Here is a 212,575-nt window from a genome sequence, read left to right on the forward strand (position 1 = left end):
TCGGCTGTTAGTTGTTGCCGAAGAGGTTGTGGTCGGCGCCGAAGACAGGCTTCTGGTCAGCCGGTTCCGACTTCTTGGTCGAAGCCGTGTACGAGTTGTCGGTCGAAGTCACGGCAGGCTGGTTGGCGCCATTGGAGCCATAGTTGTCGCTGCCGGCGAAAGCGCCGCCGGAAACGGCCAGGACGGCGGCGGCAGCAAGGATGATCTTCTTCATTTCAAGTCTCCTGAATTTTGATGAATTTTTGAGTTCGCCAGGACGGCGGGCAAGCCGCCGTCAACTGGCGATCAGCCGTTAGTGGTTACCGAAGAGGTTGTGGTCGGCACCCTGGACAGGCGTCTGAGCAGCCGGTTCCGACTTCTTGACCGAAGCGGTGTACGAGCTGTCGACGGCAGTGGCTGCAGGGGTCGCATTCGAACCGTAATGGTCCGAACTATAATGGTCGCTACCAGCGAAGGCGCTGCCGGAAATGGCCAGAAGGGCGGCGGCAGTGAGAATGATCTTTTTCATTTTGGGTACTCCAGTATTTTTCCGTCCGTCTAGCGGCGTGTCTTGGGATGAAATCGCGTCGTTCGGACAGCCCCGATGTGGGAAAGCCAGATGGTCGTTTCCAATCACGAAGTTGTTCCGCGTGGACCATGAATCCACCACTTGAAATTGTACCACCGGCTTCCACATCAATTTTTTTCTTTTTGATATCAATCGATTAGATAAGACCAAGGGAGCCATCACCAACTGTGTCGGAGGCCCAGCGTTCACAACGTCCTGCACGCACCGTCAACAGAAACGAACCGTTCGGTTCGATTTTAGACTCCGCTAATAGTCACTTTTCGAAACTGTTAACCTTTTTTGGCTCCGGCCAAGGATCAAAAAACAACGTTTGGCGTGCTGGCGACGAGCCGGTTTCAAAGGTCGCGATCCTTGTCCAGACGACTTGCATGCGTGTCGCGCCGCATGGATGCGATGTCGTTTTCATGCCGACGCCGCGATGCGTGCCGTGATTAGATCACGCCATCTCAGGTGCCGCTTCGTGACGACGGAGTGGAGAATTGGGAAGCCGGTCAGAATCCGGCGCTGCCCCCGCAACGGTGGTGGAGTTCAAGTCGCAACGGGAGACCACTGGGCGAAAGCCTGGGAAGGTGTCGCGATGGTCCGCAAGGACGACTCCAGAGCCCGGAAACCAGCCCGAGATTGCTAGAACTCGACTGATCGCGGTGGGCGGTCAAGGGGCGGATGATGCATGCCCGGCTGGCGCCGGCCTGCGTCCGATCCTTCCTCCATCACCACCAGTTCAGTCCTTGGATATGAGGACAGGACATGGATGCTCGCAACGACATGCTGAGGCTCTTGAACAGCCGCAGACAGGGCTTTTCGCTGGAACAGCCCTTTTACACCGATCCGGACTACTTCAAGCTCGACATGGAGCTGATCTGGTATCGCGACTGGCTGTTCATCGGCCATGATTGCGAGTTGCCCAGGCCAGGCAGCTTCATCACCGTGCAGATCGGCGACTATCCGGTCGTGCTGGTGCGCGATCAGCAGGGCAAGATCAACGCCTTCCACAATTCCTGCCGCCATCGCGGCAGCCGCGTCTGCAATACCGACAAGGGCATGGCCGCCAAACTAGTCTGCCCCTACCACCAGTGGACCTATGAGCTGGATGGCCGCCTGCTGTTCGCCCGCCAGATGGCCGAGGGTTTCGACAAGAGCCAGTTCGGGCTGAAGCCGGTCGCCTGCGAAAGCGTCGCCGGCTATATCTTCATCTGCCTGGCGAAGGAGCCGGCCGACTTCGCGCCGATGCGGGCGATGATCGAACCCTACCTCAAGCCGCACCGGCTCGGCGAGGCGAAGATCGCCTTCGAGAGCACGATCATCGAGAAGGGCAACTGGAAGCTCGTCTGGGAAAACAACCGCGAGTGCTATCATTGCGCGGGCAATCACCCGGAATTGTGCAAGACATTCCCGGAAGCACCGACCGTGACCGGCGTGCAGGGCGCCGACAGCGATCCGGAGATGCTGGCGCACTGGGCGAAATGCGAGGCGGCCGGCCTGCCGAGCAAGTTCCGCATCGATCCGGCCGGACAGTATCGCGCCACCCGTGCGCCGCTGCTGCGCGATGCCGTCAGCTACACGATGAACGGCAAGCGGGCGGTGAGGAAGAACCTCTCCGACAGCGTCTCGGCCGACCGCATCGGCACCTTGATGCACTATCACTACCCGACGACATGGAACCATATCCTCATCGACCATGCCGTGACCTTCCGCGTGCTGCCGATCAGCGCCACGGAAACCGCCGTGACGACCAAATGGCTGGTCCACAAGGATGCGGTCGAGGGCGTCGACTACGATCTCGCCGAACTCACCCATGTGTGGACCGAGACCAACGACCAGGACCGCCGCATCGTCGAGGAGAACGCCTTCGGCATCCTGTCGCCGGCCTATGAGCCCGGCCCCTATTCGGAGTTGCACGAGGGAGGCGTCATCCAGTTCGTCGACTGGTACGCCCGCTTCATCGGTCCGCGCCTTGCCGAAGACGAAAAGCCGGCGCTGCGCAGCGTCGCGTGAGCTCATGTTGCCCAAACACGACATGAGCAGGGCAAGAAGGACCAGAGGATGAATGCGATGACGGATCTTGGCCTCTATCGCCATCTCGACCAGATGGCGCCGTGGAACGACCGGCTCCAGGTGCTGGAAGTGATCGGCGTCAGCGATGAGGCGCCCGACGTGAAGACCTTCACCTTCCGGTCCGACAACCAGACCTGGTTCCGCTACAAGCCGGGCCAGTTCGTGACGCTGGAGCTGCCGACATCGGATGGGCCGCTGATGCGCACCTACACGCTGTCATCGTCACCGTCGCGGCCATTCTCGATCGCGGTGACGGTAAAGGCGCAGGCCGGCAGCATCGGGACGCGCTGGATGTTCGACCATCTGGTGCCCGGCTCGCACGTCAAGGCCTATGGGCCGGCAGGCGACTTCTCGCTGCACAGCCATCCGGCGGCCAAATATCTGTTCATCTCGGCCGGTTCGGGCGTGACACCGATGATGTCGATGCTGCGCTGGCTGAACGATTGCGCGCCCTGGACCGATGTCGGCTTCGTCAACTGCGCGCGGCGCCCGGAAGAGATCATCTTCCGAAAGGAGCTCGAACTGCTCGGCGGCCATATGCCCGGCCTGTCGCTCGGCTTCATGATCGAGGAGCGGTCGAGCCGCGAGGGCTGGTACGGCCATATGGGCCGCATCGACGCGATCCGGCTGCCATTGCTGGCGCCGGATTTCCGCGAGCGCGAAATCTTCTGCTGCGGCCCCGATCCCTTCATGCGCGCCGTGCGCGGCATGCTTGAAGCCGCCGGCTTCGACATGACGCAATACCATCAGGAGAGCTTTGCGGTCCCTGCCGTGGAGGAGGTCCCGGCGCCGTTCGCGGCGCCCGCGGAAGGCGGCACGGTTGTTCCGTTCGAAGCGGCAACGCCAATCCGCTTCTCGCTTTCGGAGGTCGACGCCGAATGCGTCGCCGGCCAGACGGTGCTGCAGACGGCGCGCGCTTCGGGCGTGCGGATTCCCGCCGCCTGCGAATTCGGCCTGTGCGGAACCTGCAAGGTGAAGAAGGTCTCCGGCCATGTCGAGATGAGCCACAATGGCGGCATCCTCGATCATGAGATCGACGACGGCTTCATCCTGGCCTGTTGCTCCAAGCCGCTGTCGGCACTGGAAATCGAGGCGTAGTCGGCAGGCAGGGCCTGCGGTCGCGCTCGCCGGGCCTGCGGGCATCTTGCCAAAAACCCTGCAAATGGTTAGACGCCTCTACAACGGTAGGGTTGACCGTGAGGGCCGACGATCATCTGCGCGGCCTGCTTCGGCGGGGAGCAAACATGAGACAATCCGGCATCTATGCCATAGCGAGCAAGGACATCGTCTTTGAATCCTTCGACGGCGAAGCCGTCGTTCTCGACCTGACGACGGGCAAATATTTCGGCTTCTCGGATTCAGGCAGCAGGCTTTGGGATGCGCTGTCGTCCGGCGTGCCTGCCTCCGAACTGGTCGGCGCCGCAACGGCAGCCGGTGCGCTGGGTGCCGCCGAGATTGACGGCTTTGTTTCACAATTGCTCGAATTCGGCTTGCTGGCGGCCGTGACCGATGCCGCGGCAAGACCGGTTCCCAGCGAATTGCTGGCTCAGCTTGCGGGTGCCAGCGAGCCCCTCAAGGTCGATATCCATGACGACCTCGCCGATCTCATCGTCGTTGACCCCATCCACGAGGTCGAGGAACCCCTCGGTTGGCCCGCGGTGAAGCAGGCCCCCTGAGCACGCGCATCAGGCAGTCTCGTCGCTGGACGGCGTCGGAACAGGCAAACCATGCCGAAAGTCACTCTCGAGAACCTGGCGGACTACGCACGTCATGTACTGGTGCAGGCCGAAAGCAGCGCCACGCATTATCCGCTGACGCGCAAGGTGGGCCTGCCGCATCTCGAGCTGACCGCGCATCTGAGTGCCGGCGCGTTGGCGGATGCCGTCGTTCATGGCTTTGTCGCAGCCCCGGGCAACCGAGCAGCTGCCGATACCTGCCGCATCTTCGTCGCGCATCCCGGCGTGGATGGCATCGCGGCGCCGGCCAGTTGGGGCCAAGGACCCTTCACGCAGCATGCCTTCGCCAGCCGGCTGGCGGAAGCCGGACTGCGCGGCAACCATTTCCACGACCTGGATTTCTGGCAGTTCTACGACCCCGATCGCCGTCTGGGCGTGCAACTGATGACGGCCGATGACAGGTTCCCGCCTTGGGAGCCGGGGGCGCCGCTCCGCCCCTTCCTGCATTGGGAATATGCGGCGCGCGGCATGCGGCTGGCCCATGCGGGCACGCTGGGTGTCGGCGGCAAGGGAATTCTGCTCGCCGGATCGGGCGGCGCCGGCAAATCGGGAACGGTTGTCGCCGGCCTGCTCAACGGGCTCGACAGTGTCGGCGACGACTATGTGCTGATCGACCTTGCCAACGGGCCGACCGCGCATCCGTTGTTTGCCACGCTCAAACAGGATCCCGAAGGTTTCGGGCGGCTGGGCTTGAAACACCGGCTGAAGTCCTACGGTCTGCTCAACTGGCAAGGCAAGCACCAGTTCCGCATCGATGATATCGCGGCACGGCCAATACCCGCGCGGCTGGACATCGTCGCGTTGATGGTGCCTCATATCAGCGGGGGCGAGGCAAGTTCGATCATGCCCGTGTCGCGCAAGGCGGCAATGATTGCACTGGCGCCGTCCGGCATCTCGCAAATGCCTGGCGAGCGCGAGAGCGGCTTTCGCTTTTTCAGCGACCTCACCCGGCAGCTGCCATGCTACCAGCTCTCGCTGGGGACGCGCCCACAGGAGATCGCCGGCACGATTTCGGATTTCATCATGCGGAGCAACGCGTGAGATTGAGCGTCATCATGCCCGTCTACAACCGCGAGCACTATGTTGTTGCGGCCTTGCGATCGCTGCTCAGGCAGCGGGACGATGCCGAGCTCGATGTCATCGTCGTCGATGACGGGTCGACGGATGGCACCGCGGACACCGTCCGCGCCGTCATGCGGGAAGCATCGTGCATCCGGCTTTTCCACCAGGCCCACCAGGGTGTGGCAAGTGCGCGCAACACCGGCCTTGGCCAATTGCAGCCGCAGACGCAATTCGTATCGTTCCTGGACTCCGATGACATCTCGCCAGCCGGACGCTTCAAGGCCGACCTCGTCCATTTCAAAGCCGATCCGAGCCTGGACCTGACCTATTCCCTGATGATGATGGTCGAAGATCTCGACGACGAGATGCTGGAGCCGACCCCTGGCAGCCGCCGCAAGATCGCCCGAGGGCTTTCCTTGGCGGCAGGAACATTCAGCAGGAGGCTTATCGACCGGATCGGCAGCTTTGACGAGGCATTCCGTCAGGCCGAAGATACAGATTACCTGCTGCGCGTCTTTGAGAGCGGCCCCAGATTCGTGATGCCAGACACCATTGCGCTCTACTACAGACGCCACCCCGGCAACATGACCAGGGAGCCCGGCGTACCGCTTCGCGAGTACATGCGTGCGATCCACAAGTCGATGAAGCGGCGCAAGGCGGATCCCTCGCTGCATACGGTCGACGGCATTTTCGACCTGAAAGACTCCGCCGACTGGCGGTTCATGTGATATGTCGGGCGGCGAATTCATGATCCGGGGCGACACATGAAGCTGAGCGTGATCATGCCGGTCCACAATCGCGAACAGTTCGTTGGCCTCGCGCTGCGCTCGCTGCTCAGGCAACGCGAAAACGTCGATCTCGACATTATCGTCATCGACGATGGGTCGACCGACGGCACGGCGGCCGTCGTGCGGTCATTGGTGGACCAGGCGCCGTGCATACGTCTTTTCCAGCAGGCCAATGGCGGGGTCACCAGGGCGCGCAATGCCGGGCTGAAACAATTGCTGGCGCAGACGCGGCTGGTATCGTTTCTCGATTCCGACGACATCTCGCCGATAGGGCGCTTCGCGGCGGATATCGCCTGCTTCGAAGAGGATCCTGGCCTCGACCTGACCTATTCGCGCATGACGCTGGTCGACAAGATCGATGGCGAGACGCTGGAGCCGGCCGCCGACAGCCACGCCATCACTGTGCGGGGAATCCACCTGTCAGCCGGGATTTTTGCACGGGACCTCATCGAGCGCACCGGCGGCTTCGACGAGGACTTCAGGCAGGCGGAGGACACCGACTATCTGTTGCGCATCTTCGAGAGCCAGGCAAAATACATTATGCCCGATACGGTGGCTCTCTATTACAGGCGTCATCCCGGCAACATGACCAAGGAAGCCGATGTGCCCTTTCGCGAGTTCATGCGCGCCATCCACAAGTCGATGAAGCGCCGCAAGGCAGACCCCGGCTTGCGTCGGGTCGAGGGGATATTCGACTTCAAGGATCTCGCGCAGTGGCGGTTCCTGTAATGGCGGGCTACGGCGTCGTCATTCCGGCATTCAACGCGGCCGCAACCATCGGCGCGGCGCTGGACTCCGTTCTGGCCCAGACGATCAAGGCGGAAGCCATCGTCGTGGTCGATGACGGTTCGACCGACGATACGGTTGCCGTGATCGAGGCGATGAACCTGCCGGTGACGGTGCTGCGGCAAGAGAATGCAGGCCCCGGAAGCGCCACCACCAGGGGTTTTGACGCGCTCTCGACCCCGTTCGTCGCGACGCTCGACGCCGACGATCTGTGGCTGCCGGACAAGATCGAAAAACAGCTGGCCTGCCTCGACCGTGATCCCGGAACAGCGGGCGTCTTTGCGCACTGGCGGACATTTCGCGGCGACAGGCCCGATTTGCCCGAGACGACCAGCGTGGCAGGCTGGTCGCGCACGACGATGATGATCCGTCAGGAGGTGGTGACGGCCGTCGGCCCCATTGTCGACCCACAAGGCGGCCGCGGCGAGATGATCGACTGGATCGCCCGGGTTCGCGAGGCAGGCTTTGTCCTTGCCATGCTCGACGACGTGCTGGCCTTGCGCCGCATCAGGCCCGGCAGCCTCTCCCATGGACGCGATCCAGCGCGCGATCGCGGCTATCTCGAAGTCGCAAGGCTGGCCATGAAAAGGCGCGCGCAAGGCAGAGCGGGTGGCGGCTGATGGCCAAGGCTGTCCGCCGCATCACCCGCCGGTTTCCCGACTATGGTTGGTCCTGGCCGACCGGGGGTCTCGACCAGTTGCTCAAGGCGGCACTGCTCGATGACGAGGAAGCGGCAAGCCAATGCGCGATGCACTGGTTGGCCGCGAACGACATCGATCTCGTCTCCTTCCGCGAACACCGGCTGCTGGCCGCCATTTCGGACCGATTCGGCAGGAAATTGGCTGGCCATGCCGCCTTCCCACGGCTCGTGGGCCTGCAGAAGATGCTGTGGACCAAGTCGCGGATGGCGATGCGCGAAGCCGAACCGGCACTGAAGGCGATGGCGGATGCCGGATGCATGGTGATGCTCATCAAGGGCGCCAGCCGAATTGCCCTCGACGCGGCGGCGCAGCGCGGCCGGGTGGCGCACGACATCGACATACTGGTGCGGCCGCAGGACATGCAAACGGCCTTCGATGTGCTGCGCGACCGCGAGTGGCAGATCGCCACCGGCGTCAGCCCGCAATATCTGAGGACAAGACTGGCCTCGCTGCGCTCGATGAACTTTTTCAAGGGCAATTTTGGCGACATCGACCTGCACCAGCTTGCCTATGACGGTTCGCAGCAGAGCGATGAAGACGACCTCGCCATCTGGCGGCGGGCGGATACCGCCATTTTCAGCGGAGTCGGCGTGCTGGTGCCGTCGCCCGCCGACCGGATCGCGCTTGCCATCGCGCATGGCGGGCTCGACGCCCACACGCACAGCGACTGGCTGGTCGATTGCACCGTGGCCATTCGCGGCGGCGATGTCGACTGGGACGTGTTCCTCGATGTCGTGGCCAGGCGCGGCCTTGCCGTTGCCGCGGCGGTGGCGCTCTCCTACCTCGCGCTTGAAATTGGCGTGGCGGCGCCGGACAGGGTGCTGGCCCATGTGCTGGAGATGGCCGACAGCGCCGGCCCCTCGCGCTGGTCCGGCGTGCTGCAGGCCAAGCCACGAACCGATTTCGGCAGGCTGGTCTGGCTGTCACGCGGCCTTGCCAAGCAATTGCGGCTGCGCCGCAAGAGCGGCCGCCTGCGGCAGGAACCGCCCGCCAAGGCCTGGCGGAGCAAGCCGGGCCGCCCCGAACCGCTGAATGCATCGTCGCCACCGGCGTTCTCCCAGGCCATACCCTGTCCGCGAACGGCGGGGGACATGATGCTGGACATCACCGTCAGGATCAGTGTGCCACCGGTCCGGCGCCGCATCGAGATGGAGATCAATGCCGATGACGACCATGTCGCGCGCCTGCGCGCCATGGCCATCAGCCGATCCGGTGGAGAAAGGGTTCTGCGTTTTCGCGGCAAGGTGACGCTTGACGGCGAACGGCAGGCCATGACGCTGGAGGCGCGACCCTCCCGGCAATTCCGCCGGTGGGACGATGCGGAGACCGTCGCCACCTATGGCGCGCTGCCGTTCCAACTGATCTCGGCGACATTTTCGCCGCTGCGCTGACAGAAACGCTGCGCCGTCACCTGGCTCCATGGTAACGAGGATGTCCCGCGGCAGAAGCCCCTCCAGTATGGCTCATGCGGCACCCTCGTCCGGCTTGGTCACCCGCCGCAATGTCAAATTGATCCGCCCACCGTTTTTCAGCAGTGCCGAGGTCGACGGGTAGATGCGGTCGACGCCGTGGAAGGCGAGACGGCCCTCGCCGCCGAGCACGACAACGTCGCCGCTCTTCAACCTGAAGGATTTGGTGCCGCCGTCACGCGTCGTCTGGCCGACCCTGAACAGGCAATCGTCGCCCAGCGAAACGGAGACGACCGGCGCCGAGAAATCCACCTCGTCGCGGTCCTGGTGCAGGCCCATCTTCGCTTCGGCCGTGTAGAAATTGACCAGGCAGGCTTCCGGCGGATGCCGATAACCGGAGACCTGTCGCCACAGGTCGAGCAGACGGTCCGGAATAGGTGGCCACGGCATCCCGGTCACCGGATGCGTCGGCTGGTAGCGATAGCCTCGTTCCTTGTCGGTGACCCAGCCAAGCGGGCCGCAATTGGTCATCCGCACGCTCATCTCCTTGCCGGTGCGCGGCATCGCCGGCACGAACAGCGGAGCCTGCTGGACGATGCTTCTCACATCCTCGACCAGCGCCTCCTGGGCGGCGCGCGGCAGATAGGCCGGCATATGGCGGACGCCCTTGGGTAGGACGAGCATTGGATTGCCTCGCATGGCGATGGTTCGTCGCCCCAACATGCCACTATCGAACACAAACGGCGACCCGAAAGCCGTCGATCGCCGGCAGGCCCCACGCCTGGGAAACTGGCGACGAATTCGTCTGTCGAATTTGTGGCGACGGCGGTTGACTAGGAAACATGACTCCCATAGTCAACATTTGAACTTGAGTATTTCAGACAACAATTCGAATGCGGGCGGCGGAAGTGACCGCCTGCTGCGAACAGTGGAATGAGGCATATCAAGTGGCGTTTCATCAGGGATTTAAGGGGGGTTCTCGCGACCGGGCCTGGTATCACGGCGGGCTTGTCGCCACGACGTGCCTGTCGGCGCTGCTTGCCGCCGGTCATGCAGCCGCCCAGCAAGCAGGCGCCGAGGCAGGCGACGGCACGGCAGTGCTCGAGCCGATCACGGTCAGCGGCAAGGGCGGCCGGGTCGCTTCCCGGGATGACGACAAGACGGTGGCCGCCAAGCGCAGCTCCGGTGCGACCAAGACGGATATGCCGCTCATCGAAACGCCGCGCTCCGTCTCGGTGGTGACGCGCAAGGAGATCGAGGAGCGCGGCGCGCAGGACATCATCGAAGCGGTGCGCTATTCGGCGGGCGTCAGCACCGGCGCCTATGGCTTCGATCCGCGCTTCGACCAGATCTATATCCGCGGCTACGACGCCACGACGCTCGGCGATTACAAGGACGGCCTGCGCCAGCCCTACATCAATTACGGCACGTTTCGCACCGACCCCTATTCGCTGGAACGCGTCGAGGTCATCAAGGGACCGGTGTCGGTGCTTTACGGGGCGGGGACGCCGGCCGGCATCGTCAACAAGGTGCCCAAGCTGCCCACCGAGGACAGGATCCGGGAAGTCGAACTGCTTTATGGCACGAAGGACAGGGCGCAGGCCGCCTTCGATTTCGGCGGCCCCGTCACGGAAGGCAGCGACGATTTCCTCTACCGGATCGTCGGCCTGGCGCGAAACGGCGACACCAATTTCGACATCGCCGACGACCGCTATTTGCTGCAGCCGTCGCTGACCTGGAACCCCGATGCGGCGACATCCTTCACCATCTACGGGCTGGTGCAGGCCGACGAGACCGATTCCAATGTCGGCGCGATCACCGACCCGTCTGGAAAGGTCCATGCCTTGCGCGAGAGCGATCCGGACTATGACTATCAGAAGATCCGGCAGCAGCAGGTCGGCTACAAGTTCGAGCACGATTTCGGCGGCGGCATCACGTTCCGCCAGAACCTCCGCTACTCCCACCTCGACCTGAGGTCGCGCTATCTCGCGATCTCCAGTTGGACAGGCACGGTCGCGCATCGTTATGCGACTTCGATCCGTGACGAAATGAACGTGTTCCAGGCCGACAACCAGGTCGAAGCCAAGTTCGACACAGGAGCACTCGCCCATACGGTGCTACTCGGCCTCGACTATACGAACCTGACCTCGTCCTTCGGTTACGGGTTCGATGCGGCCGATCCCGCCTACGATTTCGATATCGCCAATCCAACCTACGGTGTGTCCGGGCCGACGCCGGGCACCGCGTTCTCGGCTTCCGATGCGGATCTGCGCCAGACCGGCGTCTATGCGCTGGATCAGGTCGAGCTGGACAGATGGCGCTTCACGCTTGGCGGGCGCCAGACATGGGTCGAGCAGACACGCGACTACGCAACCGGCGATTCCGAAGTGGTCGACAAGAACGCCTTCAGCATGCAGGCCGGCGCGCTCTATCTGTTCGACAATGGCGTCGCACCCTTCGCGAGTTATGCGACCTCGTTCGAGCCGGTCACGAATCGTTCAGCGGACGGCCCCGGCATTCTCCAGCCGACGAAGGGCGAGCAATTCGAACTGGGGATCAAATACCAGCCGCCGGGAACCGACATCCTGCTGTCGGCAGTCGCCTATCATCTCGTCGAGAAGAACAAGCCGGTCGTCGTCGACGCCAACCTGGGCACCTACCGGGCGCTGGGCGAAGTCACCAGCAATGGTTTTGAGCTGGAGGCGCGCGCGGCCATCATGGACGGCCTGGATGTCATCGCGGCCTATAACTACAACCATGCCGAGATCACGGGCGGTGATCCCGACTCGACGGAGATCGGCAAGGTTCCGGCCGTCACACCCGAGCATGTCGCGAGCCTCTGGGCCAACTACAAGTTCGACGAGGGCAGTGCGGTTCCGGGGCTTTCGGTCGGAGCCGGCGTGCGGTTGCTCAGCGCCACCTATACCGACACCACCAACACCACCAAGAATGATGCCGCGGTCTATCTCGATGCCTCGGCGTCCTATGATTTCGGCGCCATCGACAAGAAGTATGAAGGTGTCAGCGCCGCCTTCGCCGTCCGCAACATCGCCGATGACCGCGCGACGGTGTGCAACAGCGGCTATTGCTACATGGGCCAGGGCCGCAACATCACGGCTTCGCTGAAGCGCCGCTGGTAGAATCGAAAACGCCGCGCATCCTTTGAGGTACGCGGCGCTTGATTTCGCCGTCTCGAAACTGCGCGACCTGGTGGTCGCGTCAGGGGATGCGCAGGACCTGGCCCGGGTAGATCTTGTCGGGATGGGTCAGCATCGGCTTGTTGGCCTCGAAGATGACGGTGTTCTTGGCGCCCTGGCCCTTGCCGTAGCTTTTCTCGGCGATCTTCCAGAGGTTGTCGCCCTTCTGCACGGTGTAGAAGGTCGGCTCCTTGGCGGGGGCGGCCGACTTGCCGGCGTCCGGTGCGACCTGCAGCTCGTCGGCCTGCACCTTGGAGACGCCCAGCGTGTTGCCGACGGCGATGACCGCCTTTTCGAAGATCGACTGGTCCTTGACGACGCCCTTCAGCACCGCCGTATCGCCTTGAACGACGACTTGCACGCCATCGGTGCCGAGCTTGTGCGAATCGAGTTCCTTTTTGAGGGTGTCGGCCGTGGGTGCGGTTTCGTCGTCGCCGCCGATGCCCAGTTTCTTGCCGACGCTCTTGACGAAATCGAACATGCCCATCGTTGGTCTCCGTTGCTGTGGTGGGTGACCGCAGCTTGCCACCTGCAACCCAGAATTGGAAGCCGCCCGCGCCCTGCAGCTTTCGCGGTGCTTAATCGTTCTCTACCCGGCCGCGCAGCTTCTTGATCGTGCCGCGACCGGCCTTGCTCTTCAGCCGCCGTTCCACCGCGCCTTTCGAGGGCCGCGTCTTCTTGCGTGGCGGCGGTGGCGGCTCGGCGGCCTTGGCGACCAGTGCGGTCAGCCTTGCGCGCGCATCGGCGCGGTTCTGTTCCTGGGTGCGGAAGCGTCCGGCCTCGATGACGATGACGCCGTCCTTGGTGGCGCGCTGGCCGGCAAGCTTGATGGTGCGGGCCCGCACGCGTTCCGACAGGCCCGCGGCGTTTTGCGCATCGAAGCGCAGCTGCACCGCCGTGGCCACCTTGTTGACGTTCTGGCCGCCGGGACCCGACGAGCGGATGAAATCCTCGTGCAGGTCGCCCGGATGGATCACGGCTTCGCCGGATATGATGATGTCGTCGTCGATCGGCATGCCGCAGTCATGGCGCGGCGGGCCGAAAAAGAAAAGGCCCGATCGAAACCCAGCCCCCTAACCAAAATGTGGTCGCAAAGCTGGGACATGCGTCCACTTTGCGACGATTGCTTGAGATGTTGGGAAGCGTCGTGGAGCAGGCAAGCCGGGCCTGATCAGTTTGATCTGTCGAGACTATCCAACAGTTCAGCCAAGGCGCTCGCATATTCCTTGTCCCCGATACTCGTTTTTTGGCCGTCCTCATTTTCGGATCGCCGACTCATAGCGGTGGCGAGCGCTGCGCCATGCGTGAAGTCGACGAGAATGCTCACCCATAGCTGTGATCGCGACGGCGGTAGGCCAAGTTCGCGTAGCAGTGTCCTCAGGTCGTCGGTGATGCGCTTCGCTTGATCGGGAAAGACGGATGGTCTGCTGAAAATAGTGAGCGTCAGGCCGGGGTGTTGCACCACCTGCGATTGATAGGACTGCAAGAGCTCCTCCAGCCGCGTTCGAGCACTTCCTTTCTGTGGAGCGGCGACACCCGCATAGACCCTTTCCGACAGCGCCCTGATCAGCCCGTCTCGATCGCCAAAGTGGTGGTAGATGGTCATCGGATTGATCCCCGACCTCTTGGCCAGGGCACGCATGGTCAGCGCTTCGGCACCTTCACCGTCCAGAATCTCAAGTGCCGTGGAAAGCATCGCCCCGGGGGTGACGCCTACCTGATCACGGGGTGGTCGTCCGCGCTGCCGTGCGGTCACGCTGCCAACCGATAACGCGATTGAACGAGCCCAGAAGGAAACGATCGGGTCTCTTCGTGGATCAGGCAAATGTCCGATGCTGTCGGACCGAACAAGGAGCGGCCGCTACCGAGCAGGATCGGCACCCGCGTGATTGTCATGTCGTCGATCAAACCTAGTTGCAGGAAGGACTGGATAACCAGCCCACCGTCTACATAGACGTGGCGGCATCCCTCGGCCTCCAGCATCGTCATTGCCTGCTCAGGGGACTTTCCAGAAAAACGGACTCTGCCTTCAAGCTCGTCAGGAACCGGCTGATCCGCGAGCGTGGCTGAGAGAACAAGAACCGGACGCCTATAAAACCAGGGCCTCACGTCTCGGACGGCTTCGAAAGTGCCGCGCCCCATGACGACTGCGTCGACCTTTTCAATGAAATCGTCCATGCCGTGGTTTTCAGACGGATCGTCGCGTTCGAGCAGCCATTCGATTTCGCCGTCGTCCCTGGCGATGAATCCGTCAAGGCTGGTTGCAATGAATACATGACCTTTGATCATCCCACACCTCGATAATTATACGCCGTATAATTATCGAGGAAGCCGCGGACGTCAATCCGCAGCGACTGGATAGAGTTGGATTTTCGCCTGTTTCAGATTTTTCCAGTAAGAGAAAACCCCATAAAGCCTTGCGACTTATGGGGTTCCGCGAAAGCCTCAAAATGACGTCCACATTTCAGTTAAGGGCTGGCGATCGAAACCGGACCTTCAATGGTGCTGGCAATGTGCCAACCGCTTGGGATGCCAAGCGATTGGACGATTATTCCGCCGCTTCCTGCATACGGGGTGCCGCACCCAGTACGACGGCATCGACATGGCTTTCGAATTTCTCGAAGTTGACGGCGAACATGCCGACCAGCCTTGCTGCCTGCCGGTCATAGCCAGCCTTGTCGGCCCACGTCGAGCGCGGATCGAGAATGGCGCTGTCGACGCCAGGCACGGTCACCGGCACCTCGAAGCCGAAATTGGCGTCGGTGCGGAATTCGGTTGCCTTCAACGAGCCATCGAGAGCGGCGGCAAGCAGCGCGCGCGTCGCCTTGATCGGCATGCGCTTGCCGGTGCCGTAGGCGCCGCCGGTCCAGCCGGTGTTGACCAGCCAGCAATCGGCGCCGTGAAGGGCGATGAGCTCGCGCAGCAGATTGCCGTATTCCGACGGATGGCGCGGCATGAACGGCGCACCGAAGCAGGTCGAGAACGTCGCCTCGGGCTCGGTGACGCCCTTTTCGGTTCCGGCCACCTTGGCGGTGTAGCCGGACAGGAAGTGATACATCGCCTGCGCCGGCGTCAGCCGCGCGATCGGCGGCATCACGCCGAAAGCGTCGGCGGTCAGCATGATGATGTTCTTGGGATGGCTGGCGCGCCCGGTCTTCGAGGCGTTGGGGATGAAGTCGAGCGGGTAGGCGCAGCGCGTGTTCTCGGTGAGCCGGCCGTCGTTGAAATCCGGCGCGCCATCGGCGTCGAGGATGACATTTTCCAGCACGGTGCCGAAGCGCTGCGTGGTGGCGAAGATCTCCGGCTCGGCTTCGGCCGACAGCTTGATCGTCTTGGCGTAGCAGCCGCCTTCGAAATTGAAGATGCCGTGCGGCCCCCAGCCATGCTCGTCGTCGCCGATCAGCGTGCGCGACGGATCGGCCGACAACGTGGTCTTGCCGGTGCCCGACAGGCCGAAGAAGATGGCGGCGTCGCCGCCGGCACCTTCATTGGCCGAGCAGTGCATCGGCATCACGCCTTTTTCCGGCAACAGATAGTTGAGCATGGTGAACACCGACTTCTTCATCTCGCCGGCATAGGAGGTGCCGCCGATCAGCACGATCTTGCGGGTCAGATCGACGGCGATCACCGTTTCGGTGCGGCTGCCGTGGCGGGCGGGATCGGCGCGGAAGGACGGCAGGTCGATAATCGTCATCTCGGGCAGGAACTGCTCGAGTTCCGTCTTGCCCGGACGGATCAGAAGATTGCGGATGAACAGCGAGTGCCAGGCGAATTCGGTGATCACCCTGGTGGGCAGCTTCAGCTCGGCATCGGCGCCGCCGACCAGGTCCTGTACATAAAGATCCTTGTCCTCGGCGTGGGCGCGGAAATCGGCAAGCAGCGTTTCAAACTGGGCCGGCGAGATCGCCCTGTTGTTGTCCCACCAGACATGCGGCTCGGTGGCAGCGTCGCGGACCACGAACTTGTCCTTGGGAGAACGGCCTGTGTGCTGGCCGGTCTCGGCGACCAGCGCGCCATGCGCGGTCAGCCGGGCCTCATTGCGCCGGATCGATTCCTCGTAAAGGGCAGCCGCACCGAAATTGTAGCGCACCACGCCAGAGGTTTTCAGGCCGATACGATCGATCGCGCAAGCAGGATTGCGTGTGCCGACTTCCGACATGGGTGTCCCTTCTTAGATTTTCCGCATCTTTGCCGGCGCATTTCCGGCATGCCCACTACGCAGGCTAAGATGGTCAGAACCAGAAAAGCCAAATGATATCAAATCATTAATCGATTTAAATATTTTGAAAGTTGTTTAAATCGTTTATATATGCGAAAAGTTTCACGGTTGCCCAAAGGATTGGCGATGTTCGTTCGTCCAATCCATGTCGAGGTTGGATTGTGGCCGGCGGCACCCCGCGCGTGACAGCGGACAAGGCCTATGCCACATTTTGTACCTAATTTGTCCTGCAAAAGCCCCTTCTCTACTAAAGAAGGGACAGCTCATGAGGGAGCCGCTTGAAATGGCAACAATCGCGCTTGTCGATGACGACCGCAACATTCTGACGTCGGTGTCGATCGCCCTCGAATCCGAGGGATATCGCGTCGAGACCTACACGGATGGTGCGTCCGCGCTGGAAGGCCTGGCGGCGCGCCCGCCGAATCTTGCCATCCTCGACATCAAGATGCCGCGCATGGACGGCATGGAGCTTCTGCGCCGGATGCGCCAGAAGTCCGACCTGCCGGTGATCTTCCTGACCTCCAAGGACGACGAGATCGATGAATTGTTCGGCCTCAAGATGGGCGCCGACGACTTCATCCGCAAACCGTTCTCGCAGCGCCTGCTGGTCGAGCGGGTACGGGCCGTCCTGCGCCGAGCCAGCGCCCGCGAGGCCGCGGCAAAAGCGCCCAGCCAGCAGGCCCGTTCGCTCGAGCGCGGCCAACTCGTCATGGACCAGGAACGCCACACCTGCACCTGGAAGGGCGAGCCGGTGACGCTCACCGTCACCGAATTCCTGATCCTGCATTCGCTGGCGCAGCGCCCTGGTGTGGTAAAAAGCCGTGATGCGTTGATGGATTCGGCCTATGATGAACAGGTCTATGTCGATGACCGTACGATCGACAGCCACATCAAGCGGCTGCGAAAGAAGTTCAAGGCTGTCGACGACGACTTCGAGATGATCGAAACCCTTTACGGAGTCGGATACCGGTTCCGCGAGGCGTGAATAGGCAGTAGGCAGTAGGGAATAGTCAGTAGTCCGTTTTTGAATGGTGCGAGCGGCCCACTCACACATGGCCACGATCTCAGCCACTTCTCTATTCCCTACTGCCTACTCACTACTCACTAACTAGGCGGGAGCTGCTATTCGATGGCAGTGGAAGCACAGCGAAGCAGGCCGACGGGCGCCGCCAGGCGGCCGTCGCGCATCATGCCGTCCTTCGTTTCGAAGATCACGGTGCCGATGCGCCGCTTCCTCGGCCACCACATCTTTTCCAGCCTGACGCGGCGCATCCTGTTCCTCAACCTTGCCGGACTGGCTGTCCTGGTCACCGGCATCCTCTACCTCAACACATTTCGCGACGGGTTGATCGACGCCCGCGTCGAAAGCCTGATGACGCAGGGCGAGATCATCGCCGGTGCGATCGCGGCGTCAGCGACGGTCGAGACCGATTCGATCAGCATCGACCCGGAAAAGCTGCTTGAGCTGCAGGCCGGCGAAAGCCTCGGGCCCGGTTCGGACCAGCTCGACAATCTCGACTTCCCGATCAATCCGGAGCGCGTCGCGCCGGTGCTGCGGCGGCTGATCTCGCCGACGCGGACACGGGCCCGCATCTATGACCGCGACGCCAATTTGCTGCTCGATTCGCGCCATCTCTATTCGCGCGGCCAGATCCTGCGCTACGACCTGCCGCCGGTCGAGGAGGAGGAGCCCGACCTCGTCGAGCGCATCCAGAAGTTCATCTTCGACTTCTTCCGCAACACCGACCTGCCGGTCTATCGCGAGCAGCCGGGCGGCAATGGCGCTGCCTTCCCGGAAGTGGTCAAGGCGCTGACCGGCAGCCCGTCGACCATCGTCCGCGTCTCCGAACAGGGCGAGCAGATCGTTTCGGTGGCGGTGCCGATCCAGCGCTTCCGCGCCGTCCTCGGCGTGCTGATGCTGTCGACCGAAGGCGGCGACATCGACAAGATCGTCGCCGCTGAACGCAAGGCGATCCTGCGCGTGTTCGGCATCGCGGCTCTGGTCACCGCCATCCTGTCGATGCTTTTGGCTTCGACCATCGCCAACCCGCTGCGCCGGCTGTCTGCCGCGGCGGTGCGGGTCCGGCGCGGCGTCAAGAGCCGCGAGGAAATCCCGGATTTTTCCGACCGCCAGGACGAGATCGGCAATCTGTCGATCGCCGTGCGCGACATGACCAACGCGCTCTATGCGCGCATCGAGGCGATCGAGAGCTTCGCCGCCGATGTTTCACATGAATTGAAGAACCCGCTGACCTCGCTGCGCAGCGCGGTCGAAACCTTGCCGCTGGCCAAGAACGACAATTCGCGCAGCCGGCTGATGGAGATCATCCAGCACGACGTCAGGCGGCTGGACCGGCTCATCACTGACATTTCCGACGCCTCGCGTCTCGACGCCGAGCTCGCGCGCGAAGACGCCGGGACGGTGGACCTGAAGAAATTCATCACCGACCTCGTCGCCGTGTCGCGCGAGACCACCCGCAACAAGAAGGCTGTCGAGATCGAGCTCAAGGTCGCCAAGCTGCCGCAGGGCGTCAAAGGCTATTTCGTCGTCGGGCACGATCTGCGCATCGGCCAGGTCATCACCAATCTGATCGAAAACGCCCGCTCCTTCGTTCCCGAGGACCATGGCCACATCAGCCTGTCGCTGGCGCGTGCCGGCAAGTTCAACATCCTCACCATAGACGACAACGGTCCCGGCATCCGCGCCGACAACATCGACCGCATCTTCGAACGCTTCTACACCGACCGGCCGGCCGGCGAGGCCTTCGGCCAGAATTCGGGCCTTGGCCTGTCGATCTCCAGGCAGATCGTCGAGGCCCATGGCGGCACGCTGACCGCCGAAAACATCCCCGGCACCAAGCCCGGCGAGATCAAGGGGGCGCGCTTCGTCGTGACGCTGCCGGCCGATGCGTGATTGCTGGTCCAGTCGTGCGGCCTGAAAACATTCACGCTACGGGCTTGCTGATCGGCGAGCGCGGCATTCTCGTCAGCGGGGCTTCGGGTTCGGGCAAGACGACGCTGGCGCTGGCGCTGATCGACCATTGCCGCCAGCGCGGCCTGTTCTCACGGCTCATCGGCGACGATCAGCTTTTCGCCGAGGCGCATGCGGGGCGGCTGGTGTGCCGCGCGCCCGCCACCATAGAAGGTCTCGCCGAGGTGCCGGGACTTGGGCCGCGGCCGCTGGCGTTCGAACCTGCCTGCGTCGTCGACCTGCATGTGCGCCTGCTGCCGGCTGGTGAAATCGCCCGCTTCCAGGAGGACGCCAGCGACGACATCGCCGGCTGCGCGGTACCGCGGATCGATCTTGCCGAGCGCAATGTCCAGGCTGCCTTGCCGGCCGTGATGGCGCGGCTGTCGATCATGCCTTTTCTATGATCCACCCCCGGTTTTTTGCTGCAATGCGTCAAAATGGCATGGGCCGGCGCAATTTTGGGCTTGTCAACGGGCCTCGCGTCGACAAGATAGCGCTCCCGCCGCCTGGAATGGCTGGCGAGCATAAAATGCGCCTGTGAAGCGGCGATGACGGGAGCCACCAAAGAATGATCGGACTCGTGCTTGTAACGCACGGTCAACTGGCCACCGAGTTCAGACATGCCGTCGAACATGTCGTCGGGCCACAAGACAATTTCGAAACCGTGGCGATCGGTGCCGACGACGATATGGAGCAGCGTCGCCGCGACATCATCGACGCCGTGGCCCGCGTCGATACCGGGGCGGGCGTGATCGTGCTGACCGACATGTTCGGCGGCACGCCGTCGAACCTTGCCATCTCGGTGATGGAGTCAGGCCGCACCGAAGTGATCGCCGGCATGAACCTGCCGATGCTGATCAAGCTGTCATCGATCCGCAAGGGCGACAACATGGCCGCAGCGCTCGACGAGGCGCAGGCCGCCGGCCGCAAATACATCAACGTCGCCAGCCAGCTTCTGAGCAGCAAATGAACGCACTATCCCCGGAAAAAGACCAGATCGTCCGGGAGTTTCCTATCGTCAACCAGCGCGGCCTGCATGCGCGCGCCTCGGCGAAGTTCGTCCAGCTCGCCAGCGGTTTCGACGCCTCCGTCCATGTCGAGAAGGACGGCGTCAAGGTCGGCGGCACGTCGATCATGGGCCTGATGATGCTTGCGGCCAGTCCTGGATACTCGATCCGCGTCACCGCCAGCGGCCCGGAAGCGCTTGAGGTCATGGACGCGCTGGAGCAGCTCGTCGCCTCCCGCTTCGGCGAGGAAAGCTGACCCGAAGGCCCAGCCTAAGCAGCCTCTAGGGACATGCAGGGATAAAGATTTCTTTATATCCCATTGTCGTCTCGGCGCCGATCTGCTAGTCAGGCCGGCAATTCGCGCCCTTCCACGCGCCAACCGGCGCGGGCGCATCCGCAACCAATTCGCACGCACAACACTTCGCACGGAGCACTGCCATGACGGGTAGCAAGGACTATGTGGTCGCCGACATCTCGCTTGCCGGCTGGGGCCGCAAGGAACTGGATATCGCCGAAACCGAAATGCCGGGCCTGATGGCCTGCCGCGAGGAATTCGGCGCCAAGAAACCGCTCAAGGGCGCGCGCATCACCGGCTCGCTGCACATGACCATCCAGACCGCAGTGCTGATCGAGACGCTGAAGGCGCTCGGCGCCGATATCCGCTGGGCGTCCTGCAACATCTTCTCGACCCAGGACCACGCGGCCGCGGCCATCGCCGAAGCCGGCATTCCGGTGTTCGCCGTCAAGGGCGAGAGCCTGGAGCAGTACTGGGACTACACCGACCGGGTCTTCCAGTGGGCTGATGGCGGCCTCTCCAACATGATCCTCGATGATGGCGGCGACGCCACCATGTACATCCTGATCGGCGCCCGCGCCGAAGCCGGCGAGGACGTGCTGTCCAATCCGCAGAGCGAGGAAGAGGAATATTTCTACGCGCAGATCAAGAGACGCCTGAAGGCCTCGCCCGGCTTCTTCACCAAGCAGAAGGCGGCGATCCGCGGCGTCACCGAAGAGACGACCACCGGCGTCAACAGGCTCTACCAGTTGCAGAAGAAGGGCCTGCTGCCCTTCCCGGCCATCAACGTCAACGACTCGGTCACCAAGTCGAAGTTCGACAACAAGTATGGCTGCAAGGAATCGCTGGTCGACGGTATCCGCCGCGGCACCGACACGATGATGGCCGGCAAGGTGGCGGTCGTCTGCGGCTATGGCGACGTCGGGAAGGGCTCGTCGGCCTCGCTCAAGGGCGCCGGCGCCCGCGTCAAGGTCACCGAGGTCGATCCGATCTGCGCCCTGCAGGCGGCGATGGACGGCTTTGAAGTCGTCACGCTCGAAGACGCGGCTCCAACCGCCGACATCGTCATCACCACCACCGGCAACAAGGATGTCGTCACCCTCGACCACATGCGCTCGATGAAGGACATGGTGATCGTTGGCAACATCGGCCATTTCGACAACGAGATCCAGGTGGCGTCGCTGCGCAACCTGAAGTGGACCAACGTCAAGCCGCAGGTCGACATGATCACCTTCCCGGACGGCAAGCGGATGATCCTTCTGTCGGAAGGCCGCCTGCTCAATCTCGGCAATGCGACCGGCCATCCGAGCTTCGTCATGTCGGCGTCCTTCACCAACCAGGTGCTGGCGCAGATCGAGCTGTTCACCAAGGGCGAGCAGTACCAGAACCAGGTCTATGTCCTGCCCAAGCACCTCGACGAGAAGGTCGCGCGCCTGCATCTCGACAAGCTCGGCGCCCGCCTGACCGAACTGTCGGGCGAACAGGCCGCCTATATCGGCGTCACGCCGCAGGGTCCTTTCAAGCCGGAACACTACCGCTATTAACCAAAGCTAAATTTACTACCAGATATTGACGCCGGGCGATTGACTTTCGCCCGGCTTTATTTTTGCGCGCGATCAGCCTTCACGGCGATTCGGCGAGGGTTTATTGTCAGGTGATTCGCGACGCTTCCGGCCCGAGAGGGGATCAAGAGAGGCGCGTATCAGGGCGGTCTTGCATTCAGTCGGCGGAGAGGACCAAGACATGCCGGGGCAATACCCGCACGGAGCGGGACAGGCCGTTTCCGGCGGCCATGACGATTCGGGGACCACTGGCTCCGCAACCCGGCGCGAGCGTCTTTCATGGCGTGGCCGCGCGGGGCTGCTGCTTGCCGGCTCCATGCTTGCCGGCCCGCTGTTTGGCGCGGCGGCGCGTGCCCAGGCTGCCGGTGTATCGACGGCCGGTCTTTCGATCAGCACGATCGAGGTCATGCAGCTTGCCGTGTTCGTCGGCGTGACAGGCACGGCATTTCTGTCGGCCATTGTCCTGATCCGCGAACGCGCCCGCACCTCGGCGGAGAATGTCGAACTGAGAAGCCGCGTCGCCGACGTCAACGCGGCGCTGCGCCGTTCGGAGGCGCTGCTCAATCTGCGCGACCAGCGCGTGATCGTCTGGGCCTCGGAAAACAAGAAACCCGAGCTCGTCGGCATATTGCCGGTCGAAAGCGGCGCACCGGAGGAACGGGCGGCGTTCCTCGCATTCGGCCGCTGGCTGATGCCGCGCTCGGCGGCGGCGCTCGAACATGCCATTGCGGCATTGCGCGAAAAGGCCAGGCCCTTCGACCTCGTCATCGAATCGCAGGCGGGCGCCCCGCTCGAAGTGCATGGCCGCAAGAGCGCGGCGCATGTGCTGGTGCGGTTTGTGTCGCTTTCCGAAACACAGCGCAGCCAGGCGCGGCTGAAGATCGAGAACCACCGGCTGGCCGCCGACCACGACACGGTGATCGGCCTGCTCGAAGCGTTGAAAATGCCGGCGTGGCTGCGCGACGAGCATGGGCGCCTGAAATGGGTCAACCGCGCCTATGCCGACGCGGTCGAGGCCGAGAGTGCGGAAGCCGCCGTGCGCGACGCCAAGGAATTCCTCGGCGGCCAGGCGCGGGAGGCGATCGACGCCCAGCACAAACTGCATCCGGTTTTCGAGCAGTCGCTCTCCACGGTGATCGAAGGCGACCGCCGGGTGTTCGCGGTGACCGATTTCGCCAGCGCCGACGGCTCGGCCGGCCTTGCCTGCGACACCAGCGCCATCGAGTCCATTCGCGGCGAGTATGAACGCACCGTGCGAAGCCACGCCGACACGCTCGACCAGCTCAACACCGCGGTCGCCATCTTCGACACCGACGAGAAACTGCGCTTCTTCAACCAGGCCTTCCAGAAACTGTGGGGGCTGGACAGTGGCTTCCTGCACAGCGCGCCCGACAACGCTCTTTTGCTCGACCGGCTGCGCAGCGAAGGCAAGATCGCCGAGCAGCCCGAATGGCGCCGCTGGAAGGAAGGCCTGCTGGGCGCCTACCGCGCGGTCGAATCGCAGGAGCACTGGTGGCACCTGCCGGATGGAAAGACCATCCGCGTCGTCGCCAACCCGCAGCCCAAGGGCGGCGTCACCTGGGTGTTCGAGAACCTGACCGAGAAAATGGATCTCGAAAGCCGCTACCGGACAGCCGTGCGTGTCCAGGGCGAAACGCTCGACAACCTCGCCGAGGGCGTGGCCGTGTTCGGCCCCGATGGCAAGCTTCGGCTGTCGAACCCCGCCTTCGCCACGCTGTGGGGGCTGGATGCCGAAGCGACCAAGCCGAATGTGCACGTCTCCACCATACGTGACCTTTGCGACCGGCAAGCGGTGGACAGCCCCTGGCCCGGCTTCGTCGCCGCCATCACCGGCTTCGACGACGAACGCCGCGACCGCCACGGCCAGACCGAACTCAACAGCGGTACCGTGCTGCGGTACGCCATGATCCCGTTGCCCAACGGGCAGGTGATGATGACCTTCGTCGACGTCACCGACGGCGTCCGTGTCGAACGCGCGCTGAAGGACAAGAACGAGGCGCTGGAAAAGTCCGACCAGCTCAAGAACGACTTCGTCCAGCACGTATCCTACGAGCTGCGTTCGCCGCTGACCAATATCATCGGCTTCACCGAATTGCTCTCGCTACCGACGACCGGGCCCTTGACGCAGAAGCAGCGCGAATATGTCGAGCATGTCGGTTCTTCATCCTCGGTGCTGCTGACCATCGTCAACGACATACTGGACCTCGCGACGGTGGATGCCGGCATCATGCAGCTCGACATTTCCGAGGTGCATGTCGACCGCACCATCGCGGCGGCCGCCGAACTGGTTGCCGACCGGTTGCAGGAACATTCGATCCGGCTCGAGGTCAACGCCAAGGCTGCGCCCAAGACGTTCCACGGCGACGAGACCCGCATCCGCCAGATCCTCTACAATCTGCTCAGCAACGCCGCCAACTATGCGCCGGAGGCCAGCACTATCCGGCTCGCCTGCCGCCATCTGGCGGACGGCGTGGAATTCTCGGTTCACGACGATGGGCCCGGCATGCCGCCCGATGTGCTCGATTCGGTGTTCCGCCGCTTCGAGCCGCGCGCCAATGGCGGCCGCCGGCGCGGCGCCGGCCTCGGCCTGTCGATCGTGAAGAGCTTCGTCGAACTGCATGGCGGCGGCGTCCGCATCGAAACCGGCAAGGACAAGGGCACGACCGTCATCTGCACCTTCCCCGACACGCCCGGCATCCGCGCCGCGGCCGAGTAACGCGCTCGATGACGGCCCTGATGCTGGAGCGTTTGCTCGCTGACGAGACACAGACGGCGCGGCTGGGCGAGGATCTGGCGCTGGCGCTGCGCGCGGGCGACGTGCTGGCGCTCAAGGGCGACCTCGGCGCCGGCAAGTCGACGCTGGCGCGGGCATTGATCCGGACGCTCGCGGACGATGCCGGTCTCGATGTGCCGAGCCCGACCTTCACCCTGGTGCAAAGCTACGACACCCGTATTCCCGTCCATCATTTTGATCTCTACCGCCTGTCCTCGGCGGCTGAACTCGACGAACTCGGTTTCGACGAAGCGCTGACGCAAGGGGCAGCCCTGGTCGAATGGCCTGAACGGGCAGAAGGCTATCTGCCGAAGGCATCGCTGTTGATCGAGCTTGTCCAGCATGGCGAAGGCCGGCTGGCACGATTGTCGGGGCAAGGGGCAACCTTCGACCGCGCCGCACGGTCGCTGGCCATGCGCGGCTTTCTGGAAAGCGCCGGCTGGGGCGAGGCACAACGTCGCCATTTCATCGGCGATGCCTCTGCCCGCTCCTATGAGATCGTGTCGCTTGCAGGCCAGGAGCCGCGGGTGCTGATGAACTCGCCACGATTGGTGCTCGGCCCGTCGGTGCGCGACGGCAAGCCCTATGCGGTGATTGCCCACACCGCCCAGTCGGTGTCGGCCTTCGTCGCCATCGACCATGCCTTGAAGGCCGGCGACGTCAGCGTTCCCGATATCCATGCCGAGGACCAGGAGCAGGGATTCCTGCTCATCGAACATCTCGGCTCGGAAGGGTTTCTCGGCGGGGATGGCGAGCCGCTGGCGGAGCGCTACGCGGCGGCCGCCGAACTGCTGGCCATGATGCATGGCAAGACCTGGCCGCGTCGCCTCGAAGCCGGGCCGGGCAGGTTCCATACCGTACCGCCATTCGACCGCGCCGCGATGATGATCGAGGCCGACCTGCTGGTCGACTGGTACGTGCCGGCGATATCGGGCGGTCCGCCAAGCGACGATTTGCGCGCCGGCTATACCAGGGAGTGGAACGCGCTTTTCGACCGGCTGCGGGCCAGTGAATACACGCTGATGCTGCGCGACTTCCATTCGCCCAACATCATCTGGCGCGGCGACCGCTCCGGCCATGACCGGCTGGGCATCGTCGATTTCCAGGATGCGCTGATCGGGCCTTCAGCCTATGATCTGGCGTCGCTTGCCATGGATGCCCGCGTCACCATATCGCCCGGGATCGAGAGAAGGACGCTCGATGCCTATATCGCGGCGCGCCATGCGGCGGGCGCCTTCGACGAGGCGAGCTTCCTGGAATCCTATGCAATCATGGCCGCGCAGCGCAATTCCAAGATCCTCGGCATTTTCGTGCGGCTCGAAAAGCGCGACGGCAAACCCTATTATCTGAAGCACCTGCCGCGCATCCGCGACTATCTGCGCCGGGCACTGTCCCACCCCGCGCTCGGCAGCCTGCGGGAGTTCTACGATGCGCACGGGCTGCTGGAGGAACGGGCGCTGTGACAGCGAGACCAGACACTGCCATCGCACCCCAAACCGCAATCGTACTCGCCGCCGGGCTCGGCAAGCGCATGCGGCCGATCACCGACACCATCCCCAAGCCGCTGGTCCGGGTCGCCGGCAAGACCTTGCTGGACTGGGGCCTCGACAGCCTGGCCGCCGCCGGTGTCGGCAAGGCCGTGGTCAACGTCCACTATCTCCCCGAACAGATCGTCGCCCATGTCGCCCAGCGCCATGTGCCGCGCATCATCATCTCCGATGAAAGCGAGCGGCTGCTCGATTCCGCCGGCGGCATCGTCAAGGCGCTGCCGCAACTGGGCGCGCAACCCTTCTACATCCTCAACGCCGACACGTTCTGGATCGATCATGGTCCGCTCAATCTCGGCCGCCTCGCCCTTGCATGGGACGCGGCGAAAATGGATATTCTGCTGATGCTGGCGGATCTCCATCAGGCGACCGGACATTGCGGCTCCACCGATTTCCTGGTGGCGCCGGACGGCGCCTTGCGGCGTTCGAAAGGAGACCCGGCGGGCCTGATCTATGCCGGCGCGGCGATCATCCATCCGCGCCTGTTCGCGGACGCATCCGCCGAACCGCATTCGCTCAACGCCTATTTCGACAAAGCCATTGCAGCCGGCCGCCTGTACGGCATGCCGATGCACGGCCACTGGATCACCGTCGGCACGCCCGATGCCATCCCGCTCGCCGAAGCGGCAGTCGCCGGCGCGCTATACGAGTCGCAATGAGCGGCCCAAGCCGCGTTTTCTCCATTCCCTCCGGGGCGCCGTTTCTGCCGACGCTGGCCGAGGCGCTGCTTGCCGGCCGACTGGTTCCAGGCTTTCGCTTCGACGGCGATCCGCTCGCTTTGGCCGACGTCACCATCTATGTGCCGACGCGCCGCGCGGCGCGGGCCTTGCGCGGCGTCTTCGTCGACAGCCTGAAGGCGCGCGGCGGCGGCGGTTCGGCGATCCTGCCCGTCATCCGGCCGCTCGGGGAATTCGACGAGGACGAAGCCGCTTTCGAGGCAGAGCCGTCGGCGGCAATCGATCTTGCGCCACCGATCGGGGCGACCGAACGGCTGTTGCTGCTGACGCCGCTGGTGCGCGCCTGGAAACGCCGGCTGCCGGCCCATGTGGCCAAACTCTTCGCCGAGGAGATCGTCATCCCGGCCTCGACCGCCGACGCGATCTGGCTGGCGCGCGATCTCGCGGGGCTGATGGACGAGATCGAGACGGAAGGCACGGACTGGGCGAAGCTTGAAGGCCTGGTGACCGGCAATCTTGCCGGATGGTGGCAGGTGACGCTTGAGTTCCTCGGCATCGTCACCGATGCCTGGCCGAAATTCCTCGAAGAGCAAGACCGGTCCAATCCGGCCGCGCATCGCAGCGCGCTGATTAGGGCTGAAGCCGCGCGGCTGCGGCGCAATCCGCCCGCCGGGCCGGTGATCGCCGCCGGCTCGACCGGTTCGATCCCCGCGACGGCTGAACTGCTTGCCGCGATTGCCCGCTTGCCCGGCGGCGCCATCGTGCTGCCCGGGCTCGACCGGACGCTGGACGAAGCGTCCTTCCAGGCGCTTGTCGCACCCGGCGCGCGGCCGGCCGTGCTCGGCCATCCGCAATACGGCCTGGCCAGGCTGATCGGCAAGATCGGCGTGCTGCGCGGCGATGTCGACGAGATCGGCGTGGCCGAACCCCGGCTGGCGCTCCGCGCGGCCCTTGTCGGCGAGGCGCTGCGGCCGGCCGAAACCACCGAATTGTGGGCCGAGACGCGTAACGCATTTTCCGCGCCAGACATTGCCGCTGCCTTCGCCGACGTGACGCTGCTCGAAGCCGCCAGCGAGCGCGACGAGGCCGTCGCCATCGCCGTCGCGCTCAAGCGAGCGGTCGAAGAACCGGGCCAAAGGGCTGCTCTCGTCACCGGCGACCGTGCGCTGGCGCGACGCGTCTCGGTCGAACTCAAGCGCTTCGGCGTCGTCGCCGATGATTCCGGCGGTACGCCGCTCGCCAACAGCCCGGCGGCAGGCCTGCTCAGGCTGGCGCTCGAAGCGGTGTTCCGCCCAGGCGATCCGGTCGGTCTCTTGTCCCTGCTCAAGCATCCCCTGCTCTGTCTGGGTCTGGGGAGAGCCGACGTGCGCCATGCGGCGGAACTGGTCGAACTGGTGGCGCTGCGCGGCGGCACCGGCCGCCCCGACATCGCTTCGCTGCCGGACTTGTTCGAAACCCGCCTCACTGGCTTCGACGAAGGCAGCCGGCCGCCCTTCTGGGTTGCGCGGCTGACCGTGCGCGCCATTGAAAGCGCGCGGGATTTGCTCGAACGTGTCAACCGAGCGCTGGCGCCGCTTGCAGCGTTTCGCGGCCAGGCGACCGCCGACCTTGCCGCGCTGGTCGAAGCCAGCGTGGTGGCGCTGGAGGATCTCGGCCGTACCGCCGATGGCGGGCTTGGCGAACTCTACGCCGGCGATGCCGGCGAAAAACTCGCCGAATTGCTGCGCGGGCTGGTCGCGGCTCCAGCGTCGCTGTCGTTCGCGGCGAACGAGTGGCCCGACGTGATGGGCGCGCTGATCGCACCCGAAACGGTCAAGCCGGCACAGGGCACCGACCGGAACATCGCCATCTGGGGTGCGCTGGAAGCGCGGCTGCAGGATGTCGACACGCTGGTCATCGGCGGGCTCAACGAAGGCGTGTGGCCGCGCAAACCCGAGAGCGACCGTTTCATGTCGCGGCTGATGAAGACCGGCATCGACCTCGAGCCGCCCGAACGGCGCATCGGCCTTGCCGCGCACGATTTCCAGATGGCGATGGGTGCGAGGAAGGTGCTGTTGGCGCGCTCGGCGCGTTCCGGCGATGCACCGGCGGTCCCGTCACGCTGGCTGCAGCGGCTGCTGACCTTCATCGGCAACGACCAGGCGGCAACTCTTCGCCGGCGAGGCGACGAGCTGCTCGCCTGGGCGCGCGCGCTGGATACCGGCCCGAAGCAGGATTTCGCACCACGGCCGCAGCCCAAGCCACCATTGTCTGTGCGCCCAACACATTTCTCGGTCACCGAGATCGAGACCCTGCGCCGCGACCCCTACGCCGTCTATGCCAGGCGGATCCTCGGCCTGATGCCGCTCGAGCCGCTCATCCGCGATCCCGGTGCGGCCGAGCGCGGCACGCTGTTCCATGCCATTCTCCACCTGTTCTCCTCCAGCGTGGCCGACCCGCGTGCGCCGGACGCGCTTGCCGGCCTTATCGCTGCCGGGCGCGCCTGTTTTGCCGAGGCCGCCCTGCCGCCCGATGTCGAGGCGGTGTGGTGGCCGCGCTTCGAAAAACTCGCCGCCAACATCGTCGAATGGGAGCGCACCCGCGCCGACGCGGTGATACGGCGGCATGCCGAGGAGCGCGCCGGAAAAACCGTCGTCGGCCAGTCCGGCGTGACGCTGTCCGGCTATGCCGACCGCGTCGACCTGCTGGCCGGCGGCATGGCCGACATACTGGACTACAAGACCGGCTCCTCGCCCTCCAAGGCACAGGCACACACGCTGCTGGCGCCGCAGCTGGCGCTCGAAGGCGCACTGCTCAGGCGCGAGGCCTTCAAGGATCTGGGCGCATGCGAGCCCTCGCAACTGGCCTTCATCAGGCTGAAGCCGAACGGCGAGGTGTTCGAAGAGTCCATTCTCGAGCACAATCGCCAGCCGCGAACCGCTTCCGATCTGGCCGAAGAAGCCTGGGCACGGCTGGAAAAGCTGCTGATCCATTATGCCGACCCGAAGACCGGCTATCTGTCGCGGGCGCTGCCGTTTCGCGAAGGCGAGACCGATGGCGACTACGACCACCTCGCCCGCGTGCTCGAATGGTCGGCCGGCGGCGATGCCGGTGACGATGGAGGGGAGGCATGAAGAAGGCCTATCCCATCCCGAGCGACACCGCGACCAGCCAGGCCCGTGCAGCCGATCCCCAGAACTCCGCCTGGGTGTCGGCCAATGCCGGCTCCGGCAAGACCCATGTGCTTGCCCAGCGCGTCATCCGGCTGCTGCTCAACGGCACCGATCCGTCGAAGATCCTGTGCCTGACCTATACGCGCGCCGCGGCCGCCAACATGTCGAACCGGGTGTTCTCGACGCTGTCGGAATGGACATCCCTTGGCGACGCGGATCTCGCCGCCAGGATCGAGGCGCTGGAAGGCCGCCGGCCCGACCGCGACACCATGCGCCGCGCGCGGCGCCTGTTCGCCGAGGCGCTGGAGACGCCGGGCGGGCTGAAGATCCAGACCATCCACGCCTTCTGCGAATCCGTGCTCCACCAGTTCCCGCTGGAAGCCAACATCCCCGCCCATTTCGAGATGCTGGACAGCCAGATGGAAGCGTCGCTCTTTGCCGCCGCGCGCCGGGAGATGATTTCGGCCGCCGGTGACGCGGATTTGACCGAGGCCTTCGCAACCGTGCTGGAGCGTGGCGGCGAAGCCGGGCTCGATGCCTTGCTGGGCGAGATCGTGCGCAAGCGCGACGGTTTGCGTCATTTCCTCGAAGCGGTCGGGCGTGACGGCTTCCAGCCCTTGTTCGATGAATTCCATTTCCGCGCTGGCCAGACGGCCGAGGGCATAGCGGCCTCTGCCTGGCCGCTGCCTGGCTTCCTGCCGGACTATTTCGCCGGTTTTGCCCAGGCAGCCGAATCGACCGACGCCAGGTCGGTGCTCAACAACATCCTGCCCTATGCGCGCCGGGCCTTCGCCGAGAGCGATCCCGTTCGCCGCCTGCAACAACTTGCAAGGGCCTTCCTCAAGACCGATGGCGATCCCTACGATCCGGCAAAGGCTTTCAAGAAAGCGCTGACCGACCGGCTGCCGGATCTGGCCGACCGCTACCTGTCGGCATCCAGCGCCATCATCGAGACCGTCGACCGGCTGGCGCTGTTCCGGATGCTGGAAGGCACGGCTGCCGCGCTGACCATCGCCGACTGGCTGATCGCCCGCTACGAGGTGCTGAAGCGCGGCCGCGGCTTTCTCGACTTCAACGATTTGATCACCCGCACAGTCAACCTCCTGGCGCGGCCAGATGCCGGCCCCTGGGTGCAGTACAAGCTCGACCAGGGCATCGATCACATCCTGCTCGACGAGGCGCAGGACACCAGCCCGGATCAATGGGAAGTGGTGAAGCGGCTGGCGGAAGAATTTTTCGCCGGCTTCGGTGCCCGCGACCGTGTCCACCGCACGGTCTTCGCCGTCGGCGACGAGAAGCAGTCGATCTATTCCTTCCAAGGCGCGGCCCCGGATTCCTTCGCCGACAGCCGGCTGCTGTTTTCAAGCAGGGTGCGCGACGCCGAGGCGTCTTTCGCCGACCTCAAGCTGACCTGGTCGTTCCGCTCGACCGACGATGTGCTTTCCGCCGTCGACCGCGTCTTTGCCGATCCTGTCGTGCGGCGCGGCATCAGCCACGATCCCGACCCGCTGAGCCACAAGGCGATCCGCACCGACGCGCCGGGCTATGTCGAGGTGTGGCCGTCGATCGGTGCCGATATCGTCGACGAGCCCGACGACTGGACGCAGGCGATCGACCACGCCCACGCGCCGGCGGTGCGGGTTGCCGAGAATGTCGCGGCCACGATTGCCGGCTGGATCGGCAACGGCGAGATCATCGAGGGCCGTGGCAAGCGGTTGCGGCCCGGTGATGTGCTGGTGCTGGTGCGCAAGCGCGACAGCTTCGTCCACGCGCTGACGCGGGCGCTCAAGCGCCGTGATATTCCGGTCGCCGGCGCCGACCGGCTGAGCCTGCCCGGCCACATCGCGGTCAAGGACCTGATCGCGCTTGGCCGCCTCCTCATCCAGCCGCAGGACGATCTGTCGCTTGCAGCCGTGCTGCGCAGCCCGATCTTCGACCTGCCGGAGGAGACGCTTTTTGCGCTGGCAGTGCAACGAGCGCCCGGCCTGTCGCTGGCCGCGTCGCTGCGCCAGCATGCCGGCGAAAGCGAAGCGCTGGCGCTAGTCGTCGCCCAACTCGACATCTGGACCGATGAGGCCGCCTTCAAGCCGGTGTTCGAATTTTATGCCGGCCTCCTGGCACGTGATGGCGTGCGCCGCAAGATGATCGCGCGGCTCGGCCCGGAAGCCGGCGACATTCTCGATGAGTTCCTGAGTTTCTGCCTTGCCGAGGAACGAACCGGCCTGCCCGGGCTGGAAGCCTTCCTGTCGACGCTGGAAAACGCCGGGCCCGAGATCAAGCGCGAGATGGACCAGACCCGCGACGAGGTCCGCGTCATGACCGTGCATGCCGCCAAGGGCCTGGAAGCGCCTGTCGTGTTCCTGGTCGATGGCGGCTCCGCCCCGTTCAGCGACCAGCATCTGCCGCGCCTGATGCCATTCGACGGCTCGGGCTGGGTCGGCAAAGGTTATCTCTGGCGTTCGGCCAGCGATGTCGCGAACGGCTTCTCCAAGGCGGCGGCGGCGCGGGCACGCGAACTCGCCGACGACGAATACCGCCGGCTGCTCTATGTCGGCATGACTCGCGCCGAGGACCGGCTGATCGTCTGCGGCTATCACGGCAAGCGGGCGCCGAACACCGGCACCTGGCATTCGATCGTCAGCCGTGCGCTGATCGGGGCGCCGGAGAGCGAACAGCGTGCGCATCCTGCCGGCGGCGAGCCGGTATACCGTTTCCATGTCACCGAGCTGCCGCCAGTGGCGCTCGCCACGGCAGAGCAAGCGAGGCAAACGGACGCTTTCGGCCCGTTGCCGACGAACCTGTTTCGACCCTTGCCGCCCTTCGAGGATCTGCCGCGGCCGCTCTCGCCATCCGGCGCCTCGGCGCTGATCGAAGAAGGCAAGGAAACGGTGGTCGACAAAGCTTCGCCGGTGCTCGATGCCGATGGCGAGCCAGGCTTTGCCGTGCTGCGCGGGCTCGCGCTGCATAAATTGCTGCAAATGCTGCCCGGCATTGCCGAGGACCAACGGGAGGGCGCGGCGGCACGCTACCTCGCGCGAACGGGTGCGGAATGGCCGCCGGCAGAGCGCGAAAAAGCCCTGGCCTCGGTCACCGCCATCCTTTCCGACCCCCATCTCGGCCAGCTGTTTGCGCCATCCTCGCGCGCCGAGGTCGCGATCATGGGCAGCCTGGAGGTAAGGGGTAAAAACCGCTCGATTTCCGGCAAGATCGACCGGCTGGCGGTGACAGCGGACGCGGTCTCGATCGTCGACTACAAGACCAACCGGCCTGCGCCTGCCTCCCTGGCGGAGGTCCCGCCGGCCTATCTGCTGCAGTTGGCGCTCTATCGCGCCCTCTTGCAGCCGCTTTATCCAGGGCGCGAGGTCAAGGCGACCTTGCTGTTCACCGAAGCGCCACGGCTGATCGAACTGCCGGCCAGGGCCATGGATGATGCCCTTGCCCGACTCACGGGAGCGTGACACAAGACCTGCTTGAAGAAGGGCGCGAGAGCCACCACATTTGGTGGGACGAAAACTTTCGAAAGGATTTTCCGCATGACTACGGTCAAGGTCGACAAGAGCAATTTCCAGGCCGATGTGCTTAACGCCAACGTACCGGTCGTCGTCGATTTCTGGGCGGAATGGTGCGGTCCCTGCAAGATGATCGCCCCGGCGCTCGAAGACATCGCCACCGAACTTGGCGCGAAGGTGAAGATCGCCAAGCTGAATATCGACGAGAATCCCGAACTCGCCGCACAGTTCGGCGTGCGCTCGATCCCGACGCTGATGATCTTCAAGGGCGGCGAAGTGGCCGACATGAAGGTCGGTGCCGCGCCCAAGACCGCGCTCTCGCACTGGATCAATGGCAGCCTCGCCTGACCCCCGGAAAAATTCGGATTGAAAAGCCCGGCCTCGTGTCGGGCTTTTTGTTGGCGTCATCGCTGGGCTTCTCTGGCCCTCACGTCCGGGCACTCCATGTCTTCTGGTGGCAGCAGATAGAGGGAGAACGTCATGACCGGATCCGCCAAGGCCACCGTCTTCATCGATAATGAGCGCGTCATCGTCACCGAATACCGCTTCCAGCCGGGCGACAACACCGGCTGGCACCGCCATGGCCACGACTATGTCGTGGTGCCGCTGATGGACGGCAAGGTGAAACTGGTGACCAAGGATGGCGAGACCTTCGCCGAAATGAAGAAGGGCTCACCCTATTTCCGCAAGGAGGGTGTCGAACACGACGTCATCAACGCCAATGAAGGCGAGTACGCGTTTATCGAGGTCGAGCTGAAATAAGCCGGTCGCACCGCTGAGCGATCACCAGTCGGCGATGCGGTCGCCACCGACGAATTGCGCGCTTTCGTCGGTGTATTCGAACAGCTCGATCTTCACCCCGTTGGGATCGCGGATCCAGGCTTGGAAAGTGTCGTCGCATGCGTGTTTCTTGGCCGTGACGTCGATGCCCTTCGATTTGATATGGGCGATCGCCGCGTCGATATTTTCCACCTCCAGGCAGAAATGGTTGATCTGGTTCTGCTCGCTATATGCAGTGCCATCCTTCTGGAAGACCTCGACATGGCTGCGGCCGCCGCAATTGAGATAGAAGCCGAACACCTTGCCGTCGCGCAGGAAATTGAACTGCGTGTCGAGGCCGAGCACGTCGCGGTAGAAGCTCCGCGTCGCTTCCAGGTCATGCGCGAAGATGCAGACATGGGCGAGCTGCTTGACCTTGATCATGACTGGCTCCTTGCAGTGAATGGCCTCAGGTCGGTGGCGTGCCGTTCTCGTCCAACACCGCGCCGGCCAGGTAGAGCGAGCCGCCGATCAGGATACGCGGCGGCGGACCGTCCCAGGTGTCTCGAAGCAGCATCAGGGCGTTGGCGACGGAACTCATCGGCTCGGCTGTCAACCCGGCCTCCGTGGCGCGGATCGCCAGTTCGTCATTCGGCACGCCGGCATCGCTCGTATTCACCGGCACGGTGTAGACATGCCGGACGAGGCCCTTGAAGGCACGGAAATAGCCGCTCTGGTCCTTGGTGTTGATCATGCCCGAGATGAGAAACAGCGGACGCGGGTTCTTTTCTTCCTGTTCGGCCAGTGCCTCGGCAACGACCACGCCGGCGCCCGGATTGTGACCGCCGTCGAGCCAGACATCGGCGCCCCTTGGCGCCAGGTCCGCCAGCCGGCCCTGCGCCAGTTTCTGCATGCGGCCGGGCCAGGCGACATTGGTCATCGCCTTTTCGGCGGCGCGGTGGCTGATCTCGAAGCCGGCTGCCTTGACCGCGGCGATCGCCGCCGCCGCGTTGGCGACCTGGTGGCGCCCGGGCAGGCGCGGCAGCGGCAGATCCATCAGCCCGTCCTCGTCCTGGTAGACCATGCGGCCGTTTTCCTCGAAGGCGAGGAAATCCTGGCCGTAGACGAAGGTCGGGCATTCCAGCCGCTCGGCGGTTTCGATCAGCACCTGCAGCGCCGTCTCGCTTTCCTGCGCGCCGATCACCACCGGGCAACCGCGCTTCATGATGCCGGCCTTTTCGGCGGCGATCAGCTCGACCCGGTCACCGAGATAGGCCTCATGGTCCATCGACACCGGCATGATCACCGACACGGCGGGCCTTTCCACGACATTGGTGGCGTCGAAGCGGCCGCCGAGGCCGACCTCGATGATGGCGGCTTCCGCCGGGTGTTCGGAAAACAGGATGAAGGTGACGGCGGTGAGGATCTCGAAGACGGTGATCTTCTGGCCGTCATTGGCCTTGGCGACACGGGCGATGGCCTCGGCGAAGACATCGTCGTCGACCAGCCTGCCGCCACCCTCGGCGGCAAGCCGGTAGCGCTCGTGCCAGCTGACCAGATGCGGCGAGGTGTGGACATGCACGAGGCGGCCGGAAGCCTCAAGCAACGCCCGCGAGAAGGCGGCGCAGGAGCCCTTGCCGTTGGTACCGGCGATATGGATGACCGGCGGTAGCAGATCCTGCGGGTTGCCAAGCCGCTCCAAGAGCCGCGTGATGCGGTCGAGCGAAAGGTCGAAGCCTTTCGGGTGAAGCGCCATCAGGGCTTCGATTTCGCGGTCGGCGGCGAGCGTCGTCATGACAGATTCCCTGAGCATGGCCCGAGAACCAGAATCGATTCCGGAATGGCCATGGCAATCAAAAGGCTACAGCGCGCGACTGCCCTCGTGCAATCACGGTCGCGGCGTGTCGTGTCGCGTCAGGCCTGCGGCCGTGCCTCGGCGGAGACCACCGCCGGCGGCAAGATTTCCGGCTGTAGCGGCTTTTGCTCTTCCGGCATCTTGAGCAGCATCTTCAACAGCCGTGAGATGGTCTGGCGCAGTTCCAGCCGCGACACCACCATATCGACCATGCCATGCTCCATCAGATATTCGGAGCGCTGGAAGCCGTCCGGCAGTTTCTCGCGGATGGTCTGTTCGATGACGCGCGGCCCGGCAAAGCCGATCAGCGCGCCGGGTTCGGCGATGTGGACGTCGCCCAGCATGGCGTAGGAAGCGGTGACGCCACCGGTGGTCGGATTGGTCAGCACGACGATGTAGGGAAGGCCGGCTTCCTTCAGCCGGTCGACACCGACCGTGGTGCGCGGCAATTGCATGAGGGACAAAATACCTTCCTGCATGCGGGCGCCGCCGGAGGCGGCAAACAGGATCAGCGGCCGCTTGCGCTGCAAGGCGACCTCGAAAGCGTGCACGATGGCGTCGCCCGCAGCCATGCCGAGCGAGCCGCCCATGAAGGCGAAGTCCTGCACCGTCACCACCACCGGCAGGCCCTCGACGGTGCCCAGCGCGTTGACGATCGCATCTTCCAGGCCGGTCTTGGCCTTGGCGTCCTTCAGCCGGTCGGTGTAGCGCTTCTCGTCGCGGAATTTCAGTGGGTCCTGCACCACCTTGGGGTTTTCGAGCTGCTCGTACTTGCCGGCGTCGAGGAAGTATTTCAGCCGCTCCTTGGCCGAGATCTTCATGTGGTGTCCGGAGGACGGGATGACGAACTGATTGGATTCCAGGTCCTTGTGGAACACCATCTCGCCGGTCTCGGGATCCTTGATCCAGAGATTCTCGGGCATGTCGGTGCGCCGGCCGAGCATCGAATTGATCTTCGGGCGAACGTAATTGGTGATCCAGTTCATCGCTTCGGCTCCTGTCCTGACGAAGAGTTAGTGCAGGCCACGCGGGAGAACGACATGCACAAGACCAGATAGGGAAACTATTCGGCAGCAGCAAGGCGGGCCGAGCGCACGCCTTGCGCCAGCCCGCTGACCAGCGTGGCGACGGCCTCCGCCGGGTCGGCGGTCTTCTCGCCCTTCGGCCCCAGCACATTGGCGACCGCGTTGACGATCGCGGTGCCGACGACGACGCCATCGGCGTTGGCGCCGATCACGCGCGCCTGCTCGGCGGTCTTGACGCCGAAGCCGACACAGACCGGCAGGTCGGTATGGCCCTTGATGCGCTGGACCGCCGCCGCGACCTTGCCGGTGTCGGCGAGCGCCGAGCCGGTGATGCCGGTCATCGACACGTAGTAGACGAAACCCGACGTGTTCTGCAGCACCTTGGGCAGGCGCTTGTCGTCGGTGGTCGGCGTCGCCAGACGGATGAAGTTGATGCCGGCTTTCAGCGCCGGAATGCAGAGTTCCTCATCCATTTCCGGCGGCAGGTCGACGACGATCAGCCCATCGATACCGCTGGCGATGGCGTCCTTGAGGAAGCGGTCGACGCCGTAGATGTAGATCGGGTTGTAATAGCCCATCAGCACGATCGGCGTTTCATTGTCCCCGGCGCGGAAGTCCGACGCCATCTTCAGCGTCTTGACCAGTGTCTGGCCGCCTTTCAGCGCGCGCAGGCCTGCCGCCTGGATCGCCGGGCCGTCGGCCATCGGATCGGAAAACGGCATGCCGAGCTCGATGACGTCGGCGCCGGCCTTGGGCAGCGCCTTCATGATCGACAAGGAGGTGTCGTAGTCGGGGTCGCCGCCCATGAAATAGGTGACAAGCGCCGGGCGCCCTTCGGCTTTCAGTTTTGCCATGCAGCGGTCGATGCGGGTCACCATGATCAGATCTCCATGCCCAGCATCGAGGCAACCGTATGTACGTCCTTGTCGCCACGGCCGGACAGGTTGACGATGACGATCTGGTCCTTGTCCATGGCGGGCACGATCTTCACCGCGTGGGCAATGGCGTGGGCGGATTCCAGCGCCGGGATAATGCCTTCGACGCGGGTCGTCAGCTTGAAGGCCTCCAGCGCCTCGTCGTCGAGGATCGGCACATAGTCGACGCGGCCGGAGTCGCGCAGCCAGGAATGTTCGGGGCCGACGCCGGGATAATCGAGGCCGGCCGAGATCGAATGGCCGTCCATGATCTGGCCGTCGGCATTCTGCAGGAGGTAGGTGCGGTTGCCGTGCAGCACGCCCGGCGCGCCTGCGTTCATCGAGGCGCAATGCTCGATGCCGTCGAGGCCGCGCCCGCCGGCTTCGATGCCGATGATGCGGACCTCCTTGTCGTCAAGGAAGGGATGGAACAGGCCGATGGCATTGGAGCCGCCGCCGACAGCCGCGATGATGGTATCCGGCAACCGGCCTTCCTGCTCGAGGATCTGCGCGCGCGCCTCCGTGCCGATGACCGACTGGAAGTCGCGCACCAGTTCCGGATAGGGATGCGGGCCGGCGGCGGTACCGATCAGGTAGTAGGTATCCTCGACATTGGTCACCCAATCGCGAAGGGCCTCGTTCATGGCGTCCTTCAAGGTGCCGTGGCCGGCTGTCACCGGCCGCACTTCGGCCCCGAGCAGCTTCATGCGGAAGACGTTGGGGCTTTGGCGGGCGACGTCGGTGGCGCCCATATAGACGACGCAGGGAAAGCCGAAGCGGGCGGCGACGGTGGCGGACGCCACGCCGTGCTGGCCGGCGCCGGTCTCGGCGATGATGCGCTTCTTGCCCATGCGCTTGGCGAGCAGGATCTGGCCGAGGCAGTTGTTGATCTTGTGCGAACCGGTGTGGTTCAGGTCCTCGCGCTTGAAATAGACCTTTGCGCCGCCCCCCAGGCCCTTCGCCGCGGAAACCTCGCGAAGATGCCTGGTCAGGCCTTCGGCGAAATAGAGTTTCGAGGGCCGGCCGGCATAGTGGGTCGAAAGATCCGTCAGTTCAGCCCTGAACTCCGGATCGTTCTTGACCTCGTTCCAGTGCCGTTCGAGGTCGAGGATCAGCGGCATCAACGTTTCGGCGACGAAACGACCGCCGAAAATGCCGAACATGCCCTGCTCGTCGGGTCCGGTGCGGAAGGAATTGGGTGTCGCCGGCTTGTTCATCGCCGATCTCCTGGTTTGAAAGAGTTATTCAGGCGGCGCGATCGTCGCGTGCTGCCCTGACGGCCCGGAAAAACTGTTCGATCAGCGCCGGATCCTTGACGCCCGGCGCGCTTTCCACGCCCGAGGAAATGTCTATTGCGGGCGGATTGGCAAGGCGAAGGGCATCACCGATATTGGCGGCGTTGAGCCCACCGGAAAGCATGTAATCGACGCCGGCGTCAAGGCCGGCGAGAATGCGCCAGTCGAAGGTGACGCCGTTGCCGCCCGGCAGCTCGGAACCCTTTGGCGGCTTGGCGTCGAACAGGAACCGGTCGGCGACGCCGATGAACGACCTTATCCGGTCGAGATCGGCAGCCTCGCTGAGCGGCAGCGCCTTCATCACCGGCAGGCCATGGCGGGCCTTGACCTCGGCTATCCTCTCGGGCGTTTCCGAACCGTGCAGCTGCAGCATGTCGGGCTGCATTTTTTCGACGATCTCGTCCAGGACGGCATCGCCGGCGTCAACCGTGACTGCAACCGCCAAGGCCTTGCCGCGCGCAGCTTCGCGCAGACGACCGGCCTCGGCCGGTTCGAGATAGCGCGGGCTCTTGGCAAAGAAAATGAAGCCGACATGGCTGGCGCCGCCGGCAAGGGCCGCGGCCATTGCCTGGTCGGTCTTCAAGCCGCAGATCTTGATGTCGAGCGCCATGACGCGGGAATTGGCATGAAACGCGCCAAGAGTCGAGAAAAAGCATGCTGTTTGCCGGCAACGCCAAAGGCGCTACCTATGGATGGAGTGAATGCCAGGCGGGAGCACAATCATGGCCGACAGAACCGTTGCCGAATTGAGGCAGAAGATCGTGCAGGCGCGCGAGGTCATCGCCCACCTGATGGACAAGGCCGCCTTCAACGGCGCCGAGGCGCACCGGGTGCTGGATTATTTCGGCAGCGACGCCTTCGACCGCAATTTCCTGCCCTGGCCGCATCATGCCGACGAGGGGCTGCGGCCGGATGAGCTCAATGCGGCGAACGACGATTGAATGGCAGGCGAATGCCGTGACATCCGACAGTGCAGGACCTTGACGCCGGATAGCTCCGATCGTTGCGAAAGGTAGTCCGATCCTGCTCGGAACCGTTCTCGCCGGAACAGAAATCTCACTTTCGCCGAATACACAAAATCTGATTCCTTATTAAATCTATATTTTTTATGCACTTTAACCCGGCGGGCGTTCAAGCGCCGCATGACGCAAGCCGGGATCGCATCATCATGGACAGACGCAGGTTTCTCTCCTTTGCCTCCACATTCTCGCTCGGGCTCGCCTTTGGGCCCCCGGCAAGGGCCGCGTTGACAGTCGATCCGGACACAACGCTTGCCGTCGCTGACCAGAGCGAATTCGTGCGGAACCTCCTCGAGGCCAGCGGCGAGGCGCCGAAGCTCGGCTTCAAGGGAAGTTTTCCAAACTTTGCAGGCGGGCCGGCCATTCTCGAAGCGATCCGCGCCGGCGCTCTGGATATCGCCTATGTCGGCGATACGCCGCCGATCCAGGCGCGAGCGGCCGGTACGCTGCTGCCCATCGTCGGCACGTTTACGCGTCAGGTCGCGCAATACCACCTCATCAGCCGTCCGGGACTGGTCATCCACAAGTTGGCGGAGCTGAAGGGCAAGAAGCTGAGCTATGTCGAAGGCTCCGGACGCCAGGTCTTCCTGATCGAGGCGCTGAACCGCGCGGGCGTCTCGCTGAAGGATGTCGAGCTCGTAAACCTTCGCGTTGCGGATCTGCCGGATGCTGTTCGATCCGGGGCAGTTGATGTCGCCGTGCTTACGGAGCCCCATGTGACGCGTCTTGTCAAACAGGTCGGGGCTTCCCCAGTCCTCGACCCTCTGGAACGTCAGGTCCTGCCCAGCACCAGCTATTTCTATGCCCGGCCCGAAGTTCTGACCGATCCCCAGAAAGCGGCGGCCATCGGGAGCTTCCTTGGCGCCTTCGCACGCGCGGCCAAATGGGCCAATGCGAACAAGCAAGCTTGGGCGAAACATTATTATACCGACTTCCAGCGGCTCACCCCGGACGACACCGCCGCTGTCGTTGCGGGCGAATCTCCGCTCGTGCTGCAGACCGCGGCAGAGGCAATTCCCCATCATCAGAAGCTGATCGACATCCTCTACCAGGCCGGACTGCTCAAGGAGCGCTTCGACGCGAAGAGCTTTTTCGTCGACACCTACGATTCGATCGTATCGGCCGAACGCTGAGACGCATCGGAAGATAGACAGGAGGAACCGTGACAGAGTTCATTTCGGACCGTCCCTTTCCAACACATGTTCGCAAGGCGTCGGCAGGCGCCGGCCGCGAAGCCAGAACCTCGGGAAGCGTACGCCTCGCGCCGTCTCGGCTTCCCCCGGGTGCGAGATTGCTCGGTCCCGCTCTCGTGGTCCTGGTTTGGGAGGCCGCGTCCCGCATGGGCATCCTTTCCCCCTATACGCTGACAGCACCGTCCACGGCCGTCGTGACGGGTTACGAACTGTTGGCGGATGGCAGCTTGCTGCCGCATCTGCTGGCTTCGGCCGGACGTGCCTATGCAGGGCTTTTCCTCGGCGTCACGGTCGGCGTCATCCTGGCGCTTCTTTCCGGCCTGACCCGGAGCGGCGAGGCGCTTATCGACGGAGTTGTGCAGATAAAACGCGCCGTCCCGACACTGGCACTGATCCCTCTCGTCATCATCTGGCTGGGGATCGGCGAGGCCATGAAGATATTCCTGATCTTCACGGCCGTTCTCGTGCCTGTCTACATCAACACCCATGCGGCCATCAGAGGCATCGACATCGGCCATGTCGAACTGGCGCGAACCCTTGGCCTGACGCGCTCCGAATTCATTCGCAGGGTCGCACTTCCCGGCGCTCTGCCCGGCCTGTTCGTGTCGTTGCGTCTTGCCGTCACGATCTGCTGGACGACGCTGGTCGTTCTTGAGCTGATCAACACCCAGACCGGCATCGGTTACCTGATGAACCGCGCCCGCGACTGGGGCCAGACCGACGTGATCGTGGTCGGGATATTCATCTACGCAATTCTTGGCCTCGTCTCCGACGCCCTGGTTCGGCTGATCGAAGCGCGGACGCTCGCCTACCGGAGGGCTCTGGGAACATGAACGTTCACACTGCCTCGTTCGGGCCGGTGTTGTTGCGCAACTTGTCCAGAGGTTTCGGACAAAAGACGATCCTGAACGACATAACGCTCGAAATACCAAGGGGCCAGTTCGTTGCGCTACTCGGCGAATCCGGCTCCGGAAAAACGACCCTTTTGCGTGCGCTTGCCGGTCTCGACGACGATGCCGTGACGCAAGGCGACTTCCGCACGCCCCGAAACACTTCCGTTCTGTTTCAGGATGCAAGGCTTCTGCCCTGGATGAGCGTCATCGACAACCTGACGCTCGGCCTGAGAAGATCCGATGCAAGGGCCGCGGCATCCGCCATGCTGGATTCCGTGGGGCTCGCCGACAAGGCGGATGTCTGGCCGGCCACGCTGTCCGGCGGCCAGAAGCAGCGGGCGGCGCTGGCCCGTTCCCTGCTTCGCCAGCCGGAACTGCTGCTCGCCGACGAGCCGTTCGGCGCGCTCGATGCCCTGACCCGCATGCGTATGCATGGCCTGTTGTTCCGTCTGGTCGAACAACACAAGCCGACGGTCGTCCTCGTCACCCATGACGTCGACGAAGCCCTGCTCCTGTCCGATCGGATCCTTGTTCTGAAAGACGGCCGGATCGCCGAAGACCATCAAGTCGCCCTGCCGCACCCGCGAAGCCCAGGCGACCAGACGTTTGTCGAACTTCGGCAGACCCTGCTGCGCAGTCTCGGCGTTGAAACCAATCTAATGTGAGGGAAAGCTCCATGGCGCGTAAAATGCATTTCAACCTCTTCCTCATGCCGCGCGGACACCATGAGGGCGCCTGGCGTCATCCGGATTCAACGCGACGCGCCCTTACCGACCTGGAGCTCTATGTCGAGGCCACCCGGATCGCCGAAGCGGCGAAATTCGACGCCGTATTCCTCGCGGACGTTCTGGTCGCGCCCAGCAATGGTGGCCTGGTGGCGACGGGCGCTCTCGAGCCGATCACGCTGCTTTCAGCCCTCGCGGCCCGCACCAGCCAGATCGGCCTCATCGGCACGGCATCCACCACCTACAGCCTGCCTTTCACGCATGCGCGCCAGTTCGCTTCCCTCGACCATCTGTCCGGGGGACGCGCAGGCTGGAACATCGTCACCTCCTGGGCGCCCCAGGCGGGCGCCAACTACGGCCTGGAGCAGGATGTCGCCCATGGCGACCGCTACGCGCTTGCAGACGAATTCGTGGAGGCGGTCGATGCCCTGTGGCGTAGCTTTCCCGCAGAGGCCATCGTGGATGACCGGGACGCCGGGCAGTATCTCGATCCCAGGCTGATACAGCCGGCAAACTATCGGGGCAGCCATTTCCGCACGCACGGACCGCTCAACGTGCCAAGCAGCCCGCAAGGGCGACCGGTATATGTGCAGGCGGGACAATCGGAAACCGGGCGCGCCTTTGCGGCGCGATGGGCGGAGGCCATTTTCACGGCTCACCTTGCCAAGGAAACCGCGCAATCGTTCTACGCGGACGTGAAGGGTCGAGCGGCCGCTTTCGGCCGTCGCCCGCAGGACATCGTGGTTCTGCCCGGCATCAGCGCTGCAATCGGATCGACGACCCACGAGGCGAAGCAGGTCTGGGAAGAACTCGACGCGCTGACAAGCCCGCAAATCGGGCTGGTCCGCCTTTCGGCGCGATTCGGCGGCCATGATTTCTCCGGTATTCCGCTTGACCGGCCGCTCACCCGCGGGGATTTTCCCGACCCTTCCCAGGTGGAGGCGTCCAGAAGCCGGGCGACCGGGTACATCGACGTCGCGCTCAAGGAGGGGCTGACCCTCCGCCAATTGCTGCAGAAGCTGGCTGGGGCGCGTGGACATTTCACGGCGACGGGAACGCCCGAGCAAGTCGCCGACATCGTCGAGGACTGGTTTCACTCCGGCGCGGCCGACGGCTTCAACGTCATGCCGCCGATCATGCATAAGCAATTCGAGCTGTTCGCGACGGAGGTGGTGCCGATCCTGCGCAAACGTGGACTGTTCCGCGAGGATTACGAAGGAACGACCCTTCGCTCACATTTCGGCCTGGACCCTGTCCGGCAGGACACACCGCTCGCGCATTCGGCGTGATTGGCGAGGTCCGCGTAGCCGAGCAGACTACTCGAACATGATCGCCTGCAGCGCCCCGCCATTGCGCTTCAGCCAATCCTTGCAGCGGTCGGTGTCGGGGCAGAGTTTCTCGCACAATTTCCAGAATTTCGGACCGTGGTTCATCTCCTTGAGATGCGCCACCTCATGGGCCACGAGATAGTTTATCACAGGCTGCGGTGCCATCATGATGCGCCACGAGAAGGACAGGTTGCCCTCCGAGGTGCATGATCCCCAGCGGCTGGAGGTGTCCTTGTAGCGGATCGCCTTGGCGCGCTTGCCGAGCGCCCCGGTGTGCTTGACCACCAGCTTCTCGATCTCCTTCTTGGCCTCGCGCTTCAAGAAATCGGCGATGCGGCGCGGCAGGTGGATCCGGTCGCCATGCACGATCAGCAGCGGGCCACGCTCGTCGCGCGACACCGTGACGGTGCCGCGCTTCGACGGCTCATGGACGATGCGGTGCGGCACGCCGCGTATCGGGATCCTGATGCCGGGCCGCACCTGGGGCCGGGTCGGCACCTTGGCCAGCCGCTGCTCCAGCCAGTCCTGGTGGCGCTCGAGGAACCGGTCCACCTCGCCGCGGCGCAGGCCCGGCGGAACGGTGATGCGCAGGCCCTGGCCGCCGGAATCGATGCGCAGCGTCAGGCGCCGCGCCCTGGCGCTCTCGACGATCTTGAGCGGCAGCGTGCGGCCGGCGACACAATATTCCCGCTCCACGGCGGGCGTGGGCTTGGGCTTCGTCAGATTGCGAAAGAATCCGATGGTCATGGCGGGACGATACGCGATTCGAGAAAAACGAATAGAACAAAAAAGAAACGGCGCCGCTTACGCGACGCCGTCATCATACCTTGGCCCTGTCGCTAGGCTTCAGTCGTCGAGCAGGTTAGAACCTTTGCCACGCTTGGTGGGGGTCGTTCCGGTGCTCGGATCGGTCTTCGTCGGGGCAGTCGACTTGTTGCGGTTCGCCATGAAGCGATCGAACTCGTCCTGGTCCTTGGCGCGGCGCAATTCGCGGGCATACTCGTCGAACTGCGTCAGCATCTCGTCGAGCTTGCGGCGCTCTTCGTTCAAGCGCTCAAGTTCCTTTTCGCGCCAGTCGTCGAAAGCGACGTTGCCGGTGCGGGCGGAGCCGTGACCCCAGCGCGCGGCCTTGTCGGAACCACGGCGGCAGCCAGCGAAGATGCCGTCGGTCGCGCGGTTAACGTCACGCTTGAAGCCGTCGAGCCGGTCGCCCCAGATGATGTAGGCGAGCATGGCGAAGCCGAGCGGCCAGAACACCATGAAGCCGATCACCATCAACGCGATGGTTGCCGGCGTCCAGGCCGGGCGGATCAATGCAGATGTGTTCATTTTCTCCCATTCCTTCGGTTGGAGACAGCCAGGACCGGCTGCGTGGAATCGAAATGGGAAGGCAAAAACGGCGATTCAAGACAATGTCCGCCAAAACCGGACAAAGGTCTGAAATGATTATCGCTTTTTGAGCGTATCGAGGAAAAGCACGACCAGACCGGCGATCAGCCCCCAGAACGCGGCCCCAACGCCGAACAGCGTCAGCCCCGAGGCGGTGACGACAAAAGTGACCGTGGCGGCCATGCGCTGTCCCTCGTCCTTCAGCGCGATGGCCAGCGCGTTGGCGAGCGATGCCATCAGCGCGAGCCCCGCCACCAGCACGATCAGGCTCTGCGGCAGGACGGCGAAGATCGCCACCAGCGAGGCGCCGAAAATCGCGAAGATGAGATAGGCGAGCGCATAGAACGGCCCGGTCTTCCAGCGCTCGGCCGGATCAGGATGGACGTCCGGCCCGGTGCAGATCGCCGCCGAGATCGCCGCCAGGTTGGTGGTCGAGCCGCCAAACGGCGCCGACAGCAACGACAAGAGACCGGTGACGCCGATCAGCGGGCCGGGCTCCGGGTGGTAGCCGGCGGCGCGCAGCACGGCGAGGCCCGACAGGTTCTGCGAGGCCATGGTGACGAGATAGAGCGGCAGCGCCAGGCCGATCATCGCCTTGGCGGTGAAATCGGGCGCGATCAGCGTCAGCGTCGACAGTTCCGGTGTCGGCAGGCCGCCGACACGGCCGGTCAAGAAGGCGGCGAGACCGCCCCCGATCAGCACCGCCAGCACCGACAGCGCCGGGTTGAACAGGCGGATGATGAAGAAGGCCGCGATCAGCGGCAGGATCAGCCAGGGGTCGACGGGAACGGTCTTGACCGCGTTGAGCGCGAAGGTGACGACGATGCCGGCCAGCATGCCGGAGGCGACAGAGGGCGGTATCCTGGAGATCAGCTGCGTCAACGGCTTGAACAGGCCGGTGGCGATCAACAGGATGGCGGTGACGATGAAGGCGGCGACGGCCTCGCCGATCGAAAAACCGCTCGACGCCGCCATCAGCGCCAGGCCCGGCGTCGACCATGCGGTGATGACGGGCATTTTCGTGCGCCAGGACAGCCACAGGCTCTCGATGGCCATGGCAAGGCAAATGGTCGTCACCCAGCTCGCCGTCTGGATTTGCGTCGCGCCGACCGCATGGGCGGCGGCAATGACGATGGCCAGTGTGCCGCCAAAGCCGACAATGGCCGCGACAAAGGCTGAGATCGGGATGGAAAGGCGCATGCTCATCAGCCCCGCTTGGCCATGTCACCGACCGACCGCACCAGCATGTCGAGATCCTGCGGCCGCGACAGGCGGTGGTCGCCGTCAGGAATGAGCGACAATGTGACATCGTCGGCCGGCAGCAGGCTGACCAGCTTCAACGCGTGGCTCGACGGCACGTCCGCATCGGCCAGGCCCTGCAGGATGTGAACCGGGCAATGGGTGTCGATCGGGCCCGTCATCACCCGGTTGTCGCGCCCGTCCTCGATCAAGGCGCGCGTGTAGATGTAGGGTTCCTGGGAATAATCCGACGGCTCGGCGAAGAACCCCTTTTTTGCGAGGTCGCGTTTCTGCGCCTTGGTCAGCACCGGTTCGACCAGTTCGGCGGTAAAATCCGGCGCTGGCGCCAGCAGCACCAGGCCGACGACGCTTGCGTCGCCCGCCTTGCGCAATTCCTGCACCATGCGCAGCGCGATCCAGGCGCCCATCGAGGAGCCGACCAGGATCTGATTGCCCCTTGTGAAATGGCGGAACACGGCAAGGCTCTGCGACAGCCATGTCGAAATCGTGCCGTCGGCAAAGGCGCCGCCGGATTCGCCATGGCCCGAATAGTCATGGCGCAGGAAAGCCCGGCCTTCGCTCGCGGCCCAGTCCGACAGCGTCTCAGCCTTCGTGCCCAGCATGTCCGACTTGTAGCCGCCGAGCCAGACAATACCCGGCGTGGAACCCGTCAAATGGCGCACCGCGATGCGCGATCCATCAACATCCAGGAAGATTGGCGGCGTGGCGGTCATGGCTTTTCCTCGGGCCCTTTTTCGGCGCGGGGTTCTTGTGACACAGCCACAGGCGTGGCGAAAAGTGCTCACGATGCTCTTTGTTTGGTGCAGGCCCGCGATCAGGGTGATTTTCTGTCAATGCTGTGCTATTGACTCCGCCCGCGCGCTCACCACATTGACGCGTCCACACATCAGACCGACAAAACCCGGAACGAAACGGCCAAGGAGACCACGACCATTCGCAGACCTTTCAAAGCAGCGGCGCCGACCAAGGATGGGCCGCGCTCCAACCGTGATATCCGGGTTCCCCGGGTCCAGCTTATCGACGCAGAAGGCCAGAACCGCGGTGATGTTTCCATCAACGACGCATTGCTGCTCGCCGAAGAGGCTGGGCTCGATCTCGTCGAAATATCGCCCAACGCGGTTCCTCCCGTCGTAAAAATCCTCGATCTCGGCAAGTTGAAATACGCCAACCAGAAGAAGGCGGCCGAGGCGCGCAAGAATCAGAAGGTCATCGAGATCAAGGAGATCAAGATGCGCCCGAACATCGACAGCCACGACTACGAGACCAAGATGAAGGCGGTTCGCCGCTTTTTCGAGGAAGGCGACAAGGTCAAGCTGACGCTGCGCTTCCGTGGCCGCGAGATGGCGCATATGGAGCTCGGCATGCAGCTTCTGAACAAGGTGCGCGAAGAAGTGGCGACTATCGCCAAGGTCGAGGCCGAGCCGAAGCTCGAAGGCCGCCAGATGATGATGGTGCTGGCGCCGCGCTAAGGTGTGCTGAACATCTGAGATCACGATAAAGTCAGGCGTGGCTAGCGCTTCAAAACCGCCTGAATTGTCTTGCAGAGCGTCCCGGCGATCGGCGGGACGCCTGTTTCTCGGCTAAAGCCGCGATCGCCGGCTAAGCTCCTCGACGATCGGACATCCCTTGGACAACGAACTCAAATACGGGCTGGGCAATTACCAGCAGATGCGCCGGCTCGTGCTTGCCGTGCTCGTGGTGGTGCTGTTTTTGGCACTGCTGTTTGGTCAGTCGACCTTCCCACCCGACACGCCGGTGCATGAGACGATCGAGATGTTCGGCGTGCTGCTGATCTTCCTCGGCATCGTCGGCCGCCTCTGGGCGACGCTCTATATAGGCGGGCGCAAATCGTCCGAAGTAGTGACGGGCGGACCCTATTCGATCACCCGCAACCCGCTCTATGTGTTCTCGACACTGGCCGCGGCCGGCGTCGGCGCGCAGATCGGCTCGTTCTCCGGCATCATCCTGTTCGCGCTGCTGTGCGCGGGTGCCTTCCATATCGTTATCTTGCGCGAGGAGAAATTCCTCAAGGAAGCGCTCGGCGCACCCTATGCCGCCTATCTGGCGCGGGTGCCGCGCTTCTTCCCGAACCTTTCCCTCTACCAGGAAGGCGATACCGGAAGCTTCAAGCCGCGTCTGCTGTTGACCACGCTGCTCGACGGCCTGGTGTTCCTCGTTGCACTGCCGGCCTTCGAACTGATCGACGGTGCCCAGCAGTCGGGGATGCTGCCCGTTTGGTTCACGCTGCCCTGACCGAGGCCGAAAGGGCGCGGCGCGGTGGGTGTTGCACACGGGCCCGCTTTGACGTATAGCACCGCCGTTCAAGAAAACCGCCCGGCAGGGCATGCCGTGGCGGTTTCATTTGCTTTTCGGGCTTTGGTCGGCCCGAAGCGAACAAGAAGCGCGATAGTGCGCCAACGAGACGGAGTAGCAAAATGCCCAAGATGAAGACCAAGTCGGCCGCCAAGAAGCGGTTCAAGATCACAGGTACGGGTAAAGTCCTGTCGGCTGCGGCCGGCAAGCGTCACGGCATGATCAAGCGTTCCAACAAGTTCATTCGAAATGCCCGCGGCACGATGGTTCTGGCTGAACCGGATGGCAAGAAGGTCATCAAGAATTTTCTGCCGAACGGCCTCTAAGGCATTCGGTCTGGACAGCGTTTGTTTTACGCAATTCCGAACGGAAAACCGCAACACACTTCCTGGAATTGCTTTTAAGGAGATCATGACATGGCACGCGTAAAGAGAGGCGTCACCTCGCACGCCAAGCACAAGAAGGTCCTGAAAGCCGCCAAAGGCTTCTACGGCCGCCGCAAGAACACCATCCGCATCGCCAAGCAGGCGGTGGAAAAGTCGCTGCAGTACGCTTACCGCGACCGCAAGAACCGCAAGCGCTCGTTCCGCGCGCTGTGGATCCAGCGCATCAACGCCGCGACCCACGAGCATGGCCTGACCTATGGCCGCTTCATCGACGGCCTCAACAAGGCCGGCATCGAGATCGATCGCAAGATCCTGTCCGACATGGCCATCCACGAGCCGCAGGCTTTCGCCGCGCTGGTCGCCAAGGCCAAGGTCGCGCTCGAATATCTGAAGAACACCACGCCGAACGCTTTTGAAAGCGCTGTCGCCTAAGACCAGCGCTTCCCAAGCATTCGCGATTCTGATTTGGGGAACCCGCGCTGGCTCGGCTGGCGCGGGTTCTTTTTTGACCCTGATGTAACCAAAATGGTGACAACGAAACCAAAATGGTGTCGGTCGCCCGATCAAGAGAGTTTCGCCGTGAACGCCACCGCAGGAAATCTTGAAGCCCTGGAAGATTCGCTTCTGTCCGACATCGCATCGGCCGCCGATGAGCCGGCGATCGAAGCCGTGCGCATCGCGGCCTTCGGTAAGAAGGGCACCGTGTCCGAAATGCTGAAAACGCTGGGCGCCATGACCCCCGAGGAGCGCCAGGTCAAAGGCCCTGCCATCAATGGCCTCAAGAACCGTGTCACCGAGGCGCTGACCGCCCGCAAGGCCGAGTTGAAGGACGTGGCGATCGCCGCGCGGCTGGCCGCCGAGAAGGTCGACGTGACGCTGCCGGTGCGGCAATCGCCGGCCGAGCGCGGCCGCATCCATCCGATCAGCCAGGTCATCGACGAGATCGCGGCGATCTTCGGTGACCTCGGCTTCGCGATCGCCGAAGGTCCCGATATCGAGACCGACTATTACAATTTCACCGCGCTGAATTTCCCGGAAGGCCATCCGGCGCGCGAGATGCACGACACTTTCTTCTTCCAGCCGGACGAGAAGGGCGAGCGCAAGCTTTTGCGCACCCACACCTCCCCGGTGCAGATCCGCACCATGGAGAAGCAGAAGCCGCCGATCCGCATCGTCATTCCGGGCAAGACCTATCGGCAGGATTCCGACGCCACCCACTCGCCGATGTTCCATCAGGTCGAGGGTCTGGTGATCGACAAGTCGGCCAACGTCGCCAACATGAAGTGGGTGCTGGAGGAGTTCTGCAAGGCCTTCTTCGAGGTGCCCTCGGTCAAGATGCGCTTCCGGCCGTCCTTCTTCCCTTTCACCGAGCCAAGCCTCGAGGTCGACATCCAGTGCGACCGCTCGCGGCCAGGCGAAGTGCGCTTCGGCGAAGGCTCCGACTGGATGGAGATCCTCGGCTGCGGCATGGTGCACCCCAACGTGCTGCGTGCCGGCGGGCTTGATCCCGACGAATACCAGGGCTTTGCCTGGGGCATGGGCATCGACCGCATCGCCATGCTGAAATACGGCATGCCGGACCTGCGCGCCTTCTTCGATGCCGATGTCCGCTGGCTGTCGCATTACGGCTTTAGACCGCTCGACATGCCGACCCTGTTCGGGGGCTTGAGCGCGTGACAGAAGCCCACATCGGCGGCTGCCGCTGCGGTGCCGTGCGGTTCGAGGTCTCTGTCGAACCGCACCACGTCAGCTATTGCCATTGCGGCGATTGCCGGCGGGCCAGCGGCGCGCCCGTATCGGCTTTTGTCGGCTTCCCGGTCGACAAGGTGGCGTTTACGGGCAAGGCGTTGAAGATGTACGAGAACGGCCCGGTAACGCGTTCGTTCTGCGGCATCTGCGGCTCGCCGATCGCCTATGTCGATGACCGGCTCGAGGACGATATCTACTTCGTGCTCGGCGCCATGGACAGGCCGGCCGATTTCAAGCCGACGCAGCATGCCTATGTGAGCGAGCAGCTTCCTTTCCTGCATATGTCCGACGACTTGCCGAGACATTTGAAAACAAGCGTCAAAAGACCAGACGGAACAATCCCATGAAATTCACCCTCTCCTGGCTCAAGGATCATCTCGAGACTGACGCCACGCTCGCCGAGATCGTCGAGCGGCTGACCTCGATCGGCCTCGAAGTCGAGCATGTCGACGACAAATCGAGCCTGAAACCCTTCGTTATCGCCAAGGTACTGACGGCGGTGCAGCACCCGGATGCCGACCGGCTGCGGGTGCTGACCGTCGACACCGGCGACGGCAAGCCGCCGGTGCAAGTGGTGTGTGGAGCGCCGAACGCCCGCGCGGGCCTGATCGGCGCCTTTGCCGCGCCCGGCACCTATGTGCCCGGCATCGACGTGACGCTGACGGTCGGCAAGATCCGGGGCGTCGAAAGCCATGGCATGATGTGCTCCGAGCGCGAACTGGAGCTTTCCGACGAGCATAACGGCATCATCGACCTGCCCGCCGATGCGCCGGTCGGCACCAGCTTCGCGACCTATGCGCATCTCGACGATCCGGTGATCGAGATCAATCTGACGCCGAACCGGCCTGACGCGACCAGCGTCTATGGCATCGCCAGGGATCTGGCTGCGAGCGGGCTCGGTCGTCTCGTTGGCGGCGCCATCATGCCCCATGCCGGCAGCGGCATGTGCCCGGTTAAGGTGGCGATCGAAGCCCCGGAACTCTGTCCTGGCTTCGCCCTCAGGCTGGTCAAAGGCGTGAAGAACGGCCCGTCGCCGAAATGGCTGCAGCAGCGGCTGATCGCTATTGGCCTTCGGCCGATCAGCGCGCTGGTGGACATCACCAATTACGTCACCTTCGATCGTGGCCGGCCGCTGCATGTGTTCGATGCCAAGAAGGTCGCCGGCAACCTCGCCGTGCGCCGCGCGCGCGATGGCGAGAAGGTGCTGGCGCTCGACGGCCGCGAATACACGCTGACGCCGGAGATGTGCGTGATCGCGGATGACGATGGCGTCGAATCGATCGCCGGCATCATGGGCGGCGAGCATTCCGGCTGCGACGAAAACACCACCGACGTGCTGGTCGAGTCCGCACTTTGGGATCCGATCACCACCGCCCGCACCGGCCGCACACTCGGCATCATCACCGATGCGCGCTATCGCTTCGAACGCGGTGTCGATCCCGAATTCATGGTGCCAGGCGTGGAACTGGCGACGAAACTGGTGCTCGATTTCTGCGGCGGCACGCCGACGGAGATCGAAGTGGCAGGCTATGCAAGCCACCAGCCCAAGATGGTCTCCTTCCCGCTGTCGGACATCAAGCGCCTGACCGGGATCGAGGTCCCCAGGGCGGAAAGCCTGGACATTCTCTCGCGCCTCGGTTTCACGGCGGACGGATCGGGCGATGTCGTCAACGTCACCGTGCCCTCCTGGCGTCCCGATGTCGACGGCAAGGCCGACCTGGTCGAGGAGGTGATGCGCATCCACGGCGTCGACAACATCGCGCCGCAGCCGCTCGGCGCGCATGACACGGTCAATGCAAAAATCCTCACCACGCTGCAGGTGCGCACCCGCACGGCCAAGCGCGCATTGGCAGTGCGCGGCATGATGGAGGCCGTCACATGGTCGTTCATCCCGGCCAGGCACGCCGAATTGTTCGGCGGCGGCCAGACGGCGCTCAAGCTCGCCAACCCGATCGCCGCCGACATGTCCGACATGCGGCCCTCGCTGCTTCCGGGGCTGATCGCCGCTGCCCAGCGCAATGCCGACAAGGGCATCGGCGACGTGGCACTGTTCGAAGTCTCGGGCACCTATGAGGGCGACGGCGCCGACCAGCAGCGCCGCGTCGCCGCCGGCGTGCGCCGCGGCACCGCCAAGCTCGACGGCTCAGGCCGCAACTGGGCCGGCAATCCCGGCGCGGTTGGCGTGTTCGACGCCAAGGCCGATGCGATCGCCGCACTCGAAGCCTGCGGCGCGCCGGTCGACCGGCTGCAGATCGAGCCCGGCGGTCCGGCCTGGTACCATCCCGGCCGCTCCGGCACGATCAAGCTCGGGCCGAAAACGGTGCTGGGCACCTTCGGCGAGTTCCACCCGAAGACGCTGGAAGGGCTCGACGTCTCCGGACCGCTGTGCGGCTTCGAAGTGTTCGTCGACGCCGTGCCCGAGCCGAAGGCCAAGCCGACGAAGACCAAGCCGAAGCTGGAGCTTTCCGCCTTCCAGGCGGTGAAGCGCGACTTCGCCTTCGTCGTCGATAGATCCGTCGAGGCCGGCACGCTGGTGCGCGCCGCCCTTGCCGCCGACAAGAAGCTGATCACTGGTGTCTCGGTCTTCGACATCTTCGAGGGTGCATCGCTCGGCGCCGACAAAAAATCGATCGCCATCGAAGTGTCGATCCAGCCGGTCGAAAAGACGCTGACCGACGAGGATTTCGAGGCACTCGCCAAGCGCATCGTCGAGAATGTCGGCAAGCAGACCGGTGGTGTTCTGCGCGGCTAGAACTTGCGGAGCGATGGCGAATCGCCCTCAAAAAGGGCGATGGACCATCTGCGCTATTCCGGGCTGCCGTTCGAAGCACAACGAGCGGTGTTTCTCGATATCGTCTCGGCGGACCCGCTGGTCCAGGACGCGCTGGTGCGGGCGCACTCGCTCGACCTGCCGGACTGGCTGGTGGTTTCCGGTGCGCTCTACAACAGCGTCTGGAACCATCTGACCGGCAAGCCTTCGGGCTACGGCATCAAAGATGTCGACTTGTTCTATTTCGATGACGCGGATTTATCCTACGAAGCCGAGGACGCCATCATTCACCGGGCGGCACGGCATTTCGAAGGACTGGCATTGCCGGTCGAGGTGCGCAACCAGGCGCGGGTGCATCTGTGGTACCCGCAGAAGTTCGGACAGCCCTGCCCGCGTTATTCCAGTTCCAGCGACTCGGTTGGGCATTTTGCCTCGAAGACCCATGCGGTCGGGGTGCGATACGGGGGTGACGGGCAATTGGAGCTGGTGGCGCCGTTTGGGCTCGACGATATTTTTTCGTTTCGCATCACACCGAACCGGGTGATGGACAACCAGCGCACGCATGATGCGAAGGGCAGGCGCGCGAGGGAATATTGGCCGGAGATTGCGGTGGTGCCTTGGTGACAGGCAGGGGTAAGAGATGCCGGTGCGAGGCACCCCCCTCTGCCCTGCCGGGCATCTCCCCGCAAGGGGGAGATCGGCCCTGATCCAGGCTTTCGCCAATCTTCGGCGCAGAATGCGAGGCGGGACCGGGAAGTTGCCGATCTCCCCCCTTGCGGGGGAGATGCCCGGCAGGGCAGAGGGGGGTGCCTCGCGCCAATTTTTCCCAGTCATTTGTATCGCGCGGCATTGAAGAAGGAGCGCCGAAGCGCTCCTCACCCATTCACCAGCGCCAGCAACTCCTCCGTGTAACGCTTGCCGACCACCTTATCGGGCGACAGCGCGTCACCGATCGCCGCCACCTCGGCCGCGCTCAGCTCGATCCCGGCCGCCGCCGTGTTCTGCTCCAGATGACGTATCTTTCTTGCGCCGGGGATCGGCACGATGAAATCGCCCTGGTGCAGCACCCACGCGAGCGCCAGCTGCGCCGAGGTGACGCCTTTTTCCGCCGCCAGCTTTTCCAGCGTGGCGACAATTTTGGCATTGGCTTCCATGGCGTTGGTCTGGAAACGCGGCAAGGTGCGGCGCCAGTCATCGTCGCTCAAGGCCTCGGGCTTGGCGATCGTACCGGTCAGCAGGCCACGACCCAGCGGGCTGTAGGGAACGAAGCCGATGCCGAGTTCGCGGCAGACAGCGAACACCTCGTCTTCCGGATCGCGGCTCCACAGCGAATATTCGCTCTGGACGGCCGCGATCGGATGCACGGCGTGCGCCCGGCGGATGGTCGCGGCACTCGCTTCCGACAGACCGAGCGCCCGTACCTTGCCCTCGCGCACCAGTTCGGCCATGGCGCCGACCGTGTCCTCGATCGGCACGTTGGGGTCGACGCGATGCTGGTAGTAGAGGTCGATCACATCAGTGCCCAGTCGCTTCAGCGACGCCTCGGCGACAGCCTTGACGTGCTCGGGGCGGCTGTCGACGCCGGCCATGCGGTCCATACCGGCACCTTCCTCCAGGATCTTGAAGCCGAATTTGGTGGCGATGGTCACCTTGTCGCGCACCGGCTTCAGCGCCTTGCCGACCAGAACCTCGTTCTCATAGGGGCCGTAGACCTCCGCCGTGTCGAAGAAATTGACGCCGATGTCGACGGCGCGGCGCAATGTGGCGATCGCTTCAGCCTCCGGCTGGCCGCCATAGGCGAAGCTCATGCCCATGCAGCCGAGGCCGACGGGGTAGACGTTCAATTCAGTTCCTAGCTTGCGGGTTTGCATAACGCGTCTCCTTATTGCAATGCGGGATAAATAGCGCCTTGCCTTGTGTTCGATAATCGGCTCTCATTCGCACGGGCTGTTCTAGAATATAGATCAATGAACCGAGCGAACCTTTCCCAACTGGCCGTGCTGGCAACCGTCGCCCAATGCGGCAGCTTCCGCGGCGCCGCCAAGGAGTTGGCGATCGCGCCGTCGGCGGTCAGCCACGCGGTGTCCAGCCTGGAAGCCCGGCTTGGTGTTCGCCTCCTGTCGCGCAGCACACGCAGTGTCGCGCCCACCGAAGAAGGTGCGCAATTGCTGGAACGGCTGCGACCGGCGCTGTCCGAGATCGACCTGGCGCTGGAGACGGCGGTCGAGGCGCGCGACCGGCCCGCCGGGAATCTGCGGCTCAGCGTGCCGCGCACGGCAGCGCATCTGGTGCTGACGCCAAGGCTGGGCGCTTTTGCGGCAGCCTACCCCGACATCGTGCTTGAGATCGTCGTCGAGGATCGCTTCACCGACGTGGTGGAAGGTGGCTTCGATGCCGGCGTGCGACTCGGCGAGAGCCTGCAGCGCGACATGATCGCGGTGCGCATCGGGCCGGATATTCGCGGCGCTGTGGTCGGCGCGCCGGCCTATTTCAAAGCGATGCCCAGACCGCACCACCCGCGCGACCTTGCCGGCCATCGCTGCATCCGCTTCCGCTTCTCCAGCGGCATCCTCTACCGCTGGGAATTCGAGAAGGGGCGCGAGGCGATCGAGATGGCGGTGGAAGGGCCGCTTATCCTCGACGAGGACCATCTGATCGCGCAGGCCGCGGTCGACGGCGCCGGGCTCGCCTTCGTCTTCGAGGACTATGTCCGCGCGCCGCTCGCCGACGGCAGGCTGATCCGCGTGCTGGAGGACTGGTGCCCGTTTTTCGACGGGTTCTTCGTCTACTATCCGAGCCGCCGCCAGATGCGTCCGGCACTCAGGGCTTTCGTCGATTTCTTCAAGGTGGGCGCATGAGGCGCGCTTTACCTTCCCTCTTGTGGGGATGGTCGGCTCGCAGTCGGAGCGAAGCGGAGATTGCGAGCCGGGGTGGGCAGCACCCTATGAAGCCCCCCCGATCCGCTGCGCGGATCGACCCTCCCCACAAGGGGGAGGGTGAAGAGCGCCCGGACGAAACCTGTCCTGCCGTTCGTTCGCCTCCCATGCAGGCGTCAATCACCAACAGTCGAACCCGCTACGGCTGGGCAACCATTCTTATTCACTGGCTGATCGGGATCATCTTCATCAGCCAGTTCGCCCTCGGCTTCGTCATGGTGCGGCTCAGCAGCCAGCGCACCGCCTTCGAGCTGATCCAACTGCACAAATCGCTGGGCTTCCTGCTGCTTGGCCTCATCATCCTGCGCATCGCATGGCGGCTCGGCAATGCGGCGCCGCCCCTGCCGGCCTCGGTTGGCGCCCTGGAGCGGCGCGCCGGGCCACTAGCGCATCTGGCGCTCTATGCGTTCCAGATCGCCCTGCCCTTGTCAGGCTGGGCATTGGTGTCGGTGTCGACGCTGGAAATCCCGACCATGCCGTTCAACCTGTTCGTGATGCCCAACCTGCCGCTCGCCGAGTCCGACCTTGCCGAAAGCTTCTGGGCATCGGTGCACTGGTACCTAGCCTATGCCGGCATCGCGCTCGTCGCGCTGCATGTCGCCGCCGCGTTGCGCCATCACTTCCTGCTGCGCGACAGCGTGCTCACGCGCATGATCACCCCTTCGTCAGGCCGGGAATAGACCTGGCCGGGAATAGATCTGGCCGGGAATAGAACCGGCAGTTGGTTCGTTGATGGGGCGAGGACGCGACCAGCGTTGCCTCCAAAAAGGATTACTCCCCATGTATGCACGCATCTTCGGATTTGCGGCGGTTGCCGCTTGCCTTGCCATGCCTGTTTCAGCGGCCATTTCGCTTAGCGAGGCCGCCGGCAGCTATACGATCAATCCGGCAGCCTCCAGCATCCGTTTCACCATCGGCAAGGCCGGTGGCGGGGGCTTCGATGGCGCCTTCGGCCGCTTCAAGGGCACGATCCGCATCGACAATTCCGATGTCGGGCGCTCCAAGGTCGACTTTACCATCTATCCGGAAAGCGTCGGCACCGGCCAGGGCCGCATCGATGCCTTCCTGCGCTCCGACGCGGTGTTCGATGCTGCCAACAGCCCGGAGATCCAGTTCCGCTCGACCAGCGTGACCCGCACCGGCGACACGTCAGCCCTTGTCACCGGCCGGCTGACAGCACGCGGCAAGACGTTTGCGGAAAAGTTCACCGCCGAGTTCGACGGGTCGAAGGGCGGCACGATCAAATTCCATGTCACCGGCAAGGTGTTGAGGTCGCGTTACGGCATGGATGTCGGCACGCCGCTCTATTCCAATATCGTCGACTTCGACATGGCACTGACGGGTAAGCGGAGCTGACCCGGGGATAAGCGGGGCTGACCCGGGGAAAACGGGTTAGTTGCCACGGCACATCGCATTGGCTTTTCCGGCGATTTCAGGCAAACCTCGTCGCCTGTAAAAATCGACATGGAGAAGCGTGATGTTCCGATGGGGTGTGTTGTCGACGGCCAAGATCGGCCGCGAGCAGTTGTTGCCGGCAATTGTCGAGGCGGAGAACGGCGTGCTGTCGGCGATCGCCAGCCGCGACCTGTCGAAGGCCAAGGCATTGGCCGAGCGCTTCGGCGCACGCCATGCCTTCGGCTCCTATGAGGAACTGCTTGCCTCCAAGGACATTGACGGCGTCTACATCCCGCTGCCGACCTCGCAGCATGTCGAATGGACGGCGAAGGCCATCGAAGCCGGCAAGCATGTGCTAGTGGAAAAGCCGCTGGCGCTCGACGCCAAGGACATCCCGCCGCTGATCCAGCTGCGCGACCAGAAGAAGGTGCTGGTCTGCGAGGCGTTCATGGTCATCTATCATCCGCAGTGGATCAAGGTGCGCGATCTCATCGCCAGCGGCGCCATCGGCCGGCTGCGCCACGTGCAGGGCGCGTTTTCCTATTACAATGTCGACCCCAACAACATGCGCAACCAGCTCGATCTCGGCGGTGGCGCGCTGCCCGACATCGGCGTCTACCCGACCGTGTCGACGCGCTTTTCGACCGGCAAGGAGCCGCTGCGCGTGCAGGCGACGATCGAGCGCGACAAGAAATTCGGCACCGATATCTACTCCTCGATCCGCGCCGATTTCGGCGACTTCGAACTGTCCTTCTATTTGTCGACGCAGATGGCGGCGCGGCAGGTGATGGTGTTCCACGGCGAGAAGGGTTTCATCGAGGTTTTTTCTCCGTTCAATGCCGGCCTCTACGATCATCACCGCGTCGAACTGCACAACCAGAACCACACCGAGGCGCAGGTGTTCCGCTTTCCGGGCACGCAGCAATACCGGCTGGAGGTCGAGACCTTCGCGCGGGCGGCTCAGGGCAGCAAGGAGCGCGTCTTCACACTGGAGGAGTCCGTGCTCAACCAGAAGGTCATCGACGCCATCTTCCGCGCCGGCGGCAAGGACGGCTGGGAGGCTGTCTAACTGCTTGCTTTAAAATAGCCGGCTAATTCTGGGAGGGGCAATGGCTGACGATGCGGACGTGATCATTGTGGGCGCCGGCCTTGCCGGGCTGGTTGCCGCCGCCGAACTTGCCGAGGCCGGCAAGAAGATCATCATCGTCGACCAGGAGCCGGAGCAGTCGCTGGGCGGTCAGGCGTTCTGGTCGTTCGGCGGGCTTTTCCTCGTCGATTCGCCCGAGCAGCGGCGCATGCGCATCCGCGATTCACATGATCTGGCGCTCGAGGACTGGCTGGGCACCGCCGCTTTCGACCGGCCGGAAGATCACTGGCCACGCAAATGGGCGGAAGCCTATGTCGGCTTCGCCGCCGGCGAGAAGCGCTCCTGGCTGATGGAGCGCGGCCTGAAGTTCTTCCCTGTGGTCGGCTGGGCCGAGCGCGGCGGCGGCAATGCCATCGGCCACGGCAATTCGGTGCCGCGCTTCCATATCACCTGGGGTACCGGCCCGGGTGTGCTCGAACCCTTCGTCCTGCGCGTACGCGAGGCGCAAAAGCGCGGCTTGATCAGCTTCAGATTCCGCCACCGCGTCAACGAACTGACGCGGACGGGCGCTGCCGTCACCGGTGTGCGCGGCGATATCCTTGAGCCGAGCACGGTCGAGCGCGGCCACAAGAGTTCGCGCGAAATATCAGGCGATTTCGAACTTCATGCACAAGCGGTAATCGTCGCTTCCGGCGGCATCGGCGCCAACCATCAGCTTGTGCGGGAAAATTGGCCCAAGCGGCTTGGCGCGGCGCCGAAGCGCATGATCACTGGCGTGCCCGACCATGTCGACGGCCGCATGCTGGCGATCACGGAGCAGGCCGGCGGTTCGATCATCAACCGAGACCGCATGTGGCACTATGTCGAGGGCATCAAGAACTGGGCGCCGATCTGGACCGACCACGCGATCCGTATCCTGCCTGGCCCGTCGTCGCTGTGGCTCGATGCGCGGGGCAAACGCCTGCCGGTACCGCTCTATCCCGGCTTCGACACGCTGGGCACGCTCAGCCATATCATGGGCACCGGCTTCGACTATTCCTGGTTCATCCTGACCAAGAAAATCATCCAGAAGGAGTTCGCCCTGTCGGGCTCCGAACAGAACCCGGACCTGACCGGCAAGAGCTGGCGTCAGGTGCTGGGGCGTGCCACCTCAGGCATACCGGGACCGGTGAAAGCCTTCATGGAGAAGGGCGAGGATTTCATCGTCGAGGCCGATCTTTCGAAGCTGGTCACCCGCATGAACGCGCTGGCCGGCGGCGAGCCGCTGCTCGAGCTTGCCCAGGTCGAGCGCGAAATCCGCGCCCGCGACCGGCAGCTCGACAACCCGTTCTCCAAGGACATGCAGATCACCGCGCTGCGTGGCGCGCGGGCCTATCTCGGCGACCGGCTGATCCGCACGGCCAAGCCGCACAAGATGCTCGACCCGGCGAATGGCCCGCTGATCGCGGTGCGTCTCAACATCCTGACCCGCAAGACGCTGGGTGGCCTGCAGACCGATCTCGACAGCCGCGTGCTGGGTGAGGATGGTCAGCCGGTGCCGGGGCTCTATGCCGTTGGCGAGGCCGCCGGTTTCGGCGGCGGCGGCGTGCATGGCTATGCCGCGCTGGAAGGCACCTTCCTCGGCGGCTGCATCTTCTCCGGCCGCGGCGCAGGCCGGGCAGCGGCACGTTCGGTGGCGTGAGAGGTCCAAAGCCTACCGAGCTCACTATACCGGAACAGCGCTGTTCATTTCTTCGCTTGGCAATCTCATAGAGATGTACAGTCAAGTCGAGTATGTTGACAGCGCCGACTAGGTGCTTATTTCCAGGAAATGCTAGTGAGCAATTACTTAATAGCGCGCTGATGACAGCGCGGCGCCCGTAGGCTAATCTGTTGTGTTTTCCGGGGATGGCAATGGGCAAAAAACACATAGTCATTGCGGTACATGGGATTCGAGATTTTGGTCAATGGCAGGACCGTCTCGGCGATATTTTAGCTGTTAATCCTTCAATTGTTACCGAACGATATCGTTTTGGATATTTCAGCGTCCTTGCGTTCCTTATACCGTTTGCGCGCTGGCTGGCCGTTAGAGCATTTCGCCGACATTTTGAGCAACTGGTGAAAGATAATCCCGAGGCTCATTTCTCCCTAGTGGCGCATTCTTTCGGTACACATATCGTTGCTCACGCCATTCGCGGCATGAAGCCGCCGGATATTCCGCGAATAAAAACGATCATCCTGGCCGCCAGCGTCCTGCGGTCTTCTTTCGACTGGTCTGCGGTGATCGCCAGAAGTCGGATGAATGGAAAAGGCATCCAACGGGTCCTCAATGACTGTGGCTGGGATGACAAGGTCCTGATTCTGAGCCAGCTTTTCGTACTCTTCACGGGCATGGCTGGAAGAGTGGGATTCTACGGTTTTATAGGCGTTGACGTGAAAAACCGGTTTTTCCCTGGCGGGCATGGGCATTATTTTAAGCCAGCAGGCGTCGATGCCGACGCCTTTATGCGCGAATGGTGGCTACCGGTTTTGGCCGCGACAGCCAAACCGCGTGACGGGTTGCCGTTTCCCCCAAACACGATACCCAAAGGCATTTTCTACGCTCTTTTGCGCCTAGCCGATCCCGTCAAGATCTGTGTCTATCTGATGACCTTTCTCCTGGTTTGGAACATTGCCTATCTGGAACCGCGCCGAGCGGCTGCCGAGGAAAGTTACCGGCGGCAATACCAAACAGCCGCAACCCAGATGCAATCTGACCGGTCGGTTCCCACAGCGTTCTTGGCCCTGCTGAGGCTTGCCCATTCGCAGAGCGAAAGCGACCCAGCGCACATTCTCGCGCGGTTCGCAGGACAGCGGCTCAACTCGTTTGATAAAGCCAGCCGCAGCTTAAGAACGGATACTGTCTATGAGTGGGGCGACGGCTCTTATCTGATCCGGGATCAGCCCATCAGACTTTCGGTGCGCCGACCTATCGTCGAGTACCACTCGACCGACTTTCATTTGTTCATTCTGGTCGGAGAAGGACGGTCCGTGTGGGTGATCGACGATCGGACGGGGAAGGTCAAGTGGAAGACGTCGATTGACGAAGAAGGATACGACGCATCGAATGTGCACATGTGGCGATTGAAGGGCAGCAGCCATGTTGCCGTCGATTTTGACGTCGCGCAGCCAGAAGAGGATAACACTCCTCACTATGTGATTGATGTAAATTTGGATGGGGGCGATGGGACCTATTTTGGTGGCCACCCGGCGGCGGGTTTAGACTGTGCCACGATCGAGCCTGCACTTGAGTTGCCGGACAATGATGATGATGACCCGACACCGGAGCAATACAAGACAGCTCAAGCGAAGTTGGATGAGCAAACCGCACGCACGAAAACCTGTCTTCTACCGCTGTCGATAGAAGTTCCCCCGTCATTTCGTTTTCCAGCAGTTTCGTCGGAGTCAAACGTATGGTCATCCGTCGCCAGCACCCCGGTTCCCAAGGATGATACGTCGACCTCCGGATGCGCCTATGGCGAGATGCTTTTTACTCACGATCGCCGGGAAAATGGTAAGCTGCGGTTCGACGACAGCACGACGGATGACCCTTCGGTCAACGACCTCTCGTTCAATAACGGGGACTGCTTCTACACCTTTCAAGGGCCCGGTGCTAAGCACTACATCGCACTTAGCAAGGTCATGGGCAAAGCGTGGGTCGAATGGCTCATTTGTGAACTTCGAACGGAAGTCGACGTTGGCCGGTGTGTGGAGGACGGGTTCTACTATCTGGCCAAAGGGGATCTCTCTATGTCTCCTAACCGTCGCTATCTGGCTCTCGCAGACGATGCTAGCGAGGGTATAGGGAATTCGTGGTCTTTGATCGACCTGCAGAACATGGTTGTGCTCGCGCCGACAGTCTTCCCTCTTACTCGCGTTAGCGCGGTTGCAATGACCGATGAGGCCGTCTTAGTCGCGGCTCCGGCTGCAGCTCCCCGCGGCGCCTTGGAGCTCTGGGCTTACAAATTTACCGACGGTATCCCAGAACTCCTTACGCGCCAGCTCATTCAGCCACCTGAAAGTTTCGAGTTCACCGGAGATAGCGATACAAATATCCACGATGCGACACGATTGATCGTAAGCTCTGGGTCGTTCGTTCTGGCTTCCATCTTCCAGGAAATTGCCGATCTAAAGATATCCTCAGACACAAGCATGCTGGCATGGGCCGGGTCAGTGTTGCCATGGTTAGTTCCTCCAGCACAGCCGCCGTTGGCAACCTTGTGGACCACGCCCGAAGTCGGATTGCCGGTCAACGTGCAGATCGCGATCACTTACTCACCGGATAGGGAAATACTCGCCGTCAGTGCAGCTAGCCAGATCCGAATCGTGAATACGTCGGATGGCACTTTTCTCACGCCCGTAATTGACATTTCTACATTTCCTGCCTGCAGGGGCCCCATCGTCGCCGTCACAGCCCATGCTGACCTGACCCTCACTGTGACAACGGATAACTGCGTCGCAACCCGACAGTCGCCACTATCTGCAACCGAGTTGGCCAAAATAGAGGCCAATCCCTCACTTTATTTCGGGATGGGAGGAGCTCTTGCGCCGATGCTGCCCAATGAGACGCGTGCACCCTGAAATCCATTCTCAGAGTCCACCAGTCCGATTCATATGATTTCATGTTCGCCTGAAGCCGGTCTGTCAGCCCGGCCGTCGGACCTACATAGTCGCTGGCCGCATAGGAATTCGAGAGGAGGTTCTGGCCTGAAATATATACGTCGCGTTTATGGCATTGCCGGCAGCGATGCGTGACGGAAGCTTCTCACCAGAGCCAGGCGCCCTGGCCGAGGGCGGCCACGGCGTCGACGATCCGGGTGAAGCTGGCGCGGGCGCGGCCAACCGTGTGCCTGGCCCGGAGATAGCCGTGCACCAGCCCTGGTTCCTCTAACCAATACGCTCGTCCGCCGGCGGCGACGATGCGGTCGCGGTAGGCCTCGCCGTCCGATGACAGCGGATCGCACTGCGCGGTGATCAGAACTGTCGGCGGCAGGTTGGCGAAATCGGCGTCGGCGAGCGGCGATAGCGTTATGTCGCCGGTCTGGTCCAACCCGCCGGTACGGACATGCTTGTAGAATTCTATATCGCGCGCCGTCAGCATCGGCGCCTCGGCATGCGTCACATAAGAGCCGCGCGAGCGGTCGCCACCGAGGCCGGGATAGATCAGCACCTGGCCAAACGGCTTTTTCGCGTGACCCCGCGTGGCATGGCTGACGGCGGCGCAGAGATTGCCGCCGGCGCTGTCGCCGCAAAGCACGATGGGATGGTCGCGATTTGCGGCAGTCCATTCGAAGGCGCTCATCGCATCGTCGAAGGCGGCCGGATGCAGGTGCTCCGGCGCCAGCCGGTAGTCGACCGAGACCACCTCATAGCCGGGGCGGGCGCAGAGTTCGGCGCAGACATCGTCATGGCTGTCCAGCCCGCCAAGGATGAAGCCGCCGCCATGGATATAGAGCACCGTCGCCGCTGCCTGGTGCGCGCTTCGGTAAAGGCGGATCGGGATGTCGTGCGTCGATGTCGCTATCGCCGAGGTTTCGACCGCAACGCCCTCGGGATAGCCGGCAAAGAATTCCCGGCACATGCGGTCGTAGATCGCGCGCTGTTCGGCGATCGTGTAGTCGATCGTATCGGGCGGATAATAGGAATTGGTGCGCTCGATGAAGGCCCAGGTCTCGGCGTCGATGAGGGTGCTGTAGTCGGTCATGCTGGCCGCGCCGACTGCAAAGGCTGAGCCCGGGCACCCCCCTCTGGCCTGCCGGCCATCTCCCCCGCAAGGGGGGAGATTGGCAGCTTCGGTTGCAACGCTTTTCTAGCAGCGCTCGTGATTGGCGAAAGCGAAAGTAACATCCGATCTCCCCCCTTGCGGGGGAGATGTCCGGCAGGACAGAGGGGGGTGTGACGGAACGCCATCATTTCCAAACTACCGTCACTTCCCCTTCCACACCGGCTCGCGCTTCTCGGCGAAGGCGCGAAAGCCTTCCATATTGTCCTCGGAGCCGTAGAGCGCATCGACCGTCGCCAACTGGCGGCGCGTGACCTTGTTCATGGCGTCCTGGAAGGTCAGCGCCTCGGCCACGCGCGCTGTCTCCTTGATCGCGGCGAAGACCAGCGGCGGGCCGCCGGCAAGCAGCCTTGCGATCTCCCAGACGCGGTCCTCGAGCTTGTCCTTGGGCAGCACTTCGTTGACCAGCCCCCAGCGATGCGCCTCGGCGACGTCCATCCAGCGGCCGGTGAGCAGAAGGTCCATGGCGACATGGTAGGGAATACGCTTCGGCAGCTTGATCGTCGCGGCGTCGGCAAGCGTACCTGCGCGGATTTCGGGCAGCGCGAAGGAGGAATGCTCGGAGGCGTAAATGAGGTCGCAGGACAGCGCCAGCTCGAAACCGCCGCCGACCGCCATGCCGTTGACGCAAGCAATGACCGGCTTGTTGAGGTCACGCAGCTCCTGCAGGCCGGCAAAGCCGCCGACGCCATAATCTCCGTCGACCGCGTCGCCGCCGGCAGCCGCCTTCAGGTCCCAGCCGGCGCAGAAGAACTTGTCGCCGGCGGTCTTGACGATGGCGACGCGAAGCTCCGGATCGTCGCGGAACGCCTTGAACGTCTCGCCCATCAGCCGTGAGGTCTTCAGGTCGATGGCGTTGGCCTTGGGCCGGTCGAGCTTGACCTCGAGGATAGTGCCCTCACGGCGGGTCGAAATGACGTCAGACATTCTTGTTCTCTCCCAGCACCAGCAGCGCGTCGGCGATCCAGGCACCCTTGCCTTCGGCGCAGACGATCAGCGGGTTGATGTCCAGTTCCTCGATCTCGCCGGCATTCATCTGCACGAAGGCGGCGATGCCCGCGATGGCATCGATGGCGGCCTGGACATCGGCCTTCGGCCGGCCGCGATAGCCTTCGAGCAGCGGGAACAGCTTAAGGCCGCGCAGTGCGGCCTCGATGTCGTCGCGCGTTGCCGGCAGCATCAGCGTGACGCTGTCGCGCAGCAATTCGACCAGCACGCCGCCGGTGCCCAACGTCATCACCGCACCGAACATCGGATCGCGGGTGAAGCCGACGATCAGTTCGGCGACGCCGTCGCGCACCATGCGCTCGACATAGAGTCCGGTGCCGAGCGGCAGCAGGTCATGCGCCGCCGTGCTGACCGATTCCGCGTCCTTGAGGTTCAGCCTGACAGCGCCGACCTCGGACTTATGGGTGACGCCCAGCGCCTTCAGGGCGACGGGAAAGCCGAGTGCCATCGACGAGATCACCGCCTCGACGGCATTGCCGGCACGCTCGCCCTTCGGGACCGGCAAGCCGGCCATGATCAGCCGCGCCTTGGCTTGCGCCTCGTCAGGCGTGACATGCTCGCCACCAGCGGCACCCGAGGCGGAGGTGTCGACCGGCTGCGCCTGCGGCTCGCGCCAGGCCCAGCCGATGAAGGCCGCGGCCTGGGCGGCGTCCATCGCCTCGGAAATGCCGAACAGTGGAACCATGCCCCGCGCCATCAGCTCGGCGGTGTATTCCTCGGGCAGGTTCTCCGGCAGCGAGGAGACGATCGCGCCGTGCGCCTTGTTGGTCTTCAGCGCCGATTCGAAGGCGCGCAGTGTCGCCCACCAGTCGGTCACCGAGCAGCGGTCCGGGCGCGGAAAGTCGAGCACCAGCATGTTGAGGTCGAAGCCGCCCGACACCATGGCGGTGAAGGTGGCCGTCATTGCCGGCTCGTTGTTCCAGATGAAGGTGTGGTAGTCGAGCGGGTTGGCGACCGCGACCAGCGGCCCGAGCGTCGATTTGACATGAGCGCGATGGCTGTCGGTGAGAACCGGGAAATTGACCCAGCGGCCTTCGGCGCTGTCGGCCATGACCGACGCCTCGCCGCCCGAACAGCTCATCGACGACAGCCGATAGCCGGGCAGCGGGCCGGTGATGTGCAACAGCTTCAGCGCTTCGATGAAGGCTGGAATGGAATCCACGCGAGCGATGCCGAGCCGCCTGAGGAAGGCGCCCGAGGCCGCGTCCGAGCCGGCGAGCGAAGCGGTGTGCGAGACCGTCGCTTGCCGCGCCTGTTCGGAGCGGCCGACCTTCATGGCGATGATCGGCTTTTTCAACTCGCGGGCACGCGCGGCCAGTCTTTCAAAGCCGGCTACCGAATCGAAGGCCTCGATGTGCAGGCCGAGCGATGTGACCCGCTCGTCCTCGATCAGGCCCAACGCCATTTCGGACAGGCCGGTCTGCGCCTGGTTACCGGCGGTCATCAGGAAGGCGATCGGCAGGCCACGCTTCTGCATCGTCATGTTGATGGCGATGTTGGACGACTGGGTGATGATGGCGACGCCTTTGCCGCCTTGTTCCAGCCGGATGCCGCCATGCTGGTCGGGCCACAACAGCGCGCCATCGGCATAGTTGATCAGGCCATAGCAGTTCGGGCCGATGATCGGCATCTCGCCCGCCGCTGCCACCAGCTCGGCCTGCAGCCGCTCGCCATCATCATCATAGGCCTCGGTCTCGAGGAAGCCGGCGGCAAAGCAGACGGCGCCGCCGGCACCCCGCTCGGCCAGCGCTTTGACGACCTCGATGGTCAAATGCCGGTTGACGCCGACAAAGGCGGCATCCGGCGCGCCGGGCAGATCCGCCACGGACCGATAGGCCTTGCGTCCGGCAACCTCGTCCTTGGTGGGATGCACCGGCCAGATTTCGCCGGCAAAGCCCATCTTGATCGATTGCGCAACGACGGCGGCGGCCTGCACGCCACCGAACACGGCGATCGATTTCGGGCGTAAAAGGCGCTCAAGCTTATGCATATGTCATGCCCCGAACGGGCGCAGCAGCGCCCGCGAAATGATGTGACGCTGGATTTCCGACGTGCCTTCCCAGATGCGCTCGACGCGGGCGTCACGCCAGATGCGTTCCAGCGGCAGGTCGTCCATCAGGCCCATGCCGCCATGGATCTGGATGGCCTCGTCAGCGACGAAAGCGAGCATTTCGGTGGCCTTCAGCTTGGCCATGGCCATGTCCTGGTCGGTGACTGTGCCTTGATCGTACTTCCAGCCGGCTTCGAACACCATCAGGTCGGCAGCCTTGAGTTCGGTCGCCATGTCGGCGAGCTTGAACGACACGCCCTGGAACTTGCCGATCTGCTGGCCGAACTGCTGGCGCTGCGCGGAATACTCGATGGCGTGGCCGAGCGCCCGCTCGGCGCGGCCGAGACAGGTAGCGCCGACCTGCAGGCGGGTGGCGCCGAGCCAGGAATTGGCGACGTCAAAGCCCTTGTGCACTTCGCCGAGGACCTGGCTTGCGGGCAGACGGCAATCGTCGAATTCAAGGATGGCGTTGGTGTAGCCGCGATGCGAGACGTTGCGGTAGCCGTCGCGCACCGTGAAACCCTTGGTGCCCTTGTCGACGACGAAGGCGGTGATCTTCTTGCGTTTGCCGCGCGCCGTTTCTTCCTCTCCCGAGGCCATGAAACAAATCGCGAAATCGGCAAGGTCGGCGTGGGAGATGAAATGCTTGGTGCCGTTCAGCACCCAGTCGTCGCCGTCCTGCACGGCGGTCGCCTTCATGCCGCGCAGGTCCGAGCCGGCGCCGGGCTCGGTCATGGCCAGGCAGTCCCATTTCTCGCCACGGATGCAAGGGAACAGGTATTTTTCGCGTTGTTCGGGCGTGCCGGCGAGCAGGATGTTGGAGGGGCGCGCCACGCAGGTCCAGTGCAGCGCGTAATTGGCGCGGCCGAGTTCCTTTTCGTAGAGCAGCCAGGTCACCGTATCGAGGCCCGCGCCACCGACATCGGCGGGCATGTTGGCGGCATAAAGGCCGGCCTCGATCGCCTTGGCCTTGATCTCTTCGATCAGCTCGCGGCGCAGCACGCCGGTGCGTTCGACCTCGCGCTCATGCGGGTAAAGCTCATTCTCGACGAAGGCGCGCGTCGTCTCGACAATGAGCTTCTGTTCCTCCGACAGACCAAAATCCATGGTCTTCAGCCCTTCTTCTTTTTCTTCGGCTTTTCGGCTTTCTTCACCGGCTTGCCGGCCTTGGCCTTCTCGGCCGCCTTGGAGGCCGCCGGCTTCTTGGCCGCCAGCTTGGCGAGCTGCCTGGTATAGTCCTTGTGCAGCGCGCCTGCGCCCCAGCCCTTGCCCTTGTTCTGCTTCGACAGCGCATCCATGATCGCGACCAGATTGTCGTCGCGGATCTTTTCCAGCTCGCGGATCGACAGGCCGTGGGCCTGGTCGTCCGATTGCGTGGCGATCAGGTCGACCAGTTCGTCGTTGAACTCCGGCACGTCCATCAGCTTGGTCCACGGCCATTTCAGGCAAGGCCCGAACTGCGCCATGAAGTGGCGCATGCCGGCCTCGCCGCCGGCAACGCGATAGACCTGGAACATGCCCATCTGCGCCCAGCGCAGGCCGAAGCCATAGCGCATGATGTCGTCGAGTTCCTCGACGGTGCAGATACCGTCCTTGATCAGCCACAGCGCCTCGCGCCATGCTGCTTCGAGCAGGCGGTCGCCGACGAAAGCTTCGATCTCCTTGCGGATGACGACAGGCTTCATGCCGATCGAGGCATAGATCTCCCTGGCGACCTCGATCGCCTCGGGAAAGGTCTGCTCGCCGCCGACGATCTCGACCAGCGGCAGGAGGTAGACCGGGTTGAACGGGTGGCCGACGACCAACCGCTCCGGATGCTTCTTCATCGCCACCTGCATGTCGGTCGGCTTGATGCCGGAGGTGGACGAACCGACGATGGCGTTGGCCGGCGCGTGGGTGTCGATCTCGGCCAGCACGCGGTGCTTGAGGTCGAGCCGTTCCGGCACGCTCTCCTGGATGAAATCGGCATCGGCGACGGCTTCGGCGATGGTCTTGGCGAAAGTCAGCTTGCCCTCTTTCGGCAGGCCGCCGGGAACCATCTGCTTGTAGGCGCGGCGCGCGCCCTTCATCACTTCGGAGACCTTGCGCGAGGCCTCGGGATCCGGATCGAAGATCGATACGTCGATGCCGTTCAAGAGCAGGCGCGCCACCCAGCCGGCGCCGATGACACCGCCGCCGATGGCGGCTGCCTTGTTGACGATGCTCATGCGGATGCTCCGGTTCTTGTCTTGGCTGTTGTGGGATCGACGAGGGGCACGCGCTCGCCGGCGCGAATGACCGAGGGGTCGTAGGCCTTGCGGGCAAAGACCTCGAGCACGAAGGGCCGGAAGAACTCGATCGGCAGCGTCTCGTAGTCGGGGTCGAAGCTCGACTGGTCCCAGCGTTCGCAAAACTGGTCGCAATCGTCGAAATAGGCGTGGCCGGCGAAGCGGTCGCGGGCATGGCGATTGCCGCCCAGATGATGGGCGTAGTAGAGGCGCTGGAAATCGCCGTGCTTTTCCACCACCCAGGTGCATTGCTCACGCACGAAGGGCTTCAGGATCGAAGCGGCGTATTCATCGTGATTATAGGGCGCGTAGATGTCGCCGATGTCGTGCAGCAGCGCGCAAGCGATCCAGTCGGTGTCGGCGCCGTCGCGCCAGGCGCGCGTCGCCGCCTGCAGCGAATGGCCGAGCCGGGTGATCTTGTAGCCGGACAGGCCCTCGTCGAGCTGAACCAGCGCGTCGAGCAGCCGCTCGCCGGTTTTGGCGGCGTAGTCGATCTCATGGGCGGTCAGGAACTCGTAATCGTCCCTGTCGCCATCCTTCATCGCGGTGAATTTGACGGTTGTCATGTTCGACGCCCTCCAAACTATGCCGCGATCGGTGCCCGCTTGGTCAGGTTCAGCTTCTTGCGCACTTCTTCCGGGCCAAGGATCCTGGCGCCGAGATTGGTGACGATGCTGGCGGCGCGCTCGACCAGTTGCGCGTTGGTGGCCAGCACGCCCTTGTCGAGCCAGAGATTGTCTTCCAGCCCGACGCGGACATTGCCGCCGGCCAGCACTGCCGCGGCGGCATAGGCCATCTGGTTGCGGCCGATGGCGAAGGCCGACCAGTTCCAGGTCGACGGCACGTTGTTGACCATGGCCATGAAGGTGTTGAGGTCGTCAGGCGCGCCCCACGGCACGCCCATGCAGAGCTGCACCAGCGCATCGGGATTGAGCACCTTCTCCTCGACCAGTTGCTTGGCGAACCAGAGATGGCCGGTGTCGAAGGCCTCGATCTCCGGCTTGACGCCGAGCGCCGTCATCATGCCGCCCATGGCGCGCAGCATGCCGGGCGTGTTGGTCATGACGTAGTCTGCCTCGGCGAAGTTCATGGTGCCGCAATCCAGCGTGCAGATCTCCGGCAGGCACTGGCGCACATGCTCCATGCGGTTGGTGGCGCCGCCCATGTCGGTGCCTTTTTCGTTGAGCGGCAATGGTGCCTCCGGCGAGCCGAACACCATGTCGCCGCCCATGCCGGCGGTCAGGTTGAGCACGACATCGACATTGGCTTCGCGGATGCGCTCGGTGACTTCGCGGTAGAGATGTACGTCGCGCCTGGGCTTGCCGGTCTCGGGATCGCGCACATGGCAGTGGACGATCGCCGCACCCGCCTTGGCCGCATCGATGGCCGAATCGGCGATCTGCTTGGGCGAGCGCGGCACATGCGGGCTGCGATCCTGCGAGCCGCCGGATCCGGTCACGGCACAGGTAATGAAGACCTCACGGTTCATCGCGAGCGGCATGGAACTCTCCTCCCATAGATACAGACCCCAACAATGCCCGACTTGCCGGAAACTGTTTTGCGTTTTACGAAGCTTCCATGACCAAAAGCGAAAAACCGACGATCTTTCGCGCCGAGCGCTCGCCGCTCAAGGTGACGCTGCTGGTGTTTTCCGGCTCGTCGATCATGTGCGTGGCCTCGGCCGTCGATCCGCTGCGCGCCGCCAATCGCATCTCCGGCGAGACCCTGTTCGATTTCAAGCTGGTCTCGGTGACCGGCGAGGCTCCGGTCACCACATGCGGGCTGCCGGTGGCGGTCAGCGGGCGCTTCGACGCGGCCGAGCCAACCGACGTTCTCGTCGTCGTCGCCGGTTTCGGCACCCAGAATTATGCCACGACAGCGCTGCTGTCAGGGCTGCGGCGAGCGGCCCGCGCGACCCGCGCATGCGGCGGCGTCGAGGCCGGCACCTGGCTGGTGGCCCGCGCCGGCCTTTTGGAGGGGCGCAGCGCCACCACCCACTGGGAAGACATGGAGGATTTCTCGTCGGCCTTTCCCGGCGTCGATGTCCGCCCGGACCGCTATGTCATCGACGGGCCGGTGTTCACCTCGGGCGGCGCCTCGCCGACCTTCGACCTGATGCTGCATTTGATTCGCACGCGGCTCGGCATGGCGGTGGCGCTCGATGTCGCCAGCGTCTTCATCTACGACCAGGCCCGTGCCGCGACCGATGCCCAGCCATTGGTCTCGCTCGGCCGGCTCGACGGCTACGATCCGCGCCTGGCGCAGGCCATCCGGCTGATGGAATCACATGTCGACCAGCCGCTGACCATCGAAGCAGTGGCCAAGCGCGCCGGGGTGACGGCACGAACGCTGGAAAGCATTTTTCGCAGATCGATCGGAGAGACGCCGGGCGCCTATTATCTCAGGCTGCGGCTGGCTGCGGCACGCCGGCTGGTTGTCGACACGCGCGTGGCCATGGCGGATATTGCCGGGCGAACAGGGTTCTCGTCCGCCGCGGCATTTTCCAGAGCGTTTTCAAGAGCTTTCGGCGAAGCACCGGTCAGGCTGCGCCGAGGATAGTTTTAGTTCGGGGAGATTATGCGGCGTTCTGACGATCGCCGCCAGCGTCGATCTGCGAGCGCATCTGTCTCGCCAGCCGGACTTCAAAACGGTTGCTGACGGCGCGATCCCATTGGTTTTTCACGTCGTCGGTCGGCCTCGGCAGCGCCATCAGCCGGTCGATGATCGATCCGGTCTCGCCGGATGCCAGTAGGGCGTCGATTTCGCGTTCGTGCTGCATATCGGTTCGCCTCCTTCCTTTTCACCCGCCACAGGTCATTGTTATACGAGATACGTGACGGCTGTTTGAAGGCAAGAGCGAGGCCATTGAGGGGCGTCTGGGGGCAAAAGCTTGTCGCCGGACGGGCGCTTTGGCGCAGGCTGTTCCAGGGCGGCGGGAGTGTTATCCAGCCGCCCTCGAGCAATACGAATCGGCCTTCCGACCTCAGACGTAGCGGTTGACGATGTTCTCCAGCAGTTCCTGGCGGCCGGAGCGCGGCTGCGGCTCGATCTTCTTCTTCACCACGCGCTCTGCGATATCCTCCAGCGTGCGCTTGCCCGACAGCATCGCCTTGGCCTCGGCACTGTTCCAGCCGGCATAGCGCTCGGCGAGCGGCGCGGACAGTGCCTTGTCCTCGACCATGCGGGCCGCGGCCTTCAGGCCGCGCGCGCAGGCGTCCATGCCGCCGATATGGCCGATCAGCAGATCCTGCGGGTCGAGCGACTGGCGGCGCAGCTTGGCGTCGAAGTTGGTGCCGCCGGTCTTGAAACCGCCGGCCTGCAGGACCTGATAATAGGCCAGCGCCATTTCCGGCACATTGTTGGGGAACTGGTCGGTGTCCCAGCCCGACTGGTAGTCGTTGCGGTTCATGTCGATCGAGCCGAACACGCCGAGCGCATTGGCCAGCGCCAGTTCGTGCTCGAAGGAATGGCCGGCCAGGATGGCGTGGCCCTGCTCGATGTTGAGCTTTACTTCCTTCTCCAGGCCGAAGCGCTTGAGGAAGCCGTAAACGGTGGCGACGTCGTAATCGTACTGATGCTTGGTCGGCTCCTGCGGCTTCGGCTCGATCAGGATGGTGCCCTTGAAGCCGATCTTGTGCTTATAATCAACGACGAGGCTGAGGAAACGGCCGGCCTGTTCCTGCTCGCGGCCAAGATCGGTGTTGAGCAGCGTCTCATAGCCTTCGCGGCCGCCCCACAGCACGTAGTTCTCGCCCTTCAGCCGCTTGGTGACGTCGATGCAGCTTTTCACCGTCGCCGCCGCATAGGCAAAGACATCCGGATCGGGATTGGTGGCGGCGCCCGACATGAAGCGGCGGTTGGAAAACAGGTTCGCCGTGCCCCACAAAAGCTTGACGCCGGTCTGCTTCATCTTGCCCGCGAAATAATCGGCGATTTCGTCCAGGCGGGCGGCGCTCTCGGAGAAATCCTTGCCCTCGGGCCGCACATCGGCGTCGTGGAAGCAGAAATAGGGCGCACCGAGCAGCGAGAACATCTCGAAGGCGACGTCCGCCTTCAGCTTGGCCAGTTCCATCGTGTCGACGCCACCGGCCTTGGGGAACCACGGGCGGTCGAAAGTCTGGCCGCCGAACGGATCGCCGCCCGGCCAGGCGAAGGAATGCCAGTAGGCGACGGCGAAGCGCAAATGGTCTTCCAGCCGCTTGCCCGCCACCACCTCATCGGGGTTGTAGAACCGGTAGGCCAGCGGATTGGTCGAATCCGGTCCCTCGTATTTGATCTTCTGGATGTCGCCGAAAAATCCGCTGCTCATGATTTCTGTCCTCTCTCGAATAGGTCTCGGGTAATTCGCCTTGATTACCTCAGGCGTAATTGGTTTCGGGTCCGCGGTGGTCGAAAAGGCTCATGTCAAAGCCGTCAAGCAAAGGAGACAGACCATGACCGACCTCAACACAATCGCCGAGGGCTACATCACCGCCTGGAACGAAAGCGATGCCAGCCGCCGCGCCGAATTGCTGAAGGCCACCTTCACCGAAGACGTCAGCTATCGCGATCCGATCATGCAGGGCGACGGACACGAAGGCGTCGCAGCCCTGATCGACGGCGTGCAGCAGCGCTTTGCCGGCTTCCGGTTCTCGTTGAAGGGCACGCCGGACGGGTTTGCCGACAAGATCCGCTTCTCCTGGAATCTTGGCCCGGAGGGTGTCCCTTCGGTCATCGAAGGCACGGATATCGGCATCATCGAGAACGGACGCCTGAAGAGCGTCACCGGTTTTCTCGACAAGGTGCCGGCGCAGTGAGGGTTTCCGGGTAAGGCAGGTGCGAGGCGCCCCCCTCTGGCCTGCCGGCCATCTCCCCCTCAGGGGGGGAGATTGGCTGTCTTTCCCGTCTTCGCTAATTATTAACCTTGCAAAACGAGCAAAGCCGCCAACGCTGCCGATCTCCCCCCTTGAGGGGGAGATGCCCGGCAGGGCAGAGGAGGGCGCCTCGCACTGACTCACGCGGTTACGGCCCTGATCGCCGGATACAGCGCCCGGTAGCGCTGATAGGCGTCAGCATATGCTCCGCCAAGTGCTGCATCCGGTTCGATCGTGGCGTCCGTCTTCGGCGCCGTGCACACCGCCAGCGGATCCGCGCCGGTCGCCGCGATCAGGCCGAGCCTGGCGGCGCCAAAGGCGGCGCCGAAATCGCCGTCGGCGGGAATATCCACCGGCAGCTGCAGCGCGGTGGCGATCGCCTTCAGCCAGTAGCGCGAGCGCGAACCGCCGCCGATCGCCGTCGCGCGCGTCAGCACGGTACCGGCTGTCTTCAGGGCTTCGAGACTGTCGCGGAAGGCAAAGGCGACGCCTTCGAGCACCGCCTGGGTCAGCACCGCACGGCTCGATTCATGCGCCAGCCCGGTGAAGGAGCCGCGAATGGCGGAATCATTGTGCGGTGTGCGCTCGCCCGAAAGGTAGGGCAGGAACGACACGCCGCTCGGCGCTTTCAACGCATCGCCGAGTTCCGTTGTCAGCTCGCCCGCGCCCTTGCCCGTGATCTCCGATAGCCAGTTGAGCGAATCGGTCGCCGACAGGATCACGCCCATCTGATGCCAGGTGTTGGGCAGCGCGTGGCAGAAAGTATGGACCGCGCTTGCCGGGTTGGGCAGATAGGATGCGTTGGCGGCAAACAGCACGCCCGACGTGCCCAGTGAAACAAAGGCATGGCCGGCACCGACCGTGCCCATGCCGCAGGCCGAAGCCGCATTGTCGCCGGCGCCGCCGGCAACCGGGATGCCCGCCTCGACGCCCCATTTCGACGCCAATTCGGCGCGCAATCCGCCGGCCTTCCCGGTGCCCTCGACAAGGGACGGCATCTGCGTCTCGTCGAGCGACGTGGCGGCGAGCAGATCCCCGGACCAGCGGCGCTTGCCGACATCGAGCCAGGCCGTGCCGGCCGCATCAGACATTTCCGAAATGTGTTCGCCGGTCAGCCAAAGCCGCAGGAAATCCTTCGGCAGCAGCACCTTGGCCACTTTGGCGAAGACCGCGGGCTCGTTGTTCTTCACCCAGGCGAGCTTCGGCGCGGTGAAGCCAGGAAAGACGATGTTGCCGGTGAGTGCGCGGAAACGCGGATCGGCGTCCAGCGCTGCCGCCTCGACATGACTGCGCGTGTCGTTCCACAGGATGCAGGGGCGTAGCACCCCGTCAGCCGCATCGAGCAAGGTCGCGCCATGCATCTGGCCCGACAGGCCGATGCCTTTCACCGCCGCGAACTGGCGGGGATGGGAAGCTTTCAGTTCGGCGATCGCCTCTTCGCAGGCGCGTATCCAGTGCGACGGATCCTGTTCGGACCAGCCGGGATGCGGCCGCGAGACGTCAAGCGAACCATGGCCGGAGCCGATGACGGATTGTCCGGCATCGATCAGCAGCGCCTTGACGCCCGACGTGCCCAGGTCGAGGCCGAGATACATGTTATCCTCCCATGCCATTATTTTTTTCGGATCTCGAAAAAATCTGGCCGAGCCAGTTTTTAAGGCAAGATCCGCTTCGGGTCAATTCTCCGACAAATCGGCGGCGCGTCGCGAAAACAGCACCGACAGCGGACTGTCCGGGCGTGCCGCCGAACGCTCGGCCGTGAGCGCCCTGGCAAGCGCGGCGTCACCAGCTCGCAAGGCGGCTTCGATCAGCGTCAGGTCGATGACGTCGCGCTGTGCGTGGCTGCCGCCGAAACGATGCGCGATCGCCCGGATCGGCCTGATCAAACGTATAGCCTCGGTATAGTTGCCCTCGCCGAATGCCTTGATCGCCCGCGTCAGCGGATGGCCGACATCGCGGGTGAAAGCCGCATTGTCGTCGCTGCCATGCATGGCCTCGCGCTGCGCATCGAGCAAGCCAAGGGCTGCCGCGTCGAGACCGGCTCCGACAAAAGCCATCATCGCGTGTGCGTCGTTGAAGGCATAGTTGCCGGCGCCGACCTTGGGCCAGTTGGCGGCGAGCGCGGCCCAGCGATCGCCGACATCGACGCCGCCGAGATAAAGCCGCCACAGGATCGCCGACGCATCGACCATGTTCAGCGCCATTGCCGACGGCGTGCCGTAGATCGGCCCGTCATAGAGCGCCAGCACCTCGTCGGTCTCGCCGAGATCGTAGTGAAACAGCGCCAGGTGCCACCAATTGTGCACCTGCAGGAAGCTTTCCCGCGTCCACGCCTCGGGATCGGCGCGCATCCAGGCAATGCCGTCCCTTTGCCGGCTTTGCATTTCCATGACATGGGCAACCGCGTGCTGCGCCCAGCCGTCGCGCGGCTCGATCTCGACCGCCGCGCGGCCGAGCCTTTCGGCCCTGCCATAGTCGCCCATCTCCTCCAGCCCGAACGCCTGCATGCCGAGGACGGCATGGTAGCCGGGCATGCCGCTTTGCCACGATGGCAGGGCGCGGGCGATGCGGTCGCGCAGCATGCGGGCATTGCCGGTGAAGAAGTCGACCTGGTGACCGACCTGCAATGCCACGGCGTCGAGCGGGAAGTCGATGGCGATGTCCTCGAGAATGCCGGCGGCATCATGCCAGCGCCCGTTGGCGAGGTGGCCGAGGGCCAGGACATGCGCCTGCTCGCGTGTTGTCGCGGCAAGCGGCAGTGCCGCCTCGTGGCAGGCCCTGGCCACCGCCGTCGCCTCCTGCTCGGTGGCAAGGCCAAACAGATAGCCCTTGAAGACATGGGCCATGACGAAACCGGGATTTTCCGCGATAGCGCGGTCGACCGAGGCTACGGGGTCGCCGATGAAGCACTGCAATTCGCGCACCGCCTGGCTGTAGGGCGCGAGCCCGGCTTCCGTAGCGCCCGAAAATGCCAGGCCAAATCCATCCCTGATCGCCATGCGAAATCCCTCGATCGGACCGTCATGGGCACGCTGCCCCTCGGTCCAAAGCGATCTTAACGCATGGGCCACGGGCGCGCCAACCGCATGTCGCGCAGGTCCGTTCCAGTAGTTTTTGCAGTTCATCAACCATGCGGTGCAGATTAGGCTTTGTAAAATCGAACGAATTGTGTCTTCATTGCGGCGCGGCGGCGGGCTTGAAATCGCGATCTGAGAGGGGACGCGATGCGGCATAGTGAAATACAGCTTCCGAACTGTCGTTCGGAGTGCCCCAGCGAATCGGTTGCTTTGTTGCAGCAAGGGCCGAAACGAACCAACCCACGGCTTATTAGCTTTCTTGCAACTACAGCACTGACGTTGCTGCCCAATTCCGCGGCCTTCGCGGCATGCATGCTGGGCCTAACCGCGGGGAATACCGTCTACACCTGCGATAGCGGCGATTCGGGCGGAAGCCTCACCGATACCGATGGCAACAACACGCTGAACTTTCCCGCCGGTGGAACCGGGCAGATATCGGGCAATGTCACCTTCGGCATCGGTACGGACCGCATCAACATGCAGTCCGGCACCATCACCGGCACGGTCGACCAGGGCGATGGCACGGATTTCTTCACCATTGGCGCCGGCACTGTCGCCGGCAATGTGCAGCAGGGCGCCGGCATTGACGACTTCAACATGAGCGACGGCCTGATCGGCTCACTCAACCAGGGCGACGGGCTGGACACGTTCACCATGACCGGTGGGCGCATCGTCGATTTCTTCGACGACGGCGATCGTGCCGTGATGACCGGCGGGCGCATCGGCCGTGTCAACATGAAGCTCGACCAGAACTATTTCAACATGTCCGGCGGCACCATCGACCGCAACCTCGTCACCGGTTTCGACAAGGACACCATCATCCTGTCGGGCGGCATAATCGGCGGCAACATCAGTGTCAGCGGCGGCGCCGACAGCGTGACGGTTACCGGCGGCACGGTCGGCGGCGATGTGCTGATGAGTGTTGGTTCCGACAATTTCGTCTGGAACGGCGGCGGCATCATCTATGGTTCCGTCGATCTGGGCGGCGACAACGACACCGCCAAGCTCAGCAACCTCACCAATGGCAATCTCGGCGACACCAAGGCGATCACGGGCGGTGCAGGCACCGACACGCTCACCTTCGACAACGTCAAGCTGGAGGGGATCGCCAGGGTCCAGAACTGGGAGACGATCAACGCCACCAACGACACCCAATTGATGTTGGACGGCAATCTCGTGCTCGGCGACAGCGGCACGGGCACCGGATCGCTCAATGTCGATCAGGCAAGCACGCTCTATGGCGGCGGCTTCAACTCGGCGATCCAGGCCTTCACGTCCGGCCAGTTGGCCAATGTGGTCAATGCCGGCCGTATCGACCTGACCAACGGCACAACCGGCGCCACCGACCGGCTGACGATATCAGGCAACTATACAGGACTCGGCGGGCTGCTGCTCATCCAGACCGAACTTGGCGATGACACGTCCGCTTCCGACAAGCTGATCCTGTCGGGAGGAACGGCGTCCGGCTCGACCGGCATCGGGGTGATCAATGTCGGCGGCGCAGGCGCCGAGACCACCGCGGACGGCATCATGGTCGTCCAGGCGATCAACGGTGCCACATCCAGCGCCAGTGCCTTTGCCCTCGACGCGCCGGTCGCGGCAGGCGCTTTCGAATATTACCTGTTCAAGGGTGGCGTCAGCGCCGGCAGCGGGGAGAACTGGTATCTGCGCTCGACGCTGATAACGCCGACGTCGCCTGCGGCGGCGCCGTCTGCGCTGGAACCCGCGCCAAATCTCCAACCCGAACCGCCCGCGGCCGAGCCTCCACCGCCACCGCCGTCGAATCTGCCACCGGTGCCTGTGCCGACCGAGGGCGACATCAACAACCCGCCGGTCGACCCGACGCCGCCGGTGCAGGCCGCTGACCCGGAACCCGCGCCGCCTCCGCCACCACCACCGGCACCGCCTGCGGATCCACCGCCGCCCCCACCTGTTGTGCCTACCGTCGTGCCTGACCTGCCAACCCCGGCACCGGGTGAGCAGATCCTGCTCTATCGCATCGAGGTGCCGGTCTATTCGGCCTTGCCGCCGGTGGCAGAGCATCTGGCGATGACGACACTCGGCACCTTCCACGAGCGGCGCGGCGAACAGAGTCTGCTGTCGGATACGGAGATGTCGCCCGCCTGGGGCCGCATTTTCGGCCAGGACGCCAAGATGGGCTGGTCGGGAACGGTGTCGCCCTCCTTCGACGGCACGCTGTTCGGGCTTCAGGCAGGCTTCGACGTGTTCGGACGCGAGACCGCTTCAGGTGGAATCGATCGCGCCGGCCTGTTCGTCGCCTATGGCAGCATGAAGGGCGACGTGAGCGGCCAGGCGCTGGGACAAAACGATCTGTCGGTCGGCAAGCTCGACGTCAACGGCACCAGTGTCGGTGGTTACTGGACCCGCATCGGCCAGGGCGGCTGGTACCTCGACGGCGTCCTGATGGCCACGTTCTTCGGTGGCGACGCGACGTCGTCGCGCGGCGTCGGCATCGATGTCGATGGCACCGGTGTCACGGCCTCGCTGGAAGGCGGCTATCCCATAGCGCTGGGACAGGGCTGGACGCTTGAGCCGCAGGCGCAACTGGTCTGGCAGCATTTGTCGCTGGACGATACCGAGGACCGCTTCTCGTCGGTTTCGTTCGGCACCGACAGCAGCGTCACCGGCCGGCTGGGCGCGAGGCTGCAAGGCGAGACAACGATCAACGGCTTGGCCGTGCAGCCTTATCTCAAAGCCAATTTCTGGCACGATTTCGGCGGCACCGACACCGTCAGCTTCGACACCACCGATATCGCGACCGAGGGCCGATCGACCTCGTTCGAATTCGGCGGCGGCGTTGTGGCTAAGGTGAACGACAAGGTCAGCATCTTCGCCACCGGCGACTACACCACCAATCTCGGCGGCGACAAGCGCCGCATCCTCGAGGGCAATCTGGGCTTCAGCGTCAAATGGTGACAAAGGTGTGGTGATATTCAGGTGATGCCGGCCTGCAAATGGCGGCTCTCTGCGCTTCCGGTGCTCGCGGACCACATGTCCGCTCCGCTCCGGTTCTCGAAAGCCACCATTTTCGGCTCGGCCTGACCTGAATCTCACCACACTTTGGACTTTGAACCGAGCCGAAAGATCGCGCCGCTTCAATTACCCGAGCGCATCGCCATGGTGGCGATGCCGGCGCCGACCAGCAGCGTGCCGCCGGTGCGGTTGAAGATCCGGATCGCCTTGGGATTGCGCACGACATTGCGGGCGCGCGCCGCGACCAGCGCATAACCGAAGGCATTGGCGAAGGCGAGCGCCAGGAAGGTCGTCTCGAAGACCAGCATCTGCGTCCAGAAATTGGCATGCCGGTCGAGGAACTGGGGCAGGAAGGCGACGAAGAAGGTGATGCTTTTCGGGTTGAGAGCGGTGACCAGCCAGGCATGCGCCATCATCTTGGCCGCCGACACTGCATCGGTGCGCGGCTCGGCCTTCAGCGTGCCGCCGGCGCGAAACAGCTTTACGCCGAGATAGATCAGATAGCCGGCGCCGATCAGCTTCAGGACGGTGAAGATGGTCGCCGAGGCCGCAAGCAGGGCGCCGATGCCCAGCATCGACAGTGTCATGGCGGTGAAATCGCCGAGCGCCACGCCGACCGCCATCGGCAAGGCGGTGCGCCAGCCCTGGCCCAGCGCATAGGACACGACCAGCAGGATCGTCGGACCCGGAATGATGAGGAGGATGCTCGACGCGGCGGCGAAAGCGGCCCAGTTTTCGAACGACATGCTTGTCTCCCTAGGGTTAAAGAGAAGGATAAATCCTGAGCCCTGGGAGAATGTAAAGGGGGCCTGTTTTTTGTTTTTGCGCCATTCCCGACTGAAGGCCGCCGCTCGGCTGACGTCGTCGGAAGCGGACGAACACCGCCAAGCCATGCTCGAACGCAGGCGACACGGATATTCACGCTTTATCAACCATGAATGACGAAAATGCCCGCTATCCGGCCGGACCGTGCTTCCCGCCGACAGCGTAGGGTTTGGGTACATGCGTGAGTTGCCGCGAGGTCCGACGCCGCCACGAAACGGCGGCGCAATCGATACCGATCTTCATCTTTCCCGCCGCGCCGTCCTGTACGGCGCAGGCGCGCTGGCGCTGCTCAGCGCCGCAGGCTGCTCGACCTCCGGGGACGGCGGTATGCCGGTGCTGGATCTCGACAATACGGTAACCGGTTCGGTGCCGCAGATGCGGCCCGCGATCAGCGTCGACAAGAACATCACCGGCGCCGATGTCATGTACGCCGCCTTGACCGACAACGGCTTCAACGTGCCTGAAGTGCCGTACCTGAAGGTCAAGCCGGAATTCCGCCGCCAGATCGTCGTCGACACCACAGGCGAGGCGCCCGGCACCATCGTCGTACATCTCAAGGAGCGCATGCTCTACCTCGTCCAGCCGGGAGGCGATGCCATCCGCTACGGCGTCGGCATCGGCAAGGACGGCTTTCGCTGGTCCGGCCGCGCCAACATCCAGTATGGCAGGGAATGGCCGACCTGGACGCCGCCGCCCGAGATGATCCAGCGCAAGCCGGAACTGGTGAAATGGCAGGGCGGCCAGCCCGGCGGCCTGACCAATCCGCTCGGGGCGCGTGCGCTCTACATCTACCAGGACGGCAAGGACACCGGCTATCGCATCCACGGCTCGCCCGAATGGTGGAGCATCGGCCAGGCGATGTCGTCGGGCTGCGTGCGTCTGATCAACCAGGACATCATCGACCTCTACAGCCGCGTTTCGAAGAAAAACCCGGTGGTCGTCATGTGATCGTGGCCGCCGCTTGCGGCCGTCCTATTTTTGAGCGGGACCTTCTCCGAAACCGGTCCGCTTTCCGCTTACGCGGTCCTTCGGTTCGGGGCCCTGCCCCGGACTCTCCCGTTGCGCGATGCGGAAAGACAGGCCAAGGTGCCTTGAAAATCATCGCTTCGGGAGACGCCAGGAATGACCGGAACTTTTGTCATCGCGCAGGGCGGCGGCCCGACCGCCGTCATCAACCAGACGGTGGTCGGTGCGACACTGGAGATCCGCAAGCGGCATCCGGGCGCCAAGGTGCTGGGCTCCATCCACGGCGTGCGCGGCATTCGTGATGGCAATTATGTCGACCTCTCGGCCATTCCCGAAGACCGCCTGCGGCTGATCGCCGGAACGCCAAGCGCTGCACTGGGCTCGACGCGCGACAAGCCGGATGCCGCCTATTGCGACGTCATCCTCAACGGCCTCAAAAAGGCCGGCGCTGACGCCTTCATCTATATTGGCGGCAACGACACGTCGGGTACGCAGCAGATCCTGACCGATGCGGCCGGTGGCAGCATCGCTTTCGTCCATGCGCCGAAAACCATCGACAATGACCTCGAGGAAAACGACCACACGCCGGGATTCATCTCGGCCGCCGAGTTCGTCGCCGGCGCCTTCCTGTCCGTCGATCTCGATTTCCGCGCCCTGCCCGGCATCTATGTCGGCATCGTCATGGGCCGGCATGCAGGCTTCCTGACCGCGGCCGCCGCCGCCTGGCAGCTCGATCCCGATAGCGGCCCGCATCTGGTCTACGTGCCGGAACGGCCGTTCTCGGCCGCCGGCTTCATCGACGACGTGCGCGCCACGCTCGACCGCCACAAACGCTGCATCGTCGCCGTGTCGGAAGGTGTCAGCACCGCCGACGGCAAGGCGCTGGTCGAAAGCCTGGTGCCGCCGGACAAGCTTGAGCGTGATGCGCATGGCAACGTCAAGCTGTCGGGCAGCGACCTGCCGGCGGCGCTCGAGCGTGCGCTGGCCGAGGGCCTGCCGGGCAAGCGCGCCCGGGTCGATGCACTCGGCTACATGCCGCGCGGCTATGTCGGCGCCATCAGCGCCGTCGACGCGCAAGAGGCCTTCGATGCCGGCGCCTTCGCCGTCTCCGTCGCCGAACAAGGCGGCGGCTCGGTGGCGCTGCAGTATGACGGCGCTAAAACGGTGCTGAAGAAGGTGCCGCTGAAGAACGTAGCCGGCAAGACCCGTCACATGCCCGACGATTTCATGCAGCCCGAGGTCAACCAGCTGTCCGAGGCCGGCATGGCCTATCTCAAGCGGCTGGTGCCGGAAAAGTACAAGGTCGGGAAGCCATTCGTCTGATGGAATGGTTCAGCAAGAGCATCGTCGACGACGAGACGACGATGCTGACCGAGCCGTTCGTGCATGACTATGTGCGCGCCAATATCTGGCATCTTCGCGGCCGCGACGCCGATCTTTTGGTCGACACCGGCATGGGCATCCGTCCGCTGGCGCCGGAGATCGAAACGCCCGATGGAAAGCCGCTGCTGGTCGTCGCCACCCATATCCATCTCGACCATGTCGGCTCGCTGCACGAATTTCCATGGCGGGCGGGACCCAGGATGAGTGCGGCGCAATTCGAAAGCATGGATGAGGCGGCGACCTACGCCTACATGTTCCATGATCTTGAAGGCGCCGTTTCGAAACTGCCCGAGCCGGGCTGGAAAGCCGCCGACTACAAGATCCCGTCGGCGCCGCTGACGCGGACCCTCGACGAAGGCGACGTGATCGATCTCGGCGACCGGCAATTCCGCGTGTTGTACCTGCCCGGGCATTCGCCGGATTCGATCGCGCTGTTCGACGAGGCCGACGGCCTGTTCTTCAGCGGCGACGCCATCTACGACGACACGCTGATCGACAGCCTGCCGGATTCCGACCGCGCCGCCTATATCGGCACCATGCGGCGCCTGCTCGACCTGCCGATCCGCATCGGCCATGGCGGCCACGGCCCAAGCTTCGACGGCGAGCGCATGCGTGCGATTGCAACGGCCTATCTGCGCTCGCATCCCGGTCTGTGAGCGCTCGCTGAATTAAATCTTCGTAAGGTCGGTCAAAAACCCTAAATCGGGCCGATCCGCGCCCTAGATAGTTGGTTGTCGATCCGGCCGGCCGCCATGTACGGCGAGACAGGCACTCCCGGTCCTCGACGCGCCGAGGGGCGCTGCCCAGGCACGCTCGCGGCGCCGGATCAACTCTCGCCCGGACAGAACGACCATGTCACCTCTAGGCATCCTTCGCAGACATCGCGTCGCCGCCCTGCTGGGCGCCGCGCTGATTATCTCCCCTGTTGTCGTTTCATTCGCCCAGAACACGAACGGCATCGCCAAGATCGTCGCGACCACCCAGACCCCGGTACCCGGAATATCGGCGCCGAACGGTTCGTTCGCGCCGGTCGTGGCCGCGACCAAACCAGCCGTCGTGACGGTAACGACCGTCATGAAGGCACAACCGGAAGCCATGAACGAAGCGTCGCCCTTCCAGGACAATTCCCCGTTCGACGACTATTTCCGGCAGTTCTTCGGCGACCAGGGCATGCCCATGCCCAGGACCCCGCCACAACAGCAGGCGCCGCGAACCGAGGCCCTGGGCTCCGGCTTCATCGTCGGTGCCGACGGCACCATCGTCACCAACAACCACGTCGTCGACGGCGCCTCCTCGATCAAGGTGACGCTCGACGACGGCACGGAGCTGCCGGCCAAGGTCGTCGGCAGCGACGCCAAGAACGATCTCGCCGTGCTCAAGATCAAGGCCAGCAAGCCCTTGCCGACGGTCAAATGGGGTGACTCGGACAAATTGATGACCGGCGACCAGGTGCTGGCGATCGGCAATCCGTTCGGCATCGGCACCACGGTTAGCGCGGGCATCGTCTCGGCGCGCGGCCGCGACCTGCACAGCGGGCCGTTCGACGACTTCATCCAGATCGACGCGCCGATCAACCATGGCAATTCCGGCGGTCCGCTGGTGGATGTGAACGGCAATGTCATCGGCATCAACACGGCGATCTATTCGCCCAATGGCGGCAGCGTCGGCGTAGGCTTCGCCATTCCCTCCGACCAGGCCCAGAAGGTGGTCGCCAAGCTGGAGAAGGGCGGCTCCATCCAGTACGGCTATCTCGGCGTCGATATCCAGCCGGTGACGCCGGACGTTGCCAGCGCCATGGGGCTCGATCATCCCGGCGGCGCGCTGGTTTCCCAGGTCAATGACGGCTCCCCGGCAGCCCTTGCCGGCGTCGAAACCGGCGACGTCATCACCGGCTTCGCCGGACAGGACGTGAAGGATCCCAAGGATCTGTCGCGGGCCGTCGCCGACGTCGCCCCTGGCACCAGGGAAACGCTCGACGTCTGGCGCAAGGGCAAAGCCATGAAGATTTCCGTCGATGTCGGACGCAACAGCGACGATGCGAAGACGGCATCGACCGGCGGCTCCGGCGCGCCGGGCGCCGAGCAGGGTTCCGGTGCGCCAGCGCTCGGCCTCGGCCTGATGGACATCACGCCCGACATTCGCCAGCAGATGAACCTCGCTGACAACGAGCGCGGCGCGGTGGTTGCGCGCGTCAATCCCGACAAGGCAGCGGCCGCTGCCGGCATCCAGCCGGGCGACATCATCGTCGCCGTCAACCAGGTTCCGGTGAAGAGCGCCAAACAGGTGACTCAGGCGGTTGCCCAGGCAGGCAAATCAGGGCGCAAGTCGGTGCTGTTGCTGGTCGAACGCGGCGGCAGCCAGATCTATGTCGCCGTGCCGTTCGCCAATGGCTGAGACGTGATGCTGGCCTGAATAACGGCGTGGCGGCTTGTCGACGACGAGCCGCCATGCGTTCCAGCCTTGCGGCCACCGCCAGCTACAGTTTGCGCAACGCCACTTCCTCGACCAGGTGGTCGGCGCCCTTGCGCAGGATGAGGTCGGCGCGGGCACGCGTCGGCAGGATGTTCTCGCGCAAATTCTTCAGGTTGATGTTGGTCCACAGGCCTTCGGCGATGGCCCGCGCCGAATCCTCCGAGAGCTGGGAATAGCGGTGGAAGAAGGAGTCCGGATTGCGGAAAGCGGTCTCGCGCAGCCGCATGAAGCGGGAAATATACCACTCGTGGATCAGCTTCTCGTCGGCGTCGATGTAGATGGCGAAGTCGAAGAAGTCCGACAGGAAGGGCACGATCTTGCCGTCCTGCGGCAGCTTGCCCGGCTGCAGCACGTTGATGCCTTCGAAGATCAGGATATCCGGCCGGTCGATGGTGACGAACTCGCCGGGAATGACGTCATAAGTGAGGTGCGAATAAACAGGCGCGCGGACATCGGGCAGCGCGGACTTGATGCCGGAGAGGAAGCGCAGCAGCGCGCCGACATCGTAGCTGTCGGGGAAGCCCTTGCGTTCCATCAGGTTTTCGCGGCGCAGCACCTCGTTGGGCAGCAGGAAACCGTCGGTGGTGATGAGGTCGACCTTGGGGCTCGACGGCCAGCGGGCCAGAAGCTCCTTCAGCACGCGCGCCGTGGTCGATTTGCCGACCGCGACGGAGCCGGCAATGCCGATGATGAACGGCGTCTTGACGATATCGACGGCGTTGAAAAAGGCCTGACGCTGTCGGAACAAGAGCTGGCTCGCCTCGACATGGGCGGACAGCAGCCGCGACAGCGACAGATAGATGCGCGAGACCTCCGCGAGGTCGACCGGGTCGTTCAGCGAACGCAGGCGGCGGAACTCGTCCTCGCTCAGCGTCAGCGGCGTGTCGGCGCGGAATTGCGACCATTGCTCGGCGGAGAAGAAACGAAACGGGGAATATTTCTCGGTCGGCGCGAGCTGATCCATCGAGATACCTGCCCTTCCTCGCGGTCAGCCCTTGGGCCGTGACGCCTTCTCGGCGATGCCCGAACGCCCGGTGCGGCTTTCGAGCTCCTTGAGCACGTCGCTCAACGGAACACCCGAGAGGCCGAGAACGACGAGCCAATGATATATAAGATCGGCACTTTCGGAAACGAGGCCTTGCTTGTCGTCCTTGACGGCGGCAATCACCGTCTCGACCGCCTCTTCGCCGAGCTTCTGCGCCGCCTTGTCGATGCCGCGGGCGAACAGTTTCGCCGTCCACGAGTCGGGGTCACCGGAATGGGCGCGCTCGTGGACGATTTTTTCCAGATCGGACAGCGAAAATTCAGCCATGGCGCCTGAGGGCCCCTTTTCTTAGCCGGAAAGCCTCTAGAGCATTTCACCGTTTCACGGAAACGGCGAACCGCTCTATCTCTTTGTTTTTACGCAATTCCGAATTGCTCTAGGACCGATCGCCCGAGGAGTCCAGCCGCATCGGCAGGCCGGCCGCGGCCATATGTGCCTTGGCCTGGGCTATGGTGTAGGTGCCGAAATGGAAGATCGAGGCCGCCAGCACCGCGCCGGCATGGCCGTCGCGGATGCCTTCGACCATGTGATCGAGCGTGCCGACGCCGCCCGAAGCGACAACCGGGGCGCGCACCGCGTCGGCGACCGCGCGGGTGAGCGCGATGTCGTAGCCGGCCTTGGTGCCGTCGCGGTCCATCGAGGTCAAAAGGATCTCGCCGGCGCCGCGATTGACCATTTTTCGGGCGAATTCGACCGCGTCGATGCCGGTCTGCTCGCGTCCGCCATGGGTGAAGATCTCCCAGCGGTCGGCTTCGCCGTCGCCGGACACTTTCTTGGCGTCGATGGCGACGACGATGCATTGATTGCCGAACTTGTCGGCTGCTTCCGCGACGAAATCCGGGTTCGTCACCGCTGCCGTGTTGATCGACACCTTGTCGGCACCGGCCAGCAGCAATTTCCGGATGTCGGCGACCTGGCGCACGCCGCCGCCGACGGTCAACGGCATGAAGCATTGCTCGGCGGTGCGGGCGACGACGTCGAAAATGGTCTCGCGATTGTCCGACGAAGCGGTGATGTCGAGAAAACAAAGCTCGTCGGCGCCGGCCGCGTCATAGGCCTTGGCCGCCTCGACCGGATCGCCGGCATCGATGAGATCGACGAAGTTGACGCCCTTGACGACACGGCCGTTCTTGACGTCGAGGCAAGGGATGACGCGGGCTTTCAGCATCAGCGGCCCTCTATCGTGGCGATAAGATCGTTGAGCAGCTGGCCGACCAGCGGCGGCACGTCGGCCTGGGCGTCGAAGGCCGGATCGTAAGCGGAAACGGTGATGCCGACGATCGGCACGGCAAGCGCGATGGCGCAAGCCGCGTCGCGCAATTGTTCCGGGTCCGGCCCGCCGGGGGTAACGTAGCGGTTGGCCTGCAGCTCCTCGGGATCGTGCACGTCGAGATCGAGATGCATGTGCACGCGTTCGGCGCCGGCAGCCTTCAGCTTTGCCGTCGCTTGTGCCACCCCGGGGCATTCCGTGCGGATGATCGGCAGCGTCTCGACAAGTTTTTCTTCGTCCGGATCGAGATCGCGCGCGTTGACGAGCACGCAGCGTGAGGGATCGATCGGCTTGAAGCCCGGAATGGCGCCCGCCATCGGACGCCAGCACAGGCCGAGCACCGTCGCCAGCGCCATGCCGTCGAGAAAGCCGTATGTGGATGTCTCGGGCGTGTTGAGATCGCCATGCTGGTCTGCCCAGATGATCGCATCGGCACCCTCGCCTGCGACCGCACCGGCTGATGTCAGGCAATTTCCGGCCAGCACAATGGGGAACCGGCCCCTGTCGATGGCAATGCGAACCTCGCCTGAGACGGCATTGCAGACGGCAAAGCCGGTGGCGATCTCGCGTTCCTGGGCATCGCCGACCCTGCCGATATCCTCCACGGTCACGTCGTGGCCGGCCATGGTCAGGGCGTCGACGAGGCCGCCTGCGATCAGCGCATCGGGGCCCTGGCCCATGCCGCCATGATAATGGCCGCTGTCATAGGAGGCCAGGATGATGGTGAGCTTCACGACCGCGCCTCCATTGCCGGCTTGCCCCGCAGGATCGCCAGCGCCTCGGTCGGATCGATGCGGCCGTCATAGAGCGCGCGGCCCGAAATGGCGCCTTCCAGTTTTTGCGCGTCCGGCATGGTCATGCGTACGATGTCGGCGATCGAGGCGAGGCCACCCGAAGCGATGACCGGGATCGAAACCGCCTCGGCGAGGTCGATGGTGGCGTCCCAGTTGATGCCGGTCAGCACGCCGTCGCGGTCGATGTCGGTGTAGATGATGGCGGCGACGCCGGCGCCTTCGAATTTCCTGGCCAGCTCGATGACGCCGAGGCTCGACGCCTCGGCCCAGCCTTCGACGGCGACCTTGCCGCCCTTGGCGTCGATGCCGACGGCGACCTTGCCCGGGAAAGCCTTGCAGGCCTGCCTGACCAGATCGGGATCGCGCACGGCCACCGTGCCAAGGATGACGCGGGCGAGGCCGCGGGCGAGCCAATCCTCGATCTGCTCCAGTGTGCGGATGCCGCCGCCAAGCTGTACCGGGTTCTTCGTCGCCTTGAGAATGGCGCCGACGGCGGCACTATTGACGCTCTGGCCCTTGAAGGCGCCGTTGAGGTCGACGACGTGCAGCCACTCGAAGCCTTGTTCCTCGAAGGCTCGCGCCTGTGCGGCCGGATCATCGTTGTAGATGGTCGCGGTGGCCATATCGCCGTGCTTCAGGCGCACGCATTTGCCGTCCTTGAGGTCGATGGCAGGAAAAAGGATCATCTAGGCGCCTCGACGATGACGAAATGACCTGATGAGGCGGCAAGTTTGCTCATGCTCGTCAGGGCCTCCAACGCAGGAAGTTGGTGATCAGCGCCAGGCCGAGCGCCTGGCTCTTCTCGGGATGGAACTGCGTGCCGGCGAGATTGTCGCGGGCAACAGCGGCCGTCACCGGGCCGCCATAGTCGGCGACCGCAAGGACCTCGTCCGCCTGGCGCGCATCGAGATGGTAGGAATGGACGAAATAGGCGTGCAACCCTTCTGGTCCAATGGGAATGCCTGAAAACAGCGGATGCTGGCGTCTCAGTTCGATCGTGTTCCAGCCGATCTGCGGGATCTTCAGCGCCGGATCGGCCGGCGCGATCTCCTTGACGTCGCCCGCAATCCAGCCAAAGCCGTTGGTGACGGTCTTTTCGAGACCGCGCTCGGACATCAGCTGCATGCCGACGCAGATGCCGAGGAAAGGCCGGCCCTTGGCAATGGCGACGTCCTCGACCGCTTCCCACATGCCCTCGACGGCGCGCAAGCCGGCCGCGCAGTCGGCATAGGCGCCGACGCCCGGCAGGACGATGCGGTCGGCGGTGCGCACCCGCTCGGCATCGGCCGTCAGATCGATTTCCGCGGATATGCCGGCTTCGCGCGCGGCGCGCTCGAATGCCTTGGTGGCCGAGCGCAGATTGCCCGAACCATAATCGATAATTGCTACCCGCATGTCAGCGCCGTCCCGGAATGTGGGTCAGTCCCAGCGCCATGCCCGGCTGCGCCGGGCGCGCCAAGGCGGCATCCGGAACCATGCGCGGCGCAGGTGCGGCTTCTTCCGCATGCGCCTCGGCCTCCAGCGCATAGCGGACGTCGGCATCATCCAGCCAGCCGGCCTGGACCACGCCCCATTCATGCCAGCCGCGGCGGCGGAGCGCAGCGATGCGCAGCCCCTGCCCTTCCAGGCCGACATAGAGCGAGACCAGCAGCGACAGCAGCGAGCCGGCAAGGCCAAGGCCGAGCTTCTCACCAAGCATCGAAAGCAGGCCCATGACGACGAAGGTCAGCGCCGCCTCGATCCACAGCCGATGCCAGGCGAACCATAGTGGCGGCACCAGCAGGCCAAGCCAGGTGAAGCCGTCACGGACAAAGACCGTTGCGCCGGCTCTCTCGCTGCGGCCGGGTGGTTCCATCACGACATAGCTGGCCATGACGCTATCCCTTCAAAGATCCCTTGGTGGAGGGAACCGCGTCCGGCTGGCGCGGATCGCGTTCCAGTGCGGCGCGCAGCGCGCGCGCCACCGCCTTGAAGCAGGTCTCGGCGATATGATGGTTGTTGGCGCCATAGTGGTTGGTGACATGCAGCGTGATGCCGGCGTTCTGCGCCAGCGCCTGGAAGAATTCACGCACCAGTTCGGTATCGAAGGTGCCGATCTTCGGCGACGAGAACGAAACGTTCCAGACCAGGAAGGGGCGGCCGGAGACGTCGATCGCCGCGCGCGTCAGCGTCTCGTCCATGGCGAGGTCGATCGAGGCATAGCGCATGATGCCGCGCCGTTCGCCCAGCGCCTTGGTCAAGGCTTGGCCAAGCGCGATGCCGGTATCCTCGACCGTGTGGTGATCGTCGATGTGCAGGTCGCCCTTGGCCTTGACCGTCATGTCAATCAGGGAATGGCGGGCAAGCTGGTCGAGCATATGGTCGAAGAAGCCGACGCCGGTAGCGATATCAGATTTTCCCGAACCGTCGACTTGGACCGACACCGAGATGTCGGTTTCCCTGGTCTTGCGGTTGGCTTCGGCGGAACGGGGCGCCATTGCTGTATCCTTGTCCCATTGGTTCACATGGTGACCGGTTCACGGGCCTCAAGCGCTCGCGGGCTTGAAAACGAGAGCCTTCTATCAGCATGATCCGGCGATTGCCAGTTGCGATCCCCGCCGCTATCCAGCCGTTTGCAATCATTGGTCCCATGCATACATATGGCCGATAAAATCACTCGTACCGTGCCAATCGCCTTTTGGGATCGCGCGAATCGGAGCTAAAAATGTCTGACAATCTGACCATGCACGCCACGACCATCGTGACGGTGCGCAAGGGCAACAAGGTGGTGATCGCCGGCGACGGCCAGGTCAGCCTTGGCCAGACCATCATGAAGGGCAATGCCCGCAAAGTCCGCCGTATCGGCAAGGGCGGCAATGTGATTGCCGGTTTCGCCGGCGCCACCGCCGACGCCTTCACCCTGTTGGAGCGGCTTGAAGCCAAGCTCGAACAATATCCCGACCAGCTGACGCGCGCCTGCGTCGAGCTTGCCAAGGACTGGCGCACCGACCGCTATCTGCGCCGGCTGGAGGCCATGATGCTGGTTGCCGACAAGTCGGTCTCGCTGGCACTGACCGGCACCGGCGACGTGCTCGAACCCGAACATGGCGTCATGGCCATCGGTTCCGGCGGCAATTATGCACTGGCCGCCGCACGCGCGCTGATGGACACCGACAAGGATGCCGAGGAGATCGCCCGCAAGGCGATGCAGATCGCATCCGATATCTGCGTCTACACCAACAACAATTTCGTCGTCGAAACGCTCGATGCCGGCTGAATCAGGCGTGCTCTATGATTTTCGGCCGGTGACGGAGAAAGATCTGCCGATGATCGCCGGCTGGCTCGCCGAGCCGCATGTCGCGCAATGGTGGGACGATCCGGAGACCGAAATCGCCGAGATCCGCGAGCACATCGACAGTATTTCCGTCGAGCCGCTGATCGTCGAACTCGACGGCATTCCGATCGCCTATCTGCAGAGCTACGACCCGCATCTGGAAGACGATCATCCCTATGCCGACCAGCCGTTCGGCACGCTCGGCATCGACGTGTCGATCGGCCGGCCGGAGCTGGTAGGCATCGGCCATGGCTCGGCGATCGTGCGCCAGTTCGTCGAGCAATTGTTCGAGGAAGGCGTGCCGCGCGTCATCATCGACCCCGACCCGGCCAATCTCAGGGCCATCCGGGCCTATGAAAGAGCCGGATTCCGGGCCATTGATCGCAGGCAATCGGTCTATGGCGACGCCGTGCTGATGGCGATCGATGCCGACGATGAACAAGAGGGGGAATAATCAAATGAGCACACCCGGCGTTGACGAGGGCTATTCGGCCTATGAAGACAGCTGGCGCATGGGACTTCTGCTCGTCCTTGGGCTGCTCATCTTCCAGGCCGGAGCCCTCTACGGAATGGGCCATCCGCCGATATGCACCTGTGGCTACGTCAAGCTTTGGCACGGCGTGGTGAACAGTTCCGAGAACTCCCAGCATATTTCGGACTGGTACACCTTCTCGCACATCATCCACGGCTTCCTGTTCTATGCGCTGGCCCAGTTCCTGTTCCCGCGTTCGCCGATCGGCCTTAGGCTGGCCTTTGCCGTCTTCGTCGAGGGCGGCTGGGAGCTGCTCGAGAACAGCCCGTTCATCATCGAGCGGTACCGCGCGGGCACCATCTCGCTCGACTATTATGGCGACAGCATCATGAATTCGGTGTCCGACACACTGGCCATGGTGCTGGGATTTGTGATGGCGCGAAAGCTACCTATATGGGTGATCGTCAGCCTCGCCGTCCTCTTCGAACTGGGCACCGGCTATCTCATCCGGGACAATCTGACACTCAACGTGATCATGCTGCTGCATCCGTTCGAGGCCATCAAGCAGTGGCAAAGTGGAATTTAGTGATATGAGCACCTTCTCACCCCGCGAAATCGTTTCGGAACTCGACCGCTTCATCATCGGCCAGAAGGACGCCAAGCGCGCCGTGGCCATCGCCCTGCGCAACCGCTGGCGCCGCCAGCAGCTTGAAGGCCAGATGCGCGAAGAGGTGATGCCGAAGAACATCCTGATGATCGGGCCGACCGGCGTCGGCAAGACCGAGATCTCGCGTCGCCTGGCGCGGCTGGCCGGTGCGCCTTTCGTCAAGGTCGAAGCCACCAAGTTCACCGAAGTCGGCTATGTCGGCCGCGATGTCGAGCAGATCATCCGCGACCTGGTCGAGATCGCCATCGGCCTGGTGCGCGAGAAGATGCGTGAGGACGTCAAGGCGCGCGCCCACGTCAACGCCGAGGAACGCGTGCTGGAAGCGCTGGTCGGCAAGACGGCCAGCCCGGCCACGCGCGACAGTTTCCGCAAGAAGCTGCGCGACGGCGAACTCGACGACAAGGAGATCGAGATCGAGGTGGCCGACACCGGCACTGGCGGCATGCCCGGCTTCGAGATCCCCGGCATGCCGGGCGCCAATATCGGCGTGCTCAACATCAACGACATGCTGTCGAAGGCGATGGGCGGCAAGAAGACCAAATTGCGCAAGACGACGGTGAAGGAATCCTACGACCTCCTGGTCAACGACGAGTCCGACAAGCTGCTCGACCAGGACGAGGTGGTGCGCCGGGCGCTCGATGCCGCGGAAAATGACGGCATCGTCTTTCTCGACGAGATCGACAAGATCGCGGCGAGATCCGACATTTCCGGCGGGCCTTCGCGCGAAGGCGTGCAGCGGGACCTGCTGCCGCTGGTCGAAGGCACCACGGTGGCGACCAAATACGGGCCGTTGAAGACGGATCACATCCTGTTCATCGCTTCCGGCGCGTTCCACGTCTCGAAGCCGTCCGACCTTTTGCCGGAGCTGCAGGGCCGCCTGCCGATCCGCGTCGAACTGCGCGCGCTGGAAAAGGAGGATTTCGTCCGCATCCTGACCGAGACGGAAGCGAGCCTGATCAAGCAATATATCGCGCTGATGAAGACCGAGGGCGTCGAGCTGACCTTCACCGACGATGCCATCGATTCGCTCGCCGGCATTGCCGTCGACCTCAATGCCAGCGTCGAGAATATCGGCGCCCGGCGGTTGCAGACGGTGATGGAGCGGGTGCTGGACGAGATTTCCTACGACGCGCCGGACCGCAATGGCACATCGGTGACCATCGACGCAGCCTATGTCGAAAAGCATGTCGGCGATCTCTCGCGAAACACGGATTTGTCGCGATTCATCCTTTAAAAGGCGGCGTCGGTTCATCCGGCGCCGGTTCAGGCAACACGTCCCGGCAAAAGCATCATGTGTGGCCAGATGGTACCATCTGGCCACCTTTCGTCTTGCCTTGTGCGGGGGCGCTCTCGACTCGACCAAGAGCTTTACCTAGTTTGCGCGGCAATTCTCGATCTCTTGGTTTGACGCAATTCCGGACGAAAAACCGTTTCACACTTTCCTGGAATTGCCTGGGCAGCGGCGGCGCATGAAAAAACTCATCCTGGTCCTTCTCGGCCTGACGCTGGCGGCGACGCTGTTCGCCGCCGATGCGGCAACATTGGTGCCGCCGGGAAACCGCAATGCCGAGCAGCCCGACATTCCGGGCGCCTCGAGCCGGCGCACGCAGGCGACCAACACCACCTTCCAGGCGAAATACCGCAAGGTCTACGCTTTGCTGCAGAATGACGCCGACCTGCGCGCCAAGATCAAGAAGGCAGCTTCCGCCTACGGCATCGATCCGATGCACATCGTCGGCGCCATCGTCGGCGAGCACACCTACAATGTCGACGCTTATGACCGGCTGCAGACCTACTATGTCAAGGCGATCTCCTACCTCTCCAGCAAGCTGTCCTTCGCCTATGACGGCGAGGACATCACCGATTTCGTGCAGCGGCCGGAATTCAGGAAATGCGCCGGAATGTCGGACAGCTACGATTTGTGGGAATGCCGCGAGCAGGTGTGGAACCGCTCGTTTCGCGGCAAGACCGTTGGCGGGACCAGCTTTCCCAACGATCGTTTCGGCGCCACCTTCTTCCAGCCCTACTATGCCGGCCAGACTTTCGGGCTCGGCCAGCTGAACCCGCTGACCGCCCTGCAGATGAGCGATCTCGTGCACAAGGTGTCCGGACTGCCGGAGCTCGACGTCGCCGACCCCAATGCGGTCTACAAGACCATCATGGATCCGGACCTGACACTGCCTTACGTGGCAGCGACGATCCGGAAATCGATCGACGCCTACAAGAGCATTGCCGGCTTCGACATTTCGGGCAATCCGGGACTGACCGCCACGCTCTACAATGTCGGCAATCCGGAGCAGCGTGCCTATGCGCTGAAGGCCGAAAACGACAAGCGCCGCGCCGCCGGCGAACCGGCGAAACTGCCGGAAGAGAATTATTACGGCTGGCTGGTCAACGACAAATTGTCGGAGCTGAAGGCGCTGTTTTAGGTGAGAAGCTCAAGGTCCCTACCTCCCGCTTGTGGGAGGTCGGACCGAAGGTCCGGGCGGGGGTCGGTGCCGCACCCCCACCCCGCTGCTTCGCAGCGACCCTCCCCACAATGGGGAGGGTAAATCTTAAGCCGCCAGCAACGACTTCAGCTTCACATCCTGCGATCCCAGCGCTTCCGGCGTGGGCTTTGCCCGCTTGCCGATCAGCATTTCGGCCAGCCTGATGTCGCGGGCGACCGCATTGCCGGGGCCGATGCCGCTCGCCGCCACCAGCCTGCCGTCCTCAGCCAGATGGAACAGGATAAAGGCGCCGTCGCCGAGATCGCGGCGCACCGTGCTCCGGCCTTCGTCCGAGAGCCCGGCGATCTGCAGCGACAGGCCATACTGATCCGACCAGAACCATGGCACCGCCGCATGCGCCTCACCGGCGCCCAGCATGTTTCTGGCAGCCAGCGCGCCCTGCTCCTGGGCGTTGCGCCAGGCTTCCAGCCGCACGCGACGGCCGCCATAGACGGCGAGCGGGAACGAACAGCAGTCGCCGGCGGCAAAGATGTCGGCATCGCTGCTGCGCAGTTGCCCGTCCACGGCAATGCCGTTTTCGATCGCCAGGCCAGCTTCGGCGGCCAGCGCGGTCACCGGCACGGCGCCGATGCCGATGATGGCGAGATCGGCCGATACCTGACGTCCGCCGGCAAGGGCGATGCGAACTTGCCTGCCGTCGTCGGCGATCGACGCAATGCCGTCGCCGCACAGTATGTCGACGCCTTCGGCATTGTGCGCCTGATGGATGATTTCGGCGATCTCGGCCGGTACGCCGCGCATCAGGATGCGCGGTTGCGCCTCGATGACGGTGACCGAGGCGCCGAGCTTGCGAGCCGCGGCGGCAAGTTCCAGGCCGATGAAGCCGCCGCCGATGATGGCAATGCGGTTGCCGGCGCTGAGATGGGCGCGGATGGCCAGCGCATCGGCGAAGGTGCGGAGATAGACGCAGCGCGCGCCAAGGCCGGGCATCGGCAGCTTGCGCGGGGTCGAGCCGGTGGCCAGCAGGAGTTTGTCGTAGGGCAGCACCGAGCCATCCGACAGGCGCACCGCATGCGCCGCGCGATCGATCGCCACGGCCTGGACGGAATGGATATGGCGGATCGACTTTTCAGCTAGCATCTCGTCGCTGGCGATCGCCTTGATTTCCGGCGCGTCGCTGGCCATCGCGTCCTTAGACAAAGGCGGCCTTTCATAGGGCAGATGCGGTTCGTCGCCGACCAGCGTCACGGGCCCATCATAGCCGAGATCGCGCAGCGCGAGCGCTGCCCGCCCGCCGCATTCGCCGGCGCCGATGATGACCATGCCGCGCGCCATATCCATCACCCGATCTGAACCAGGACTTTGCCGGCGTCGACCTTGACCGGATAGGTTTTCAAGTTGACACAGACCGGCGCGCCCCTGGCCGCACCCGTCTTGTAGTTGAAGCGGCCATTGTGCTTGGGGCATTCGATGATGTCGTCCATCACCAGCCCGTCAGCGAGATGCACCTTCTCATGCGAGCAGAGCCCGTCGGTGGCGAAGTAGTCGTCATCGGGCGAGCGGTAGATGGCGAAGGTGCGGCCGCCATGGTCGAAGCGCATCACGTCCTCTTCGTCGATATCGCCGGCGGCGCAGGCCTCGACCCAGTCGCTCATTTGTTCCTCCGCAAAAATCGCATTGTTATTCCGCCGCAGCGGCGACGGCATCCCTGTGGAATTCCTCGCGATAGGGCCTGGCGGTCGGCGGCAGTTCGCGCTTGAGGAAATAATCCTCGTTGCGCAGCTGGCGCAGGAAGACCGGTATCATCTCGCGGTAGCCGGCCAGGATCGACGGGGTCGGCGCCGGCAAATCGTGCTTGATCAGCGCATGCAGCTTCGGCAGTGCATGGTAGGGCACCATCGGGAACATGTGATGCTCCACGTGATAGTTCATGTTCCAGTAGATGAAGCGGCTGATCGGGTTCATGTAGACGGTGCGGCTGTTCAGCCTATGGTCGGTGACATTGTCGGCCAGGCCGCCATGCTGCAGCAGGCCGACCATGACATGGTGCCAGGCGCCATAGAGCCTGGGCAGGCCGACCAGCATCAAGGGCAGGAACGAGCCGGAATAGAGCGCCAGCGCGATGGTCGCGGCATAAATGGCGGTCCAGATGCGGGCAATGCGGATCGCCTTGCCCTGTTCCTGCTCCGGAATGAAGGTCTTTTCGGCGGCGCTGATGTTGCCGGCGGCGTTGCGCAGCATGTCTGACATCGCATGCCAGGCATCGAGCACGCCGACAAAGCCGAGGATGGCGCGCACCAGGTCCGGCGGCCGCATGACCGAGATTTCCGGGTCGCGGCCGACGATGATGGTGTCGGTGTGGTGGCGCGTGTGGCTCCAGCGCCAGGTCACCGGATTGCGCATGATCATGAAGCAGGCGATCTGGTAGACGACGTCGTTCATCCACTGCGTGCGGAAGGCCGTGCCGTGGCCGCATTCGTGCCAGCGTGAATCGGTCGAGGAGCCGTAGAGCAAGCCATAGACGAAGAAGAACGGCACGCACCACCAGCTGCCCCAGAACCAGGCGCCGCCGGCGCCGCTGACGACGAGCGCTGCAATCCAGATCGCGGTATCGCGGATCGCCGGACCGTCGGAGCGCTGCATCAGCTCCTTCATCTGCTTGCGCGGAATGTCGGTGTGATACCACTCGGCCGCCGACAGGCCGTTCTCCACGGCGAGCTTGGCGTCGCGGCCGATCAGGCTGTAGTCACGCCGGGACGGCGCTATGGTCATGGTTGCCTCCCTCGGCAGGGCATTGGCCAGGCGAATGCCGAACATTCCAATCTTCGAGCCTGAAAATACCGCCGAGTCATGATAGACTCAATGTCACAAAGATAGTTTCTATCATTTCCTATCAGAGTGATGTATCATTATTCGGCAATCGAACGAGGGCGATCATGGCGAAACGGCCGACCATCACCGATCTGGCGCGCATCTCCGGCGTCAGCGTGGCCACGGTGGACCGCGTGCTCAACAACCGCCTGCCGGTGCGCGAGGAAACCGCGCGCCGCGTCTATGAGACCGCGACCGAGATCGGCTATCACGCGGCCGGCCTGATCAAGCAGCGCATGCGCCATGAACTGCCGGAGTACCGGCTCGGCTTCCTGCTTTTGAGAGGCAATGACGTCTTCTACTCGGAGTTCGCGCGGCAGCTCGAACTCGCCGTATCGCAATCGCAGCGCTTCCGCGGTGTCGCGGTCATCGACTTCACCAGTTCACTGACGCCGGACGAGATCGTCGAGCGCACGCACAGGCTGGCGGCCAGATGCAGGGCCATCGCCCTGGTCGGGCCGGACCACCCGACGCTGACAGTCGCGGTCGAGGAGATGAAGGCCAGGGGATTGCCGGTCTTCTCGCTGCTATCCGACTTCGCGGCCGGCATTCGCGAGGGCTATGTCGGCCTCGACAACCGCAAGGTCGGCCGCACCGCGGCCTGGATGATCTCGAAGGCGGCGAAACGGCCGGGCAAGGTCGCGCTGTTCGTCGGCAGCCATCGCTTCCACGGGCACGAGCTGCGCGAGATCGGCTTTCGCTCCTTCTTCCGCGAACAGGCGCAGGAATTCACGCTGCTTGAAACGCTGGTCAATCTCGAAGCCAACCAGATCACGCAGGACACGCTGCTCGAGCTTCTCCACCGCCACCCCGATCTCGTCGGCTGCTACGTCGCCGGCGGCGGCATGGAAGGCGCGGTCGCGGCGCTGCGGCAAGCCAGGCCGGCCGAGATGCCGGCTGTCGTCTGCAACGAGATCACGGCGGTCTCGCGCTCGGCCCTGGCCGACGGTGTGCTGACGATGGTGATCTCGACGCCGCTGGCCGCCCTTTGCCGCGAACTGGTCGATCTCATGGCGCATGCCATCGAGGCCGGCGCGGCGAACGCGCCGGGCCAGACCTTCCTGCCGTTCGAGATCTACCTGCCCGAAAATATCTAGCGCTGCCTTTACAGGCATCGCCGGTTGAGTTGACGCCGAATCCGGCCGTCAATATAGACCGCTGATGGGCGAGGACAGGTTTGGGTACATCGCGTTCGGTAAGGATGAGCTTTATGCTCGGGGCGCGCTCTTCAGCGCTCTTCGACTGCAGCACTATTGCCCGGGCGCCAAGATTACCGTCCTGACCGACAGGCCGTCCGTTTTCGACGGCTACTCCATCGAAACCATCGAACTCACCCCCGACACAAAAGCCGAGATGTCTTTTGGCAACCGGTATCTATTTGGCATCAAGGCAGCCGGCATTATCGAGATGTTGAGGCGATGCGAACGCCTGTTCTTCATGGATACGGACATGTATCCGACCGGCGATATCTCGCATTGCTTCGATGGCATTTCCTCATCGCTTTCAACCATGAGAAAATGCGAAGGAACGCCCAAGCCTGCCTACCGCGAAATCGAAGACAAGGGATTTCTGCTCGGAAACCACAGGCTGACCGGGCGCGAGCCTATGTGGAACAGCGGCGTTCTGGGCGTTCACAACGCCAACATACCGGCGCTGATCGAGGCCTACCATGCCATGGAACAAATGATCGGCGTCGTGAGAGCCCATACCACGGAACAATTCTGTATCGGCGTGGCGCTGTCAAACGACGGGCGGAAAATCCGCCGACACCGGCTGCCTATCCGCAATTACAACACCCGGGGAAGAAAGCTATTCGCCCGAAGGCGGATCGACGCTTTCTTCGAGGCCAATGGCAATCTCGACGCCGCACAACTGCGCAAGCAGGCGGCCGCATACAGAGTCTGGCGGGGGCCGCTGGACCTCTTGCTGCAAAGAGGCATCTGGCATTTCTGAACGCTGGCCCAACGGCAAGCTTCCCTCAAAACGCTCATGCCTACTCGCTGGCCTACTCACTGGCCTACTCACTGGCCGCAGCCGAGCGTCCGGCAAATCCGCATCGCCGACGTAGTCAGCGTTCGCTCTCCGCCGGCTCATCACAGCCTGTGCGCCTCGACCTCAAAATCGCGCATCCGGTTTTGGAATGGCTCTTGACGCCCTGATGTGAAATGGAATAAATATTTCACTAGCTGTGTATTTTGGTTCTTTCGTTCCGGTCTGACTATATGTTTCAAACAGGCGGTTTGGCGTTCCAGCCGATGCAGGAAACGTCGCGCGGATCGAGACGACATCAGGGAGAGATTCCCCGGGGAGATCGGGGATTCCGGAGAGATCGGTGCAACCGGACACCAAAAGTGGAGGAGAGATTACAATGAAGAAACTGCTTTTGGGCGTCGCCTTCGCGGCGCTGATGAGTTCATCGGCTTTTGCCGCCAAGATCGGCGTGTCGATGGCCAAGTTCGACGACAACTTCCTGACCGTGTTGCGCAACGGCATGATCGAGCAGGCCAAGGGCATGAGCGGCGTCGAACTGCAGGTCGAAGACGCGCAGAACGACGTTGCCAAGCAGCTCGACCAGATCAAGAACTTCGCGGCTTCGGGCGTCGACGCCATCATCGTCAATCCGGTCGACACCTCGGCCACGCAGGCCATGTCGGACGCCGCAGCGGCCGCCAAGATTCCGCTGGTCTACGTCAACCGCGAGCCGGTCAATGTCAACACGCTGCCGGACAACCAGGCCTTCGTCGCCTCGAACGAGGCCGATTCCGGCACGCTCGAAACCAAGGAAGTCTGCCGCCTGTTCAAGGAAGCCGGCAAGAAGGAAGCCAATGTCTATGTCATCATGGGCGAGCTTTCCAACCAGGCCGCCGTGCAGCGCACCAAGGACATCGAAGAGGTCATCGCCACGCCGGACTGCAGCTTCATCAAGATCATCGACAAGCAGACGTCGAACTGGAACCGCGACGAAGCGCAGAACCTGATGACCAACTGGCTGTCGACCGGCAAGCCGTTCGACGGCGTCATCGCCAACAATGACGAAAGCGCCATCGGCGCCATCCAGGCGATGAAGGCCGCCAACATCGACATGAAGTCGGTCGTTGTCGGCGGCGTCGACGCCACCCAGGACGCGCTGGCGGCCATGCAGGCCGGCGACCTTGACGCAACCGTGTTCCAGGATGCTGCCGGCCAGGGCGCCGGTGCGCTGGATGCGGCACTGAAGCTCGCCAAGGGCGAGAAGGTCGAGCACAAGGTCTACGTGCCCTTCCAGCTGGTGACGCCGGCCAACATCGACAAGTTCCTGAAGAAGAACTGAGCAACGGATCCACGGAGCGGCGCTCTCGCGCAAAGACAGCGCCGCTCCTCTTCCCCCGGGGCGCCTTCGGGTGCCGAGGACGACCGTGGCTGATGGAGGATAGAAGATTGGCACAGACATCTCACGGCGTCGGCGGGGTCAGCTATGACGCGAAGAAGCGCAACTGGCCGGCCGAATTCAACGTCTTCCTGGCGCTCGTCATCCTGGTCGTCATCTTCGAACTGATCGGCCGTATCTTTCTCGGCGACAGTTTCCTGTTCAACACCCGCAGCGACGTCGGCGGTCTGTTCAACGAGGCACGCCTGCAGATCATCATCCTGCAGGTGTCGATCGTCGGCATCATCGCCATCGGCGTGACGCAAGTGATCATCACCGGCGGCATCGACCTGTCCTCGGGCTCGATCGTCGGCGCGACCGCCATGATCGCCATGAGCTTCGCCCAGGTGGCGACCGTCAACGGCAACCCCAACCCCAAGGCGATGTTCCTGGCGCAAGGCTGGACCGACCTGCCGGTCATCGTGCCGGTGCTGGTGGCGATCGGCTGCGGCCTGTTCGCCGGCCTGGTCAACGGCGCGCTGATCGCCTACACGCGCATTCCGCCGTTCATCGCCACGCTCGGCATGATGGTCACCGCGCGCGGCATCGCCAAATGGTGGTCCAAGGGCCAGCCGATCTCGTTTCCCACCGACAGTTTCGCGGCGATCGGCAAAGGCTTGATGCCGGTCATCATCTTCCTGTCGCTGGCCATCCTGTTCCAGCTGATCATGACCTACACCAGGTATGGCAAGCATTGTTACGCGATCGGTTCCAACGAGGACGCCGCGCGCATGTCCGGCATCAAGATCGCCAACCACAAGATCCTGGTCTACGTCATCGCCGGCATTCTCGCCGCGCTCGCCGCCGTGGTGCTCTCTTCCAAGAACCTCACCGCGCAGTCCGGCATGGGCGTGATGTACGAACTCGACGCCATCGCCATGGCGGTCATCGGCGGCGTCTCGCTGTCGGGCGGCCGCGGCTCGATCATCGGCACGGTGATCGGCTCGCTGATCTTCGGCGTCATCATCTCCGGCTTCACCTTCCTGCGCCTCGACGCCTATTACCAGGAGATGGTCAAGGGCGTGATCATCGTCGGCGCCGTCGTTCTCGACCAATGGCGCCAGCGTATGCGGGCATTGAGGGCTTGACCATGCCAGATATCTCCACGACAGACATCGTCCTGAAGACCGAAAACCTGACCAAGCGCTATGGCGGCGTGCATGCGCTGGAAGGCGCCAATTTCGAGCTGCGCAAAGGCGAGCATGTCGCCATCATGGGCGACAACGGCGCCGGCAAATCGACCTTCGTGCGCCAGATCACCGCCGTCGAACAGCGCACCAGCGGCCAGGTCTGGTTCGATGGCAAGGAAGTGAATTTTGCCGGGCCGATCGAGGCTCGCACGGCGGGCATCGAGACCGTGTTCCAGAACCTGGCGCTGGCCGACGACCTCGACGTGCCGTCGAACTTGTTCCTCGGCCGCGAAAAAGTGCTGTTCAACCTCGGCCCGTTCTCGATCCTAGACCGCAAATACATGCGCAAGGCGACCGAAGCTGCGCTGATCCGCACTGCGGTGAAGATCCCCAATCTGTCCAACACCATCCGCCATATGTCGGGCGGCCAGCGGCAATGCGTGGCGATCGCCCGGACCGCGACCTTCGCCTCCAAGCTGATCATCATGGACGAGCCGACGGCGGCTCTCGGCGTGCAGGAGACCGCACAGGTCGAAAACATCATCCGCACATTGAAGGACAATGGCGAGCCGCTGATCCTGATCAGCCACAACATGCGCCAGGTGTTCGACCTCTGCGACCGCATCGTCGTCTTCCGGCGCGGCCGCATCGTCGCCAATCTGCGCAAGGAGAACACGGACGGCCAGGACATCGTCTCCTACATCACCGGCGCCAAGACCGGAGAGGCGGAACTCGCGGCCTAAAACAGGGCGGTCACCCGGTTCCGGGACGATCCGCCGCGCTCGGAAATAACCTTGCCACCTTTTCCCGACGGAAAGGTGGAGACACAACGCTCTCGAACCCATCCCCCTAGAGGAAATATCCATGACTGTTCGTTTCGCCCTCCTCGGTGCCGGCCGCATCGGCAAGGTCCACGCCCGCGCCGTCGGCTCCAACCCGCAGGCCAAACTGGTGGCCGTCGCCGATGCCTTCGAGAAGGCGGCGACCGAACTGGCGAGCGCCTATGGCGCCGAGGTGCGCAGCATCGATGCCATCGAGAAAGCCGGTGATATCGACGCCGTTGTCATCTGCACGCCGACCGACACCCATGCCGATCTGATCGAGCGCTTCGCCAAGGCCGGCAAGGCGATCTTCTGCGAAAAGCCGATCGACCTCGACGTCAAGCGCGTCGAGAAATGCCTGGCGGTGGTCGACAAGGCCAAGGCGACGCTGATGGTCGGTTTCAACCGGCGCTTCGACCCGCATTTCGCCGCCGTGCGCAAGGCGATCGACGATGGCGCCATCGGCACCGTCGAGATGGTCACCATCACCTCGCGCGATCCGGGCGCGCCGCCGATCGATTACATCAAGCGCTCGGGCGGCATTTTTCGCGACATGACCATCCATGATTTTGACATGGCGCGCTTCCTGCTCGGCGAGGAACCGGTGGCGGTCAGCGCGCATGCCTCGGTGCTTGTGGACAAGAAGATCGGCGAGGCCGGCGATTTCGACTCGGTCAGCGTCATCCTCGAGACCGCGTCCGGCAAGCAGGCCGTCATCTCCAACTCGCGCCGCGCCACCTATGGCTACGACCAGCGCATCGAGGTGCATGGCTCGAAAGGCATGGTGGCCGCCGAGAACCAGCGGCCGGTGTCGATCGAACTGGCCAACGAGAAGGGCTATACCCGCCCGCCGCTGCACGACTTCTTCATGACCCGCTATCTCGACGCCTATGCCATCGAGATTGCCGCGTTCATTGCCGCCGCGACCTCGGGCAAGAAGGCGTCGCCGAGCGGTGCGGACGGGCTGGTGGCGCTGAAGCTCGCCGATGCGGCGCTGAAGTCGGCGACATCAGGCAAGACCGTTCGCCTCGACAAGTAAGAACCCGGACCCAAGCCACAGGAGCAAAGCGATGAGCGCATCAGCCGATCGCAATTCACAGACACGCGCTATCGTCACCGGCGGGGCGCAAGGCATCGGCTTTGCCGTCGCCGAAGCACTGGCCGACGAAGGCTGCCGGGCGCTGGCGCTTATCGGCCGCTCGCAGGAGAAGGGCGACAAGGCGGTCGCCGCGCTCAAGAAGTCCGGCGTCGACGCGATCTTCATCAGTGCCGACGTTTCGAAAGTGGCCGACTGCAAGCGCGCGGTCGCCGCCGCGCTCTCGCATTTCGGCACCATCAACGCGCTGGTCAACGCCGCCGCCACGTCCGCACGGGGCTCGCTGGTCGAAACCTCGGAAGAGCTGTTCGACACGATCTTCGACACCAATGTGCGCGGCCCGTTTTTCCTGATGCAGGGCGTGGTGGCGCATCTCCTGGAGAAGAAGGCGCCTGGCTCGATCGTCAACGTGCTGTCGATGTCGGCGCATACCGGCCAATCGTTCCTGACGCCCTATTCGACCAGCAAGGGCGCGCTGATGACGCTGACCAAGAACGTCGCCAACGCCTACCGCTTCAACCGTATCCGCTGCAACGCCGTGCTGCCCGGCTGGATGGACACCGAGGGCGAGGACATCGTGCAGAAGAAATGGCACGACGCGCCGGATGATTGGCTGGCGAAGGCCGAAGCTACGCAGCCGATGGGCCAGCTGGTGAAGCCCGACCAGCTTGCCCGTCTGGTCAGCTACATGGTCAGCCCGCAATCCGGTGTCATGACCGGATCGCTGGTCGACTACGACCAGAGCGTTGCGGGGGCGTCACCGGAGTAGGGCCAGCTGAGTGGCCGTGCGTCTGTTGCGTCGGCATCGCAATTCCCACATAGTCAACGCAGTCAGCCTAGTCACGGGATTAAGATGCTGCCTGCACCTAAGAACACCCATTGGACGGTCGCCGGGGCAAAAGCCTGGCTCGCAGAGGTCATCGAGCGCGCGCATTCGGCGCCGCAGACGATCACCAGAAACGGCAAACCAATCGTGGTTGTCGTCTCGTCCGAGGAATGGCAGCGCAAGACCGCACGCAAGGGTAGGCTTGCGGAGTTCCTGCTGGACTCCCCGCTTCGCGGCGCCGATCTCGACCTTGGGCGTCAGCGTGACGAACCGCTAGCGCGGCAAAAGCACGTCTGATGTATCCCTATTGGATCAAGGTACGCGGCCACCTCGGGGTTGGCGTCACCGCGCAATCGGAAGCCGACGCGCTACAACTTTTTTCGCTTGCCTTTGGGTCTGCAGAGAATGTTGTCGGCATCGAGATCATCAAAGACATGAATGACCTCGACCAGAATCACGTCGTGCCCAATCTGGGCGTGGCCAACTGGTTTCGGCGTGGCATCTGGTTTCCCCAAGGCCAGGAGCACATTTCAAACTGAGACACTGCATCGCCACATCACCCCACGTGACAAACGTCCCGGCTTCGACTATATGAGCCCGCATGATCCACCTGACCGCCACCTATTGGTACTTTAGCAGCTCGCTGGCGGCGGGAGGATTGCGCTCGATCTGAAGATTGCAGCAACAACATCCGAACAGCCGCCAGACCTGGCGGCTTTTTTGTATCAGCCGGCAGGTTCCCAAAAAGGAGCAGAAAGCCGTGTTGACCACCACAGACGACCTTCGGGTCAAGGAAATACGAGAACTGAGCACACCCGACCAGGTGATGCGGGAGATCCCGCGCACGCTGACGGCGACGCGCACCGTCAGCGCCTCACGCAACGCCATCCACGCCATCCTGAACGGGACCGACGACCGGCTGCTCGTCGTCGTCGGCCCCTGTTCGATCCACGATCCGGTCGCTGCGGTCGACTATGCCAGCCGTCTGGCGGCGCTGCGCGAGGCCCTGTCCGACCGGTTGGAGATCGTCATGCGGGTCTATTTCGAAAAGCCACGCACGACGGTCGGCTGGAAGGGCCTGATCAACGATCCGGACCTCGACGGCAGCTTCAACATCGACAAGGGTTTGCGGATGGCGCGCAACGTCCTTTCCGCCGTCAACAATCTCGGCCTGCCGGCGGCGACCGAATTCCTCGACATGACCACCCCGCAATACATCGCCGACCTCGTTGCCTGGGGCGCGATCGGCGCGCGCACGACCGAGAGCCAGATTCACCGCGAACTGGCATCGGGGCTCTCCTGCCCGGTCGGCTTCAAGAACGGCACCGACGGCAATCTCAGGATCGCCGCCGAGGCGGTGAAATCCGCCGCGCAGCCGCATCATTTCATGGCGGTGACCAAGGGGGGCCGCAGCGGCATCGCGACCACCACCGGCAATGAGGACTGCCATGTCATCCTGCGTGGCGGTGTTCAGCCCAACTATGACGCGGCGAGCGTCGAGGCGGCTAGCTTGGAACTCGCCCGCATCGGCGTCGCACCCAGGCTGATGATCGATGTCAGCCACGCCAACAGCTCGAAGAAGCCGGAGAACCAGCCCAAGGTGGCAGCGGATGTCGCGGGGCAGGTGGCGGCGGGCGACGAGCGCATCGTCGGCGTCATGATCGAGAGCAATCTCGTTGCCGGCCGACAGGACGTGGTGGCAGGCAAGCCGCTCGCCTACGGCCAGAGCATCACCGATGGCTGCATCGACTGGGCAACCACCGAGACCGTGCTGCACGGCCTTGCCGGCGCCGCCGAATGGCGCCGGTCGGCACGCCGCGCCATGATCGAGAGCCGACCGGGCGCTGCTTGATCTGGCCGGGCACAAGGCAGGGCGGCGGTTCCCGATTTAGCTGGGGATCACGCCGTCCTCAGCCCTTCCCACGCGGTGAACACCGAGACCGCAAACAACAGCAAGCCGGCCGCCCGGCCGGCGAGAACGGTCGCCCGCGGATTGGCGATCAGAAGCTTGCGGCTGCGGCCGGCTGATATTGCGAGCCCGCCATAGATCGCGGCCTGGGTCAGGACCGTCATCAGGCCCATGATGGTCGCCTGCATCCAGATCGGACCGTAGTCCGGCTTCAGGAATTGCGGGTAGACGGCCAGCACGAAGAGGTAGGCCTTCGGATTGATCAGGCAGGTGACGAAACCCTGGCGAAACGCCTTCCATGCGGAACGGCTGCCGGCAGGCCCGTCATGGCCGACGGTGATCGAGCTGCGCATCAGCGTTATGCCGATGAAGGCCATGTAGGCGGCGCCGGCAATCAGCAGCGGCGTGAACAGGATCGGCACGAAATGCATGAGAAGGCCGACGCCGATGGCGCCGTTCAGCGTGTGCACCATGCCGCCGACCATAATGCCGCCGGTGGCGGCAAGCCCCCTGTCGCGTCCGCCGGTCAGCGCATTGGCCAGCACGAACAGCATGTCCATGCCTGGAACGGCGATGATGCCGAACAGGAGGATAAAGAAGAGCCAAAGATTTTCCGCATAATTCATGTCAGTTGCTCGTCGCCTCCTGACGGCGCACCGCAGAGGAATTGTTGATTTTCAACCCGATAGGCAGTCCTATAGGTCAACCCAACTGACGATGGTGTGTCAGTTGCGATCGGAGCCGGGTGAGAAAATGCGCAAGGCGTCGCGGCTGTTCGAGATCATCCAGATCCTGCGGCTGGCGCGGCAGCCGGTGACGGCGGCGATGATCGCCGCGCAGTTGGAAGTGACCGTACGTTCGATCTACCGCGACATTGCAGCGCTTCAGGCGATGCGCGTGCCGATCGAGGGCGGGCGCGGCATCGGCTACATATTGCGTCCCGGCTTCGACCTGCCGCCGCTGATGTTTTCGATCGAGGAGATGGAGGCGATCGTCCTGTCGCTGGCGCTGCTGGAGCGCACGGGAGACGACGAGCTCAAGCAGGCGGCCAAGCGTGTCGGCGCCAAGATCGCCGGTGCCGTGCCGCCGCCGTTGCGGCAGACGCTCGACGCCAATGCGCTGCATGCGTGGGGTTTCGCCGCGCCCTCGGCCGGCACCATCGACCTGGCGCTGGTGCGCCGCGCCATCCGCGATGAGGAAAAGCTCGACCTCTCCTATCGCGACGAAATGGGCCGCGCCTCCGAGCGCCTCGTCCGGCCGATCGCGCTCATCTACTACGCCGAAACCGCCAACATCGTCGCCTGGTGCGAGCTGCGCCAGGCGATCCGCAATTTCCGCAGCGACCGCATCGCGGATTGCCAGCCGACCGGGCTGCGCTTCAAGGGCGAAGGCGACCGCTTGCGGCAGGTCTGGGTCAACGGCTGGGAGGCGAATGCTCCGGCCGCCGGCTCGTAAAGAGACGGTAGGCACGATCTGATATTAAGACCGGGAGTACCTCCTCACTTTCTCGAAGCGCTAGACCCCTCCCCTAGTAATTCGACCAGCGTTCCTGATTAGCCCCTGAAGTTCCGCCTGCACGCTCGCTGGAGCCGACCCGCCGGCCTCGCGACGCCTGTGGCACTCCTCTGCAAAAACTGACTCCACGTAGGACTCTGCGGCAGATCGAGGCGAATCCATCAGCGCTGTCCGAATATTTTGTGCCCGGCTCATAACATTAAGAGCTATCTGTGTGACGTTCATTGACTCCCTGACTTGGGCCCATACCGCATCGGCATTCCACGATGACATTGTTGTTACGAAGGCAGTGTAGTCGAAATTCTGTCTTCGATGGTAGCACGACGCCAGGATCAGCAGGGATGGAAGGTCTATTTTTTCTGGATATCGCCATGCGGCCGTCGTGGACCCCATTATATCCATTATCTGTTCAATTGCCCTAAGGGGGATTGGCGTTTGGGCAGCAAAGCCAGTCGTGATGACGTTTTTTAATACATCACTTGGCTCAAGAAGATCGCTTTGCGCTGGACTGGAAAGCTTCGTAAGGTCGATTAAATCTAGTTTGCTTGTGACAAACTCTCCCAGTCGCGGTTCAGCAAAGCTATAGCGGCGATCGAAGAACCGGCTTAGGTAGCCGCGCCCGTCAAAATCACCTCCGTAGGCGCCCCGAATTGTGTGCTGGAGCTGGCTCGTGTCAGTCGAGAAAACGAAGACGACGCCATTTGCTTCAAACAGATGCTTCACACGCTCAAGCACAGCCACGGCGTAAGAAGGTCGACACCTATCCAGCTCATCAATCACGACGAAAAGTGGATATTTTATCCCGGCCTCGGGAAGCTTTGAGGTTAACTGCCCCATATTCGAGCGGAATGACTGAATCGACTGGCTAGCTTTTACGAATTCGGCGATCAATGTGTCAGCAGTTTTGTCAGTAAGCGTTTCAATCTCTTTGCCGGCGGCAGCTATTGCGTCATCAATAACTCCAGCGCCCGGCTCTGATCTTTCGGCGGGTGTCGCGTTGCCTGCATCCTCCCCACGCAAGAGGTCATCAATCGTCGAATTTGTGTAGCGGCGGATTGCTGATTTACCCATCGCGACCAACGTGCGACCAGCTATCTGTGCTCCATCTGATTTTACAGCGTCCCAGACCTTCTTAACGATGGCTTTCTTCCCTGTATGCGGCTTCAAGACCTTGTCGATCTCGGCCATGATCGCAACCAAGGGATCATCTGAGTGATCGTCTCCCCAAGCGTTCACTTCGGCAACCAGATAGCCCTCTACTCGCAACTGACGAGCAAATCTTGAGACAAAGAAACTCTTTCCGCTCCCCCACTCGCTATCAATGTTCAAAACATAAGAGGCGGTTTTGCCAAGCCTCTTACGCAGATCAACACTCTGGATCAAAAAATCGATGATGAAGCGCGCGTCATTTTTTCTACCGATCTTGTCGTCTTTCCAGACCTCATCAATTTCTTTCTTTACTGCGGTCATAAACTAGCCCCCATGTCGATTCGGGAGCATAGGCAGAGTCAACAGCCCCGTCAGCCCTCCTATTCGTGGAGATTTGCATGACTGAAGGCGTTCGCCACTGCCCACGCGAAGGCTCGGAGTTGGCTTGGACAGGGAACGGATAGCTCACCCGTGGTGGAGGAGAGGCGAAGGAATGCGTTTTCCGCTCGGCAAGTCCGGGCCGCCAACTCGAGGACTTGAGAGGCAGATCTACCTCACGTCGACCCAGCGCTTTTCCTCGAAGGAGCGCGCCATTGCATGCACGGTGCGTTCGATCTCCAGCCCTTCACCGAACTCGATGAGCCGCGCCGGCTTGCCGGCAAGCCGCGTCAACAGTTCGTGGCACTCGATGATCTTGAGATCGTTGAAGCCCAGGCTGTGGCCGGGCGCCGGCACGAAAAGATCGTAGGGCTTGTGCTGCGGCGCCACCAGGATGGTCCGATAGCCCTGTTCGGTCGGGCGATCGGACGTGAGATAGAGCTGGAACTCGTTCATCCGCTCCTGGTCGAACAGGATCGACCCTTTCGAGCCGAATATCTGGATGGCGATGCGGCCCTTGCGGCCCCAGGCCGAGCGGTTGACCAGCAGCGTGCCGGCAATGCCGTTTTCCAGATGCATCAAGACGCTGGCGATATCATAGGTCTCGACCGCGCGGCGTCCGCCCGCCGCCAGCTTGCGGTCGGCATAGGGTTTGGCCATGTCGCAGATGACACTGGCGACGCGGCCGAACAGCGCGGTGACCAGCGACAGCGGATGCACGGCGAAATCGTCGAGCGCGCCATAGCCGGAAGCGGCCTCGTGCTTCCAGAAGAACAGCGCTTCCGGGTCGGCCATGAAATCCTCGTCCATCTCGATGCGCAGATGGTTGACCTCGCCGATGATCTTCTCGTCGAGCAGCGCGCCGATGTGACGGATGGCCGGGCTCTGGATGTAGTTGTAGCCAAGCGCGGCGACCTTGCCTGACTTGCTGGCCGCTGCCGCCATCGCCTCGGCCTCGGCGAAGCTCGGCGCCATCGGCTTTTCGCACCACAGATGCTTGCCGGCCTGAAGAACCGCGATGGCCATTTCCGGATGGAACTGGTTGGGCGTGGTCAGCGAGACGACATCGACCTCCGGATCGTTGACGACCGCGCGCCAGTCGCCGGACGCTTTCTCGAAGCCGAACTCGCCGGCCTTGCGCCGGGCCAAGTCCTCATTGACCTCGCCGAGATGGACGAGCCGTGGCTTGGCCACGTCCGGAAAGACGGCACCGACGGCGCTCCACGCGATGGCGTGGCATTTGCCCATGAACCCGGTGCCGATAAGACCTACGCCGACCATCTTCCCTCGTTCCTCCACTGACAGAAAGGTTGCGTGGATGAATTAGTCCATTTTTATCGGGAATGGAATGTCTGCCTCATTTTTTATGGTGTTCTTGCGCAGGCTCGCTATGATGGGGCACAGAGGACGCTTCCAGTGCATGTCGCCCAAAGTGCGCAGTGGTTTTGGGGCAACGACATGCATGGGATCAAACGGCCTAAAGCGCGCCGACTGAAACCGCTTCGACGTGACGCGCTTTGGACAAGCTTGGACGGGCCGACGATGGACGAACGGGTACCTCGCGACTTCGAGACGCTGCGCGCCACGATCCTCGATCGGCGCGAAAGCCTGCCCAAGCGTATCGCCCAGATCGCCGCCTATGCGCTCGACAATCCCGACGACATCGCCTTCGGCACTGCGGCCAGCATCGCCGCTTCGGCCGGCGTGCAGCCCTCCACCCTCATCCGCTTTGCCCAGCAGCTTGGCTTCGACGGCTTCACCAGCCTGCAGCAGGTGTTTCGCGAGCGGCTGCGCGAGCGCAACTCGTCCTATGACGAACGGCTGCAGGCGCTGCGCGCCAAGGCCGATGCCGGCGCCGGCCACCGGGCAATCTTCGACGGTTTCGTCGCCGCCGCCAGCACCTCGCTCAACGACATTTCGCGCACGCTTGACGACGCGCACCTTGAAGATGCGATTTCACTGCTGGCGAAGGCTCAGACCATCTATGTGCTGGCCAAGCGGCGCTCCTACCCGGTGGCGAGCTACATCGCCTATGCGCTGGGCAAGTTGAAGATCCGCAACCAGCTGATCGAATCGGCGGCCGGCCTGAACGCCGAGATGGTCTCCTTCGCCACGCCGGCGGACGCCGTCATCGCCATCAGCTTCTCGCCCTATGCGCCGGCCACCATCGAGGAAGCCCGCGCCATTTCCGAGCAGGGCGTGCCGATCGTGGCCATCACCGACAGCTCGTTTTCGCCGCTTGCCCAGTTCGCCAGCGTGTGGTTCGAGGTTGCCGAGGCGGATTTCGCCGGCTTCCGTTCGCTGTCGGCAACGATGGCGCTGGCCATGGCGCTGACCGTCGGGGTCGGCGAGAAACGGCGCGACGTCAGCCGCAAGCGCAAGGCCTGAGCCTGTCCTGACGCGACGCGGCCGGGCCAGAAACCGGACCCAGCCGATCGCTTGCCGCGGCTTCGGTCGGGGATCATGCTTCCGTACTTTTCAGCCTGGGAATGCTCATTCCATATTGACTATGGATTGGAATTATTATTTCATATTGCCGGCGCCACGCTGCCGCTCGCGCGTGTTACCCAAACAATGTTGTTCATGACAACAAGACCGACGGGAGGTTCCAATGAGCGAAGCCGTGGACGCAAGACAGGCGCCGCTCGACGTCATCACCATCGGTCGTGCCTCGGTCGACCTCTATGGCCAGCAGATCGGCTCGCGGCTGGAGGACATCACCTCCTTCGCCAAGTCGGTCGGCGGCTGCCCGGCCAACATCTCGGTCGGCACGGCCAGGCTCGGCCTGCGCTCGGCACTGCTGACGCGCGTCGGCGACGAGCAGATGGGCCGCTTCATCCGCGAGCAGCTGAAGCGCGAAGGCGTCAACACCGACGGCCTGAAGACCGACAAGGAGCGCCTGACCGCGCTGGTGCTGCTCTCGGTCGAGGATGAGGGCGTTTCGCCGATGATCTTCTACCGCTCGGACTGCGCCGACATGGCGCTGGCCGAAGAGGATATCGACGAAGCGTTCATCTCCTCGGCGCGCGCGATCGTCGTCACCGGCACGCATTTTTCGCGCCCCAACAGCGACGCCGCCCAGCGCAAGGCGATCCGCATCATGAAAGCCAAGGGCGGCAAGGTGGTCTTCGACATCGACTACCGGCCGAACCTGTGGGGCCTCGCCGGCCATGCCGAGGGCTTCGAGCGCTATGTGAAGTCCGACCGCGTCTCGGCCCGGCTGAAGACGGTGCTGCCCGATTGCGATCTCATCGTCGGCACCGAGGAAGAGATCATGATCGCGTCCGGCGCCGACGACTGCCTGAGCGCGCTGAAGACGATCCGCGCGCTGTCTTCGGCGACCATCGTGCTCAAGCGCGGCGCCATGGGCTGCATCGTCTATGACGGGCCGATCAGCGACGATCTGGAAGACGGCATCGTCGGCAAGGGTTTTCCGATCGAGATCTACAATGTGCTCGGCGCCGGCGACGCCTTCATGTCCGGCCTGCTGCGCGGCTGGCTCGGCGGCGAGAACTTCGAAACGGCGGCGACCTGGGCCAATGCCTGCGGCGCCTTCGCCGTCTCGCGGCTGCTGTGCGCGCCGGAATATCCGACCTTCGAGGAGCTGCAGTTCTTCCTCAAGAACGGCAGCAAGCATCGGGCGCTGCGCAAGGACGAGGCGATCAACCACATTCATTGGGCGACAACCCGCCGGCGCGACGTTCCCTCGCTGATGGCGCTCGCCTGCGACCATCGCATCCAGCTCGAGGATGTCGCCGCGAAGGCCGGCGCCGATCCGGCGCGCATCCGCGATTTCAAGGTGCTGGCGGTCAAGGCTGCGGCCAAGGTCGCCGCCGGGCGCGACGGCTACGGCATGCTGATCGATGAGAAACATGGCCGCGAGGCGATGTTCGAATTCGCCCGCCATCCCTTCGCCTGGCTCGGCCGGCCGGTCGAATTGCCCGGTTCGCGGCCGCTGCGCTTCGAATTCTCGCAGGACATCGGCTCGCAGCTCACCGAATGGCCTGTCGATCACTGCATCAAGTGCCTGTGCTTCTACCACCCGGACGACCCGGCGGCGCTCAAGGAAGAACAGCAGCAGAAGCTGCGCGCGCTGTTCGAAGCCGCACGGAAAGTCGGCCGGGAGCTTCTCATCGAGATCATCGCCGGCAAGCACGGCAAGCTCGACGACACAACGATCCCGCGCGCGCTGGAGGAACTCTATGCGCTCGGCATCAAACCGGACTGGTGGAAGCTCGAGCCGCAGGCATCGAGCGGCGCCTGGGCCAGGATCGAAGCCGTCATCCTGAAACACGATCCCTGGTGCCGCGGCATCGTGCTGCTTGGGCTGGAAGCACCGCAGGACGAGCTGGAAGCAGCCTTCGCCGCCACCGCCAAGGCACCGATCGTGAAGGGCTTTGCCGTCGGCCGGACCATCTTCGTCCACGCGGCCGAACAATGGCTGGCCGGCAAGATGTCGGATGACGAGGCCATCGCCGACATGGCATCGCGCTTCGAACAGCTGACCGAAGCGTGGCTTGCCGCGCGCGGCCGCAAAGCAGCATAAGAAGAGCGCAGCTTAACAAGACGCGACGCAGGACCGCGGAGGAAAACACCATGAGCAAGACAATCCGCCTGACGATGGCGCAGGCGCTGACCCGCTTCCTCAGCCGCCAGTTGACCGAGATCGACGGCAAGACGGTTCCGATCTTTGGTGGCGTCTGGGCGATCTTCGGCCATGGTAATGTCGCCGGCATCGGCGAGGCGCTCTACCAGGTGCGGCAGGAATTGCCGACCTTCCGCGCCCATAACGAACAGGCGATGGCGCATGCGGCGATCGCCTATGGCAAGGCCAATTTCCGCCGCCGCTTCATGGCCGCGACCTCTTCGATCGGCCCGGGCGCGCTCAACATGGTGACGGCGGCGGCACTGGCGCACGTAAACAGGTTGCCCGTCCTGTTTTTGCCGGGCGACGTCTTCGCCAACCGCATTCCCGATCCGGTGCTGCAGCAGGCCGAGGACTTTTCCGACGGCACGGCGACGGTCAATGACTGTTTCCGCCCGGTGTCACGCTATTTCGACCGCATCACCCGGCCCGAACAGATCATCCCGGCGCTGAGCCGCGCGATGCAGGTGTTGACCGATCCGGCCGAGTGCGGCCCGGTGACGCTGTCGCTCTGCCAGGACGTGCAGGCCGAGGCCTATGACTATCCCGAGAGCTTCTTCGCCGAGCGGGTCTGGCACCAGCGCCGGCCACGCCCGGATCGCGGCGAACTGGCAGCGGCGGTGGCGGCGCTCAAGGGCGCGAAGAAGCCGCTGATCATCGCCGGCGGTGGCGTGCTCTATTCGCAGGCCTCCGATGAACTGGCGAAATTCGTCGAAGGTGCCGGCATCCCGGTCTGCGAGACGCAAGGAGGCAAATCCTCGCTGCCGGACAATCATCCGCTCAACATGGCGGCGGTCGGCGTCACCGGCACGTCTGCCGCCAACCGGCTGGCCGAAGAGGCCGATGTGGTGCTGGCCATCGGCACGCGCCTGCAGGATTTCACCACCGGTTCGTGGGCGCTGTTCAAGAACTCCGGCAAGACCATCATCGGGCTCAACGTGCAGCCTTTCGATGCCGGCAAGCACCGCGCGCTGCCGCTGGTGGCCGACGCGGCCGAAGGACTGGCCGAACTGGGTGCGGCGCTGGGCGGCTGGAAAGCGCCTTCCTCCTGGACCGACAATTCCGCTGCCGGGAAGAAGGCCTGGCAGGTTGACGCCTCGAAGGTGACGGCCTCGACCAACGCTGCCTTCCCCTCGGATGCGCAGGTGATTGGCGCCGTGCAGCGTGCAATGGGGTCAGGCGTGATTTTGCTGAACGCGTCGGGCGGCCTGCCGGGTGAACTGCATAAACTCTGGCAGGCGGGAGCGCCCGGCTCGTACCATGGCGAATATGGCTTCTCGACCATGGGCTACGAGATTGCCGGCGGGCTCGGCGCCAAGATGGCCAAGCCCGACCGGGAGATCGTCGTCATGGTCGGCGACGGCTCCTACCTCATGATGAATTCCGAAATCGCCACATCGGTGATGCTCGGCCTGAAGCTCACCATCCTGGTGCTCGACAACAGGGGTTATGGCTGCATCAACCGGCTGCAGATGGCCACCGGCGGCGCCAACTTCAACAACCTCCTGAAGGACTCGCGCCACGAGATCCTGCCCGACATCGACTTCGCCGCGCACGCGGCGAGCCTGGGCGCGATCGCCGAAAAAGTGCCGTCGATCGCCGGGCTGGAAAATGCGCTGCAAAAGGCCAAGGCAAACGACCGCACCACGGTGCTGGTCATCGACACTGACCCGCTGGCCTCCACCGATGCCGGCGGCCATTGGTGGGATGTGGCGGTGCCGGAAGTGTCGGCGCGGCCCCAGGTCAACGCGGCGCGCAAGGCCTATGACGAGAAGCGGCAGATGCAGAGCGTTGGCGATTGATATCGGCGCTGACCCCCACCCCGCTGCTGCGCAGCGACCCTCCCCACAAGGGGGAGGGTGAACAAGAAACCGGAGCTAAAACTTGAAAGCCAAACTGGGCATGTCCCCCATTGCATGGTGGAACGACGATCTTGCCGAACTCAGCGATGACGTGTCGCTGGAAGAATGCCTGCGCCAGTCGCGTTCGGCCGGCTTCACCGGCATGGAGATGGGCCGGCGTTTTCCCAACGACCCCGCTGTCATGCTGCCGATCCTGAAGAAGGCTGACGTGACGCTGTGCGGCGGCTGGTTTTCCGGCACGCTGGTCGACGAGGAGATGGCAAAGAACCAGGATCGCATCCAGCCGATGATCGACCTGTTCAAGGCGGTCAACGCGCCTTGCATCGTCTATGGCGAGGTCGGCCGCTCGATTCAGGGCGACCGCTCCAAGCCGCTGGCCACCAAGCCGAAACTCTCGGACGACGAGATGAAGGCCTATGCCAAGCGCCTGACCGCGTTCGGCGAATGGTGCGCCGGGCAAGGCATGCCGCTCTCCTATCACCACCATATGGCGGCGGTGGTCGAGACCGAGCCGGAACTCGACGCCTTCATGCGCCATTCCGGCGAAGGCATTCCGCTGCTGCTCGACGCCGGACATCTGGCCTTCGCCGGCGGCGACGTGCTGCGCGCCATCGACAACCACCACAAGCGGATCAGCCATGTGCATGTGAAGGATGTGCGCATGGGGGTGATCGACAAGCTCGATCGCACCAAGCAATCGTTCCTCGACGCGGTGGCGCTCGGCGCCTTCACGGTGCCGGGCGACGGCTCGCTGGATTTCGGCGCCATCGTGCAGCGCTTCGCCGACCATGGCTATGAGGGCTGGTTCGTGGTCGAGGCCGAGCAGGACCCGAAGAAGAACCCGCCGCTGAAGATGGCGCAGCTTGGCCACAAGGAGCTGATGCGAGTGATGACCGCCGCCGGCTATACGGTCGAAACCCAGGGTTTTCCGAATGCCTGACGCGATGGGTTCACGGCGAAGCAGGTTGCTGTAGGTTGGCCCGATGAAAGATTCCGAGCACCCCTTCTTCCGCCCGCTTTGGCGGCGTGTCGCCGTCGTCGCGGTCTGCGTCATCTGGTCGATCATCGAGTTCGCCACCGGCACCCCGTTCTGGGGCGTCATCGCGCTCGGTTTCGCCGGCTACGGCGTCTGGCAGTTTTTCTACCTCTACAAGCCGGCGGACGAGAGCAAGGCGCCGGCCGAGGCCGAACCGAAGGAATAGAGGGCCCGTTGGGCGCGGAACGGGTCGCGTGCGTTGGAGATTGGCTGAAACGCCCCCCGCCTTCGTCATCCTGGGGCGGAGCAAGGAGCGAAGCGACGCGGCGCAGACCCCAGGATGACGAAGGCGGGGGCCTCGGCGCACCTCGAATATCTGCGATAGGAGAGACAAAAAATGTCGAAGCTGCTCGTCAAAGCCGACAAGGGCCATGGCCGCGTCGCTCATGTGACGCCGGAAAGCGCCGGCTGGACCTATGTCGGTTTCGACCTGCATCGGCTGAAGCCGGGCGAAACGGCTTCCGGAAACACGGACGACCGCGAAATCTGCCTGGTGTTCGTGACCGGCAAGGGCAAGGTGAAAGCCGGCGGCAAGGACCTCGGCCTGCTCGGCGAACGTATGTCGCCCTTCGAGGGCAAGCCATGGTCGGTCTATGTGCCGCAGGGATCGGACTGGTTGGTGACGGCGGACACCGAACTGGAACTCGCCGTCTGTTCGGCACCGGGCCTCGGCGGCGGCCTGCCGGTCCGGGTGATCGGACCCGACGATCTCGGTCAGGAGGTGCGCGGCAAGGGCACCAACACGCGCTACGTCACCAACATCCTGCCGGAAGGCCAGCCGGCGGACTCGCTGCTGGTGGTCGAGGTGATCACGCCGGGCGGCCACACGTCGAGCTATCCGCCGCACAAGCATGACCAGGACAATCTGCCTGCCGAATCCTACCTCGAGGAAACCTATTATCATCGCCTCAACCCGCCGCAGGGCTTTGCCTTCCAGCGCGTCTACACCGACGCCGACAAGAGCGGCCATCGCGCGCTCGACGAGGCGATGGCGATCGAGGACGGCGATGTCGTGCTGGTGCCCGAGGGCTACCATCCCTGCGCTGCCTGCCATGGCTATGACCTCTATTATCTCAACGTCATGGCCGGACCGAAGCGGACGTGGAAATTCCACAATGCGCCCGAGCACGAATGGTTGATGAAGGCCTGACCGTTCCGGGTTTTCGGCCGAAGCCACTGGTCCAGCTCGGAAAAATCGTCGGCTAAGGACCGACAGGGGTCGATTTGCCATCGAAAACCCTTCAAAGCTTCGTCAATCCGTCATGGAAATCGCCTATGGCAGCGAGACTGACGAGGATTTTTCATGCGTTATGCCATTTATTTCACCCCCCGGCAGGACGAACCGCTGGCGCGGATCGCCGCCAACTGGCTAGGCCGCGACCCGTTCGGCGCCGCGACGAAGCCGGTCGAGGCGGTGGCCGATTTGTCGGCGGCGGAAGTTGCCTTCCACACCGCTTCGGCGCGCCGCTACGGCTTCCACGCGACGCTGAAGGCGCCCTTCCGCCTGGCGGCCAACGAGACCGAGGCCTCGCTGCGCGCGGCACTCGACCATTTTGCCGAAGCAACGCCGGTGGTGACGATCCCGCGTCTCGTCGTCAGCCAGATCGACAGTTTTTTCGCGCTCGTGCCGGAAGGGCCGCTGCCGCCGCTCAACCGTTTCGCCGATGACGTCGTGCGCGATTTCGACCGGTTCCGCGCGCCGCTGACCGAGGCCGAGATCGAGCGGCGCAGCCCGGATTCGCTGAAGCCGGCCGAGTTTCGCAACCTGTGCCAGTGGGGTTACCCTTATGTCTTCGAGACCTTCCGCTTCCACATGACGCTGTCCGGCCGGGCCGGGCCACAGGAAAGCCCACGTCTGCGTGCAGCAATCGACAGCCTGTTCGCGGAGGTGCTTTCGCAGCCGGTGCTGGTGGATGCGCTGACGCTGTTCGTCGAACTCGAACCGGGGGCACCGTTCATGGTGCTTTCCCATCACGCGCTTGGGCGCGGCCCGGCCAGAAAGACCGCCTGAGCCGGAACAGTTCCGACCGGAAGAACCAAGGATTGCCTGAAATGACCGCCGAGACCGTTCTTTCCAATGCCCGCATCGTGCTTGCCGACGAGATCGTCGAGGGTTCGCTGGTGCTGCGCGACGGGCTTATCGCCGGCATCGATGCGGGCACTGGCCAAACCGGCGGGAATATGGCCGGCGAGGACATGGGCGGCGATTACATCATTCCCGGGCTGGTCGAACTCCACACCGACCATCTCGAGGGCCATTACGCGCCACGGCCGAAGGTGCGCTGGAACCCGATCGCCGCCGTTCTTGCCCATGACGCGCAGGTGGCGACCGCCGGCATCACCACCGTGCTCGACGCCCTGCGCGTCGGCATGGACGAGGATGCCGATCTCACCTCCGCCGACATCCGCAAGCTGGCCGATGCCATCGAGGACAGTGTCCAGCAGGATCGGTTGCGGGCCGACCACTTCATCCACCTGCGCTGCGAGGTTTCGGCGCCGGACTGCCTCAAGGCTTTCGCCAATTTCGACGGCGACGAGCGGGTCAAGCTGGCATCGCTGATGGACCATGCCCCAGGACAGCGCCAGTTCGTCAATCTGGAAACCTATGCCTATTATTACCAGCGCAAGCTGAAGCTGACGGATCGCGACTTCCAGAAATTCTGCGAGAAGCGGATGAGCGAGTCGGCGCTCAATTCGAGGCCGAACCGGGTGCATATCGCCGCCGCCTGCCAGGAGCGCGGGATCGTGCTGGCCAGCCATGACGATGCAACCATCGGCCATGTCGGCGAGGCGATCGAACAGGGCGTGCGCGTCGCCGAGTTCCCGACCACGCAAGAAGCCGCGCGCGCTTCGAAAGAGGCCGGGCTCGGCGTGCTGATGGGCGCACCCAACGTCATGCGCGGCGCCTCGCATTCGGGCAATGTCTCGGCCCGCACGCTGGCGAGCGACGGCCTGCTCGACATCTTGTCGTCAGACTATATTCCCTTCAGCCTGATCCAGTCCGCCTTCTTCCTCGGCGACGTGGTCGAAGGCATCTCGCTGCCGCAGGCGGTCGCCATGGTTTCGAAGAACCCGGCCGAAGCGGTTGGCCTCAATGACCGCGGCATCATCGAGCAGGGCCGGCGCGCCGACCTGGTGCGCGTGCGCGTCGACGACCATGTTCCGGTGGTGCGCACCGTCTGGCGGCAGGGACTGCGGGTTGCATGATGGTGTCGGCCTTGATCGAGCGTGAACTGTTCGCCGAAACGTTTCCGATCCGCCATGGCGTTTTCGTCGCTATCGTCGGCCCAAGCGGCGCCGGCAAGGACACGGTGATCGGCTACGCCCGCGCGCTGTTCACCGATGAGACCCGGCTGGAGTTCGTCCGCCGCGTCATCACCAGGCCGTGCGATGCGGCGAGCGAGGATCACGACACGCTGGCCGACGCCGCCTTCGTCGAGGCCGAGGGCGACGGCGCCTTCGCCATCTCCTGGGAGGCGCATGGCCTGCGCTATGGCCTGCCCGCCGATGTGGACTGGTCGGTGGCCAACGGCCGTGTCGCGGTGGCCAACGTGTCGCGCGCGGTCATTCCGGTGTTGCGCGAACGCTACGCCAACCTGGCCATAGTCGAGATCACCGCCTCGCCGGATGTGCTGGCCGAGCGGCTGGCGATGCGCGGCCGCGAGTCGCGCGGCGAAGTGCTGGCGCGGCTGGCACGCAGCGCCAATGTCACACTGTCCGGTCCTGGCGTCACCTCGATCGACAACAGCGGCCCGCGCGAAGTGGCCGGCGAACGCTTCGCCGAGCTGTTGCGCAAGGCCATGGCCTTTTCCGACATGTCGGGCCTGATCTAGTTTTCATCGCTTCCAACATTGCTGACGGCCGTGCAGACCTTCCTATAGGCTCATGAGCGGTTGACTGGACGTATCAGTACGATGCAGTATGGTACCGTTACCATGTATCGGGCTGAAGCGCTCATGGACAGGTCTTAAATATTATAATAGCATACCATTATATTTGCGGAGGAGTGCTGCGCCCCGATTTTGCAAGGGGATGTCAGCGAGCAAAAATTTACGTCGTCGCGCGGCCTGCGCCCCGCGCGAGCGATGCCGACACGAGGCGCTCAAAAAATGCATGGGAGGAAAACATGCGGACTTTCCTGGGAGGGGCCGGCGCCTTGCTGGCCGGCTTTGTGCTGGCGCTTTTGGCGCTGCCGTCGATCGCTTCGGCGCAGTCGGTCGAGGATATCATCTCGCGCGGCAAGCTGGTCGTCGCCATCGACACCACGACGCCGCCCTACGGCTTTCTCGACGCCAATCTGAAGCCGACCGGCTTCGACATCGAGGTCGCCAACAAGATGGGCGAAGCGCTCGGCGTGCCCGTCGAATTCGTCACCGTCACCTCGCCCGGCCGCATCCCGGCGCTGCTGACCAAGCAGGTCGACGCGGTGATATCGATCTTCTCGATCACCCCGGCACGGGCCATCCAGATCGACTATTCGATCCCCTATGCCGGACAGTCGGCGGTGGTGATCGCGCCGAAGAGCACCAGCATCCAGGGCGTCGCCGACCTGGTCGGCAAGAAGGTCGGCCTGACGCGCGGCACCGGCGAGGACGGGCTGCTGACCAAGGCCGCCGAGACCAATCCGGGCATCGAGATCCTGCGCTTCGACGACTATTCCTCGCTGCTGCAGGCGATGGTATCGGGCCAGATCGACGCCATGGGCGGCGGCGACTATGGCGAGATCTATCTGAAGAAGGCGCAGAACGGCGACGCGTTCGAACAGAAATACGTGCTGAAGACCTTCTACTTCGGCATCGGCGTCGCCAAGGGCAACGACAATCTGCGGCAGTGGATCAACACCTGGCTGTTCGCCATGAAGACCGACGGCACGCTGGATGCGCTGTCGATGAAGTACCGCAACCAGCCGCTGCCGGTGCTGCCGGTTTTCTGATCGCACTTCCATGAAGCCGCGGGGCCTTTCTGGGCCCCGCTTTTCGTGACGGGATGCCCATGCAAACCGCCCTGCAATTCGGCCCGATCCTTGTCCATCTCGACCTCTTGCTGCGCGGCCTGGAGAAGACCATCCAGCTGGCGGCGCTGTCGATCCTGTTCGGCACCGCCATCGGTATCCTCGGCGCCGTCGGCCGCAGCTTCGGGCCGCGCTTTCTGTCTTGGACGATCGCCGCCTATCTCGAACTGATCCGCAACACGCCGCTCCTGATCCAGCTCTATTTCGTGTTCTTCTCGCTGCCGCTGTTCGGCTTCAAGCTGTCGAGCAACATGGCGGCCGTCGTCGCGCTGTCGATCCACCTCGGCGCCTATGCGACCGAGATCCTGCGCGCCGGCATCGAAGCCATCCCGGAGGGACAGATCGAGGCGGCAAAATCGCTTGGCCTCGGCCGCTACCGCATCATCCGCCATGTCGTGCTGGTGCCTGCGGCGCGCGCGGTCTACCCGTCGCTGTCGGCGCAGTTCATCCTGCAGATCATGGGCACCTCGATCGTCGGCGCGATCGCGGCGGAAGAGCTGACGGCGGTCGCCAACAATCTGGTCATGCAGACCTTCAGGAGCTTCGAGGTCTACATCGTCATCGCCATCATCTATTTCGTGCTGGTGCAGGCCGCCAGCCTGCTCTTCGCCGGCATCGGCAAACTCATGTTCCGCTGGAAGGCCTGAGCGATGAGCCTGCGCGACTTCGGCCCCAACGAACTGATGTTCCTGCTGCTCGCGACACGCTGGACGATCCTGCTGGCGCTGATTGCCTTTGCCGGCGGCGGCATGATCGGCCTCATCGTGGCCGCGATCCGGGTGGCGCCGGCCCGGCAATTGCGTTGGCTGGCCACCGGCTACATCCAGTTCTTCATGGGCACGCCGATCCTGATCCAGCTGTTCATGGCCTATTACGGGTCTTCGTTCCTCGGCTATCGACCGGACCCGTGGGTGGCGGCCGCCGTGACGTTCTCGCTCAATGGCGGCGCCTTCTTCGGCGAGATCTTCCGCGGCGCCATCGAGGCGATCCCCAAGGGGCAATGGGAAGCGGCCACCGCGCTCGGCTTCCGTTTCGTCAGGACGCTGCGGCTGGTGATCATTCCGCAAGCGGTGCGGCTGATGCTGCCGCCGACCGTCGGCTTCATGGTGCAGATCGTCAAGACGACATCGATCGCGTCGCTGATCGGGCTGACCGAGCTTGCCCGCGCCGCCACGCAGGTCAACACCGTGACTTTCCAGCCGGTGATGGTGTTCGGCACGGTGTCGATCATCTACTTCGCGCTGTGCTGGCCGCTGTCGCTCTATGCCGGCTATCTCGAGCGTCGTTTCGCTACCGGAATGGTCCGGAAGGTAGAGACGCCGCTGGTCATGTCGGCCGTTTAACCGGTCAGCCCTTGAACGCCGGCAAGGCCAGGCCCTTGACGCCGACATCGAGCGCGAACAGTCCGCCCGGATTCTTCTGGCCGACGAAATGACCGGCCGGGCGCCTGAGCACCGCCGAAGTGACATAGAGGATGTCGAGATCCTTGCCGCCGAATTCGCAGCAGGTCGGCAGGTCGGTCGGCAGCAGCACGGTCTGCATCAGGCGGCCGTCCGGGTCGTAGCGGCAGACCTTGCCGGTAACCGGGATGGTGACCCAGTAGCAGCCCTCGGCGTCGACCGTCGCGCCATCGGCGACGCCGCCGGTCACCGTCATGTCAATGAAGGTGCGGCGGTTTTCGATGTCGCCGGTGGCCGGGTCGAAATCATAGGCCCAGACCGCGCCGGCGTGGCTGTCGGAGAAATACATGGTTTTCGAATCCGGGCTCCAGGCCAGCCCGTTGGAGCAACCGATGCCGTCGATCATCTTGTGGACGGAAAGGTTGGGATCGAGCCTATAGAGCGCGCCGATGAATTCGATCGGCTTGCCCGGCACCTCGAACATGGTGCCCGACCAGAAGCGGCCCTGGCGGTCCGGCTTGCCGTCGTTGAAGCGGGTCTTCGGCATATGCGCTTCCGGATCGACGATCGCCTCGAATTTGCCGGTGACGGGATCGAAGAAATGGAAGCCGTCGGTCATGGTCAGCACCAGGCCGCCCTTCTCGCGCAGGCCGAGGCAACCGAGATATTCCGGTGTCTCGAAGACCTCGTCCTTGCCGGTCGCCGGATCGTAGCGATGGATCAGCTTCTTCCAGATGTCGATCCACCAGAGAACACCGGCCTTGGGATCCCAGAGCGTGCCTTCGCCCAGTTCGGCGCCGGCATCGACGACACAGATGATTTCGACCATGGTCAGCCCTCTTTTCCGCGCAGCTTGTCGCCGAGGCCGGCGAAGGTTTCGCTGCCGATCGACACGGTGAGCAGGATCACCGCGCCATAGACGATGAGCAGCGCGCCACTCGACAGGTTCAGCGCCGGCAAAAGACCGGTGAGGATGGTCAGCACCATGGCGCCGGCGACGGTGCCGAGATAATGGCCGCTGCCGCCGAGGATCGAGGCGCCGCCGATGGCGACCGCGGCGATCGAGGTGAACAGATAGGCGTCGCCCATGCCGAGATAGGCCTGGCCGGAATAGCCGGTCAAAAGCATGCCGGCGAAGGCTGCCGTGAGGCCGGAGATGACATAGGTCAGGATGGTGGTGCGCGCCGTCGGCACGCCGGAGAATTCGGCCACCGTGGCGCTGGTGCCGAGCGCATAGAGATGGCGGCCAAAGGCGGCCTTGGAGAGCAGCAGCGTCGCCACCAGCGTCAGCCCGAGCCAGATCAGCGCGATGACCGGGAAGCCGCCGAGGCGGCCGACCGACAGGAACTGGATCAAGGCCGGCGCCGAAGGGGTGGGCGAGCCGCCGGTCAGCACAAGGATCAGGCCTTGCAGGATGACGTTGGTGGCCAAGGTCATGATGATCGGCGGCACGCCGAACTGAGCGACGCCGACGCCGTTGATCAGCCCGATGAAGGCGCCGCCGGCGAGCAGCAGCGGCATCACCCAGACCAGCGGCAGGTCCTGGCCGCCGCACAACAGCGCCATGACGATGGCGGCCGAATTCAGCACCCACGGCACCGACAGGTCAATGCCGCCGCCGATGATGACGAAGGTCTGGCCGAACGCGACGATGCCGACGAAGGCCGCCAGCACCACGGTCGAGCGCATATTGGAAACCGACAGGAATCCCGGCGAAAACAGCGCCGTGACCAGGAGCAGCACGACCATGCCGGCATAGGCAAGCACGATGAGGCGGTTGCGGGCGAGGAAGGCGCTCATTGGACACGGTTCCTTGCGGCCTTCTCGGCGACGGAACTGGCCAGCACCGAGAGCAGCAGGATGACGCCGGAAACGACCGGCTGCCAGTAGCTCGACACATGCAGGACGAAGACGAGATTGCCGATCAGCGTCAGCACGAAGGCGCCGATCAGCGTGCCGGCGAGATGGCCACGGCCGCCGAACAGGCTGACGCCGCCGATGACCGCCGCCGCCACCGAAGGCAGGATATAGTCCTTGCCGATGGTCGGCGAACCGGCACCGGTCTGCGTCACCAGAAACAGCGCCGCGCCGGCCGCGAACAGGCCTGAGAGACCATAGGTGACGAGGTTGACGCGGGTGATCGAAACACCCGACAGGAAGGCCGATTTTTCGTTGGAGCCGGTCGCCTGGATGGCTATGCCGACACGCGTCGCGCGGAACCACCACCAGAACACGAGCAACGCCAGCAGCATCCAGACCGGACTGTTCAGGCTGAACATCTGTGCCGAGGCGAAGCCGACCCACCAGGAAGGAACGCTGCCGCCATCGGTCGGCAGGATGATCATGGCGACGCCGTTGAGGATCGACCAGGTGGCGAGGGTGACGAGGAAGGGCTGCAGTTTGAGCACCGAGATCAGCAGACCGTTGAGCGCGCCGACCGCGAAGCCGAGCGCCAGGATGATCAACGCCCAAAGTGCGGTGGTCGACGGATCGTCGGTGAAGCGCGTTGCGGCGATCACCGTGCCGAGGCTGATCATGCCGCCGATCGACAGGTCGATGCCGCCACGTACCAGCACGATGGTCTGGCCGGTCGCCGCCAGCACCAGCGTCATCGCCGCCGCCGTGTCGAGGTTGATCTCATCCAGCGTGAAGACACCGGACTGCAGGCTGCCATAGACCGCAACGATCAACGCCAGCATCAGGCAGGCGACCAGGAACGGCGCGCGGTCGAGTGCGCGGCCGCGCCAGTCGATGGCTGGTGTGCCTGATTTCATCTTGGCCGGCATCTGCGCCATTTCAACAGCTTGCTCCACGGACATGCCTCAAGCCGCCTCGCTTTCAAGCATGGCGGCGCGCAAGATGCCCGCCTCCGAGATACGGTCGCCTTCGAGCGTCGCGGCGATGCGGCCATTGCGCATGACCAGCACGCGGTCGGCGACATGGACGAGTTCCGGCATATCGCTGGAATGGAACAGGATCGCGTAGCCTTTGGCGGCGAGGTCGCGCATCAGCTGAAAAATCTCGCCCTTGGTGCCGACATCGACACCGCGCGTCGGATCGTAGAGCAACAGCACGCGCGCCTCGGTCAACAGCATCTTGCCGAAGATCACCTTCTGCTGGTTGCCGCCCGACAGCGTGCCGGCGAGCTGTTCCGGCGTCCCGGCCTTGATGCGCAGGAAATCGACCATCTCCTTGACCAGCGCCGCCTCCTTTTGCCGGCTCAGCAAGCCGTGTTCGGTGAAGCGCTTGATGACCGACAAAGTCAGGTTCTCGCGAACGCTTTTGGTCAGGAGCAGGCCCTGCCCGCGCCGGTCTTCCGGCACCAGGGCTATGCCATCCTTGCCGATCAGCGCCTGGCGCGGATTGCCGATCGAAACCGGCTTGCCCCAAAGTTCGATCGCGCCGCTGGCCCTGGTGGCGCCGAACAGCGCCTGGAACAGTTCGCGCTGGCCGTGGCCCTGCAGGCCGCCTACGCCGAGCACCTCGCCTTCGCGCAGCGCGAAGTCGACGCCGGAGAGCCGGCTGCCGCTGGAAAACCCATTGACCCTGAGTGCGACGCGATCGGTCGCCGTGGCTACTCGCTCGGGATAGAGCCGGTCGAGGTGCCGGCCGATCATCTGGGTGACGATCTCGTTGTCGGAGACGGCATTGGCCTCATGCGCGGCGACCGTACTGCCATTGCGGAAGATGGTCAGCCGGTCGGCGATGGCACGCACTTCCGCCATGCGGTGCGAGATGAAGATGACCAGCCGCCCTTCAGCCGCCAATTGCCGGGTAAGCTTGAGCAGCCATTCGGCTTCGCGCGCGGGCAGTGCCGAGGTCGCTTCGTCGAGGATCAGGATGCGCGGATCCTTGGCCAGGCCCTTGGCGATCTCGACGACCTGCCGTTCGGCCAATGTCAGCCGCCGCAATTCCCGATCGGGGCGCAGTGGCGGGAAATTGTACTTTTCGAGCAGCGCCAGCGTCTTGCGGCGCATCTCCGCGCGGTTGACGGTGCGCAGCAACGTTCGCGGTTCGTGGCGGAACCAGATGTTCTGCTCGACGCTGAGATCGGGGATCAGCGACAGTTCCTGGAAGACGGCGGCGATGCCGCGCGCCTGGGCCGCATCCGGATTGGCCGGGCGATAATCCTGCCCGTCGACCAGGATCGAGCCGCCATCGTGACGCACGGCCCCCGACAGGATCTGGATGAAGGTGCTCTTGCCGGCGCCATTCTCGCCGAGCAGCGCATGCACCTCGCCGGCGCGGGCACTGAATGTCGCCTCGCTCAGTGCGACGATGCCGCCATAGCGTTTGGACAGGCCTTTGACGGTGACAAGGTCCATGAATGCGCTTTCGAAAAGCTCTCCCGACATCTTGCGATGCCGGGAGACAGGGTCGTGGTTCCCGATGTTACTTGCTGCCGGCGGCTTCCGCTGCCGTGATCTCGACCCAGTCGGGCGTGATCGGCAGCGTCAGGCCGGGCGCCTGGTCGGGGAAGGCATTTTCGCCGACCGCGATCTTGATCATCTTGGTGCCCGGATAGAGCTTGGACTCGAAGGGATCGGTGGTGACGAAGTCACCCTTGACCGAAACGGAACGCTCGGCGGGCTTCTTGCCGGTGTCGAGGATGTCGACCGCCAGCTTGATCGCTTCGGAAGAGAGATAAGCGGGGTTGGAGCCGAGGATGCACTTGGCGCCTTGCGTCTGCGCGCAGGTGACGGCCGCGACATTGTAGGAGAAGCCGACGACCGGCACGATCGGCCGCCCGGCGTCCTTGAGCGCCTGGATGGCGCCCGAGCCATAGCCTTGCGTCATGATGCCGTCGATCTGCGGATTGGCGGCAAGCAGAGCCGCGACACCGGATTGTTCCGGACCGAGCGCGTAGTTGCCATTGTAGTAGCCGACGACCTTGATGTCGGGATATTTGGCCAGCACCTTCTCATAGCCTTGCTGAAGCTGCGCCGAGATCGGCGCGCCGGCAAGGCCACGGTCGAGGATGATGTTGCCCTTGCCGCCAAGCTGCGTGGCCATCCACTCGGCCATCACCGAAGGGATGCGGTCCCAGTCGGAGGCGACGGCGAACGCACAGGGCTCGGTCACCACCTGGTCGAAAGAGATGACGACGATGCCGGCATCACAGGCCTTCTTGATGGTCGGGTTGAGCGCCGAATCCGAACCGGCATCGACGAGGATGGCGTCCGGCTTCTGGCGGATGATGTTGTTCAGCGAGTTGATCTGCGCCTGGACGGTGTTCTCGACATTCTCGATCTTGAGGTCGACGCGGCCTTTCAGCGGCCCCTTGTTCACCGACACCGTGGCGACACGCTCCATCTGCTGGCGCCAGTCATTGCCGACGAAATTGTTCGAGAGATAGATGGTGTAGGGCTTCTTGTCCTCGGCATGGCTCGGCGCTGTGCCCACCGCGATTGCGGACATGGCAAGAGCTGCCAATCCACCGCAAACTGTCTTCAGTTTCATGGTCTCTCCTCCTTGGTGTTTCCTGCATCAGCCGGTGACGGACTTCGCCATCTTTGTGGGTGCTGCACGCAAATTGATACCGGTACCAATGCGCCTTGTCAATTTAAGCCAAGGCGCATCGGGGCGGCCCTCGCCGCGATTTGCGGACGTCGCTCATTTCGAGCCGGCGGCCTCGGCAGGGGTAATCTCAACCCAGTCCGGGCTGGCCGGAAGAAACAGACCGGGAGCCATGTCCGGAAAGGCATTCGTGCCGACCTCTATCTTCTGCATGGCCGCATCGGGATAAAGTTCCGACGGAACCGGATCGGTGGTGAGGAAGGCATTGCGCAGCAGGATCTTCTTCTGCGCCGGCTTCTTGCCGTCGAGTATCTCGACTGCAAGCTTCAAGGCCTCGGCCGACAGATAGGCGGGGTTGGGTGCAAGGATGCACTGGGCGCCTTTCGTCTGGGCACAGGTCGTCGTCGTCAGGTTGAAGGGGCTGCCGGTGATGGGGACGATCGGACGACCGGCATCCTGCAGCGCCTTGATTGCTCCGGCGCCGTAACCCTGAACGAAGATCGCGTCGACTTGCGGGTGGGCCGCCAGCAGGCTGGCGACGCCGGCTTGTTCCGGCCCGAGCGCATAGTCGCCATTGAAATAGCCGACCACCTCGATGCCGGGAGATTTCTTGATGACTTCCTCGAACCCACCCTGCAGCTGGGCGGAGATCGGAGCGCCGGCAAGTCCGCGGTCGACCAGGATCTTGCCCTTGCCGCCGAGCTTCTTGACCAGCCACTCGGCCTCCACGCGCGGCGCCCGGCCCCAGTCGGACTCCATCGTATAAGCGCATGGCGCGCTGACGATCTGATCGAAGGCGATGACCACGATGCCTGCCTTGCAGGCCTTCTCGATCGTTGGGTTAAGCGCCTCACCGGAGCCCGCATCGATCACGATGGCGTCGGGCTTGTTGCGGATGATGTTGTTGAGGGAATTGATCTGTGCCTGGACCGTGGTCTCGACCACCTCGACCTTGAGGTCGACCCGGCCGGCAAGCGGCGGTTTCTTCACCGCGACGTCGGCGCTGCGCAGCATCTGCTGGCGCCAATCATTGCCGACGAAATTGTTCGAGAGATAAATGGTGTATGGCTTCTTGTCCTGTGCATTGGCCGGCACGGTGTCGACCGACAGCAACGTCGCGATCACCGCAAGGCCGGCGAAAAATACGCCCGCTTTCATGACTTTCTCCTCCCGTGTTTGTTGTCAGCCGCGCGAACGCCGCCGCCGCATCTAGCGGCTTCGAGGCACAGCCCCCTTATGGACAGACTTTGTTGTTGTGCATGCCGTTACCCCAGAACCGCCGCGCATCTTGGGTGACATGCACCAGTCGAGTGACATGTACCGGGCAAATGCTCAGCGTCGGAACTGGCTTTGCGCCCACGTGCGAGCGTGGTCCTCCGCGCAGCCTTCATCCTAGCTATGATGCTATTATAATTTTATAAGGCTGTCCATGACCGAGGCCAGGAAATATCGGCGCGCCAATGCCGCCGATCTGGTTCAAGACAGATCGTTGGGCGCGTCGTAGGTGATGCTGAAAATATCGGCTGGATGGCGGGCGACGGAGAATTCGATGCTGCGCTGGTCCGCCGACTGATAGAGCATCTCCACCGTCAGCACCGGGCTGCCGAGAGCAATGCCGAGGTCGCCGGCAACCGTCTCGTCGGCGATTTCGGCGCGCACCGTGACATGCGCCACGTCGAGCCGCAGACCGAGATGCTTCTGCACCGAACGGAAGATCAGCACGTCGGAAAAATCCTCGCGCTTCATGCGCGCGCCGATGTCGGGCGGGAAATAGGTGGTGATCTGCGCCTTCCTCTGTTCGCCGATCGACAGCACGCTGCGCAGGCAATAGCCGGCCTCGTCCTTGGCCATGCCGAAATGGCGCTGGAGCACGGGGGAGACTTCCTTGCGGTAGGACTTCACCGTCAGCTCGGCGTCCTTGGTGAAGGCCGCCATGTCGGCGAAATTCTTGAACTTCCAGCTCAGATTGACCGAGGGGCTGCGCGCCGCGACCACGGCGGGCTTGGCCGAGCGCTTCCTGATCAGGCCGTCGGCCTCTAGATCGCGCAAGGCCTGGCGAACGGTGATCAGGCTGACGCCGAAATGCTCGGCGATGGTTGCTTCCTTCGGCAATTCGCCGCCGACGGGAAAGGTGCCGTTGCCGATCGGCTCGCGCAATATGTCGGCGAGCTGGCGGTAAAGCGGGCCGTTGGCGCGGCCGAGCGTGCGCCTGGGAAGACTGTCGATGGTGGGATGATCCATGTGCCTCGTCGCGCCTGTGTCGAAGCTTTTATAATAGCTTCCTTCGCAAGAGGCTATCGCATGTCGCCCAAAAGTGGATCCGGTCTTGGGATAACGACATGCCTAAACCAAAAATCAAGGCCGGCGATCACCAACCGCTCAGACGAAGAGCCGAAGTGGGTTTTCGATCGCCGATTTCAGGGCCGAAAGCCATGCGGACGCGATCACCTCATCGACGTTGTTCGCATCGGCCGTCAGCAGGCATTCGGCCTGGCCGCCTGCGCTGTTGAGCGAGACCGTCAGGCGCATGGCGCGGCCGGGCAGGAGCGGCATCATCACCGGCCTGATGTCGCTGGCCGGCAGCAGCCGCAGCGACAGCATCGCCGGTTTGTCAGCGTCGTCATGATTGTCGGCCAACGCCGCCAGCCGCAAGGCGCGAAGCGATGTCAGTGACATTTCCGGGCTTGCCGCGAACACGGCTTGTCGGCTCGTCAGTTCCAACGCCACGGCCACGTCGGCGCCTTTGACGATTTCAGGAGCCTCCGCGAATGCACGACCGGCAGCGCGCAGCAGCAGGTCGTCGATATCGAATACAGTTCCTGAATTCGCCAGCGCGGCTAGCAGGTCTCTCAAGCCCTCCAGTGCGATCGAGGTAGCAAAGGCGGCGATGCGGGACGCGCCAATGGAGGGCGCTGCCGCCGGGGCCACGACATCGGGGAAATTGACGGGCACGGCAAGCGGGACGAAACCGATGACATCGGCGGCCAGGATGCGGCCGCCCGGGCCGCTGCCGCGAAGCGTTTCGAGCGGCAGCGCGCGCTCGCGCGCCAGGCGGCGGGCGTAGGGGGAGACAGCCAGCCGCGGGGCCTGCGCCGCCGCCATGTTCATTTCAGATACTCGGCATTGACGCAGTTGGTCAGCCTGCCCTCGGCGAGATAGGCGTGCACGACCTCGATCGATTTCAGCCTGAGGTCGCGCATCGATGCCGGGCTGTAGAAGGCGGCGTGCGGAGTGACGATCAGCCGATTGGCGATCCACGGCTCGCGTCGCCGCCATGCCGCCAGCAGCGGATGGTCGAGGTCTCCAGGCTCGTTCGGCAACACGTCGAGCCCGGCGCCGGCAATGGTGCCCTTGCGCATCGCGGCTTCGAGCGCGTCGAGGTCGACGATCGGGCCGCGCGCGGTGTTGACCAGCACAAGGCCGGGCCTGGCGGCGGCGAAAGCGGCCGCGCCGAGCAGCTTGCGGGTTTCCTCGCTCAGCGGCGCGTGGACGCTGACGACATCCGACCGTCCCAACAATTCACCAAGCGAATGAACGCGTTCATAGCCGGTCGACAGGTCGACGCCGGAGAGCAGATGCGGATCGTAAAACACCACCTTCATGTCGAAGGCGGCGGCGCGGCGTGCGGTCGCCAATCCGATGCGGCCGAGCCCGACAATGCCGAAAGTGGCGTCCTTGTGCCGGCGCACCAGCGGCGCCCTAGAGAAATGCCAGCCTATGGCGCCATGGCCGGAAAGCTCCGCGCCATAGGCGGAGGTGCCACGCGTCAGCGCCAGCATCAGGCCGATGGCATGGTCGGCGACTTCCGTGGTGCCATAGTCCGGAACATTACAGGCCGGGATCTTGCGCGCGCCCCAGCCCGCCGTGTCGATATTGTCGAAGCCGACACCGGAGCGCACCGCTATTCTCGCCTTGGGAAAGGACGTCGGTGCGGCGGCGACATTGTGGGTGGGCGAATAGTTGATGACGGCGTCGACCGCCTCACAGACGGCCGGATCGAGCTCGGCGGCCTTGTCGTTGGTCGAGCGGGCGAGGATGAACTCGATGTCGGGATAGTGCTCGCGCTCGAGTTCGGCCTCGTCGGCGGCTTGCCAGTTGGCGCACAGGATCTTCATGCCAGTCTCTCTCAGATATTATTTCTTGATGCCGCCGATGCGGCCGCCCATCGGCACGACGGCGCCGACCGGCTGATCGATTGCGCTCAGCGTGCCGCTGACCGGCGCCTCGATCTCGACCACCGCCTTGTCGGTTTCGATCTCGGCGATCAGTTCGCCCTCGTTCACCGCGTCACCGACCGCCTTCAGCCATTTTATGACCGTGCCTTCGCTAACGGTGAGATCGCCGAACGGCATCGTGATCGGCTCGTCGTCGCCCGCGGCTGGAGCGGCAACCGCTGGTGCGGCGGGTTGCAGCTTGACCGCGGCAGGAACCGGATTGGCCGGCGCAGCACTTTTCAGGCCGACCGTGTACCAATGGTCCGGCACCGGCGGCTTGCCAGCGATGACGTCGCGCACGCCCTGGACGATGCGTGCGGCGTCGACCAGCATGGCGCGCTCCAGCACAGGCGCGAAAGGGTGCGAGGTCGGCGCGGTGTGCAGCCTGCCGGGCGGGGCGTCGAGTTCATCGAAGGCGAGCTCATTGATGGCCTGGGCGATCTCTCCGCCCAGGCCGCACATCGCCCAGGCTTCGTCGACGATGAGCAGGCGGTGGGTTTTCCTCACGCTGGCAACGATCGTGTCGATGTCGAGCGGCATGATGGTGCGCGGGTCGATCACCTCGGCCTCGATGCCTTCGGCTGCCAGCGCTTCCGCAGCCTCCAGCGCGCGCTGCACCATCTGGCCAGCGGCAACGATGGTGATGTCGGTTCCCGCCCTTGCGATCCGCGCGACGCCGAACGGCACATAATGTTCGCCCGTGGGCACCTCGCCCTTGGAGGCGAACAGCGCCTTGGGCTCGAGCATGATGACCGGATCGCCGGCCCGCAGCGCCGTCTTCATCAGCCCCTTGGCATCGGCCGGGGTCGAGGGCACGCAGACGATGAGCCCCGGCATATGGGCGAAGACCGGATGGTAGATGCCGCTGTGGTGCGGGCCGGAACTGCGCAGCGCGCCGGCGCCGACGCGCACCACCATCGGCGCGCTCATCCGGCCGCTGGTCATGTAGCGCAGCTTTGCCGCCTGCAGGAAAATCTGCCCGGCGGTCTCGAACGCGAAGTCGGCGAACATCAGGTCCGAGACGGTGCGCGCGCCGGTGGCAGAGGCGCCGACGGCGGCAGCGGTGAAGCCCTGTTCGGAGATCGGCGTGTCGACCATGCGCTCGGCGCCGAACTCCTGCCAGAGATTCTTGGTGTGGGCGAAGCTGCCGCCGCGCTCGCCGGTGCCCTCGCCGAAATAGAGGATCGCCGGGTTGGCCCGCATCTCCTCGGCAATGCCGTCGCGCACCGCTTCCAACCAGCCTTGCGTGCGCGTCTCACCGAGGGTGCGTAGCTGCAGCGCGGCTGGCGGATTGATCGGATCGGCGAAGACGTGCAGGCGCACCGATGCCGGATCGGGCTCGGGTGAATTGCGGGCGAAAGCCAGCGCCTCATCGACCACCTTCTCGATCCGCGACTCTATCGCCGCGAGCGCTTCGGCATCGGCGATACCGTAATCCTCGACCAGCTTCTTTCGGAACATGTCGATCGGATCGCGCTTGATCCAGGCATCGAGTTCCTCCTGCGTGCGGTAGGTGCCGATGACCGGATCGCCCTCGTGGTGACCGACGGTGCGGTAGGTCTTGGCCTCGATCAGCGTCGGCCCCTTGCCGGAACGGGCGCGCTCGGTGGCTTCCTTCATCGCCAGCCAGACGGCGAAGACGTCGTTGCCGTCCACCGCCACGCCGGGCATGCCATAGGACGCCGCTTTGGTGGCAATCTCGGGATTGAGTGTGATCGATTTCAGCGGCGTCGCGGTGGCGTAGAGGTTGTTCTCGCAGATGAAGACGGCCGGCGCGCGCTGCACGGCGGCGAAATTGAGCGCCTCGTGGAACCCGCCATGGTTGGCGGCGCCGTCGCCGAAGAAGGCGACGCCGATGTCGTCGCGGCCCTGCTGGCGCGCGCTCATGCCGATGCCGACGGCATGGCCGATGCCGGCGGCGACGATGCCGTTGGTGCCGAACAGGCCGACCGAGCGGTCGTAGAGATGCATGGTGCCGCCACGGCCGCCGCAGATGCCGTCGGCCTTGCCGAACAGCTCGGCCATCACCCGGCCCGGATTGGCGCCCTTGGCCAGAGCGTGGCCATGGCCGCGATGGGTCGATGTCACCCAGTCGGTCGGCCGCAGATGGGCGCAGACGCCGACGCCCGTTGCCTCCTCGCCGATATAGAGATGCAGGAAGCCAGGTGTTTCGCCCTTGCGGCAAGCGATCTGGGCGATGCTTTCGAAGCGGCGCAGCAGCACCATGCGCTCGAACAGGTCGAGCAGGACCTGCCTGTCGGGCAGGTTTGGAGCGCTCTTGAAATCGTCGCGCGCCCGCGCCGCGGAAATTGCCACCGAAGCCTCCCTGAATCCGTCTGGCGCCAAGCGGCAGAGCGCCGGCGGCGAGCTTGTTGGCCGCTCGCTTCGGCGCATCATAGATTATAATAGCATAATGTCTACTGGCTCTGAGAAGAGCAATGCGACGGCTAAATTTTGGTGATGCGCACCGTGGCGTCGGGCCGCTGGAACAGCTCCGGCCGCAGGCTGAGGCCCAGCCCAGGACCTTCGAGCGGCGCGACATGGCCATCCTTGACCTGCGGAATGTCGGCGACGATTTCGGTGTACCAGCCGGTGAAATAGGCGCGCACCGCTTCCTGGTAGTTGACGTTCGGCAAGGTCGCCGACAGCGCGCAGCTGGCGGCATAGACGATCGGCCCGGTGCAGTCGTGCAAGGTGACGGGCAATTCGCTGGCCTCCGCCATGTTGGCGATCTTGCGCGCTTCCGAAAGCCCGCCGCACCAGGCGAGGTCGATCATGATCACCGAAGCGGCGCGCTTGGCGATCAACTGCTTGAACATCTGCCGCGAGGCCAGCCGCTCGCTGGCGGCGATCGGTATCGACGTATGGCGGGCAAGCTCGGCCATGGCGTCGAGCTCGTTGTAGCGGACCGGCTCCTCCAGCCAGGCGACGTCATAAGATTTCAGCGCCTCGGCAATGCGCAGCACCGGCGGCAAGGTCCACAGGCCATGCAGCTCGACCATGATCTCCATGTCGCGACCGACGGCGTCGCGGATCTTGCCGAACGGCTCCAGCGCCTTGTCGAGGTCGGCAAGCGAGATGCGGGTGCCGTTCGATGCCTCGGCGGCGATGTCGAACGGCCAGATCTTCATGGCGCCGATGCCTTCCGACTTCAGGCTTTTGGCGAGGTCGCCGGCATTGTAGCGCCAGGCAAGCAGATCCTCATACGGGCCTTCGTTCGAATCGCCTGCCTTGAGCGACCAGTCCTCGCCGCGCTCGAACAGCGCGTTCTTCTTGGTGGCGCGGACATGCTTGTAGCCGGCGCAAGTGTTGTAGATCGGCACGCTTTGCTGGGTGCGCCCGCCGAGCAGGCGCCAGACCGGCTCGCCGAGCGCCTGGCCGTAGATGTCCCACAGTGCGATGTTGACGGCGGAATTGCCGCGCACCTCGGCGCCGGAATCGCGCGCGCCGACATAGACGCTACCGAGCGTGCGGTCATGCAGCTCGATGTCGCGGGGATCCCTGCCCAGCAGGTAGGCGGCGACATTGTCATGGACATAGGAAGCGACCGGCCCCGGTGCCCAGAAGGTCTCGCCGGTGCCGACGATGCCGGCATCGGTGTGAACGCGCAGCCAGAACAGGAACGGAAACTCCGCCAGCTGCAGCGTTTCGAGCGCGACGATCTTCATTTCTTCCTCCCGGCTGCGGCGATCACTTGGCCAACTGACAATAGCACATCGTCGTTGACAGCCATTTATGGTACCGGTATCAATCGCGTCAAGATGGCCACCGGGAGGGTGCTCGCTTGACTGCCGAAAATCAGAACGCAGCGCCGGGGAGAGCCCTGGTCACGGGTGCGGCCGGCGGCCTCGGCCGCGAGGTGGCGATCCAGCTGGCCCGGCGCGGTTGTGTCGTCGCGATCACCGACATCAACGGCGAAGGATTGGCCGAAACGGCCCGGCAAATCGGCACCGGCGCGGCAACCGAAATCATGACAAGCGATTTCACCCTGGAGGGCGCGCCGGAGGCGGCGGTGGGGAAAGTGGTCGCGCGCTGGGGTGGCATCGACATACTGGTCAACAATGCCGGCTATGGTGTGATCGAGCCGTTCCTCGACGCCAGCTACAAGGCCTGGACGCGCACGCTGGCGCTCAACGTCACTGCCCTTGCCATGGCCTGCAAGGCGGCGGGACGGGTGATGCGCGAGCAGCGCTCCGGGCGCATCGTCAACATCACCTCGCCCGGTTCGCGCATGGCGCTGCCCGATTATACCGCCTACACCGCGAGCAAGGCCGGGGTCGATTCCATCACCCGCGCCGCGGCCGTGGCACTGGCGCCCTATGGCGTGCTGGTCAACAGCCTGGCGCCCGGCATGATGGACACCGAAATGCAGCGTTCCACCGAGGCCGATCTTGCCCGCGCCAATGGCCGCAACGATTTGCAGGCCTTCCTCGACGAGCGCACGCGCCGCATTCCGCTCGGCCGCCGCGCCGAGATTTCCGAGGTTGCCGAGGCGGTCGTGTGGCTCTGCCTCGATTCGCCCAAATACATGACAGCCGAGCGGCTCAACATGTCGGGCGGGCTCGACAAGGACTGATCCAATGCTGCGAAACTCCCCTCCCGGCAGCGCCGATATCGGCGCGCTCGAACGCAAGGCAAAGCTGCTGCGCCGCCATATGCTGACCATGGCGCGCGGTCAGGGCCAAGGCTATATCGGCCAGGGCCTCGGCATCGCCGACGCGCTGGCGGCGCTCTATTTCCACGAGCTGCGCCACGATCCGCACAATCTCGACTGGCCCGATCGCGATCGTTTCCTGCTCTCGACAGGGCATTATTCGATCGCGCTGTGGGCGGCTTTTGCCGAGGCCGGCATCCTTCCGGTCGAGGAACTCGCCACCTACGGCGCCGACAACAGCCGGCTGGAGATGTCGACGCTCGACACCACGCCCGGCGTCGAGATGATCGGCGGCTCGCTCGGCCATGGTCTGGGACAGGGCGTCGGCCAGGCGCTGGGCTTGCGCGTCGACAAATCCGATGCGCGCGTCTTCGTCGAACTGTCGGATGGCGAAATGCAGGAAGGCTCGACCTGGGAAGCGGCGATGTCGGCCAGCCATTTCAAGCTCGACGGGCTGGTGGCGCTGATCGACTGCAACGGCATCCAGGCCGACGGGCCCGTGGTGCTCGATATGGAGCCGGTGGCCGACAAATGGCGCGCCTTCGGCTGGCAAACGTTGGAGATCGACGGCAACGACATGAGAGCGATAATCGGCGCGCTGGCCGATGCACGTCAGCGTAATAGCAAGCCGAAGGCGATCGTGCTGCGCACGCTGCCCGGCAAGGGCGTGCCGCGCATCGAGACCTCCGAGAAATCGCACTTCTTCCGCATCGACGTGGCGCAATGGGACGGCATCATCGCGGAGTTCGACAAGAGCACGGGAGCAGCCCAATGAGCGGCGCGGCGATGGAGGCCGGGCGCACGCTGGCCATGGGCCTGGACGAAGCGGCTGGCGGCGGCCGGCAAAGTGTCGAGGCACCCTTCGGCCGGGCGCTGGCCAGGCTTGGCCAGAGCCGGCCCGAAATTGTCGGGCTGACCGCCGACCTCGGCAAATACACCGACATATTGCCGTTCCGCGACGCCTTCCCGGACCGCTTCTTCAATGTCGGCATGGCCGAGCAGAACCTGGTCGCCGTCGCCGCAGGCCTGGCGCGCACCGGCAAGGTGCCGTTCGCCACCACCTATGGCGTGTTCGCGACGCGGCGCGCCTATGATTTCGTCGCCATCGCGCTCGCCCACTCCAACCTCGACGTCAAGATCATCGCCGGCCTGCCGGGGCTGACTACCGGCTATGGCGGCACCCATCAGGCTATCGAGGATTTGGCGCTGATGCGCATGATCCCGGGTCTCACCATCATCGACCCTTGCGACGCGACCGAGATCGAGGCGGCGACGGCGGCGATCGCCGAGCATAAGGGGCCGGTCTACATGCGGCTGCTGCGCGGCAGCGTGCCTGTCGTGTTCGAACCCGGCTATCGTTTCGAGATCGGCAAGGCGCGGCGCCTGCGCGAAGGGTCCGACGTCGGCATCATCTCGACCGGCTTCATGACCGAACGGGCGCTGGACGCAGCCGATGCCCTGCAAGGACAAGGCATCTCCACCGGCGTGCTGCACGTGCCGACGATCAAACCGTTCGACGCCGGGGCGGTTGCCGAATTTGCCGGCTCAGTTGGTCGTATCGTCACCGCGGAAAACCATGTCGTGGTCGGCGGGCTGGCAAGCCTTGTCGTCGAGACCCTGTTCGATGCCGGCATTGCGAAAAGGGTTACGCGCATCGGCCTGCCCGACCGCTATATCGAATGCGGCGCCGTGCCGACCTTGCAGGCGAAGTATGGCCTGACCACCGAGGCCATCATCGCGACAATCACTGCGCTACCATGATCCCGAAAAGTGGGAGCCGGTTTTAGGATAAGATCATGGTCAAAACAAAAGATAGCTAGAGTTTCGCGATGAAAATCACCGAGATCGAGACCTTCGCGGTCGGCGCCGGCTGGAAAAACTGGCTTTTCGTCAAAGTCCATACCGACAAGGGCGTCCACGGGATCGGCGAAGGCACGCTGAACGGTTTCATCAAGACCACAGAAGCCGGCGTGCACGAGCTAAAGCATCTCGCAATTGGCCAGGATCCGCGCCGCATCAACGCGCTGGCCAAGCGCATGCTGGACAGTGTCTCGCTTGACGGCGGCCATATCCACCGGACGGTGATCGCGGCGATCGAGGTCGCCTGCTGGGACATTCTGGGCAAGAGCCTCGGCGTGCCGATCCATCAACTGCTTGGCGGGCAGGTGCGTGACAGCGTGCTTGGATACGCCAATGGCTGGTACCGGACCGAGCGCTCGCCCGAAGCCTTTCTCGAAGCTGCGAAGGCGGTGCTGGCGAAAGGCTTCAAGGCGTTCAAGCTCGATCCGTTCGGCACCGCGCAAGGTTTTATTTCGCGAGGCGAATTGGATCTCTCCTACGCGATCTGCCGGACACTGCGCGACAAGCTGCCCAAGGACACGCTGATCCTGATCGACGTCCATGCGCGCTTCACCGAGATCGCCGCGCTTCAGGCGGCGCAGAGGTTCGCCGATCTCGACATCTACTGGTGGGAGGAGCCGACCTCGCGCGACCGGCAGGAGACGGTGCACGAAGTGGCGCATCGCTCGCCGATCCCGGTGGCGACCGGCGAGATGTACGACACGGTCGGGCAGTTCTACGCGCTGGCCGCCGGCGGCGGCGTCAACATCTTCCAGCCCGAGCCGATGTCGCTCGGCGGCATCGGGCCGTCGATGCAGGTTGCCAATTTGGCGCTCGCCCATGGCAGCCATATCGCCCCGCACCAGAGCGGCGGCCCGGTGGCGACAGCGGTGTGCCTGCAGCTTGCGGCGGCGGTGCCGAACTTCCTCATCCAGGAACATTTCGATGCCTTCAACGATCCTTGGACGCGCGACCTCGTGACCTGGCACCCGACCGTCAATCCCGACAATGGCCATCTGTCGCTGCCGGACGCGCCAGGGCTCGGCATCGATCTCAATCTCAGGGCGATCAAGGATCATCCCTACGATCCCAACGCCTATCTCAACGTCCATGCCGGAGGCTGGGAGAAACGGCTTGGGCGGCGGGAAGAGAAGCCCTGATCAAGCACTCTCGCGGTCGACGATCTCGAAGCCGAGGCTGGTGATGGTCGGCACCTTGGTGTCGCCGCCGAGCCTTGCCAGCAATTGCCGCACGGCGCGCCGGCCCATCTCGTAGCGATTGACCTTGACCGTGGTCAGCGGCGGATAGAGTTGGGCCGCCAGATCCATGTCGCCGTAGCCGGCAATCGCGATCTTGCCCGGCACCGCCCAGCGTCGCCGGTGGCATTCCTGCACGGCGCCGACCGCCAGCGTGTCGCTGGAAAAGAAGATGGCGTCGATATCCCTGTGGCGGGAGGTCAATGTGATCAAGGCCTCGGCACCGCCCTGCGCGGTGATCGGCACCTCGACCTCCATGTCGGCATGGTTCTTGAAACCAAGCTCGGTGAGTGCCGCATGGTAGCCGGTGCGGCGCTGCTGCAGGCGGTCATTGCCGTGGATCGGCGTCGAGACGAAGCCGATGCGCTTGTAGCCCTTGGCGGCCAAATGCATGGTCATGGCGTAGGCGGTCTCGAAATTGGAGACGCCGACCACCATGTCGATCGGCTTGCGGCCCTTGATCTCGGAGATTTCGACCACCGGGGCGCCGCTGGTCTTCAGCAATGCGCGGGCAGCCTCGCTCTGCACGAAACTTTGTAGGATCATGCCGACCGGGCGCCAGCCAAGCAGATTGCGGATCGATTTCTCCTCGGCTTCCTGCGTGAACTCGCCCTGGACCAGGAGCATAGAATAGCCGCTCTCGTGGCATTCGTCGGACATGCCTTGCACCTGTTCGGCGATACCCGAATTGATCAGCGGCGGCACCACGGTGCCGATCATGCGGCCATTGCCGCGCATGCTGGAGGCCAGCCGGTTGGGCACGAAACCGGCCTCCTCGATGGCCTCGAGAACCTTGGCGCGCGTCTCCGGCGAGACCATGTCGGGATTGGACAGCGCGCGCGATACCGTCATCGGTGCCACGCCGACGCGCTTGGCGATCTCGCGGACGCCGAGGCGCTGCGGCTTCTTTTCGCCCGCCGGCGGTCTATCGGTCATCACCGTGCTCCAAGAGGGCGCGACCCGGCAAGACAATGTCCCAACGGTGGCGCGGCATCGGCCCATTCATAGCGGTTGCGGCGGCTGCTTTCCAGCGACGGGCAGCGCTATCCCCGCGATCCAAAACTTCGACGTTGACAAGTTATAATATTATAATCTTAATGGTCGAGAGGAGAGCGCCGGCAACGGCGCGGGTGAGTGGAGCCGGCCGGGAGAGTCGGCAACACGCGCCGCCAGGGAGGTCAGGATGAACAGCGCGGCTGACGTGAGCTCGCCGCCCCGGGATGCGCAATCCTTCCGGCGGCGATTGATCGGCTTCATTGCCGTCGGCGAGGTCGGCGTGCTGGCGGCGATGGCATTGCTGATCGCGTTCTTCTGGCTGCTGGAACCGGCTTTCCTGTCCGAGCGCAACATCCGCGCGATTCTCAACGTCGTGTCGTTCGTCGGCATCATCGCCATCGGCCAGACCATTCTGCTGGTCGCCGGCGAGTTCGACCTGTCCGTCGGCTCGGTGGCCGGGCTGTCCGCCGTGGTCGCCGCCAAGCTGATGACGGCGGCCGCCCTGCCGGTGACAACAGGCATCCTCGGCGGCATCGCTGTCGGCGCGCTGATCGGCCTTCTCAATGGCCTCATCGTCGTCAGGCTCGGCATCCCAGCCTTCATCCAGACGCTCGGCATGCTTTTCATCGGCCAGGGCCTGATCCAGGTGGTGACCGGCGGCTACCCGGTCTATCCGCTGCCGGAAGCGATCAACACGATCGGCGGCACCGATCTCGCCTTCGGGCTCGGCTGGAGCTTTGCCTTCTTCATCATCGCCGCCATCGCCGCCGACTTCGTGCTGCGGCGCACCGTGCTCGGGCGCAACATGTATGCCACCGGCGGCAACAAGGAAGTGGCGCATCTCGTTGGCATCAACACCAATGCCTACAAGATCGGCGCCTTCATCACCGTCGGCGCGCTGTCGGCGATCGCCGGCATGTTCGTCATGGCCGACCTCGGCAGCGGCGGCACCTCGATCGGCAGCGGCTGGGAACTGACCGTCATCGCCGGCGTCGTGGTTGGCGGCGTCAGCCTGTTCGGCGGCGCCGGCACGGTGGCCGGCGGCGTCGTCGGCATCCTGATGCTGAAGGTGGTGCAGAGCGGCCTCGTCGTCATCGGCGTCAACTCCAACTGGCAGCAGATCGCGGTCGGCGTGATCATGGTGATGGCCGTCGGCCTCGACATCGTGCGCCGCCGCTACTTCATCGCCGGCGCCTGAAGACCGCAAGAGAAAGCAGACATATTGCGCCGGCAAAAACGCCGGCCGACGAAGGGAGGAAGGACATGAAAATCGACTTGAAAAAAGGGCTGGTCCGCGCAGCATTGGTGGCGGCGGCCGTTGCCACGTCGCTGGGCTCGGCGGGCCTGGCCCGGGCGGCGGACGTCCATCTGCTCTGGGTGCAGGCGATGAAGGATCATCCCGTACACCGGCTGATGCAGGCGGGCTTCCTGAATAGGTGCAAGGAACTCGGCTACACCTGCGAGGTGGTCGGTGATCCGAGCGCCACCAACTGGGACATTCCAGCGACCTTGCCGCTTGCCGAAGCCGCCCTGGCCCGCACCAAATACGATGCCATCGGCGTCTACGGCCCGGATCCGGCAATCTATTCCTACATCTCCAAACTTGCCAAGGAAGGCTTCCCGATCGTCACCTGGCACGTTCTGCCGCCGGAAGGCACCGTCAACGGCCTGAAGGCGGCAACCGGCGAGAACATCGCCGAGGCCGGAACCAATGCCGCGATCGCCATCGGCGACAAGCTTGGCGGCAAGGGCACCGTGGCGCTGACGCAGGGCGCTTCCAACGACACCGAGAACGCCATGTCGGATGCCTTCCGCAAGACCATCGCGGCGAAGTATCCCGGCATCAAGGTCCTGGACACCCAGATGGAGGGTTTCGAGCCCTCGGCGGCGGAGGCCAAGGCCGTTGCGATCCTGCAAGGCAATCCTGACGTGACCGCCGCCTTCGGCACCACCGGCAACAGCATCCAGACCTGGTCGGGCGCCGCCCGCAAGGCCGGGCGCGACGTCGTCATCATCGGCATGGATTACATCAGGCAGAACCTCGATCTGGTGAAGTCCGGCGCCGCCTACGGCATTGTCGCGCAACCGCTCTACGAAGAAAGCGCCAAGGTCGCCGAACTGCTCGGCGACCTCGCCCAGGGCAAGACCGTGCCCTACAGCAATCCGTTGCCGGCGAAGGTGATCACATCAGGCGACCTCGAACCCTATTACAAGATGCTGGACAGCGCCGGCCAGTAACGCCTGCCGCCGGGCCTGCCCTGCGGGCCCGGCACCTTCCAGGGGGATCGTCATTGTCCGACGCCAGCCAAGAACCGCTGTTTTCAGCCACCGCCATCGCCAAGAATTTTAGCGGCGTGCAGGCGTTGCGCGGCGTCGATTTCGATGTCGTCCCGGGCGAGATTCATGCCTTGCTCGGCCAGAACGGCGCCGGCAAGTCGACGCTGGTCAAAATCCTCAATGGCGTGCATCCGGCCGGCTCCTACTCAGGCATTATCAAGCTCGACGGCCAGGCGGTCAATTTTACCTCGCCCGCCGATGCGCGGTCGAACGGCGTCGGCTACGTGCCGCAGGAGATCGAGGTGCTCGAACAGCTCTCGGTCGCAGAGAACGTCTTTGCCGGCCGCACCGGCCTCGGCGTCCTGGTCCACCAGCGCAAGCTGGAAAAGCGGGCGGGCGAAATCTTTGCCGACCTCGGCATCGCCATCAGTCCCAAGGCCTATGTCGCCTCGCTGACCTCGGCGCAACGCCATCTGGTGATGATTGCGCGCGCCATCGTACTGAAGCCGCGCGTGCTGATGCTGGACGAGCCGACCGCTTCGCTGTCGGGCACGGAAGTCGATGCACTGTTCAGCGTGCTGCGGCGCCTGAAAGCGCAAGGCGTGGCGATGATCTACATCACCCATCGCCTGCCGGAAGTGCTGGCCATCTGCGACCGCGCCACCGTGCTGCGCGACGGGCAAGTGGCGGTGCGGATCGCAAGGGAAGACTTTGATGCCGAGACCTTCATCTTCTCGATGTCGGGCCAGCGGTTGCAGCGGCTGTTTCCAGAGCACGCGGCGCCCATGGGCGCGCCGACCGCGCTTGAGGTTCGCAGTCTTACTGTCGCCGGTCACAGCGGCGCCGTTCACGGCGCGAGGGATATCGCCCTCTCGGTGGCCGCCGGCGAGATCGTCGGGCTGGCGGGGCTGCTTGGTTCCGGCCGCAGCGAGATCCTGCATGGCATCTACGGCCGCGTGCCCGCCGAGGGCGAAATCCGCGTCGCCGGACAAGCCGTATCGATCAGGTCGCCAAGCGACGCCCGCGCGGTTGGCATCGCGCTGCTGACCGAAGACCGCAAGCGTGATGGCCTGCTGTTCAACCTGCCGGTCGGCGCCAACATCACCATCGGCAACCTTGCGCCCCTGTCGCGGCACGGCATGGTGCGCGGCGGGCTCGAGCGCGGTTCGATCCTCGCCGCCATGCGCGCGCTCAACGTCAAGGCATCATCGCCCCAGGCTGCGGTCACCCATCTGTCGGGCGGCAACCAGCAGAAGCTGCTGTTTGCCCGCGTTTTGATGCGGGCGCCGAAAGTGCTGCTGCTCGACGAGCCGACCAAGGGCGTCGACGCCGCAACCCGGCACGAAATCTACAAGCTCGTGGTCGAGTTGGCCGAGAAGGGAGTCGCCCTCATCATCGTTGCGTCGGAACTCGAAGAGCTGATCGGCCTTTGCGACCGCTGCTTGGTCGTCGCCGACGGCAGCATCGTCGACGAATTCAGCCGCGGTGAAGGCGGCGAGGACCGCGTGCTGCGCGCGGTGACGGCAGCGCAAGCGGAACGCCACGCCATGGCCGCACGGGGCTCACCATGATGTTTGCCGGCAAACGCGTTTTCGTCACCGGTGCGGCGACCGGGATCGGCCGGGCGACGGCGGAGTATCTGGTCGCGGAAGGCGCCAAGGTGTTCGGCGCCGGGCTGGACGGCGAGGAGGGAAAGGCGCTTGCCGCCCGTCACGCCGAAAGCCAATTGAGCTTCCGCGAGAGCGACCTCACCCGCGAGGACGATGTCCAGGCGGCCGTTGCGACGGCGAAAGAGCGGTTTGGCGGGCTCGACGCGGTCGTCAATTGCGCCGGCATCTACCCCACCGGCAAGCGGCTCGAAGAACTTTCCGACGAGGACTGGGACAGGACCATCGCCGTCAACCTGACGGCCATTTTTCGCGTCTGCCGGGCAAGCTTGCCGCTGCTGCGGGCGGCCGGCGGCGGCTCGATCGTCAACATCGCCTCGGTGCATGCCGACGCCACGGTTCCCGGCGTGCCCGCCTATGCCGCAACGAAGGCGGCGGTGGTCGGCCTGTCGCGGCAGATGGCGCTCGACTATGCCGTCGACCGCATCCGCGTCAACGCCGTGCTGGTCGGTTCCGTCGCCACGAGGATGACGCTGGACGGGCTCGAGGCGGCCGGCGGCGCGGAAGCGCTGGGCCTGTCCTTCGAGCCCAACCGGATCGCCCGCATTGCCAACCCGGCCGAGATCGCGACGGCGATCGGCTTCCTGATCTCCGACGCCGCTTCCTTCGTCACCGGCAGCGCCATGCAAGTGGATGGCGGCCTGCTGGCGCGGCTGCTTTAGGGTGAAAGCGCGAAGGGCATGAACGAAACGGCGCCGGCGGCACTTTCGCCCGGAGCCAGCACGACCACGCCCTCTTCCGGATCGTCCCACCGACCCCGGTTGAACGCACCCGAAGCGTTGGTTTGCGGCTCGACGCAGAAATAGGGTTTGGCCGGATCGGCATAGAGCATCAAATGCTTGAAGACCGGGTCGGCCTTGATGCACAGTCCCGCGCCGCGCGATGGAAAGCGGATCGTCGCCTCGCCGCCCCAACCGCCATAGTCGTTGTTGCGCCAGCCGCCCGGCAAGGGCCGCGCCTCGGCGAAGTCGAGTTCGGGCGGCAGCGTGACCGGGTCGCCTGAAATGCCGTCCGGCTCTTCAAGGTAGAAGCGCTTGCCCTCGAATTGCAATGTTACGTCCGGATCGCGATCGAACCAGGGATGCAGACCAAAGCCGAACGGCAGGGGAACAGGTCCGGTGTTGGTCATTGTCATGGTCACGCCGAGGCCTTCCCCGGAAACCGAGAATGCCTGCGTCGCGCGGTAGGAATAGGGGTCGGCTCCAGCGGCGATGTCCAGCGACAGGGTGGCGTTGGCGGCCCCCGCCTCGGTGACGGTCCAAGCGTGTTGCCAGCCGCTGCCATGGACGTTGAATTTTTCGGGCGGGCTGTTGGGAAGGACCCGCCAGCGTTTTCCCCCGAATTCGAATGCGTTTCCGGCGATGCGGTTGGCGTAGGGGATCATCGGGAACATGGCGACGCCAAGCACATTGCCGGCATCAAGATCCGCATCCGATAGAAGGCGCATGAGATCGATGCCGCGCCAGCGCAGCGAACTGACGCTGCCGCCGATATGCGGCACGAGCCCGACCTCGAGCGCCCCGGCTTTCAGCGTCAGCGGTTCAGAAATTGCGCCCATAGCCTGCCATCCATCCACCATCGACACCCAGCATCTGGCCCGTCGTATAGGTGTTCGTTGGATCGCAGAAGAACAGCACGGCCGCAACCGCTTCCTCGATGCTGCCGGCGCGGCCGACCGGGGTGTGGCTGAGCATCGCCTTGTCGCCGGAGATGATGGTGGCGTCCTTGATGGCGCCAAAACCGACGGCGTTGACCAGCACCTTCGGCCCGAACTCCATGGCCAGAGTGCGCATGCCTGCCAGGATAGAGGCATTTTCCATGGAAAAACGCGGATGGCGGCGCATCGGCATGCCGGCGACCGCGGAGACCAGGAAGACGATGCGGCCGCCGCGCTCGGCCATGGCCACCGCCGCCTTGCGCGCATCGGCATGCAGGAAGCGCGGATCCTGGGCCGTCGTCCCCGGACGCAGCGGATTGGAGATCAGCAGGATGTCGGCGGGTTGCGTCGCTTCGACGATGGTGCCGTCACAGGCGCGCAACGCGGCGAGCACCGCATCGACGATGGGGTTGGTTTCACCGTCCAGTGCGACAGTGGCGCCCGCGAGTTCGATTTCCATGGCGCCGCTCACATCATGTATCCCGCCGTCCAGCCGCCATCGACGGCCAGCACCTGGCCGTTGACGTAACTGGCGGCCGGCGAGGCCAGGAACAGCACCGCCTCCGCGATCTCCTGCGGTTCGGCGGGCCGGCCGAGCGGCACATGGGCGAGGAATTCCTGCGTGCGGCCGGCGAACTTGCCGTCGTCGCCGTAGAACAGTTTTGCCGTCAGCGCCGTCATCACAGAGCCCGGGGCAACGGCGTTGGTCAGGATGCCCTTGGCGCCCAACTCGATCGCCATCGAGCGTGTCAGATGGATGATGGCGGCCTTGGCGGCGACGAACGGGCTCTGCAGCCGCATGGCGGCGAGGCCGACGACCGAGGCGATGTTGACGATGCGCCCGCCCCTGCCGGCGGCAAGCATGGGCGCCAATGCCGCCCGGCTCATGATGTAGAGGCCGTCGAGATCGATGCCGGTGATGCGATCCCATTCCTGCGATGGAAATTCATCCAATGTGACGCGATGCGCCAGCGTGTTGACACCGGCGTTGTTGACGAGGATGTCGAGACGGCCGTGCCGCTCGATGATCGCGGCGATCGTGCCGTCGACCGAGGCGACGTCACGGATGTCGGTGGTGCAGGCCATCGCATTGTTCAAACCGGCCGCGACCTGGCTTGCGCCCTCGCCATCGATGTCGGCGACGACGACCGCGGCGCCATTGTCGGACAGTCGTTTGGCGATGGAGCTGCCGATCGCCCCTGCCGCCCCTGTCACCAGCGCTACCTTGCCTCGCAAATCGCAGCGCATGCCCCGTCCGCCCTCAAGTCTCTTCGGGTTATGCTATTATAATATCTTCAAGGGCCGGGCAAGCAGCGGTATCGCTCCGCGTGCTTATTCCGCCGGCGCGCCGGCGACGTTCTTGCGGGCGGCCTCGACCATCCGCCGCCGTGCCCGGAACACGCCCCATTGCTGATCGACCAGCACGCCGATGAGGATGACGCCGCCCATCACCGCGAAGTTGAGGGAGGACGGAATGCCGAGCAGGTTGACGAGGTTCTGCAGCTCCTGCAGCAGCACGGTGCCGAGAACGACGCCGATCAGCGAGCCTTCGCCGCCGCGCAGCGAAAAGCCGCCCAGCACTGCCGCCGCGATGGCGTAGAGCTCGTAGAACTGGCCGTGGCTGGCGGGCGAGATCGAGCGCGTGTACATGGCGAAATAGATCGCCGACAAGGCCGTCAGCACGCCGCAGATGACATAGGCGGCCATGACGATGCGGCCGGTGCGGATGCCTGAATATTTCGCCGCTTCCTCGTTCTTGCCGATGGCGTAGAGATAGCGGCCGAACACCGAGCGGTGCAGCACCACCCACATGACGATGGCGATGACGATCAGCGCGATGAAGGAGTTCGGCACGCCCCAGGAGCGGCCCGCGGTGAGGAATTCCAGCTCGGGGAAATTCTGGCCGAAGGCAAAGCCGGCGGTGCCGTCGGCGGTGTAGAAGCGGGCGACGCCGCGATAGATCAGAAGGCCGCACAAGGTCACCACGAAGGGCTGCAGCTTGAGCCGCGTGATCAGCCAGCCATGCACCAGGCCGATGATGGCGCCGAGCGCGATGATCAGCACGAAGGCCAGCGGCCAGTCCAGATCGCGCACGGCGATGAAGTCGATGAACAGCGTTCCCAGCAAGGCGACCACCGAGCCGACCGACAATTCGATGCCGCCGGTGATGATGACGAAGGCCTGGCCGATCGACAGGATGCCGAACAGGCCGATCAGGTTCGAGGTGTTGGCAAGGTTGATCGGCAAGAGGAAGCGCGGGTTGATGATGGCCACGATCGCTCCGACCACCAGGATCAGGATCAGCAGGCCGAGATCTTTCTTGCTCATCGTCTTTTCCCCAATGCCTGCCCGCGCGCTCTACTGGCGACGCCGCGGCAAAACTATTTCGGCTGCTTGCCCACCGCCAGCAGCAGTACGTTTTCCTGGCTGAACTGGTCCTTGTCGAGAATGCCGGATATCTGGCCCTCATGCATGACGGCGATACGGTCGGACACGCCGATCACCTCCTCCATGTCGCTGGAGATCATCAGTACGGCAACGCCGGCATCGGCGAGCGCCCGCATCAGCCCGTAGATCTCGGCCTTGGCGCCGATGTCGATGCCGCGCGTCGGCTCGTCGAGGATCATCACCTTGGGGTTCATGGCCAGCCATTTGCCGAGCACCACCTTCTGCTGGTTGCCGCCCGACAGCGTGCCGGTGCGCGTCTGCACCGAAGGCGCCTTGATGCCGAGATCTTTCTTCTGCTTCTCGGCGGTGGCGGTTTCCGCACTTGCCGAGACCAGGGAACGCTTGGCATGCGCCGGCAGATTGGGCAGCGAAATGTTCTGCGCGATCGACAGGTCGAGCAGGATGCCGGTCAGTTTGCGGTCTTCCGGGACCAGGAAAATGCCGTGCGCGACGGCGTCGGCAGCCGAGCCCAGCACAAGCGGTTTGCCGTCGAGTTCGAGCGTGCCGCCAAGGCTGCCTTCGATGCCGAAGAACACCCGCGCCAGTTCGGTGCGGCCGGAGCCGACAAGACCGGCAAGGCCGAGGATTTCGCCGCGCCTGACGTCGAGGTCGACAGGCCGGCCGGGATAGGTGGGGGTGCGCACCGCCTTGGCCGCAAGGGCGACGGCGCCGGGCGCCCGGGCTGCTTCGGAGGCCTTCTCGCGTTCCTTCAGCATGCGGCCGATCATCAGCTTGACCATCTGGTCGTGGTTGATGTCGCGTTTCTGAAGCGTGCCGGCCAGCATGCCGTCGCGCAGCACGACGACGCGGTCGGCGACGCGCTCGATCTCGTGCAGGCGGTGCGAAATGAAGATGACGCTGATGCCGTCGGCCTTCAGCGCCTTGATGACGTCGAGCAATTTGTCGGTCTCGGCGATCGGCAGGCTCGATGTGGGCTCGTCGAGGATGACCAGCCGCGCCTTGATCGACAGCGCCTTGGCGATCTCGACCATTTGCTGCTGGGCGAGCGACAGGTCGGCGACTTGCATGTCGGCTGAGAAATTGGCGCCGACGCGCTTGAGCAGCGGCGCCACCATGGCGCGCAGCCGGGCGCGGTCGACGAGCCTGAGCGGCCCGGCGCGCAGCGGCTCGCGGCCGAAGAAGATGTTGGCGGCGACATCGAGATTGTCGAACAAATTGAGTTCCTGGTGGACGAAGGCGATGCCCGAACCCAGGCTGCCTTCGACGGTCAGGCTGTTGTGGGCGGTGCCGTCGACGGTGATGGTGCCGGTGTCGGGCGTGGTGACGCCGCCGAGGATCTTCATCAAGGTGGATTTGCCGGCGCCGTTCTCGCCGACGAGGCCGATGACCTCGCCCGGCCTCACCTCCATGGAAAAGCCATCGAGCGCGACGACGCCCGGATAGGTCTTGCGCACGTTCTCGAGGCTGAGAAACGGGGTGGTCGCGGCGATGGATGTGTCGGAATAATTCATCGTGCCTGACAGCAGTTGGCGGGCCGGCCTCCCGGCAGACTGACGGTCCTCGAAGGGTTCGTCAATGCGAACAGCCGGCTCAAGCGACTTGAGCCGGCTGAACTGCCTTGGGCTTAGTTTCCAGACATTGCCTTCAGATTGGCGGCGTAGGCGTCGACATCATCCTTGCCGATGATCTTGGTCGGGATGATGATCAAATTGCCCTCCGGGATGCCCGACTTGTCGCCCTTGAGATAGGCGGCCATCAGCTTCATGCCCTGATAGGCCCATTCGAAGGGCTGCTGCACGACGGTGGCGGCGATGGTGCCTTCCTTGACGCCGCCCAGCGTGATCGGATCGTCATCGAAACCGACGACGGTGATCGAGCCGAGCTTGCCGGCGTCGCGCAGCGCTTCATAGATGCGCGGCGTGTTGTAGGAATAGAAGCCGACCATGCAGGTGACGTCGGGGCTCGCGACCAGCGCGTCCTCGACATTCTTCTTGGCGCGGGCCTGATCGATGTCGTCGCCGCGCACGTCGACGAGCTCGATCTTGGTGCCGGCCAGACCATCCTTCATGCCCTGGATACGCTCCTTGGCATTGTCGGCGCCGAGCAGGCCGACGAAGCCGAGGCATTTTCCCCCGTTGGGCATCGCCTTCTTGGCGATTTCGGCCGCTTGCTTGCCGGCATCGACATTGGACGAGCCGATATAGGCGACGCGCTTGGTCTGCGGAGCATCCGAGTCGGTGGTGAACAGCGCCGTCTCCGAGGCGATCTTGTTCAGGCCGTCGGTCGAGGTCTTGGGGTCGACGGCCGAGACCATGATGCCCTTGACGCCCGCCGTCACCAGATCGTCCATCAGCCGCTGCTGGATGGCGACCGAGGACTGTTCCGGATATTTGAGCTCGAGCGTGTAGTCGGGCAGTTCGCCCTGCGCCTTCTTGACGCCGGCTTCGGCCGCCTTCCAGAAATCGGAAGCGCCGTTGACGACGAAGGCCAGCGTCGGCTTGTCATCGGCGCGCGCGATGGCTGTCGCCGTGAGGCCAAGCAGCAGCGCTGCGGTGGCCACGGATGCATTGCGTATCAAGGATTTCATGTTCAACCTCCCGTTTTGGTGCAGCCATTCGGCTGACCGGTCTTAGTCACTAGAATTGCTTGCTCACCTGAATATGCCGCTTGCGGCTTGGACGCCCCTCCTCCTCAAGGGTACCCGGCACTGAAAGAATGACGTCGTTCCAGCCACGAGCACGGACTTTAGAGACTCATCCCTCATTCGTAAATAGTCCGATTTGTCTGACATATCACATGTCCGAGACAAAGCTTCGCGGGGGGCACTATCCGCTCGCCATCGGGCCGTTCACATGCACCTCCCGCCGCTCCGGATCCAACCGGACCTGGACGCGACAGATCGACGTTACAGCGCATTTTTGTATTAGTAAACAGTATTAGTTTGACCTTGCTGGGGCGCCCATCGTTGCGACATCGCGGCTGCTTTGCCGACAAACCGCTGTGTTGGCGCGCGGGCGCTTACGCCTTTCTGTTCCTGCCGTTCCGGGATGCACATCGTCACATGGCCGATGGACGGGCAGTCTACTAATAGATATAAACGCAGCGACGATTCCTATAAGCCGTCGACGCCGCGCCATCTTGCCGGACGGCGAGGCCGCCGCTAGGACAGGCCGGGATCTGGGGACACGAATGCAATGAGCGAGACGACGGACGGCCCTATCGAAACGGCGCGGCGCCGCAAGGCGGCGGCGAAGCCAAAGGGCCGGGTGACCATGACCGACATCGCCAGGGCCGCCGGCTGTTCTCAGGCGACGGTTTCCTTCGTGCTCAACAATTCGCCGGGGATAAAACTGTCGCAGCAAACGCGCGAACGGGTGATCGAGGCCGCCCGCGCGCTCGGCTACAGCGCGCCCGCCTTCTCGGCGCTGCAGACGCCGATTGCCGCCTTCGAGGGGCCAGTCTTCGAAGGACCGGTCTTCGATGGACTTGACGGGGTGATCGGCTTCGCCGTCGATCAGTTGGCGACCAGCCCGGAAGCGGTGGTCGCCATCGAGGGCGCCCGCCAGGCCTCGTGGAACGCCGGCAACGTGCTTCTGGTGGCGCAGACCATGGGCGACGCCGTGATGGAACCGCGCGCCATCCAGGCGCTGACCCGGCGGGGCATTTCGGCACTGATCTACATGACCATCTTCACACGCGAGATCACCGCGCCAGACTATCTCTACGGCCTCGACATCCCGGTGATCCTGCTCAACTGCTACACGGCGGACTATGCTTTCCCGGCTGTGGTGCCCTCCGAGATCGCCGGCGGCCAGAGTTCCACCCGCCACCTGATCAGCCACGGGCACCGCCGCATCGCCACCATCACCGGCGAACCCTGGATGCAGGCCGCGCAGGACCGGCTGAAAGGCTACCGCCGCGCGCTCGCCACAGCCGACATCCCGTTCGATCCCGAACTGGTGGTCGAGGGCGACTGGTCTGCCAGCGCCGGCTATGCCGCGACCGTCAAGCTTTTGGCCCTAAAAGACCGCCCGACCGCCATCTTCTGCCAGAACGACCGCACCGCGATCGGCTGCTACGAAGCGCTGAAGGAGGCCGGCCTGCACATTCCGCAGGACATTTCCGTGGTCGGCTACGACGACGAGGAAATCGCCCGCCACCTGTTCCCGCCGCTGACCACCTCGATCCTGCCGCACATGGCGATGGGCCAGTGGGCGATCGAACAGTTGGAAGCGCCGCCGGCGCCTGGACGGGGACGCTACCCGATCACCAAGCTGGAGTGCCCGCTGGTGGAGCGGGAGAGCGTGAGGGCGGCGGCGGGGGGCTGAGCGGCTGGCTTCTCCCGCAACGATTTGGCCGTTCAGGCCTCAGAAGGGGATTTCAGCGCCCGCCTGTTCGTCGAACAGAACCGAGCACCCTCGCGCAAGCGCCACCTTCGAAAGCGCATTTGCCACGGCGTGGTCCGATGACACAAAATCGCCGGTCAACACCCGCAACTCTTCCACCCCTTCGGCCATCGAGACGAAATTCCCAACCGCGGGATCGCGCTTGCACGCCTCGACCACGCAAAGCAGATCGATCATTTCGAAGCTGTGCATATCCAGCCTCCGGAAAAAATCCGTCCCTTGCAGGATCATGAACGCATCCGTGGGAGATAATGTTCCCGGTTGGCCCTTCAAGCTGGAGTCCCGCTGGTGGAGCGGGAGCGTGTGAGGGCGGCGAATGCCGGCTGACGGCGACTTGATTGGTGAACGGGCACCGATCCGGGCGCCATGGACTGGATAAAAGGCGGGTTTGGAATATTTCATTCCTCGACAGGCTACTCAAATATGATTGACCAGCCGGAATGATTGCCCAGCCGGTTTTCGGAAAGGTCCCTGACATGGCACTCAACGGTCCCCGCCCGACCTGGCTTACCTTCGACTGCTACGGAACGTTGATCCAGTGGGATGAAGGGCTGATGGCGGCGATGGAGACGATCCTGTCGCGCAAGGGCCGCAAGATCGAGGCGAAAGAATTCATTCCCGTCTACGACCGGCACGAGCACCAGCTGGAGCACACCAAGCCGCATCTCTCCTTCGCCGAGGTGACCACAAAAGCGCTGCAGCTGGCGATGCGCGATTTCTCACTGGATGCGGATGCCGGCGACGCTGAATTGCTGACGTCTTCGATCGGGCGCATGCCGCCTTTCCCGGAAGTTGTCGCGACGTTGCGCCGGCTGAAGCAAGCCGGCTTCAAGCTGGCGATCATCTCGAACACCGACGATGCGATCATCGCCGGCAATGTCGCGCAACTGGGCGGCGCAATAGACCGGGTCATCACGGCGCAACAGGCGCAAGCCTACAAGCCGTCGCGACAGATTTTCGAACGTGCCTGGCGGACCCTTGGCGTGACCAGGGAAGAGCTGGTGCACATCTGCGCCAGCCCGCATCTGGACCTGACCGCCGCACGCGACCTCGGCTTTCGCGCGGTATGGGTCGATCGCGGCACAGGGCGACGGCCGCCGGCGGACTATCAGCCAGACGCGATTGCGCATGGGCTGGATGACGTGCCGGGGTTTTTCCAGAAGGCTGGGTGGGTTTAGCGGGTGGTTCGGGAAATCGGCGGCCTGCTCATTTCTCCGCAGACGTCCACACATGGGCGAACTCGACACCGCGAAGACCGGCGTTCCGGACCTTCTCAACGAAACTGCCGGTGACGTAGACGGCCGAGGCCCGCATCGGCAGTCTGAAGAGCTCTGCGGCGCCAATTCTCTCTGTCCTGAAGACATGACGCTCGATGTCGAGGATGTCTCCATTGTCGAAATAGGCGATGCGCGACCGCTCATGATCGAGGGCGTCGAGGACGGTCGTGGTGTTGAAAAGCCAGACCGCTTCCCCCTTCATGGGCAGAAGCTGCCCGTGCTCGACAAGAACCGGTGCCAGCGCTTCGACGGCGGGCTTTTTCAAGATCGGCGCGTGTTCGCCCAGCCACGGGAAATCGGAGTAGGTCCGACCTGCCGTATCCAGTTTCATGACAGGGGCGATCCAATCCTGAATGACGCGTCCGTCCAGCGCGAAAAAGGTCTCATAATCGTCGTCATCAGCCGGGAATATCCATTCCTGATCTTCGACGACTTGGAACTTGTGTACGGTCAGTGGCATCGCGCGTTTTCTCCCCGGCGATCATCGTCAGAATTCAGCATGCATTTCGCGAAACAGGCGCGGCGAGACGCCGAAGCGGCGCTCGAAGGCTTCGGAGAAGCGCGTCGCCGGGGACAAGCCGATCTCGGCCGCGACCGACTTCAGCGAAAGCCCGCGGCACAACAGCATGCGGGCGGCATCGAGGCGCGCTGTCTCGACAAACCGGGCCGGCGTTTCGCCGGTGGCCGCGACGAACTTGCGATGAAACGTCCGCTCGCTGAGGCCGGCGCGATCCGCCAGCACAGGAACTTCCAGCGATGCGCCGAGGTTCGCCAGTATCCAGGCGATCAGCTCGGCGAAAGGACTATCGGCCTTCACCTGCGCCTGAAGCAACGGGCTGAACTGGGACTGGTAGCCGGGACGTCGCGCATAGAGCACGAGCCGTTTGGCGACCTCGCCGGCGATCTCGGCGGACAGATCGTGCGCGACCATGGCGAGCGCCATGTCGATGCCGGTGGTAACTCCGGCTGACGTCCACAGCCGCCCATCGACCACGTAGAGCGAATCCGGATCGACGGTGACGGATGGAAAGGCGGCGCCAAGCGGCGCGCAGGCATCCCAGTGGGTGGCGACACGATGCCCATCAAGCAGTCCGAGCCTTGCGAGGATGATCGCGCCGGAACAGACGGAGCCAAACCGTCGCGCCTTGCTCGCCAGCTTCCGAAGCGATGCTGCCCAGGCGGAATGCGCAAGGACCGGCAGCAGGTGCTCGCGCTCCGCGCCGGCGACAAGGAGCGTATCGACCGCCTTGCGGGCGCGTTCTTCTAGGCTTCGCGTCTCGACGGCGATGCCGCTGCTGCTCGCCACCGGCCCGCCCGCGGCCGAGACGAGGTCGATAGCGTAAAACGGCGGTTTCTCACGCAACCCCAGAGATCGATTGGCGCTGGTGAACACCGAGATCGGCCCCGACGTGTCGAGGAGCTCGAAGCCGGGATAGACGGCGAAGGTGACATGATGCATTGGCAGAAAATGCCATGTTTATGTCATTCCCGCCAGAGGGTGCGCTCGATACCGTGACGAGGGGAGCTACGCTCGATCGGGGATGCCCATGCGCAATCTCATCAGGGCTGGATTGGCCCTCATCGCCTTGCCGGCGGCAGGCCTCGGCCTTTGGCCGAGGACGCTGCTCGAATACCCGCGATACGGAGCGGGACCATGAAGGCGCTGATCGCCGGCGCCGGCATCGGTGGGCTAACGACCGCGCTCTTCCTGCACCGGGCCGGCATCGAGGTGGAGATCTTCGAGCGCGCCGAGGCGGTGCGCGAACTCGGCGTCGGCATCAACATGCTGCCGCACGCTGTCGGCCTGCTGGCCGAACTCGGGCTGATGGAGGTACTCGACGCAGTCGGAATCCGCACGCGCGAACTGATCTATGCGAACCGGTTCGGCCAGATCGTCTGGCGGGAGCTGCGCGGCATCGAGGCAGGCCATGCCGTGCCGCAATTCAGCATCCATCGCGGCACGCTGCTGGGCTTGATCCATCGGGCTGTCGTCGACCGGTTGGGCCCGGGCGCCATCCGCACGGATTGCCGCGTGATCGGCTTCGAACAGGAGGGGCGCCGGGCCACGGTTTACCTCTCGGAAGCCGGGAAGTCCTTGCAGGCGAGCGGCGATCTGCTGGTCGGCGCCGACGGGATTCACTCCACCGTGCGCGCAAACCTCTATCCCGACGAGGGGCCGCCGATCTGGAACGGCGTCATGCTCTGGCGCGGCGCCACGTGGTGGCCGGCATGGCAGGACGGCCGCACCATGGCGATCGCTGGCGGCAACCACGCCAAGTTCGTGTTCTATCCGATCGGAAAGGATCCCGACAATCCAGGCATGCGCCTGACCAACTGGGCCGTGATGGCCAGAAGCCGCGAAGCGACCTCCCGAAAGCTCACCCTCGGCGACTGGAGTCGGCCCGGCAAGCTCGACGAGGTCTTGCCGTTCGTGCGCGATCGCTTCCACCTGGATTACGTCGAACCGGCGGAGATCATCCGCGCCACCGGTACGTTTCATGAATATCCCAACTGCGACCGCGAACCGCTGCCGCGCTGGTCGTTCGGACGCGTCGCCCTGTTGGGCGACGCCGCCCACCCCATGTATCCCGTCGGCTCGAACGGAGCGAGCCAGGCCATCCTCGATGCCAGCTCCCTGGCGAAACATCTGCGGACCCAGGGATCGGTGGAGGCCGCGCTCGCGGCATACGACGCGGAACGCCGTCCCAACACGGCGCAAATCGTCCACTCCAACCGCAAGGGCGGGCCGGAAGGCGTGATCGATCTCGTGGAAAGCCGAGCACCCGACGGCTTCGATGACATTGAGACCGTCGCATCCTACGAGGAACGCCAGCGGGTCGTGCGTGGCTACGCAAGCCTGGCCGGATTTGCCGCGGACAATCCGCAAGGGACGGTCAAGCCTGCCAAAGGCAGGTTCAAGCCATGAGTCCTGAACTTGAAGGTTGCAGGAACTCCCGAAACCTCGGCCGCTTGAAGGGCGTTCGCGGCAAGATCGCGGATGACGTTCAAGGCAAGCACGGGGGCGTCCTTGTCATGAGCGATCGCCGTGCCCGCCATCGCGGATGGCTGAGCGTAGCGCGAGGGTGCGCTTATCGCGGCAGATTTTCGAACACGCCTGGCGGACCCTTAGCGTGACCAGGGATGACATCGTGCACATCTGCGCCAGCCCGCATCTGGACCTGACCGCCGCACGCGACCTCGGCTTTCGCGCGGTATGGGTCGATCGCGGCACAGGGCGACGCCCGCCGGCGGACTATGAGCCAGACGCGATTGCGCATGGGCTGGATGACGTGCCGGGGTTCTTTGGGGAGGCTGGGTGGGTTTAGAGGATGGGAGTTCCCCACACTCTGAACAAGGCCCGCTATTAAATGGTGCCGTCTCAGATGATGGCTCAGTTCCGTGGACAATTGCAATTGTCCACACTAGGGATGACGAGTGGGATAAAGACTCACGTCAAAGTTACGGCGTCGCCGCCTCTTGGCGTCAGTAAAACCAGCAGCTATGACTTGGCTGATTCAAATGTGAGAATCTCTGAGGAAATTTGTCCCTATGGGGCCAGCACAAAAGAAATTGCTCAGATGGGCTGGCAGCAAATCAAGCGTAGCTGCCAGGCTTGAGAAGCACATTGACTTCAGCAGAAATTATGTCGAGCCATTTGCTGGCTCTGCCGTCATGTTTTTCAACAACCTTCCCAGGAAGGCCTCATTAAACGATCTAAACCCTCATCTAATTTCTCTATACCAAGATGTTCAGCATGACCCCCGATATGTCTGGTCCATATATAACCGATTCGAAATAAGCCGCGATTCATATAATGAATGTCGAAAAGAGTTTAATTCGACAAGGAAAAGTAAAAAGAAATCAGCTCTTTTTCTATTTCTAAATCACTTTTGTTTTAATGGAATTTATAGAACTAATCAGAGAGGCCACTTCAACACTCCGTACGGAGGAAAGAAGCTTAAGCTTAAGCTTACCCTTGACGAGCTCCTCCACATCAGCGATCTTATTAAAAATGTTCAGTTTTCTAGTTTGGACTTTGAAACTTTTTTGAAGCAGTACCGGCCAGAAGGGTCCTGTATATATATAGATCCTCCCTATTTTACCAATGAAGCGAGAGTTTTTCGCGAATATGGCCCCGGCATTTTTTGTGCAGGCGACCTAAAGCGACTTTTTGTCATGTGCGAGCAGCTCAGCAAAGAGAACAATAAAATTGTGGTCTCGTATAGGGATTGCAAAGAGTTCATGGAACTGTTTGGATCATTTGTTGTCGATCGATTTAACGTCACTAGGAACATCGGCGGATTCCAAGACCGACGTAAAATCCAACAGGAACTAATTGCCGTTTTCGAGTGACGATATGAGAGCTTTGGTCGTAAGTGATATACATGCCATGTCGCGAGATTTGGCGGCAGCAGGAGGGTATGTCGGTCGGACGGGCGGGAAATTAATTATTGAAGATCGGTCCTTCAGTAACAACGCCCTGGTGTCTATTCCTCGTGCCTTGCAGGATTATGAAGGAACTATCGATGTGCTCTTTTGTCTTGGTGACTTGGCGCACCAGGCGAAGAAAACAGTACTGATGTGTGTTTGGAACGATCTTCATCATATTGCCGCAAAGCTTCGGATACCATCAGTGATTGCGGTCACTGGAAACCATGATGTTGCCTCAAGGCCAGAGGACTTTAAGGATGCAGCACCGTCACAATTTCTGAAAGAAATATTCCCATGTTTTCCCTCGGATCAGCTCGACTTAAGCAGGGCTTATGATTCCCAATCATACGCCTTTAAGGAAGTAGGTAAGGCAGGCGTTCTACTTATCGATACGTGCTCCTTGCACGGCTACGGCGGAGGGAACGCAGACAAGATATACAACAAAGGCTTTATAAGCCGCGACGTCGTTGACTCTGCCGTCGATACTATAAAGAAATCAAGCTCTGAATACTATATCGTTGTAATGCATCACCATCCACGTCGTGTCGATTTAATCGTAGATTCGACCTATGATGAGGCTGAGAATGGTGAATACCTACTAAGTGCGCTCGAACAATCCGGAAAGCCCGGAATATTAATTCATGGACATAAACATTTTGTGAGTCTGAAAAGGGCAGGAAACAAGCCGCAGTCTCCTTGGGTATTTTCGGCGTCAAGCCTTGCAGCGAATGCGTACGAGAATATGGAACGCTTTTTCTCGAATCAATTCCACCTTGTGGATTTTGAGAGTGTCGCCAAAGGGGGGTACCTCCGAGGTCGTATCCGGTCATGGGAATGGGGGACCAACAAATGGGACTTTAGCGAGAATGAGATGATGAAGCACTCAGTTGGATTTGGGTCGAGTCTCTCTACGGATACGCTCGCAAGCGAAGTGGCCAAGATCGTTCAGAAAGGCCATTATGATATAGAAGAATTGAAGAGCAACCTGCCGGATCTTGGCTACCTTACTCCCGATGAGATCAAGGACTTGGTCGAAAAGCTAAAAGCGCTATCTATCACCACATACAAGGGCGACACCGATCAGGTGGCAGCTTTTTTTCGGAGCGCGGACTCATGAGTGAGTGGGCAACTTCTTACAATTCGCGCAGCGTTTCGCCTGCGCAAATTGCGGCGATCTTCGTAAAGCCGCCCGAATTTGAAGACATTTTGAAGTTTGAAAATATGGTTTTGGTAGGCCCAAGGGGGACCGGCAAGACCACCATTTTGAAGCTGATGACTCCTACGGGGTTGCATCATTGGTTTCGGCGCAGCGATGTTGCTAAATCCCGGCTGGATTATATTCCGATCTACATTCCTGCCGACACTCTTTGGAAGGGTGAGGCAAAGGCAATCGACTCTCGCCCTGGCCTCGATGGATACGGAGATGTCATTCAGAATGGCATCTTTGTTGATTACTGTCTTTATGAAACGATTGCTTCACTAGAGGACGCGAAGAACGTCGCACGCTTTTACGAAACGTCCACGAGTCCTGGGTGGACAGTGAATATAGATAGAGACCAAGAGGCTTTAATTGCGGAGAACTGCTCGCGTTTTTGGAAGTTAAATCGAGTTGAGTCGTCTTTTTTAGGTTTAAAGTTAAGTTTGCTGACGCGAATGAACCTCTTTTCGTCCTTTGTTAATTCATTTACACCACCCCCCTTAGAAAATCTTTTCACTCTCCCCCGGCTCAGTTTGCTATCTATGTTTCGCGGCTTCTTTGACATTGTCGAGGCCGTAACAGGACGTTGTCGTTGGTCAATAAATTTTGATGAGATGGAGATCGCACCAGAGAGCGTGCTCAAGATGCTCTACGAGAATCTCAGGTCGTTCGATCAACGGGCAGTGCTGAAATTCTCGCTTTTCCCATATGGCGATTTTCTTAGCTCGTCTCCCTCTAAAGATGACGGACTGGACTCAGGCGCACTGAGAGTCGCGCCGATTGAAGGCCAAGATTTCCGAGCAGTCAGGTTAAGCGGAAAATTTCGATCTGAAAAATATGACTTTGCCGACAGCCTAGTTAAGGGCATTTGCCAGGCGCAGGGAATTTCGTTTGGCGAATTTACAGATTACGTAAATAAATCTGACGAGATGCCAACTTACCGAGTACAAGGAGGATCGCGAACTTACAGACATTTTGCGCATCTCTTTAGTTCTCTTTCAAGAAAAGACTCTGGATTTCGGAAATATATACGCGATAACGACATCAACGTCGACAACCTGCGGAGCTATGACGAAAATAAAATGGCGTCTCTCGTTAGGAAAGTCGCACCAGTTGTAGAGTTTAGGGATAGATACTTACGAGACAAACAAGGGGCTGGTAGCTCTGCGGTTAGAAGGGCAAGGAAAGGCTACGGGTACTACCATGGATATCAGCAGATACTTCGTATTACAGAGTCCAATCCAAGAGCTGTAAATTTTTATGTCAACGATTTGATTTCCGCCCTGAAGGCTAATCGTCAGTCCCAGACCGTGCAGAATTTGATTATTGCAAAGAATGTTGATCGATTTAGAGCGATGGTAGCAACCCAAGTCGTTTCGACGGAGGGTCCAGTAACCGGGTCGCGAAATGCTCTCAGCGTAACCGACAGTCTCGGAAAAAATTTATCTCGAATCGTGCTGGGAAACCGGTTTCTTACCGAACCCCCGCTCTCATACCAGATCGTGGATATGGACGCCGAAACCCTAAAAATAATCGGCATAGCGGTCAACACGGGGGCGCTAATAGTCGATAGCGGCCCAAATGATCAATCGCTGGTAGTTGATCTCAAGGGGGTGCGCTTGCGTGTTTCTTACCAAATGGCCCCATTCTATCCGTTGCCGACGATAACAGGGCAAATGCTTAAGATTCAGCGCCTGCCTACGAAGGCTGAGGATAGCGATCAACCCGACCTGATAGGCTGGCAATTCAATGAAGTTTGATATCGTTCTCGCGGACACCTTTCCGACAGCACCTGCCAATATTTTGGTTGCCGCCTGCGGTTATGAATCTCGATCTACTGAATTTTTACACAAACTCGACACCGGAATTTATTCGTCAATAATTATAGCTGACTACGGGTCATACGGCGTATTCTCATATGACGACAATAACAGAAAGATACGAAGGGAAATAGACGATAGCATACTTGCTTTTCACGATTCAGCGCACGTGGCCGCCGCTCTCAGCACGTTGATTAGGTCGAATGACGGAGCGTCGATAGAAATCGATATTAGCTCTTTCGACAGAGCCACCCTGGCGCAGATATTTATTGGAATTTTTTCGAACGCGTCTAGCGTAACTTCTGTGAAGTTGCATTACTTTGCTCAAAGATTCCTGGAACCGGACCTTAGAAAACTTGAGACCGTTAGAGCGTTTGGCCCAGTCTCTCCCTTTTTGGCCGGACAACCTAGCTCAGGCAGCCGCAGCCTATGTTTGATCTTCGGGGCAGGGCATGAGTTGGGAAAGGCCATAGGTGCTATAGATACCCTTGAGCCCGACGAAATCTATTGCTTTAAACCTTATGGAATTGACCAGCGCTATGACAGCACGATTTTGCGAGCCAATATGGATTTCGAATTTATAGAAAATAAAGATAACATCATATCTTATGATCTTGAGGATCCATTCGGAACATACATGCAACTCAGGTCGTTGGTAGAAGTAAAAGCCAGGAACTCCAGCGTAGTAATACTTCCTCTAGGGCCTAAATTGTACGCGGCAATTAGTATTATTGTTGCCTTAATTTATCACCCGTCTGTAAAAGTTTGGAGGCATTCCACGGTATCGAATGATGATCCATCGACACAGCGAGAAGCTACGGCTTCTGGGCATCATATTTATTTCGCATTTCAGTTTGTGCCAAAGGTCGCTAATTTGGGCGAATTGTGAATTGTTGGCGCACCCGACAGGATTCGAACCTGTGACCTCTGCCTTCGGAGGGCAGCGCTCTATCCAGCTGAGCTACGGGTGCTTCCCGGGGACCGGAAAACGAACCAGCCGGTGAACCGGCAAGTCACGGCTTCTTAGCGGAAGCCGGGGCGGGCTTCAACGGGCAATTGGCGATTGGCCGCACGGCCTGCCCTTCGCAGGCTCCCTGCCCTTCGGGCGTTCAACCCCTTCAAAAGGTCCACTGGACCTTTTGATCCGCCCGAAGGCGGACCGGGTCTTCACCGTTCGTCGTCCGAAAAGCCAAGCAATTGGCTTTTCGTCCGCTTCGCGGATCACGCCTCACCCTCCCCCTTCACCGTCCGCCGCCCGCGCACCGCCCGCTTCGCCTTCTTGGCACCCGTCAGCTCATGCATGGCATCCAGCTGCATCTGCTGCATCTCCGCCAGGCGCGTCCATTGGCGCGAGATGAGGTAGTCCAGCTTTTCGTGCAGATGGCGCACTTCGAGCTCGGCTTTGAGGTTGACGCGGTAGTCGTTGAAGGAGCGCAGGCGGTCCTTGGTCTCCTGGCGCTTCTGGCTCATCATGATGATCGGCGCCTGGACGGCGGCGATGCAGGAGAGCAGGAGGTTCAGGAGGATGAAGGGGTAGGGGTCGAAGGCGCTGCTCATGCCCGCGATCAGGTTGATGCCGATCCAGATCAAAAGCACGCTGCCAAACGAGATCAGGAACCACCAGCTGCCGCCGAAGGCCGCCATGTTGTCGGAGACACGGTCGGCGAAGGAGCGGTGCTCCTCGAACTCTTCTTCCGAGTTTTCGGAAATCGTGTCCTGCCGGGCGATCGATTCCACCACCTGGCGGTCGAGCTCGGAGAATTCGCCGTGCTCCTGCTGCAGCAGCTCCTCCATGTAGCGCATGCGGTAGCGGCCGAGCTCCTCGCGGCTGATGCGGGCGCCCTTGGGCAGGTCCGGATGATCAGCATGGATGCGGTCGGCGAGGCTCGGGCGCAGCGTGTCGATGCGCACCAGGTCGCGCTTGCGGAATTTCCGGCCCGAGATCGCCGACGGTTTTTTCTTCGGCTTGAACCGCGACGCGCCAGGGCCTGATGGTTCGGAGTCCGGAACCTCGGGCGTGTCGAAATGCTCGTCGGAAACCCCGTGCAGGTCTTCTTCGATGGTCGGCGCCTCGAAATATTCGCCGCCGCTGTCGTTCTCATTGTCCGCCGCCTTCTGCTCGGATGCCTTGGGAACGGTGCTCATGGTGCTGGCTCCTGCTATGGCGCTGGTGGTCGAGGATACGCCGAGGCGACGGGGCATGGCCACCGCCGGATTCCGCAGCCTATGCCACGGCTTCCGCACGATTGTGTGACATTCGTGAAACGATAGCCGGCTGTGGGTGTTTTTGTGGTTGAGGGGGGTCGGATGGCCATAAGAGGCGAAGCCTCCCCAACGTCGTCATCCTCGGGTCTGCGCCGCGTCGCTGTGCTCCTTGCTCCGCCCGTGGATGACGAAATCGAGGTAGGCTCGGCTCTTAATTACTGCTGTTCGGCGAACATCAGCCTGGTCTTGGTGTCGGCCACCATGGGCGACAGGCTGCGCTGAATCAGCGCCTCGACGTGGTCGTTGCGCTGGCGGGCCGAGTCGGCGCCCATCACCACCACGATCAGCTGGCGGCCGTCGGCATTGTAGGAGGTGACGATGTTGAAGCCGGAGGCCCTGATGTAGCCGGTCTTGATGCCGTCGACGCCACGGACGCGGCCGAGCATGTCGTTGTGGCCGCGCACCAGCCGGCCGCGGAACATGAAGTCGCTTTCGGAGAAATAGTGGAAATGCTGGGGAAAGCGGGAATGCAGCGCCATGCCGAGCACCGCCATGTCGCGCGCCGTCGTCATCTGGCTGTCGTCTGGCAGGCCGGATGCGTTGCGGAAGGTGGTGCTGGTCATGCCGAGCTGGCGCGCCTTGGAGGTCATCATGGCGGCGAACTGATCCTCCGAGCCGCCGAGATATTCGCCGACCGCCACCGCCACGTCATTGGCCGACTTGACGACGATGGCGCGGATGGCGGAATCGACGTCGATGGTTTCGCCGCGCCGGAAGCGCATTTTGGTCGGCGGCTGCGAGGCGGCGTGGTCGGAGACCGGGATCTGCGTTTCCTTGGTGACGCGGCCAGAGTCCATCGCCTCGAACAGGAGATAGAGCGTCATCATCTTGGTCAGCGAGGCCGGGTAGCGCTGCGCGGTCGAGTTGACCTCGAACAGCTGCTTTCCGGTCTGTGCGTCGACGACGATGGCGGCATATTTCTGCGGCGGCGCGGGCACGGCCAGAACCGAATCCGCCGGCGTCGTGGTCGAGCAGCCGGCCAGCAGCACCAGCAAGGCAAATGCCGCGAGAACTTTGTGGACGAACGAAAGGGGATGCAGGTGGGACAAGGGCAGGTCTGTTCTTGGTAAGCCGTTGCGAGAGATGCGGCGAAGCTAACGTAACGCGATTGGTGCGTCCATTTGGTTAATGGCGGTTATCCCAGGATTGTGGAGCCGGCCGATTTTGTCCTCCCCCTTGTGGGGAGGGTGAGCAGAGTGATGCGAAATGCCCGACATCACGCTTGCGCAAGCCGCGCCGAACGGGTTCTGGTTGCGGCTTCAGAATCGGGTGAGCGCGCAATGGACATCAGCACGATCAAGGCCAGGGGCATTTCGGTTTCGCTCGATCTCACCGTCGGCCACATCGCCGACATGACCGTCGATGGCGACGGACGCCAGTTGAAGCCGCTGCATCGCGCGCCCTGGGTCGACGCCGGCGAGACCTTGCCGATGGACCTGCCGCAAGGCACGGTTCGCCTGTCGGGGGATTTCCTCTGCGCGCCGTTTTCGCGCAGCGATGTCGAGGATGCGCCGCTGCATGGCTGGCCGGCCAACAGCGCCTGGGACATCACCGAAAGCAGCGCCACGGACGGCGGCCGGCGCGCCGTTTTCCGGCTGCGGCACACGGTCATGGGCGCCAGCGTCGACAAGATCCTCACCCTGCGCGACGGCCATCCCTTCCTCTACCAGGAGCACGTGTTTTCCGGCGGCCATGGCGCGATTTCCGTCGCCCATCACCCGATGACGGCGATGAAGGGCGGCGGCAGGCTGGCCTTTTCGCCGAAGCGCTTTGCCGCGACGCCGGCCGACCCGATGGAGCCTGATCCCGCACGCGGCCGCTTCATGCTGGCCTATCCCGCGCGGTCGGCCGACCTCGGCCATTTTCCTGCCGCCGCCGGCGGCACGCGCGACCTGACGGACTACCGCATGGATGACCGGCGCGAGGATTTCGTCACCCTGGTCGAGGCCGACCATGGCGGATCGGGCTGGACAGCACTGGCCCGCAAGGCCGAGGGCGACCTGGTGCTGGTATTGAAGAACCCGGCTGAACTGCCTGTAACCATGCTGTGGCTGAGCAATGGCGGCCGCGACTACGCGCCGTGGAGCGGCCGCCATCTGGGCGTGCTCGGCATCGAGGATGGGCGCGCCGCTGTCGGCCACGCCGCCTCGATCGGCGACAACTGGCTGAAACGAGAGGGCGTGGCGACCGCCTTTGCGCTCGGCGACAGCTTCTCGTTTCGCCATGTCATCGGCGCCATGCCGCTGCCGGGTGGCGAACCGCCGCAGGAGGTTGTCACGACGGATGGCCGCATGCGGCTGTCGGCCGGCGGCTCGACATGGGACGTGCCGTTCGACAGCGATTTCCTACGCATCGGCCGGCCTGCCGCGGCATAGGCACGAGATTGCGCAACGGCAGGTTTGAAATTTCCGCCGACTGTCGCCAAAATGCGGCGGAAATATCGTGCCTATCATCAGGGCCGAACCATCAGGGCAAGTGAGGCTCCCATGTCCGAAATCGCTCACCTCGCCGCCACCATCTTCAAGCGCGCCGGCAAGGCAAAGCGCTTCATCGTCGCCATTGCGGGGCCGCCGGGAGCAGGCAAGTCGACATTGTCGGCGAGCCTGCACGACCTTTTGCCGGAAGGAGCCGTGGAAGTCGTGCCGATGGACGGTTTCCACTATGACGACGTCGTGCTCAACGCGCGCGGCCTGCGCGCGCGCAAGGGCGCGCCGGAAACCTTCGACTTCGCCGGTTTCGAAACCCTGCTGAAGCGCATTCGGGCCGGCGAGGCCGATATTGCGATTCCCGTCTTCGACCGCGGCTTGGAGCTGTCGCGCGCCGCCGCGGCGATCGTCGGCACCGAAACCAAGTTCATCCTGGTCGAAGGCAATTACCTGCTGCTCGACGAGGAGCCGTGGTCTCGGCTGGCGCCGCTGTTCGATTACTCGATCTTCGTCGACGTGCCGCGCAACGAGCTCGAGCGCCGCCTGATGGAACGCTGGCACGAGCATGGCCGCTCCGATGCCGATGCGCGCGCCTGGATCGCCTCCAACGACATGCCGAACATCGAACGCGTGCTGGCTCGGCGCCGGGCGGCCGACCTGGTCATTGGTTAACCTGCTTAATTTTCGGTATTCTTTGACGGGAACCTTAAGAGTTTCGCGCCGTTATGCCTCAGAACCAGTTTGTGTGGCGTGAGGGATTTTGCATGGCAACCAAGGCTAGAAAACCCGCAAAGACGAAACCCGCGAAGGCAACGCAAGCGAAAGCCGGTGCTGGCCCCGCGGTGGCCGAACGCTCAAAAGACGCCAAAGGCGCTTTCGGCAAGGCGGCGCCTAGAAAAGTGGTCCCGGCCGCGAAGACGGCCAGCCCGCGCAAAGCGGCGCCGAACAAAGCCGGTGCCGTTCGAACAGCAGCGAATGTCGCCGCAGGTGCGGTGGTTGCAACCGCCCGCGGGGCCGCCTCGCTTGCCGCCTCCGTGATCGGCAAGGGCAGTTCGAAGGCGAAAGCGAAGTAGCAGGCAGCAGGGCGGCAGTCCGCCTCAAGCCTTTCCCGGAATGGTCAGGCCCTTTTGCACCGCCGGCCGTGCCAGGCCACGCTCCAGCCATGCCGCTACATTGGCGAAATCATCGAAACCGACGAGGTCGCGGGCTTCATAGAAGCCGATCAGGTTGCGCACCCAGCCGAGCAGCGAGATGTCGGCGATGGTGTAGTCGTTGGCCATGATCCATTTGCGGCCCTTCAGCCTGGCGTCGAGCACACCGAGCAGTCGCCGCGATTCGTCGCGATAGCGCTCCAACGGACGCTTGTCGGCGATCTCGCGGCCGGCGAATTTGTGGAAGAAGCCGACCTGGCCGAACATCGGACCGACCGAAGCCATCTGGAAGAACACCCACTGGATCGTCTCGTAGCGGCGCGCGGCGTCCACGGGCATGAGCAGGCCGGTCTTTTCGGCGAGATAGAGCAGGATGGCGCCGGATTCGAACAGGCCGATCGGCTTGCCGTCCGGGCCATTGGGATCGATGATCGCCGGTATCTTGCCGTTGGGGTTGAGCGCCAGGAATTCCGGCGTCCAGCTTTCGTTCTGGCCGATATTGATCCAATGCGGTTCGTAGGGCAGGCCGATCTCTTCCAGGGCGATCGATATCTTCACCCCGTTCGGCGTCGTGGCCGAATAGAGCTGGATCTGGTCCGGGTGCTTGGCCGGCCAGCGCGCGGTAATTGGAAAGGCGGACAGGTCGGCCATGGTGAACTCCTGAATGGGGATGCGCGAAAGCGCGGTGCTGGCGGGTCCGCAAAGAATTAGGCGCGCGGCCGGGTGTGATCAATATGGCGGCGACGGTTTCGCCACGACGGACCGTCAACCGGACCGGACGGAGCGCCACCGCCGGTGGCATTCCGAACCATCGGCAGGTCGTGACCGCTGGGGTGCGGTGGTGACCGCAGGGATGCGGTGGTGACCGCAGGGATCAAACGGCCTTGAAGGCCAGCACCGCGTTGGTGCCGCCAAAGGCAAAGCCGTTGCTGATCGCGGCGCGCACCTTGCGTTCGCGGGCCACATTCGGCGTCACGTCGAGGTCGCAATCGGGATCGGCCTCGCGGAAATTCGCCGTCGGCGGTACGACACCTTCGCGGATCGCCATGACGCAGGCGATCATTTCCAGTCCGCCAGAGGCGCCTAGGCAATGGGCGTGCATCGACTTGGTCGAGGAGACCGACAGCTTGTAGGCGTGCTCGCCGAAGACGCGCTTGATGGCGGTGGTCTCGATCTGGTCGTTGGCCTTGGTGCCGGTGCCATGCGCGTTGAGATAGTCGATGTCCTCGGGATTGAGCCCGGCATCGGCCAGGCAGAAGCGCATCGCGGCTTCCGGGCCCTCGATGGTCGGCGCGACGATGTCGGACGCGTCGGCCGACAGGCCGGTGCCGGCGATTTCGGCGAGGATGGTGGCGCCGCGCGCCGTCGCATGTTCATAGCTTTCCAGGACAGCCATGCCGGCACCCTCGCCCAGCACCAGCCCTTGGCGATCGGCCGAGAACGGCCGGCACGTGTCGGGCGACAGCACGCGCAATGCCTCCCAGCCCTTCAGCACGCCCCAGACCAGCGGCGCATCGGTGCCGCCGGCCACCATGACATCGGCGCGGCCGAGCCTGATCTGGTCGACCGCCGAGGCGATTGCGTGGTTGGCCGACGAGCAGGCCGAAGTGACGCCGAACACGGGCCCACGCAGGCCAAGGTGCATGCTGACCTGGCCGGCGGCGGCACCCGGCATGACCCGGGGCACGGTGAAAATGCCGGCGCGATTCTTGCCCTCGACCAGGATGGCGCGATAGTTCTCCTCGACCGTCTCGAACCCGCAGACGCCGACGCCGACAATGGTTCCCATGCGATAGGTGTTGTCGGCGTGGGGGGCCAATCCGGACTGTTGCAGGGCTTCGCGCGCCGCAATCACCGCCAGCAGGCTGAAACGGTCCATCGACACCAGTTGCTTGCGCTCGATGCCGTGATCGGGCAGCGCCTTGACCTCGCAGCCCGTCCTGACCTTCAGGTCGTGCAGGGAATGATTTTCGATCGGGCCTATCGCCGAGCGGCCGGCGCGCATCTCGCCCCAGATTGCCGGCGCATTGGTGCCGAGCCCGCATAAGCCGCCAAGGCCGGTGATGACGACGCGTTTCAGCATTCGGTCAGGCTTTTTTCGCGATCAGCGCGCGAACGGCCTCGACCATGTCGCCAACGTTCTTCAGATTGCTCCAGGCGTCGACCGTGTTCATCTCGATCTCGATGCCATATTGCTCCTCGAGATCGAAGATGATCTCCGTCAGCTCCAGCGAATGGATGCCGAGCGCCGTCAATTCGGTGGCGGTGGTGATTTCCTCACCGCCCGGCTCGGCATGGGCCTTGATCTTTTCGATGATTTCCGTTGCCAGTTGGTCGGCCATTCGGTTTCTTCCCCACTTTTTCGTTTCCCGACGCCAACTGAACAGCGCCTTTTTGTCCTCGATATCAGGCCGCGATTGTCGCCTTCTACCCCCGCCAAGCATCGCATGACCGCACCAAGGTGGCTCCCTCTATAGAAACGGAAACGCTATCAAGCAACAAGCTATATGTCGACAAAACCGCCGCAGTGCTTAACCTGGCGGCGTGGACACGATCGAATATATGAAGTTTTCAGGCCAACCGGCCCAGCGAGCCGCTGGCTTGGCGCAGCTTGGCTGCGCCAGCATGGATGGCCGCACGCGGCTGCGCCGCCTCTATCAGGACGGCTCCGCCAAGATAAGGCTGCCGGCCGTTTCGGCCGGACCGCTGGAAGCAGTGCTGATCAACACCGCCGGCGGGCTGACCGGCGGCGACCGCCTCGGATGGGACGTGGATGTCGGCGCAAATGCCAGCGCTGCGATAACCACCCAGGCCTGCGAGAAGGTCTATCGCGCCGCGTCCGGCCGCGCCGAGGTGTCGATAAAGCTGACCGTCGGCGAAAACGGCCGTATTGCATGGTTGCCCCAGGAAACCATCGTCTTCGACCGGGCGGCCTTTGCCAGGACATTGGATGTCGAACTTGCCGCAGTGGCCGAGGCGCTGCTGGTGGAGGCAACGGTCTTTGGCCGCCTGGCAATGGGCGAACGTGCCGCGCACGGCAATTTCCACGACCGCTGGCGCGTCCGTGGCAATGGGTCCCTCATCCATGCCGAGGATTTCCGCATCGGACCCGACATCGCCGCGATCCTGGGCCGTCCGGCCGTCGCCGGCGGCGCGATCGCGGTGGCAACGCTGCTGCTGGTGTCGCCACGGGCAGAGGCGCTGCTCGATCCGGTCCGGGAGATCATCGGCGATCAGGGTGGCGCCAGCATCTGGAGCGTAGGGACATCTGGCAAGCTTCTTGCGAGGCTTTACGCCGAGGACGGCTACCAGTTGCGCCGGCGGCTGGTTCCGCTCGTCGGATTGCTCAATGGAGAGGCGGGACTGCCCAAATTATGGTCACTGTGATTCTGTTCGCATCATTTCAGGCAAACGCATGAACCTGACGCCAAGGGAAAAGGACAAGCTGCTGATCGCCATGGCGGCAATCGTGGCACGCAAGCGGCTGGAGCGCGGTGTCAGGCTCAACCATCCGGAAGCGATCGCGCTGATCACCGATTTCGTCGTCGAAGGCGCCCGTGACGGCCGCCCGGTCGCCGAGCTGATGGAGGCAGGGGCGCATGTCGTCAGCCGCGCCCAGGTCATGGAAGGCATCGCCGAGATGATCCATGACGTGCAGGTGGAGGCGACCTTCCCCGACGGCACGAAACTGGTGACCGTGCACGAACCCATCAGGTGAGGAGACCGGAATGCTGGATCTGCGTCCAAACTGCGAATGCTGCGACAAGGACCTTCCGCCGGAGGCGACGGACGCGTTGATCTGCACCTTCGAGTGCACCTTCTGCGCCGACTGCGCGGAAGGCGTGCTGGGTGGCGTCTGCCCGAACTGCGGCGGCAATTTTTCCGCCCGGCCGATCCGTCCCGCCGCGATGCTGAAGAAATACCCGGCTTCGACCAAGCGCGTCCTCAAGGCCGAGGGCTGCGGCCCGCGCAAGGCCGCGTGACCCCTGCGACACCGCAAACGAAAGGCAAGTAGAATGATCCCCGCCAAACGCCTGTGCCTCTCGGCGATCCTGCTCCTGGCCGCCGCCATGCCGGCCTATGCCCATGTCGGCATCGGCACGACGTCCTCCTTCACCGCCGGCTTCATGCACCCGCTCTCCGGCCTTGACCACATGACGGTGATGATCGCGGTCGGACTATGGGCGGCACTCAAGGGCGGCAAGGCGATCTGGGCCTGGCCGGCGTCTTTTGCCGGCGTCATGCTGGTGGGCGGCGCACTCGGCATGCTGCACATGCCGCTGCCGTTCGTCGAGCCGGGCATATTGGCGTCGGTCGTGGCGTTTGGGCTGCTGGTGGCGCTGGCGATCGATCTCCCGGTGTCCACGGGCGCCGTCATCATCGCCCTGTTCGCGCTGTTTCACGGCCATGCCCATGGCACCGAAGTGCCGGAGAATGCCGGCGGGCTCGAATACATGGCAGGCTTTGCCGTCGCCACCGTGCTGCTCCATGCCACCGGCATTGCCGCCGGCCTCAGCCTCGGCCAGAGGTTCCGCGGCCTGGCCCGCATCGCGGGCGCGGCCTGCGCGGCGATCGGCGTCGGCCTTGCCTTCGGCATGGTGTGACATCCAATGATCCCCGGCGAAATCATCCCCGCACAAGGCGACATCGAACTCAACAAGGGCTTGGCGACCATCACCCTGAAAGTCGCCAACAGCGGCGACCGGCCCGTCCAGGTCGGCAGCCACTACCATTTCTTCGAAACCAATGAAGGGCTGAAGTTCGACCGCGAACGGGCACGCGGCATGCGCCTCGACATCGCCGCCGGCACCGCCATGCGCTTCGAACCGGGCCAGGAACGCGACGTCACGCTGGTGCCGCTCGGCGGCAAGCGCGAGGTCTATGGATTCCAGCAGAAGGTGATGGGCAAGCTGTGAGATCGGTGGGATCTCATGCGTGGTGCGCCAAGATGGCGACAGGCTTCGGGGCAAGCGTGAGAGCACACGGTGCTTTCAGCTCAGCCGGGCGGTTTGGCGGCCGCGTAGATGACGATCTTTCCGGGATCGTCGAACTCGACGGCAAGGACGTCCTCGGCCAGCACGCGCCGCGAATCGATGGCATTGAAGAGCAAGGCGTTGGCCTCGATCTCCTTGCGCAGCTCCGCCACATCGTCCTGATGCTGCCGAACCTTGTTCTCGATGACCGGCGGCGGGCCGCCTTCGCTGCGCGCCGCATCGGTGAGGAAGACGATGTCGACCTTGTCGAGCTTGGACGTCTTGCGCACGGTGCTGATGTTCTCACGCGTGCGGTCGATCGCCGAACTGACTTTTCCAATTTCCGCGGTGGCCTTGGCCTCTTCCTGATTGACCTGCGACCCGACGATCCTGTCGACGGTCTCCGGGCTTTCGAGGCTCTGCGCGTTGAGCACCGCCTGGGGGATGCTTGCCGCGAGAAAGGCCGCCGCCGCAAACGCATGCGGCCATCTGGCATCGGGCAGTATCGTGACGGTCATCGCTCGCTTTCGTGGTTCGTTCCAACCTCTGGGAAACGAAACGCTTCCAGCCTTGCCACGGTTCCCTTCACGATGCGCCCGGCGGACCGGATGCCGGCCCGCCAGGCCGGATCGTCAGCTGGCTTTCTTGGTGATCAGGGTCAGCGCGCCATTGGGCTCCATGCTGGCCGCGACCACTTGCGCGGAGGTCATTCCCTTGGCCTCCAGCGCGGATTTGACCTTGGGCGTGGCATCGATCGAGCTGCGCAGTTTCTTCAGGCCGTCATCGCCGCGCTGGGCGATCACCTGGTTGACCTGCGTCTGGGTGTCCTTCGGCAACTCGGTGATGTCGACGATGTTGACGCTCTGGATCGCCGGCGCGGCCTGCTGACCGCCAGGAGCCGGCGCGGCCGGCGCCTGGGCGGGCTGTTGCGCAGGTTGCTGCTGGGCACTGGCGGCGCCCGCCAGCGTCAGGGTGGCGGCGGCTGCAAGAACTATCGCTTTGCGCATGGATCTTCCTTCCATCGATTTGGCAAACGGTCGTTTTGGGGTGACCCCCCAACCTCAACCGCCAAATGGGATCAGAAGGTGTCGCCCAGCGGGTCATTGCATGACCATTGGATGGCGACAATGTGCAAGCCGGCTTCAACCGCACCGCAATTCGGGAGCAATCGCTGATGGCCAGAATCACCCGTGCCGCCTATGCGCAGATGTATGGCCCGACGGTCGGCGACAGGGTGCGGCTTGCCGACACCGAACTCTTCATCGAGGTCGAGAAGGATTTCACCATCCATGGCGAGGAGGTGAAATTCGGCGGCGGCAAGGTCATCCGCGACGGCATGGGCCAGAGCCAGGTTTCCCGCGCCCAGGGCGCGGTCGACACGGTCGTCACCAACGCACTGGTGATCGACGCCAGCGCCGGCATCTTCAAGGCCGATATCGGCCTCCGGGATGGCCGCATCGCCGCGATCGGCAAGGCCGGCAATCCGGACACGCAAGATGGCGTCACCATCATCATTGGCCCCGGCACCGAAATCATCGCCGGCGAGGGCAAGATCCTGACCGCCGGCGGCTTCGACGCGCATATCCATTTCATCTGCCCGCAGCAGATCGAGGAAGCGCTGATGTCAGGCATCACCACCATGCTCGGCGGCGGCACCGGCCCCGCGCACGGCACGCTGGCCACCACCTGCACGCCGGGACCATGGCACATGGCCCGCATGATCCAGTCCTTCGACGCCTTTCCGATGAATATCGGCCTGTCGGGCAAGGGCAACGCCTCGCTGCCGGCGGCATTGGAAGAAATGGTGCTGGGCGGCGCCTGCTCGCTGAAGCTGCACGAGGACTGGGGCACGACGCCGGCGGCCATCGACTGCTGCCTGTCGGTGGCCGATGATCATGACGTGCAGGTGATGATCCACACCGACACACTGAACGAATCCGGCTTTGTCGAAAACACCGTGGCGGCGATCAAAGGCCGCACCATCCACGCCTTCCACACCGAAGGTGCGGGCGGCGGCCACGCACCCGACATCATCAAGGTCTGCGGCCTGCCCAACGTCATCCCGTCCTCGACCAATCCGACGCGGCCCTACACGGTCAACACGCTGGCCGAGCATCTCGACATGCTGATGGTCTGCCATCATCTGTCGCCGTCGATCCCCGAGGACATCGCCTTTGCCGAAAGCCGCATCCGCAAGGAGACGATCGCCGCCGAGGACATCCTGCACGATATCGGCGCCTTCTCGATCATCTCGTCCGACAGCCAGGCCATGGGCCGCGTCGGCGAAGTGGCGATCCGCACCTGGCAGACTGCCGACAAGATGAAGCGCCAGCGCGGTTCACTGCCGCAGGAGACCGGCAACAACGACAATTTCCGCGTCCGCCGCTACATCGCCAAATACACGATCAACCCGGCCATCGCACATGGCCTGTCGAAGGAGATCGGCTCGATCGCGGTGGGCAAACGCGCCGACCTGGTGCTGTGGAACCCGGCATTCTTCGGGGTGAAGCCGGACATGGTGCTGATCGGCGGCATGATTGCCGCCGCCCCGATGGGCGACCCCAATGCCTCGATCCCGACGCCGCAGCCTATGCATTACCGGCCGATGTTCGGCGCCTATGGCAAGGCCAGGACCAACTCGTCGGTGACCTTCGTTTCCAAGGCAGCGCTCGGGTCGGGCCTGCATGGCCGGCTCGGCGTCGACAAGCAGTTCGTCGCGGTGGAAAACACCCGCGGCGGCATCGGCAAGCATTCGATGGTGCTCAACGACGCCACGCCGCATGTCGAGGTCGACCCGGAAACCTACGAGGTCCGGGCCGATGGTGAATTGCTGACCTGCGAGCCGGCAACGGTGCTGCCGATGGCGCAACGGTATTTTCTGTTTTGATGTCAGCGGTTTTGGTTGAAAGTCATGAACTTGGTGAATTGCGTCTGAATCCACAGCGCGTAGTGTGATGCGCAAAAGCGCACGCGCTATGTCCAGTGCGAAGCCAAGATGGTTCGTCAGATTGCCAATCGCATCCGTGCCCCCTGCTTCCAACTTGGAAATTCGGGGCCATTGGAGCAATATAGGCTGCATGAACAAGATTTTTCGCAAACAGCAATTGACGCCCTACGAGGCGGACTATGCTCAGTGGTGCGCCGAGCAAGGCGCGCTGTTGCGCGAAGGTCGTCTGTCCGATCTTGATCGCGAGAATCTCGCCGAGGAGATCGAGAGCTTGGGGCGGAGCGACAAGAGGGAAATTGCGAGCAGGCTTGGCACCTTGATCCTGCATTTGCTCAAATGGGAGTTTCAGCCCGAGCAGCGCAAAACCGGATGGCTGCTCACAATCCGTGAACAGCGATATCGGATTGAAAATCTGCTCGACGAAAGTCCGAGCCTGAAAGCGTATCCGGCGCAGATGCTCGGACGAGAGTTCAAGATAGCAAGGTTAAAGGCGCTGGACGAAACCGGCTTGAGCGATCGCGATTTTCCTGTTGATTGCCCATTTACAATCAGGGAAATTCTGGACCATGGCTATTTTCCAGGCACGCCGTGGTCTTCGGATAAACTTATTCGCGAGTAGCCGCGAAGTGGCCCGTCGCAAATATTTCATCCCGTCGTGAGCATTGTTATTATCCGCCGATGGCCACCGAAATAGCCTCTCCCCACGACATCTTCCCGCATATCCGCATCGTCATGGGCATGGTGATCGGGCTTGGCGTCGCCCGCCTGCTGTCAGGGGTGGCGCGCATCGTCCAGCATCCGGGCCAATACCGGCTCTATCCCGTGCATCTGGCCTGGGTCGCTTCGGTGCTGTTGATGCTGGTGCATTTCTGGTGGTGGGAGTTCGGCCTCTACGCCATCGAAACGTGGACCTTCGGCAAATACCTGTTCATCATCTTCTACGCGATCACGCTGTTCCTGCTGTGCGCGCTGCTGTTTCCGGATTCGATGCTGGACTACACCAGTTACGAGGATTTCTTCTATTCGCGCCGCGCCTGGTTCTTCGGCCTGCTGGCGGCGACCTATCTGCTCGACGTGATCGATACGCTGCTGAAGGGACCGGAGCATTTCGCCCGCTTCGGCAACGAATATCTGTTCCGCACGCCGGTCTTCGTCGCGTTTTGCATCGCCGCGATCCTGGTGCGCGATCGCCGCTTTCACATCGCCTTTGTCACGGCGGCGCTGATCTATCAGATATCGTTCATCCTGCGGCTCTTCGACACGATCGTATGACCAAGGCGCATGGTCTAGAGTTCAGAGGAAAGGCAGAGTCCAACCATGTACAAGGCCGTCGGATCGCGCGGATCCCGGGTCAGCCGCGTCCTCTGGATGCTTGAGGAGCTCGGGGAGCCCTATGAATTCGTCGCGGTTCATCTGCGCTCGCCGGAAGCCTATGCACTCAACCCCTCGGGCAAGGTGCCGATCCTGATCGATGGCGAATTGACGGTGACGGATTCGGCCGCGATCTGCGTCTATCTGGCCGACAAACACGCGGACAAGGGCATGGGCGCCAATCCGGGCATTGCCGGCCGTGCCGAAATGGATTCCTGGATGCATTTCGCGCAGAGCGAGTTCGAGGCGCCGCTGTGGAACAAGCTGCGCCATCGCTTCCTGCTGCCGAAGGAAGTTCGGGTCGATGTCGGTCCCGCCGCGACCTATGATTTCATCTCGGAGCTTCAGGCGCTGGATCGCCGGCTTGGCGACAAGCCCTTCGCGCTCGGCGACCGGTTTTCCGCCGTCGACGTGATGTTGGGCGATATGGGCGGCTGGGCCCGCGCCGGAAAATTCCCGATCGAATCCGAGCGCGTCAACGCCTATTTCGACCGTGTCTTGGCGCGCCCTGCCCGTGCAAAGGCGCAAGCTAACGGAGGCTCCATGAAATGAAGCTCAATCTCAACACCGACTTCACCAAATTCCCACGTGCTGTCTCGGTGCTGCTTGCCGGCATGGCCGGAACCACTGCACCATCGGGCCGTGCGGTTCTGGCCCATGACGAGCGTCATCTGCGCCGTCGCGCCATCGAACTTGCCGACGGCAGCAAGGTGCTGGTGGACCTGCCCGAGCCTGTCGCTCTCAACGACGGCGACCGGCTGGTGCTGGAGGATGGCGGCCATATCGAGATCGTCGCGGCGCAGGAGGACGTCTATGACGTCCGAGCCCGCGACGCCGTGCATCTGACCGAGCTTGCCTGGCATATCGGCAACCGTCACCTCGCGGCGGGCATCGAGGCGGACCGCATCGTCATCCTTAGCGATCATGTCATCAAGGTGATGCTGGAGGGGCTCGGCGCCACCGTGCGCGAGGTCTCCGAGCCGTTCAAGCCGGTGCGCGGCGCCTATTCAGCGCACAGTGGTGCCCATGGTCACGATCACGGCCATCACGCGGAGGCGCATACTCACAGCCACTCGGAGGCGCATTCGCACGCACACGGCGAACAGCATTCCCATTCCCACAGCCATTCCCACGACGGTCACCACCACGACCATGACTGACCAGCCCTCCAACATCGCCCTGCTGCGGCTGATGGCGTGGCTGTCGCCGGCCTTTCCGATCGGTGGCTTTGCCTATAGCCACGGTCTGGAGCGCGCGGTGCATGACGGGCTGGTGGCCGATGCCGCAAGCCTCGCCGGATGGCTGGAAACGCTGGTCGAAATGGGTTCGGGCTGGAACGATGCCGTGCTGTTCGCCGAGAGCTGGCGCCGCGCCCACGACGCCGGCGATCTCGTCGAAGTGGCCGCGCTCGCCGAGGCGCTCGCCGGTTCGCGCGAACGCCACACCGAGACCATGCTGCAAGGTACCGCCTTCATCAAGGCCGCATCGGCCTGGCCCAATCCCGTGCTGGAGCGCTTGCCGGCCGAATGCGCCTATTGCATCGCTGTCGGGACCATCGCCGGCGGCAATGGCATTGCGCTGCGGGACGCGCTGTCCGCCTTCCTGCAAGCCTTCTTCTCCAACCTTGTCCAGGCGGCGATCAGGTTGGGTGTCGTCGGCCAGACGGAGGCAACAGTGCTGCTCGCCGGCTTCGAGCCGCTGGCCCTGGCAACCGCTGCCCGCGCCGCCAGTTCCTCGCTCGACGATCTCGGCGGCTGTGCCTTCGTCTCCGATGTCATGGCGATGAAGCACGAAACCCAATATTCGCGGCTGTTCCGCTCATGATCGTTCTCGCCTTCGTCCTTTCATTCGTCCTGCTGCTGATCACGGCGCTGCATGTCTATTGGGGCATTGGCGGCATCTGGCCGGGCAGGGATGCCAGGTCATGCGCGCATGCCGTCGTCGGTTTTCGCGGCGTCGATGAGATGCCGACGCCGTTTGCCAGCTTCGCCGTTGCCGCCTGTCTCGCCCTGGCAACGTTGTGGCCGCTGGCGCTGATTGGCTTTTTCGCATCGCCCTTCCCAAGGGAAGGCCTCGCCGCCACCGCGCTGCTCATCGGGCTGGTGTTTGTCGGGCGCGGCATTGCCGGCTTCACGCCCTGGTGGCGCCGGCTGACCCCCGAGCAGCCCTTCGCGCGGCTCGATATAAGCTATTATTCGCCGCTGTGCCTGTTGATCGGGCTCGGCTTCGCAGTCCTTGCCATCACGGAGTTCCCGACATGACCCAGGCTAACGGTCCCCTTCGCATCGGTATTGGCGGCCCCGTCGGCTCGGGCAAGACGACGCTCACCGAAAAACTCTGCAAGGCGCTGCGCGATGAATTCTCCATCGCGGTCGTCACCAACGACATCTACACCAGGGAAGACGCCATGATGCTGGCGCGGCTGCAGGCGCTGCCGGAGGACCGCATCGTCGGTGTCGAGACTGGCGGCTGCCCGCACACCGCCATCCGCGAGGATGCCTCGATCAATCTGCAGGCGATCGCCGAGCTCAACCGGAAGTTTCCCGATCTCGATATCATCTTCATCGAATCCGGTGGCGACAACCTTGCCGCCACCTTCTCGCCGGACCTTGCCGACCTGACGCTCTACGTCATCTCGGTCTGCCAGGGCGAAGAAATCCCGCGGAAGGGCGGGCCGGCGATCACCCGCTCCGATTTCCTCATCATCAACAAGAGCGACCTGGCGCCCTATGTGAACGTCAACCTCGACGTGATGGAGAGCGACGCCGGCCGCATGCGCGGCAAGCGCCCGTTCGGCTTCACCGACCTGTCGCGCGGCAAAGGGCTGCAGGAGGTCATCGATTTCATCGTCGAGCATGGCGGGCTGAGGGCCGGCACTGCCGCCAGTACGGCGGCCTGACCGGCAGCCGCCTCTTCCTGCACCAACCGAAACCCGTTGCGGGCGGACGTGGGTCGCGGCATTCTTGGCAAAACCGGAGGATTTTCGATGAGCATCGCCCGCCTGAAGAAGGAACCGCTGACCAACCTGCCGTTCTACGAAGAGCGCGTCGATCTCGCCTGCGCCTTCCGCTGGACGGCGCGGCTCAACATGCATGAGGCGGTGGCCAACCATTTCTCGCTGGCGGTCAACGAGGACGGCACGCAATTCCTGATGAACCCCAACCAGGTGCATTTCTCGCGTATCAAGGCGAGCGACCTTTTGATGATCGACGCTAACGATCCCGACACGCTCACGGGGCCGAACGCGCCCGACCCGACGGCCTGGGGCCTGCACGGCGCCATCCATCGCAATGTCCGCCACGCGCGCTGCGTCATGCATGTCCATTCTATCCACGCCACGGTGCTGGCCTCGCTCGCCGATTCCCGCCTGCCGCCGATCGACCAGAATTCGGCGATGTTCTTCAACCGCCATGTCGTCGACGCCCATTATGGCGGGCTGGCCTTCGAGGACGAGGGCGAACGCTGCTCGCAGCTTCTGACCGACCCCAAGGTCAAGGTGATGGTGATGGGCAATCACGGTGTGCTGGTCATCGGCGATACCGTGGCCGATGCCTTCAACCGCATGTTCTATTTCGAGCGCGCCGCCGAGACCTATATCAAGGCACTATGGACCGGCCGGCCGCTGCGCACGCTGTCCGACGCGATCGCCGAGAAGACGGCGAGCGAAATGGACGACTATCCCGGCCAGGCCGAGCGCCATCTCAGCGAACTGAAGGCGATCCTCGACGAGCAGGAACCGGTCTACCGGAACTGAGCCTCTGAGAAATCAGAGCCTAAGCTCTCTGCGTAGCTCCTCGGCGCTGTTGATGACGACGGCGCCGGGCGGTCCTTCCATCGGCTTCTCCGGCCAGAAGATCGTCTTCATGCCCGCCGCCAGTCCCGCCAGGGCGCCCGGCCAGCTGTCGTCGATCGCCACGGCGTGCGCGGGATCGACATCGGCGAGATAGGCGGCGCGCAGGAAGGGTTCGGCGTGCGGCTTGCCTTCGCGTACGTCGTTGCGGCTGATCGTCTTCATGCCCGGATAGGTCAGCCCGACCATGCGCAGATTGGCATCGACGATCATCCGGTCCGAATTGGACACCACGGCCTGCGCCACGCCCTTTGCCCGCAACTCGTTGAAAACCTCGATCGCGCCGGGGCGCGGCTGCAAGCTTTCGACAAGCGGCAGATAGTGTTCGTATTTGTGGACGATCCATTCGTCGAAGGGAAGGTCCAGGCCGAACTCGTCGCGCATCATCTCGTAGACCGGCCAGGCGGCAACGCCGAGCACCCGCTCATGCAAATCATCAGGCGGTATCAGACCGGCATTGCGCATCGCCGCCACGAGGGCTGCCTCATGCAGTGGTTCGCTGTCGACCAGCGTGCCATCCATGTCCCAGAAAACCGCTTTCGGTGTCATGCAGCGCTCCTTTTTTCGATCCCTTAAAGGGTTTGCGCCGGGAGATAAACCTTCGAGGCGGCAGAACGCGGCTCCGGCCGGCAACCGACGCCGCAATGCTTCTCCGCCCAGACATTGGTGGATGCAAAATCCGGGTTGGACAGACGCAGGCATTTGCCCTTTCGATTGACAATTGCACAGCAGGCAGTTCCCTGCGAAACTAGGCATGGACCGCCTCGATGACCGGCGGCCTCGGGGAGGCAGGACGTGAATACGCGGCAGGATGGCGGCAACAACAGGCTGGACGACGCGGCGCGCGCCGGGTGGCTTTACTATGTTGCCGGCAACACACAGGACCAGATCGCTGCGACGCTCGGCATATCGCGGCAGACCGCGCAGCGGCTGGTGTCTCTGGCGGTGTCGGAAGGGCTGATCAAGGTGCGCGTCGACCATCCGATCGCCAACTGCCTGGACCTCGCGGCCCGGCTCAAGTCGCGTTTTGCGCTCGACCTGGTCGAGGTGGTGCCGAGCGACCCGAATTCATCCTCCACCACCATCGGTATCGCCGAGGCCGCCGCCGCCGAGATCGAGCGCCGGCTGCGGTCACCGACGCCGATCGTCATGGGCATCGGCACCGGGCGCACGCTGAAGGCGGCGATCGAACAGCTGCCGCCGATGGAATGCCCGCAGCACAAGGTGGTGTCGTTGACCGGCAACATCTCGCCGGACGGCTCGGCCGCCTTCTACAACGTCATCTTCACCATGGCCGACAGGGTCAAGGCGCGCTCCTTTCCGATGCCGCTGCCGGTTATCGCCTCCTCGCCGCAGGAGCGCGAGATGCTGCTCAACCAGCCGATGATCCAGCCGACGCTGGCGCTGGCAGCCGAGGCCGACGTCACCTTCATCGGCATCGGCGATCTCGGCCCGAAGGCGCCGCTCTACGAGGACGGCTTCATTTCAGAAAGCGAGCTGAAAGCCCTGCAGAAGGCTGGCGGCATCGCCGAGATCGTCGGCTGGGTGTTCGATCGCGAAGGCCGCATGATCGAGGGCATCACCAATGACCGGGTGTCGTCGGCATCGCTGCCGTCGCGTGAGAAATCGCTGGTCATTGCGCTGGCCATGGGCGAGCGCAAACTGCCGGGTATCCTGGCGGCCGTGAACCGCCGGCTGGTCAACGGGCTCATCACCGACGAGCGGACGGCAGCCGCGCTGCTGGCCAGCATCTGACTGGAACCCGCCGCGAGCGATTTGCGATAAAGAGAGCAATGCTATCCGTGCCGCCCGAAAGGGTCGTTGCCGTCAAGGAAACCGAGGTCGCGCTGTAGATGCGGCGACAGGTCCCTGATGTCGAGATGTGCCTTTTTTCGGCTCGCAAACCAGCCGAATCCGTCCGCGAGCCACGAAATCCAGCGATGATCGGGGGCGGGAGTGCATTTTTGCTGTGCCATGGTCATGATCGTCAACCTTCGCTATCCTGGACCCGAATGACGGGTTGACGCTGAATGTCGGTCTTGCCGGCCGCCTTTGCCAATCGAACGTCGATAAGGACCCATAAGGAGGCTTTATGCCGGACCTCAGCTCGCGGCAGGTTTCGCAGCTTCCGCCGTTGCAGGCGATCCGGGTGTTCGAAGCGGTGGCGCGGCACCTTTCCTTCACCAAGGCGGCCGAGGAGCTCGCCATGACGCAAGCGGCGGTCAGCTATCAGATCAAGGTGCTGGAGGAACGGGTCGGCGCGCCGCTTTTCCTGCGGCGGCCGCGCCAGATCGCACTCACCGAGGCCGGACAGCGCCTCGCGCCGGCGGTCAGCGAGGCCTTCGCCATCCTTGGCCAGGCCTATGCCGCGGCGCGCGGCGGCGCGGATGGCGTGCTGTGCGTCACCACCGTGCTGACCTTCGCCTCGAACTGGCTGGCGCACCATCTGGGCTCGTTCCAGATCGCTCATCCTTCGCTCGCCGTGCGGCTCGAAACGTCGAGCCGGCTGACGGATTTCGCCCGCGAGGATGTCGACCTCGCCATCCGGTCGGGCGGCGGCAAATGGCCGGGGCTGGAAGCCTACAAGCTGCTCGATGCCGATTTCACGCCGATGCTGAGCCCGAAGCTCGCGGCAAGCATCGGCGGCGTCAGGGAACCGGCGGACCTGTTGCGGCTGCCGATCCTCGATCCCGGCGACATCTGGTGGACGCAATGGTTCGAGGCTGCCGGCGTGCACTCGCACGATCTCGCCAAGCGGCCCGGCAGCAGCATGGGCGCACAGGCCTATGAGGCCAATGCCGCGATCGCCGGTCATGGCGTGGCGATCCTGACCCGGGCGCTGTTCAAGGCGGAACTCGCCGACGGCCGCCTGATCCAACCCTTCGACCTCGTCGGCGACGATGGCCACGCCTACTGGCTGGTCTATCCGGAGGCACGGCGCAACGTGCCGAAGATCCGCGCCTTCCGCGACTGGCTGCTGGCCGAAATAGCCTGCTGACTGGCAAGGTGCATCGCTTCGAAGCGAAGTTCCGCGACGCGTCTTCATGCATGCCGTTCAAAATGCCGGTCGTTTTGGCCTCCGGATCCGATCGGGCTGCGCGACCTCTGAATTATGAGAGGCAGCAGGCAGCCTGCCCGGCTATTTCCTCCACTCCATATCCGGCCAGCGTCGTCGAGTGCTGCGCTGCAGCATCGAATCTGGCTTGACATAATATGGAACTTAATGAGTAATTGCTCACAGCCAAGGCAAATGCTCATCTTGGTCCATGGGAGGAATTTGATGAAACTTCGTACGCTCATCCTGGGCTTGTGCTCGACCAGCGCGCTGGCGTTCGCTGCGCACGCCGAATCCATCACCATCGCCACCGTCAACAATGGCGATATGGTCCGCATGCAGAAGCTGACCGACGACTTCACCAAGGCAAACCCCGACATCCAGCTCAACTGGGTGACGCTCGAGGAAAACGTGCTGCGCGAGCGCGTCACCACCGACATCGCCACCAAGGGCGGCCAGTACGACGTGATGACGATCGGCACCTACGAGGTTCCGATCTGGGCCAAGCAGAGCTGGCTGTTGCCGCTCGACAAGCTCGGCGACGACTACGACGCCAAGGACATCATTCCGGCCATCGCCGGCGGCCTGTCGGTCGACGGCAAGCTCTATGCCGCGCCCTTCTACGGCGAAAGCTCCTTCGTCATGTACCGCAAGGACCTGATGGACAAGGCCGGGCTGAAGATGCCCGACGCGCCGACCTGGGACTTCATCAAGCAGGCAGCCGACAAGATGACCGACCGCGCCAATGGCGTGAACGGCGTGTGCCTGCGCGGCAAGGCCGGCTGGGGCGAGAACATGGCCTTCCTGACCGCCATGTCGAACTCCTTCGGCGCGCGCTGGTTCGACGAGAACTGGAAGCCGCAATTCGATCAGCCCGAATGGAAGAACACGCTGCAGTTCTATGTCGACCTGATGAAGGCCGACGGCCCCGAGGGCGCGTCCTCCAACGGCTTCAACGAAAACTTGGCGCTGTTCCAGCAGGGCAAGTGCGGCATGTGGATCGACGCCACGGTCGCGGCGTCCTTCGTCTCCGATCCAAAGGCCTCACAGGTCGCCGACAAGGTCGGCTATGCGCTGGCCCCGGACAATGGGCTGGGCAAGCGCGGCAACTGGCTGTGGGCCTGGTCGCTGGCCATTCCCGCCGGTACGCAGAAGGCTGACGCCGCCGAGAAGTTCGTCTCCTGGGCGACCAGCAAGCACTATGCCGAGCTCGTCGCATCGAAGGAAGGCTGGGCCAATGCTCCTCCCGGAACGCGCTCCTCGCTCTATGCCAATGCCGACTACCAGAAGGCAGCTCCGTTCGCCAAGATGACGCTGGACTCGATCAACGCGGCCGACCCGACGCATCCGACCGTCAAGCCGGTGCCCTATGTCGGCGTGCAGTTCGTCGCCATCCCTGAATTCCAGGGCCTTGGCACCACTGTCGGCCAGCTGTTCTCGGCGGCTCTCGCCGGCCAGTCGAGCGTCGACGATGCCCTGAAGCAGGCCCAGGACGCCGCCACCGCGACGATGACCGAAGGCGGTTATATCAAGTAGGCTCCTCCCGGTGCCGAATGCCGGTCGCGCATCATGGCCGGCAATGGCCGCCCGAGTCCCAGTTCGGGCGGCCATCTTCAAAATCCTGGAATTTCTGGCGCAACTCTAAAATCCAGCTGACCTTTGGAGGGTGACCGTCATGGCTACTCAGCAGACCCGTTCGCTTGCCCGTTTCATGATGGCGCCATCTGTCGTCCTGCTCCTGGTCTGGATGGTCGTCCCACTGGCACTCACGCTTTGGTTCTCCTTCCAGCAGTACAATCCGCTCAATCCGATCCGCGACGGGTTCGTCGGCGTCTCCAACTACGCGCTGTTCTATTCCAATCCAGCCTTCCTGCAGTCGATCCTCAACACGCTGGTGCTTGTGATCAGCGTGCTTCTGATCACGGTGATCGGCGGCATCCTTTTGGCGCTGCTGATCGACCAGCCGATGTGGGGGCAAGGGATTGTCCGCATCCTCGTCATCTCGCCGTTCTTCGTCATGCCGCCGGTGGCCGCATTGGTCTGGAAGAACATGATCATGCATCCGCAATACGGGGTGTTCGCCGATATAGCGCGATTCTTTGGGGCTCAGCCGATCGACTGGTTCGGGCAGCATCCGATGACGGCGATCATCATCATCGTCGCCTGGCAATGGCTGCCTTTCGCGACGCTGATCCTGCTGACCGCCCTGCAGTCGCTCGACGGTGAGCAGAAGGAGGCCGCCGAGATGGACGGCGCCGGCTTCATCAGCCGCTTCATCTACCTGACGCTGCCGCACATGTCGCGCGCGATCACCGTCGTCATTCTGATCCAAACGATCTTCCTTTTGTCGGTCTATGCCGAGATCCTGGTCACCACCAATGGCGGCCCGGGATACGCCTCCACCAACCTGCCCTTCCTGGTCTACCAGAAGGCATTGCTGGAATTCAAAATCGGCCAGGCATCCGCCGGCGGTGTGATCGCCGTCATTCTCGCCAACATCGTTGCCTTCTTCGCCATGCGCGCCGTCGGCAAGAACCTGGACAAGTAAGGGAGGATACGATGGCACGCTCAGTCACCACCCAGCACAAGACGATCGCGACCGTTGCGGCCTGGATTGTCGCCCTGCTGATCTTCTTCCCGATCCTCTATACGATCATCACCTCGTTCAAGTCGGAACAGGAGGCGATCCAGGGCTTCAACCTGATCCCATCAGGAACATTCGAGAGCTATACCGAGGTCCAGGCGCAGAGCGGCTACTTCAAATTCTTCTTCAATTCGGTGCTGCTCTCGGTCGGCTCGACCATCCTGGCCTTGCTGGTCGCCATTCCGGCGGCATGGTCGATGGCTTTCTCGCCGACCAAGCGGACCAAGGACATCCTGATGTGGATGCTGTCCACCAAGATGATGCCGGCGGTCGCCGTGCTGTTCCCGATCTACCTGATCTTCCGCAATCTCGGACTGCTCGACAGCCGCATCGGCCTGATGGTCATGCTGATGCTGATCAACCTGCCGATCGTGGTGTGGATGCTCTACACCTACTTCCGCGAAATCCCGGGCGAGATCCTGGAAGCGGCACGCATGGACGGCGCATCGCTGTGGAACGAGATCGTCTATGTGCTGACCCCGATGGCGGTGCCCGGCATTGCCTCGACCATGCTGCTCAACATCATCCTGGCCTGGAACGAGGCGTTCTGGACAATCCGGCTGACCACCACGGACGCTGCTCCGCTGACCGCCTTCATCAGTTCGTTCTCCAGTCCGCAAGGCCTGTTCTGGGCCAAGCTTTCGGCGGCCTCGACACTGGCCATCGCGCCGATCCTGATCATGGGCTGGTTCAGCCAGAAGCAGCTGGTGCGCGGCCTGACATTTGGCGCCGTCAAATAATGGCGATGCGGTGAAATAACCGGATTTGCCCGAAGCAATCGGCAGGAAAATAACCCCTCGGGGAGGAAACCATGGGAAACATCACGCTCAAGAACGTCTCCAAATCCTTTGGATCGACGTCCATCATCCCCGGTCTCGACCTGGTCATCGAGAATGGCGAGTTCGTCGTCTTCGTCGGTCCGTCCGGTTGCGGCAAGTCCACGCTGCTGAGGCTGATCGCTGGTCTCGAAGACACCAGCGGCGGTACCATCAACATCGATGGCCGCGATGTCACCGGCGAGGCGCCGGCCAAGCGCAAGCTCGCCATGGTGTTCCAGTCCTACGCGCTCTACCCGCACATGACCGTGGCCAAGAACATCGCCTTCCCGCTGAAGATGGCGGGCGAGGACCAGGCCACCATCGACAAGAAGGTGAAGGACGCGGCGCGCGTGCTCAACCTCACCAACTATCTCGAACGCCGGCCCGGCCAGCTCTCGGGCGGCCAGCGCCAGCGCGTCGCGATCGGCCGCGCCATCGTGCGCCAGCCATCGGCCTTCCTGTTCGACGAGCCGCTGTCCAACCTCGACGCCGCACTGCGCGGGACGATGCGGCTGGAAATCAGCGAACTGCATCATCAGCTCAAGACCACGATGATCTATGTCACCCACGACCAGGTCGAAGCCATGACCATGGCCGACAAGATCGTGGTGCTCAACGCCGGCAACATCGAGCAGGTCGGCTCGCCGATGGAGCTCTACAAGACGCCGCGCAACCTTTTCGTCGCCGGCTTCATCGGCTCGCCGAAGATGAACCTCATCGAAGGCGCACCGGCGGCCAAACATGGCGCCAAGACCGTCGGCATCCGTCCCGAGCACATGGAAATCTCGACCACGGCGGGCGAATGGAAGGCGACCGTCGGCGTCGCCGAGCATCTGGGATCGGACACGTTCCTCCATGTCCAGGCCGATGGCGTCGGGCCGCTGACGGTGCGCGCCGACGGCGAACTGGCGGTTCATCACGGCGACACCATCTATCTCACGCCCGACAAGGCCAAGCTGCATCGCTTCGGCGCCGACGGAAAGGCAATGGTGCAGTGAGGTTGAACGGCAAATCGGCGCTGATCACGGGTTCGGCCCGTGGCATCGGCAGGGCCTTCGCTGAAGCCTACGCGCGCGAAGGCGCTGCCGTGGCGATTGCCGACATCAACCTGGAAGCTGCGCAGAAGACAGCCGCCGAGATCGGTGCCAAAGCCTACGCCGTGGAACTCGATGTCACGGACCAGTCCTCCATCGACGCGGCGGTGAAGGCGGTCGAGACCAGGACCGGCGGCCTCGATATATTGATCAACAACGCCGCCTTGTTCGACCTTGCGCCGATCGTCGAGATATCGCGGGCAAGCTACGAGAAACTGTTCTCCGTCAATGTCGCCGGCACGCTGTTCATGCTGCAGGCGGCGGCCCGCTCGATGATCGCGCGGGGCAAGGGCGGCAGGATCATCAACATGGCGAGCCAGGCCGGGCGGCGCGGCGAGGCCCTTGTCGGCGTCTATTGCGCCACCAAGGCCGCCGTCATCTCGCTGACCCAGTCGGCCGGGCTCGACTTGATCAAGCACCGCATCAACGTCAACGGCATCGCGCCTGGCGTCGTCGACAGCGATATGTGGGACCAGGTCGATGCGTTGTTCGCCAAATACGAGAACCGGCCCAAGGGCGAGAAAAAGAGACTGGTCGGCGAAGGCGTGCCATACGGCCGCATGGGCAGACCGGAGGATCTCGCCGGCATGGCCGTGTTCCTGGCCAGCGACGAGGCCGAATACATCGTCGCCCAGACCTACAATGTCGATGGCGGCCAGTGGATGAGTTGAGGGGGGACGGCCTCTTCTTCCCGTACCTCCGCGGGGAGAGGAGGCCGACAGTCCGGTGAGAGGCGAGCCTTCATCCGATGATGCGCCGCCCTCGCCTTTGCCCTCCCCGTAGAAGACGGGGAGGGGAGCGTAACGAAGGCCGGAGCCCGGCCAAAGGGTAAAGCAGATGACCGTGAAACTCTCTTCCTCCAATCTCGCCAGGCTTCCGGCCAACGTCGCCGGACCGAAATACGACCGTTCGAAGCTCAAGGCCGGCATCGTGCATTTCGGCGTCGGCAATTTCCATCGCTCGCATCAGGCCGTCTACCTCGACGATTTGTTCAATGCGGGCATCGGCCATGACTGGGCGCTGGTCGGCGCCGGCGTGTTCGACGGCGAGAAAATCGGCCGCGGCAAGCTGGAAGAGCAGGACTGGCTGACCACGGTGGTCGAGCAGGATGAAGGTCACATGAGCGCCCGCGTCACCGGCGCCATGATCGACTTCCTGGTGCCGGGCGACGCGGCCGGCATCATCGAGAAGCTGGCCGACCCGGCGATCAAGATCGTTTCACTGACCATCACTGAAGGCGGCTATTTCATCGACCCGGCGTCCGGCGTCTTCAACCCGGCCCATCCCGACATCGTCGCCGACGCGCAACCGGGCGCCACGCCGAAGACGGTGTTCGGCATCATCCTCGCCGGCCTGATGCGCCGCCGCGACGACGGCATCGTGCCGTTCACCGTGATGTCTTGCGACAACATCCCCCACAATGGCCACGTCACGTCGGATGGCGTCATTGGCCTGGCCCGCCTGATCGACGAGGATCTGGCGGCCTGGGTCAGCGAGCATGTCGCCTTCCCGAACGGCATGGTCGACCGCATCACGCCCGCCACCACCGATCGCGAGCGCGGCATCCTGGCCAAGGACTTTGGCGTCGAGGACGGCTGGCCGGTGTTCTGCGAGCCGTTCCGGCAGTGGGTGCTGGAAGACCATTTCACCGATGGTCGTCCGCCGCTGGAAAAGGTCGGCGTGCAATTCGTCAGGGATGTCGCGCCCTACGAGCTGATGAAGATCCGCATCCTCAATGGCGGCCACGCCACCATCGCCTATCCGGCCGGGCTGATGGACATCCATTTCGTCCATGAGGCGATGCAGGAGCCGCTGGTGCGCGGCTTTCTCGACAAGCTCGAGCACGACGAGATCATTCCAACCGTGCCGCCGGTGCCGGACACGGTGCTGGAGGACTACTACCAGCTCATCGAGAAGCGCTTCTCCAACCCGAAGATCGGCGACACGGTGCGCAGGCTCTGCCTCGATGGCTCCAACCGCCAGCCGAAATTCATCATACCGACTATCGCCGACCGGCTGAAGGCCGGAAAGGGCGTCGCGGGTCTGGCGCTGGAATCGGCGCTTTGGTGCCGCTACTGCTTCGGCACGTCGGACAGCGGCGCCGTCATCGAGCCCAACGACCCGAGCTGGGACCGGATGCAGGCAACCGCCAAGGCGGCAAAGGACGCGCCCGCCGCCTGGCTTGCCATGGAGGATATCTATGGCGATGTCGGCCGCGCGACGGCGTTCGTCGAGGCCTTTGCCCATGCACTCAACGTGCTGTGGGCGAATGGCGCGCGCGCCACGCTGACACGCTACATCGCCGGCAAGCTCTGAGAGCCACTCGACGCCATGACGCCTGAATTGGTCATCTTCGACTGCGATGGCGTGCTGGTCGACAGCGAGGCACTCTCCGTTTCGGCGCTGCTCGGCATGATCGCACTGGCCGGCGGCAATGTCGGCGAGGACGCCGCCTACGAGCATTTCCTGGGCAAGAGCATGAAAAGCGTGCGCGAGATCCTCGGCCGCGACTTCGGTCTGGAGATCAGTGACCAGCATCTCACGGCCATGCGCGTCGACCTGATGCGAAAATTCCGTGAGGAGCTGAAGCCGATCCCTGGCATCAGCGAGGTGCTGCCGAAGCTCGGCCTGCCGTTCTGCGTCGCCTCCTCGGGCACGCTGGAACGCATCCGCTACGCGCTCGACGTCACCGGCCTGCTCGGGCTGTTGGAGCCGCATCTGTTCAGCGCCGCCATGGTGGCCAAGGGAAAGCCGGCGCCCGACCTTTTCCTGCATGCCGCCGCCAGCATGCGGGCGCATCCGCGCAAATGCCTGGTCATCGAGGACAGTCCGGCGGGCATCGCGGCAGCGCGGGCGGCGGGCATGCGCGTGTTTGCCTTCACCGGGGGCGCGCATGCCGGCAACCCCGCACTGAAAGCGCGGCTTGCGTCGAGTGAACCGGACTTTATATTCGCTGACATGCTGCAATTGCCCGATCTGATTGCAGGCCTGGGAGCGAGAGTTAGAGCATCTTGACGAAACAGTTTGTTTGCGCGGTCGATGTCGGCACCGGGAGCGCCCGCGCGGGCATTCTCGACACCAGTGGCACCTTGCTCGGCCGCGCCGAGCGACCGATCGCCATGCACCAGCCGAAGGCCGATCACGCCGAGCACGATTCGCGCGATATCTGGTCGGCCGTCTGCGCCGCCGTGCGTGCGGCGCGCGAAAAGGCCGGCGTTGCCGCTGAGGATATTGTCGGCATCTCGTTTGATGCCACCTGCTCACTGGTGGTGCGCGACCGGCAGGGCGGTCAGCTCAGCGTTTCGACCACGGGCGACAAGCGTTGGGATACCATCGTCTGGCTCGACCACCGCGCCATCGCCGAAGCCGACGAATGCACGGCGAGCGGCCACGAGGTGCTCAACTATATCGGCGGCGTCATGTCGCCGGAAATGGCGACGCCGAAGCTTATGTGGCTGAAGCGCAACCTGCCGAGGACATGGAATGAAGCCGGCTATCTATTCGACCTCACTGACTTCCTGACCTGGCAAGCGACGGGATCTCTGGCCCGATCGCAATGCACGCTGACGGCCAAGTGGACTTATCTGGCGCATGAGGAGACAGCCTGGCAGCGCGATTTCTTCGCGCTCGTCGGCCTCGACGATCTCTTCGAGCACGGCAATCTGCCCGAGCGGGCGAGCCCCGTGGGCGGCTACATCGGCTCGCTGACGGCACAAGCAGCAGACGAGCTCGGCCTCACCGAAAAATGCCGGGTCGGCGCCGGGGTCATCGATGCCTATGCCGGCGCGCTTGGCGTGCTGGGCGGCTTTGCCGGCGACGAGCAGAATATCGGGCGGCATCTGGCGCTGATCGCCGGCACGTCCTCCTGCGTCATGGCGATGTCGCCCGACCCGCAGCCTTTCGCGGGCGTCTGGGGGCCTTACTACGGCGCGGCGCTGCCAAAGCTGTGGTTGTCGGAAGGCGGCCAGTCGGCGACCGGCGCCCTGCTCGACCACATCATCCGCTGGCATGGCGCCGGCGGCGAGCCGGACGCAGCCATGCATGCCAGGATCGCCAAGCGTGTCGCCGAACTGCGCGCCGCCGAAGGTGACAATCTTGCCGTAAGGCTGCACGTGCTGCCGGACTTTCACGGCAACCGCTCGCCGCTCGCCGACCCACATGCCGTGGGCGTGGTCAGCGGACTGACGCTGGATTCCTCCTTCGACAGTCTGTGCAAGCTATACTGGCGCACCGCCGTCGGTATCGCGCTCGGCGTGCGCCATGTGCTGGAGGCGCTGAACGAGAACGGCTATCTGATCGACACGCTGCATGTCACCGGCGGCCACACCAAGAACCCGCTCCTGATGGAGCTCTATGCCGACGCCACAGGCTGCACGGTGGTCGAGCCGCTGGCGGACGAGGCGGTGCTGCTCGGCACCGGCATGGTGGCGGCGACCGCGGCTGGGCTTTTCCCCGACCTCAACGCCGCCTGCCTCGCCATGCAGCAAGGCGGCAAGACGCGTGCCGCCAACCCGGCCGCCGGCGCCCGTTTCGATCGCGATTACCGGATTTTCCTGGAGATGCATCGGCAGCGGCAGGCGCTCGACGCGATCCGGTAGAACGCGCCCTACCGTGCCAGCAAGGACAGGCCGGATTTGGCATCGAACAGATGCATGTTCGATTCGTCGAACGTATAGCGGACATCGCTGCGGACAACGGGACAGGCGCGGCTTGATACCAGTGCGCTGATCTCCTTGCCGCCGAGAGCGAACGTCACCAGCGCATCATTGCCGTGGAATTCGATGAGATCGGCGGTTCCGGCCAGGACATTTTCGGAGCGCTCGGCTGCCGCGATCCTCAGATCGGGAGGCCGGATCCCAAGCACCGCCTGCTCGCCATGCTGAAGCTTGAAGCGCGAGCCATCGACGGTGAAGACAGTCGCGCCATTGGTCAGCGTCCAGCCATTGCCTTTCCGGCCCACCGTCACATCGATGAAATTCATGTTCGGCGTTCCGATGAAGCCGGCAACGAACAGATTGCCCGGCCGCTCGTAGATTTCCGCTGGCGAGCCGATCTGCTCGATCCTCCCGTCGCGCAGCAGCACGATACGGTCGGCGAGCGTCATCGCCTCGAGTTGGTCGTGGGTGACGTAGACGGTGGTGGTGTTCAACGACTGGTGCAGCCTAGCGATCTCGACGCGCATGTGGTTGCGCAGCTTGGCATCGAGATTGGACAGCGGCTCGTCGAACAGGAACACCTTCGGCGTCTTGATCATGGCACGGGCAATGGCGACGCGCTGTTGCTGGCCGCCGGACAGTTCGGCGGGCTTGCGGCCGAGATAGGGGTCGAGACCCAGCGTCTTCGAGACCGCCTCGACGCGCTTCTGTATCTCGGCCTTCGGCACCTTCTGCCGCTTCAGGCCGAAGGCGATGTTGTCGAAGATCGTCATGTGCGGGTAGAGCGCGTAGTTCTGGAACACCATGGCGATGCCGCGATCGCCGGGATCGAGGTCGTTGACCACCTTGCCGCCGATCGAGACCTCGCCGCCGCTGATGTCCTCCAGGCCGGCCAGCATCCTGAGCAGGGTCGACTTGCCGCAACCGGATGGGCCGAGGAAAACGACGAACTCGTGATCCTCGATGGCGAGGTTCAGGTCGCGGATGACTGACGTGGCGCCGTAGGATTTGTCGACATGGGAACAGACGATCGCGGACATGGTCTGGTCAGGCCTTCTCGCTCGAAATCAGGATCTGCAGCTTGACGTCTTCCGGCTTGCCCGCCGCTGCCCGCTCGAACGCCGCGATGCTGTCGGAGAAATCATAGGTGCCAGTGATCAGCGGATTGAGGTCGACCTTGCCCGATGCGATGAGCTGCAAGGCGCGGTCGAAGATATTGGCGTAGCGGAACACCGTCTCGATGCGCACTTCCTTCGATATGGCCGCCGGCACGTTGAGCAACACAGGCTCCACCGGCAGCCCGACCAGCACCACCGCGCCGCCGGGGCGCACGACGTCGAACAGATTGGTGAACGCCTTTGGGCTGCCGCTGGCCTCGAAGACGATATCGGCTCCCCAATTGTCGGTCGCTGCCGCCACCGCATCGGCCAGCGACCGTTCGCCGATATTGACCGGGACGATACCGGGATAGCGCCCCGCGATTTCGAGCTTGGGGGCGGAGAAGTCGGAAATCAGCACTTTCGAGCAACCGCCGGCGAGAGCCGCCAACGCGATCATGATGCCGATCGGGCCGCAGCCGACGACGACGGCGACGTCGCCCGGAACGATGCGCGCGCGGGCGGCCGCCTGCATGCCGATGGCGAAAGGTTCGACCATCGCGCCTTCGGCGAAGGAGACATTGTCCGGCAGCCTGTAGGTGAACGCCGCCGGATGGACGGCTTCAGGGGCGAGAATGCCATGCACCGGCGGCGTCGCCCAGAAGGTGACGTCCGGGTCGACATTGTAGATGCCGAGCTTTGTCGCGCGCGACGACAGGTTCGGCACGCCCGGCTCCATGCACACGCGGTCGCCGACCTTCAGCGTCCTGACATTGGCGCCGATTTCGAGGATCGTTCCGGACGCTTCGTGGCCGAGCACCATCGGCGCGCGCACGACATAGCTGCCGATGGCGCCATGGGTGTAGTAATGCACGTCGCTGCCGCAGACACCGACCGTGTGGATGGCGATCCTGACGTCGTCCGGCCCGACATCGAGCGGCAACGCGATCTCGCGCAAGGCCAGCTCACCCTTCTTCTCAAGCACCAGTGCCCGCATCGTATCGTCCTCGCTTCAAGTCTTTTTTTGCCGGAAAACGGAATTCAGGAAGCCGCTGAGCACGCCGAGAAACAAAAGCGGCGGCAGCGACAAAAGCACGACCGAGGCGTTGAGGATGCCCCACGGCACGTTCATGCCTTGCTGGGACAGTTCCGAAGCGACGATCGGCAAGGTCTTGGCGTTGGAGCTGGACAGCATCAGCGCGATCAGGAACTCGTTCCAGACCAGCACGAAGCTGAAGGCGACCGCACCGATCAGGGAGCGGGCAGCCACGGGCAGCGCGATCCGCCAGAACACCGAATAGGCGCCGTAGCCGTCGACGAAGGCGGCTTCCTCGACTTCCTTCGGCACGGCCTGGAAGGCGGGAATGGCAAGCCACATGATCACCGAGATGGTGAGCAGCGAATAGGTGACGATCAGCGCCGCCAGCGTGTCATAAAGCCCGAGCTGAAGCCAGATCACCATCAGCGGGATGGCGACCGCCACCGGCGGCAGGAAGCGCAGCGACAGCACGAAGAACTGGATGTCGCCGGCCCAGCGGTTGGGGTAGCGCGCGACGGCGTAGGCGGCCGGCAGGCCGAGCACCACGCCGATCAGCACCGCGACCCCGCAGGCGATGACCGAGTTGTAGAGACCGGTCATGACGCTGTCGCGACCGATGATGTAGCTGATGTTGGCAAGGGTCGGCGTGAACACCAGGCGCGGCACGCGGGTGATGATGTCGACATTGTTCTTCAGCGAATTGAGCGCTGTCCACAGCAGCGGAAACACGGCCATGAAGCCGGCAAATGCCAGCACGGCCTTGCCTATGAGCCTACCCGGCCTCATGCCTGCACCCGCTTCCACAGCATGGTGAAGGTGATGACGGTGGCGATCATCATCAGCACCGCCATCGCCGAGGCGTAGGACACCTTGCCGGATTCGATGAAGCCTTGCGAGAAGGCGTACATGTCGAGCGTTTCGGTGGCCACGCCCGGACCGCCGCGGGTCATGACATAGATCAGGTCGAAGGAGCGCAGCGACTCGATCATCTTGACGAACATCAGGCTGATCAGCGGCGCCTTGAGCATCGGCAAGGTCACATAGCCATGGATCTGCCAGCGCCTGGCATGGTCGAGCCGCGCGGCCTCGATCGGCTGCGGCGGCAGCGTTTCCAGGAGCTTCAGGACGATGACGGCGAAGAACAGGCCCCATTGCCAGACATCGACCGACGCGACGGCGAACAACGCCGTCGCCGGCTTGGACAGTGGGTCGAAGATCAGCCCGCCGGTCAGCAGGCGATAAGGGTAGGTGGCGATGCCGTAGAGCGGGTGATAGGCGAACTTCCAGACGAAGGCGGCCGAAACGCGCGGCAGCAGCACCGGGATGATGAACAGCAGGCAGTAGACATTGCGCAGGCGTGGGCTGGCGACCTCGAACATCAGGACGCCGAGGCCAATGGCCACAACCATCGTCGCGACAACGGTGACGAACTCCCATTTCACCGACACCCAGACGGCGTTGAGAAAACGCCGGTCGGCGAACAGGTCGGCGAAATTCGAGAGCCAGACATAGGAATATGCTGTCGAGGAGAGCTCACGGTTCTGCAGGGCGATGACAATGGCATAGAATGTCGGCACCATCGACAGGATCAAGAGAATGACGAGCGTCGGCACCACAAACGTGACCGGCAAGGAAGAGCGTCGTGGCATCTGTCTATCCCTGGCTGCGTCTCGATCGATTGAGCATGGCTGGGCCTTTTCGCTATGGCTGGCTCGAACGGCAATGATGGGTACCCGCGGCGCACAGGTCCCGACATCCGCTTGAATGCCGTGGACCGTGCGCCGCAGGGGGAGGATGGCTTATTTCTTCACCAGATCGTTGGCATAGGCCTCGAGCTCGTTGAGGCCGCCCTTGATGTCGGTGCGGGTGCCGGTGACCAGTTCCTCGAGGATGATGCCCCAGCGGTCGCCGAGATCCGGCCAGCGCGGATCCTGCCAGAAGTTGACCGCCGTGACCTTGCCGGTTTCAGCCAGCGCCTGTCCGAGATCGGCGCCGTAGATATCGGCGAATTCCTTGCTGGACAGGACGCTGGTGCGGTTCAGCTCACCGAACTGGTGGGCATCGAGCCGGCGCTTCTCGTTTTCCTTCGAAGTCGCCCAGGCAATGAACAGGCCGGCGCATTTCTTCGAGGCATCGTCGGCGTTGGCTTTCGTGGCGATGGCGAGGCCATGGCCATAGCCGCCGCCGGTGAGCGGCGAGGGCGGCGGCAGGAAGCCGATCTTGCCGACCACTTGCGAGGTCTTCGGGTCGACCGCCATGCCCGACAGCGGCGTCGATTCGACGAGGATCGCGACCTGACCCGACAGGAAGGCGCCGGTCGATTCGTCCCAGCTGCCGGTCTGCGTGCCGGGCGCCGAATCCTTGAACAGTTTCAGATAGGTCTCTGTTGCCTTGACGGCCGCGTCCGAATTGAAGGCTGGCTTGTCGCCGTCGAACCACTGGCCGCCATAGGCCTTGAAGAACGGCATCCAGCGCCAGACATTGGCGCCCGAGCCGCGTGCGCCGCGCAGCGCGATGCCATACATGCCCTTGTCCGGATTGGTCAGCTTCGGCACATCGGCGATCAGCTCGTCCAGCGTCTTCGGCGGCTGGATGCCGGCGGCTTCAAGCACGTCCTTGCGGTAGACCATCAGGTCGCCGCCGCCGGTCAGCGGCGCAAACCACACCTTGCCGTCATAGGTCGCGACCTTCTGGCGGCCAGGATCGAAGTCGGCGTAGTCATAGTCCGCGGGATAGTAATCGGTCAGCGGCACGATCCATTTCGAGGAGGCAAACAACGCGACGTTGGCTTCGTCGACATAATAGACATTGTAGTTGCCGACGGTGGACGCATCGGCGCGCGATTTGGCCCGGCGGTCGTTCTCGTTCAGATAATCGATCTGGAAACCGGCGCCGGCAAGCTTCTCGAACTCGGCCTTGGAGTCCTCCAGAAGGGTCAGGCCATCGCGAGGCTGAGCCAGCACCTTGACCGGCGCCGAGCAGACCGGTGCCTGCGCGAGCGCAAGGGTGGAAACGGTAGCGGAAAGCAAAAAAGCTGCGCCAAGGCTGGCAGCGAGCCGAACTGGTCTCATGGTCTTTCTCCTCCAGGTACACTTCGCAGGAAGCGCAAAGTCCTCGGTTCAGCGATCCTCACCATCGCCCGAGCGACATGCCACCCATCGCCAAAATGCGGAGTTGCGGCGGCTCGTGCTAGAAGCTCCGTTGCAGCAGACCTGTACTTTTATGCATTGTGCAGCGCAAAAAAGGGCGCCCCTCCGGGGCGCCATTCACGTGAGTACCGATTGCACCTGAAATGGCGATTTATGCGCGCATCGTCAGCCGCTGCCGCGACAGCTTGCGATAGGACGACGGCGTCATCTTGTGCTTGCGCATGAACCCACGGTTGAAGTTCGAGATATTCATGTAGCCGACCTGGAAACAGATGTCGGTGATCGGAATATCGGTGTCGGACAACAGCTTGCAGGCCTGCCAGAGCCTGAGCTTGGCGAGGTGGTCGCTGAAGGAGTTGCCGGTGTTCTTCTGGAAGAAGCGCGAGAATGTGCTCTCGGTCATCCCCGCGAGGTCCGCCACTTCCGGCAGCTTCAGGTCCTCGGCGAAATGCTGGAAGAGATAGGTCAGTGCACGCTGGATGATGTCCAGCGAGGCGGCATCCAGGACCGGCGAGAAATCCGGCGACGACAGCAGTTCGTATTCGTCGGTCCTGGCGAGGAGATCGACCAGTTCGAGGAACAGGCAGAGGCGGGCGAGCCCATGCACGGTTCCCATCCGCTCCATAAGCGCGGCGCCTTCCAGCGCGGTGCGGCCATGGAAGACCATGCCGCGCGCCGACCGCTCCAGGAACGGCTCCAGTTCGCGCAATTCAGGCAACAGACCGGCCGAGCCGCGCAGCCTCTGCGCATCGAACTGCAGGACGATGTCGCGGCCCTCGATCAGTTCGCCCGGCTGCACCGCCGTCACCCAGTCGTGCGGCAGCCCGCCGCCGACGATGGTCAGGTAACCCGGCCCGAACTCGCCGATATGATCGCCGACCAGGACCACGCCGGAGGACTTCCGCAACAGGTGGATTTCGTATTCCGGATGGAAGTTCCAGACATTGCGCTCCCACGGATAGTCGTCGAGCCGCCACAGGAAACTGTCGCTCGCCTCGGTGACGATATGTTCGAAGGCCGGCGCCGTGCGCAGCGTCGCAACCGGGTTTTTTCGCTGTCTGAACGCCATCCATTCCTCCCGGCGGGTTCGCCGGCTGCCTATCTCCGAGGCAATTCGTAACAGCCCGTGGCCGGCAAGGGAACGAGGCAACGCCACCCCTGGGGCGGCGCTGGCTCAATCTGTTCCCGCCCCTCCTCCCTTGCCTTCATGTCGCGTTTCGTCCAAAAGCTGACGCAAACGCCGTGAAACCGAAGGTTTTGCCGTTTGATATGCGGCTTCCGGCTTTAATGCCGACGTGCCGTATCTGGAAAGAGCGGAACAATGTCTGCGATCGAAGCCGGCGCTCGCGCGCCGGAAAACCTTTGGCGTCAGGAAATCAGGGCGACGCTGGCGCTCGCCTGGCCGATGGTGCTGACCAATCTGGGCCAGACCGCGATGACGGCGACCGACGTCATGATGATGGGGCGTTTGGGGCCGGACACGCTGGCCAGCGGCGCGCTTGGCGCCAACCTCTATTTCATGCCGCTGATCTTCGGCCTCGGCCTGATGCTGGCGACCTCCCCGATGATCGCGACCGAACTTGGCCGTCGCCGCCATTCGGTGCGCGACCTGCGCCGCACCGTGCGCCAGGGCCTGTGGCTGGCGATCCTGATCTCGATCCCGATCTGGCTCGTGCTTTGGCATGGCGAGGCCATCCTTTTGGCCATGGGCCAGGAACCGGCCCTGGCGCATCAGGCCGGCATTTACCTGCGCTGGCTCGAATGGGCGGTGCTGCCCTTCTATGGCTATATCGTGCTGCGCTCGTTCATCTCGGCGCTGGAGCGGCCGGGCTGGGCGCTGGTCATCGTCTTCGTCGCCGTCGCCTGCAACGCCTTCTTCAACTGGGTGTTCATGTTCGGCAATCTCGGCGTGCCGTCGATGGGCATCGCCGGCTCGGGCCTTGCCACCTCGCTGTCCTCGACCCTGATGTTCACCGGCATGGCCGTGGTGGTGATGCTGGAGAAGAAGTTCCGGCGCTACCGCCTGTTCGGCCGCTTCTGGCGGTCCGACTGGCCGCGCTTCAAGGGCCTGCTGCGGCTCGGCCTGCCGATCGCCGGCATCCTTGCCTTCGAGGTGACGATCTTCAATGCGGCAGCGCTGCTGATGGGCCTGATCGACGCGGACTCGCTTGCCGCGCACGCCATCGCCATCCAGATCGCCTCGATCTCCTTCATGGTGCCGCTTGGCCTCAACCAGGCGGTGACGGTGCGCGTCGGTCTTGCCCATGGCGCCGGCAATCCGGAAGGTGTGTCGCGCGCCGGTTGGACCGCCTTCGTCATCGGCGTCTCGTTCATGGCGCTGATGGGATTGGTCATGGTGTTGTGGCCGCACCTTTTGATCAGCGCCTTCATCGATCTCACCAATCCGGCCAATGCCAGGGTGATCGCGCTTGCCGTGTCGTTCCTGGTGTTTGCTGCCCTGTTCCAAGTGTTCGACGGCGCGCAAGCAGTGGCCGCCGGCATGCTGCGCGGCCTGCACGACACCAAGGTGCCGATGATCTATGCAGCGATCGGCTATTGGGGCGTCGGCCTGCCGCTCGGCGTGCTGCTCGCCTTCCATTTCGGTTTCCACGGCGTCGGCATCTGGATCGGGCTGTCGTCGGGACTGGCCGTGGTGGCGGCGCTGCTTCTGGCGCGCTGGCTGCGGCGCGACAGGATCGCCCCGCCGCTGGCGTTCGGGCATTGAAACAGACCATTGCCGGTTGCCCGCCACCGAACTTTCAGCCGTGATTAATCCCGTTGACGCCGGAACTACGCCGCCTGAACGATCTCGACCAGTTCAACGTCGAACACCAGGTCCTTTCCGGCCAACGGATGATTGCCGTCGAGCTTGACGCTGGCGTCGTTCACGCCGACGACCGTTACCGGCATGGCTCCCCCTTCGCGGGTTCTGACCTGCAATCGAGTCCCGATATCGACATTGATGTTATCCGGCACGCGGGCGCGGTCGATGGTCATGACCGCTTCGGGGCGGTGGGGCCCATAGGCGGCTTCAGCGGGAACGGTGACGCTGCTTTTCGCGCCGACCTCCATGCCCTCGACATGGGTTTCAAGACCGGCGATCACCTGCCCTTCACCCAGGGTGAATTGCAACGGTTCGCCGCCGGAAGCGTCGAATTGAGTGCCGTCGGCCAGACGTCCAGTATAATTGATGCGCACGGTGTCGCCATTCTTGGCCTGTGTCATGGCAGTCATCCTTTTGGGAGCTTTTGAGGGGACCGGCCAGAGGTCGCGGTCCCGTTTTCGATCATCCACGCACTGAGGTGCACGGCGCGAAACTCTGAAACTAGGTGCCAGGCCGCAAATGTAAAGCGCTGCTGCCAACCGGCTTCCCCGTGTGGCCGCCTTCACCACCGAAATCACTCAATGTAGCCGCCGTCGATGCCGGTCAACACAACGTGCTCGTGGCTCAGTGCGCCGACGCGTGCTTCTCCAGACGGCGGGCGTACTGCGTCAGCGGAAAGCACATGACGAAAAAGATCAGCGCCACCAGGCCGTAGACCTTGAACGGTTCGAAGGTCGCGTTGTTGATGGCGTTGGATGTCCTGACCAGCTCCTCGAAGCCGATGATCGAGGTCAGCGCCGTCGATTTGATCAGCTGCACCAGGAAGCCGACCGTCGGCGCGCGGGTGATCGAGAACGCCTGCGGCAGGATGATCAGCCTGAGCTCCTGCAGATAGTGCAGACCGAGACTGGCGCCGGCGTCCCATTGACCCAACGGCAGCGCGTCGACACCGGAGCGCCAGATCTCGGCGAGATAGGCGCTGGCGAAGAAGGTCAGCCCGAGCACGGCGGCCGTCCAGGGTTCGATACGCAGACCGAGCATCGGCAGGCCGAAGAACATGAGGAAGAGCTGCATCAGCAGCGGCGTTCCCTGGAAGAGCGCGATGTAGCCCGAGGCGATGCGCCGGCTCCATGTGCTCTTGGATATCCTGAAGAACAGCACAATCATGCCGACAATCGCGCCGCCTATGAAGGCGGCCAGCGACAACAACACCGTCCAGCGAGCGGCGAGCAGAAGGTTGCGAATGATGTCCCAAAGCGTGAACTCGATCATGACACGCCAGCCCCCAGAACCTGGCGACCGCCGGTGACCAGCAGCCGCCGTAGGGCCATCGACAGGAGAAGATAGACCAGCGTCACGACGAAGTAGGTCTCGAAGGAGCGGAAGGTGCGCGCCTGCAGCATGTCGGCCTCATAGGTCAGCTCACGCACCGCGATCTGCGACACCACGGCCGACTCCAGCATCATGATGACGATCTGGCTGGTGAGTGCTGGATAGATGATCTTGAGCGCCTGCGGCAGCACGATCTTGATGAACACCTGGCGCGGCCGCAGCCCGAGCGCAAGGGCTGCTTCCGTCTGCCCGCCCGGCACCGCGTCGAGCCCGGCGCCGACGATCTCGATGGTGTAAGCCGCCATGTTGAGCGTCATCGCCAGCATGGCGGCCAGGATCGGATCGAGCCTGATGCCGAGGCTCGGCAGGCCGAAGAAGATGAAGAACAGCTGCACCAGGAACGGCGTGTTGCGCATCACCTCGACATAGCAGGCGATGGCCCGTTTGAGCGCAACGGGACCGTTCCGCCGCCCCGCAGCGCCAAGGATGCTGAGCAGCGTTCCGGCCAGCGTTGTGACGGCGATCAATAGGATCGTCGTGGCGGTGCCGTGGGCAATGTCGCCCACGGCACCTGGGAGCCAGCCGAAGGCCACGGAAACTCAATCCTTGAGGTTGTCGGGGTTGAGCGGGGTCTTCAGCCAGGCTTTCGAGCTTTCGTCGAGCTTGCCGTCAGCCAGCATCTTGGTGATGGCATCGTTGACCGCCTTCTTGAGGGCGTCCTCATTCTTGTTGAGGCCAATATGCGAGGGCGAGGTGAGAAGCTGGAATTTCTGCTCCGGCTTCAGCGCGTCCTGCTTGGCCAGCACCTGGGCGCCGACATCGTTGCCGACGACCATCAGCTGGGTCTGGCCGGAGATGAAGGCCTGGATCACCGAATTGTAATTGTCGAAACGCTTGATGTCGGCCGAGGCGGGCGCGGCCTCGGTCAGCGAGGTGTCTTCGAGCGTGCCGCGATTGACGGCGATCGACTTGTCGGCAAGATCTTCCTTGCCTTTGACCGCCATCGCGGCCGGCCCGATCACCGCGATGTAATAGGGGGCGTAGGCGGCGGCGAAGTCGATGACCTGCTCGCGCTCCTTCGAATAGCCAACGCTCATCAGGATGTCGACGCGATGGTCGTTCAGATAGGGAATGCGGTTCTGGCCGGTGACGGCGACCGGATTGAGCTTCACCTTCAGCGTATCTGCGATGTATTGCGCCACGTCCATGTCGTAGCCCTTGAGGCTCATGTCGGCACTCGCCGAGGAGAAGGGCGGGAAGTCGGCGAAGACGCCGACATTGATGCTGCCGGCCTTGGTGATATCAGCCAGCGCGTCGGCGTTGGCCGCCTGCGTGGCGAAGCCCATACCGGCGGCGCCGAGCATCAGGACGGCGGCGATGGACGATTTGAGTGTCGTGCGGATTGTCATTGTCATTCCCCTATCTGGAAGCTTTTGATTGTTGGGTCGGCCGCCGGCTCCAGCGCGGCGGCCGCCTTTGCGTTTTCGAACGTCAGGCGCCCTTGCCAGTAATTGCGGGGCTGAACACCATCAGGCTCAATATCTCGAACAGCACCTGGGCGGCGGCATGGGCGGTGTTGGTGGTGGCGTCATATTGCGGCGCCACCTCGACGACGTCGCCGCCGACAATGTTGAGGCCTTTGAGGCCGCGCAGCAATTCAAGCACTTCGCGCGTGGTCAGGCCGCCGACTTCAGGCGTGCCGGTGCCCGGCGCGAAGGCCGGATCGACGCTGTCGATGTCGAAGGACACATAGGTTGGACCGTCGCCGACGATCTTGCGCGCTTTCTCGATGATGGCCGGGATGCCGAGCCCGGTCACCTCCTCGGCATGAACGACCGTCATGCCGGACTCGTAGGTGAACTCCCACAGATACTCGGCCGAGCCGCGGATGCCGATCTGGATGGTGCGGGTCGGGTCGAGCACGCCGTCGAGCACCGCGTTGCGGAACGGCCCGCCGTGGTGGAACTTGGTCATGTCGAACAGGCCGCTGGTGTCGCAATGGGCATCGATGTGGATGAGGCCGACCGGCGCCTTCTTGCCGACGGCCTTCAGGATCGGGTGGCTGATCGAATGGTCGCCGCCGACCGACAAGGGAATGACGCCGGCATCGACGATCTGGTTGGTGCGGCGTTCGATGTCCTCATGGCTGGTCTCGAGCCGATAACGGCTGCGAAAGGGCGTATCGCCGATGTCGGCGACCCTGAGTTCATGCGTCGGCGCGCATTCCAGCACGTGATTGTAGGGGCCGATGCGTTCGATGGCGCGCAGCGCCCTCGGCCCGAAGCGCGAGCCTGGCCGGTTGGTGACGCCGAGGTCCATCGGCACGCCGATCATCGCCACCTGCAAATCGCCGAAATCCGGATTCTCCGCCGCTATCTCGCGGTAGGGCGCGGCAAGGAAGGTCGGGATGCCGGCATAGGGCGCAAGCCGGGTGCCGCTCTTGGAAAAGATCTTGTCGGCAACCTTGCGGAACTTCGGGTCGAACATCTCGCCGCCATGGCTCTCGCCATATTTGCGACGCAACGCGTCGAGCTTGCCGCGATCGTAACCCATATCCGCTCCTCCTGGGCTGATGCAGTGCGGCCCGTCGACGATCCGATGCGAACTGGCCGTCATCCGGCCGGGTCGCTGTCCCGCTGGCTGCCTGCAGATTTGACGTCTTGGTGCTATTCCGTGCCAAAGTGTCCGGCAGCCGCCTTGAAAAAGCAATTGATATTGTTAGGGTCTTTTCTGTGAGAAAAACTCACAAACAACGAGTCCATGATGGCCAAGCGCCTACCACCCCTGAACCCGCTGCGCGCCTTCGAGGCAACGGCGCGCCATGGCTCGCTGACCAAGGCGGCGAGTGAGCTCAATGTCACGCATGGCGCCGTCAGCCACCAGATCAAGGCGCTGGAGCAATCGCTCGGCGTCAAGCTGTTCGAGCGGGTCGGCCAGCGCGTCAAGCTGACGCCGCACGGCGCCGAACTCCTGCCGGCGGTATCGACCGCTTTCGACGGCATCGCCGCCGCCACGCAGCGGCTTACGCGGCCGGCAAGCAGCGGCGCGCTGTCGGTGTCCTGCGTGCCGGCGCTGCTGCTTTTGTGGATGACGCCGAGGCTTGGCAGCTTTACCGCGCAATATCCCGACATCCAGCTGACGCTCATCCCCTCCAACGACGCCAGGGATATCCGTGCGCCGCATATCGATGTCTGCGTGCACTATGGCAACGGAACCTGGACGGATTGCTGGATGCGCAAGTGGTCGGGCCTCGAACTGTTCCCGGTGGTCAGCCCGACCTTGATCAACAACCGTCCGATCCGCAGCGTCAGGGACCTCGCCGATCATGTCTTCCTGCATGGCGACGACGGCCGCGAGTGGCACACCTGGCTGGCCGCCGCCGACGCATTGGACCTCGAACGTGGCCGCCGCCATCATCTCGGCGATGCCCGCATGGCGACCGAGGCCGCGGTGCACGGCCATGGCGTGGCGCTGGGCGACTCCGTCACGGCAAGCGCGCTGCTGGCCAGGGGCATGCTGGTCGCGCCGTTCAGCCTGTCGGTACCGGCGGTCGATGATTTCTATGTCGTCTGCCGCAATGAAATGCGGGCGACGCCGATCGTGCAGGTGTTCATCGACTGGCTGTTCGCCGAGAAGGCCGGGGATGACGGCCGCGCCGGCGCTCCGGTCGCCGGCCGTATCATCAGCCGCCGCAAGCGTCCGGCGCTCAAGGTCATCGGCGCGAAGACCGCGGGTTGAGCCGGCCGCGGATGGCCACACGCAGGCCGGTCTTTTTGTCGGGCCAGCCTGAAAGCGGGCAGCGTTTTGGCCAATTCGATGCTATGAGGCCTGTCGCGATTGTGGATGGCAGGCAGCGAAGGCGGCAGCGAGCATGGCAAAAACCGATATAGCGCGGCGCGTCTACAACCACACCTGGAAGCTCGATCCGATCGTGCGCAGCCTGCTCGACACGGATTTCTACAAGCTTTTGATGCTGCAGATGATCTGGGGCATGTATCCCAAGGTCGACGCCACCTTCTCGTTGATCAACCGCACGACCTCGGTAAAGCTTGCCGACGAGATCGACGAAGGCGAGCTGCGCGAACAGCTCGACCATGCCCGTACGCTGCGCTTCTCCAAGAAAGAGATGATCTGGCTCGGCGGCAACACTTTCTACGGCCGCAAGCAGATTTTCGAGCCGGAATTCCTCGCCTGGCTGGAAGGCTTCCGGCTGCCCGACTACGAGCTGTCGAAGCGTGATGGCCAGTATGAGCTGACCTTCAGCGGGCCATGGATGTACACCACGCTGTGGGAGATCCCGGCGCTCGCCATCATCAACGAGCTTCGGTCTCGCGCGGCCATGCGGGCCTTCGGCCCCTTCGCGCTCGATGTGCTCTATGCCCGCGCCAAGGCCAAGATGTGGGCCAAGACCGAGCGGCTGAAGGCGCTGCCCGGCATCCGCATTTCCGACTTCGGCACGCGCCGCCGGCATTCCTTCCTGTGGCAGCGCTGGTGCGTCGAAGCGTTGAAGGAAGGCATCGGCGAAGCCTTCACCGGTACCTCCAACGTGCTGCTGGCCATGGACAACGATCTCGAGGCGCTCGGCACCAACGCGCACGAGCTGCCGATGGTGTTCGCGGCACTGGCCAACTCGGAAAAAGAGCTGAGAGAGTCGCCCTACAAGGTGCTGCAGGACTGGCAGCGCTACTATGGCGGCAATTTGCTGATCGTGCTGCCCGATGCCTTCGGTACCGCCTCGTTCCTGCGCGACGCGCCGGATTGGGTCGCAGACTGGACCGGCTTCCGCCCCGACAGCGCGCCGCCGATCGAGGGCGGCGAGAAGATCCTGTCCTGGTGGCGCGAGAAGGGCAAGGATCCCAAGCAGAAGCTTTTGATCTTCTCCGACGGGCTCGAGGTCGAGACCATCGAGGAGACCTACCGCCACTTCAAAGGCAAGGTGCGCATGTCCTTCGGCTGGGGCACCAACCTGACCAATGATTTCGAGGACTGCGCACCGATCGAAACCAACAGGCTGGACGCCATATCGCTGGTCTGCAAGGTCACCGAGGCCAATGGCAGGCCTGCGGTGAAGCTTTCCGACAACCCGGCCAAGGCGACCGGCGACGAGAAAGAGATCGAGCGCTATATCAGGATTTTTGGCGAGAAGGATCGCGTGGAGCAGCTGGTCAAGGTTTGAGGGG

The 212,575-nt window shown here is 63.5% G+C and carries 208 protein-coding genes, 1 tRNA gene and 1 riboswitch; of the genes, 122 read left to right on the forward strand and 87 right to left on the reverse strand.

The features are described 5' to 3' along the window. Positions 1 to 7: 7 nt before the first annotated feature. Both FJ978_RS22070 and FJ978_RS22075 read right to left on the reverse strand, forming a co-directional pair. Complete coding sequence (locus tag FJ978_RS22070) at positions 8 to 214, reverse strand: DUF680 domain-containing protein (protein WP_013891622.1); 207 nt, start codon at positions 212 to 214, stop codon at positions 8 to 10. Between the two features lie 78 nt (positions 215 to 292). Further along, positions 293 to 508 carry a DUF680 domain-containing protein gene (locus tag FJ978_RS22075; RefSeq protein ID WP_013891623.1) on the reverse strand — a complete coding sequence of 72 codons (216 nt, stop codon included), beginning with the start codon at positions 506 to 508 and terminating at the stop codon, positions 293 to 295. A gap of 491 nt (positions 509 to 999) precedes the next feature. Continuing rightward, a riboswitch (cobalamin riboswitch) is annotated at positions 1,000 to 1,202 on the forward strand. A gap of 113 nt (positions 1,203 to 1,315) precedes the next feature. Between FJ978_RS22075 and FJ978_RS22080 the strand changes: the two genes are divergently transcribed. The 8 genes from FJ978_RS22080 (at position 1,316) to FJ978_RS22115 (ending at position 9,087) form a co-directional block, all read left to right on the forward strand. Then, a complete protein-coding gene (locus FJ978_RS22080; protein ID WP_140573974.1) occupies positions 1,316 to 2,563 on the forward strand; it encodes an aromatic ring-hydroxylating dioxygenase subunit alpha in 1,248 nt (415 codons plus the stop codon). Positions 2,564 to 2,620: 57 nt separating this feature from the next. Then, positions 2,621 to 3,721 carry a hybrid-cluster NAD(P)-dependent oxidoreductase gene (locus FJ978_RS22085; protein ID WP_140573976.1) on the forward strand — a complete coding sequence of 367 codons (1,101 nt, stop codon included), beginning with the start codon at positions 2,621 to 2,623 and terminating at the stop codon, positions 3,719 to 3,721. A 146-nt stretch (positions 3,722 to 3,867) separates the two neighbouring features. After that, positions 3,868 to 4,299, forward strand: a complete 432-nt coding sequence (locus FJ978_RS22090) for a PqqD family peptide modification chaperone (protein WP_140573978.1) — start codon at positions 3,868 to 3,870, stop codon at positions 4,297 to 4,299. A 51-nt stretch (positions 4,300 to 4,350) separates the two neighbouring features. Continuing rightward, complete coding sequence (locus FJ978_RS22095) at positions 4,351 to 5,400, forward strand: serine kinase (RefSeq protein WP_140573980.1); 1,050 nt, start codon at positions 4,351 to 4,353, stop codon at positions 5,398 to 5,400. Then, positions 5,397 to 6,149 carry a glycosyltransferase gene (locus FJ978_RS22100; protein WP_140574289.1) on the forward strand — a complete coding sequence of 251 codons (753 nt, stop codon included), beginning with the start codon at positions 5,397 to 5,399 and terminating at the stop codon, positions 6,147 to 6,149. Before FJ978_RS22095 ends, FJ978_RS22100 begins: the two co-directional genes overlap by 4 nt. Before the next feature lie 36 nt (positions 6,150 to 6,185). Continuing rightward, positions 6,186 to 6,938 carry a glycosyltransferase gene (locus FJ978_RS22105; RefSeq protein ID WP_041163969.1) on the forward strand — a complete coding sequence of 251 codons (753 nt, stop codon included), beginning with the start codon at positions 6,186 to 6,188 and terminating at the stop codon, positions 6,936 to 6,938. After that, a complete protein-coding gene (locus FJ978_RS22110) occupies positions 6,923 to 7,615 on the forward strand; it encodes a glycosyltransferase family A protein (RefSeq protein WP_246678179.1) in 693 nt (230 codons plus the stop codon). The genes FJ978_RS22105 and FJ978_RS22110 overlap by 16 nt, the downstream gene beginning before the upstream one ends. After that, entirely contained in the window at positions 7,615 to 9,087 is a 1,473-nt protein-coding gene (locus FJ978_RS22115; protein WP_181176647.1) for a nucleotidyltransferase family protein, read from the forward strand. The genes FJ978_RS22110 and FJ978_RS22115 overlap by 1 nt, the downstream gene beginning before the upstream one ends. Before the next feature lie 72 nt (positions 9,088 to 9,159). Here the strand turns inward: FJ978_RS22115 and FJ978_RS22120 are convergent, their stop codons facing one another. After that, entirely contained in the window at positions 9,160 to 9,789 is a 630-nt protein-coding gene (locus FJ978_RS22120; RefSeq protein ID WP_023765605.1) for an alpha-ketoglutarate-dependent dioxygenase AlkB, read from the reverse strand. A gap of 263 nt (positions 9,790 to 10,052) precedes the next feature. Between FJ978_RS22120 and FJ978_RS22125 the strand changes: the two genes are divergently transcribed. Beyond that, positions 10,053 to 12,245 carry a TonB-dependent siderophore receptor gene (locus FJ978_RS22125; RefSeq protein ID WP_140573984.1) on the forward strand — a complete coding sequence of 731 codons (2,193 nt, stop codon included), beginning with the start codon at positions 10,053 to 10,055 and terminating at the stop codon, positions 12,243 to 12,245. A gap of 79 nt (positions 12,246 to 12,324) precedes the next feature. On the opposite strand, the gene lysM is transcribed toward FJ978_RS22125, so the two are convergent. The 5 genes from lysM to FJ978_RS22150 form a co-directional block, all read right to left on the reverse strand. Continuing rightward, positions 12,325 to 12,789 carry a peptidoglycan-binding protein LysM gene (lysM, locus tag FJ978_RS22130; protein WP_013891633.1) on the reverse strand — a complete coding sequence of 155 codons (465 nt, stop codon included), beginning with the start codon at positions 12,787 to 12,789 and terminating at the stop codon, positions 12,325 to 12,327. Positions 12,790 to 12,880: 91 nt separating this feature from the next. After that, positions 12,881 to 13,318 carry an alternative ribosome rescue aminoacyl-tRNA hydrolase ArfB gene (arfB, locus tag FJ978_RS22135; protein ID WP_013891634.1) on the reverse strand — a complete coding sequence of 146 codons (438 nt, stop codon included), beginning with the start codon at positions 13,316 to 13,318 and terminating at the stop codon, positions 12,881 to 12,883. Positions 13,319 to 13,473: 155 nt separating this feature from the next. After that, positions 13,474 to 13,998, reverse strand: a complete 525-nt coding sequence (locus tag FJ978_RS22140; protein WP_224732035.1) for a TetR/AcrR family transcriptional regulator — start codon at positions 13,996 to 13,998, stop codon at positions 13,474 to 13,476. 56 nt (positions 13,999 to 14,054) lie between these two features. Next, positions 14,055 to 14,591, reverse strand: coding sequence for a dihydrofolate reductase family protein (locus FJ978_RS22145; RefSeq protein WP_140573988.1), 537 nt, complete (start codon positions 14,589 to 14,591; stop codon positions 14,055 to 14,057). Between the two features lie 259 nt (positions 14,592 to 14,850). Continuing rightward, complete coding sequence (locus tag FJ978_RS22150; RefSeq protein WP_140573990.1) at positions 14,851 to 16,461, reverse strand: phosphoenolpyruvate carboxykinase; 1,611 nt, start codon at positions 16,459 to 16,461, stop codon at positions 14,851 to 14,853. Between the two features lie 343 nt (positions 16,462 to 16,804). On the opposite strand from FJ978_RS22150, the gene FJ978_RS22155 reads away from it, so the two are divergent. From FJ978_RS22155 to FJ978_RS22220, 13 genes are all read left to right on the forward strand, one after another. Next, the gene (locus tag FJ978_RS22155) at positions 16,805 to 17,506 is read left to right on the forward strand and encodes a response regulator transcription factor (protein ID WP_010912942.1); all 702 of its coding nucleotides are present in this window, start codon (positions 16,805 to 16,807) and stop codon (positions 17,504 to 17,506) included. Between the two features lie 144 nt (positions 17,507 to 17,650). Beyond that, positions 17,651 to 19,435: a sensor histidine kinase gene (locus FJ978_RS22160; RefSeq protein WP_140573992.1), complete on the forward strand. Its 1,785-nt coding sequence runs from the start codon at positions 17,651 to 17,653 to the stop codon at positions 19,433 to 19,435. Then, the gene (locus tag FJ978_RS22165; RefSeq protein ID WP_140574293.1) at positions 19,435 to 19,896 is read left to right on the forward strand and encodes an HPr kinase/phosphorylase; all 462 of its coding nucleotides are present in this window, start codon (positions 19,435 to 19,437) and stop codon (positions 19,894 to 19,896) included. Before FJ978_RS22160 ends, FJ978_RS22165 begins: the two co-directional genes overlap by 1 nt. Before the next feature lie 164 nt (positions 19,897 to 20,060). Continuing rightward, entirely contained in the window at positions 20,061 to 20,462 is a 402-nt protein-coding gene (locus FJ978_RS22175; protein ID WP_013891640.1) for a PTS sugar transporter subunit IIA, read from the forward strand. Then, the gene (locus FJ978_RS22180) at positions 20,459 to 20,755 is read left to right on the forward strand and encodes an HPr family phosphocarrier protein (RefSeq protein ID WP_013891641.1); all 297 of its coding nucleotides are present in this window, start codon (positions 20,459 to 20,461) and stop codon (positions 20,753 to 20,755) included. Before FJ978_RS22175 ends, FJ978_RS22180 begins: the two co-directional genes overlap by 4 nt. Positions 20,756 to 20,937: 182 nt before the next feature. Continuing rightward, the gene (gene ahcY / locus FJ978_RS22185; RefSeq protein ID WP_140573996.1) at positions 20,938 to 22,338 is read left to right on the forward strand and encodes an adenosylhomocysteinase; all 1,401 of its coding nucleotides are present in this window, start codon (positions 20,938 to 20,940) and stop codon (positions 22,336 to 22,338) included. A gap of 199 nt (positions 22,339 to 22,537) precedes the next feature. Further along, complete coding sequence (locus tag FJ978_RS22190) at positions 22,538 to 25,093, forward strand: PAS domain-containing sensor histidine kinase (protein ID WP_140573998.1); 2,556 nt, start codon at positions 22,538 to 22,540, stop codon at positions 25,091 to 25,093. Positions 25,094 to 25,101: 8 nt separating this feature from the next. Then, complete coding sequence (tsaE, locus tag FJ978_RS22195) at positions 25,102 to 26,613, forward strand: tRNA (adenosine(37)-N6)-threonylcarbamoyltransferase complex ATPase subunit type 1 TsaE (RefSeq protein WP_140574001.1); 1,512 nt, start codon at positions 25,102 to 25,104, stop codon at positions 26,611 to 26,613. Then, positions 26,610 to 27,356 (forward strand): nucleotidyltransferase family protein, encoded by a 747-nt coding sequence (locus FJ978_RS22200; protein WP_140574003.1) that lies wholly within the window; start codon positions 26,610 to 26,612, stop codon positions 27,354 to 27,356. The genes tsaE and FJ978_RS22200 overlap by 4 nt, the downstream gene beginning before the upstream one ends. Next, positions 27,353 to 30,487 carry a double-strand break repair protein AddB gene (addB, locus tag FJ978_RS22205; RefSeq protein WP_140574005.1) on the forward strand — a complete coding sequence of 1,045 codons (3,135 nt, stop codon included), beginning with the start codon at positions 27,353 to 27,355 and terminating at the stop codon, positions 30,485 to 30,487. The genes FJ978_RS22200 and addB overlap by 4 nt, the downstream gene beginning before the upstream one ends. After that, positions 30,484 to 33,984, forward strand: coding sequence for a double-strand break repair helicase AddA (gene addA / locus FJ978_RS22210; protein WP_140574007.1), 3,501 nt, complete (start codon positions 30,484 to 30,486; stop codon positions 33,982 to 33,984). Before addB ends, addA begins: the two co-directional genes overlap by 4 nt. 75 nt (positions 33,985 to 34,059) lie before the next feature. Beyond that, a complete protein-coding gene (gene trxA, locus FJ978_RS22215; protein ID WP_013891648.1) occupies positions 34,060 to 34,383 on the forward strand; it encodes a thioredoxin in 324 nt (107 codons plus the stop codon). A 132-nt stretch (positions 34,384 to 34,515) separates the two neighbouring features. After that, positions 34,516 to 34,797 carry a cupin domain-containing protein gene (locus FJ978_RS22220; protein ID WP_023775965.1) on the forward strand — a complete coding sequence of 94 codons (282 nt, stop codon included), beginning with the start codon at positions 34,516 to 34,518 and terminating at the stop codon, positions 34,795 to 34,797. Positions 34,798 to 34,818: 21 nt separating this feature from the next. Here the strand turns inward: FJ978_RS22220 and FJ978_RS22225 are convergent, their stop codons facing one another. From FJ978_RS22225 to FJ978_RS22250, 6 genes are all read right to left on the reverse strand, one after another. Then, positions 34,819 to 35,238: a VOC family protein gene (locus FJ978_RS22225; RefSeq protein ID WP_140574009.1), complete on the reverse strand. Its 420-nt coding sequence runs from the start codon at positions 35,236 to 35,238 to the stop codon at positions 34,819 to 34,821. A gap of 25 nt (positions 35,239 to 35,263) precedes the next feature. Next, positions 35,264 to 36,589, reverse strand: a complete 1,326-nt coding sequence (locus FJ978_RS22230; RefSeq protein WP_140574011.1) for a folylpolyglutamate synthase/dihydrofolate synthase family protein — start codon at positions 36,587 to 36,589, stop codon at positions 35,264 to 35,266. Between the two features lie 119 nt (positions 36,590 to 36,708). Beyond that, a complete protein-coding gene (accD, locus tag FJ978_RS22235; RefSeq protein WP_140574013.1) occupies positions 36,709 to 37,635 on the reverse strand; it encodes an acetyl-CoA carboxylase, carboxyltransferase subunit beta in 927 nt (308 codons plus the stop codon). Between the two features lie 77 nt (positions 37,636 to 37,712). Next, positions 37,713 to 38,552, reverse strand: coding sequence for a tryptophan synthase subunit alpha (gene trpA / locus FJ978_RS22240; RefSeq protein WP_140574015.1), 840 nt, complete (start codon positions 38,550 to 38,552; stop codon positions 37,713 to 37,715). Positions 38,553 to 38,554: 2 nt separating this feature from the next. Further along, on the reverse strand, positions 38,555 to 39,805 hold the full coding sequence (trpB, locus tag FJ978_RS22245; protein WP_023765620.1) for a tryptophan synthase subunit beta: 1,251 nt from the start codon (positions 39,803 to 39,805) through the stop codon (positions 38,555 to 38,557). A gap of 28 nt (positions 39,806 to 39,833) precedes the next feature. After that, on the reverse strand, positions 39,834 to 40,493 hold the full coding sequence (locus tag FJ978_RS22250) for a phosphoribosylanthranilate isomerase (RefSeq protein WP_140574017.1): 660 nt from the start codon (positions 40,491 to 40,493) through the stop codon (positions 39,834 to 39,836). Positions 40,494 to 40,605: 112 nt separating this feature from the next. Between FJ978_RS22250 and FJ978_RS22255 the strand changes: the two genes are divergently transcribed. The 5 genes from FJ978_RS22255 (at position 40,606) to FJ978_RS22275 (ending at position 45,002) form a co-directional block, all read left to right on the forward strand. Beyond that, a complete protein-coding gene (locus tag FJ978_RS22255) occupies positions 40,606 to 40,824 on the forward strand; it encodes a hypothetical protein (RefSeq protein ID WP_013891656.1) in 219 nt (72 codons plus the stop codon). Positions 40,825 to 41,129: 305 nt separating this feature from the next. After that, complete coding sequence (locus FJ978_RS22260) at positions 41,130 to 42,035, forward strand: ABC transporter substrate-binding protein (RefSeq protein WP_246678180.1); 906 nt, start codon at positions 41,130 to 41,132, stop codon at positions 42,033 to 42,035. A gap of 206 nt (positions 42,036 to 42,241) precedes the next feature. Beyond that, positions 42,242 to 42,928, forward strand: a complete 687-nt coding sequence (locus FJ978_RS22265; RefSeq protein ID WP_246678181.1) for an ABC transporter permease — start codon at positions 42,242 to 42,244, stop codon at positions 42,926 to 42,928. Beyond that, on the forward strand, positions 42,925 to 43,653 hold the full coding sequence (locus tag FJ978_RS22270; protein ID WP_013891659.1) for an ABC transporter ATP-binding protein: 729 nt from the start codon (positions 42,925 to 42,927) through the stop codon (positions 43,651 to 43,653). The genes FJ978_RS22265 and FJ978_RS22270 overlap by 4 nt, the downstream gene beginning before the upstream one ends. Before the next feature lie 11 nt (positions 43,654 to 43,664). Continuing rightward, complete coding sequence (locus FJ978_RS22275) at positions 43,665 to 45,002, forward strand: LLM class flavin-dependent oxidoreductase (RefSeq protein WP_140574021.1); 1,338 nt, start codon at positions 43,665 to 43,667, stop codon at positions 45,000 to 45,002. A gap of 27 nt (positions 45,003 to 45,029) precedes the next feature. Here the strand turns inward: FJ978_RS22275 and FJ978_RS22280 are convergent, their stop codons facing one another. The 4 genes from FJ978_RS22280 to FJ978_RS22295 form a co-directional block, all read right to left on the reverse strand. Further along, complete coding sequence (locus FJ978_RS22280) at positions 45,030 to 45,788, reverse strand: M48 family metallopeptidase (RefSeq protein WP_013891661.1); 759 nt, start codon at positions 45,786 to 45,788, stop codon at positions 45,030 to 45,032. Between the two features lie 99 nt (positions 45,789 to 45,887). Next, positions 45,888 to 46,370: a DUF2852 domain-containing protein gene (locus FJ978_RS22285; protein WP_023765624.1), complete on the reverse strand. Its 483-nt coding sequence runs from the start codon at positions 46,368 to 46,370 to the stop codon at positions 45,888 to 45,890. 117 nt (positions 46,371 to 46,487) lie between these two features. Then, entirely contained in the window at positions 46,488 to 47,630 is a 1,143-nt protein-coding gene (locus FJ978_RS22290) for a benzoate/H(+) symporter BenE family transporter (RefSeq protein ID WP_140574297.1), read from the reverse strand. A 5-nt stretch (positions 47,631 to 47,635) separates the two neighbouring features. Further along, positions 47,636 to 48,403 (reverse strand): alpha/beta hydrolase, encoded by a 768-nt coding sequence (locus FJ978_RS22295; protein ID WP_140574023.1) that lies wholly within the window; start codon positions 48,401 to 48,403, stop codon positions 47,636 to 47,638. 219 nt (positions 48,404 to 48,622) lie between these two features. Here FJ978_RS22295 and infC point away from each other — a divergent pair, with 219 nt between their 5' ends. From infC to FJ978_RS22335, 8 genes are all read left to right on the forward strand, one after another. Next, the gene (gene infC, locus FJ978_RS22300; RefSeq protein ID WP_010912915.1) at positions 48,623 to 49,159 is read left to right on the forward strand and encodes a translation initiation factor IF-3; all 537 of its coding nucleotides are present in this window, start codon (positions 48,623 to 48,625) and stop codon (positions 49,157 to 49,159) included. Between the two features lie 157 nt (positions 49,160 to 49,316). Beyond that, positions 49,317 to 49,943 (forward strand): isoprenylcysteine carboxylmethyltransferase family protein, encoded by a 627-nt coding sequence (locus FJ978_RS22305; RefSeq protein ID WP_013891665.1) that lies wholly within the window; start codon positions 49,317 to 49,319, stop codon positions 49,941 to 49,943. Between the two features lie 182 nt (positions 49,944 to 50,125). After that, positions 50,126 to 50,329 carry a 50S ribosomal protein L35 gene (rpmI, locus tag FJ978_RS22310; RefSeq protein WP_006201248.1) on the forward strand — a complete coding sequence of 68 codons (204 nt, stop codon included), beginning with the start codon at positions 50,126 to 50,128 and terminating at the stop codon, positions 50,327 to 50,329. Between the two features lie 90 nt (positions 50,330 to 50,419). After that, on the forward strand, positions 50,420 to 50,821 hold the full coding sequence (gene rplT / locus FJ978_RS22315) for a 50S ribosomal protein L20 (protein WP_006201247.1): 402 nt from the start codon (positions 50,420 to 50,422) through the stop codon (positions 50,819 to 50,821). 147 nt (positions 50,822 to 50,968) lie between these two features. Next, the gene (gene pheS, locus FJ978_RS22320; RefSeq protein ID WP_140574025.1) at positions 50,969 to 52,066 is read left to right on the forward strand and encodes a phenylalanine--tRNA ligase subunit alpha; all 1,098 of its coding nucleotides are present in this window, start codon (positions 50,969 to 50,971) and stop codon (positions 52,064 to 52,066) included. Beyond that, complete coding sequence (locus FJ978_RS22325) at positions 52,063 to 52,485, forward strand: GFA family protein (RefSeq protein ID WP_140574027.1); 423 nt, start codon at positions 52,063 to 52,065, stop codon at positions 52,483 to 52,485. Before pheS ends, FJ978_RS22325 begins: the two co-directional genes overlap by 4 nt. Further along, the gene (gene pheT, locus FJ978_RS22330; protein WP_140574029.1) at positions 52,482 to 54,890 is read left to right on the forward strand and encodes a phenylalanine--tRNA ligase subunit beta; all 2,409 of its coding nucleotides are present in this window, start codon (positions 52,482 to 52,484) and stop codon (positions 54,888 to 54,890) included. Before FJ978_RS22325 ends, pheT begins: the two co-directional genes overlap by 4 nt. 39 nt (positions 54,891 to 54,929) lie before the next feature. Beyond that, on the forward strand, positions 54,930 to 55,532 hold the full coding sequence (locus tag FJ978_RS22335) for a nucleotidyltransferase family protein (RefSeq protein WP_140574031.1): 603 nt from the start codon (positions 54,930 to 54,932) through the stop codon (positions 55,530 to 55,532). A gap of 251 nt (positions 55,533 to 55,783) precedes the next feature. Here the strand turns inward: FJ978_RS22335 and FJ978_RS22345 are convergent, their stop codons facing one another. Further along, positions 55,784 to 56,779: an aldo/keto reductase gene (locus tag FJ978_RS22345; protein WP_140574035.1), complete on the reverse strand. Its 996-nt coding sequence runs from the start codon at positions 56,777 to 56,779 to the stop codon at positions 55,784 to 55,786. Between the two features lie 96 nt (positions 56,780 to 56,875). On the opposite strand from FJ978_RS22345, the gene FJ978_RS22350 reads away from it, so the two are divergent. From FJ978_RS22350 to FJ978_RS22375, 6 genes are all read left to right on the forward strand, one after another. Then, entirely contained in the window at positions 56,876 to 57,766 is an 891-nt protein-coding gene (locus FJ978_RS22350) for a LysR family transcriptional regulator (protein ID WP_140574037.1), read from the forward strand. 185 nt (positions 57,767 to 57,951) lie between these two features. Beyond that, positions 57,952 to 58,524: a cytochrome b gene (locus FJ978_RS22355; protein ID WP_140574039.1), complete on the forward strand. Its 573-nt coding sequence runs from the start codon at positions 57,952 to 57,954 to the stop codon at positions 58,522 to 58,524. A gap of 100 nt (positions 58,525 to 58,624) precedes the next feature. Further along, the gene (locus FJ978_RS22360) at positions 58,625 to 59,200 is read left to right on the forward strand and encodes a YceI family protein (RefSeq protein WP_140574041.1); all 576 of its coding nucleotides are present in this window, start codon (positions 58,625 to 58,627) and stop codon (positions 59,198 to 59,200) included. Positions 59,201 to 59,321: 121 nt separating this feature from the next. After that, on the forward strand, positions 59,322 to 60,308 hold the full coding sequence (locus FJ978_RS22365; protein ID WP_140574043.1) for a Gfo/Idh/MocA family oxidoreductase: 987 nt from the start codon (positions 59,322 to 59,324) through the stop codon (positions 60,306 to 60,308). A 40-nt stretch (positions 60,309 to 60,348) separates the two neighbouring features. Continuing rightward, positions 60,349 to 62,007 carry an FAD-binding dehydrogenase gene (locus FJ978_RS22370; protein ID WP_140574045.1) on the forward strand — a complete coding sequence of 553 codons (1,659 nt, stop codon included), beginning with the start codon at positions 60,349 to 60,351 and terminating at the stop codon, positions 62,005 to 62,007. Between the two features lie 212 nt (positions 62,008 to 62,219). After that, positions 62,220 to 64,925: a hypothetical protein gene (locus FJ978_RS22375; RefSeq protein WP_140574047.1), complete on the forward strand. Its 2,706-nt coding sequence runs from the start codon at positions 62,220 to 62,222 to the stop codon at positions 64,923 to 64,925. A gap of 184 nt (positions 64,926 to 65,109) precedes the next feature. On the opposite strand, the gene FJ978_RS22380 is transcribed toward FJ978_RS22375, so the two are convergent. The 7 genes from FJ978_RS22380 to FJ978_RS22415 form a co-directional block, all read right to left on the reverse strand. Further along, positions 65,110 to 66,048, reverse strand: coding sequence for an alpha/beta hydrolase (locus tag FJ978_RS22380; RefSeq protein WP_140574049.1), 939 nt, complete (start codon positions 66,046 to 66,048; stop codon positions 65,110 to 65,112). A gap of 222 nt (positions 66,049 to 66,270) precedes the next feature. Continuing rightward, positions 66,271 to 67,053, reverse strand: coding sequence for a carnitinyl-CoA dehydratase (locus tag FJ978_RS22390; protein WP_140574051.1), 783 nt, complete (start codon positions 67,051 to 67,053; stop codon positions 66,271 to 66,273). Then, entirely contained in the window at positions 67,046 to 69,124 is a 2,079-nt protein-coding gene (locus FJ978_RS22395; protein WP_140574053.1) for an acetate--CoA ligase family protein, read from the reverse strand. The genes FJ978_RS22390 and FJ978_RS22395 overlap by 8 nt, the downstream gene beginning before the upstream one ends. A gap of 3 nt (positions 69,125 to 69,127) precedes the next feature. Beyond that, positions 69,128 to 70,291: an acyl-CoA dehydrogenase gene (locus FJ978_RS22400; RefSeq protein ID WP_140574055.1), complete on the reverse strand. Its 1,164-nt coding sequence runs from the start codon at positions 70,289 to 70,291 to the stop codon at positions 69,128 to 69,130. Positions 70,292 to 70,296: 5 nt separating this feature from the next. Next, positions 70,297 to 71,391, reverse strand: a complete 1,095-nt coding sequence (locus FJ978_RS22405; RefSeq protein ID WP_023775988.1) for a carnitine 3-dehydrogenase — start codon at positions 71,389 to 71,391, stop codon at positions 70,297 to 70,299. Beyond that, positions 71,388 to 72,017: an HD domain-containing protein gene (locus tag FJ978_RS22410; protein WP_140574057.1), complete on the reverse strand. Its 630-nt coding sequence runs from the start codon at positions 72,015 to 72,017 to the stop codon at positions 71,388 to 71,390. The genes FJ978_RS22405 and FJ978_RS22410 overlap by 4 nt, the downstream gene beginning before the upstream one ends. A 17-nt stretch (positions 72,018 to 72,034) precedes the next feature. Beyond that, complete coding sequence (locus FJ978_RS22415; protein WP_013891683.1) at positions 72,035 to 72,952, reverse strand: 3-keto-5-aminohexanoate cleavage protein; 918 nt, start codon at positions 72,950 to 72,952, stop codon at positions 72,035 to 72,037. Positions 72,953 to 73,029: 77 nt separating this feature from the next. Here FJ978_RS22415 and FJ978_RS22420 point away from each other — a divergent pair, with 77 nt between their 5' ends. Next, positions 73,030 to 74,010: a GlxA family transcriptional regulator gene (locus FJ978_RS22420; protein ID WP_140574059.1), complete on the forward strand. Its 981-nt coding sequence runs from the start codon at positions 73,030 to 73,032 to the stop codon at positions 74,008 to 74,010. Between the two features lie 16 nt (positions 74,011 to 74,026). Here FJ978_RS22420 and FJ978_RS22425 read toward each other — a convergent pair whose 3' ends face one another. Both FJ978_RS22425 and xylA read right to left on the reverse strand, forming a co-directional pair. After that, positions 74,027 to 74,230: a hypothetical protein gene (locus tag FJ978_RS22425; RefSeq protein WP_013891685.1), complete on the reverse strand. Its 204-nt coding sequence runs from the start codon at positions 74,228 to 74,230 to the stop codon at positions 74,027 to 74,029. A gap of 204 nt (positions 74,231 to 74,434) precedes the next feature. Beyond that, positions 74,435 to 75,760 (reverse strand): xylose isomerase, encoded by a 1,326-nt coding sequence (gene xylA / locus FJ978_RS22430; RefSeq protein WP_140574061.1) that lies wholly within the window; start codon positions 75,758 to 75,760, stop codon positions 74,435 to 74,437. Positions 75,761 to 75,884: 124 nt separating this feature from the next. Between xylA and FJ978_RS22435 the strand changes: the two genes are divergently transcribed. Beyond that, entirely contained in the window at positions 75,885 to 76,247 is a 363-nt protein-coding gene (locus tag FJ978_RS22435; protein WP_140574063.1) for a nuclear transport factor 2 family protein, read from the forward strand. Between the two features lie 197 nt (positions 76,248 to 76,444). On the opposite strand, the gene xylB is transcribed toward FJ978_RS22435, so the two are convergent. Next, positions 76,445 to 77,899, reverse strand: coding sequence for a xylulokinase (gene xylB / locus FJ978_RS22445; protein ID WP_013891688.1), 1,455 nt, complete (start codon positions 77,897 to 77,899; stop codon positions 76,445 to 76,447). A gap of 81 nt (positions 77,900 to 77,980) precedes the next feature. Further along, the gene (locus FJ978_RS22450) at positions 77,981 to 79,303 is read right to left on the reverse strand and encodes a tetratricopeptide repeat protein (protein WP_140574067.1); all 1,323 of its coding nucleotides are present in this window, start codon (positions 79,301 to 79,303) and stop codon (positions 77,981 to 77,983) included. Positions 79,304 to 79,528: 225 nt separating this feature from the next. On the opposite strand from FJ978_RS22450, the gene FJ978_RS22455 reads away from it, so the two are divergent. After that, a complete protein-coding gene (locus FJ978_RS22455) occupies positions 79,529 to 82,318 on the forward strand; it encodes an autotransporter outer membrane beta-barrel domain-containing protein (protein ID WP_140574069.1) in 2,790 nt (929 codons plus the stop codon). A gap of 179 nt (positions 82,319 to 82,497) precedes the next feature. Here FJ978_RS22455 and FJ978_RS22460 read toward each other — a convergent pair whose 3' ends face one another. Next, positions 82,498 to 83,121, reverse strand: a complete 624-nt coding sequence (locus FJ978_RS22460; RefSeq protein WP_140574071.1) for a LysE family translocator — start codon at positions 83,119 to 83,121, stop codon at positions 82,498 to 82,500. Positions 83,122 to 83,377: 256 nt separating this feature from the next. On the opposite strand from FJ978_RS22460, the gene FJ978_RS22465 reads away from it, so the two are divergent. The 4 genes from FJ978_RS22465 (at position 83,378) to FJ978_RS22480 (ending at position 87,943) form a co-directional block, all read left to right on the forward strand. Further along, complete coding sequence (locus tag FJ978_RS22465) at positions 83,378 to 84,148, forward strand: L,D-transpeptidase (protein ID WP_140574077.1); 771 nt, start codon at positions 83,378 to 83,380, stop codon at positions 84,146 to 84,148. 174 nt (positions 84,149 to 84,322) lie between these two features. After that, positions 84,323 to 85,489: a diphosphate--fructose-6-phosphate 1-phosphotransferase gene (locus FJ978_RS22470; RefSeq protein ID WP_140574079.1), complete on the forward strand. Its 1,167-nt coding sequence runs from the start codon at positions 84,323 to 84,325 to the stop codon at positions 85,487 to 85,489. Then, positions 85,489 to 86,205: an MBL fold metallo-hydrolase gene (locus tag FJ978_RS22475; RefSeq protein WP_181176646.1), complete on the forward strand. Its 717-nt coding sequence runs from the start codon at positions 85,489 to 85,491 to the stop codon at positions 86,203 to 86,205. The genes FJ978_RS22470 and FJ978_RS22475 overlap by 1 nt, the downstream gene beginning before the upstream one ends. 196 nt (positions 86,206 to 86,401) lie before the next feature. Beyond that, complete coding sequence (locus tag FJ978_RS22480) at positions 86,402 to 87,943, forward strand: DegQ family serine endoprotease (protein WP_140574083.1); 1,542 nt, start codon at positions 86,402 to 86,404, stop codon at positions 87,941 to 87,943. 82 nt (positions 87,944 to 88,025) lie between these two features. Here the strand turns inward: FJ978_RS22480 and coaA are convergent, their stop codons facing one another. The 8 genes from coaA to hisB form a co-directional block, all read right to left on the reverse strand. After that, entirely contained in the window at positions 88,026 to 88,985 is a 960-nt protein-coding gene (coaA, locus tag FJ978_RS22485) for a type I pantothenate kinase (protein ID WP_013891696.1), read from the reverse strand. A 24-nt stretch (positions 88,986 to 89,009) separates the two neighbouring features. After that, positions 89,010 to 89,333, reverse strand: coding sequence for a phosphoribosyl-ATP diphosphatase (locus tag FJ978_RS22490; protein ID WP_140574085.1), 324 nt, complete (start codon positions 89,331 to 89,333; stop codon positions 89,010 to 89,012). A gap of 109 nt (positions 89,334 to 89,442) precedes the next feature. Next, positions 89,443 to 90,234 carry an imidazole glycerol phosphate synthase subunit HisF gene (gene hisF, locus FJ978_RS22495; RefSeq protein ID WP_140574087.1) on the reverse strand — a complete coding sequence of 264 codons (792 nt, stop codon included), beginning with the start codon at positions 90,232 to 90,234 and terminating at the stop codon, positions 89,443 to 89,445. Continuing rightward, positions 90,234 to 91,070 (reverse strand): arginase family protein, encoded by an 837-nt coding sequence (locus tag FJ978_RS22500; protein WP_140574089.1) that lies wholly within the window; start codon positions 91,068 to 91,070, stop codon positions 90,234 to 90,236. The genes hisF and FJ978_RS22500 overlap by 1 nt, the downstream gene beginning before the upstream one ends. Continuing rightward, on the reverse strand, positions 91,067 to 91,816 hold the full coding sequence (gene hisA / locus FJ978_RS22505; RefSeq protein ID WP_013891700.1) for a 1-(5-phosphoribosyl)-5-[(5-phosphoribosylamino)methylideneamino]imidazole-4-carboxamide isomerase: 750 nt from the start codon (positions 91,814 to 91,816) through the stop codon (positions 91,067 to 91,069). Before hisA ends, FJ978_RS22500 begins: the two co-directional genes overlap by 4 nt. Before the next feature lie 58 nt (positions 91,817 to 91,874). Beyond that, positions 91,875 to 92,525: an imidazole glycerol phosphate synthase subunit HisH gene (gene hisH / locus FJ978_RS22510; protein WP_140574091.1), complete on the reverse strand. Its 651-nt coding sequence runs from the start codon at positions 92,523 to 92,525 to the stop codon at positions 91,875 to 91,877. Between the two features lies 1 nt (position 92,526). Next, entirely contained in the window at positions 92,527 to 93,003 is a 477-nt protein-coding gene (locus tag FJ978_RS22515; protein WP_140574093.1) for a DUF2628 domain-containing protein, read from the reverse strand. 4 nt (positions 93,004 to 93,007) lie between these two features. Next, positions 93,008 to 93,607 (reverse strand): imidazoleglycerol-phosphate dehydratase HisB, encoded by a 600-nt coding sequence (gene hisB, locus FJ978_RS22520; protein WP_140574095.1) that lies wholly within the window; start codon positions 93,605 to 93,607, stop codon positions 93,008 to 93,010. 227 nt (positions 93,608 to 93,834) lie between these two features. Between hisB and hslV the strand changes: the two genes are divergently transcribed. The 5 genes from hslV to FJ978_RS22545 all read left to right on the forward strand — a co-directional run bounded on the left by hslV (position 93,835) and on the right by FJ978_RS22545 (position 98,011). Continuing rightward, positions 93,835 to 94,386, forward strand: a complete 552-nt coding sequence (gene hslV, locus FJ978_RS22525) for an ATP-dependent protease subunit HslV (RefSeq protein WP_013891704.1) — start codon at positions 93,835 to 93,837, stop codon at positions 94,384 to 94,386. Next, the gene (locus FJ978_RS22530) at positions 94,376 to 94,897 is read left to right on the forward strand and encodes a GNAT family N-acetyltransferase (protein ID WP_140574097.1); all 522 of its coding nucleotides are present in this window, start codon (positions 94,376 to 94,378) and stop codon (positions 94,895 to 94,897) included. The genes hslV and FJ978_RS22530 overlap by 11 nt, the downstream gene beginning before the upstream one ends. A 4-nt stretch (positions 94,898 to 94,901) precedes the next feature. Next, positions 94,902 to 95,501, forward strand: coding sequence for a DUF2585 domain-containing protein (locus FJ978_RS22535; protein ID WP_140574099.1), 600 nt, complete (start codon positions 94,902 to 94,904; stop codon positions 95,499 to 95,501). Between the two features lie 4 nt (positions 95,502 to 95,505). Further along, positions 95,506 to 96,816: an ATP-dependent protease ATPase subunit HslU gene (gene hslU, locus FJ978_RS22540; protein WP_013891707.1), complete on the forward strand. Its 1,311-nt coding sequence runs from the start codon at positions 95,506 to 95,508 to the stop codon at positions 96,814 to 96,816. 235 nt (positions 96,817 to 97,051) lie between these two features. Next, complete coding sequence (locus tag FJ978_RS22545; RefSeq protein ID WP_140574116.1) at positions 97,052 to 98,011, forward strand: DUF1402 family protein; 960 nt, start codon at positions 97,052 to 97,054, stop codon at positions 98,009 to 98,011. 126 nt (positions 98,012 to 98,137) lie between these two features. Here FJ978_RS22545 and FJ978_RS22550 read toward each other — a convergent pair whose 3' ends face one another. The 3 genes from FJ978_RS22550 to FJ978_RS22560 are packed head-to-tail and all read right to left on the reverse strand — an operon-like array spanning position 98,138 to position 100,804. After that, on the reverse strand, positions 98,138 to 99,373 hold the full coding sequence (locus tag FJ978_RS22550; RefSeq protein WP_181180428.1) for an FAD-dependent oxidoreductase: 1,236 nt from the start codon (positions 99,371 to 99,373) through the stop codon (positions 98,138 to 98,140). Beyond that, positions 99,373 to 99,687 (reverse strand): MocE family 2Fe-2S type ferredoxin, encoded by a 315-nt coding sequence (locus FJ978_RS22555; protein WP_140574118.1) that lies wholly within the window; start codon positions 99,685 to 99,687, stop codon positions 99,373 to 99,375. The genes FJ978_RS22550 and FJ978_RS22555 overlap by 1 nt, the downstream gene beginning before the upstream one ends. A 25-nt stretch (positions 99,688 to 99,712) precedes the next feature. After that, positions 99,713 to 100,804, reverse strand: coding sequence for a fatty acid desaturase family protein (locus FJ978_RS22560; RefSeq protein ID WP_140574120.1), 1,092 nt, complete (start codon positions 100,802 to 100,804; stop codon positions 99,713 to 99,715). 164 nt (positions 100,805 to 100,968) lie between these two features. Between FJ978_RS22560 and FJ978_RS22565 the strand changes: the two genes are divergently transcribed. The 10 genes from FJ978_RS22565 to FJ978_RS22610 all read left to right on the forward strand — a co-directional run bounded on the left by FJ978_RS22565 (position 100,969) and on the right by FJ978_RS22610 (position 110,034). Beyond that, the gene (locus tag FJ978_RS22565) at positions 100,969 to 102,000 is read left to right on the forward strand and encodes a LacI family DNA-binding transcriptional regulator (RefSeq protein WP_140574122.1); all 1,032 of its coding nucleotides are present in this window, start codon (positions 100,969 to 100,971) and stop codon (positions 101,998 to 102,000) included. A gap of 64 nt (positions 102,001 to 102,064) precedes the next feature. Further along, positions 102,065 to 102,856 (forward strand): hypothetical protein, encoded by a 792-nt coding sequence (locus FJ978_RS22570; protein ID WP_140574124.1) that lies wholly within the window; start codon positions 102,065 to 102,067, stop codon positions 102,854 to 102,856. A gap of 415 nt (positions 102,857 to 103,271) precedes the next feature. After that, complete coding sequence (locus FJ978_RS22575; RefSeq protein ID WP_013891714.1) at positions 103,272 to 104,213, forward strand: sugar ABC transporter substrate-binding protein; 942 nt, start codon at positions 103,272 to 103,274, stop codon at positions 104,211 to 104,213. Positions 104,214 to 104,320: 107 nt separating this feature from the next. Then, positions 104,321 to 105,397, forward strand: a complete 1,077-nt coding sequence (locus tag FJ978_RS22580) for an ABC transporter permease (protein ID WP_140574126.1) — start codon at positions 104,321 to 104,323, stop codon at positions 105,395 to 105,397. 2 nt (positions 105,398 to 105,399) lie between these two features. Next, the gene (locus FJ978_RS22585) at positions 105,400 to 106,182 is read left to right on the forward strand and encodes an ATP-binding cassette domain-containing protein (protein WP_013891716.1); all 783 of its coding nucleotides are present in this window, start codon (positions 105,400 to 105,402) and stop codon (positions 106,180 to 106,182) included. Positions 106,183 to 106,303: 121 nt separating this feature from the next. Further along, entirely contained in the window at positions 106,304 to 107,299 is a 996-nt protein-coding gene (gene iolG / locus FJ978_RS22590) for an inositol 2-dehydrogenase (protein ID WP_140574129.1), read from the forward strand. Between the two features lie 31 nt (positions 107,300 to 107,330). Further along, positions 107,331 to 108,125 (forward strand): SDR family oxidoreductase, encoded by a 795-nt coding sequence (locus FJ978_RS22595; RefSeq protein WP_140574131.1) that lies wholly within the window; start codon positions 107,331 to 107,333, stop codon positions 108,123 to 108,125. A gap of 84 nt (positions 108,126 to 108,209) precedes the next feature. Further along, positions 108,210 to 108,479, forward strand: a complete 270-nt coding sequence (locus FJ978_RS22600) for a type II toxin-antitoxin system prevent-host-death family antitoxin (protein ID WP_140574133.1) — start codon at positions 108,210 to 108,212, stop codon at positions 108,477 to 108,479. Then, on the forward strand, positions 108,479 to 108,721 hold the full coding sequence (locus FJ978_RS22605) for a hypothetical protein (RefSeq protein ID WP_140574135.1): 243 nt from the start codon (positions 108,479 to 108,481) through the stop codon (positions 108,719 to 108,721). The genes FJ978_RS22600 and FJ978_RS22605 overlap by 1 nt, the downstream gene beginning before the upstream one ends. A 221-nt stretch (positions 108,722 to 108,942) precedes the next feature. Further along, positions 108,943 to 110,034, forward strand: a complete 1,092-nt coding sequence (locus FJ978_RS22610) for a 3-deoxy-7-phosphoheptulonate synthase (RefSeq protein WP_140574137.1) — start codon at positions 108,943 to 108,945, stop codon at positions 110,032 to 110,034. A gap of 47 nt (positions 110,035 to 110,081) precedes the next feature. Here the strand turns inward: FJ978_RS22610 and FJ978_RS22615 are convergent, their stop codons facing one another. Next, positions 110,082 to 110,717 carry a LysE family translocator gene (locus FJ978_RS22615; RefSeq protein ID WP_140574139.1) on the reverse strand — a complete coding sequence of 212 codons (636 nt, stop codon included), beginning with the start codon at positions 110,715 to 110,717 and terminating at the stop codon, positions 110,082 to 110,084. Positions 110,718 to 110,844: 127 nt separating this feature from the next. Between FJ978_RS22615 and FJ978_RS22620 the strand changes: the two genes are divergently transcribed. Further along, on the forward strand, positions 110,845 to 111,546 hold the full coding sequence (locus FJ978_RS22620) for a YafY family protein (RefSeq protein WP_140574141.1): 702 nt from the start codon (positions 110,845 to 110,847) through the stop codon (positions 111,544 to 111,546). 60 nt (positions 111,547 to 111,606) lie between these two features. Here FJ978_RS22620 and FJ978_RS22625 read toward each other — a convergent pair whose 3' ends face one another. Both FJ978_RS22625 and FJ978_RS22630 read right to left on the reverse strand, forming a co-directional pair. After that, positions 111,607 to 113,076 carry a P-loop NTPase fold protein gene (locus tag FJ978_RS22625; RefSeq protein ID WP_140574143.1) on the reverse strand — a complete coding sequence of 490 codons (1,470 nt, stop codon included), beginning with the start codon at positions 113,074 to 113,076 and terminating at the stop codon, positions 111,607 to 111,609. Positions 113,077 to 113,304: 228 nt separating this feature from the next. Then, positions 113,305 to 114,414, reverse strand: a complete 1,110-nt coding sequence (locus tag FJ978_RS22630; protein WP_140574145.1) for a Gfo/Idh/MocA family oxidoreductase — start codon at positions 114,412 to 114,414, stop codon at positions 113,305 to 113,307. Between the two features lie 261 nt (positions 114,415 to 114,675). On the opposite strand from FJ978_RS22630, the gene FJ978_RS22635 reads away from it, so the two are divergent. The 12 genes from FJ978_RS22635 (at position 114,676) to FJ978_RS22690 (ending at position 127,030) form a co-directional block, all read left to right on the forward strand. Continuing rightward, entirely contained in the window at positions 114,676 to 115,521 is an 846-nt protein-coding gene (locus FJ978_RS22635; RefSeq protein ID WP_140574147.1) for a MurR/RpiR family transcriptional regulator, read from the forward strand. A gap of 223 nt (positions 115,522 to 115,744) precedes the next feature. Beyond that, entirely contained in the window at positions 115,745 to 117,679 is a 1,935-nt protein-coding gene (gene iolC / locus FJ978_RS22640) for a 5-dehydro-2-deoxygluconokinase (protein ID WP_140574149.1), read from the forward strand. Between the two features lie 50 nt (positions 117,680 to 117,729). Further along, complete coding sequence (gene iolD / locus FJ978_RS22645) at positions 117,730 to 119,580, forward strand: 3D-(3,5/4)-trihydroxycyclohexane-1,2-dione acylhydrolase (decyclizing) (protein WP_140574151.1); 1,851 nt, start codon at positions 117,730 to 117,732, stop codon at positions 119,578 to 119,580. Between the two features lie 82 nt (positions 119,581 to 119,662). After that, the gene (iolE, locus tag FJ978_RS22650; protein ID WP_140574153.1) at positions 119,663 to 120,580 is read left to right on the forward strand and encodes a myo-inosose-2 dehydratase; all 918 of its coding nucleotides are present in this window, start codon (positions 119,663 to 119,665) and stop codon (positions 120,578 to 120,580) included. Positions 120,581 to 120,623: 43 nt separating this feature from the next. Continuing rightward, on the forward strand, positions 120,624 to 120,842 hold the full coding sequence (locus FJ978_RS22655; protein WP_140574155.1) for a DUF3329 domain-containing protein: 219 nt from the start codon (positions 120,624 to 120,626) through the stop codon (positions 120,840 to 120,842). A 171-nt stretch (positions 120,843 to 121,013) separates the two neighbouring features. Next, positions 121,014 to 121,826, forward strand: coding sequence for a 5-deoxy-glucuronate isomerase (gene iolB / locus FJ978_RS22660; RefSeq protein WP_140574157.1), 813 nt, complete (start codon positions 121,014 to 121,016; stop codon positions 121,824 to 121,826). Between the two features lie 153 nt (positions 121,827 to 121,979). Continuing rightward, entirely contained in the window at positions 121,980 to 122,687 is a 708-nt protein-coding gene (locus FJ978_RS22665) for a DUF1045 domain-containing protein (RefSeq protein WP_140574159.1), read from the forward strand. Positions 122,688 to 122,728: 41 nt separating this feature from the next. After that, the gene (locus FJ978_RS22670) at positions 122,729 to 123,883 is read left to right on the forward strand and encodes an alpha-D-ribose 1-methylphosphonate 5-triphosphate diphosphatase (protein ID WP_013891731.1); all 1,155 of its coding nucleotides are present in this window, start codon (positions 122,729 to 122,731) and stop codon (positions 123,881 to 123,883) included. Next, positions 123,880 to 124,509 carry a phosphonate metabolism protein/1,5-bisphosphokinase (PRPP-forming) PhnN gene (phnN, locus tag FJ978_RS22675; RefSeq protein WP_181176644.1) on the forward strand — a complete coding sequence of 210 codons (630 nt, stop codon included), beginning with the start codon at positions 123,880 to 123,882 and terminating at the stop codon, positions 124,507 to 124,509. Before FJ978_RS22670 ends, phnN begins: the two co-directional genes overlap by 4 nt. A 293-nt stretch (positions 124,510 to 124,802) precedes the next feature. After that, the gene (locus FJ978_RS22680) at positions 124,803 to 125,609 is read left to right on the forward strand and encodes a transporter substrate-binding domain-containing protein (RefSeq protein WP_140574161.1); all 807 of its coding nucleotides are present in this window, start codon (positions 124,803 to 124,805) and stop codon (positions 125,607 to 125,609) included. 59 nt (positions 125,610 to 125,668) lie between these two features. Continuing rightward, positions 125,669 to 126,334, forward strand: coding sequence for an amino acid ABC transporter permease (locus FJ978_RS22685; protein WP_140574163.1), 666 nt, complete (start codon positions 125,669 to 125,671; stop codon positions 126,332 to 126,334). Positions 126,335 to 126,337: 3 nt separating this feature from the next. Further along, positions 126,338 to 127,030: an amino acid ABC transporter permease gene (locus tag FJ978_RS22690; protein ID WP_140574165.1), complete on the forward strand. Its 693-nt coding sequence runs from the start codon at positions 126,338 to 126,340 to the stop codon at positions 127,028 to 127,030. A 4-nt stretch (positions 127,031 to 127,034) separates the two neighbouring features. Here FJ978_RS22690 and FJ978_RS22695 read toward each other — a convergent pair whose 3' ends face one another. The 11 genes from FJ978_RS22695 to FJ978_RS22745 all read right to left on the reverse strand — a co-directional run bounded on the left by FJ978_RS22695 (position 127,035) and on the right by FJ978_RS22745 (position 140,486). Next, positions 127,035 to 127,916: an SMP-30/gluconolactonase/LRE family protein gene (locus FJ978_RS22695; protein ID WP_140574167.1), complete on the reverse strand. Its 882-nt coding sequence runs from the start codon at positions 127,914 to 127,916 to the stop codon at positions 127,035 to 127,037. A 2-nt stretch (positions 127,917 to 127,918) separates the two neighbouring features. Next, positions 127,919 to 128,887 (reverse strand): ABC transporter permease, encoded by a 969-nt coding sequence (locus tag FJ978_RS22700; protein WP_140574169.1) that lies wholly within the window; start codon positions 128,885 to 128,887, stop codon positions 127,919 to 127,921. Continuing rightward, positions 128,884 to 129,906, reverse strand: a complete 1,023-nt coding sequence (locus tag FJ978_RS22705; protein WP_140574171.1) for an ABC transporter permease — start codon at positions 129,904 to 129,906, stop codon at positions 128,884 to 128,886. The genes FJ978_RS22700 and FJ978_RS22705 overlap by 4 nt, the downstream gene beginning before the upstream one ends. 3 nt (positions 129,907 to 129,909) lie before the next feature. After that, positions 129,910 to 131,412 carry a sugar ABC transporter ATP-binding protein gene (locus FJ978_RS22710; RefSeq protein WP_246678182.1) on the reverse strand — a complete coding sequence of 501 codons (1,503 nt, stop codon included), beginning with the start codon at positions 131,410 to 131,412 and terminating at the stop codon, positions 129,910 to 129,912. 67 nt (positions 131,413 to 131,479) lie between these two features. Then, positions 131,480 to 132,547, reverse strand: a complete 1,068-nt coding sequence (locus FJ978_RS22715) for a substrate-binding domain-containing protein (RefSeq protein WP_013891740.1) — start codon at positions 132,545 to 132,547, stop codon at positions 131,480 to 131,482. A 153-nt stretch (positions 132,548 to 132,700) separates the two neighbouring features. Beyond that, on the reverse strand, positions 132,701 to 133,762 hold the full coding sequence (locus FJ978_RS22720) for a sugar ABC transporter substrate-binding protein (RefSeq protein ID WP_140574175.1): 1,062 nt from the start codon (positions 133,760 to 133,762) through the stop codon (positions 132,701 to 132,703). Between the two features lie 318 nt (positions 133,763 to 134,080). After that, complete coding sequence (locus FJ978_RS22725) at positions 134,081 to 134,845, reverse strand: GntR family transcriptional regulator (RefSeq protein ID WP_140574177.1); 765 nt, start codon at positions 134,843 to 134,845, stop codon at positions 134,081 to 134,083. 138 nt (positions 134,846 to 134,983) lie between these two features. Further along, positions 134,984 to 135,712, reverse strand: a complete 729-nt coding sequence (locus tag FJ978_RS22730; RefSeq protein WP_140574179.1) for an E3 binding domain-containing protein — start codon at positions 135,710 to 135,712, stop codon at positions 134,984 to 134,986. Further along, on the reverse strand, positions 135,709 to 136,719 hold the full coding sequence (locus FJ978_RS22735) for a C-terminal binding protein (RefSeq protein ID WP_140574181.1): 1,011 nt from the start codon (positions 136,717 to 136,719) through the stop codon (positions 135,709 to 135,711). The genes FJ978_RS22730 and FJ978_RS22735 overlap by 4 nt, the downstream gene beginning before the upstream one ends. Positions 136,720 to 136,737: 18 nt before the next feature. Further along, complete coding sequence (locus FJ978_RS22740) at positions 136,738 to 139,134, reverse strand: thiamine pyrophosphate-dependent enzyme (protein ID WP_140574183.1); 2,397 nt, start codon at positions 139,132 to 139,134, stop codon at positions 136,738 to 136,740. Positions 139,135 to 139,265: 131 nt separating this feature from the next. Next, entirely contained in the window at positions 139,266 to 140,486 is a 1,221-nt protein-coding gene (locus FJ978_RS22745) for a mandelate racemase/muconate lactonizing enzyme family protein (RefSeq protein ID WP_013891746.1), read from the reverse strand. Between the two features lie 116 nt (positions 140,487 to 140,602). On the opposite strand from FJ978_RS22745, the gene FJ978_RS22750 reads away from it, so the two are divergent. The 4 genes from FJ978_RS22750 (at position 140,603) to FJ978_RS22765 (ending at position 144,471) form a co-directional block, all read left to right on the forward strand. Then, a complete protein-coding gene (locus tag FJ978_RS22750) occupies positions 140,603 to 141,394 on the forward strand; it encodes an SDR family oxidoreductase (protein ID WP_013891747.1) in 792 nt (263 codons plus the stop codon). A 4-nt stretch (positions 141,395 to 141,398) separates the two neighbouring features. Then, entirely contained in the window at positions 141,399 to 142,247 is an 849-nt protein-coding gene (locus FJ978_RS22755) for a transketolase (RefSeq protein WP_140574185.1), read from the forward strand. After that, positions 142,244 to 143,233 (forward strand): transketolase C-terminal domain-containing protein, encoded by a 990-nt coding sequence (locus tag FJ978_RS22760; RefSeq protein ID WP_140574187.1) that lies wholly within the window; start codon positions 142,244 to 142,246, stop codon positions 143,231 to 143,233. The genes FJ978_RS22755 and FJ978_RS22760 overlap by 4 nt, the downstream gene beginning before the upstream one ends. A gap of 68 nt (positions 143,234 to 143,301) precedes the next feature. Further along, positions 143,302 to 144,471: a mandelate racemase/muconate lactonizing enzyme family protein gene (locus FJ978_RS22765; protein ID WP_140574189.1), complete on the forward strand. Its 1,170-nt coding sequence runs from the start codon at positions 143,302 to 143,304 to the stop codon at positions 144,469 to 144,471. Here the strand turns inward: FJ978_RS22765 and FJ978_RS22770 are convergent, their stop codons facing one another. Continuing rightward, positions 144,472 to 145,503, reverse strand: a complete 1,032-nt coding sequence (locus FJ978_RS22770) for a LacI family DNA-binding transcriptional regulator (protein WP_013891751.1) — start codon at positions 145,501 to 145,503, stop codon at positions 144,472 to 144,474. Between the two features lie 247 nt (positions 145,504 to 145,750). Between FJ978_RS22770 and FJ978_RS22775 the strand changes: the two genes are divergently transcribed. The 4 genes from FJ978_RS22775 (at position 145,751) to FJ978_RS22790 (ending at position 150,169) form a co-directional block, all read left to right on the forward strand. Then, positions 145,751 to 146,761, forward strand: coding sequence for an ABC transporter permease (locus tag FJ978_RS22775; RefSeq protein WP_013891752.1), 1,011 nt, complete (start codon positions 145,751 to 145,753; stop codon positions 146,759 to 146,761). A 65-nt stretch (positions 146,762 to 146,826) separates the two neighbouring features. After that, positions 146,827 to 147,801: a substrate-binding domain-containing protein gene (locus FJ978_RS22780; RefSeq protein ID WP_140574191.1), complete on the forward strand. Its 975-nt coding sequence runs from the start codon at positions 146,827 to 146,829 to the stop codon at positions 147,799 to 147,801. Positions 147,802 to 147,854: 53 nt separating this feature from the next. Further along, entirely contained in the window at positions 147,855 to 149,411 is a 1,557-nt protein-coding gene (locus FJ978_RS22785) for a sugar ABC transporter ATP-binding protein (protein ID WP_140574193.1), read from the forward strand. Beyond that, a complete protein-coding gene (locus FJ978_RS22790) occupies positions 149,408 to 150,169 on the forward strand; it encodes an SDR family NAD(P)-dependent oxidoreductase (protein ID WP_140574195.1) in 762 nt (253 codons plus the stop codon). Before FJ978_RS22785 ends, FJ978_RS22790 begins: the two co-directional genes overlap by 4 nt. On the opposite strand, the gene FJ978_RS22795 is transcribed toward FJ978_RS22790, so the two are convergent. From FJ978_RS22795 to FJ978_RS22820, 6 genes are all read right to left on the reverse strand, one after another. Beyond that, on the reverse strand, positions 150,166 to 151,065 hold the full coding sequence (locus FJ978_RS22795; RefSeq protein ID WP_140574197.1) for an aldose 1-epimerase: 900 nt from the start codon (positions 151,063 to 151,065) through the stop codon (positions 150,166 to 150,168). The genes FJ978_RS22790 and FJ978_RS22795 overlap by 4 nt on opposite strands. Beyond that, positions 151,049 to 151,624, reverse strand: a complete 576-nt coding sequence (locus tag FJ978_RS22800) for an SDR family oxidoreductase (protein ID WP_140574199.1) — start codon at positions 151,622 to 151,624, stop codon at positions 151,049 to 151,051. The genes FJ978_RS22795 and FJ978_RS22800 overlap by 17 nt, the downstream gene beginning before the upstream one ends. 8 nt (positions 151,625 to 151,632) lie before the next feature. After that, positions 151,633 to 152,412: an SDR family NAD(P)-dependent oxidoreductase gene (locus FJ978_RS22805; RefSeq protein WP_140574201.1), complete on the reverse strand. Its 780-nt coding sequence runs from the start codon at positions 152,410 to 152,412 to the stop codon at positions 151,633 to 151,635. Positions 152,413 to 152,496: 84 nt separating this feature from the next. Further along, a complete protein-coding gene (locus FJ978_RS22810) occupies positions 152,497 to 153,492 on the reverse strand; it encodes an ABC transporter permease (protein WP_140574203.1) in 996 nt (331 codons plus the stop codon). 53 nt (positions 153,493 to 153,545) lie between these two features. Continuing rightward, complete coding sequence (locus FJ978_RS22815; protein WP_140574205.1) at positions 153,546 to 155,084, reverse strand: sugar ABC transporter ATP-binding protein; 1,539 nt, start codon at positions 155,082 to 155,084, stop codon at positions 153,546 to 153,548. Between the two features lie 113 nt (positions 155,085 to 155,197). Beyond that, positions 155,198 to 156,160 (reverse strand): sugar-binding protein, encoded by a 963-nt coding sequence (locus tag FJ978_RS22820; RefSeq protein ID WP_013891761.1) that lies wholly within the window; start codon positions 156,158 to 156,160, stop codon positions 155,198 to 155,200. Positions 156,161 to 156,767: 607 nt separating this feature from the next. Here FJ978_RS22820 and FJ978_RS22825 point away from each other — a divergent pair. Beyond that, positions 156,768 to 157,901, forward strand: coding sequence for a LacI family DNA-binding transcriptional regulator (locus FJ978_RS22825; RefSeq protein ID WP_181176643.1), 1,134 nt, complete (start codon positions 156,768 to 156,770; stop codon positions 157,899 to 157,901). A 39-nt stretch (positions 157,902 to 157,940) separates the two neighbouring features. On the opposite strand, the gene FJ978_RS22830 is transcribed toward FJ978_RS22825, so the two are convergent. Next, on the reverse strand, positions 157,941 to 158,210 hold the full coding sequence (locus tag FJ978_RS22830; protein WP_246678183.1) for a hypothetical protein: 270 nt from the start codon (positions 158,208 to 158,210) through the stop codon (positions 157,941 to 157,943). Between the two features lie 245 nt (positions 158,211 to 158,455). On the opposite strand from FJ978_RS22830, the gene FJ978_RS22835 reads away from it, so the two are divergent. Beyond that, positions 158,456 to 159,157 (forward strand): haloacid dehalogenase type II, encoded by a 702-nt coding sequence (locus FJ978_RS22835; protein WP_140574207.1) that lies wholly within the window; start codon positions 158,456 to 158,458, stop codon positions 159,155 to 159,157. Positions 159,158 to 159,185: 28 nt separating this feature from the next. Here the strand turns inward: FJ978_RS22835 and FJ978_RS22840 are convergent, their stop codons facing one another. Continuing rightward, the gene (locus tag FJ978_RS22840) at positions 159,186 to 159,716 is read right to left on the reverse strand and encodes a DUF1629 domain-containing protein (RefSeq protein WP_140574209.1); all 531 of its coding nucleotides are present in this window, start codon (positions 159,714 to 159,716) and stop codon (positions 159,186 to 159,188) included. A gap of 27 nt (positions 159,717 to 159,743) precedes the next feature. Beyond that, complete coding sequence (locus tag FJ978_RS22845) at positions 159,744 to 160,715, reverse strand: helix-turn-helix domain-containing protein (RefSeq protein ID WP_140574211.1); 972 nt, start codon at positions 160,713 to 160,715, stop codon at positions 159,744 to 159,746. Between the two features lie 195 nt (positions 160,716 to 160,910). Here FJ978_RS22845 and FJ978_RS22850 point away from each other — a divergent pair, with 195 nt between their 5' ends. The 6 genes from FJ978_RS22850 (at position 160,911) to FJ978_RS22875 (ending at position 167,594) form a co-directional block, all read left to right on the forward strand. Beyond that, positions 160,911 to 162,182 (forward strand): flavin-dependent oxidoreductase, encoded by a 1,272-nt coding sequence (locus FJ978_RS22850; RefSeq protein WP_140574213.1) that lies wholly within the window; start codon positions 160,911 to 160,913, stop codon positions 162,180 to 162,182. Positions 162,183 to 162,318: 136 nt separating this feature from the next. Continuing rightward, complete coding sequence (locus tag FJ978_RS22855; RefSeq protein ID WP_348640326.1) at positions 162,319 to 162,582, forward strand: HAD hydrolase-like protein; 264 nt, start codon at positions 162,319 to 162,321, stop codon at positions 162,580 to 162,582. 223 nt (positions 162,583 to 162,805) lie between these two features. After that, a complete protein-coding gene (locus FJ978_RS22860; RefSeq protein WP_140574215.1) occupies positions 162,806 to 163,609 on the forward strand; it encodes a Dam family site-specific DNA-(adenine-N6)-methyltransferase in 804 nt (267 codons plus the stop codon). Between the two features lie 4 nt (positions 163,610 to 163,613). Further along, positions 163,614 to 164,804, forward strand: a complete 1,191-nt coding sequence (locus FJ978_RS22865) for a metallophosphoesterase (RefSeq protein WP_140574217.1) — start codon at positions 163,614 to 163,616, stop codon at positions 164,802 to 164,804. Next, positions 164,801 to 166,645 (forward strand): hypothetical protein, encoded by a 1,845-nt coding sequence (locus FJ978_RS22870; RefSeq protein WP_140574219.1) that lies wholly within the window; start codon positions 164,801 to 164,803, stop codon positions 166,643 to 166,645. Before FJ978_RS22865 ends, FJ978_RS22870 begins: the two co-directional genes overlap by 4 nt. After that, positions 166,635 to 167,594 (forward strand): hypothetical protein, encoded by a 960-nt coding sequence (locus FJ978_RS22875; RefSeq protein WP_140574221.1) that lies wholly within the window; start codon positions 166,635 to 166,637, stop codon positions 167,592 to 167,594. The genes FJ978_RS22870 and FJ978_RS22875 overlap by 11 nt, the downstream gene beginning before the upstream one ends. 5 nt (positions 167,595 to 167,599) lie before the next feature. On the opposite strand, the gene FJ978_RS22880 is transcribed toward FJ978_RS22875, so the two are convergent. From FJ978_RS22880 to FJ978_RS22890, 3 genes are all read right to left on the reverse strand, one after another. Beyond that, positions 167,600 to 167,676, reverse strand: a tRNA-Arg gene (locus tag FJ978_RS22880). Positions 167,677 to 167,926: 250 nt separating this feature from the next. Further along, positions 167,927 to 168,850: a DUF1003 domain-containing protein gene (locus FJ978_RS22885; protein ID WP_140574223.1), complete on the reverse strand. Its 924-nt coding sequence runs from the start codon at positions 168,848 to 168,850 to the stop codon at positions 167,927 to 167,929. Positions 168,851 to 169,125: 275 nt separating this feature from the next. Next, the gene (locus tag FJ978_RS22890; protein ID WP_140574225.1) at positions 169,126 to 170,019 is read right to left on the reverse strand and encodes a D-alanyl-D-alanine carboxypeptidase family protein; all 894 of its coding nucleotides are present in this window, start codon (positions 170,017 to 170,019) and stop codon (positions 169,126 to 169,128) included. Between the two features lie 231 nt (positions 170,020 to 170,250). On the opposite strand from FJ978_RS22890, the gene FJ978_RS22895 reads away from it, so the two are divergent. The 3 genes from FJ978_RS22895 to FJ978_RS22905 all read left to right on the forward strand — a co-directional run bounded on the left by FJ978_RS22895 (position 170,251) and on the right by FJ978_RS22905 (position 172,469). Further along, positions 170,251 to 171,345, forward strand: coding sequence for a hypothetical protein (locus FJ978_RS22895; RefSeq protein WP_140574227.1), 1,095 nt, complete (start codon positions 170,251 to 170,253; stop codon positions 171,343 to 171,345). A 111-nt stretch (positions 171,346 to 171,456) separates the two neighbouring features. After that, the gene (locus FJ978_RS22900) at positions 171,457 to 172,068 is read left to right on the forward strand and encodes a nucleoside triphosphate hydrolase (RefSeq protein WP_140574229.1); all 612 of its coding nucleotides are present in this window, start codon (positions 171,457 to 171,459) and stop codon (positions 172,066 to 172,068) included. 92 nt (positions 172,069 to 172,160) lie between these two features. Then, positions 172,161 to 172,469: a hypothetical protein gene (locus tag FJ978_RS22905; protein WP_140574307.1), complete on the forward strand. Its 309-nt coding sequence runs from the start codon at positions 172,161 to 172,163 to the stop codon at positions 172,467 to 172,469. A 24-nt stretch (positions 172,470 to 172,493) separates the two neighbouring features. On the opposite strand, the gene FJ978_RS22910 is transcribed toward FJ978_RS22905, so the two are convergent. The 3 genes from FJ978_RS22910 to FJ978_RS22920 all read right to left on the reverse strand — a co-directional run bounded on the left by FJ978_RS22910 (position 172,494) and on the right by FJ978_RS22920 (position 174,889). Further along, positions 172,494 to 173,198: a glutathione S-transferase N-terminal domain-containing protein gene (locus FJ978_RS22910; RefSeq protein ID WP_140574231.1), complete on the reverse strand. Its 705-nt coding sequence runs from the start codon at positions 173,196 to 173,198 to the stop codon at positions 172,494 to 172,496. 223 nt (positions 173,199 to 173,421) lie between these two features. Then, the gene (locus FJ978_RS22915; protein ID WP_140574233.1) at positions 173,422 to 174,630 is read right to left on the reverse strand and encodes a beta-ketoacyl-[acyl-carrier-protein] synthase family protein; all 1,209 of its coding nucleotides are present in this window, start codon (positions 174,628 to 174,630) and stop codon (positions 173,422 to 173,424) included. 4 nt (positions 174,631 to 174,634) lie between these two features. After that, complete coding sequence (locus tag FJ978_RS22920; protein WP_013891779.1) at positions 174,635 to 174,889, reverse strand: acyl carrier protein; 255 nt, start codon at positions 174,887 to 174,889, stop codon at positions 174,635 to 174,637. 283 nt (positions 174,890 to 175,172) lie between these two features. Here FJ978_RS22920 and FJ978_RS22925 point away from each other — a divergent pair, with 283 nt between their 5' ends. From FJ978_RS22925 to FJ978_RS22945, 5 genes are read left to right on the forward strand one after another with little or no spacing between them, the layout of a single operon-like run. Further along, a complete protein-coding gene (locus tag FJ978_RS22925) occupies positions 175,173 to 175,934 on the forward strand; it encodes an urease accessory protein UreD (RefSeq protein WP_246678187.1) in 762 nt (253 codons plus the stop codon). 28 nt (positions 175,935 to 175,962) lie between these two features. Then, positions 175,963 to 176,265 (forward strand): urease subunit gamma, encoded by a 303-nt coding sequence (locus FJ978_RS22930; RefSeq protein ID WP_013891781.1) that lies wholly within the window; start codon positions 175,963 to 175,965, stop codon positions 176,263 to 176,265. Between the two features lie 10 nt (positions 176,266 to 176,275). Beyond that, the gene (locus FJ978_RS22935; RefSeq protein ID WP_013891782.1) at positions 176,276 to 176,530 is read left to right on the forward strand and encodes a DUF1272 domain-containing protein; all 255 of its coding nucleotides are present in this window, start codon (positions 176,276 to 176,278) and stop codon (positions 176,528 to 176,530) included. Positions 176,531 to 176,563: 33 nt separating this feature from the next. Next, complete coding sequence (locus FJ978_RS22940; RefSeq protein ID WP_140574237.1) at positions 176,564 to 177,151, forward strand: HupE/UreJ family protein; 588 nt, start codon at positions 176,564 to 176,566, stop codon at positions 177,149 to 177,151. Between the two features lie 6 nt (positions 177,152 to 177,157). Next, the gene (locus FJ978_RS22945; protein ID WP_023765529.1) at positions 177,158 to 177,463 is read left to right on the forward strand and encodes an urease subunit beta; all 306 of its coding nucleotides are present in this window, start codon (positions 177,158 to 177,160) and stop codon (positions 177,461 to 177,463) included. A gap of 80 nt (positions 177,464 to 177,543) precedes the next feature. On the opposite strand, the gene FJ978_RS22950 is transcribed toward FJ978_RS22945, so the two are convergent. Then, positions 177,544 to 178,038: a hypothetical protein gene (locus tag FJ978_RS22950; protein WP_023765528.1), complete on the reverse strand. Its 495-nt coding sequence runs from the start codon at positions 178,036 to 178,038 to the stop codon at positions 177,544 to 177,546. Between the two features lie 114 nt (positions 178,039 to 178,152). Beyond that, complete coding sequence (locus FJ978_RS22955) at positions 178,153 to 178,527, reverse strand: hypothetical protein (protein WP_013891786.1); 375 nt, start codon at positions 178,525 to 178,527, stop codon at positions 178,153 to 178,155. Between the two features lie 164 nt (positions 178,528 to 178,691). On the opposite strand from FJ978_RS22955, the gene ureC reads away from it, so the two are divergent. From ureC to FJ978_RS23000, 9 genes are all read left to right on the forward strand, one after another. Continuing rightward, positions 178,692 to 180,407, forward strand: coding sequence for an urease subunit alpha (ureC, locus tag FJ978_RS22960; RefSeq protein WP_181176662.1), 1,716 nt, complete (start codon positions 178,692 to 178,694; stop codon positions 180,405 to 180,407). A gap of 190 nt (positions 180,408 to 180,597) precedes the next feature. Beyond that, a complete protein-coding gene (locus tag FJ978_RS22965) occupies positions 180,598 to 181,086 on the forward strand; it encodes a DUF29 domain-containing protein (RefSeq protein ID WP_140574241.1) in 489 nt (162 codons plus the stop codon). A 59-nt stretch (positions 181,087 to 181,145) separates the two neighbouring features. Further along, positions 181,146 to 181,739 (forward strand): hypothetical protein, encoded by a 594-nt coding sequence (locus FJ978_RS22970; RefSeq protein WP_013891789.1) that lies wholly within the window; start codon positions 181,146 to 181,148, stop codon positions 181,737 to 181,739. A gap of 45 nt (positions 181,740 to 181,784) precedes the next feature. Further along, positions 181,785 to 182,390, forward strand: a complete 606-nt coding sequence (locus FJ978_RS22975) for a glutathione S-transferase family protein (protein ID WP_013891790.1) — start codon at positions 181,785 to 181,787, stop codon at positions 182,388 to 182,390. Next, on the forward strand, positions 182,387 to 182,998 hold the full coding sequence (locus FJ978_RS22980) for an urease accessory protein UreE (RefSeq protein WP_140574243.1): 612 nt from the start codon (positions 182,387 to 182,389) through the stop codon (positions 182,996 to 182,998). The genes FJ978_RS22975 and FJ978_RS22980 overlap by 4 nt, the downstream gene beginning before the upstream one ends. Further along, complete coding sequence (locus FJ978_RS22985; RefSeq protein WP_140574245.1) at positions 182,991 to 183,662, forward strand: urease accessory protein UreF; 672 nt, start codon at positions 182,991 to 182,993, stop codon at positions 183,660 to 183,662. The genes FJ978_RS22980 and FJ978_RS22985 overlap by 8 nt, the downstream gene beginning before the upstream one ends. Then, complete coding sequence (locus FJ978_RS22990; protein ID WP_140574247.1) at positions 183,659 to 184,099, forward strand: DUF3995 domain-containing protein; 441 nt, start codon at positions 183,659 to 183,661, stop codon at positions 184,097 to 184,099. Before FJ978_RS22985 ends, FJ978_RS22990 begins: the two co-directional genes overlap by 4 nt. Continuing rightward, the gene (gene ureG / locus FJ978_RS22995; RefSeq protein WP_140574249.1) at positions 184,096 to 184,737 is read left to right on the forward strand and encodes an urease accessory protein UreG; all 642 of its coding nucleotides are present in this window, start codon (positions 184,096 to 184,098) and stop codon (positions 184,735 to 184,737) included. The genes FJ978_RS22990 and ureG overlap by 4 nt, the downstream gene beginning before the upstream one ends. 87 nt (positions 184,738 to 184,824) lie before the next feature. Then, positions 184,825 to 185,592 (forward strand): class II aldolase and adducin N-terminal domain-containing protein, encoded by a 768-nt coding sequence (locus FJ978_RS23000; protein WP_140574251.1) that lies wholly within the window; start codon positions 184,825 to 184,827, stop codon positions 185,590 to 185,592. 12 nt (positions 185,593 to 185,604) lie between these two features. Here FJ978_RS23000 and FJ978_RS23005 read toward each other — a convergent pair whose 3' ends face one another. Next, on the reverse strand, positions 185,605 to 186,237 hold the full coding sequence (locus FJ978_RS23005; protein WP_140574253.1) for an HAD family phosphatase: 633 nt from the start codon (positions 186,235 to 186,237) through the stop codon (positions 185,605 to 185,607). Positions 186,238 to 186,483: 246 nt separating this feature from the next. Here FJ978_RS23005 and FJ978_RS23010 point away from each other — a divergent pair, with 246 nt between their 5' ends. Then, complete coding sequence (locus FJ978_RS23010; protein WP_013891797.1) at positions 186,484 to 187,443, forward strand: sugar-binding transcriptional regulator; 960 nt, start codon at positions 186,484 to 186,486, stop codon at positions 187,441 to 187,443. Between the two features lie 41 nt (positions 187,444 to 187,484). Here the strand turns inward: FJ978_RS23010 and FJ978_RS23015 are convergent, their stop codons facing one another. Continuing rightward, positions 187,485 to 187,670: a hypothetical protein gene (locus FJ978_RS23015; RefSeq protein WP_013891798.1), complete on the reverse strand. Its 186-nt coding sequence runs from the start codon at positions 187,668 to 187,670 to the stop codon at positions 187,485 to 187,487. Positions 187,671 to 187,780: 110 nt separating this feature from the next. Between FJ978_RS23015 and gcvA (FJ978_RS23020) the strand changes: the two genes are divergently transcribed. The 9 genes from gcvA (FJ978_RS23020) (at position 187,781) to FJ978_RS23060 (ending at position 197,897) form a co-directional block, all read left to right on the forward strand. After that, complete coding sequence (gcvA, locus tag FJ978_RS23020; RefSeq protein WP_013891799.1) at positions 187,781 to 188,686, forward strand: transcriptional regulator GcvA; 906 nt, start codon at positions 187,781 to 187,783, stop codon at positions 188,684 to 188,686. Between the two features lie 282 nt (positions 188,687 to 188,968). Continuing rightward, entirely contained in the window at positions 188,969 to 190,279 is a 1,311-nt protein-coding gene (locus FJ978_RS23025) for a sugar ABC transporter substrate-binding protein (protein WP_013891800.1), read from the forward strand. 139 nt (positions 190,280 to 190,418) lie between these two features. Next, on the forward strand, positions 190,419 to 191,291 hold the full coding sequence (locus tag FJ978_RS23030) for a sugar ABC transporter permease (protein ID WP_013891801.1): 873 nt from the start codon (positions 190,419 to 190,421) through the stop codon (positions 191,289 to 191,291). 11 nt (positions 191,292 to 191,302) lie between these two features. Next, positions 191,303 to 192,127, forward strand: a complete 825-nt coding sequence (locus FJ978_RS23035) for a carbohydrate ABC transporter permease (protein WP_013891802.1) — start codon at positions 191,303 to 191,305, stop codon at positions 192,125 to 192,127. A 71-nt stretch (positions 192,128 to 192,198) separates the two neighbouring features. After that, on the forward strand, positions 192,199 to 193,203 hold the full coding sequence (locus FJ978_RS23040; protein WP_023765515.1) for an ABC transporter ATP-binding protein: 1,005 nt from the start codon (positions 192,199 to 192,201) through the stop codon (positions 193,201 to 193,203). Continuing rightward, positions 193,200 to 193,970, forward strand: a complete 771-nt coding sequence (locus tag FJ978_RS23045; protein ID WP_140574255.1) for an L-iditol 2-dehydrogenase — start codon at positions 193,200 to 193,202, stop codon at positions 193,968 to 193,970. The genes FJ978_RS23040 and FJ978_RS23045 overlap by 4 nt, the downstream gene beginning before the upstream one ends. Positions 193,971 to 194,136: 166 nt before the next feature. After that, the gene (locus FJ978_RS23050; protein WP_140574257.1) at positions 194,137 to 195,615 is read left to right on the forward strand and encodes a mannitol dehydrogenase family protein; all 1,479 of its coding nucleotides are present in this window, start codon (positions 194,137 to 194,139) and stop codon (positions 195,613 to 195,615) included. Positions 195,616 to 195,630: 15 nt separating this feature from the next. Next, positions 195,631 to 196,314 carry an HAD family hydrolase gene (locus FJ978_RS23055; protein ID WP_023776066.1) on the forward strand — a complete coding sequence of 228 codons (684 nt, stop codon included), beginning with the start codon at positions 195,631 to 195,633 and terminating at the stop codon, positions 196,312 to 196,314. After that, a complete protein-coding gene (locus FJ978_RS23060) occupies positions 196,311 to 197,897 on the forward strand; it encodes an FGGY-family carbohydrate kinase (protein WP_140574259.1) in 1,587 nt (528 codons plus the stop codon). The genes FJ978_RS23055 and FJ978_RS23060 overlap by 4 nt, the downstream gene beginning before the upstream one ends. A gap of 8 nt (positions 197,898 to 197,905) precedes the next feature. Here the strand turns inward: FJ978_RS23060 and ugpC are convergent, their stop codons facing one another. From ugpC to FJ978_RS23090, 6 genes are all read right to left on the reverse strand, one after another. After that, complete coding sequence (gene ugpC / locus FJ978_RS23065; protein ID WP_140574261.1) at positions 197,906 to 198,994, reverse strand: sn-glycerol-3-phosphate ABC transporter ATP-binding protein UgpC; 1,089 nt, start codon at positions 198,992 to 198,994, stop codon at positions 197,906 to 197,908. A 7-nt stretch (positions 198,995 to 199,001) separates the two neighbouring features. Then, the gene (locus FJ978_RS23070) at positions 199,002 to 200,048 is read right to left on the reverse strand and encodes an NAD(P)-dependent alcohol dehydrogenase (RefSeq protein WP_140574263.1); all 1,047 of its coding nucleotides are present in this window, start codon (positions 200,046 to 200,048) and stop codon (positions 199,002 to 199,004) included. Positions 200,049 to 200,063: 15 nt separating this feature from the next. Then, entirely contained in the window at positions 200,064 to 200,876 is an 813-nt protein-coding gene (locus FJ978_RS23075; protein ID WP_140574265.1) for a carbohydrate ABC transporter permease, read from the reverse strand. Next, complete coding sequence (locus FJ978_RS23080) at positions 200,873 to 201,739, reverse strand: sugar ABC transporter permease (RefSeq protein ID WP_140574267.1); 867 nt, start codon at positions 201,737 to 201,739, stop codon at positions 200,873 to 200,875. The genes FJ978_RS23075 and FJ978_RS23080 overlap by 4 nt, the downstream gene beginning before the upstream one ends. A gap of 150 nt (positions 201,740 to 201,889) precedes the next feature. Beyond that, positions 201,890 to 203,161, reverse strand: coding sequence for a sugar ABC transporter substrate-binding protein (locus tag FJ978_RS23085; protein ID WP_140574269.1), 1,272 nt, complete (start codon positions 203,159 to 203,161; stop codon positions 201,890 to 201,892). 229 nt (positions 203,162 to 203,390) lie between these two features. After that, positions 203,391 to 204,308 carry an AraC family transcriptional regulator gene (locus tag FJ978_RS23090; protein ID WP_140574271.1) on the reverse strand — a complete coding sequence of 306 codons (918 nt, stop codon included), beginning with the start codon at positions 204,306 to 204,308 and terminating at the stop codon, positions 203,391 to 203,393. A gap of 252 nt (positions 204,309 to 204,560) precedes the next feature. On the opposite strand from FJ978_RS23090, the gene FJ978_RS23095 reads away from it, so the two are divergent. Next, positions 204,561 to 205,964 (forward strand): MATE family efflux transporter, encoded by a 1,404-nt coding sequence (locus FJ978_RS23095; RefSeq protein ID WP_140574273.1) that lies wholly within the window; start codon positions 204,561 to 204,563, stop codon positions 205,962 to 205,964. A 65-nt stretch (positions 205,965 to 206,029) separates the two neighbouring features. Here the strand turns inward: FJ978_RS23095 and FJ978_RS23100 are convergent, their stop codons facing one another. The 5 genes from FJ978_RS23100 to speB all read right to left on the reverse strand — a co-directional run bounded on the left by FJ978_RS23100 (position 206,030) and on the right by speB (position 209,948). Further along, positions 206,030 to 206,464 carry a peptidylprolyl isomerase gene (locus tag FJ978_RS23100; RefSeq protein ID WP_140574275.1) on the reverse strand — a complete coding sequence of 145 codons (435 nt, stop codon included), beginning with the start codon at positions 206,462 to 206,464 and terminating at the stop codon, positions 206,030 to 206,032. Between the two features lie 223 nt (positions 206,465 to 206,687). Continuing rightward, positions 206,688 to 207,335: an amino acid ABC transporter permease gene (locus tag FJ978_RS23105; RefSeq protein ID WP_140574277.1), complete on the reverse strand. Its 648-nt coding sequence runs from the start codon at positions 207,333 to 207,335 to the stop codon at positions 206,688 to 206,690. Beyond that, a complete protein-coding gene (locus tag FJ978_RS23110; RefSeq protein ID WP_140574279.1) occupies positions 207,332 to 207,988 on the reverse strand; it encodes an amino acid ABC transporter permease in 657 nt (218 codons plus the stop codon). The genes FJ978_RS23105 and FJ978_RS23110 overlap by 4 nt, the downstream gene beginning before the upstream one ends. 6 nt (positions 207,989 to 207,994) lie before the next feature. Next, a complete protein-coding gene (locus tag FJ978_RS23115; RefSeq protein WP_140574281.1) occupies positions 207,995 to 208,804 on the reverse strand; it encodes a transporter substrate-binding domain-containing protein in 810 nt (269 codons plus the stop codon). Positions 208,805 to 208,886: 82 nt separating this feature from the next. Further along, positions 208,887 to 209,948: an agmatinase gene (gene speB, locus FJ978_RS23120; protein ID WP_140574283.1), complete on the reverse strand. Its 1,062-nt coding sequence runs from the start codon at positions 209,946 to 209,948 to the stop codon at positions 208,887 to 208,889. A gap of 210 nt (positions 209,949 to 210,158) precedes the next feature. Between speB and gcvA (FJ978_RS23125) the strand changes: the two genes are divergently transcribed. Both gcvA (FJ978_RS23125) and pncB read left to right on the forward strand, forming a co-directional pair. Next, positions 210,159 to 211,133, forward strand: coding sequence for a transcriptional regulator GcvA (gene gcvA, locus FJ978_RS23125; RefSeq protein WP_140574285.1), 975 nt, complete (start codon positions 210,159 to 210,161; stop codon positions 211,131 to 211,133). A gap of 133 nt (positions 211,134 to 211,266) precedes the next feature. Continuing rightward, a complete protein-coding gene (gene pncB / locus FJ978_RS23130; protein WP_140574287.1) occupies positions 211,267 to 212,571 on the forward strand; it encodes a nicotinate phosphoribosyltransferase in 1,305 nt (434 codons plus the stop codon). Positions 212,572 to 212,575: the final 4 nt, after the last annotated feature.

The sequence above is a fragment of the Mesorhizobium sp. B1-1-7 genome (assembly GCF_006442705.1).
Classification (GTDB): Bacteria; Pseudomonadota; Alphaproteobacteria; order Rhizobiales; family Rhizobiaceae; genus Mesorhizobium; species Mesorhizobium opportunistum.

Coding starts and splice junctions, on each gene's coding strand:
- FJ978_RS22070 (WP_013891622.1), bottom strand. CDS start 214: ATGAAGAAGATCATCCTTGCTGCCGCCGCCGTCCTGGCCGTTTCCGGC.
- FJ978_RS22075 (WP_013891623.1), bottom strand. CDS start 508: ATGAAAAAGATCATTCTCACTGCCGCCGCCCTTCTGGCCATTTCCGGC.
- FJ978_RS22080 (WP_140573974.1), top strand. CDS start 1,316: ATGGATGCTCGCAACGACATGCTGAGGCTCTTGAACAGCCGCAGACAG.
- FJ978_RS22085 (WP_140573976.1), top strand. CDS start 2,621: ATGACGGATCTTGGCCTCTATCGCCATCTCGACCAGATGGCGCCGTGG.
- FJ978_RS22090 (WP_140573978.1), top strand. CDS start 3,868: ATGAGACAATCCGGCATCTATGCCATAGCGAGCAAGGACATCGTCTTT.
- FJ978_RS22095 (WP_140573980.1), top strand. CDS start 4,351: ATGCCGAAAGTCACTCTCGAGAACCTGGCGGACTACGCACGTCATGTA.
- FJ978_RS22105 (WP_041163969.1), top strand. CDS start 6,186: ATGAAGCTGAGCGTGATCATGCCGGTCCACAATCGCGAACAGTTCGTT.
- FJ978_RS22115 (WP_181176647.1), top strand. CDS start 7,615: ATGGCCAAGGCTGTCCGCCGCATCACCCGCCGGTTTCCCGACTATGGT.
- FJ978_RS22120 (WP_023765605.1), bottom strand. CDS start 9,789: ATGCTCGTCCTACCCAAGGGCGTCCGCCATATGCCGGCCTATCTGCCG.
- lysM (WP_013891633.1), bottom strand. CDS start 12,789: ATGGGCATGTTCGATTTCGTCAAGAGCGTCGGCAAGAAACTGGGCATC.
- arfB (WP_013891634.1), bottom strand. CDS start 13,318: ATGCCGATCGACGACGACATCATCATATCCGGCGAAGCCGTGATCCAT.
- FJ978_RS22140 (WP_224732035.1), bottom strand. CDS start 13,998: ATGCTTTCCACGGCACTTGAGATTCTGGACGGTGAAGGTGCCGAAGCG.
- FJ978_RS22145 (WP_140573988.1), bottom strand. CDS start 14,591: ATGATCAAAGGTCATGTATTCATTGCAACCAGCCTTGACGGATTCATC.
- FJ978_RS22150 (WP_140573990.1), bottom strand. CDS start 16,461: ATGTCGGAAGTCGGCACACGCAATCCTGCTTGCGCGATCGATCGTATC.
- FJ978_RS22155 (WP_010912942.1), top strand. CDS start 16,805: ATGGCAACAATCGCGCTTGTCGATGACGACCGCAACATTCTGACGTCG.
- FJ978_RS22160 (WP_140573992.1), top strand. CDS start 17,651: ATGGCAGTGGAAGCACAGCGAAGCAGGCCGACGGGCGCCGCCAGGCGG.
- FJ978_RS22175 (WP_013891640.1), top strand. CDS start 20,061: ATGATCGGACTCGTGCTTGTAACGCACGGTCAACTGGCCACCGAGTTC.
- FJ978_RS22180 (WP_013891641.1), top strand. CDS start 20,459: ATGAACGCACTATCCCCGGAAAAAGACCAGATCGTCCGGGAGTTTCCT.
- ahcY (WP_140573996.1), top strand. CDS start 20,938: ATGACGGGTAGCAAGGACTATGTGGTCGCCGACATCTCGCTTGCCGGC.
- FJ978_RS22190 (WP_140573998.1), top strand. CDS start 22,538: ATGCCGGGGCAATACCCGCACGGAGCGGGACAGGCCGTTTCCGGCGGC.
- tsaE (WP_140574001.1), top strand. CDS start 25,102: ATGACGGCCCTGATGCTGGAGCGTTTGCTCGCTGACGAGACACAGACG.
- addB (WP_140574005.1), top strand. CDS start 27,353: ATGAGCGGCCCAAGCCGCGTTTTCTCCATTCCCTCCGGGGCGCCGTTT.
- addA (WP_140574007.1), top strand. CDS start 30,484: ATGAAGAAGGCCTATCCCATCCCGAGCGACACCGCGACCAGCCAGGCC.
- trxA (WP_013891648.1), top strand. CDS start 34,060: ATGACTACGGTCAAGGTCGACAAGAGCAATTTCCAGGCCGATGTGCTT.
- FJ978_RS22220 (WP_023775965.1), top strand. CDS start 34,516: ATGACCGGATCCGCCAAGGCCACCGTCTTCATCGATAATGAGCGCGTC.
- FJ978_RS22225 (WP_140574009.1), bottom strand. CDS start 35,238: ATGATCAAGGTCAAGCAGCTCGCCCATGTCTGCATCTTCGCGCATGAC.
- FJ978_RS22230 (WP_140574011.1), bottom strand. CDS start 36,589: ATGACGACGCTCGCCGCCGACCGCGAAATCGAAGCCCTGATGGCGCTT.
- accD (WP_140574013.1), bottom strand. CDS start 37,635: ATGAACTGGATCACCAATTACGTTCGCCCGAAGATCAATTCGATGCTC.
- trpA (WP_140574015.1), bottom strand. CDS start 38,552: ATGGTGACCCGCATCGACCGCTGCATGGCAAAACTGAAAGCCGAAGGG.
- trpB (WP_023765620.1), bottom strand. CDS start 39,805: ATGAACAAGCCGGCGACACCCAATTCCTTCCGCACCGGACCCGACGAG.
- FJ978_RS22250 (WP_140574017.1), bottom strand. CDS start 40,493: ATGGCGCTCGACATCAAGATCTGCGGCTTGAAGACCGACCAGGCAATG.
- FJ978_RS22255 (WP_013891656.1), top strand. CDS start 40,606: ATGGCCGACAGAACCGTTGCCGAATTGAGGCAGAAGATCGTGCAGGCG.
- FJ978_RS22265 (WP_246678181.1), top strand. CDS start 42,242: ATGGGCATCCTTTCCCCCTATACGCTGACAGCACCGTCCACGGCCGTC.
- FJ978_RS22270 (WP_013891659.1), top strand. CDS start 42,925: ATGAACGTTCACACTGCCTCGTTCGGGCCGGTGTTGTTGCGCAACTTG.
- FJ978_RS22275 (WP_140574021.1), top strand. CDS start 43,665: ATGGCGCGTAAAATGCATTTCAACCTCTTCCTCATGCCGCGCGGACAC.
- FJ978_RS22280 (WP_013891661.1), bottom strand. CDS start 45,788: ATGACCATCGGATTCTTTCGCAATCTGACGAAGCCCAAGCCCACGCCC.
- FJ978_RS22285 (WP_023765624.1), bottom strand. CDS start 46,370: ATGAACACATCTGCATTGATCCGCCCGGCCTGGACGCCGGCAACCATC.
- FJ978_RS22290 (WP_140574297.1), bottom strand. CDS start 47,630: ATGCGCCTTTCCATCCCGATCTCAGCCTTTGTCGCGGCCATTGTCGGC.
- FJ978_RS22295 (WP_140574023.1), bottom strand. CDS start 48,403: ATGACCGCCACGCCGCCAATCTTCCTGGATGTTGATGGATCGCGCATC.
- rpmI (WP_006201248.1), top strand. CDS start 50,126: ATGCCCAAGATGAAGACCAAGTCGGCCGCCAAGAAGCGGTTCAAGATC.
- rplT (WP_006201247.1), top strand. CDS start 50,420: ATGGCACGCGTAAAGAGAGGCGTCACCTCGCACGCCAAGCACAAGAAG.
- pheT (WP_140574029.1), top strand. CDS start 52,482: ATGAAATTCACCCTCTCCTGGCTCAAGGATCATCTCGAGACTGACGCC.
- FJ978_RS22335 (WP_140574031.1), top strand. CDS start 54,930: ATGGACCATCTGCGCTATTCCGGGCTGCCGTTCGAAGCACAACGAGCG.
- FJ978_RS22345 (WP_140574035.1), bottom strand. CDS start 56,779: ATGCAAACCCGCAAGCTAGGAACTGAATTGAACGTCTACCCCGTCGGC.
- FJ978_RS22350 (WP_140574037.1), top strand. CDS start 56,876: ATGAACCGAGCGAACCTTTCCCAACTGGCCGTGCTGGCAACCGTCGCC.
- FJ978_RS22355 (WP_140574039.1), top strand. CDS start 57,952: ATGCAGGCGTCAATCACCAACAGTCGAACCCGCTACGGCTGGGCAACC.
- FJ978_RS22360 (WP_140574041.1), top strand. CDS start 58,625: ATGTATGCACGCATCTTCGGATTTGCGGCGGTTGCCGCTTGCCTTGCC.
- FJ978_RS22365 (WP_140574043.1), top strand. CDS start 59,322: ATGTTCCGATGGGGTGTGTTGTCGACGGCCAAGATCGGCCGCGAGCAG.
- FJ978_RS22370 (WP_140574045.1), top strand. CDS start 60,349: ATGGCTGACGATGCGGACGTGATCATTGTGGGCGCCGGCCTTGCCGGG.
- FJ978_RS22375 (WP_140574047.1), top strand. CDS start 62,220: ATGGGCAAAAAACACATAGTCATTGCGGTACATGGGATTCGAGATTTT.
- FJ978_RS22380 (WP_140574049.1), bottom strand. CDS start 66,048: ATGACCGACTACAGCACCCTCATCGACGCCGAGACCTGGGCCTTCATC.
- FJ978_RS22390 (WP_140574051.1), bottom strand. CDS start 67,053: ATGTCTGACGTCATTTCGACCCGCCGTGAGGGCACTATCCTCGAGGTC.
- FJ978_RS22395 (WP_140574053.1), bottom strand. CDS start 69,124: ATGCATAAGCTTGAGCGCCTTTTACGCCCGAAATCGATCGCCGTGTTC.
- FJ978_RS22400 (WP_140574055.1), bottom strand. CDS start 70,291: ATGGATTTTGGTCTGTCGGAGGAACAGAAGCTCATTGTCGAGACGACG.
- FJ978_RS22405 (WP_023775988.1), bottom strand. CDS start 71,391: ATGAGCATCGTCAACAAGGCAGCCGCCATCGGCGGCGGTGTCATCGGC.
- FJ978_RS22410 (WP_140574057.1), bottom strand. CDS start 72,017: ATGACAACCGTCAAATTCACCGCGATGAAGGATGGCGACAGGGACGAT.
- FJ978_RS22415 (WP_013891683.1), bottom strand. CDS start 72,952: ATGCCGCTCGCGATGAACCGTGAGGTCTTCATTACCTGTGCCGTGACC.
- FJ978_RS22420 (WP_140574059.1), top strand. CDS start 73,030: ATGACCAAAAGCGAAAAACCGACGATCTTTCGCGCCGAGCGCTCGCCG.
- FJ978_RS22425 (WP_013891685.1), bottom strand. CDS start 74,230: ATGCAGCACGAACGCGAAATCGACGCCCTACTGGCATCCGGCGAGACC.
- xylA (WP_140574061.1), bottom strand. CDS start 75,760: ATGAGCAGCGGATTTTTCGGCGACATCCAGAAGATCAAATACGAGGGA.
- FJ978_RS22435 (WP_140574063.1), top strand. CDS start 75,885: ATGACCGACCTCAACACAATCGCCGAGGGCTACATCACCGCCTGGAAC.
- xylB (WP_013891688.1), bottom strand. CDS start 77,899: ATGTATCTCGGCCTCGACCTGGGCACGTCGGGCGTCAAGGCGCTGCTG.
- FJ978_RS22450 (WP_140574067.1), bottom strand. CDS start 79,303: ATGGCGATCAGGGATGGATTTGGCCTGGCATTTTCGGGCGCTACGGAA.
- FJ978_RS22455 (WP_140574069.1), top strand. CDS start 79,529: ATGCGGCATAGTGAAATACAGCTTCCGAACTGTCGTTCGGAGTGCCCC.
- FJ978_RS22460 (WP_140574071.1), bottom strand. CDS start 83,121: ATGTCGTTCGAAAACTGGGCCGCTTTCGCCGCCGCGTCGAGCATCCTC.
- FJ978_RS22465 (WP_140574077.1), top strand. CDS start 83,378: ATGCGTGAGTTGCCGCGAGGTCCGACGCCGCCACGAAACGGCGGCGCA.
- FJ978_RS22470 (WP_140574079.1), top strand. CDS start 84,323: ATGACCGGAACTTTTGTCATCGCGCAGGGCGGCGGCCCGACCGCCGTC.
- FJ978_RS22475 (WP_181176646.1), top strand. CDS start 85,489: ATGGAATGGTTCAGCAAGAGCATCGTCGACGACGAGACGACGATGCTG.
- FJ978_RS22480 (WP_140574083.1), top strand. CDS start 86,402: ATGTCACCTCTAGGCATCCTTCGCAGACATCGCGTCGCCGCCCTGCTG.
- coaA (WP_013891696.1), bottom strand. CDS start 88,985: ATGGATCAGCTCGCGCCGACCGAGAAATATTCCCCGTTTCGTTTCTTC.
- FJ978_RS22490 (WP_140574085.1), bottom strand. CDS start 89,333: ATGGCTGAATTTTCGCTGTCCGATCTGGAAAAAATCGTCCACGAGCGC.
- hisF (WP_140574087.1), bottom strand. CDS start 90,234: ATGCTGAAAGCCCGCGTCATCCCTTGCCTCGACGTCAAGAACGGCCGT.
- hisA (WP_013891700.1), bottom strand. CDS start 91,816: ATGATCCTTTTTCCTGCCATCGACCTCAAGGACGGCAAATGCGTGCGC.
- hisH (WP_140574091.1), bottom strand. CDS start 92,525: ATGCGGGTAGCAATTATCGATTATGGTTCGGGCAATCTGCGCTCGGCC.
- FJ978_RS22515 (WP_140574093.1), bottom strand. CDS start 93,003: ATGGCCAGCTATGTCGTGATGGAACCACCCGGCCGCAGCGAGAGAGCC.
- hisB (WP_140574095.1), bottom strand. CDS start 93,607: ATGGCGCCCCGTTCCGCCGAAGCCAACCGCAAGACCAGGGAAACCGAC.
- hslV (WP_013891704.1), top strand. CDS start 93,835: ATGTCTGACAATCTGACCATGCACGCCACGACCATCGTGACGGTGCGC.
- FJ978_RS22530 (WP_140574097.1), top strand. CDS start 94,376: ATGCCGGCTGAATCAGGCGTGCTCTATGATTTTCGGCCGGTGACGGAG.
- FJ978_RS22535 (WP_140574099.1), top strand. CDS start 94,902: ATGAGCACACCCGGCGTTGACGAGGGCTATTCGGCCTATGAAGACAGC.
- hslU (WP_013891707.1), top strand. CDS start 95,506: ATGAGCACCTTCTCACCCCGCGAAATCGTTTCGGAACTCGACCGCTTC.
- FJ978_RS22545 (WP_140574116.1), top strand. CDS start 97,052: ATGAAAAAACTCATCCTGGTCCTTCTCGGCCTGACGCTGGCGGCGACG.
- FJ978_RS22550 (WP_181180428.1), bottom strand. CDS start 99,373: ATGGATATGGCGCGCGGCATGGTCATCATCGGCGCCGGCGAATGCGGC.
- FJ978_RS22555 (WP_140574118.1), bottom strand. CDS start 99,687: ATGAGCGACTGGGTCGAGGCCTGCGCCGCCGGCGATATCGACGAAGAG.
- FJ978_RS22560 (WP_140574120.1), bottom strand. CDS start 100,804: ATGACCATAGCGCCGTCCCGGCGTGACTACAGCCTGATCGGCCGCGAC.
- FJ978_RS22565 (WP_140574122.1), top strand. CDS start 100,969: ATGGCGAAACGGCCGACCATCACCGATCTGGCGCGCATCTCCGGCGTC.
- FJ978_RS22570 (WP_140574124.1), top strand. CDS start 102,065: ATGGGCGAGGACAGGTTTGGGTACATCGCGTTCGGTAAGGATGAGCTT.
- FJ978_RS22575 (WP_013891714.1), top strand. CDS start 103,272: ATGAAGAAACTGCTTTTGGGCGTCGCCTTCGCGGCGCTGATGAGTTCA.
- FJ978_RS22585 (WP_013891716.1), top strand. CDS start 105,400: ATGCCAGATATCTCCACGACAGACATCGTCCTGAAGACCGAAAACCTG.
- iolG (WP_140574129.1), top strand. CDS start 106,304: ATGACTGTTCGTTTCGCCCTCCTCGGTGCCGGCCGCATCGGCAAGGTC.
- FJ978_RS22595 (WP_140574131.1), top strand. CDS start 107,331: ATGAGCGCATCAGCCGATCGCAATTCACAGACACGCGCTATCGTCACC.
- FJ978_RS22600 (WP_140574133.1), top strand. CDS start 108,210: ATGCTGCCTGCACCTAAGAACACCCATTGGACGGTCGCCGGGGCAAAA.
- FJ978_RS22605 (WP_140574135.1), top strand. CDS start 108,479: ATGTATCCCTATTGGATCAAGGTACGCGGCCACCTCGGGGTTGGCGTC.
- FJ978_RS22615 (WP_140574139.1), bottom strand. CDS start 110,717: ATGAATTATGCGGAAAATCTTTGGCTCTTCTTTATCCTCCTGTTCGGC.
- FJ978_RS22620 (WP_140574141.1), top strand. CDS start 110,845: ATGCGCAAGGCGTCGCGGCTGTTCGAGATCATCCAGATCCTGCGGCTG.
- FJ978_RS22625 (WP_140574143.1), bottom strand. CDS start 113,076: ATGACCGCAGTAAAGAAAGAAATTGATGAGGTCTGGAAAGACGACAAG.
- FJ978_RS22630 (WP_140574145.1), bottom strand. CDS start 114,414: ATGGTCGGCGTAGGTCTTATCGGCACCGGGTTCATGGGCAAATGCCAC.
- FJ978_RS22635 (WP_140574147.1), top strand. CDS start 114,676: ATGGACGAACGGGTACCTCGCGACTTCGAGACGCTGCGCGCCACGATC.
- iolC (WP_140574149.1), top strand. CDS start 115,745: ATGAGCGAAGCCGTGGACGCAAGACAGGCGCCGCTCGACGTCATCACC.
- iolD (WP_140574151.1), top strand. CDS start 117,730: ATGAGCAAGACAATCCGCCTGACGATGGCGCAGGCGCTGACCCGCTTC.
- FJ978_RS22655 (WP_140574155.1), top strand. CDS start 120,624: ATGAAAGATTCCGAGCACCCCTTCTTCCGCCCGCTTTGGCGGCGTGTC.
- iolB (WP_140574157.1), top strand. CDS start 121,014: ATGTCGAAGCTGCTCGTCAAAGCCGACAAGGGCCATGGCCGCGTCGCT.
- FJ978_RS22665 (WP_140574159.1), top strand. CDS start 121,980: ATGCGTTATGCCATTTATTTCACCCCCCGGCAGGACGAACCGCTGGCG.
- FJ978_RS22670 (WP_013891731.1), top strand. CDS start 122,729: ATGACCGCCGAGACCGTTCTTTCCAATGCCCGCATCGTGCTTGCCGAC.
- phnN (WP_181176644.1), top strand. CDS start 123,880: ATGATGGTGTCGGCCTTGATCGAGCGTGAACTGTTCGCCGAAACGTTT.
- FJ978_RS22680 (WP_140574161.1), top strand. CDS start 124,803: ATGCGGACTTTCCTGGGAGGGGCCGGCGCCTTGCTGGCCGGCTTTGTG.
- FJ978_RS22685 (WP_140574163.1), top strand. CDS start 125,669: ATGCAAACCGCCCTGCAATTCGGCCCGATCCTTGTCCATCTCGACCTC.
- FJ978_RS22690 (WP_140574165.1), top strand. CDS start 126,338: ATGAGCCTGCGCGACTTCGGCCCCAACGAACTGATGTTCCTGCTGCTC.
- FJ978_RS22695 (WP_140574167.1), bottom strand. CDS start 127,916: ATGGTCGAAATCATCTGTGTCGTCGATGCCGGCGCCGAACTGGGCGAA.
- FJ978_RS22700 (WP_140574169.1), bottom strand. CDS start 128,887: ATGAGCGCCTTCCTCGCCCGCAACCGCCTCATCGTGCTTGCCTATGCC.
- FJ978_RS22705 (WP_140574171.1), bottom strand. CDS start 129,906: ATGTCCGTGGAGCAAGCTGTTGAAATGGCGCAGATGCCGGCCAAGATG.
- FJ978_RS22710 (WP_246678182.1), bottom strand. CDS start 131,412: ATGGACCTTGTCACCGTCAAAGGCCTGTCCAAACGCTATGGCGGCATC.
- FJ978_RS22715 (WP_013891740.1), bottom strand. CDS start 132,547: ATGAAACTGAAGACAGTTTGCGGTGGATTGGCAGCTCTTGCCATGTCC.
- FJ978_RS22720 (WP_140574175.1), bottom strand. CDS start 133,762: ATGAAAGCGGGCGTATTTTTCGCCGGCCTTGCGGTGATCGCGACGTTG.
- FJ978_RS22725 (WP_140574177.1), bottom strand. CDS start 134,845: ATGGATCATCCCACCATCGACAGTCTTCCCAGGCGCACGCTCGGCCGC.
- FJ978_RS22730 (WP_140574179.1), bottom strand. CDS start 135,712: ATGAACATGGCGGCGGCGCAGGCCCCGCGGCTGGCTGTCTCCCCCTAC.
- FJ978_RS22735 (WP_140574181.1), bottom strand. CDS start 136,719: ATGAAGATCCTGTGCGCCAACTGGCAAGCCGCCGACGAGGCCGAACTC.
- FJ978_RS22745 (WP_013891746.1), bottom strand. CDS start 140,486: ATGAAGATCGTCGCGCTCGAAACGCTGCAGCTGGCGGAGTTTCCGTTC.
- FJ978_RS22755 (WP_140574185.1), top strand. CDS start 141,399: ATGCTGCGAAACTCCCCTCCCGGCAGCGCCGATATCGGCGCGCTCGAA.
- FJ978_RS22760 (WP_140574187.1), top strand. CDS start 142,244: ATGAGCGGCGCGGCGATGGAGGCCGGGCGCACGCTGGCCATGGGCCTG.
- FJ978_RS22765 (WP_140574189.1), top strand. CDS start 143,302: ATGAAAATCACCGAGATCGAGACCTTCGCGGTCGGCGCCGGCTGGAAA.
- FJ978_RS22770 (WP_013891751.1), bottom strand. CDS start 145,503: ATGACCGATAGACCGCCGGCGGGCGAAAAGAAGCCGCAGCGCCTCGGC.
- FJ978_RS22775 (WP_013891752.1), top strand. CDS start 145,751: ATGAACAGCGCGGCTGACGTGAGCTCGCCGCCCCGGGATGCGCAATCC.
- FJ978_RS22780 (WP_140574191.1), top strand. CDS start 146,827: ATGAAAATCGACTTGAAAAAAGGGCTGGTCCGCGCAGCATTGGTGGCG.
- FJ978_RS22790 (WP_140574195.1), top strand. CDS start 149,408: ATGATGTTTGCCGGCAAACGCGTTTTCGTCACCGGTGCGGCGACCGGG.
- FJ978_RS22795 (WP_140574197.1), bottom strand. CDS start 151,065: ATGGGCGCAATTTCTGAACCGCTGACGCTGAAAGCCGGGGCGCTCGAG.
- FJ978_RS22800 (WP_140574199.1), bottom strand. CDS start 151,624: ATGGAAATCGAACTCGCGGGCGCCACTGTCGCACTGGACGGTGAAACC.
- FJ978_RS22805 (WP_140574201.1), bottom strand. CDS start 152,412: ATGCGCTGCGATTTGCGAGGCAAGGTAGCGCTGGTGACAGGGGCGGCA.
- FJ978_RS22810 (WP_140574203.1), bottom strand. CDS start 153,492: ATGAGCAAGAAAGATCTCGGCCTGCTGATCCTGATCCTGGTGGTCGGA.
- FJ978_RS22815 (WP_140574205.1), bottom strand. CDS start 155,084: ATGAATTATTCCGACACATCCATCGCCGCGACCACCCCGTTTCTCAGC.
- FJ978_RS22820 (WP_013891761.1), bottom strand. CDS start 156,160: ATGAAATCCTTGATACGCAATGCATCCGTGGCCACCGCAGCGCTGCTG.
- FJ978_RS22825 (WP_181176643.1), top strand. CDS start 156,768: ATGAGCGAGACGACGGACGGCCCTATCGAAACGGCGCGGCGCCGCAAG.
- FJ978_RS22830 (WP_246678183.1), bottom strand. CDS start 158,210: ATGATCCTGCAAGGGACGGATTTTTTCCGGAGGCTGGATATGCACAGC.
- FJ978_RS22835 (WP_140574207.1), top strand. CDS start 158,456: ATGGCACTCAACGGTCCCCGCCCGACCTGGCTTACCTTCGACTGCTAC.
- FJ978_RS22840 (WP_140574209.1), bottom strand. CDS start 159,716: ATGCCACTGACCGTACACAAGTTCCAAGTCGTCGAAGATCAGGAATGG.
- FJ978_RS22845 (WP_140574211.1), bottom strand. CDS start 160,715: ATGCATCATGTCACCTTCGCCGTCTATCCCGGCTTCGAGCTCCTCGAC.
- FJ978_RS22850 (WP_140574213.1), top strand. CDS start 160,911: ATGAAGGCGCTGATCGCCGGCGCCGGCATCGGTGGGCTAACGACCGCG.
- FJ978_RS22855 (WP_348640326.1), top strand. CDS start 162,319: ATGGCTGAGCGTAGCGCGAGGGTGCGCTTATCGCGGCAGATTTTCGAA.
- FJ978_RS22860 (WP_140574215.1), top strand. CDS start 162,806: ATGGGGCCAGCACAAAAGAAATTGCTCAGATGGGCTGGCAGCAAATCA.
- FJ978_RS22865 (WP_140574217.1), top strand. CDS start 163,614: ATGAGAGCTTTGGTCGTAAGTGATATACATGCCATGTCGCGAGATTTG.
- FJ978_RS22870 (WP_140574219.1), top strand. CDS start 164,801: ATGAGTGAGTGGGCAACTTCTTACAATTCGCGCAGCGTTTCGCCTGCG.
- FJ978_RS22875 (WP_140574221.1), top strand. CDS start 166,635: ATGAAGTTTGATATCGTTCTCGCGGACACCTTTCCGACAGCACCTGCC.
- FJ978_RS22885 (WP_140574223.1), bottom strand. CDS start 168,850: ATGAGCACCGTTCCCAAGGCATCCGAGCAGAAGGCGGCGGACAATGAG.
- FJ978_RS22895 (WP_140574227.1), top strand. CDS start 170,251: ATGGACATCAGCACGATCAAGGCCAGGGGCATTTCGGTTTCGCTCGAT.
- FJ978_RS22900 (WP_140574229.1), top strand. CDS start 171,457: ATGTCCGAAATCGCTCACCTCGCCGCCACCATCTTCAAGCGCGCCGGC.
- FJ978_RS22905 (WP_140574307.1), top strand. CDS start 172,161: ATGGCAACCAAGGCTAGAAAACCCGCAAAGACGAAACCCGCGAAGGCA.
- FJ978_RS22910 (WP_140574231.1), bottom strand. CDS start 173,198: ATGGCCGACCTGTCCGCCTTTCCAATTACCGCGCGCTGGCCGGCCAAG.
- FJ978_RS22915 (WP_140574233.1), bottom strand. CDS start 174,630: ATGCTGAAACGCGTCGTCATCACCGGCCTTGGCGGCTTATGCGGGCTC.
- FJ978_RS22920 (WP_013891779.1), bottom strand. CDS start 174,889: ATGGCCGACCAACTGGCAACGGAAATCATCGAAAAGATCAAGGCCCAT.
- FJ978_RS22925 (WP_246678187.1), top strand. CDS start 175,173: ATGGATGGCCGCACGCGGCTGCGCCGCCTCTATCAGGACGGCTCCGCC.
- FJ978_RS22930 (WP_013891781.1), top strand. CDS start 175,963: ATGAACCTGACGCCAAGGGAAAAGGACAAGCTGCTGATCGCCATGGCG.
- FJ978_RS22935 (WP_013891782.1), top strand. CDS start 176,276: ATGCTGGATCTGCGTCCAAACTGCGAATGCTGCGACAAGGACCTTCCG.
- FJ978_RS22940 (WP_140574237.1), top strand. CDS start 176,564: ATGATCCCCGCCAAACGCCTGTGCCTCTCGGCGATCCTGCTCCTGGCC.
- FJ978_RS22945 (WP_023765529.1), top strand. CDS start 177,158: ATGATCCCCGGCGAAATCATCCCCGCACAAGGCGACATCGAACTCAAC.
- FJ978_RS22950 (WP_023765528.1), bottom strand. CDS start 178,038: ATGACCGTCACGATACTGCCCGATGCCAGATGGCCGCATGCGTTTGCG.
- FJ978_RS22955 (WP_013891786.1), bottom strand. CDS start 178,527: ATGCGCAAAGCGATAGTTCTTGCAGCCGCCGCCACCCTGACGCTGGCG.
- FJ978_RS22965 (WP_140574241.1), top strand. CDS start 180,598: ATGAACAAGATTTTTCGCAAACAGCAATTGACGCCCTACGAGGCGGAC.
- FJ978_RS22970 (WP_013891789.1), top strand. CDS start 181,146: ATGGCCACCGAAATAGCCTCTCCCCACGACATCTTCCCGCATATCCGC.
- FJ978_RS22975 (WP_013891790.1), top strand. CDS start 181,785: ATGTACAAGGCCGTCGGATCGCGCGGATCCCGGGTCAGCCGCGTCCTC.
- FJ978_RS22980 (WP_140574243.1), top strand. CDS start 182,387: ATGAAGCTCAATCTCAACACCGACTTCACCAAATTCCCACGTGCTGTC.
- FJ978_RS22985 (WP_140574245.1), top strand. CDS start 182,991: ATGACTGACCAGCCCTCCAACATCGCCCTGCTGCGGCTGATGGCGTGG.
- FJ978_RS22990 (WP_140574247.1), top strand. CDS start 183,659: ATGATCGTTCTCGCCTTCGTCCTTTCATTCGTCCTGCTGCTGATCACG.
- ureG (WP_140574249.1), top strand. CDS start 184,096: ATGACCCAGGCTAACGGTCCCCTTCGCATCGGTATTGGCGGCCCCGTC.
- FJ978_RS23000 (WP_140574251.1), top strand. CDS start 184,825: ATGAGCATCGCCCGCCTGAAGAAGGAACCGCTGACCAACCTGCCGTTC.
- FJ978_RS23005 (WP_140574253.1), bottom strand. CDS start 186,237: ATGACACCGAAAGCGGTTTTCTGGGACATGGATGGCACGCTGGTCGAC.
- FJ978_RS23015 (WP_013891798.1), bottom strand. CDS start 187,670: ATGACCATGGCACAGCAAAAATGCACTCCCGCCCCCGATCATCGCTGG.
- gcvA (WP_013891799.1), top strand. CDS start 187,781: ATGCCGGACCTCAGCTCGCGGCAGGTTTCGCAGCTTCCGCCGTTGCAG.
- FJ978_RS23025 (WP_013891800.1), top strand. CDS start 188,969: ATGAAACTTCGTACGCTCATCCTGGGCTTGTGCTCGACCAGCGCGCTG.
- FJ978_RS23030 (WP_013891801.1), top strand. CDS start 190,419: ATGGCTACTCAGCAGACCCGTTCGCTTGCCCGTTTCATGATGGCGCCA.
- FJ978_RS23035 (WP_013891802.1), top strand. CDS start 191,303: ATGGCACGCTCAGTCACCACCCAGCACAAGACGATCGCGACCGTTGCG.
- FJ978_RS23040 (WP_023765515.1), top strand. CDS start 192,199: ATGGGAAACATCACGCTCAAGAACGTCTCCAAATCCTTTGGATCGACG.
- FJ978_RS23050 (WP_140574257.1), top strand. CDS start 194,137: ATGACCGTGAAACTCTCTTCCTCCAATCTCGCCAGGCTTCCGGCCAAC.
- FJ978_RS23055 (WP_023776066.1), top strand. CDS start 195,631: ATGACGCCTGAATTGGTCATCTTCGACTGCGATGGCGTGCTGGTCGAC.
- ugpC (WP_140574261.1), bottom strand. CDS start 198,994: ATGTCCGCGATCGTCTGTTCCCATGTCGACAAATCCTACGGCGCCACG.
- FJ978_RS23070 (WP_140574263.1), bottom strand. CDS start 200,048: ATGCGGGCACTGGTGCTTGAGAAGAAGGGTGAGCTGGCCTTGCGCGAG.
- FJ978_RS23075 (WP_140574265.1), bottom strand. CDS start 200,876: ATGAGGCCGGGTAGGCTCATAGGCAAGGCCGTGCTGGCATTTGCCGGC.
- FJ978_RS23080 (WP_140574267.1), bottom strand. CDS start 201,739: ATGCCACGACGCTCTTCCTTGCCGGTCACGTTTGTGGTGCCGACGCTC.
- FJ978_RS23085 (WP_140574269.1), bottom strand. CDS start 203,161: ATGAGACCAGTTCGGCTCGCTGCCAGCCTTGGCGCAGCTTTTTTGCTT.
- FJ978_RS23090 (WP_140574271.1), bottom strand. CDS start 204,308: ATGGCGTTCAGACAGCGAAAAAACCCGGTTGCGACGCTGCGCACGGCG.
- FJ978_RS23095 (WP_140574273.1), top strand. CDS start 204,561: ATGTCTGCGATCGAAGCCGGCGCTCGCGCGCCGGAAAACCTTTGGCGT.
- FJ978_RS23100 (WP_140574275.1), bottom strand. CDS start 206,464: ATGACACAGGCCAAGAATGGCGACACCGTGCGCATCAATTATACTGGA.
- FJ978_RS23105 (WP_140574277.1), bottom strand. CDS start 207,335: ATGATCGAGTTCACGCTTTGGGACATCATTCGCAACCTTCTGCTCGCC.
- FJ978_RS23115 (WP_140574281.1), bottom strand. CDS start 208,804: ATGACAATCCGCACGACACTCAAATCGTCCATCGCCGCCGTCCTGATG.
- speB (WP_140574283.1), bottom strand. CDS start 209,948: ATGGGTTACGATCGCGGCAAGCTCGACGCGTTGCGTCGCAAATATGGC.
- gcvA (WP_140574285.1), top strand. CDS start 210,159: ATGGCCAAGCGCCTACCACCCCTGAACCCGCTGCGCGCCTTCGAGGCA.
- pncB (WP_140574287.1), top strand. CDS start 211,267: ATGGCAAAAACCGATATAGCGCGGCGCGTCTACAACCACACCTGGAAG.